We start from the raw sequence: 230,686 nt of genomic DNA on the forward strand, positions 1-230,686 counted from the left end.
TCCGTAATCACTCGGTTTTCCTCCGGCACAATTTGCTGCACGCTTGTCATTCGAAACTGCGTATTGCGCGATCGTTGGAAAATTTTACGAAATGGAAAGGAAATATTGGAGGGTTCAATTCTCCCACAAGCGACCTGATAAAATAGCGGCTGAAACATATGATGGTTCACCTTGTCAATCAAAATCACTTTCTTGTTTTTATTATTGAGGGACTTTGCAAGCTGTAATCCTGCAAAGCCACCCCCTATGACTACAATCTTTTCTCTTGTTTCCATACTACAAATTTACTCAATTATAATCGAATAGGCCTTAGATCTCTTTTGGAAAGTAGACTTTTTGAATTCAAAAAAAAGTAGAGCCGAGCTTCAAATCCCCTCTCAAAATAACCTAATTTTGCAAGTCCATGGCGAAAAAGAAGAACCCTAAATCCAAATCTCGATCCCTCCACAGTCGTCGAAAACACCGGCGCCATGCAAGAAGCAAAATTTTGCTGATGCTTTTTGCTTCGCTTCTCCTAGGAACGGGCTATATGCTTAAAGAAAAAATCACGCTGTATGTAGTTACTTATCTTCGTCCTAAGGAGCACAAACTTTTAAAGAACAAGCCAAGTGAGCAGCAGCGTATCGAGCGAATCACTGCCCATTACGCAGACAAAACCTTTGGAATTGATCTTTCACATTACCAAAACCCTAAGGATATTCAGTGGGACAGTCTTAGCATTGGTCACGGAACGATTCCCATTGACTTCATCATCCTTCGAGCCTCAATGGGAACTAGCGGCAAGGATGAGAAGTTTGAAGAATTCTGGAAAAGTGCCGGGAAACAAAACAAATTAAGAGGGGCATACCATTTCTATCGCCCTGACGAGGACCCCATTAAGCAAGCCGCTCAATTTTTAGAATCGGTGCAACTCGCAAAAGGAGACCTTGCGCCTGTGCTGGACATTGAAAAAGCACCTCGAAAGATTTCCAAGAAAAATCTCAAAAAAAACCTGCAACTTTTTCTAGACATTGTCCAGGAACGCTACCAGGTTAAACCTATTCTGTACACATATTACCATTATTACAACGAATACCTGGCACAGGATTTCTCCTCGTATCCGGTTTGGCTTGCCAACTATAACGATGTGCTTCAGCCTCATGAAAGCCACTCCTGGTCGATGTGGCAATTCACGGAAAACGGAATCATAAACGGCATCAACACCAAAGTGGACCTAAATGTGTATAACGGTTCCCTTGGGTCTATGAAGGAACTGACAATACCTTAATTTTAATCCCTTGAAATGCCTTTTTTATCCCTTGGCAAGCAAAGGGGAAATAACAAGGAATTTGCGTACTTTTGCCCGTTCTAGACCTTATTAAGCGAAAAGCACTATGAATTATGTTTCGGTGGAGAATCTCTCCAAATCTTACGGTATCAAATCATTATTCCAAGATCTGACCTTTCACATCAACGAAGGGGATAAGATTGCGATTGTGGCCAAGAATGGTAGTGGAAAATCCACACTGCTGAAAATCCTGATGGGTCTAGAAATTCCAGATTCGGGGGAAGTTAAAATCTCGAAAGACATTCAAATCGTCCTTTTTGACCAAGAAATAGACTTTGACCCCAACCTAAGTGTCGAGGAATTTATGATGAGTCTAGAAAGCAAACCCATCTTGGCTCTTCGAAATTATCAAAAGGCCCTAGTTTCTTCTGACCCTAACGCCATGGAAGAAGCCCTTGCAGAAATGGAAATTCACAAAGCATGGGATCTCGAATCGGAAATGACGCAAATTCTTTCTCAACTTAAGATCACCCATCTCGAAGCAAAAATGGGAACTCTTTCGGGAGGACAGGTGAAACGTGTGGCACTTGCCAAACTCCTAACCGAAACCCGAGCCGAGCACCGCCACGTCCTACTAATTATGGATGAGCCGACTAACCATTTGGATGTCGAAATGGTCGAGTGGCTCGAAAACTATCTTTCGAAAGCGAAAATCACCCTTTTGCTTGTCACCCACGACCGGTATTTTTTAGACACCGTGTGTGAGACCATTTGGGAAATGGAAGACCAAAACCTTTACGTGCACCAAGGTAGCTACGCTACGTACTTAGAAAACAGAATGATTCGGGAGGAAAACCTTTCCTCCACCATCGATAAGGCAAACAATTTGTATCGCAAGGAATTGGAATGGATGAGACGCCAACCCAAGGCTCGTACAACCAAATCAAAATCCCGTATCGATGCCTTTTACGATACGCAAAAAGTGGCAAAATCGGCCGTCACCAAACAATCTCTCGAACTTCAATTTGAGATGAAACGTTTGGGACAGAAAATACTTGAACTTAAAAACATTGACAAAGCCTATGGGGATAAGGTTTTGATTAAAGATTTTAGCTATCAATTTCAAAGAGGTGAAAAAGTAGGTATTGTCGGAAAAAACGGAGCCGGTAAATCTACCCTGCTCAATATCATCCAAGGATTGGAACCTATGGACGGAGGTCAAATTGAAACTGGAGAGACACTTAAATTCGGCTACTTCTCTCAAAAAGGTCTTACTTACAACGAAGAGCAGCGCGTCATTGATTACATCAAGGACATTTCGGAAAACTTTCCCATTGCCGGAGGCAAAACCATAAGCGCTTCACAGTTTCTTCGACTCTTTCTATTTGATGACCAAACCCAGTACTCGCCGATTTCAAAACTTTCGGGCGGAGAGAAAAGAAGACTCCACCTAATGCAGGTATTGTTTCAGAATCCTAACTTCTTAATCTTTGACGAGCCCACCAACGATTTGGACCTTCCCACTTTAAGTGTACTGGAGAACTTTCTTCAGAATTTCCAAGGCACACTCGTAATTGTTTCTCACGACCGATACTTTATGGATCGGATTGTGGACCACGTTCTTGCCTTTGAAGGAGGAGGAAAAATCAAAGACTATAGTGGAAACTTCTCTGAGTACAGAGAATCTCTCAGTGAAAAAGAACAGGAGAGAAAACAACAAGTTGAAAGTACAAAGCCTAGTGCTGTAGTCGCCGAGGCAAAACCACAAAACACGGAATCAAAACGAAAACTATCCTTCAAAGAATCGCAAGAGCTGAAGCAAATTGAAAAGCGAATGCCCGAAATTGAATCGCAGAGAGCCCTGTTGCTAGAGAAATTAAATGTGCAGAGCGAATACCAAGAGATAGCAACGCTCAGTAAATCTCTTGAATCGTTGACCCAGGAACTTGAGGAGATTGAATTAAGATGGCTTGAACTCCAAGAACTTGGTTAAAACTTACTTCTAATGACTACTCACTAACGATGGAAAATCAAAAACAATTAGTCGCAAAATACGGTCTTTTCACTGCCATTTCCATGGTGGTTGGTCAAGTAATTGGCTCGGGAATCTTCTTTAAAGTAGACGATGTTCTTTTCGCTACAGAAGGCAGCGCACTAGCTGGGCTCCTTGGGTTTTTCATCGTGGGAATCAGTGTGATTTTTGCCTCAATTACGATGGCCAATTACGCGCAGCTAATTCCTAAAGATGGAGGAATCTTAAGCTATGTTGAGTATCGCTTCGGCTCGAAAGCCTCAGCGCTTGTGGGCTGGATCTACCTCAGTTTATTCTACCCGCTGCTCACCGCGGTTTTATTCACCGTTTCAGGAATCTACATCTCGCATTTTATTGCGGAATTCTATTCCTTTACCCCGAGTTTTTTGCATTACAGTGCGGTAGGGTTCTTATGTTCTTTTGTCTTCTTTCTATTTAATATCTACCGGCCCAAGTCTAGCGGTCTTTTTCAGCAACTCACGACCGTTTTAAAACTAATCCCCTTGCTTCTGATTGCCTCTTTTGGAGTTTTAAGCATGCTTCCGGAGTCGCAAGACGTTTCTGCTGTCAGCGCTCTTTCGAGCTCATCTTCGCTGTCGAGCGGAAGTAGTTTTTGGACGCTGGTCGCGGCCAGTTTCATTCCAATTGCATTTGCCTTTGACGGTTGGTACATTGCTACACAAATTTCAGGGGAAGTGAAAAATGCGCGAAAGAACCTGCCAAAAGCTCTTATTATAGGAACATCTCTCGTACTTGTGGTTTATGTCCTTTACTACCTTGGAATCGTTCTGCGAATGAGTCCCGAGTCTATAATGGAATATAAGGACACCTATATTATCGAGTACTCGAAAAAATTTGGATCCAATGCCGCCTCTTGGCTCATGCAGCTCTTTATTATTATTTCCGTATTGGGAACAGCAAACGGCCTGATGCTAGCCTCAATCCGCGTCCCTTTTCAATTCTTTAATTTAAAAGCATCCAAGAAATTTTTGAACTTGGGAAAACTAAACTCGAATACAGGGATGCCTGTTCGTAGTGCCTACTTTGCGTATGTAGGGATTATCTTTTATATCCTTGCTTACTTCTTCACCAATACCCATAGGGTATTCACCGAGTTAAACTATGACATTTCTGCAATTCCGATTGCATTCATTTACATGGTAAACGGTGCCTTGTTTGTGGCATTGTTCAAACTCCTTCGAGAAGGAGTCATTTCCAATCAACGACCTCTAAAATCAATTATAGCGGTCTTTGCGCTGCTAGGCATTGCCATTGTTCTGATCGGAACTGCAAGTGCTCAAAATGGCCTTAGTTACCTTCTAGTAAGCGCGGTCTATATTGCCATTGGGCTGCTTTTTATCCGCAATAAGTAGAAAAGGTACCTAGGGGCGAATGCCCAGGAATTCCTTCCCAAAGAGGCGAGAGCTCGAATGGAAATTCGACCATATCGCCAAGAAGTGTGGACTGCTATTTGCAAAAAATCTTGTATTTTTGAGCCTCACAAACTATTAAATTAATTACCCTCTATGGAAGAAAGCAAAGCCTATATTGAACTTGTGTACCACGTGTTAGAAGACTGGCGTATCCGGTTCGCCGAATTCACACCCAACTTAATTGTAGGTATTGTTGTGTTTTCCACTTTTGCTTTTGGAAGTAAGTACTTTGCAAAAATCACCGTGAAAGTGGTGCACAAACTCTTTCCACGCACCCGTGACAAAGATACAATCGTCAGTCTAGTGGGAGTTTTTCGTTTCTTCATCTTACTGATTGCGACCTTTATCACCTTAGAGATCATGGGACTCAATGGCTTTTTCATGAAACTTTTAGGAAGTTTAGGGGTTGCCGGGATCATTGCAGGGGTCGCACTTAAAGACATCGTCTCGTCGATGTTCTCGGGAATGCTAGTCAACATCGACAAGGCCTTTAAGATTGGCGATTACGTCACAATCAACGGGATATCGGGAACCGTTGTGGAAATCGGATTTCTGACCACGAAACTCATTGCGGACGATGGACGCAAAGTATACATCCCTAACCAACTAATCTTTAGCGCTCCGTTTGTCAACTATAGTGCCTCAGAATACAGAGTCCTTTCGATTGGACTTGAAATCCCTAATACTCAAGATCTACAAAAAGCAAAACAATCCCTTTTAGACGAAACAAAGAAATTCACGTTTGTTGATACCAATAAAAACATTGATGTCTTTGTCATGGACCAGCGACTTGGAATCTATAGCATTGAGGTTCGGTTTACCATGAAAAAAGGAGAGAGTATTTTAAATGTAAAAAGTGAATCCATTTTACAACTTAAAAAACGGCTGGACCAGGAAGGCATTGAAACATCCATCCCAGCGCTTCCTTACATCAGCTAACCTTGTCTTTTCACGAAAAGAATTAAATCAAAAAGCGGCCTTCCAAAATTGGAAGGCCGCTTTTTAAATTATAGTTCTGCTTCTTACTTCGCAAGAACTTCTTTCACTTTGTTTGCCGCTTCTTCAAGTGTAATTGCAGAGTGAATAGGTAGACCTGCTTGGTCAATTAATTGTTTCGCTTCTTCTGCATTGGTTCCTTGCAATCTTACGATTAGCGGAACTGGGAATTCTCCAATCGCTTTGTAAGCATCTACAACTCCTTGTGCAACACGGTCGCATCGTACGATACCTCCGAAGATATTAATTAAAATTGCTTTTACGTTTGGATCTTTAAGGATGATATCGAAAGCGATTTTCACTCTTGCCGCATCTGCTGTCCCCCCAACATCCAGGAAGTTTGCAGGGTTACCGCCTGAAAGCTTAATAATGTCCATGGTCGCCATGGCTAGACCTGCACCGTTCACCATACAAGCAACGTCTCCGTCTAATTTAACGAAGTTAAGTCCTGCTTCGCCTGCTTCTACGTCCATTGGATCTTCTTCTCTTTTGTCTCTTAATTCCGCTAAGTCTTTATGACGGAACAAAGAATTGTCATCCAAAGTCACTTTTGCATCTACCGCAATGATTTTATTGTCTGAGGTTTTTAAAACCGGGTTGATTTCAAACAAAGAAGCGTCAATCCCTACATACGCATTGTATAGACTGGATATGAATTTCACAAATTCTTTGAACGCATTTCCTTCTAGACCAAGGTTGAAGGCAATCTTACGAGCCTGGAACCCTTGAAGACCTAAAGCTGGATCTACGATTTCTTTGTGAATTAAATGAGGAGTCTCTTCCGCAACTTGTTCAATATCCATTCCCCCTTCGGTAGAATAAACCACTGTGTTTTTGCCTTGAGCTCTGTCTAAAAGGATGGAAACGTAAAACTCTTTGGTTTCCGTCTCGCCTGGATAATAAACGTCTTCTGCAACTAGCACTGAGTTTACTAATTTTCCTTCGGCCGAAGTTTGTGGAGTCACAAGCTGCATGCCTAGAATATTCTGTGCATTTTCTTTAAGTTTCTCCAAGTTAGGGGAAAACTTAACACCGCCACCTTTACCACGTCCGCCAGCGTGAACTTGAGCCTTAACAACCCAGCCTTCGTTGCCGTTCATTTCTTTAAGTTTACCTGCAGCGTCTAGAGCTTGCTCGACATTGTCTGCCACAAAACCGCGCTGAATTGCAACGCCATACTTTGCTAAAATCTCTTTAGACTGATACTCGTGAAGATTCATAATATTTTAATTAGATTTAAATTCTTAAGTCGCACAAATTTACGAAAAAGTTAAGAGTTGGGGCGTGGGAAAAATAGATTTTTTTACCCCTGCAAATTCCGACGGGTAAAAAGCACAAAGGGATAGAGATTTCCTACGTGTGTCCCGCTCGTAAAACAACTCCTCCTAAAGTTTTACTTTCAAAAAATGATAGATCAAAAGACCCCAGCTGAGAATCATAAACAATCCTCCTAGCGGTGTAATAGGTCCTAAGAATTTTAAATTCACCCCCCAGTATTCTTGGAAGCTTAGGGCATAGATGCTAAATGAGAAAAGAAGGGTTCCTAAGATCATAAACCAGGAGATCCATTTATCCACACCCGTGTCGAACTTCAAAATAAAACCGACGACAAGTAGGAAAAAAGCCGCATACATTTGGTACCGAACTCCGGTCTCAAAACTAGCTAATTTTTCTACAGATAAGATCTTGCGAAAGGCATGAGCACCAAATGCGCCAAGGATTACAGACAGGAGTCCATAAATTGCACCGATCACTAGGGTTGCTGTTTTCATAATATTCCAGATTTAATTTTATTGTTTTCTGCTAAATTCTATTATTCTGTACCCCCTCGCAATTGGTTCAATTGGGAAATTACTTCGTGGTGGGTCACGGTTTTGGTCTTAAAATACGTCACGAAATAGTCTTTCTCCTCCTGCGTAGCATTTAGCTGGTTCAAAATATTAAAAAGGTGCATCTTCATATGTCCCTTTTGAATCCCAGTGGTAATTAGCGAGCGTAAAGCTGCAAAATTCTGGGCAAGTCCAGAGACCGCTAAGATACTCATTAATTCCTGTGCTGAGGGTTTTCCAAGAAGTGCAAAGGAAAACTTTACTAAAGGATGTAAATTTGTAAGCCCACCTACAACGCCTACAGAAACGGGCAAATCAATCCAAAATCGAAAAACTCCGTCCTCCACGGTGCAGTGGGAAAGCGATCGGTACTGCCCGTCCCTTGCTGCGTAGGCGTGAGCACAAGCTTCCGTGGCTCGAAAATCATTTCCAGTGGCAATGACTACGGCATCGACCCCGTTCATAATCCCCTTGTTATGAGTGGTCGCCCGAAAGGGTTCTAACTCGGCAATGGTAACCGCCTGCTTAAATTTCCACGCGAACTCTTCGTTGGAGATCCCACTATCGTCGTTGATTTCATCTATTTGACAGCTTACTTCAGCCCGTACCAAACAATCCGGTGTATAGTTCGAAAGAATATTCATAACCACTTGAAGTGATTCTTTTTCTTCGCTCGTAAAGCTATCTTCGTTTTGCACCTCTTCTCGGAGTGTTTTTCCAAACTGCTCTAGGCAAGAATTAATAAAATTAGCACCCATGGAATCCACTGTATCAAAACTCGCTTTGATCTGGTAGTAATTCTCCATATCTGCGGTCTTATCAACCAATCGAATGTTGAGAATCCCCCCTCCTCGCGCGCGCATATTGTAGGTAATGGCCTCGGTGGCTTCAAAGAGTTTCTTCTTCAATCTAAAATTGAAAAAATGCTGGATTTTATGGGTCTCGGCTTTAAAAATGAAATGAGTGTGACCTAGTTTTTTGGTATTCACAATCGTGGTTTTGAACCCACCCTTCTGAAGCCAGAATTTGGCAGCTTTCGAAGCGGCCGCAACGACAGAACTTTCTTCTACGGCCATCGGCAATGCAAAAAGCTTCCCATCAATCAAAAAATTGGGTGCGATTCCATAAGGCATGTAAAAATTTGTCAGTGTATTTTCTGAAAATTCCTCGTGTAGTTTTTGAAGGTCCGTATCCGGGTTCCAATATTGAGTTAAGACCTCCTCATAACGAGTGTCTCCGCTTAAATATTCTTGGACAATCCACTCTATTTTCTGGGATTTGCTGAGTCTTGAAAATCCTTCAATGGGCTTGTGCATCATGGTATGTTTTGGTATTTCTAGCGGCTGTTAAATGCCGTATCTATTTAATTAAATCTCCATCGGATTCAAGGCAAAGATAATGAAATATACCTTTCGAGCCTTGCTTTGAGACACTTTGTGAGGAGATGAATTCAAGCCCTTTTGAAAATAAAATTCTTTGAACACCCTACCTTATAACGATCGAATATTGGGAAAATGAGATGTATTCTCATAGCGCTATCGAGCAAACTCTAGTTTCAGAATTTTCATATAAGTCGAGCTCCATTAGCGTATTCCTTTGTCTTCAGCCCTATTGGGTCTCTACTCCATTCCAAGTTCTACTCCACATCAAAAAAAAAACAAATTTATACTTATACTTCTCAGGTAAAGAATTTAACAAAACTTTGACATTCCAAATTCGAAATCGGAAATAAAATACCCTAACTTTACTTTCTTATCCTACATCAATGCAACGAGGGAATTTCCTGGGGTATCTTTGCACTATCAAAACACACATTAACAATTAAAAAATATTATTATGTCAACAAAATGGAACTTAGACCTTGCACACAGTGAAATCACTTTTAAAGTAAGACACCTTATGATTTCAAACGTGAAAGGACAATTCACAGATTTTAACGTCGAACTAGAAAGCGAAGACGATCAATTTAAAAATGTAAATGCAAAAGCAGAAATCAAAACGGACTCCGTTAACACCAAGAGTGCAGACCGTGACACCCACTTAAAAAGTGCTGATTTCTTCAACGCAGAACAATTCCCAACCATCACCTTCCAAACCAACAAATTGAATGACGAAGTGACAGGAGAATTAACCATTAACGGTGTTACAAAACCTATTACTCTTGACGTAGAATTTGGAGGAGTAGGTGTAGACCCTTGGGGAAATACAAAAGCAGGTTTCTCCTTTGATGGAAAAATCAAACGAAGCGAATTTGGTCTTAACTGGAACGCTGCCCTAGAAGCAGGAGGCGTTATGGTTAGTGACGACGTGAAAATCGCAGGAGAACTTCAGTTCGTGAAAGCATAAATTTTTCATAGTATAGTTTTTGGAGTTCATCTTGTGGTCACACAGATGAACTCTTTTCATTTTCAAATCTTGCCTTATGAATTTACAAGACCTAGAGCGCCTTGCTTCCGATTTTAAACCGACCGAGCAAATGCCCGTCCTTTTTCTAGGACATGGATCCCCAATGAACGCAATCGAAGAAAATCAATTTGTGCAAGGATTTCGTCAAGTAGCGAGTGAAATCCCAACACCCAAAGCAATTTTATGCATTTCAGCACATTGGTTCACAAGGGGAACATTCGTCACAGCCATGGAACTACCCAAAACCATTCACGATTTTGGAGGTTTTCCACAAGCTTTATTTGATGTTCAATATCCTGCGAAAGGCAGTCCCGGTTTAGCGGACCAAACCAAAGAACTACTTCTTCCTGCCTCAGTGCAGTTAGACGAATCCTGGGGACTTGACCATGGGGCGTGGAGTGTACTTCGTCACATGTACCCTAAAGCAGACATCCCTGTAATCCAGTTGAGTATTGACTACACAAAAGATGCAGCCTATCATTTTGATTTAGCCCAAAGACTCTCCAAATTAAGAAATAGCGGCATTTTGATTATTGGAAGTGGCAACATTGTTCATAATTTACGCCTAATCGATTGGCGAAACATCAACACCGTAGGAGCGGGTTGGGATTGGGCAATTGAGGCCCATCAAAAAACAAACGAATGGATTTTGGATGGGAATTTTGACCCCCTGATTTCCTATCAAAAACAAGGCACCGCCCTTCAATATGCAGTGCCAAGTCCAGATCATTATTTACCTCTGATTTACTCTTTAGGGCTTAAAGGCAAAAAAGAAGCGGTTTCTCTTTTTAACGACGAGCTCATAGGCGGAAGCTTAAGCATGACAAGCGTTAAAATTGGAAATTTTTAAGCGATTAGTTCACTTCGAATTTTCTTTCTCGAATCAAAGTAGCGATGGATAGAATATCCTTACCTATTAGTCGATCGTCTTCTAATTTGTCCACTTGCGTGCGAATTAGGTCGTAATTTTTCTCTACAATTTTTGAACATTTTGCAGGGCGTCTAAACTCAAGTCCTTGCGCTGCGAACATTAATTCGACTGCTAATATGGACACAAGATTCTCAAGAACTTGGTTGAATTTTCGTCCTGAAATACTTCCCATGGAAACGTGGTCCTCCTGACCTAAGCTGGTAGGAATACTGTCTGCTGAAGCTGGGAAACAAAGTGATTTGTTTTCACTCACAAGTGCTGCCGAGGTATACTGTGGAATCATAAACCCTGAATTCAATCCCGAGCTTTCCGTTAATAATCTTGGAAGTCCAAATTTCCCTTCTAAAAGCAAATAGGAACGTCTGTCTGAAATATTCCCTAATTCTGCTGCAGCAAGGGTGGCATAATCAAGTGGCATGGCAAGCAATTGCCCATGGAAATTTCCACCTGAAATACTTTCCTCTGCACTAAGTACAATCGGATTGTCGGTAACAGAATTTAATTCGATTTCAGCCAATTGTTTCAAATGTTCAAATGCATTTCTAGAAGCACCATGTACCTGCGGTACGCAACGCATAGAATAAGGATCTTGCACTCGATCACAGAATTCGTGGGACTTAAGGTTATCTGAATTTTTCAATAATTTGACCATTCTTTGCGCTACTTTTTTACTTCCTGCAAAAGGTCTTATCTCATGAAGTTCTTTTTTGAAGGGACTTGCAGAGCCTCGGTAAGCTTCAAGTGACATGGCAGCTGCAAGATCTGCAAGATCTAGTAAATAGGCCATATTCTCCAAGCCTACTAGAGCATGAGCAAGAATGAACTGGGTCCCATTGATAAGTCCTAGCCCTTCTTTTGGTCCCAAATCCAAAGGTTCTAGTTTATGCTTCTTTAAAACTCTTGCACTGTCCACAGGCACACCATTTTCCCAAATTTCGCCGAGTCCCAAAAGGGGAAGCACCATATGAGACAAAGGAGCCAAATCACCGGAGGCTCCTACCGATCCTTGTTCTGGCACTACGGGAATTAAATCTTTCTCCACCATAAGAATCAGACGCTCAATCATCTTCAAACTCACCCCCGAATACCCTTTGGAAAGAGCATGAATCTTCGAAATCATCATCAGTTTTGATAATTTTTTATCGATCGGCTTTCCTACGCCTACGGCGTGGGAAATAATTAAATTATATTGAAGTTGAGCTGTTTCTTCGTCAGATATTTTCACATCGCACAATGGACCAAATCCCGTATTTATTCCGTAGACCGTTTGATCGGAATCTACAATTTTTCGCACATTCTTTTCCGAAGCGAGAATTCTTACTTTAGCGGCCTTATTTAATTTCGCCAATTTCGGTTTCTCTGCAATGGCAAGTACATCCTCTAAGGAAAGGATATCGGTTCCGTATATCATAGGGTAATTTTTGACTAATTTACAACTTTTCTTAAAACTTGCATCTTCCTAGCGGAATGAAATTAGCGCAATCCCTAGGCTTGCAAAAATCTACTTCTTTTTCTCCCGCTAGAAATACTACTCCCCACAAAGCGAAGGATATCCACTTGAAATTAGTACTTTTGTAGGGTGGACAGCGCATTAGAATTACAACTTAAGACCCTACCGACAGACCCAGGTGTTTACCGATATTACGACGTAAACGACCAACTCTTGTATGTGGGCAAAGCGAAGAATTTAAAAAAAAGAGTACTCTCCTATTTCAACAAGACTCTTTCCGGATATCGAACGAAAATTATGGTGGGGAAGATTCACCGTTTAGAAACCACAATTGTTCCGAGTGAATACGATGCGCTACTTTTAGAAAACAATCTCATTAAAGAGCATCGTCCTATTTACAACGTCCTAATGAAGGACGATAAAACCTACCCTTGGATTTGTATAAAAAACGAAGCATTCCCTCGAGTATTCCTGACAAGGAATCGCATTAAAGATGGATCCGAGTATTATGGACCTTACGCCAAGGTTCGTCCTGCAAAAGTCCTATTGGACACGATTAAAAATCTCTATCAAATTCGTTCATGCAGCCTCAATCTTTCTCCAGAAAAGGTTGCAGAAGGGAAATACCGAGTTTGCCTGGAATACCACATCAAGAACTGCAAAGGACCCTGTGAAGGTCTTGAGTCTAAAGAAAGTTACGATGACAAGATTGAGGCCATTCGCGGCATCGTAAAAGGAGATTTCCGAAAAGCAAAAGAGTACCTCCAGCAAGAGATGATCGGATTTGCGCAAAATCTAGAATTTGAAAGCGCCCAATTGGTCAAAGATCGTCTTGCGCAACTTGAAGACTATCAAGCAAAGCACACGGTGGTCAATCCACACATTGATGATGTTGATGTTTTTGCGATGATTAGTGACCAAAGCGAAGCCTTTGTCAACTATTTTAAAATTAAAAATGGAAACATTATTCAAAGCTATACCACGGAGATCAAAAAAGTACTTGAAGAACCAGACGAAGAAATATTAGAAGAGGCAATTATTGAAATTCGCAAACGATTTAAATCTGATTCCAAAGAAATTTATTTGCCGTTTCATCTTGCAGTTGAGTTTCCGGGCATCAAATTAATTGTACCCAAAGTTGGAGATAAAAAACGACTTGTTGAGCTCTCGGAAAAAAATGCAAAAGAATACCGGGTGGAGAAACTTAAGCAAGTTCAAATTGTCGATCCCCAGCGCCATACCGATCGGATTATGGCCGAGATGCAAAAGCTCCTGAAAATGCCAAAAGAACCCCGTCATATCGAGGGGTTTGACAACTCAAATATTCAAGGAACAAATCCAGTGTCTGCCTGTGTTGTATTCAAAGACGGAAAGCCCAGCAAAGCGGACTATCGAATTTTTCATCCTAAAACCGTGGAAGGTCCTGACGATTATGCCACCATGGAAGAAGTAGTTTACAGACGCTACAAACGACTTTTGGACGAGGGCCAAAGTTTGCCACAGTTGATCTTAATTGATGGAGGTAAAGGCCAGCTATCCTCTGCTATGAAAAGTCTTTCTCTGCTTGGAATCAGCCACAAAATCACCGTGATTGGGATTGCAAAAAGACTTGAAGAAATTTACTTCCCGCACGATCCTGTGCCTTTGTATTTGGATAAGAAATCAGAGACTCTAAAGGTTTTGCAACGTGTTCGTGATGAATCTCACCGATTCGGGGTGAAACACCATCGAGCTCGCCGAAAGAACTCCACCATTTTGACCGAACTCGATCAAATTAAAGGCGTGGGAGAGAAAACAACTTTGCAATTACTTCAGTCGTTAAAATCGGTGAAACGGGTTAAAGAAGCTTCTCAACAGACCTTAGAATCGATCATAGGAAAACAAAAGGCATCCCTTGTTTGGACTCATTTCCACCCAAATGAATCCTAAGGAGTTTCTTACTTCCCAACAAACACTTCTTTTGTAAAATTTCCTTTAGAATCACGCATCTCAATCACGAAATTCTCCCCTTCGCTATATCCTATAGCCGTAGAGGCATCCCCTAGAGTTACGTGGTAAATACCTGTTTTAGCAGACTCTTTAAAGTCCGCAAAAGGCGCCGTATTTTTTGGCTGGGTTAAAATAAAATGGCCAGCTCCAAGATTCACTTTTGTGTAGTCCACTCCTTTCCAAGTAAATACTTGGAATCCAGAACTAGCTTCCACTTTTGTTTGGATAGTTTCAACCACTTCAGTGCTCGTAGTCTCTTGCGCTTTCGCAGGGGCTGAGGCCACCTGCTTTTGCTCCACAATCACCTGCTTAGGAGTTTCCTTTACCACCTCCTTCATAGCAGGACTAGACGCCTTAATATTCACGCCACTTCCTGTCGATACGGGCACTTGAGCAATGGCTTGCAAAAGCGCATCTTGAAATCCTTTGTGGAATTCTTTAATGCGAGACTCCGCCTTAAATGAGCTTACGACTCGGCCCTTGCAATCTTTAAACACTAAACTAACTTTGTTTCTAAACATATTGCTCGTATCGACAAGCTCTGCAGATACAACTTGGCATAGATCGTTTCCAATCTGAGATGCCAAAATCGAGGGTTCCTCCTGAGATGTACTATAGTTCTTATCCTCAAGTTTACTTTGTAAAATCTTGTTTAAATTATAAGCATTGTTTGTTTTGAAATCGTTGAATTTCACAGGTACATACACGTATTTATAGTCTGCTAAGTTTTGAGCACCAAGAAGCAAACTAAGAAATACAAAACTTAAAGAAAGAAGAATTTTCATAACATCAAAGGTTTAAATCCAAATTTAGAAAAAAAAACTGAATTCAGGGTAAGTCATTTCATTTAAAACAGCATTTGAAAATCCCGTACAAAAGATCAAGATGCCCTTACCACACCTTTACGATTCAATAAGTTCGCCGTCGTTTTGCTTAGCCAGTTTGAGAGTTCTTCGGGTCTTAATAATTCCATTTACAACTATGGATAAAATCATAACAAGCGATGCGACATAAAAGATAGGACTCATATGTTCTGAATCACCAAAGATGAAATAGGCTAAAATAATCCCATAAACAGGTTCTAAATTCACAGTCAACACCAAAGTAAAAGGAGTAATATACTTCATTAATTTGATGGACTCAAACATAGGAAAGGCTGTAAAGAAACCTGCCAAAATAGTAACTAATATCAAATCACGTGTGGAAATATTCCCCATATCACCAAGCTGTCCCGTAAATAGAAAAATAACAGACAATACAGCCCAGCCGCACAGGATTTCATAGAAAATAATATTCCCGGAGGAAGTTTTACCGTACAGCTTTCCATTAAAGACCGAAAAGATAGTTCCAAAGAGCGCAGTCAAGATTCCGAAGAAAATTCCCTCTTTGTACTGAAACTCAGTACTGAAAATAAGATACATACATGCTACAATAACCACCCCCATTATAATTTCTGAAAGATCCATCTTTCGTTTAAATACAAGAGGCTCTAGTAGAGCAGCAAAAAGAGTGGAGAGTGATAAACAACTTAAGGCAATGGAAACATTGGATACTTTAATCGAGTAGAAAAAGAAGAGCCAATGCAGACCCATGAAGGTACCTACACCCGCCAATTGAAAGAATAATTTTTTTGAAATGGAAAGACTTTGCTTACGAAAAATTCGTAAGAAGACATAGAGAAATACAGCAGCTAAAAGCATTCGATAAAAAACTAGCACTTGCGCATTGGCATGAATCAACTTTCCAAGTATTGCCGTAAACCCCCACAAAAACACAATTAAGTGCAACCGAAAAAGCGCCGAATTCTTCATATAAAACGTCCTCTGTATGTAATTAGAAAATAATGCAATCGTTCTCCCTTCGCATTCTCACCCCAAAATAGTTCCAAAAGTTTTGAAAACGAAAACAAATGTAAGCCTTTTTTCGATTGAATGAAAAGTCTTATATTTAAGGCTATAATAAATTTTTAAAATGGACCTAGAATTCAATAAACGTGAGGATCAAAATAAATTAGTACTTGCAGAAATCAACCGTCTTTACGCACATATAAAAAAGGGTGGCGGGGAGAAAAGAATTGAAAAACTACATGCGGAAGGGAAAATGACAGCGCGTGAACGTATTGAGTATCTTTTAGATCCTAATTCAAAATCCATAGAAATTGGAGCCTTTGCAGGCTTTGAGATGTACGAAGAAAGTGGCGGCTGCCCCAGTGGAGGGGTTGTAGTTGTAATGGGATATGTCGCAAATCGTCAATGCCTAGTTGTGGCAAACGATGCGACGGTAAAAGCAGGTGCATGGTTTCCAATCACAGGAAAAAAGAATCTAAGAGCACAAGAAATTGCCATGGAAAATCGTCTTCCCATCATTTATCTTGTCGATTCCGCAGGTGTATATTTACCTATGCAGGATGAAATCTTTCCTGACAAAGAACATTTTGGCAGAATTTTTCGCAACAATGCAAAAATGAGTTCCATGGGAATTATTCAAATCTCCGCTGTAATGGGAAGTTGCGTTGCTGGAGGAGCCTATCTTCCTATTATGAGCGACGAAGCCATGATCGTCGATAAAACTGGCTCTATCTTCCTAGCAGGAAGTTACTTAGTCAAAGCCGCTATCGGAGAATCAATTGACAATGAAACCTTAGGAGGAGCAAGTACACACTGTGAAATTTCAGGCGTTACAGACTTTAAAGCAAAAGACGACAAAGATGCCTTAGACAGAATCCGAACCATTATGGGGACTCTTGGCGAATCTCAAAAGGCGGGCTTCAATAGAATTGAACCTCAATTACCAAGTAGAGATCCAAGCGATCTATTTGGCATCATGCCGAATCTAAGGACCGAACAGTACGATACATTTGACATTCTAAGTTGTCTAACAGACAAAGACACCCTACTAGAATACAAACCTGATTATGGAAAAACGATTATCTGTGCGACCGCAAGAATTGATGGCTGGGCCGTAGGCATTGTAGCCAACCAAAGAAAACTTGTCAAAAACGGCAAAGGCGAAACCCAATTTGGAGGAGTCATTTACTCTGACTCGGCGGACAAAGCCACGCGCTTTATCGCGAATTGCAATCAACGTAAAATACCACTCCTCTTCCTTCAAGATGTCACAGGTTTTATGGTCGGATCAAAATCTGAACATGGAGGAATCATCAAAGACGGGGCAAAAATGGTCAATGCAGTAGCCAATAGCGTTGTGCCAAAATTCACGGTGATTACAGGAAACTCTTATGGGGCCGGAAATTATGCCATGTGTGGTAAAGCTTATGATCCTCGACTTATTGTCGCATGGCCATGGGCAGATCTAGCGGTCATGGGTGGATCCCAGGCTGCGAAAGTTTTAGCCCAAATCGAAGCTTCTACCCTTAAAAAACAAGGCATCGAAATTACAGAAGAAAAACAAAATGAAATTCAAGAATCGATTTCAAAGCGCTACGAACAGCAGACGAAAGCCACATATGCGGCAGCAAGGCTTTGGACCGATGCAATCATCAATCCCGAAGATACACGAAAGTGGATTTCAATGGGAATTGAAGCGGCCAATAGAGCGCCTATACAAGAATCCTTTAACATGGGGGTGCTTCAAGTCTAACCTAGCGATTAGAATCTACCCTTTCACCCACAAAAGCATCCCATCTCGGATGCTTTTTTTGTTTTGTATGGGATGTTAGGGATTGGATCCCTTGCTTGCAAGGGGATCTGCCTTCTCCATTCGAGAAGTAAAGACATAAAAAAATCCCCAATCACAATGTGATTGAGGATTCAAAAAAAAACTGGCGGCGACCTACTCTCCCGCGTTAGCAGTACCATCGGCGCTAGAGGGCTTAACTTCTGTGTTCGGAATGGGAACAGGTGAGCCCCTCTGCTAAAACCACCCTAAATATTGTAGGTTGTCTCCATTTATATGTGATAAATGAAGTCAGCCTTATTAAAGCGATAAAAACGCTCACAAAGAAAAAACCTTTCTTGCACTTTTGAGTGACCAAATAGGCTATAAATCTACGGGTAATTAGTACTACTCGGCTATGCTGTTGCCAGCTTTACACCTGTAGCCTATCAACGTCGTCATCTCCAACGACCCTTAAAAGATGTCTCATCTTGAGGCAGGTTTCGCACTTATATGCTTTCAGTGCTTATCCGTACCAAACGTAGCTACTCTGCGGTGCGCCTGGCGGCACAACAGATACACCAGAGGTTTGTTCAAATCGGTCCTCTCGTACTAGATTCAAGCCCTCTCAAACATCTAACGCCCGCAATAGATAGAGACCGAACTGTCTCACGACGTTCTGAACCCAGCTCGCGTGCCACTTTAATGGGCGAACAGCCCAACCCTTGGGACCTTCTCCAGCCCCAGGATGTGACGAGCCGACATCGAGGTGCCGAACCTCCCCGTCGATGTGAGCTCTTGGGGGAGACTAGCCTGTTATCCCCGGAGTACCTTTTATCCTATGAGCGATGGCCCTTCCATACGGAACCACCGGATCACTATGTCCTGCTTTCGCACCTGATCGACTTGTAGGTCTCACAGTCAAGCACCCTTATGCCATTACACTCTACGCACGGTTACCAAGCGTGCTGAGGGTACCTTTGAAAGCCTCCGTTACTCTTTTGGAGGCGACCACCCCAGTCAAACTACCCACCACGCAGTGTCCATCTTTCGATGTTAGGCTCCAAGTAAGCAAAGGGTGGTATTTCAACAATGACTCCACCGACACTAGCGTGCCAGCTTCAAAGTCTCCCACCTATCCTACACATTGCTTACTCAAAGTCAATACGAAGTTATAGTAAAGGTTCACAGGGTCTTTTCGTCCCATTGCGGGTAATCGGCATCTTCACCGATACTACAATTTCACCGAGCTCGTGGCTGAGACAGTGCCCAGATCGTTACACCATTCGTGCAGGTCGGAACTTACCCGACAAGGAATTTCGCTACCTTAGGACCGTTATAGTTACGGCCGCCGTTTACTGGGGCTTCAGTTAAAAGCTTCGCTTACGCTAACTTCCTTCCTTAACCTTCCAGCACCGGGCAGGTGTCAGACCCTATACAGCATCTTTCGATTTAGCAGAGTCCTGTGTTTTTGATAAACAGTCGCCTGGGCCTCTTTACTGAGGCCTCCCCTGAGGGAGGCGTCCCTTCTTCCGAAGTTACGAGACTATTTTGCCTAGTTCCTTAGCCACGACTCACTCGAGCACCTTAGGATTCTCTCCTCGACTACCTGTGTCGGTTTTGGTACGGGTTGCTTCACTTCGGCTTTTCTTGGAAGCACTTTCCCTGCAGCAGCTTCGCCCGAAGGCTAGGCCTTGACTATTCCGTCAGTCTCCAGCAGGTACGGCACTCCGTCCCCTTTTTAGTGTGAGCAAGTATGGGAATATTAACCCATTGTCCATCCACTACCCCTTTCGGGTTCGCGTTAGGTCCCGACTAACCCTCAGCTGATTAGCATGGCTGAGGAACCCTTAGTCTTTCGGTGTGCAGGTTTCTCGCCTGCATTATCGTTACTTATGCCTACATTTTCTTTTCTATAAGCTCCACAATACCTCGCAGTACTGCTTCAACGCCGATAGAATGCTCCCCTACCCAGTATAAATACTGCCATAGCTTCGGTAATATGCTTATGCCCGATTATTATCCATGCCGGACCGCTCGACTAGTGAGCTGTTACGCACTCTTTAAATGAATGGCTGCTTCCAAGCCAACATCCTAGCTGTCAATGCAGTCCAACCGCGTTATTTCAACTTAGCATATATTTGGGGACCTTAGCTGTTGGTCCGGGTTCTTTCCCTCTCGGACATGGACCTTAGCACCCATGCCCTCACTGCTGATCATCATTTATTAGCATTCGGAGTTTGTCAGGAATTGGTAGGCGATGAAACCCCCGCATCCAATCAGTAGCTCTACCTCTAATAAACTAAAATCAACGCTGCACCTAAATGCATTTCGGGGAGTACGAGCTATCTCCCAGTTTGATTGGCCTTTCACCCCTACCCACAGGTCATCCGAAGACTTTTCAACGTCAACCGGTTCGGTCCTCCACTTTGTGTTACCAAAGCTTCAACCTGCCCATGGGTAGATCACAAGGTTTCGCGTCTAATCCTACTAACTATGCGCCCTATTCAGACTCGCTTTCGCTTCGGCTCCGGACCTTAAGTCCTTAACCTCGCTAGTAAAATTAACTCGTAGGCTCATTATGCAAAAGGCACGCCGTCACTCAACTTGTGAGCTCCGACCGCTTGTAGGCGTACGGTTTCAGGTTCTCTTTCACCCTTCTATTCGAAGTGCTTTTCACCTTTCCTTCACAGTACTTGTTCACTATCGGTCTTTCAGGAGTATTTAGCCTTGGAGGATGGTCCCCCCATATTCAGACAGGATTTCTCGTGTCCCGCCTTACTCATTTATCATTTAAATATGCCTTTCATATACGGGGCTATCACCCTCTATGGCCGCTCTTTCCAAAGCGTTCTATTAAACATATAAAAACTTTTGGGCTAATCCGCGTTCGCTCGCCACTACTTACGGAATCTCTTCGATTTCTTTTCCTCCGGGTACTTAGATGTTTCAGTTCTCCGGGTTTGCTCTGCTTACGCAGTAATACATCTTCAATGTATTGGGTTGCCCCATTCGGACATCTGCGGATCAATTCGTGTGTGCCAATCCCCGCAGCTTTTCGCAGCTTACCACGTCCTTCTTCGCCTCTGAAAGCCTAGGCATCCGCCATACGCCCTTAACGATTTCTTTCCTATTTTTTTAGTTTCCTAAAGCACTCAAAAGTGCTCGGTTTTCTCTTTGTGATGTCTTTACCGTTAATGTCAATGATCTATTTCGCTTTCTTGAGTATCCGAGTACACAATTGTTGTTTTTGGCTCCAATCGTAACTTTTAAACTCGGTCTCAAAAACCGTGGAGAATAAGGGAGTCGAACCCTTGACCTCCTGCGTGCAAGGCAGGCGCTCTAGCCAGCTGAGCTAATTCCCCCTTCTTAAATTAGTAGTCTCGGGCAGGCTCGAACTGCCGACCTCTACATTATCAGTGTAGCGCTCTAACCAGCTGAGCTACGAGACTTCATTATAAAGATGCCCTAAAGCCTCTTAATCTCTCTGTTCCCTGATACTAATCCTAGGGGTTTATGAATAAAATAATAACAACCAAATAATTAAAAAAAACCAAAGCGAAAACTTTTGAGTAAGTACTCTAAAATTATTTCTGACGTACTGTCTCTAAAATGAGATGTTCCAGCCGCACCTTCCGGTACGGCTACCTTGTTACGACTTAGCCCTAGTTACTTGTTTTACCCTAGGCAGCTCCTATTACGGTCACCGACTTCAGGTACCCCAAACTTCCATGGCTTGACGGGCGGTGTGTACAAGGCCCGGGAACGTATTCACCGCGCCATGGCTGATGCGCGATTACTAGCGATTCCAGCTTCATAGAGTCGAGTTGCAGACTCCAATCCGAACTGAGACCGGCTTTCGAGATTCGCATCACTTCGCAGTGTAGCTGCCCTCTGTACCGGCCATTGTATTACGTGTGTGGCCCAAGACGTAAGGGCCGTGATGATTTGACGTCATCCCCACCTTCCTCTCTACTTGCGTAGGCAGTCTCACTAGAGTCCTCAACTAAATGTTAGCAACTAGTGACAGGGGTTGCGCTCGTTGCAGGACTTAACCTAACACCTCACGGCACGAGCTGACGACAACCATGCAGCACCTTGAAAATTGTCCGAAGAAGGATCTATTTCTAAATCTGTCAATTCCCATTTAAGTCTTGGTAAGGTTCCTCGCGTATCATCGAATTAAACCACATAATCCACCGCTTGTGCGGGCCCCCGTCAATTCCTTTGAGTTTCATTCTTGCGAACGTACTCCCCAGGTGGCTAACTTATCACTTTCGCTTGGTCTCTGAATCCGAAAATCCAAAAACGAGTTAGCATCGTTTACAGCGTGGACTACCAGGGTATCTAATCCTGTTCGCTCCCCACGCTTTCGTCCATCAGCGTCAGTTGTAACTTGGTAACCTGCCTTCGCAATTGGTGTTCCGAGTAATATCTATGCATTTCACCGCTACACTACTCATTCCAGCTACCTCAACTACACTCAAGACCGACAGTATCAATGGCAGTTCTACAGTTGAGCTGTAGGATTTCACCACTGACTTACCGGTCCGCCTACGGACCCTTTAAACCCAATAAATCCGGATAACGCTTGCACCCTCCGTATTACCGCGGCTGCTGGCACGGAGTTAGCCGGTGCTTATTCATACAGTACCTTCAGCTCTCCTCACGAGGAGAGGTTTATCCCTGTATAAAAGAAGTTTACAATCCATAGGACCTTAATCCTTCACGCGGGATGGCTGGATCAGGCTTTCACCCATTGTCCAATATTCCTCACTGCTGCCTCCCGTAGGAGTCTGGTCCGTGTCTCAGTACCAGTGTGGGGGATCACCCTCTCAGGCCCCCTAAAGATCGTAGACTTGGTGAGCCGTTACCTCACCAACTATCTAATCTTGCGCGTGCCCATCTCTATCCGCCGGAGCTTTCAATATTAAATGATGCCATTCAATATATTATGGGATATTAATCTTTCTTTCGAAAGGCTATCTCCCAGATAAAGGCAGGTTGCACACGTGTTCCTCACCCGTACGCCGCTCTCAAATATCCGAAGATATTCTACCGCTCGGCTTGCATGTGTTAGGCCTCCCGCTAGCGTTCATCCTGAGCCAGGATCAAACTCTCCATTGTATGTTTGTTTGACCTACTCAAAGTTTTGACTTCGCTTTGGTTTTATATTTTTTCCTTACTTGGTTGTTGTTATTGTATTTTCAATGATCTTCTATTCCTCTCGCTACTCAAACTACTTCTGTCGTTTCATCTGATTTGCGAGTGCAAAAGTATAAACTTTTTTTTAACTGACAAAATGTTTTTGAAGTTTTTTTTTAAAAAGTTTTTCTTAATCCCTTACGGCCTTAATAAAAACCAAACTTCTAACCTCTATCACCTTCTACATCTTCCTTCTCGTTTACTTCTGCGCTCCTACGTTCTTTCGATTTCGGATTGCAAAGATAGGGGTTATTTTCATATCTGCAAATTTATTTTATAAAATTTTTAGATTGTTTTTCATCATTCAAATAACTTCTGCTCCACTGTTAAGTGACTGCAAAGATAGGTCAAACAATCCACGCCAAACAAGTAAAATCGTCATCAATTTTTTGATGTGGAGAACCATCCTCTAAAAGGATCTGACAACCAACTCTTTATTGCCTATACGAAGTTATCCACAATGTATTTCAGACTGTCAAACCGCTATGTTTTTCTAGATTCAAAAGGTGAAACGCGTGTTTTAAACCCATATTTGAGACAGAATTACTTCGTATTTGTGCAGGTTTGAAAGCAGAAAGTTTAAAATGAACCAAAAGGTTTAGAGAAATTTATTTCCTTTTGTACGAAAAGGGATATAAAAAATAGAAACGTTTAGAAGTAGTAGCGAAGGCTTACTATATAGTATAGTATTATAGTGTGCCGTCTTTCATGAATTAGAAATGGAAGTAGAGTTAAAATGAAATTGCCATTCCTAGCTTAGACTATTTTAGTCTAAAAGAAATTGACTTTACTTTTTGAAAAACAAAAGCGCCTAGTAACACCCCCACAGAGTCTGCGACTAAATCATAAAACTCAAGTGAACGCCCTAGTCCCATCTCATCTTGCAAAATCTCTGTGAGCAGAGCATATAGAATCATTACCTGAAGAAAGGTGAAGGATTTAATTTTTGGGAAGGCGCAAAGAAAACAGAAAGCAAGCATAGAAAAGACAAGCATATGAATCACCTTGTCTATTCCCGGGAACAGAAACCATTGGACAGGGTTCTCCACCCCAGGACGCAAAAGCATATAAGTAAGAAATGCCCAATAAATGGGCAATATCTTACTAAATAATTTTGAAACCTTATCCAAGTGTAGCTTGGTATTCTTCTGCAGTTAGAAGTTCAGATTTGTCTACATCGTCTGCAATGGTTAACTTAATTATCCATCCGTCCCCGTACGGGTCAGAATTCAATAGTTCAGGTTGATCTTCTAATTGAGAGTTAAACTCTGAAACGGTTCCTGACATAGGTAAGAAAAGATCAGATACAGTCTTCACTGCCTCCACACTTCCAAACACATCGCCTGCAGAAAGTTCATCGTCCAAGGTATCCACATCGACGAATACGATATCGCCAAGTTCTCCTTGGGCGAAGTCAGTAATCCCGATGGTCGCAACGCTTCCTTCAATTTTAACCCACTCGTGGTCTTTTGTGTACTTTAGTTCTGATGGTGTATTCATTTTCCCAGTATTTAATTATCGATTTCAAATTTACTTTAATTATCTATATGCGACAAATTATAGTGATGTATTTTGCATGCTAAAAAATCAAATAAGGCGTAAACTTATTTTCGTCTTAAAGACTCTTTAAGATTTGCTTTACCAGATCCTCAACCGCCATCTCAGGCTCTTGTTTCAATAGCTTATCCGCAATTTTCTCTGAGGTTCTTTTTGGAATTCCAAGAACTTCAAGTGCAGACAATGCCTCATCTTTCGCTGCCCTTGACGAAATACTGCCAACCTCTATACTTTCCAGATCGACGTGGCCCACTTTATCACGTAAATCAACAATGATACGCTGCGCTGTTTTCACCCCTATCCCTTTCACCTTTTGCAGCTGTGCACTATTCCCTGATTGAATAGCAGCTGCAACTTCAGCTAAAGAAAGCGAAGAAAGCATGATTATAGCGGAGGAAGGTCCCACACCGGATACGCTTATAAGATGATTGAACATTTGCTTTTCCTGTAGAGTATGAAATCCGAACAAGAGATTGGCATCTTCCCGAATAATTTGCTGAATGAATAGAAAGGTCTCCTTTCCTAATGCCAATTCTTTGGAAGTTTGAAGACTTACTCCAGCATAATAGCCCACGCCTGAGAGTTCCATAACCACGGACGTAGGGGTGAGTTCTTGTACTTTTCCTCTTAGCGAATAAATCATTTTCTTTTCTTATTTCGTTTTGCTCTGTTCTTCTCGTCGTTGCGCATCTAATACAGCCACGGTTGCTAGGTTTACAATTTCCTCGACACTTGATCTCATCTGAACCACATGCACCGGTTGTTTAAGTCCCATCAAGATTGGGCCTACGACTTGTGCTTTGTTCATCCCTCTTATAATCTTATAAGATAGGTTCGCACTCTCCAAATTAGGGAAAACAAAAGTATTGGCTGGTGTAGTCCCGAGTTTAGAGAAGGGATAATCTGCTAAATGGTCTGCATTCATCGCGAAATCAGGTTGGATCTCTCCGTCCACAATCATTTTAGGAAATTTTTCGTGCAAAATGCTCACTGCTTTAGCCACTTTTTTCGAAGTTTCAGAAACGCCTGAGAAATTCTCATATGCAAGCATGGCAATACGCGGTTCGATCGCAAATGATTTCACTGTTATTTCCGACATTTTCGCAATATTCACTAAATCTTCAGCACTTGGATTCGGAGTAATTGACGTGTCTGCAAAAAACATAGGGGTTTTCTTTCCTGTAAGAATCATCATCATAGAGGCAATCTTATTGACACCACTTTCTTTTTCGACCACCTGAAGTATAGGTCTAATATTAGAGGAGTAATTTTTAGAAAAGCCCACAATTAAAGCATCGGTATCTCCATGGGTAAGCATTAAAGGACCAAAATAATCACGTTGCCTAACGAGTCGTTTTGCTTTGTATTCATTCATACCTTTTCTTTGACGAAGTTTCCAAAGGGTCTCGCGGTATCTTTTTCGGTTTTCTTCTTGGTCTGCATCCGATGGATCTACAATTGGTAAATCCAGATTAATGCCGAATTTTTCCATCTGAGTTAAAATGTATTTCTTATCACCCAAAAGTATCGGTTTTGCAATTCCTTCTTCGTATAGAATCTGTGCTGCTTTAAGTACATTGTATTCCTCTGCATTTCCTAAAGTGACTCTTTTCGGGTTCGATCTGGCTCTATTCTGCATCATTCGAATTAGGCGCTCATCTCTACCCATTCGGTCTAACAATCTATTTTCGTACTCATCAAAGTCCACAATCGGTTTTGCAGCTACCCCACTTTCCATCGCCGCTTTGGCTACAGCCACAGAAACTTTGGTTATAAGACGGTTGTCAAAAGGCTTCGGAATGAAATATTCACGCCCAAACTGCAAATTGGTCAAGTTGTAAGCTAAGACAACAGCTTCGGGTACCGATTCCTTTGCTAAATCTGCAATGGCTTTTACGGCGGCCAGCTTCATCTCCTCGTTGATACAACTCGATTGCACATCGAGAGCCCCTCTAAATATATAGGGAAATCCAAGAACATTGTTAACTTGATTAGGGTAATCGCTACGACCCGTCGCCATGATCACATCCTTTCTTGTCTCAATCGCAAGGTTATAATCTATTTCAGGAGTTGGATTTGCAAGTCCAAAAACAATAGGATTTTCTGCCATAGACAATAACATCTCCGGTGTCATTACGTTTCCTTTGGAAAGTCCGACAAACACATCGGCACCGTTCAAGGCTTCTTCCAGAGTATTTCGATCTGTCTTAGCCACAAAATCTAGTTTTTCTGGTGTTAAATTGTCTCTCCTTTCATTTATCACCCCTTTGCTGTCGCACATAAGAATGTTTTCTTTCTTAAGACCTAAAGCCACATAGAGTTTCGAACAAGCAATTGCCGCAGCACCTGCACCGTTCACTACCATTTTCACGGTTTCAATGGATTTCTCTGCAAGTTCTAATGCATTTAGAAGTGCAGCAGCTGAAATAATAGCCGTTCCGTGTTGGTCGTCGTGCATTAAAGGAATATTTAATTCTTCCTTTAGACGTTGTTCAATATAAAAAGCTTCAGGCGCTTTGATATCCTCTAGGTTAATTCCTCCGAATGTCGGAGCAATTCCTTTCACAATTTCGATAAACTTGTCTGGATCCTTTTCATCAATCTCAATATCAAACACGTTAATATCCGCGAAAATTTTAAAAAGTAAACCCTTCCCTTCCATCACCGGTTTGGAGGCCTCTGCTCCAATATCACCTAGACCAAGAACTGCCGTCCCATTGGAAATAACAGCAACAAGGTTTCCTTTGCCTGTGTAATCATAAACGGTTTGCGGGTTCTTTTCTATTTCTAGACATGGGATAGCTACCCCTGGTGAGTAGGCAAGAGACAAATCACGAGCTGAAGAATGGGGCTTAGAAGGAATCACTTCTATTTTCCCTTTGGGTTCTGCTTTATGGTAATCGAGCGCTGCTTGATTAAAATTCTTTTCGTCGCGCTGTGTATTGGTTGGCATGTTTCTGTATTTATATAATATTAAGTATTCTTTATAATTCAGGTAGAATGTATTCTCGATGGTAATCTACCAGACTTTCGATGGGCTTTTGTACGATTTTTCCAACATTTAAATGAAGATCTGCTGCGGCCGCTCTTAAAATATCTTCGTAGTAATACGCAATGGATCCTATAAAATTAATTTCTGATGTTTTGCTCTCCTCGTACGGGATCACTTGATACTCTAGATAGTTTTTTAGTTCCTCATAAACCAAATGCTGTAAATAGGGATGATTCTTCCTAGGCACAATAAATTTACTGAACTCTGCAAGATAAGCATTCGCTCTAGGGCTATGATACATATTTGCAATTAGAGATTCTATATCCAAATTGTATTGTGCTTGAAATTCTTTACGCAGTTCCTCTGGCATTTTTTTCATAAAGTAATTTCTTACTAAAATCTTTCCTAGTGCACACCCACTCCCTTCATCGCCGATCAAAAATCCAAGCGAGGGCAGCTCTCTTTTTATGATTTCTCCATCAAAATAACAAGCATTTGATCCTGTTCCTAAAATACAAACTATCGCAGGCGAACCGTTATAGGCAGCATAGGCAGCAGCCGTTAAATCCTCCTTCACATGTAGTTTCGAATTTGTGAAGACCGTAGAAAAGGCCTCCGACACTTTTTGACGGTTTTGTTCTACGCCACAGCCGGATCCATAGAAAAACAAATGCTTAACCCTAAAACGATGTTCATGGAGAAGTTCATTTTTTAAAAGTTCCTGAGGAATCTGCGAAGAATCAATAATATTAGGATTGAAACCGATCGTTTCGGTCTTGGCAAAAAGGTCTCCTTTATCATCTAAAAGTACCCAATCGCATTTTGTAGAACCTCCGTCAACAATAACAATCATAGTTAAAAAATTTACAAGAGGCTAAATTAGGAAAAATTTGTAAGAAAGTAGCCCTACTCTTCCAAAGCTCGATCAATTAACCAATCGTCGATTTCATCTTCTAAATAGGAAGTTTGTAACTTCACAGCATTTACAAAATCATCGGGAACACTTGGACCTTCGGCAGTCTCTAAATTCCACAGTTCTTCAGACATAATTTGGAACTCGGAATAAATACGCTTAAAACGAGGGGAAGATTTTTCTAACTCTTCGATGCGCTTTTGTTGCGGCTTAAATTTTCTGTACGACGGTGTATTGTTCATGATAATGCCGATTGAAGGGTTAAAACAAGGTCTATTTAAAAGGTATAGATCCCTTTATAGAGCTTTAAATTCAAGGATAACCTACTTGTTTTTAGCAAAATAGGATATCTCAATTATAGAATAAAGATATATTTAATTTTGAATAGGAAAAATATTTTGTGTTAAATTTATCTTTCTTTAACATTTGTTTTAAATTTGGCACATTACAAATATCTCTATGAAGCAATTCATTCTATCGCATAAACAAATTGTGTTTTTCATGGTAGCAGGTGCACTAAGCGCCTTAATTGAAATCAGCTCTTTTAAACTTTTTAGTGTGGAGCTACCCAAAGTGTTTGTGCAGGAAACTAATTTTAAGGGAATCAGTTATCCTCTCAGTAATCTTTTTTCTACCACCCTTGGGATTGTCTCTAATTATTTCTTCAGTATCTGGTTCGTATTTACAAGAGGAAAGCATTCGAAATCTCGTGAGTTTTTGTACTTCATGGCCATTTCAGTCCTTACCATGCTCCTGAGTTTACTTGTGTTCCAGCTGTTTTACAATTTCATTTATCAAAACGAATCGTTTAATTTGGGTTTCTTTACATTTAGTGCGGAAATGCTCAGCAAAATATCTGCAATCATTTTGGTTTCCATTCTAAATTACTCCGTTAAGAAAAGGATTGTATTTAAGGGTTAAAGAGTCCTATTTAAATTTTACTAAATGAAAACAATCGCAAATGTCCTATGGAGACTTTGGTTTATCTTCCTTTCTTTCCTGTTCATTTTGATTCTTGGGATTCCGGTTCTTTTACTTTCCCTTAGGGAGTCTCATTTCAAATATGCTTACAAGTTTATTAGACTTTGGTGCCACATTGTATTTTATGGAATGGGGTTTTCTTACAAGCTCATATCGAAAACGCAGCAGAAGCTTAGTGACAAGGAGCACTATATTTTCATTTCCAACCACACCTCTATTATGGATGTTTTGCTGATGGTTATTTTGCACCCCAAGCACCCTGTTTGTTTTATAGGCAAAGCGGAACTTGCCAAAATTCCACTATTTAGCATCATCTATAAGCGCATCTGTATCCTGGTGGATCGAAATTCACCAAGAAGTAGAGCTGCCGTCTTTCAAAAAGCAGCTCAAAAAATGAACCATGGACAGAACATTGTTATCTTTCCTGAAGGGGGCGTCTCTGAGGACCCTAATGTGATTCTTGACACGTTTAAAGATGGAGCCTTTGTTCTTTCCACGAAACATAAGTTTCCCATTGTGGTCTATACCTTCTTAAAACTAGGAGATCATTTTCCGTTTGCTTGGAACAAAGGGTACCCCGGGAAAATCCATATTGTAAGAAACGAAATTCTAAATCCGAACCATTCGGTATCTGAACTCAAATTAATGTCTCATAGTGAGATAAAAAAAACCTTGTTGGCCTCCAAATAAGACAAATATTTAATTATATTTGTTTCAATTAATTAAAAAGAATACTATGAACTCAAACACTACCCGTCCTAATTATACATTGCCTATAATTATGATGTTCTTGTTATTTTTCATCATTTCCTTCGTTACCGGTTTGCAAAACCCAATGGCTGAAATTTTGAAAGGACAATTCACACTTAGCAACGCACAATCTCAGCTGGCCAATGCCATGGTCTTCTTGGCCTATCTATTTATGGGGGTTCCCGCAGGAACTATGCTTGAACGTTTCGGCTATAAAAAAACAGCAATGACGGCATTAGGAATTGGATTCACAGGAGTTCTCATCCTTTTCTTAGCAGGAACTGCAGAAAATTTTTACTTGTATTTATTTGGTGCATTTATTTCCGGATTTTCGATGTGTCTATTAAATGCTGTAGTGAACCCTATGCTTTCCGTTTTAGGATCTGAAGAAGGCGCAAATCAGCGTTTGAATTTTGGTGGTGCTACCAACTCTCTGGGTGGAACGCTTGCTCCTATGCTAGGAGGAATCGTTTTAGGAAATGTCGTGTCTCCAAAAATCGCCGATGCCAATCCACTGCTTTACCTTTCCATGGGGATTTTCTTGCTTGTATTTGTGGTTTTAAGCGCTGTACGAATTCCAGAGCCTCACATTGTGGAAGGGAACAAAGAAAAAGATTCACATAGTCCACTCTCCTTCCGTCACTTCATTCTTGGAATGCTAGCGATTTTCCTATATGTAGGAGTGGAAGTTTCTATCTCAAATACAACCTTAAACTACTTAATTAATGGCCTTAATTTTGACGCAGGTGTAGCTGGCTCTATCGTTGGGACCTACTGGCTATTAATGCTTGTTGGTCGATTAATTGGAGGAGCATTAGGAAAAATATTTTCCAGTAAGCAAATGCTAACCACAGTTTCCTTACTGGCCATTAGCTTTTTAACACTATCAATCTTCCTAGGCACAGAAACCAAAGCCCTACTTCCTGCTTTTTCAAGCGCAACAGGGTCGTTCGTAATGACTGAAGTTCCAGTGAGCATCTTACTAATAATACTTTGCGGTCTATTTCTTTCCGTTATGTGGCCAGGCATTTTCAACCTTGCAACCAAAGGTCTTGGGAAATACACCGCAAAAGGTTCCGGTCTCTTTATGATGATGGTTTTTGGAGGTGGAGTACTGCCTTACGTGCAAGGATATCTTGTAGACACCACAGGGAGCTTTCCATCCAGCTACTGGCTCGCCGTAATTGCACTGGGATACATCTTATTCTATGCTCTTGTGGGATCTAAAAACGTGAACACCGAAATTAACACTGTGGTTAAAGCAAACTAAGTATGAAAGCACAATACGCAATTGGAATCGATGTGGGAGGAACCAATACCAAATTTGGTATTGTAGATCGCAAAGGAAAAATCTTGGTGCAAGATCGAATCAAGACCAACGCCCGTGAAAGTGTGGATGGGTTCATTGAGGATTTAGCCTCAAAACTTGAACCTATGATTGAGAAGCATGGAGGCGTCGATAACTTTGTCGGTATCGGCATGGGAGCTCCTAATGCAAATTATTATGCAGGTACCATCGAATATGCCGCCAATCTAAAATGGAAAGGCATTATTCCCATGGCGGAACTCCTAAAAGCTAAATTTGGACTCAGCACAAAAATGACAAACGATGCCAACGCAGCAGCCGTTGGAGAAATGCAATACGGAGCTACCAAAGGATGTAAGAACTTTATTTCTATAACCCTTGGCACAGGTGTCGGTAGTGGGATCGTGATTGATGGGAAAATCGTTTTGGGTCATAATGGATTTGCCGGAGAACTGGGACACGTAATTGTCCGAAACAACGGCAGACTTCACAAAGGCACAGGACTCCGAGGCTCTCTCGAAGCGTACGCTTCTGCCACTGGTGTAAGAGATACAACCATTCAAATGCTACAGGATCATCCCGAAAAGCCTAGCATTTTAAGAAGCTACTCGATGGACGATCTTACGAGCGAGGCCGTTTTTAAATGTGCAGAGCAAGGAGATGAACTCGCAAATGAAGTATTCCATTTCACTGGAACCATTCTGGGAGAAGCTTTAGCTACTTTTATTTTGTTTTCAGCACCGGAAGTCATTGTTCTTTTCGGAGGACTAACCAAAGCGGGAGACCTGCTACTTCAACCTACTAAACAGGCAATGGAAGACAATTTACTGCAAGTATTTAAAAACAAAGTACGAATTGAATTAAGCAATTTAAATGAAGCAGACGCCGCCATTTTGGGGGCAAGTGCTCTCGTGTGGTAAGCAATGCAGACCAAAGCAAAATATAGATCAATACGAATTTGGGCCAGTACTTTACTAGCCCAATTTCTTTTGTTCTATACCTTATCTCAGGTTAGTTGGGCAAATGGCGTAGTGCACGAACTTTTCGAATGGCAAAAAGAAGGTCACCAGTGGCTCTTCAATGTCTTTCCCTTTTCCTTAGGAGATGTCCTTTATATATTGCTAGGAATTTATCTATTCTATCTAATAAGTAAGCTCTTTTCGAAAGAATCAAGGATCCAAACCTTTTCTCGGCTATTACTCTTACTGAATTGCCTCTATTTAATTTACCAGATCTTTTGGGGACAACTTTATTTTCAAAAGCCTATCTATAGTGATAGTGAACTTTCTGAGCCCACCGTGACCGAATTAAAACAGTTGGCAAACGAGTACTTAGAAAAATGCGTGGATCTACGAAATCAAGTAAGTGAAGATAGCTCAGGCGTTTTTAAAATAACCAACCTCCACTCCATCCAAATTGAAATTCTAAGCAAACAAAGAGTTCTTCCTGCCATCTTACCCACCAAAGATCCTACTAATGTTCTCCTTTTCAAGCCAAGCTTATTTGGTTCACTAATGAGTTATACCGGTATCCTTGGTTATTACAATCCTTTTACAGCGGAAGCGCAGTACAACGCCAAACTTCCGAACACCACGATTCCCTTTACTCTTGCGCATGAAAGTGCACACCAACTAGGCTACGCCCGTGAGCAAGAAGCAAATTTCGTTGGTTACCTACTAGGGCGTGATTCAAAAAATTTGGATTTAAAATACAGTACTAATTATTTCGTGCTACGCAATCTGCTTTGGAGTCTTTCTTCCCACGATCCTAAATTTGTTGAAGAAAAAATCAAAATGTATTCTGAGGGTATGCGAAGAGACGCCGATGCGGCTAATAAATTCAATGTTGAACACGAAGGAATCTCGGATGATTTCTTTCAATGGACCAACGATCTATTTCTAAAATCAAACCAGCAAGAAGGACGAATCACCTACAGTTACTTCCTAAATCTCCTAGTGAAGTACAGGAGCCTAGAGCCCTAAAACAAAAGAATCGTACCTTACGATACGATTCTAAAAACACAAATGATGAAAAAAAATTTATTGCTTTCTCTAGACTAGCCTTCAAAAGCGAGGTAAAGATAATAAAATATTTTCAGTTTACAATATTTTAATAAATTATTTTAGAAATTCCATATTGCACTGAGTTCCGCTCTATGACGCCTGTTCAATAAGCATCCTCCAGTGTATTTGACAGTAGAATTATTATTAAATGTCACTTTTAGAACAACTTAGTGAATTACTTTAAGCCAATACAGAAAAGGAGATTTGGGATTAACAACCCAATCGGATCAAAAACGATTTTACAATTCTGAAGAATTTAGTTTAGTAGTCCATTTCGCAGAGGATCTATACGGTATATATATTGGCTAAAACCAAAAGTTCAAATATTCAAGCTGCCTGTTAATTGCAGTGATGGACTCTTCAAATTCAAGATTCCACGTTGTAATATTGAAACAATTGCCTTCGTAGATTATAAATAAAGGGAGATGGCCTAAAGCCATCTCCCTTCTCTAGAATTAATATGAATGTTATCGTACCATGATTTGATCTATTTTACCGTCTTGGTCCCCTCGGTAAATTGATAGAGAATATGTATTCGTTCCAGAATAGTTACCCGTTAAGGTCCCTCCTCCTTTTTTGGTATATTCCCAATAGGCTGATTTAACCGCACCTCCTGCTTTTGGTGTGCCTAATAAAAGCATTCCTGCAGCGTGAGGAGAGGCCATCGAAGTCCCACTAATGGTATTGTAGCTGCCGTTTAACCAAGTGGATTTGATGTTGTACCCCGGTGCTGCGTAATCTACTACTGTACCGTAGTTTGAGAAGTAAGCCCAGTAATCGTTCGGCGTGCTGGCCGAAATTGTGTAAATGTTGGCGTGTGTGGCTCTGGCTGGAGAATAGTAGTTGGCGTCGTCATAGCTGTTCCCGGCAGCGATTGCAACTTTAATTCCTTTTGAAGCTACATTTACGGTAGCATTGTCCACCGCATTATCAGTGTACCGTGAATTTGGCCCTAAGCTCATGTTAATCACATCACCGGCCGATCCGCTTGCGGCTACAAAATCCAAAGCTTGGACCGTCCATGAGAAACTTCCACTTCCGTCATTTCCAAGCACCTTAAGAGCTACGACATTTGCCCCTGCGGCGACACCCACGACTCCAATATTGTTATTTAGTGCAGCGATGGTTCCAGCCACGTGAGTGCCGTGACCGTTCCCGTCGTTCGGATCATTATCCCCAGTGAACGATACGCTTCGATTTGTGTCCACGTTTAGATCTGGGTGGTCTAAATCGATCCCAGAATCGATTACCCAAGCCGTTTTCCCGGTGCCATCACCGAAACCTCCAATACGGGTAATCCCCCATGGCGTTTCTTGACCGGTCGGTGTTGTTTCGCCACCTCCAGGTTTAGTTGGCTTTCCAAGGGCAATTAGATAATCTTGCTCAACGCTTTTTACACGTGGGTCATTTCTTAAGGATTGAACTTCAGCATCAGTTAAGTTTTTTGCAACAAAACCTTCGAGTGCGTAACCGAATGACGTGGTGATTTTACCGTTGTCAATTCCTAATTTCAGCCCATTACTTTTCTTCATACTAGCGGTGAGTTCTCCCGTTTTTTGAAGGTAATTGGCTCGTTTTTCATTTTTCGATTTCGCAAAGGAAATTCCACTTTTGTTAAGCACTCCATCATGAAGCACGACAATGTACTGTCCCGCAATTGGGCGACTTGAATTATCAACAACGTTTCCTGTCGGTGCGTCCAGAACTTTGGCGCTGGATGATGCATCCAAAGGCATAGGATTTTGCTCCTCACGTTCAGTTGTACAGCCCACTAGCAGAGCAGTGGAGAGCATTAAAAGTGATGCTTTGTTTTTCATATCATTAAATTATTTTGAGGTTTGTGTATGCAATAGTAGCACTTTAAATTTTAAAATGAATAATAATTACTAATGAATTTACAAATTAGTTAATGATTACGTAATTGTTCTAAGTAGGAATTACTAAATCCAATATCGATCTAAATTACAATAATAAGCTTAATTAAAATTATGGATAGTAAAATTGATAATTTTAGTACAACTTACTTACAAAAAAAATAATCTACAAATCCTAATCTTTGCTGAGATGTTTTGTGAAAATCAATTGAAATAAATAGAAATGGTAACGAAAGGGATCGTTTGTAAGAGACTGTGATTTGAAGGCTAATTTGAAATTGAGAAATGTTGGATATGAAAAACAATACCGCGGAGCGTTTGCCTAAACTAGCCAGCGTGTATCGGTAGGCATCGAAATAGCAAAAGAGGTAAGCGAAAATTTATGCTAAAAGCGCTCCAGAGTTTACTCCAGATACGTAAAACTCTGTAATTCCCTGTAAAATTTAATTTGTACTAAAAATTCACTTCAAAAAAAAAGGACAAGTGAAAATCAATTCCAATTGTCCTTTTAAGTAGCGAAGACGGGAATTGAACCCGTGACCTCAGGGTTATGAATCCTGCGCTCTAACCAACTGAGCTACCTCGCCATTTGAGTGGTGCAAATATAAGCATATTTTGAAAAATCGCAAACTAATTTACCCCTAAAAATTCAACAACATCCATCGCGTAATCAGGCTTACCAATTATCTTATTGTTTTCGTCTAATACAAAGTAAGTTGGCGTTGCAGAAACATTGTATTTTTCCGCAAAACTACTGTACCATCCTCTTAATTCTGTATCGTTTACCCATGGATAAGCTGTGGCTCTTGACTGGTAGGCTTTGTCTTCTGTGTCAAGTGAAAGTCCAATGATTTCAAAATTATTCTCTTGGAACTTCTTATAATAAGGTATAAATTTAGGAAGATCGGTTTCACAATGCTGGCAACTCGAGGACCAAAAGACAATTACTTTCCTTTTTGCTTTTAAATCGTGAATCGATTTTGCCTGGGTATGCGTCGGGGAATTAAATTTATAGTCTTCCATTACAGACCCAATCGCTGTATTTTGGTTGATTTCAAGTGTAGAGGAAAGTCTTTCATTCAAAGTACATTTCAGATTTTTCGCCTTCGCCAAAAACACTTCTTTCATATCTAGCATATTGTAGGCTCCAAAGATATCAATCACTTCGGATAGGACCGTTTGGCCTCTTGGGCTTTCAATATCAAGTGCAGCTAATAAATCATCAATTGCTTTCTCTGCACCCTTTGCATCAAACAGATTCAAATAATTAACAAGCACGGGACGCATTAAAGTGGAAGTTTCGAGTAGTTCATTTGAGTTGACAAAAAACTGAACAATCTGCTGCGCATCCGCTTTCCCTTCTTGAGGAGCATCGTCCACATATCGATCATAATTCTCTGAATAATAATTTACGAATGGAAAATTCGTTACATCCGGTTTCCCTTTCGAAAGGGTGATAATTTCGCTACTAATGGCCTTATAAAATGGTTCATTCGAAGTGTAAAACCCTTGCATTTGGAGAAGAGCCGGCAGAATACTTTCGATCTTGCGCTGGTAATTAAGAATTTGACTCATCGCTTGGTTAGGCGCGTCTTCATAAACAACTTGGGGAAGGCGTCCTTTCACAGGATCCAAATTCATACTCACGTCCTTATTCTCAGAAATAAAATTCAAGGTAAAATTAATCTCTGGAAAATAGGCCTTCATCATTCCTACATAGTGGTTCGGATACTTAAGAATCCAGTTATTTCCGCTTTTTACTACTTTGGAAACGAGGACATCTTTTGAGCCATTGACTGTGTAAAAATAGGCTTCTTTAGGCGCAAAGTCTCCACTTGCGCTTACTTTCACATTAAATTGCCCATAGGCTATTGAAGTCGCAAAAATAGCAACGAGTAATCCAAATTGTTTCATGGGTTAAAAATACAAAAAAACTTACGGATTCCTCCGTAAGTTTAATAGATGAGCTAAAAATAAATAGGCGTAGATATTTCTCTAGGCTTTCTTTCGAGCTGGTTTTTCTTTAAGGACGTTGCTTTTGGTCAATTTGATTGTTTTTTGCTCGCCAATAGAGAACATATAGTCTTCTAACACTTTTTCTGTCGTTCCGCGAAGTCCTCTCGCTCCGAGTCCCTTCTCCATGGTTTCCTCCACGATGCGCTCTATAGCACCGTCTGTAAAGTCTAAAGCGATACCGTCCATTTTAAATAGTTCTACATATTGATTCACAATGGAACTTTTTGGTTCTTTCATGATTCGAATCATTGTTTCTTTGGTAAGTTTATCCAAATTCGTAATGATAGGGAATCGACCCAGAAGTTCAGGAATCAGACCGAAACGTCTTAAATCTAGAGCAGTCAATTGACTTAAAATATATTCATCTTCCTCTGATTTGGAAAGCTTATCCAAACTAAACCCAATCGCTTGTTTATTAAGTCGCCTTTCAATAATGTCTTTAATTCCATCAAACGCACCTCCCGCAATAAACAGTATATTTTGAGTATTGATTTGGATGTACTTTTGATCCGGATGCTTTCTACCCCCTTGCGGCGGTACATTCACAATACTACCCTCTAGTAACTTTAACAGACCCTGTTGGACGCCTTCACCAGAAACATCACGAGTGATGCTTGCATTGTCTGATTTTCTTGCAATTTTATCAATCTCATCGATAAACACAATTCCTTTCTCTGCTTTTTCTACATCGTAATCCGCTACCATTAGTAATCTAGATAGTATACTCTCGATGTCTTCTCCCACATATCCTGCTTCTGTAAGGATGGTGGCATCCACAATACAAAAAGGAACGTTTAGTTCTTTTGCAATGGTTTTTGCCAATAGGGTTTTTCCAGTCCCTGTTTCGCCAACCATAATAATATTAGACTTCTCGATCTCAACCTCACGGTCCTTTTGCTCAGCATGGAGCAATCTTTTGTAATGGTTGTACACGGCAATGGAAAGCTGCTTTTTCGCTTGGTCTTGCCCAATTACGTATTGATCTAAAAACAGTTTGATTTCTTTTGGTTTTTTTAAGTCGTCGAGACTCGTCGTGGAAAAAGTCCCGCCACCATGAACCGACTCCTTTACAATAGAATGGGCCTGTTCAATACAGCTTTCACATATATAACCATCTTGTCCTGCAATTAGCACTTGGACTTCACTTCGTTTTCTTCCACAGAATGAACATTGGTTCGGGTTCATTAATTTTATATCTATTTAAGATTAGTTGTGTGAACTGCCTACCCCCTGAGTTTTTCAATGAGTGTGGCATCAAGGGTCCTAGACTCACTAGAGCAACGCCTCGCCTTGTTTTTGTTTCTCGTCCGACTGCATTCCACAACCAGACTCGGTTCTCGAAACTAAATTTCGCTTGATTTCCTAGAAATTAATCGAGAAGCGATCTGTATTAAGCTTCTTTAATTTGCTGTTGAATCTTTTTGTATTGCTCCGCAGATAATTGCAACCTTTCGTTCATGAAATTTAGATCGGACATTTGATTCAAAGGTACTAAATGAATATGCGCGTGGGGAACTTCAAGTCCAACCACCGCTACTCCTACTCGTACGCAGTCAATTGCCTTGCCTACTTTTTTTGCAACCTCTTGAGAAAAACTCCATAGAGCCTTATAACTTTCGCTGTCCAGATCAAAGATCAAATCGACCTCTTTTTTAGGAATGACTAAGGTATGACCTTCAACAAGTGGCATGGCATCTAAAAATGCAATGTGATGCTCATCTTCTGCCACAATGTAGGCAGGAATTTCGCGGTTGATTATCTTGGTGAAAATGGAACTCATAAAATGATCTTAAGCCTAAAATTCGTTTTGAGGCTACAATTTACAAAGTAATTTCTAAAACCTCAAATGAAAGTTCGTTGCCATTTGGCAATTGAATCAGTGCGCTTTCACCCACTTTCTTTCCTAAAAGTCCTTTGGCAATCGGTGTACTTACCGAAATACGACCTGTTTTTAGGTCACTTTCGTTATCCGGCACGAAGGTGAATTTTTGTTCTTTCTTCGTCGCTTTATTGAATAAGCGAACCGTTGTTAGAATGGAAACCTTTGAGGTATCTAATTGGGTCTCGTCAATAACTTTTGAACTAACGATTAAGTCTTTCAATTTTGAGATTTTCATCTCGAGCATGCCTTGCGCTTCTTTGGCTGCATCGTATTCTGCATTTTCGGACAAATCTCCTTTATCACGCGCTTCCGCTATTTGTTGCGTAACACGTGGTCTTTCAACACTTTCTAACTGTTCCAGCTCTACCTTCATTTTATTCAAGCCTTCTTTTGTAACGTATGTTGCCATAATTTTATATTTTTGAAAATGATAAAAAAAAATTATCCGACCATCTAGCCCGGACAATATTTTTCATTCGTATTAAAGAACAAATATAATGTATTTTTTTCTAATTCCAAGAATCAAAATCAGATTTAAAGGGATCTCATTTCTGATTATCAGTTTATTAGTTCTGCAGTCTTGTAGAGATTCAGAGAACCCAATCCCTTGCTTTCCGAGTGCGACCATTCAAGTCACCATTAGCCTAAACCACCCCAATTATCAAACGCTAAGAAATGTGGGAGGATGGGTATATGTTAATGAACAGCAATCCGGAAGTAGTGGATTAATTGTCGTAAAAACGAGCGGGGGATTTAGAGTTTACGACCGAAATCCACCCCATATTTGTCCGGGGAACCACACCACGCTCGTGGTGGAGGACAATTCCAAATTGCTTTGTCCCGCAGACCATGCACAGTGGAATTTATTTTCAGCCGAACCCCTATCCGGAACCAGTGTATATCCTAAATTATACCGATACCAATACAATGCAGACAACGAATCCTTAACCTTATTTAATTAAATTGTAAAATGAAAATCGTCATACAAAGAGTCTCCCATGCAGAAGTGAAAGTTAACGATCAGATTATTGGTGCCATTAAACAAGGACTTCTACTTTTGGTAGGTATTGATGAATCTGACAATGAAAAGGATGCGGATTATCTTGTCAACAAAATTAAAAACTTGAGGATCTTTTCAGATGACCAAGGCCTTATGAATCTCTCTATTTTACAAATCGAGGGAGAAATCCTGTGTGTGAGCCAATTCACACTCATCGCTGAATACAAAAAAGGCAATCGTCCTTCCTTTATTAATGCTGCGAAACCTCCACTTGCTAAACCCCTCTTCGCCTATTTCCAATCCGAGCTAGAGAAAACGGGGCTCAAAATTGAAAGCGGAGAATTTGGTGCAGACATGAAGGTATCTCTGCTCAATGACGGCCCAGTGACCATTGTCATGGATTCGAAAACAAAACAATAATCTTTAAATACGAAGCAGCCCCCAAAATGTGGGGGCTGCTTCTTTCGATTAACATCTAAAATCTTAGTTCGTTACGGGAACACTGCTAAAGGTAAGTGAGCTCTTCATGTTCAAATCACTTGTAGGACTGCTTTTCAGTACATACACAATTCTTTGTTGAATGGTTCCACCCGATTTCATAATCGCATCTAAATTCTTATTGGCAATATCAAGGCTTAAGGTCGTTCCAATATTGTCAGAGATCTGATCTCTTGAAGCTACCAATACTTCTTTGTTGCCAGAAATTAAATAAACGGAGACGGATTTAAACACTCCCATCCCCTGATCTCCGGCGGAGACAGAGACTTTTGCTGTATTGGCACGAATGTCTTTTACATTCTGACTCACTCCCATAATTTGGTTCAGTCCAGTTCCTGCCCCTACTGCCGACAACTGAGTTGCCACTGGGGACCCTTTAGAGACTGTAAAAGAAGAATTAAAAGGCAGCGTATTCTGCAGCACCGAGGAAACCGTTGAGCAACTCACCAAAGTTGCGCTGATTACAAGTGCGGATATAATAGATGATTTCATAACAAAAATGTTTTTAATATTAAATACAAAAATAAAGTAAAAAACGGCACAAAGCTAAAAAATAAGGGCCACTCCTCTTTATAAATTTGAACCTCTAGGGAGTTTCGTTCTCCACGTGAATTGTAAAATTCCCTTGTGGTGAACTAGAAGCCATATTGCTTTTTCCTACCATTAACCAAACCTCACCTTCACTAGCAATTTCGAGCTCCGCTGTCCGTCCAAAAGGACCATCGAGGGTTCCGTCAGGATACCGAACTTGGTTGACTCGAATGTTCATATCCTTCTCTTTTGTCTGAATCTGAACTTTCAATTTGCCTTTAGGCATATGGGCTAGTTTTAAAACAAACTGTTGGTTGTCATTTTTAATTTGATCCCCTATTGTAAAAGGAAGCATTTTCGCATCCGCAGAACGAATTATTTGTCGATCTGTTTCCTCTCTATTGACTCCCGTTGCTAGAACTCTCTGTACATCGTCTGCCTTGTTCACAATAGAATCGGGTAATTTTAAAAGCGAATCCTCAACCTGAGCCGAGTCCGAAATGGATGTGGAATCTACCTTCATAGTAGAAGTGCTTTCAATTTTTGATTCTTTGGTACAGGACCAAAGGAAAATGGGAATTACTATCCAAAATTTCTTCATTCTCTCACTTGATTAGTTGACTACTTCTCCCTAAACAGCCCCCATGAGAGGACACTGAAATAGGTCTTAAATAAGATACAACTAAAATTGTTCCAATCTAATGCGTACGCATCAAATTCCTTCTTTTCCTTACAACCCGATTGGCACAGAGCATATTAAGAAGAGAGAAGAATTTAATTTATAAAAAAGCTCATTTTAATTGCAATTAAAATGAGCTTTAAACTTTCTAGCGTTTATGCGTTAACTCCTTGTACATAATAGGTTGGCCTCTATTGGGTTTATGTCTATTTTCTTAAACGCATCTTAATGGCTTCGATACTTTGTTTAGCGCTGGGTTCTAGGATTAAAGAAGCGCTCATCTGAACCCGCTCAGGCGTTAAGTCTTTAAAATGCTCAGTATTTTCCCAGGAAACTTTCTTGATTAACGAAAGTGCCTCTGGGCTTCGAGAGGCTAAAGTTTCTAAAAATCCTTTCAGATGCATATCCATTTGCTCGATCGTATCGAAGATCTTGTGGTAAACACCATGCAAGAGTCCCCACTGCGCATCTCGAAATTCTGCATCAATCGCCATCGCAGCAAACTGGGACTTCCCTATTTTTCTTTCCACATAAGGTCCAATCACAAAAGGTCCAATTCCCAAATTGATTTCGGTCAGAGCAAAACTTGCCTGTTTCGTGGCAAAACAATAATCAGCTCCACAAGCGATGCCTACACCACCCCCTGTGGTTTTTCCTTGCACACGAACCACCGTGATTTTCCCGCAACTACGCATCGCATCAAGGACTTTAGCAAATCCTTCGAAGAACCGTTTTGAACTTTCTAAGTCCTCCACGGCAAGTAGGTCTTCAAAACTAGCCCCTGCACAAAATGCTTTCTCTCCCCCCGATTGAATCAATATTGCCTTTACCTCCTTTTTGGACGCTGCTTCTAAAACTTCCTCGGCTAGGTTTTGCAGAATCTCTCCAGGTAAGGAGTTGCTTTTCTCAGTGGCAAATGTAATTGTGGCAATTGAATTTTTGATTTCAACCTCAACGGTTCCTTTTGGTTCTTGCTTCATGTTTCTAGGGTTTCATCCCGAGTGCTTTAGTATAGCCCTCCAGTTTTACGTTATTTTTAAATTTCATATTCTCGAGAAGTTCGTTAAGCGCTGCTTTCACCTTTTCTTGGTCAGGTCTTGCCTCGCGAATTTTCTCAAAGGAACTTCTGTCTTTTTTCGTGTACTCTACGATCAAGTCCCAGTCTTTCGGTTTTGGAATGTACACCATCCCTGCTTTGGGAACCATCTTTTTATAGGGCCAAAACGTCCATCCTATATTGTTCTCTTCAAGTGTGATTCGAAATTTCTCTACCCATTCGTCTGTGTTCTCTCCGGTCTCTCCCATAAACATGGGCAAGTTCACTTTCTCTCTGAAATCAAGAAAATCCTGAATGTCTTTCTTGTCCGTTCCACTCCAATAACGATGGGGCGTATACACTAAATTGCGGTCAAACTTCCAATCTTTAAAAACTGAAAAATTACTGTTCCACTGAGCGCCTCCCAGAATTAAAATATGGTTCTTATCCACTTTTCTAATTTCTGCAGCGGCTCTTTTGTATAGAGGTTCAAGCGCCGTGTTCAAGACTCCATAATCCTTTTCGAAGTAATGGGCAATAGGTTCATTTAATAAATCATAGCCCAGAATGCTGGTCTCGTTTTGGTAGCGTGCGGCAATTTGCTTCCAGATGTCTACGAATTGATCTTGATACGCTTTTTCAGTAAACAACCAAGGATACCCGTAACTATCGTCTATATTATCTCCTGTTTGTCCCCCTGGAGCCACGTGCATATCTAAAATTACATAGAGGTCATTTTGCTTGCACCATTGGATTACCTCATCCAAAATTTCAAAACCATCTTGCTTCCCCGTCAGTCCCAGATAATCCTCGTCGGTAAATTGCTTGTAATGGAAGGGCACACGAACGGTATTCATTCCTGTGGATTTAATGTATTTAATATCCTCTTGAGTGATGTAATTCTTTTTGAATTTTAGCCAAAATTCTTTCGTGAATTCAGGACCTACCATTTCACTAAAGGCCTGATTAATTAGGCGGTAAGAAGACACTTGTTCAAAGAAAAACATATAGCCTTCTGGGTTCAGCCAGTTTCCCACATTGGTTCCTTGAATTAAAAACTTCTGATGGTCTGGTGTATACAAATTCTGCCCATCTACATAAATGTAGTTGGTTTTAAGCGAGGGTTTCTGCGCAGCTGCAAAACAAAAACACAAAAGGAAACTAACTAAGTAAGCTTTAAAAGTGATCGATTGAGTCATAAATAAATTGATTTAAGACGTAATATATAACTTATTTCTCAAAATGAGACTATAGAATTTCAATTTCAGGAATGAGTCCAAATTGGGAAAAATGATGAGTGAAATGCTTTTGATGGAAAAGCTCCCACATTTCCTTATTAAGGAGTCCAAATTTCGGATGCCCCTTTTCCGCCTGAGGATTTTCTTTGTAATAAATTTGATACGCCGTAAAAGCCTCCATAAATTTCTCTTTAGCCTGTTCTAGGTTTTTGTATTTCAATTCAGCAAGACCTTCTGGTGGAAGTCCCGGGTATTTAAGGCCTTTACGAATCGGACTAAATCGGTAAAGCCAATCTCTTAACTCCTCAATCATTTCCTCGGATTCTGACGTATCTCCTGCTATAATTTCACCGGTTGACATTCTTAAAAATTCTTCCAGATGTTCTAACATGTGCTGGGCTTTCATTTCCCCCCATAAAGGCTCACGCTCTGGAGAAAGACCCGATAGTAACTCTTTGATTGCATCGCGATTCAGAGAAACAAACGGCGATTTTTTGGCCACCAAAGTTAAAATTGTGGCTACACAAACAACTTCCTCTCTTTGATTCACGACTTCCACAAGCCATTTAACGACTCCTGACGGAACATTTCGGCCTTTTACGCCTCTGTTAACCTTTTCTTTAGCCGTCAAATACACTTGGATGGTATCTCCTGCGTACACCGGCTTAAAGAAATTTGCATTCTCAAGTCCATAATTGGCAATGACCGGCCCTTTTTTCCCTGATACGAAAAGTCCTGCTGCTGCAGATAAAATAAAATACCCGTGCGCCACGGTTTGATCGAAGATCGTTCCGCTCAAACTTGTTTGATCCGTATGAGCGTAAAAATGATCCCAGGATACGTTTGCAAAATTGACAATATCGGCCTGAGTCACAGTTCGGCCCTGAGTTTCTAAAGAATCGCCAATCTGAACCTCTTCAAAATAGTTTTGAAAGGGATGCTTGTCGCTCATCATTCGTTTTGCTCCTGGTGCATGGATTTTGGTAATTGCACGAAGCATATCCGGAGATCCTTGAATTGCCGTTTTTTGAAGGAAAAAGTGGAGTCCATTCAAACCTCCTAGTTCTTCTCCTCCTCCCGCTCGGCCCGGTCCTCCATGGTTTAGTGTCGGAAGCGGAGATCCGTGTCCGGTCGCCTCTTTTGCATTGTCCCGATCCAAAACATAGATTCGTCCATGGGACGAAGCCATTTTTACAGCCATCTCACTAACAAAAGATTCGCTATGAGAGACCACGGAACCCACCAAACTACCTTTTCCCATTTTCGCTAGCGATACCGCCTCGTCGATATCCTTGTAAGGCATGAGGGTTGAAACCGGTCCAAAGGCTTCTACTTCATGGGAAATCGTATTTGTAAAAGGATCTACATTAAGGAAAACTTTCGGGGTCATAAATGCACCCGTATCAAAATCAGCATCTAGCAAACTGTGCTTTCCGTCATAGATTAATTCTGTTTTTTCTTTTAAGAGCTCAATTCGAGATTCAACCTCGCGTCTTTGCTCTTTTCCAACTAGGGCTCCCATTCTCGTTTCTCGGTTCAGAGGGTTTCCAATTTTGACTCGATCGAGAGACTGAGTAAGGGCTTCTTGAACGGACTTAAGTTGCTCCTCAGGAACTAAAATCCGTCTCACGGCCGTACATTTTTGACCGGCCTTGGTCGTCATTTCTCTTTGAACCTCTTTAATAAACAATTCAAACTCTGGAGTTCCTACTTGTGCGTCCAAACCAAGAACCGAACAATTTAAACTATCGGCCTCCATATTAAACCTTACCGCCTGCCTAGAGATACTCGGCAGAGTCTTTAGGTATTTCCCAGTCGAGGCGGATCCCGTAAAGAGAACACTGTCTCCGTCTTGAACATGCTCTAAAATAGCACCCGGCTCTCCACAAACGAGCTGCAAGGCTCCCTTAGGGAGGACTCCACTTTCAATTATATCTGAGAAAACCGCATGGGTTAAATAACAACCCGGTGTTGCAGGTTTTACTACACTCGGAACTCCCGCCAAAAGAGAAGTTGAGAGTTTTTCCAGCATTCCCCAAACGGGGAAATTGTACGCATTGATCTGAACCGAAACCCCTTCACTTGGAGTTAAAATATGGGTTCCTAAATGAGTCCCATTGGCAGAAGTCTTTTGCACTTCTCCATCTACCCAAAAAGGTGTATTGGGCAGCATTCTCTTTGCAAGTCCTGAATAGGTGAAAAAGGTTCCAATACCGCCTTCAATGTCTACCCAAGAATCCGCATGGGTGGCTCCGGTCTTGTAGGACAGTTCATAATACTTTTTCTTGCGATCCAAAAGATAGATTGCAATCTTTTTCAGCATTTCTCCTCTTTGGTAAAAACTTAATCGAGACAAATTTCGGTATCCGGCATGGCGTGAAAACTCCAAGGCCTCTTCAAAATCAATCCCATCCGTATCGGAAATTGCGATTAATTCACCATCCACAGCGCTAAGAAGTTCAATACCTTCGCCTGCTCCCTCAACCCATTGGTCTTTGATATAATTTTTTAATTTCATTTTTTCTCTTCTTATAATTCTGAAACTTTCTTTCCAATTTTATACACGGTTCCTCGAAAACTCGCCACGAGTACTTGGTTTTGGTTTTTTACTTCAATTTCATAGATACCCGTCTTTCTTGTTTCGTGAATTTGCCTACTTTCTGCTCTAAGCACATCCCCGAGCTTTACTTGTTGCGTAAAATTAATATGGCAACTAAGTGCAACACTTGCTTCGTTCAAATTGTTGGACGAAAGAGCAAGAGCACTGTCAGCAAGAGAAAAAGTAACGCCTCCATGCACGGTACGAAGTCCGTTAATCATCTCGCTTCGAATTGGCATTTCAAGTAGGCAATAATGATCTCGCACTTCTAGGAGTTCAATCCCCAACCATTGGGAAAAGAAATCTTGAGCGAGCATTTTCGTAGCATTTTCTAATGAACTTGACATAGTGAAAAGTGTAAGTAAGTGTTAGTGTAATTTTGCAAGATCTTGAAGCAAGGGACTCGAACGGTAACGTTCTTCTTGATACCGAATGTACAATTGATTAAGAGTATCGTGCAAGGTTTTATACCCAATTTCTTTTCCCCAAGCGAGGAGTCCTTTGGGATAGTTCACGCCGCGAAGCATAGCCAGTTCCAAATCTTCATCGCTTGCTACTTGAAGACGCTTGGCTTCAAGGGCTTCATTTACGAGCATGGACAAAATGCGAAGAAAGATAGCCTCTGCCTTTGAGCCCTCCAGACTTAGGGTCGATGAAGACTCTTCTCGTGGATATGAATAAAAGCCTCTTCCTGTTTTGCGACCTAAGCGCTTGGCTTCACTCATGCGCTGTTGCAAGAGTGAGGGTTTGTATTTTGGATCGTAAAAGAAATCCTGATAAACACTTTGCGTCACGGCAAAATTCACATCAATCCCGATTAAATCCATCAGTTCAAAAGGTCCCATTCGAAATCCTCCTTTGGACTTCATAACAAAGTCGATTTCCTCTGGCGTTGCGAGGTTTTCTTCCACAAGGCGAAGGGCCTCTCCGTAAAAAGGTCTTGCAATGCGGTTGACAATGAAACCCGGAAGATCTTTTGCAATCACAGGCTCCTTCCCCCAACTTCTTAAGGTCTCAACGAGCTCATCCGCTAGCGTGGGCTCGGTTAGTAAACCCGGTATAATTTCCACGAGTGGCATTAGAGGAGCAGGGTTGAAAAAATGGATACCTACAAACCTCTCTGGATGTTGCAAAACCGAACTTAAGGAGGTAATGGAAATCGAGGAGGTATTGCTTGCGAGTATGCAGGAGGTAGCCACTTCATGTTCCAGTGTTTTGAAAACTTCTTTTTTGATCTGCGCATTCTCCACAATCGCTTCGATGATCAGGTCACAAGATTTTAATTCGGACAATTCAGATACTTGCTGAAGTCTTTGGAGCATTTGCTTTTTGCTCTCTTCTTCTAGCTTGCCTTTTTCGACCATACGGCCTAATTGACGATCCAATCCTTCGATGGATTTTTGCATTTGATCTGGACTCGTGTCGTACATAAAAACTTTACTCCCTGCGGCAAGAGCTACCTGTACAATTCCAATTCCCATGGCCCCTGCGCCGACGACGCCCACTTTTTCAAATTTCCTCATTCTTACCTTTTACCTTCCTTTAAAATCAGGTTCTCTTTTGTTTATAAATGCGTTGACTCCTTCACTAAAATCCTCGGACTCGGCCGCGACTTGTTGCAAAATACCCTCTACGTCTAATTGTTCTTTTAATTTATTCTCAAAGGATTCATGAAATGCCTTTTTTGTAAGCCCAATTGCTTTGGTTGGAAGATTGCAAAGGGACTCTAAAATTTCCATGGATTTCAGTTCAAACTCGTCCTCTTCAAAAACTTCTTGTGTGAGCCCTAAGCTAAGTGCGTAATCTGCATCTATTTTTTTACCTGTAAAGGCTAAATAACTAGCCATCTGTGGACCTACCAGTTTGGGCAAATAATAGGTGGCTGCTGTATCGGGTATTAACCCGATTTTCACAAAAGCAAAGGAAAAATAGGCCGCTTTGCTACAAAGTGAAAAATCACATAGGATAGACAAACTGGCTCCAGCACCTACGGCAGCACCATCCACAAGAGCCACAATCGGCTTTTTGCACTGCGCAATTTCTTTGACAAGTGGATTGTAATATTCAATTATAAAGCGCTGAACGCTTCTTTCGTTTTTTATGTCACCAAAACTTAATGCTTCTTTTAAGTTTTGCCCAGCACAAAATGCTTTTCCCTCTCCCTTGACGGCAATGCAACGAATCTGATCGCTTTTGCTGGCTTCTTGGACCGCATGCTTAAGTTCTTGAAGCATTTGCATGGTAAGACTGTTATAGCTTTGCGGCTGGTCTAAGACCAAAAGCAAAAGCTTCCCTTCAAAATGAGTCTCAGTTCTAATTTGTGAAAATGTCATAGTAATGAAATTTAATATTTGTAGCTCAACTTGAAGGAATCCGATCCCGTACAAGGTCTCGCTAATGGCATTTAAAATAATCAAATGGCTCTAAGCAATCTAAACATTGATAGGTCGCTTTGCACAAGGTCGATCCATATCGACTGAGTTGCTCGGTATTTCTCGAAGAGCATCTTGGACAAGGTTTGCTTGTATGCAAATGAGATAATTCAGCTCCTTTTTCAGGTGGAAGAATTCCATATTCTAATAATTTTTCTCGTCCTCGGTCGCTAATCCAATCCGTAGTCCAAGCGGGCGAGATGACATTTTTCACCTCCGCTAAGATTCCATGACACTTAAACAAAGCTTCAATATCCTCCTTAATGGTAAACATCGCTGGACAGGCGGAATAGGTGGGGGTAATCTCTATTTCTACGTGCGTGTCCGAGGAAATTGAAACGCGCCGAACGATTCCCAGATCGACAATACTAATCACCGGAATTTCTGGATCTGGAATCTCCTCAAGTAGAGTCGTAATATGTTGGGGCGTCATCTTCATGGATTCAAACTTCATTTAAGGTGGATTACCATTCACAACCCGGATAGGCTCTTTGCATGTATTGGAGTTCACATAAGATATAGCCGAAATGCTCCGTATGGACTCCCTTCCGACTTCCTTTTTGCATAAATTCATTCTCCGGAACCTCCAGTCCCAATGTACTAAAATCCTTAGCAAGTTCAAGCGACCAATTGGATTTCAATTTGTGGCGATCGGCCGCTAAGTTCAAATCAGAAAGATTTTGTTCTCCTTGCGTCTCATCAAACAGTCCTCCCGTATATTCCCAAAGATTCTCTAGCGCCTGAGCCAATCGTTTCTTACTTTCTGAGGTTCCCTGTTGCATAATCTCGAGCCACATACGGGCGTGAGAATAATGGTAGCGGACTTCTTTCAGGGATTTCTCAGCGATTCCAGCTAAGCTGGCGTCTTCGCTTGACAAAAGAGCCGTATAGAGTTCTTTCTGATACAGAGCAAAAAAATAAACCTTCAAAATCGTTTGTGCGTAGTCGCCATTGGGAAGCTCTACGAACTGAGCGTTTAGATACTGGTTCTCATATCTCAAAAAAGCGAGGTCATCCGGAGTCTTTCCGTTTCCATTGAGTTCCGACGCGTACGAGTAAAGATGATTGCTTTGTCCTAAATAGTCCAGGGCAATATTTGTCAGGGCAATGTCCTCTTCCAAATAGGGACCCTTCCCACACCATTCGGCGAGTCTTTGTCCCATGATAAGGGTATCGTCTGCAAGCTTTAATAAATAGTTCTTCATTGTTTTCATTTAGCGTAAGAATTCGAAGGGTTAAAATCCCTCATTCTTACGTAATTACATGTTTTTTACATCGTTCGGGATTTGATAAAAGGTCGGATGACGGTATAATTTATCGTCTGCAGGATCGAAAAAGGATTCTTTGTCTACGCCTTCACTGGTAAAAACATACTTACTTGGAACCACCCATAGGGAAGTCCCTTCTTTTCTTCTTGTATATACATCGCGCGCATTTTGCAATGCCATTTCCACGCTTGCCGCCTGTACGGTGCCGGCGTGTTTATGCGAAAGTCCGGGCTTAGTTTGAATAAACACTTCCCATACATCTAACTGACTCATCGTAAACTTTTTTCAATATTGATATTACTAGCTGTTCTGCTTTTTTGAAAACTCGCTCGCGGCTTCTCGCAGCCACGCATTCTCATTCCATGCTTTTTGTTTGGTTTCTAGGCGCTTTTTGTTGCACGGTCCATTGCCCATTAAGACTTCCGTAAATTCATCCCAAGGCAATTCAGAAAATTCATAATGCCCTGACTCTTCGTTTAGGGAAAGGGACGGATCCGGAATCACAAGACCTAAGAATTCAGCCTGGGGCACCGTGACATCGACAAAACGCTGCCTTAAATCATCGTTGCTTTCGCGTTTCACGCGGTAATTCATTGATTTTTGTGAATTTGTCGAATCCTTATCGTTTGGTCCAAACATCATTAGCGCGGGCCACCAAAAGCGATTCAGCGCCTCTTGGGCCATGTGCTTTTGCTCCTTGGTTCCTCGGCATAAAGTCATTAAGATTTCATAGCCTTGTCTTTGGTGAAAAGATTCCTCCTTACAAATCCTGACCATGGCTCTTGCGTAGGGACCATAGGAATTCCCCATCAGCATGACTTGATTCATGATGGCTGCACCGTCTACCAGCCAACCAATGGCGCCTATATCCGCCCAACTTAAAGTTGGATAATTAAAAATACTCGAGTATTTTGCTTTCCCACTAAGCATGTCCAAATAAGTAGAATCCCTGTCTGCTCGAAGGGAGCCATCGTTTAGAGTTTCGCTTGCTGCATAAAGATATAGTCCATGACCTGCCTCGTCTTGAATTTTGGCCAAAAGTGCCATTTTTCGTCGTAAGCTAGGTGCCCGGGATATCCAATTGGCCTCTGGCAGCATTCCCACCACTTCCGAATGCGCATGTTGCGAAATTTGCCGCACGAGTAATTTGCGATAATCTTCCGGCATGACATCCTTGGGTTCCACTTTATTTTCTTCCTGTACATAATGTACAAATCGTTCTAAATCCATCTTCGTTTCATTTTATTACGCGATACTCCAATCGTCCTTCACGTACAAACCCAATTTTCCGTCGACAAACTCGCCCACGACAAAGGTGATGGTTTTGTAATCTCCTCGTATCTCGTATTCATTAAAAAAGTAAGGCTGCCCTTCGGTAGGACCCCAAACTTCAATTTTTCTATCGGTGCAATGCCAATAATGGTTCCAAATATTCAACCCCTCGACTTTGTATTCTTTATCCACTTCAATTAGGGATGCAAATTTCCACTCGCTCATGATTAGACTTCTTTTATCGTTAAACTTACTACACGTCGTAATTTAACATCACAACGTTTGTGACGGGATGCGCTTGACAGGTGAGAACAAACCCGTTTTCCACCTCTTGCTCGGTAAGGGCGAAATTCTTTTCCATAAAGACTTCCCCTTCCAATACCTGGGCTTTGCAAGTGCAACAAACGCCTCCTTTACACGCGAACGGCACGGGCAGTTGATCTTTTAAAGCCTGGTCTAAGATACTGTTTTTCTTTGAATTAAGATGAAAGGAATACTCATCGTCATCTATAATAACGGTGACCATACTCTCAATATTAGCAATGGCTTTGAATTCCTCACTCATCTCTGAACTCCCTTCTTCGTCAGGAGGTGTATAGTATTCATAAAGCACTTGCAAGGAAGGTACTTTCTTCTCCGTTTTTAAATAGGTAGAAATGTCTTTAATCATTTCACTGGGTCCACAAAGAAAATAGGTACTCTCAGAAATTGGAATCTCGTCGTATTTTTCAAGCAGCGCTCCTAATTTTGAGGAGGTGATCCGACCCTCGAACAATTCGCCCTCCAAGTGACGCTCTCGAGACAGAAGGTAAACTACTTTTAGCCGACCTTCAAATTGCTTTTCTAGCTGCTCAAGTTGTTCTTTAAATAAAATATGATCATAGCTTCTGTTGCTAAAAAAAAGGAATGCACGCGATTCAGGCTCTTGATAAAGTGCTTCTTTCAAATTGGAAAGCACCGGTGAAATTCCACTTCCCGCAGCAATCCCAATATAATGTTTCTGGTTGCTCGGATGATAATGGGTATAAAAATGCCCTAAAGGAGGCATAACTTCCAAGGAATCACCTACTTTTAGATGCGTATTCAAAAACCCAGAAACTCTCCCCTCATCTAAATGTTTGATAAGAACTTCGAGCTCCGAGTTGTTTTCAGACGGTGCATTGACAATCGAATAGGATCGACGAAGATCCTCCCCGTCTTGAAGAATTCGAAGGGTCAGGTATTGACCTTGTTTGAATCGATAAAGAGGCGCAAGTGAACTTGGCACTTCAAGCGATAGGTGAATGCAGTCGTTTGCCTGCCGTGACACTTGGGTCACTTTTAGAGAATGAAAATGATGCATAATAGGTAAATTCAGTTCCTTTGAGGAACTAAACAAATATAAAAAAAAAACCTAATCTGCCCGTTTCAAAACAACCTCCTTACAGTCAGCTTTTTATACGAAATAAAGATTTCTACTTTGCTCCTGCTTCCACAAGCGATGGGCATAGAAAACAGACGGTCAATCGACTGTGAATGTCTTCAACCACCAGCTCGATCTGTGGATTCTCTGCATCCATTTTGGCAAAACAGGGTGGTGGCAATACAGAGAATCTCAGGCTGTTTACGGAAAATAATTACAAGGAAATTTCGGTAAAAAAGGCCTAAAAACTTGCAAATCAATTTTAAAATACGGTAAAAATGACCACATTATTTAATTTGAACGCTTTTTGATGGAGTCTTTGCAAACAACACCAATACCAAATGAATTTAAACCAATTTACCGTCAAATCCCAAGAAGCGATTCAAAAGGCGCAGCAGATCGCGATGGAATTTGGACACCAAAGTATAGAGCCTCAGCATTTGCTTGAGGGCATTTTGCAAATCGAGGATTCCATTTCTTCTTTTCTTATGAAAAAATCAGAAGTGGAATTAACTCTTTTGAAACAAAGAAATAGAGAAAGCTTAGAATCGATTGCGAAAGTGGAAGGAGGCAGTCAATACCTTTCTAATACGACGACAAAAATCTTGATGGAGGCGGCCAACCTTGCCAAAAAAATGGGAGACGAATTTGCGACCCTAGAACATTTATGGTTAGCCCTTTTGGAGGTGAATTCCAGTGTCTCAAGTTTACTAAAAGACATGGGCGTTCGAAAATCTCTTCTCGAAGGTGCCATTAAAGAATTAAGAAAAGGCACCACGGCCAATTCCGCAAGTGCGGAAGATTCCTACCAAAGTCTAAGCAAATACGCGAAAAATTTAAACCAGCTAGCCAGCGAAGGCAAATTAGACCCGGTAATTGGACGAGACGAAGAAATAAGAAGAGTCCTTCAAATACTTTCGCGAAGAACCAAAAACAACCCGATTCTAATTGGGGAACCTGGCGTAGGTAAAACAGCCATTGCCGAAGGGATTGCTCACCGAATCATCAACGGCGATGTACCTGAAAACTTGATGGACAAAACCCTATTTTCGCTGGATATGGGCGCGTTAATCGCGGGTGCAAAATACAAGGGAGAATTTGAAGAAAGACTCAAAAATGTGGTAAACGAAGTCACTAAGTCTGACGGACAGATCATTCTGTTCATCGATGAGATTCACACACTTGTTGGCGCAGGGGGTGGCGAAGGCGCTATGGACGCCGCCAATATACTTAAGCCTGCACTGGCAAGAGGAGAATTAAGAGCTGTGGGAGCCACCACCCTTAACGAGTACCAAAAGCACTTTGAAAAAGACAAAGCCTTAGAGCGAAGGTTTCAAAAAGTTCTTGTTCAAGAACCGGACACCGAGTCGGCTATCTCCATTCTGAGAGGGATTAAAGACAAATACGAAGCCCATCATAAGGTTCGAATTAAAGACGAAGCGATTATTGCCGCTGTCGAACAATCTCAGCGGTATATTTCGGATCGATTTCTACCGGACAAGGCTATCGATTTAATTGATGAAGCCTCTGCAAAGCTGCGAATGGAAATCAATTCAAAACCTGAGCAGTTGGATGTCTTAGACAGAAAACTAATGCAAATGGAAATTGAACTTGCAGCCATTTCTAGAGAGAGTAATGAGATACAAATTCAACACTTGAAAGAGGACATTGCTAAGCTAAGCGATGAACGTAACGAAATCAATGCAAAATGGTTGGCAGAGAAACAAAAATCCGAAGATCTCACAGGTATCAAAAAAGAAATTGAAACCTTGAAATTAGAAGCCGAACGTGCGGCTCGGGTTGGAGACTACGGAAAAGTCGCGGAGATTCAATACGGTCAATTGCGAGAAAAAGAAGAGGAACTTAAAACCTTGGAGCTCGAAATGCAAAACCACCAAAATGAACTCATTAAAGAGGAAGTGACAGCAGAAAACATCTCCGAGGTGATTTCCAAGTGGACCGGCATTCCTGTGACAAAACTTTTGCAAAGCGAACGAGAAAAACTTTTGCACCTAGAGGACGAACTGCACAAGCGTGTGGTAGGACAACACGAAGCCATTGAGGCCGTTGCGGATGCCATTCGTAGAAACAGAGCAGGACTTAACGATGAAAAAAGGCCAATCGGAAGTTTTCTTTTCTTAGGTTCTACCGGGGTTGGGAAAACAGAATTAGCCAAAGCTCTGGCCGAATTACTCTTTGATGACGAAAGTAACTTGACAAGAATTGACATGAGTGAGTACCAAGAGCGCCATTCGGTGTCAAGACTCGTGGGAGCGCCTCCAGGCTACGTCGGCTACGACGAAGGCGGTCAGCTTACAGAGGCTGTGAGAAGAAGACCCTACTCTGTCGTACTCCTTGATGAAATTGAAAAAGCGCACCCTGACGTCTTTAATACTCTTTTGCAAGTACTGGATGATGGAAGACTTACCGACAACAAAGGACGGGTGGTCAACTTTAAAAATGCGATTATCATCATGACTTCGAATTTAGGTTCGCCCCTCATTCAAGAAAACTTTGCCACGCTAGATCAACAAAACCACGAGCAAGTGCTTGAGAAAACCAAAGACGAAGTCTTTAGCCTTTTAAAACAAACGTTAAGGCCTGAATTCTTGAATCGGATTGACGAGATCGTTCTTTTCCAACCTCTGAACCGACAAGAAATTGGAAAAATTGTTCAGTATCAACTTAGAGGGCTGAATCAAATTTTGGAGCGAAAAGGTATATACCTTACGGCAACCGAGGATGCAGTGGATTACATCTTAAACAAAGGGTACGATCCTGCGTTTGGTGCAAGACCTCTAAAACGAGTATTGCAGCAGGAAGTTTTGAATCGACTTTCCAAAGAACTCCTTGCGGGCACCATTAAGGACGGGGAGAGAATCACGCTCGATTATTTTGAAGAAAGTGGTCTTATCTTTCGACCTACCGAACAGTAATGCAACTTGCTCAACAAAAAACGCTCGAACCATTTCGAGCGTTTTTTAATGGGTTTATTTCCCTGAAAAAAGAAGTGTGCTTACCACCGGAAAATGGTCGGAGGGATATAAGAAATTCTCTCTTCGATCCTCAATTACTCGGTAGTTTAAAGTTTTAAACCCTCGAGAGAAGATATAATCGATTCTCACCTTTGCAGGCTCCTTCGTATCAAAGCCTGTAAAGGTTCCTTCAGGACCGTAGGGCTTTTTCTCAGAGTGAAGAAAAGAATCACTGAGTTCTTTTGAAAGCAGCGCAATGGGAGCCGTATCACTTTCTAGATTAAAATCACCGGTTAACACTACAGGATATCCCTTCGTATTCAATTGACGAATCTTTTCAAGAATCAACTTTGCCGATTCCTCACGAGCGGTATTTCCGACATGATCAAAATGGACATTCAATGCCCAAAATGACTTCCCATGCTCTTTAGACTTAAAGAGTCCGTAGGAACAAATTCTGGGATACGCCGCATCCCATCCTTTGGAGGGAACCTTTGGTGTGGGCGACAGCCAAAATGTACCGCTTTGCAAAAGTTTAAATTTGGAGGCATCATAAAAGAGTGCTGAAAATTCTCCTTTTCTCTTTCCATCGTCACGACCCACACCCACATAGCGATAGGAAGGGAGGCCTTTTTGGATGTAATCCATTTGTTCAGGTAAAGCTTCTTGCACGCCTAGTATATCCGGCTCATAATAATTCAATAGATCCACAAGATCTGCTGCGCGTTTTGACCATGCATTTTCTGCATCGGACTCTATCGAAAGCCGAATATTATACGTCATGACCTCTAGTTCTTGCGCCCATGTTAGATTCGCCACCAGAAGAAAAGTCCATAAAAATCTGTATCTCATAAGTTATGCCTTAAGGAAAAACTTCTCCGCTAGGGAGAAGTTTTTGGGTTAATTTAAGCTTCCGATATGCTTGGAATCGCAACATTTTCGTTCGTGTCTTGCTCGTAATCTATGCCTGGCACTTCAAATCCAAACAAATTGAAAAAATCAGTTCGGTATCCTTCAATGTCGCTAATCTCACTTAGGTTTTCGGTGCTAACCTCTGCCCAACGTTTTGCGACCTCGTCTTGGATATCACTTGCCATTTCTAAATCATCGATTCGAATGCGGCCCTCAGAATCTAAAGGTACCACGCCGTCCTTTGTATAAAGTCTTTCGGCAAATAACCTTTGAATTTGCTCAATGGTTCCCTCATGAACCCCTTTCTCTTTCATCGCTTTGAAGAGTAATGAAATGTAAAGTGGTACCACAGGAATTGCAGAACTAGACTGCGTAACTAAAGCTTTGTTCACAGAAACATAAGAACTACCGTTAAGATTCTTCAGAAGTTCGTTAAGATACTCGACGCTTGCTTCTAAATCGTTTTTCGCCTGTCCAATGGTTCCGTTGCGGTAAATTGGATACGTAAGTTCAGGACCTATATAAGAATAAGCAACCGTTTTCACCCCTTCGGCTAAAACGCCTGCTGCATTTAAATCTTCCATCCAGAATTTCCAATCTTCTCCTCCCATGACAGCAACTGTATTGTCAATATCTACTGAGTCTTCCACGGGTGCAATGGTAATATCAGTTACGACTCCCGTATGAAAATCAACCGTTTTATTAGTAAAAGGAGCTCCGATGGGCTTAAGTACAGAGGAGTAACTTACTCCTGACTTGGGATGGGTACGTCTTGGAGAGGCTAGACTATAGACTACCAAATCGACCTGCCCTAAATCCTTCTTGATCAAATCAATGGTTTGTTTTTTGATTTCATCGGAAAATGCATCGCCGTTAATACTCTTGGCGTAAAGACCTGCCTTCTTCGCTTCCTGTTCAAAGGCGGCTGTATTGTACCAACCTGCTGTTCCTAACTTTCCTTCAGAGGCTGGTTTTTCAAAGAACACACCAATGGTCGCTGCATCCGAGCCGAATGCGGCCGTCACGCGTGAGGCAATTCCAAATCCAGTGGAAGCCCCAATGACCAAAACTTTTTTGGGTCCCCCTTCAATTTTACCCTTCGACTTCACGTACTTAATCTGATTCTTAAGCGTTTCCAAAGCTCCCTCTGGATGCGCAGTCAGACAAATAAACCCTCTTGTTCTTGGTTGAATTATCATAGTTTTAATGTTATTTATCGCATTACAAATTAAGTGAATTTTGCCGAATTTCACCAAATCCTTATCCTAGAAATCCTTATCCGTTCTTTTTCGCCTTCACCATCGCTTCTAACATGTCCCACATTTCGGTAGGCAATTGTTCCAGCATATTGAACTCACCTGCTCCTTGGAGCCACTCTCCTCCATCCAAAGTGACCACTTCCCCATTCATATAGGCTGAATAATCGGAAACCAAATAGGCCGCTAAATTAGCAAGCTCTTGATGTTCTCCTACCCTACGAAGCGGAACTTTTTTACGCATATCAAATTTATCCGCTAAATCTCCGGGAAGTAGACGTTCCCAAGCCCCTTGGGTCGGGAAAGGGCCCGGTGCAATTGCATTAAAGCGAATTTGGTATTTTGCCCATTCCACCGCCAGGCTTCGAGTCATCGCAAGAACGCCTGCTTTCGCGCAGGCAGATGGTACGACATACGCCGATCCTGTCCATGCATAGGTGGTGACAATATTTAATACGGTTCCGGGGATCTTATTCTCAATCCAATACTTTCCAACCGATAAGGTGCAGTTTTTGGTGCCTTTGAGCACGATGTCTACTATCGAATCAAATGCGCTGTGGGTAAGGCGCTCTGTAGGAGAAATAAAGTTACCCGCTGCATTGTTGACCAGGACATCAATTTGTCCAAAGCCTTTCACAGCGTCCTGTTGCATTTTCTCCACTTCGTCGTAATTTCGGACATCGCATTTTAAGGCGAGAACGTTTCCACCCGTTTCGTGCTCAAGTTCAAGGGCTGTCTTCTCCAGTTTTTCTAAGTTACGGGAAGTAATTATGACTTTCGCTCCCAGGGTTAGAAAATACCTACTCATCGCCTTTCCAAGGCCACTCCCTCCTCCTGTCACAAGAATTACTTTTCCTTTTAGTGCCTCTTTTTGAAGCATTCCTTCTGTATATTTCATCGTTTTTACTTTAGGTTTGAACTTGTGAATTTAACCAATTTTGTGCAAACCCTTCCGACAGATTGAATTCAACAAATAAGGTTCGCTTTTTGTTAAGGTTCTCTTGGTTAATTTTTCTCGGGGATCCTCCCCTCCTTAACTAGCTCCTTGCCCCTCCTAAAATTTGAATTTGGATTTAAATCGGAAGGATTCCTGTCAATATTTTCTTAAATTTGATCCAAATGAATCGAACTTATGACAAATCCTTTACTAGAAATATTCAAAACCCCATATGAGACCGCACCTTTTGATTTAATTGAAACCAGTGATTTCTTACCTGCGTTTCAAGCCGAGGTAAAAATTGCAGAAAAAGAAATTGATCAAATTGCGCAAAACCCGGAATCTCCTACGTTTTCCAACACGCTCGAGGCGCTTAGCTTCAGTGGGGAAAAACTTGAGGTGATTTCCTCAATCTTTTTTAATTTAAATTCCGCTCAGACCTCTGAAGAACTGCAGAAGACCGCTCAGAGCGTCTCTGTCCTACTCACAGAGTTTTCTGCTAAAATATCGCATAACGAAACGTTGTTTAAGCGAATTCAAACTGTCTATGATGCAAAGCAAACGCGTACGCTTGACCCAGAACAGACCACGCTCTTGGACAAAACCTACAAGGACTTTGTTCGAGGGGGAGCGCTCTTATCCCACTCAGATAAAAAGAAGCTAGAAAACATCAACAAAGATCTTGGGCAAAAGTCCCTAAAATTTGGGGAAAACCTATTGGCCTCAACCCATGCCTACTCAAAGAATCTTCAAGAAGAATCTGCTCTTGAAGGCTTGTCGAAAAGTCAAATTGAGCCCTATGCGATTGAAGCTAAGGAACGAGAAGAAACAGGATATACGATAACCCTGCAGTACCCAAGTTATGTACCTGCGATGACTTACCTAAAAGACCGTGAATTAAGAAAAGAACTCTATTTTGCCAATTCAGCCAAATCATTTGACGATGGAATTTACGACAACCAAAGCTTAATCAAGGAAATAACCGCCTTACGAGAAGAGAAAGCTAAACTCTTAGGGTATGATTCGTTTGCCCAATACGTTCTTGAGGAACGTATGGCGAAAAGCCCAAAAGAAGTTTCAAGCTTTTTGCACGAGCTGCTAACCAAGGCAACACCGTATGCTGAAAAAGAAATTGAAATTTTAAAATCCTATGCGAAAGAGGATGGAATTGAGCCTCTGGAAGCATGGGATCACGCCTACTATGTCGAGAAAAGAAGACAAAAGGAATTGGAAATAAACGAAGAAGAGCTTCGTGATTACTTCCCCTTACAAAGTTCGCTTGAGGCCGTATTTGATCTTGCTCATCGTCTGTTTGGACTTAAAATTGAACTCATAAAAGACATTCCGCTGTACCATCCCGATGTTCAAACGTATCTAGTTAGCGAAAACGGAAAAGAAAAAGCAATCCTTTATACAGATTTTCACCCTCGTAAGGAAAAGCGCTCTGGCGCTTGGATGACGAGTTACAAGAGTCAATTTAAAAAGGGAGCTAGAGAGCAAAGGCCACACATTTCTGTGGTCTGCAATTTCACAAAACCTACACAAACGACTCCTAGCTTACTTACCTTTCAAGAACTCACTACACTTTTTCATGAATTTGGGCATGCGATTCACGGCATTCTGGCCGACACCCATTACCCTAATTTGTCGGGAACCTCAGTCAAATGGGATTTTGTAGAACTTCCTTCTCAATTCTTGGAAAACTATTGTTATGAACCGGAATTTCTTCAATCGTTTGCCAAACATTATAAGACAGGGGAACCCCTTCCTTTAGATCAAATCCAGAAGCTAGCCAAAAGCAAAAGTTTTATGGAGGGCTATCAAACTTTGCGACAAGTAGGATTTGGACTTTTAGATCTTGCCTACCATTCGCTTTCGAGTCCGGTAGACGATGTCAAAACATTTGAAACCAATGCAACGCTAGGCACAAACCTGTACCCAACGCACGAGAAAACGGCTATGAGCCCTGCATTTGCGCATATTTTCCAAGGCGGATATGCCGCAGGGTACTACTCTTACAAGTGGGCAGAAGTTCTCGAAGCCGATGCCTTTGATCTCTTCAAAGAAAAAGGATTGTTTGACCCAGAAACGGCAGCAAAATACAAAAAACTGCTTTCTGCAGGAGGCTCCATTGACCCGATGGTCTTATACAAAAGGTTTCGAGGTCGAGAACCTAAAGTAGAAAGCCTACTAAAAAGAGCATTTGGAACGAACTAGAACGAAAGTCCAGTGGTAGTAGAATTCTATTTTGCTAGCGCTGGACTTTTGCTTCTCGCTTTCGCCAGCAAAGGAATGGAAATGAAACCCATTACAGCCATAATCACGAGTTGAAGGGTATGGGAGATAAACGCGTACGCTAATCCAATTTCTGCACCTTTCTCGAAGGAACCTCCCGCACTTACAAACAAGGCCCCAATACCCAATTTTACGGCGAGGTGAAAAGCACCGATCCCACCGCTGGCAGGAACAATCATCCCAAGGGTCCCAATCACGATAATAAAGAGTCCGTCGGCGGGCGAAAACCCTGCCGTTTCTGGTAACGCAAAACACACAATGTACGCGGCGAGATAATAGCAAATCCAAATTGCAAGAGAATAAAGAAGAAAGAGTCCTGGTCTTCTCAGGCGAAAAATACTTGTCATGCCCTCGATAAGTCCATCTACGATCCCATACAATTTGCTGAAAAATGCAATTGCTTGCAATTTACTGCGAAGACTGAAAAACAAAACTGCTCCAGAAACCAAGATCAAGCCGATCACCAGGATCCAGTAGCCGCTTGAGCTAGATTCTGCACCTTGCTGGCTAAATGCATAGTTGAAAAACGATTGAATTGCATCGTATTTTAAAATCAGGGCTAAACACAGGAAAAGCATCATGCAAAGCAGATCGATTACTCGCTCAAGTATAATGGTACCAAAGGACTGGTCCACGGGTACCTTTTCTACTCCGTACAGTGCGGTGGAACGTGCTAGTTCTCCACTTCTAGGCACCGTAAGGTTCATTAAATAACCAAAAGAAATTGTCCACAAGGCATTGGAATTGGAGATTCTATACCCCATTGGCTCAAGGAGGAGATTCCATCGGATGGCTCGAATCCAATACGCCAACAGTCCAAACACGGCGGCAAATAAAACCCACAAATAATTAGCTTCAGCAAAATACCCTTGAATCGCGTGAATATCAAGACCTCGAAAGGCAAGCCAAAGAAAAAAAACAGCGACTGCCACAGAGATACCGATGGTCACCAAGGTTTTTAATAGCGGAGTTTTTCTTTTCGTTTCCAACTTGTCTGTTCGTTTAGGTTAACAGATTGTTCTGTTCGTTTGGAAAAATAATCTTAGGCTGAAAAGTCTTTGCTTCCTCCGGTGTCATTTGCGCATAGGCAATGATGATCACTATATCGTTCTTCTGTACTTTTCTGGCTGCAGGACCATTAAGACAAATCTCACCGGAATTCCTTTTCCCTTTGATCACATAAGTATCAAAGCGCTCTCCGTTGTTTACATTTACAATGTAGACTCGTTCTCCGACTATGATACCCGAAGCTTCCAAAAGTGCTTCGTCTATCGTAATACTCCCAATATAATCGAGATCGGAGGCCGTAACCCTCACGCGATGAATTTTCGATTTAAATAGTTCAATTAACATAGCCGCAAATTTATTAATTTAATTCTAAAAACCTTTTAAAAATAACCAATTGAATACAAGGCAAATAAGAGAAGCTAACATTACCCATACTGCATAAATTATCTTATTTTGTTATGATTATCACAAACTTTAGGAAAAATAGCTTCATAGTATGCCCTATATTTAATAATTCGCAATTCAAATATCCAATCACAAGTAATATTGAAAACACTGAACAATAGGGTCTTTGGCATAATTTTAGTACCATAAAACACGCATTTAGCAGGGAGGCTTGAATTATCAAGTTTCATTCTTTACCATGCGAAAAATACAATTTTGATGAAATTTTTCAAAAAAATTTGCACAATATGAAAATTGTATTATATTTGCTCTAGTAACAACTAACTTTAAAACAAAATATCGTTATGAACAAGTCTGAACTAATCGACGCGATGGCAAAAGATGCCGGAATTACAAAAGTGTCTGCGAAAGCAGCCTTAGAATCATTCATGTCTAATGTACAATCTACCCTTAAGAAAAAGGATGGGAAAGTTTCCCTAGTAGGTTTCGGTACATTTTCTGTAGCGGAAAGAGCTGCAAGACAAGGAATCAACCCTGCAACAAAAAAACCGATCAAAATTGCAGCGAAAAAAGTAGCAAAATTCAAAGCAGGAGCGGATTTAGCCACTGCGGTTTCTGGTCAAAAGAAGAAATAATCAATTTCGATTCAAAGCAAAGAAGCGAACTCTTTCGGGGTTCGCTTCTTTTTGTTTTAATTCTATAAGAATTTAGGGGGCTAATCGTTCTTGTACCCAATCGCAATGCTCATCTAGCCGGTAAAGAATACGATCATGCAATCGGTTAGGACGTCCTTGCCAGAATTCCATTTCATAAGGTTTTGCTAAATACCCACCCCAATAGCTAGGCCTTTCCACTTGCTTTCCTTCATACTGCTGTTCCAACTTGTGCATTTGGTTCTCCAAGTAATCCCGATCCGGAATAACGGAGCTCTGATTCGATACCAAAGCCCCCAATTGACTTCCTTTGGGTCGTTGAGAGAAATAGCCATCACTTTGACTTTCCGCTACTTTTTCTGCCCTTGCACTAATTAGCACTTGCCTTTCCATTGCCGGCCAAAAAAAATGCAGACTTATTTGAGGATGCTCCTGTATGGCATGTCCTTTCCTACTGTTGTAATTCGTGTAGAACACAAATCCCTCCCAGGTATACTCTTTAAGTAAGACCATTCGAGTCCTAAGGGTCCCATCCGATTCAAGACTCGATACAGCCATAGCATTAGGCTCCGAAAGACTCTCAAGGCTTTGCGCTTCCAAAAACCAAGTCTTGAATTGCTGCATAGGGTTCTTTTCTAATTCAGTCTCCAACAGCTCGGATCTTTTATAATTCTGACGCCAATCGTGTAGATTTTCCATATTATTTTTTACATTTGACTATGAGTTACTCCTACAAAGGTAAAATATTAATTTCCACGCCCGATCTAAGCGGGGATGTTTTTTCCCGATCTTTGGTCCTCTTACTAGAACATACCTCTGACGGGGCATTTGGGCTAATATTAAACAAGAAAAAAGACGAATCATTTTTCATAACGGATTCCTCAGAGGTCACGAAAAATTCAGTCTGGTTCGAGGGGGGTCCTGTGGAACCGGATCGAAAATTCTTTATCATTAAAGGACAAACAGAACAAGAGGACAGTATCTGGATTAACGAGAACTACTATGCCACTGAAAACTATAAATCTATTATTAAAGGAGTTCTCGATGAAGAAATCGACTTACTCAATATCAAGTTCTTCGCAGGATATTCCGGATGGTTTGCTGGACAACTCGAATCTGAAATTGCGCGCAAAGCTTGGACTCCTGTCGATGTGCCTAATTTAGATTACACCGCCAGATACGACGATAATTTGTGGAAAAAACTGATGCAAAAGCTAGGAGGAGATTACCTTTTGTGGGCCAATGCACCTGAGGACATCTCCATGAATTGACTTACTAAACATTAACATTTTTTTAGCAATCCTATGGGGACTTTTTAAGAGAAAATATGGCTTACTTTGTAGTATAAAAATCAGAGTAAGTATCCGTTTTGAGACTTCTTTGAGAGACTTTTAAGCAAAGTTTAAAAACCCGGCAAATGACTTACTAAATGGTTGTTTGTTGGGTTTGTCAATTAAGGACGAACGCAAAGTACTGCCATGAAATAAAACATTTATCCTTTAGTCAAGCATCGATTCTTTCCATTTCTGAATCCATTCTTTAAAACGCAGATTTGAAAATTCCTTGTTTCGAATCTTGCCTACACTGAAAATTCCTTTCTCTTCTGAAATCATAAGAATTTCTTCTGCTTTCTGACTTTCAAATGCGACCAGTTCTGCCTGTTCAATTTGAGCAAGATTGTTTTTATGGATAAAAGTTACAAAGGCCTCCATTAAAGGAGAGATATACGCCCCTTCAGTCTGTTTAGGCACCCGTATCACTTCGTCATTCAATAGCAATAGATTGCCTAAAGTAGAGCGTGCAATGCGTTTGTTGGGATTTAATAAAATCACATCGTCTAAGTCATTTTCAAGAGCGTAAATTTGCCCATAAATGTTCTCGCTGCAATGGACTCGAATGTTGCTTAAGAGATTTGTATTTACATTAATCTCTTTAATCAGATCCATCTTAAGGGGCTGTTGAAGCGAGATCAGCTCCGGAAGCGGTGAAAAGCCAAACCAATATTTTACATCTGCCTTTTCAAGGGGCCCATCACCCGTTTCGCGGTAGACCATAAAATGAATAATGCCTTCTTTAGAATCTTCCTTGAGCAATTCGTTTTGAAAGAGTTCCTGGAAAAATTCAAGCGTATAACTTAAAGGAATTCTCATTCGCATTTTTCGCATCGAGGCCATCAGAAAAAAATAACTCTCTTCTGCAAAGACAAGTTTTGAATTTCGCACAAAAAAAGAAACACTTACTGCATCTCCGTATAAAAAAGCACGCGAAGGCGTGGACGTAGAAAGACCCATATCATTCATATTTATCTAAATAAAGCGAACAAAATTAAGCATTTTAAAGAGGTTTACCGAAAGAATAGACCAAAAAAAAATGAACGAATCACTCGTTCATCTCGTTTCTTACTTCCTCTGCAACTCAGTGAAGGAAAAATATATTCTTATGCAGCTCCTAATTTGATCTGCAAATTTTCGATTAAGTTCTCCCAATAAAGGCGATTCTCATCCTCGTCTCCTTTCTCGCAGAAATCCGTGATATTCAAAGCCAAATCTTCAGTGATCTCGTCAATCACAATGGTCATCTCGAAATAGTTCTTTGTATCCTCATCTTCTTCCCAACGGAAACGTACGAAACTCTCTGGTTTATATCTTATTAGCGTAGCCTTCTCTGCAGGACCGCCACCCCAACTAAAATAAAAATCATCCCCTCTTTCAATCACTTCATCTGCAAACCACTCGGAAAGCCCTTCAGCACTCGCAAGGTATTCGTACAAAATTTCGGAAAGACAGTGCATTGGATATTCATACTGCACTTTCTGCTTGGCCATATTCTATGTTTTCTAATGTGCCGCAATATATAAATTAATTTCTTATTTACACAATAGAAAAAAGATGATTTTTATAGGGTTGAATCTGCCGTTTGATCAAGAGCTTGAAGTAGGATCTTACAGCCCTCTTTAATTTCACTTTCTGAAATCGTTAAGGGTGGAGAAATCCTAAGGTACTCATTGCGATACAATTGCCAAAAAACGATGAGTCCAAGTTCCATACAAGTTTTCGCAACACGTAGGGTAAAGTCGGGATCTTGTAAATTGACTGCGAGCATAAGTCCACGCCCGTTTACATTTTTAATTTTTGGGTGCACGAGCAGACTTCGAAATAGCGATTCTTTGGAGTGCACCTCATCCATCAGACCACTGGTGAGAACTTCACTTAACGTTGCATGGCATGCCGCGGCAATAAGAGGATTTCCTCCAAAGGTGGTAATATGTCCAAGTTTCGGAGAATGCGTAAGAGACTTCATGATTTCTTTTGAACTCATAAAGGCACCAACCGGCACTCCTCCTCCCATTCCTTTGCCCATAGCAAGGATATCTGGCACAATTCCATAATGTTCAAAACTAAAAAGCTTCCCCGTACGTCCAAATCCAGGCTGGATTTCATCTAGGATTAAAAGGGCACCCACTTCTTCGCAGCGCTCTTTTAATTGTCTCAAATACGCGGGCTCTGGCAGCAAAAATCCCGCAGCTCCTTGAATCGTTTCAAGTAAAACACAGGCGGTGCTTTCCGTGATTTTAGTGAGATCTTCTAGGCGGTTAAATTCAATAAACTGCACGAGTGGGAGTAAGGGTCTAAACTCTCTTTTGTGATATTCATTCCCAGAAACAGAAAGCGCTCCGTGGGTATTCCCATGATATGAATTTTTGAAAGAAACAATTTCTTCTCTTCCCGTGTAGCGCTTGGCAAGTTTTAAGCTACCTTCTATTGCTTCAGCTCCAGAATTGACCAAATAGGTCACTTCTAGAGGTTCTGGCGTGGAGTGTGCAAGGAGTTCGCATAGTTGAACCGGCATTTGCTGTGCATACTCCCCGTAGACCATGACATGCAAATATTTATCCGCTTGCATTTTGATGGCCTCGACAATTTTGGGATGAGAATGTCCTAAGGTATTGGCAGAAACACCCGCCACAAAATCAAGGTATTTATTTTCGTTTGTGTCGTAAATATAGGAACCTTCGGCGCGCTCCACCTCAAAGCCAGAGGCAAAAGGAGTTGTTTGTGCTTGGTACTTGAAAAATTCTTTTTGCATGATGCAAATTTCGGAAATATTGCTCTAAAAATGACTATGAAAATTCTGAAATTAGGAGACGAATCATTCAGCAGACTTATTTACGAGTGCGCTTCTCCACCTTGGGTTGGTTTTTCGCATTTTCGTCTCGTCGGCGTAGTTGTGCCTGTTCATAGAGAGAATCATCCGATTCGTATTGAATAGGCTCGTAGTTCGGAGAATCCACAAAGATATCCTTCCACGTTTTTAATCGATCTTTTGTGTTCCAATTAAAGTCAGGAAAAAACCGCTTCTCCTTTGAAATAAAGGACATGGGATAGGTGTCAGATCTCGCTCCTACATTGCAGGAAATCACCTGAACCTGTCTATCTGCAAACAATACTTCAATGGTTCCACACGTAGAAAGCACAACGCCTAGACGTTCCATCTCTTTGGTCTTTTCATCCTCAGAATCCGCATAGGTAATGGCTTGGGCGTTGCCTAACGCTTGTGCCAATTTCACCTCATTATTTTCGTAGTACACGGTAAGGATTCGTCCTTTAATTTGGTTGAACTCATCTTTTAGATTTAGAGAATCTGCTTTGCTAATCGCAAATCCATTTCCAAGGACCTTTATGGAGTCAATTTCTTCGCTTTGGGTATTGAAATAAGCCTCAATCTTATCACCTGTCACTTGTTTAGCCCCACTCCATAGGATCGGATTTCCATTCAGATGAAGAACTCCGTCCGTTTCATCAAATGAGATCGAGTCAGCTCTTGCCTGCGCATTCGACTTAAACATTCGTCCCTTATGGAAGGCGCGTAAATAACTTTTTTTAATGCCGGTGGAATCTAATTTTTGATAAGCTAAAATTCGATCTGCGGAAAAGTACATGGAATCCTCTTTTAAAATCTTAACCGCGTACGGGCTTTCGGTAACCATTGCCGAGTCCTTCTTTTCGTATATTTCTCCATACCCTCCTTTGATATAGCGATTCTCTTGTGGATCGTCCAGCGTTACATTCTCTTTCGCACGTCCAAAACCTGTCAATTGATTATAATACATGGTGTCCCCCGTAAGGACTTTTCCATTGTAATGGATTCTCGAATTTTTATTTAGATAAACTTCCTTGCTGTTCATTAAATACCTTCCCTGCTCTGTGTACACATAATTAGAAGGGTTTTCCTTATTAATCACACGGGTAGGTCCAAAAAACTCAGCCGTATTGGTGTTTTGATATTGTTTGATATTGCTTCCCTCTACCGTATACTCAGGATTGTCAATTTTCACATTCCCAGTGAAATCAATGATTTTTGTAGATACATCGTAGGTGGCAGCATTGGTATACATGATACTTTGGTCACTAATAATCGTACCTCCGGTATTAAAATAGGCCTGGTTAATTCGACGATCATAGTAAAGAGTTTCCGTCTTGATAGTTTGTTTCGGATCCGTCAAAACCACATTTTTTCTTGCGATTCCTCTCTCCGTATTCCCATCGTACTCCATTTCCTTAGCGGTAATCACGGATCCGTCTGCGTTCTCAAGACGAACATTACCAATGGCTTTTACGAAATTTTCGTCCTGATACAAGATGACCTCATCCGCCGTCAGAATAGATCCTTTGTGGGAAAACTTGACATTCCCCGTAAAAAAAGGATTGCCCTCAAATTTCTTTTGGTCTACCTGAAAACGATCCGAATGGACAAGCTGCACATTCTCGGTACTCACCGTTTGCTGCGAGGGCTTGGTAAAAAAAGGGTCTTTCACCAAAGGAGTCTTTGGCTGGGTAGTAATCTGCGCGGTAAAGAACTGGGCACAGATAAGTAAAATAAAAAGGAGCCCTTTTTGCATTATTCTTTTTTCCTACCGTAGAAATAGAGAGAATGTGAGTCAATGGCAACTCCAAAAGCTTCTTCAATGGCCTCTTTAATCCCCTGAATACGTGGGTCACAAAACTCGATTATTTCAGCAATTTCGCGGTCAGAATTCTGTTTGTATATGACAAGATGGTCATGTTGTTTGTCAAAATAAGACTTCTCATAGGAAGAAGACGTTAAAGTCTTCTCTCCAAACTGATGCTTTCGAATAAGTCCAGCGTCTAAAAAGATTTCAATGGTATTGTAAATTGTAGCCTTGGACACATGGTACTTTTTCTGCATCATTAGCAAATACAAATCATCTACATTAAAGTGGTGATCCATATTGTAAATCTCCTCTAAGATCGTATAACGTTCCGGCGTATTTCGAAACCCTTTATCTTGAAGATATTGTTTTAAAACTTCTTTGATAACTTGTTTGTTCGAGTCTGTTTGCTTTGCGTCCATTAATAATAATTGTCTACAAATCTATTAAATTAAATTGAGAGTAGCTCTAAGGAGCCGGCTTCAAAACCAACTGAAAGGTTTAGGCTCTCGTTCCTATTTTAAAGATTTTTTGAATTGATTTGGCTTATCTTTTTAATTCGTACCTTTTGATTCAAAAGAGGCGCAGACTCGACTACCGCGTTGTGTGGAGAGACTCCCCACGCTTTGAAATCATCACTCCCAATCGATTTTACAAAATTATAAATATTGAGTGTAATCTTCTCCTTCACGGTAAGTAGGGTATCGTTGATATAGGTATTATCGATAATCACATACCGAAGATCTGGGGGGATATTATGACCTCGAAGGGAGGGATGCGCACTTCTCGAAGGGATCATGCCTTGTTCCATCAAATCCGCCAGAACACTATCAAAATAATCATTGATACGACGCTCAATCTTAAACCCTAAATAAAAATTCACACTATAAATGGTTCCGGGAACCACCTCTTCTACCGCATACTTGAATGTATAGGGATCTTCCTGGTTAATGATATTCAGGAAAAAATAATGGTCTGCTCTTTTCGGCTGCTTGCGAAGGATCGAATAGATGATTTTAGATTCTATTTCATCTGCTCTTTTTGCTCGACTTAGAAAGGCTAAATTGGTTGCGTATTTGGGAATCGTTTCGTCTAACTTCAAATCCTTAATGACAGGAGCATATTCTCCTAGCTTCACAAATTTGATAAACTTATTTTTAATCTGTCTTCCATTGTACCATGCGTACATTCCAACTCCAATCAATCCCCCTAACACAACAGTGAGCCAACCTCCGTCGAAAAACTTGATCACGTTCGCATAGAAGAATCCAAGCTCAATGGAAAGGTAAACTGTAGCAAACAACACAATTAAAATTTTACTGATTCGATTGCGACGTAACCAAAATAGCAAAAGACAGGTGGTCATGAGCATCGTAATGGTAATGGTAAGACCATAGGCCGCCTCCATCTTACTGGATTCTTTAAAGAATAGCACAACGACGATACACATCAATAGCAAAGTCCAATTGATCTTTGGGATGTACATTTGGCCTTTCACACCGGAGGGGTACTCAATCTTCTGGTTCGGCCAAAAGTTAATGGACATGGCTTCCGAAAACATGGTGAATGAACCTGTAATCACCGCCTGACTTGCAATCACTGCTGCGGCGGTTGCCAATATAACACCAGGAAGTACAAGGTAAGAAGGCATAATTCCAAAGAAAGGATTCATGCCGGATTGCGTCTCATGAATATTGTCTAAAAGCCAAGCCCCTTGACCTAGGTAATTTAAGATTAACATGATTTTTACAAAAACCCAGCTTATTTGAATGTTTTTCTTTCCACAATGGCCTAAGTCTGAATACAAAGCCTCGGCCCCCGTCGTACATAAGAACACCGCGCCCATAATCACAATTGCACTTGGCGAATGCGTGATGAGTTGGTAGGCATAATACGGATTAAATGCTTTTAGAATTTCGATATGATCAAAGAGATGCAATAGTCCAAATCCGCCAAGTGCTAAGAACCAAACGACCATAATCGGACCGAAAAACTTTCCTATTAGACTCGTTCCAAACTGCTGCATTAAAAAAACGACTAGCAAAATCACACAAGTGATCAGAACTACCGGTGTATTTACATTGTATATTTTTAAACCTTCAACCGCTGACATGATGGTTAATGAGGGCGTAATCACACTGTCTGCTACCAGGGTGGCAGCTCCAATCAAGGCTATTATATAAAGCCAAGGTTTCTTCAGTCTTTTCACTAGGGAATAGAGTGCCAAAATACCTCCCTCTCCTTTGTTATCAGCTCTTAGGGCAATAATCACATACTTGATCGTTGTCTGCAGGGTAAGAGTCCAAATAATGCACGAAAGAGCCCCTTCAATGTATTCGTCTAAAGGCAAGGCCGAATCGGCAAATTGAAAGGCATTCACAATCGCCTTCATCACGTACAATGGCGAGGTACCAATATCTCCGAACACAATACCCAGAGAGACAATCACCCCTATAAAGGACAATTTCTTTACATCAAACGATTGACTGGTAGCATTTTGTGACATTTTGAAAAAATTTTGGCAAAGGTAAACTTTTTACGATTGTAAAAAATATCATTGTATAAATGAAAAAACTCTCTTTCGAGAGTTTTTATCTATTTTATGCTTTAATGTACATTGCTTTTTTAAGCTCTTCTTTTACATTCTCTAGTTTCGGGAACCATTCTGAGAAAAGAGCTGCGGAGTAAGGCGCAGGTGCATCTGGAGTCGTGATACGTTTCACTGGAGCATCGAGGTAATCAAACGCTTTCTGTTGTACCATATAAGTGATTTCGGAAGCGACTGAACCGAACGGCCATGCTTCTTCTAAAACAACCAAACGATTGGTTTTCTTTACAGAAGCCAAAACGGTATCATAATCAAGTGGACGTACAGTTCGAAGATCAATTACTTCTACTGAAATTCCTTCTTTTGCTAAATCTTCTGCTGCTTGCATGGCAAGTTTCATGATTTTACCAAAAGAGACAAGGGTTACATCCGTTCCTTCTCTTTTTATATCCGCCTTCCCGATAGGTAAGTAGTACTCTTCTTCTGGGATTTCCATTTTATCTCCGTACATCTGTTCTGATTCCATAAAAATCACCGGATCGTTATCTTGAATGGCTGTTTTTAAAAGCCCCTTCGCATCATACGGATTCGAAGGCACAACGACTTTAAGTCCTGGACAGTTTGCATACCAACTTTCAAAAGCTTGAGAGTGGGTTGCTCCCAATTGACCGGCCGAAGCCGTAGGTCCTCTAAAAACGATTGGACAGTTCCACTGACCCCCGCTCATTTGTCTGATTTTTGCAGCGTTGTTTATAATTTGATCAATCCCTACTAGCGAGAAGTTGAAAGTCATAAATTCCACAATGGGACGATTTCCGTTCATTGCAGCACCTACGGAAATACCTGTAAATCCAAGTTCTGCAATCGGCGTATCAATAATACGTTTTTCTCCGAATTCCTCAAGCATTCCTTTGGAAGCCTTGTAAGCTCCGTTGTATTCTGCCACCTCTTCACCCATTAAGTAAATGGATTCATCCTTACGCATTTCTTCGCTCATTGCCTGCGCAATCACTTCTCTAAAAGTATATTCTGCCATGTCTCGTATTGTTTTTCTGCCGACAAATTTAGTGAATTAAATTATATAAACGGCCAACCCTCCTCCATTTTGAATGAGGTTCGTCCTATCGTAAGTCCAACCGCACTAGAACCAATAAAAGGAAGCTTTTGGTTCGTCAATTTTAATCCACAAAAAATGCGCTCCTAGAAAAGGGCGCATTTTTTTGTTTAACGAAACATGTCGCTTACTTCACCTTGTGCCAAGTTTGTGTACGTCCGATTAGTGAGAACCCAATATACCCTCTTACGTTCAGCTTATCACCGTCTCTTGTAATAGTACATTTGTAGGTTTTCCCTGTTTTAGGGTCCGTGATCGTACCTCCTGTGAATTCAGAACCTGACTTCTTAAGTCCACGAATAATTTCGAGTCCTTCTAACGGCTTATTTTTACGATCGTCGCTGCATTTTACGCAGTTTTTATTTTCCACTTTGCCCAGTAGTTGAGAAATTTTCCCATAGTACTGGCCGTTGGATTTCTTATAAATTTCAACGACGGACTTCGCCACACCGGTTTCGTCGTCTATTGTTTTCCATTTCCCCTCAATTTGAGCGAATGATAAAGTGGCAAAAAACAAAGCTATAAAAGCAAAAAACATTTTTTTCATGACAATATTAATAATTTGTTAAGGTTTGTATAAGTTTGATAAAAGTAATTAAAAAAAGTTAAACTCCAACTATTTTATTATTCACCTCATAAGGTCTTTTCTATCAGAAATGGAAATTCAAAGAATCCAAGAATAGATTTCGTTACTGAATCCGCACTAAATACATTTTTGAAAGTTTTTGAGCCCTCGTTTTGGAGGAAAGAAACTTCAAATTTAATCTTGTAATTCGGTAATCATTTTCTGTTTTAAGGACATGGTACTGCCTGTTGAATCCATCTAAAGACTTCTGATCAATGATAAGTAGATCTCCTGTTTTCAATTTTTCGCTTTCGATACGCTTTGTATTTTGTTTTGTGTAAAAATCAAACGCCCAATATTCACTCCCTTCTAACATAAAAACCTTCTTGGAGTCGAACTCACTTTGATTCACATACTTGGCGAGACTATAACTCCCTTGGTATTTCGTGAGGACAGGATAAAATTGACCGTTTAAATACACATTTAATGCGATAGAAAAAAGCAAAGAGCAAAACAGATACTTTTTGAATAGAGGTTGAACCGAAAAGACTCGAAAGAGCAATATTGCAAACAAAATAGCTCCTACTATCCATAAAACGGTATTTTCTATCCCCGTAAACTCAATGGAAAGCCATGAAACAAGAAGAATAGAAGAGAAAATAACCACCAGTTGTATCGACCAAAGAATTCGAATTTTTCTGTCTTTGGACGTCAAAGATAGCTGACTCAAATAAGAGGCCGTTAAAATTGCAAGGATAGGAATTAACCCGTTTAGGTAATGAGGAAGTTTGAATTTTGAAAAGCTAAAAACGAACATCACGAGCCAAAACCCACCTAAGGTTAGAAATTCCACTCCTCCTTTCTTTCTGAATTTTTCTTTTATCATTTCTTTGGTTCGTTCAAAAACACCAAAATATAATGCGAGAGAAAAAGGTAAAAACACCCACAGTAGCGTATGGAAAAAGAAAATATAATCGGAATTATTCGGAGCAAAACCGTCCCCAGTCATTCGAGAAACACTTTGTCCTAAAAGGATAAATTCAATTCCTTCTCGACCAAATTGATGGTAGTACGCATAAAGGATGGGGCTTAAGCCCAGGAAAAAAGCCAAGGCAGCTATAATCAATTTAGGCGTAAAAAATCGTTTCCATTCTCTGCTATAGAGAAGGTAGGCGAATACACAGAAGGAAATGATGACTAGGGTCATTAGACCTTTGGATGAGAAAGCAATGGCTGCTCCAAAACCCGCCAAAAGATAGCTGCTTAGAGTCTGGGATCGGATTGCTACTACAAACTGCCAAATGGAAAAGACGACAAAACCGGTGAGTACCGCATCGGTACGCACATCGTGCGCAGAGAGAATAATACCCTGCGCAGAGAGAAAAATCAACGCGGCCCAGTGTCCTACTTGAGGAGAACTATAAAGGAGTTCTGCTAATTTCTTACTTGAATAGGCCCCTAGGACCAAACAGAGCAACGCAGGAATTCGATACGCAATTTCACTAATTCCAAAAAGCTTCATGGAAGCTGCTGCCAGCCAAAAATGCATGTGCGGTTTATCCAAATAAGGAAGCTCTCCTTTGTAGATATTTAGGTAGTCTCCATTAAGAACCATTTTCATGGCCATAGATGCATGTTGCGCGGAATCGTTTTGCATCAAGGGAACAAATAGACCCAAAATATACACCAGCGCAAATCCCAAATAGAGAATCGTAAGTTGAGCTTGGCTGAGTTGAACGTTTGAATTCATAGAACTACTAGTTTTTTAGTATTTTTGTGCTTCTTTAAACCTACAAATTTAATCAATCAAAATCAAACCATGAATCCAGCGCTACTATACTCACTCGTTATTCCCATGTACAATGAAAAGGGCAATGCAGGTCTACTTATAGACAAAATTAGACAAGCGATGGGTCCTTATCGTTACGAGCTCATTCTAATTGATGATTTCTCTACCGACCAGACAGTGAAAGAAATTAAGGACAAGAAAGATCCAAACGTAGTTTTGATTGAACTCAGAAAGAATTATGGCCAAAGTTCTGCAATGATGGCCGGATTCGATTTCGCCTCTGGAGATTACATTATTACGCTTGACGGAGATTTACAAAACGACCCAAGCGATATACCTGCTATGATTGAGCTCTTAGAAAATGGTGATTACGATCTAGTGGTCGGAAAAAGACAAAAGAGAAAGGATTCCTCCTTGCGCACAATTCCTTCTAAAATTGCGAATTTCATTATCAAGAACACAACGAAACTGTCCATTTCAGATCAAGGATGTGCTCTAAAAGTTTTTACAAAAGAAACCGCAAAAGAATTAAACCTATACGGTGAAAACCATCGCTTTATTAGTTTAATGGCGCACCTAAACGGGGCAAAAATAGCTGAAATGCCGGTGAAACATCACCCGCGAATTCATGGCGAATCGAAATACGGAATGAATCGTACGTTCAAGGTCATTAACGATCTACTTCTAGTCCTTTTCAATCAAAAATACCTATCTAAACCAATCTATCTATTTGGCAACATTGGACTTCTTGCCTTTACTCTTGGAATGCTCATCAACATTTATCTTGTAATTCTTAAAATTCTAGGCAATGAAATCGGGACTAGGCCTTTGCTTATTTTAGGAGTTTTACTGGTGTTTATTGGGATCCAGTTTTTCACCACAGGAATCGTGGTGGATATGCTAATGAAGACCTACTATGAGTCGCAAAGAAAACGTCCTTTTAACATTCGTAAAATCACACAGTTTGAGGGCAATTAGAATCAATAAGAAGTTAAGTACGGCCTTAAAGCTGCTTATAAGCCTCGGTCTACTCTTTTTAGTACTCAAAAAAATCCCTCTTCACGACCTACTTTCCTTGTGGACAAAAATTGAATATGAGTACCTTTTCTTAGGAGCACTTTTGTTTCTAGCTTCTCAAATTTTGTCCGCGAAACGCCTCGATTATTACTTTAAAGCCCATGGCTTTTCCCTTTCTTTCAGAAGCAACCTAGAGCTCTATTTTCTTGGCATGTTCTATAATTTTTTCATCCCGGGTGGAATCGGTGGCGATGCCTATAAGGTCTATCTCTTAAACAAAAAGTTCCAATGGAATTTGAAAAAACTCACCTTTAGTGTGTTAAATGATCGAATTAGTGGGCTCGTAGCACTACTAGGACTTGGTATTTTCATTACTCTACTGCTCTTCAAAACGTACTGGGTTTTCCTTCTCTTGCTGCTAATCGTAGGGCTTATAGTCTACTATTATATTTTAAAACAGTTCTTCCCTTCCTTTCAATCTCTCTTTGCAAAAGGACTTCTTTTTTCACTTGGGATCCAAACCTTGCAGGCAATTAGTTTCATTCTTCTGCTTAAGTGTCTGGGAGTTACTACAAACTTCTTACCCTATGCACTCCTGTTTTTAGCGAGCTCTGTGCTTAGTCTGATTTCGTTTGCGGGAATTGGAATTCGTGAGATGCTCTTTTTAAAGGCCTCCACTTATTTTCATTTGGATGTAACACAAAGTGTGTCGGCCTCTTTATTATTTACTGTGGTCACCGCTTTTTTTGCTTTAATTGGAATCGTTTTTCAGCTAAGAAGCTTAAATTTGAAAACCAACTCATCACTATGAATTTCATCAAAAATAATTTAGCCAATGGCTTCACTCTAGCCAATCTTTTCTCAGGTTGCATTGGAATTGTACATTTGTTTCAAGGTCAGTACGAGATTACGGCAATCTGCATTTTGCTTTCTTTGCTATTTGATTTTTTCGACGGCTTTGTCGCAAGGCTTCTAAAGGCAAATTCCGAATTGGGAGTGCAACTTGATTCTCTTGCTGACATGGTAAGTTTTGGCTTTTTACCTGGGGTTGCGATGTATAAATTATTGGAAGGTTACACACTTACGCTAGGTAGTGACGTTGTTTTTGAGCTTTCCTATTTTGGGTTTTTCATCACCTTAATGTCCTGCTTACGGCTTGCGATTTTTAATTTGGACGATTCCCAAAGCTATCATTTCGTGGGCTTAAACACGCCGACAAATACCCTCTTGATATTTGGACTGTACTATACCTTCCAAACTCAAAATTCCTTTCTAGATGCGCTGAACGCTCCTTGGATTTTGGTAGGACTAACTGCTCTTAGTTCCTATTTGCTTGTCAGCCCTATCAAAATGTTTGCTTTAAAATTTAAATCTTTTACTCTAGGAGACAATCTTCCTAAAATACTACTACTATTGGGAAGCATTGCCCTACTTCTACTTTTTAAAACAGTAGGAATTCCACTGATTGTAGTTTACTATATTGTCTTGTCGCTAGCCTTTCAGAAAACCATGAACTAGGTACTACCTATTCCATTTTAAAAACAATTTATGAATCTAAAACTACATAAACCCCTATGCATCTTTGATCTGGAAACCACTGGAATCAACATCAGTAAAGACCGAATCGTTGAAATTTGCATCTTAAAAGTGAATCCAGATGGGTCCAGAGAATCAAAAACCTGGCTTGTCAATCCTCAAATGCCGATTCCTAAAGAAGCCACGGAAGTGCATGGCATCTCAGACGAAAGGGTGAAGGAATCTCCCATATTTAAAGAACTTGCCCCTGCCATTGCAGAGATGATCTCTGGGTGCGATCTTGGAGGTTTCAATTCGAATCGCTTTGATGTTCCCCTACTAATGGAGGAGCTTCTACGGTGCGAAATGGATGTAGATTTGACCAAAATGAGACTCGTGGATGCCCAAACTATTTTCCATAAGATGGAACCACGAAATCTCGCGGCCGCCTATAAATTTTACTGTGGAAAAACCCTAGAGAACGCACACTCAGCAGAAGCAGATACGCTTGCAACTTTTGAAATTTTAGACGCCCAAGTGGCAAAATACGACGAACTCTCTAATGAAATCGCAGGCATCAGCGAATTCTCATCCTACCATAAGTTTGCAGACTTGGCAGGATTTATTGCATACGACAAGGATGAACAGGAGATCTTTACCTTTGGCAAATACAAAGGACAACGCGTAAAGGAAGTATTCCAAAGGGATATTGGGTATTACGGTTGGATTCAAAATGCGGACTTTCCACTTTACACAAAAAAGACTTTAACCGCCATTCAATTAAAAGCTAAATTCTAAAACCAATTCAAATGAAAATAATCTGTGTTGGAAGAAACTACAAAAACCACGCAAAGGAACTTGGAAATGAAGTGCCTACCCAGCCTGTATTATTCCTTAAACCAGACACTGCGCTTTTAAAAGGAAATGAATTCTACATTCCAGAGTTCACAAAGGATCTTCATTACGAACTAGAAGTGGTGGTGAAAATTTCAAAAGTGGGTAAATACATTCAACAGGAGAACGCACATAAACATTATGAAGAAATTGGACTTGGAATTGACTTTACGGCCAGAGACCTTCAAAGTGAATTAAAAGCCAAAGGGCTGCCGTGGGAAATTTCCAAAGGCTTTGACGGTTCGGCGGTGGTCAGCACCTTCTTTAAGAAAGAAAATTACGCACTTACTGATCTGAATTTTTCACTTTTGAAAAATGGACAGCAAGTTCAAAAGGGAAATACAAGCTCGATGCTTTTTGAAGTAGATGAACTGATCGCATACGCCTCAAAGTTTTTCACTTTACGCGTCGGAGATTTACTCTTTACAGGCACGCCAGAGGGTGTGGGTCCTGTAGTCGAAAGCGATTATTTAGAAGGATATCTTGAATCTGAAAAACTTTTAGATTTAAGAATATCCTAAGACGCGACTGCTTATTAACGCCGTCATATTAAAAATAGAATGCCTGCAAATAATTTGCAGGCATTCTAAATATAGGGATAAAAGAAAGTCTCTTATGCTTGTACGTTGTTGTTTTGTCCAACTACGAAAGGCTCTACTTCTTTGATCTCACCGTATTGTTGTTCGTAGCTAGTGATATTCTGTTGCAAAGCAGCAAGAACTCTTTTTGCATGCAAAGGAGCAAGAATCACTCTTGATCTTACGTTTGCTTGTTGAACACCTGGCATTAATTGAATAAAATCAAGAACAAACTCCGAAGGAGAATGGTTTACAAGCGCTAGGTTACAATATACACCTTGTGCTACCATCTCGTTTAGTTGAATGTTTACATTTCCGTCTTGTGGATTTTGATTGTTGTCCATTTTCTATTTTTTGTTAAGTTTAAATTTCAAAGTTTCAGGTTTACAAAGTTAACATTTAACCCGAAACCTGAAACTTGAAACTTATTAAATTTAATTTAAATCTTCGAATTCTTTCTTAGATCCGACAATCACATTTTGATACTCTTTAAGTCCAGTACCTGCAGGGATTCTATGCCCTACAATAACGTTTTCTTTAAGACCATTTAATGCGTCTACCTTACCAGAAACTGCCGCTTCGTTAAGAACTTTGGTCGTTTCCTGGAAGGAAGCTGCCGACATGAAAGATTTGGTTTGCAATGCCGCTCTCGTAATCCCCTGAAGAACAGGAGTTGCGGTCGCAGGAAGAGCTTCTCTCACTTCAACGAGTTCAAGATCTTCACGTTTTAGCTTCGAATTCTCGTCTCTTAATTCTCTTGCGGTAATCATCTGACCTGGCTTAAATTCTTTCGAATCTCCTGCTTCCGTCACGACTTTCATACCAAAGATACGGTTGTTCTCTTCTAAGAAATCAAATTTATGCTCTAAAGCTCCTTCTAGGAATTGAGTGTCACCACCATCCACGATAGAAACTTTGGTCATCATTTGTCTCACGATAATCTCGAAATGTTTGTCATCGATCTTCACCCCTTGCAGACGATATACTTCTTGAATTTCATTCACTAAGTATTCTTGAACTGCGGTTGGGCCTTTGATCTTAAGGATATCGTCTGGTGTCACCGATCCGTCGGAAAGTGGTGAACCTGCACGTACAAAGTCATTCTCCTGCACCAAGATCTGGTTGGAAAGTTTCACTAAGTAAATTCTACGTTCTCCTGTTTTCGCCTCTACGATCAGTTCTCGGTTCCCTCTTTTGATCTTACCATAGGAAACAACCCCGTCGATTTCCGTTACTACGGCTGGATTCGATGGATTTCTTGCTTCAAAAAGTTCGGTCACCCTTGGTAAACCACCTGTAATATCCCCAGATTTTGCTGATTTTCTAGGAATCTTGATTAGGACTTTACCTGCTTTAATCTTCTCACCGTCGTTCACCATAAGGTGGGCTCCTGCAGGAAGGTTATACGCTTTAAGTTCTTCTCCTTTCGTATCTACTACTCGAAGAGTTGGTACTGCCTTTTTATTTCTAGATTCAGAAATTACTTTTTCTTCGAATCCGGTTTGTTCGTCAATCTCAAGTTGGAATGAAATACCTTGAATAATATCTTCATACTCTACTTTCCCTGCAGATTCTGCAATGATTACCGCATTATACGGATCCCACTTGGCTAGAACATCTCCTTTTTTCACTTTCGCACCTGGCGTTACCGTTAAAGAAGCACCGTAAGGAAGGTTCGCGACCATTAATGGCGTACGAATCGCACTGTCAGCAACCAAACGCAGTTCCGTGGAACGCGATACTACCACTTCGTGCTTTTCTCCAAATTCATTTTCAGAAGTAACAGTTCTTACTTCGTCCATTTCTACGATACCGTCTCTTTTCGCAACGATAGAAGGATTTTCGGACACGTTCCCTGCAGTTCCCCCCTGGTGGAAAGTTCTTAAGGTCAACTGTGTACCTGGTTCCCCAATGGATTGTGCTGCGATAACTCCTACGGCTTCTCCCATATGAATGGCTTTACCGGTAGCAAGATTTCGTCCGTAACATTTCGCACAGATTCCTCTTTTTGCTTCACAAGTTAATGGAGAACGAACCTCAACGGCATCGATCCCTGCGGCTTCGATTCCTTTTGCGATCGGTTCCGTAATAATTTCATCCGCATTGGCAATCAGTTCGTCTGTTTCTGGATGATAAACATCGTGTAGAGATACTCTACCTAAAACACGCTCTGAAATACGTTCTACGATTTCGTCGTTCTTTTTCAATGCAGAAACTTCAGTTCCTCTTAACGTACCACAATCAACCTCAGTAACAATTACGTCCTGCGCAACGTCCACGAGTCTTCTTGTTAAGTACCCAGCATCCGCTGTTTTTAGTGCGGTATCCGCAAGACCCTTACGAGCACCGTGAGTTGAGATAAAGTATTCTAGAATTGAAAGTCCTTCCTTAAAGTTTGCTACAATCGGGTTTTCAATAATTTCCGCTCCTGTAGATCCTGCTTTCTGAGGTTTCGCCATAAGTCCTCTCATTCCTGAAAGCTGACGAATCTGTTCTTTCGATCCCCTCGCACCGGAGTCAAGCATCATGTAAACGGAATTGAATCCGCCTTGATCGCTCTTCATTCGGCTCATAATCATTTCTGTAAGTCCCGCATTTGTATTGGTCCATACGTCAATTACCTGGTTGTAACGTTCTGTATCCGTAATAAGACCCATGTTGTAGTTGGCCTTAATTTCATCCACGTTCTCCACGGCTTGCGCAATCATGGTTTTCTTTTCCTCTGGAATTACGATATCTCCAAGGGAGAAGGATAGACCTCCTTTAAATGCATTCGCATATCCAAGGTCCTTCATATCGTCAAGGAATTGAACGGTGGTTGGGAAATCAGTTTCGTCAAGAATACGACCAATTACGTTTCTTAAAGATTTCTTCGTTAAAAGTTCATTCACAAAACCAACTTCTTTTGGCACAATTTGATTAAACAAAATACGACCTACGGTAGTTTCTGTTAATCGAGTCACAAGTTGATCTTCTTCTTTCACCGGTACACGACATCTTACTTTCGCATTTAACGAAACTTTTCCTTCGTTGTAGGCAATTTCTGCTTCTTCCGATGAATAGAAGGCAAGACCTTCACCTTTTACAGGTTTCTCTTTTGTGGAAGCTAGTTCTTTCGTCATGAAATATAGACCAAGAACCATGTCCTGAGACGGTACTGTAATAGGAGAACCGTTTGCTGGATTCAGAATGTTCTGAGACCCAAGCATAAGAAGTTGAGCTTCTAAAATAGCTTCCGGTCCAAGAGGTAAGTGAACCGCCATCTGGTCCCCGTCAAAGTCGGCGTTGAAGGCCGTTGTTACTAGCGGGTGCAATTGAATGGCTTTTCCTTCAATCATCTTAGGTTGGAAGGCTTGAATACCTAAACGGTGAAGAGTCGGTGCACGGTTAAGTAGCACAGGGTGACCTTTCATTACGTTTTCAAGGATATCATATACCACTGGCTCTTTACGATCAATGATACGTTTTGCAGATTTTACTGTTTTTACAATACCTCTCTCAATTAGTTTTCTAATGATAAACGGTTTGTAAAGTTCGGCTGCCATGTCTTTTGGAAGTCCACATTCGTGCAGTTGCAGATTTGGACCTACGACGATTACAGAACGAGCAGAATAATCCACCCTTTTTCCTAAAAGGTTTTGACGGAAACGTCCTTGTTTTCCTTTTAAGGAATCAGAAAGGGATTTTAAAGGTCTGTTAGACTCTGATTTTACCGCTGAAGATTTTCTTGTGTTATCGAATAAAGAATCCACCGCTTCTTGCAGCATTCTTTTTTCGTTTCTTAAGATTACTTCTGGAGCTTTAATTTCTAGAAGCCTTTTTAGACGGTTATTTCTAATAATAACTCTTCTATAAAGGTCGTTTAGATCGGAAGTCGCAAAACGCCCTCCGTCTAGCGGCACCAAAGGTCTTAATTCTGGTGGAATCACAGGAAGCACTCTCATGATCATCCATTCTGGACGGTTGATCATTCTTGTATTTGCACCTCTTAAAGCTTCGACCACGTTCAGTCTCTTTAAAGCTTCTGTACGCCTTTGTTTAGAACCTTCGTTGTGAGCTTTGTGTCTCAAATCAAAAGACAAAGCATCCAGATCAATTCTTCTTAGAAGTTCCTCAACAGCCTCTGCACCCATTTTCGCGATAAACTTATTAGGGTCCGCGTCATCTAGGTAATTGTTATCTGGGGGAAGGGTCTCTAAGATATCAAGATATTCTTCTTCTGTTAAGAATTGCTTGTCTTCGAAATCAGATCCATCCGCATTCTTAGCAATCCCTTGTTGAATTACTACGTAACGTTCATAGTAAATAATCATGTCTAATTTCTTAGACGGAAGTCCAAGAAGGTATCCAATTTTATTTGGAAGGGAACGGAAATACCAGATGTGCGCAACAGGGACTACTAAATTAATATGGCCAATTCGCTCTCTACGTACTTTTTTCTCCGTCACTTCAACCCCGCATCGATCACAAACAATTCCTTTGTAACGGATACGTTTGTATTTACCACATGCACATTCGTAGTCTTTGATTGGACCAAAAATCTTTTCACAGAAAAGTCCATCACGTTCTGGCTTATGCGTCCGGTAATTGATCGTTTCTGGCTTTAAAATCTCACCTCTTGATTCTTGGAGGATCGATTCGGGTGAAGCCAGACCGATTGTGATTTTGGTAAATCTACTTGATTTATTTTTATTTGACATTTGTTCGATTTTAGATTTTAGATTTTAATTTTTGACTATTCTCTTCCGACTTTTCTATCCGAAAAATCGGCCGTAGTTAAAATTTAAAATTATTCTTCAAGTCTTATATCCAGTCCTAGCCCTTGCAATTCATGTAGCAATACATTGAATGATTCAGGTATTCCTGGTTCTGGCATGGCTTCCCCTTTGGCAATTGCCTCGTAGGTTTTCGCTCTACCAATTACGTCATCCGACTTCACTGTAAGAATTTCGCGAAGGATATTCGAAGCTCCAAAGGCTTCCAATGCCCAAACCTCCATCTCACCAAATCTCTGTCCTCCGAACTGTGCTTTACCACCAAGTGGTTGCTGCGTAATAAGAGAGTATGGTCCAATGGATCTTGCGTGCATCTTATCGTCTACCATGTGTCCTAACTTAAGCATATAGATGATTCCCACGGTGGCTGGCTGCGTGAAACGCTCTCCAGTTCCCCCATCGTACAAATACGTATTTCCATAGGCTGGAAGTCCAGCTTGTTCAGTGTACTTCGTAATATCCTCAAGACTTGCACCGTCAAAAATTGGCGTCGCAAATTTAAGTCCTAACTTTTGTCCTGCCCAACCAAGAACGGTTTCGTAGATCTGTCCAATATTCATACGTGAAGGTACCCCAAGTGGGTTCAGTACGATATCAACTGGAGTTCCGTCTTCAAGGAACGGCATGTCTTCTTCTCTTACGATACGAGAGACAATCCCTTTGTTCCCGTGACGTCCTGCCATTTTATCCCCTACATTAAGCTTTCTCTTCTTCGCAATATAAACTTTAGCCAGTTTCATGATCCCTGCTGGAAGTTCATCCCCGATAGAAATTGCAAATTTCTCACGGTTTTTAACCCCTGTAATGTCATTAAACTTAATTTTATAGTTGTGAATTAATTGCTTAATTAGATCGTTTTTCTCAGAATCTACGGTCCAATCTGCACCGCTCACGTTTACATAATCTTCTACACTTTGAAGAAGCTTAGTCGAGAATTTAACTCCTTTTGCAATGATTTCTTCGCTCAAATCGTTATTCACTCCTTGAGAAGTTTTTCCATTTACAAGAGTTCCTAGTTTTTCGATCAGAGTGGCGCGAAGTTCATCGAATTTCACTTTGTACCCGTTCTCAATCTCTTCTAACCTCAGTTTCTCTTCTTGTCTCTTCTTTTTATCTTTGATATTTCTAGAGAAAAGCTTTTTGTTGATTACAACTCCTCTTAGGGATGAGTCTGCTTTCAGGGAGGCGTCTTTTACATCGCCTGCTTTGTCTCCAAAAATGGCACGAAGTAATTTTTCTTCAGGTGTTGGATCGGATTCTCCTTTCGGTGTAATCTTACCAATCATGATATCTCCTGGTTTTACTTCCGCTCCAATACGGATCATACCGTTTTCATCAAGATCTTTTGTTGCCTCTTCTGAGACGTTTGGAATATCAGCTGTCAGTTCTTCCATACCTAATTTGGTATCTCTTACTTCAAGCGTATACTCGTCCACGTGGATCGAAGTAAACCAGTCCTCACGAACTACCTTTTCGTTAATTACAATCGCATCCTCGAAGTTATACCCTTTCCAAGGCATGAACGCTACGGTTAAGTTACGTCCAAGTGCAAGTTCTCCGTTCTCGGTTGCATATCCGTCGCAAAGCACTTGCCCCTCTTCTACTACATCTCCTACTCTTACGTTAGGTCTAAGTGTAATGGTTGTACTTTGGTTGGTTTTTCTAAACTTCGTTAAGTTGTATGTTTTCGTTCCGGATTCGAAGCTCACAAGATCTTCGTTTTCACTTCGATCGTAACGAATTACAATTTTATCTGCATCTACATATTCTACTGTACCTGGACCGTCCGCGTTGATTAAGATTCTTGAATCTTTTGCAACTTGCTTCTCTAGTCCTGTTCCTACGACAGGAGCTTCTGGTTTCAATAGAGGAACCGCCTGACGCATCATGTTAGATCCCATTAGGGCACGGTTCGCATCATCGTGTTCAAGGAATGGAATTAACGAGGCAGAAATTCCAGAAATCTGGTTCGGTGCCACATCAATTAAATCCACTTGTCCTGGCTCAACAACCGGGTAATCTCCATCCAAACGAGCAATCACACGATCCGTATCGATTGTTCCGTCTGCTTTTAATTCCACGTTTGCCTGCGCAATAACTTTGTCTTCTTCGTCCTCTGCATTTAAATAAATAGGAGCAGAAGAAAGATCAACCTTTCCGTTCGTTACTTGACGGTATGGCGTTTCAATAAATCCAAGAGAGTTAATTTTCGCATACAACCCTAAAGAGGAAATAAGACCAATGTTCGGCCCTTCAGGCGTTTCAATTGGACAAATTCTTCCGTAGTGTGTATGGTGAACGTCTCTTACCTCAAATCCGGCTCTTTCTCTTGATAAACCACCAGGCCCTAGGGCAGACAATCTTCTTTTATGGGTAACCTCCGAAAGGGGATTGGTTTGGTCCATAAACTGAGAAAGCTGGTTGGTTCCAAAGAATGAATTAATCACCGAAGTAAGGGTTTTGGCATTCACCAAATCTACTGGGGTAAAGATTTCGTTGTCACGAACGTTCATTCTTTCACGAATGGTACGAGCAATACGAGAAAGCCCGACGCCAAATTGGCCTGCAAGCTGTTCTCCAACGGTTTTAATTCTACGGTTAGATAAGTGGTCAATATCGTCCACTTCAGTTTTAGAATTGGCAAGTTCGATAAGGTGACCTACAATGGCAATAATATCTTCCTTCGTTAGCACTTCCGTACCTTCTGGAATATTAAGACCTAATTTTTTATTTAGTCTATAACGACCTACTTCTCCTAGGGAGTATCTTTGTTCAGAGAAGAATAATTTTTCAATAATTCCTCTTGCTGTCTCCTCGTCGGGCGGGTCTGCATTTCTTAATTGACGGTAGATGTATTCTACCGCTTCTTTTTCTGAATTGGTAGGGTCTTTCTGTAACGTATTTTGAATGATTGAGAATTCATTTGAATTTTCATTGTGTACCAAAATCGTTTTTACGCCGGCTTCAAGAATGATATCAATGTGCTCTTTTTCAAGAACTGTTTCACGTTCTAGAATAATTTCATTTCTCTCGATCGATACTACTTCTCCTGTATCTTCATCCACGAAATCTTCGAACCATGTATTTAGTACTCTAGCGGCTAGGGTACGTCCTTCTACTTTCTTTAAAGCGGCTTTAGAAACTTTCACTTCTTCGGCAAGATCGAAAATCTGAAGAATTTCTTTATCAGACTCATATCCAATCGCTCTTAATAGTGTAGTTAAAGGTAGTTTTTTCTTACGGTCAATGTACGCATACATTACGTTGTTGATATCCGTTGTAAACTCCATCCAAGATCCTTTGAAAGGAATAATTCTGGAGTAATACAATTTCGTACCGTTGGCATGGTAAGTTTGACCAAAGAAAACCCCTGGCGAACGGTGCAATTGAGTTACAATTACACGTTCCGCACCGTTAATAATAAAAGATCCTGAAGGGGTCATGTAAGGTACAGGCCCTAAATACACATCTTGAATTACAGTTTGGAAATCTTCGTGTTCGGGATCCGTACAGTACAATTTCAATCTAGCTTTAAGAGGCACGGAATACGTTAACCCTCTCTCCACACATTCGTTAATAGAATAACGAGGGGAATCTACCAGGTAATCTAAAAATTCAAGTACAAATTGATTTCTCGAATCTGTAATCGGAAAGTTTTCCTGGAAAGTCTTATAAAGACCCTCATTCACTCTAGCTTCTGGCAGGGTATCTAACTGAAAGAAATCCTTGAACGATGCTAACTGCACATCTAGGAAATCAGGCGTTACGATTCTGCCTTGGGAAGAACTAAAGTTAACTCTCTCACCTGCTGGCAAGCTAACAGAGCTTTTAGTTGCTTTTGATTTACTCATAAAGTAATAAAAAAAGGTTGGTTAAAAAATATTTTGATCTTCAAAAAAAATATTAGAATAAAGAGAAAGGATTTGAGTGTTATCCGTTACAATAAGTGATTCGTCCTCAATCTTTTGTATTCTTACTGCAACGCCGATATATCTTTTCACGGTGTAGTGCAAAATATCTTTTAATTCCTAAAAAAGTTTGGTTGCTTGAAAATATTGCAAATACAAATAGCCCTCCTACTTTAAGGTAAGAGAGGATTTAAGCACTTGCTATTAAAACTTTCGGAACAACGGATAACTTCAAAAGGACTGCAAATGTACAAAGAAAAACCAATAACTTCCAAGTACTTACAAAGGAATTGAGTGGAGACACAATCCCAAAACTTGGCAATAGGCCACCGCATGGGAATCGACACCTATTCAAATAAAAAAAGAAGATCACTGGATCTTCTTTTCTTTTCATCATTTGTGTTGCAAATATTTAAATTTGCTTATGCAAAGGTATATATAATTTCTCAAATATTATTATTTTATTTGAGAATTATATTATAGAATAACGACACTACAGTTAACTCTATCCCCGAAAAAGCCATTGTTGCCAAAATACCATATTAACGACCGTTAGTTTCTGAATCTTTTTCGTATATTAAAATTCTGTATATTTGTTTGGTTAGGTTTAACGCAGGACATCTTGATTATGGACAAAAAGAAAACACAGATTCTCAAAACTTCCATTAAACTATTTCGCCAGAAGGGCTATAAAGAGACCACCTTACGCGATATTGCGAAAAAAATGGGGGTAACCGCACCGGCCTTGTATAATTTCATTTGTAAGAAAGACGAAATATTGGTTTGGCTTTGTGATGAATTGGCCTTGCATTTCAATACAATCCCATTAGAGTTACAAGAATTCGATGGAACAGATCTGGAAAAGTTCAACTTCTTCCTTAAAAGACATCTCGAAACGGTGTACAACCACTACGAACTATATGAGACTGCCCTGCGTTACTGGGAAATTGCGGACACAGAAGCAAATCAGAAGTTCTCCCATTATATTCAGTTCTACCTTGGAACCTTTGAATCCTTAGCCAATCAAATCATCCCTAAAGCAAACCGGGACCAATTCTTCAATCCCAATTTGTTTTCTCTTATTGTGATGCAGATTAGTAACCAACTTCCCAAATGGTTAGACAGTAGTTACAAGCCTTTCGACTTCCATCTTATCGCGGGGCAACTTTCCACACGTCTACTCAATGGCTACAGCCACTAGAATAAAAAGCAATGAATCTAACTCCCAAACAAGAAACCATCGTAGAGAAATCACTTCATTTGTTTGGCCAAAACGGCTTCACGGAAACCTCGATGAATGACATTGCCTCTGCAATGGACATGAAGCCAGCCTCACTTTACAACCACATCGAATCTAAAAAACAAATCTTACTCTGGATCTGCCAAAGAGTTAGCCACCGCTTACAAGAACTCCTAATTAAACTTAAGAACACTGACGCTCACCCGTTCGATCAATTTGAACTGTTCATTGAAAAGCACATAGAGCACACAACGAAGTACGCTTATGAATTCAAAATCTTTTCACGCTATCGCAACCAACTCCAACGCGTCCACCGTGTGGAATTCTTAGAAGTTCATGAAGCCTATGTAGACCACTTGACCCATTTAAACAAGTTTGTCATTGCCCGGGAAAACAATCCTGATTACTTTCCACAAGACTACCAAGCGCAAATCCTCATTTCCATTTTGGAAAGTATTCCCTATTGGTCAGGCCATACGCAACAAACTCCGAAAGAGATTGCAAGGCAGATTGCTCATTCCTTCCTCCAAGGATTCACGAGTCCTTTAAGCACTCCCGAATCAATAGACAAACCCTAGAAAACACAAAAAGTCCGCAATTGCTTGCGGACTTTCTATTCTTGCAAAGATTGAATTATTTCAATTCTACTTCAGCACCAGCTTCTTCAAGTTGTTTCTTAAGCGCTTCTGCTTCGTCTTTAGAGATTCCTTCTTTAATTGCAGTAGGAGCTCCATCAACCATATCTTTCGCGTCTTTAAGACCTGCACCAGTTAAATCTTTAACTAGTTTTACAACTGCTAATTTAGAAGCACCTGCAGCTTTAAGAATGACATCAAATTCAGTCTTTTCTTCTGCAGCATCTCCACCAGCAGCACCTCCTGAAACTACAACAGCAGCTGCAGCAGGTTCGATTCCGTACTCATCCTTAAGGATAGTAGCTAATTCATTTACGTCTTTTACCGTTAGGTTTACTAGCGTTTCCGCTAAATTTTTTAAATCTGACATTGTAATAATGTTTTTAGTGTTGAACGATTATAATTTTTTGAGTGTGTTTTATTCCGCAGCAGGCGCTTCTCCTTCTGTTGCTTCAGAAGCTGCTGGCTCCTCAACAGGAGCATCCTGAGCTTCAGAAGTTTCTTCAGTAGAACCTTCTGACTTATTCTGCAATGCAGAAACCAATCTTTGGATTGGAGATTGAAGAAGTCCGATGATTTCTCCAAGCATTTCTTCTTTCGATTTGATGCTTGCTAGAGTCTCAAGGTTCTCGTCTCCAACATAAACTGTTTCTTGCAAGTAAGCAGATTTAAGAGCAGGTTTCTCTTCTTTCTTTCTGAAATCTTTGATCAATTTCGCAGGTGCATTTGCAGTCTCCGAAAGCATCAAAACAGAGTTCCCTTTGAATGAACCGTACATTTCTGAGAAATCTACGTCCAATTGCTCCATTGCTTTTTGTAAAAGGGTGTTCTTCACCACCTTTACTGTAATATTGTTCTTAAATGCTTGTCTTCTGAAATCTGAGGACTTCTGAGCATTCAAGCCTGCAAGATCTGCTACATAGACTACTTTCGCGTCTTGTAAAAGGTCTTTTAATTCTTGTATTACTAGTACTTTATCTTCTTTAGTCATGTCTTCAGATTTTAGTTTACAGATTTAGAATCAATTGCAATTCCTGGACTCATGGTAGAAGAAAGATAAATGCTTCGTACATAGATTCCTTTCGACGCAGTGGGCTTAAGCTTCACTAAAGTCTGAATTAATTCTTGTGCATTTTCTCTAATCTTGTCTGCATCAAAAGATACTTTACCGATTGCCGCGTGAACAATCCCGTATTTATCTACTTTGAAATCGATTTTACCAGCTTTTACTTCCGCAACCGCTTTCCCAATTTCCATTGTTACAGTACCTGACTTAGGGTTCGGCATTAGACCTCTTGGACCTAGGATTCTACCTAATGGACCTAGTTTACCCATAACAGCTGGCATCGTAACGATAACGTCTACATCTGTCCAACCGCTTTTGATTTTATCTAAGTACTCGTCAAGTCCCACATAATCCGCACCCGCTTCTTTGGCTTCGGCTTCTTTGTCTGGGGTAACTAATGCAAGAACTTTTACATCCTTTCCTGTTCCGTGCGGAAGAGAAACGACGCCTCTTACCATTTGGTTCGCTTTTCTAGGATCTACTCCAAGTCTAACTGCGATATCTACAGAAGCATCAAACTTCGCTGTGTTTACTTCTTTTACTAGAGCAGAAGCCTCTTCTAGGCTATATGCTTTTGCTTTTTCTACTTTACTTAAAGCTTCTTTCTGTTTCTTTGTCAATTTTGCCATTTCAATAAGATTTAAGCGTTCGTAGGTTTAGCTCCAGTCACTCTAATTCCCATGGATCTTGCAGTACCTGCTACCATAGTTAAAGCTGAATCCATTGTGAAACAGTTTAAATCTGTCATCTTATCTTCAGCAATTTTTTTAACTTGGTCCCAAGAGACAGACCCTACTTTGTTACGGTTAGGCTCACCTGATCCGCTTTTAAGTTTTGCAGCTTCAAGTAATTGAATTGCAGCAGGAGGAGTTTTGATTACGAATTCAAAAGATTTGTCTTCGTACACTGTAATTACTACAGGCAAAACTTGTCCTGGCTTGTCTTGGGTTCTTCCGTTAAATTGTTTACAAAACTCCATGATGTTCACACCCGCGGAACCTAATGCAGGTCCTACCGGTGGAGAAGGATTGGCAGCGCCACCTTTCACCTGAAGTTTTACCATTTTAAAGACTTTTTTAGCCATTTTATTTGTTTGTTTTAATTTGAATAATTAATGAGTTTGGAAGCATTTATTATTCTACCCCTTGCTTATCTCACTTCGCAAATCGGTATTTCGGACTGCAAAATTATAAATAAAAATCCATCTGACCAATACCTAACACACTAAATTTCAAAAAGATTTATCCAGCCTAGGGAACATCCTGTCTTGAATCCTGCTTCCAACAAGACATAACAGAACATACGATTAAAAAAGCCGAAAGATATTTTCTTTCGGCTCTTATACTTTGATTGAATAAAGTAGCTTAATTCTATACTTTCTCCACTTGCATGAAATTCAGCTCCATTGGTGTCTTTCTTCCGAAAATCATAACGGATACTTCTAGTTTCTTTTTGTCTTCTAGAATCTTTTCCACTGTACCATTGAATCCATTAAATGGACCATCGATCACTTTTACGCTTTCTCCAATTACATAAGGAATAGCCATGTCAGACGCAAATTCAGATAGTTCATCAATACGACCTAACATTCTATCCACCTCTACTTTACGCATCGGAACTGGATCTCCTCCCTTGGTTAAACTTAGGAAAGAAATCACACCTGGAATATTTTTAATAACGTGTGGAATTTCACCCATCAGGTTGGCTTCCACCATTAAATAGCCTGGATAATAAGGTCTTTCTTTTGGAACTTTTTTCCCATTTCTGATCTGAATCACCTTTTCCATAGGAATTACAACTTGTGCTACGTACTCGTCGTATCCTAAACGTTGGATCTCATTCTCGATATAGGTCTTAACTTTGTTCTCCTGACCACTAACAGCTTTTAATACATACCACTTTAAATCACTCATCATCCTATATTATACTAGTTAAACAGGTTAATTAATAAAGCTAAAGCATTTTGTATAAACTCGCTGAAAAGAGTATCTACTCCAAATAAAAATATAGCCAACAACACTGTTCCAATTGTAATTGCAATTGTCGAAGACTGTAGTTCTGGCCATTTTGGCCACTCTACTTTTTCCGTAAATTCAGTATATGAACCTTTTAAAAAACTTACAAATGAACTCATAATTCTGTTTTGCACGGGCACAAGGACTCGAACCCTGATCAACGGTTTTGGAGACCGGTATCCTACCATTGGACGATGCCCGTAGAAAAGGTTCCGTAAGGATCTTACGGAACCTCATTTATATAATACTAGACTATTCAGTGATTTCAGTAACCTGACCAGCACCTACTGTTCTACCTCCTTCTCTAATTGCAAATCTAAGACCTACGTTAAGAGCGATTGGTTGAAGCAATTCAACAGTGATAGTTAAGTTGTCACCTGGCATTACCATTTCAACACCTTCTGGTAAGAAGATCTCACCTGTTACGTCTGTGGTTCTTACGTAGAACTGAGGACGGTATTTGTTATGGAATGGAGTGTGACGTCCACCTTCTTCTTTAGAAAGGATATAAACCTCTGCTTTGAATTTTTTGTGTGGAGTTACAGAACCTGTTTTTGCAATAACCATACCTCTTTTAATGTCGGTTTTTTCAATACCTCTTAAAAGAAGACCTACGTTATCTCCAGCTTCACCTCTGTCAAGAATTTTTCTAAACATTTCTACCCCAGTTACAGTCGATGTTAATTTTTCATCTCCCATACCTACGATATCTACACCTTCACCAGAGTTGATTACACCTGCTTCAATTCTACCTGTTGCAACAGTACCTCTACCAGTAATAGAGAATACGTCTTCAATCGGCATCAAGAATGGTTTATCTTGGTCTCTTACAGGAAGTTCAATCCAGCTATCTACTGCATCCATTAATTCGTCTACAGTTGCAACCCATTTCGCTTCTCCGTTAAGTGCACCTAATGCAGAACCTTGGATCACTGGAGAGTTATCTCCATCGTATTCGTAAGAAGAAAGAAGATCTCTTAATTCAAGCTCAACAAGCTCAAGTAATTCTGGATCGTCTACCATATCTACTTTGTTCATGAAAACAACCACTTTAGGTACGTTTACCTGACGGCAAAGAAGGATGTGCTCTCTTGTTTGAGGCATCGGTCCGTCTGTCGCAGCACATACAAGGATCGCACCGTCCATCTGAGCAGCACCAGTAACCATGTTCTTAACATAGTCGGCGTGACCTGGACAGTCTACGTGAGCGTAGTGTCTACTTTCTGTTTCGTATTCAATGTGCGAAGTATTAATAGTAATACCTCTTTCTTTTTCCTCTGGAGCAGAGTCAATTGCAGAGAAGTCTCTCTTGTCAGCTAAACCTTTATCTGCTAATACTTTAGAAATAGCAGCAGTCAAGGTAGTCTTACCGTGGTCTACGTGACCAATTGTACCAATGTTTAAGTGTGGTTTGTTACGATTAAACGTTTCCTTTGCCATGATTTAAATTATTTTATTTAATTAATTTTAAAATTTCGGTGTGCAAATATAATGATTTTTTAAATATTAAAACCATTTTCATATAAAATTGTTTCAATATCAGTTTCAATTAGTTGCACCCTACTTTGAAGTCTTAAAAACGAAGGCTAAAATTACAAAAATTTTTCTTTTTAGAAAAACATCCTTCGATTTAATTGGCCGTCTTTCGCTAACACGCCCAAAAATGGTGCAATGAAAAATCCTGACGATTGATCAGGACTTTTTTACTTTGAGCCAACGATGAGATTTGAACTCACGACCTCTTCCTTACCAAGGAAACGCTCTACCCCTGAGCTACGTCGGCAAAATCTAAATAAAAAAATCACATCCCTGCGGTGTGATTTTTTTTTAGAGCGGAAGACGGGGGTCGAACCCGCGACATTCAGCTTGGAAGGCTGACGCTCTACCAACTGAGCTACTTCCGCATTGTTTGTTGGTAAACGGTTTGCAAATTTAATTAATAATTTGAAATCTACAAACATTAATTAAAAAAAAGTGGGGAGAGCAGGATTCGAACCTGCGAAGCCGAAGCAACTGAGTTACAGTCAGTCCCATTTGACCGCTCTGGAATCTCCCCAATCTTAAATTTTATCCGAGCCTCCAGAGGGATTCGAACCCACGACCCCGAGATTACAAATCACGTGCTCTGGCCAGCTGAGCTATGGAGGCAAATAGATTTCAAAAGAACGCTTTCTCTTTTTGCGAGTGCAAATATAAGGTTGTTTTTTTGAAATCTACAAATTATTTAGACACTTTTTTCTAAAAAAAAATTAAGCCATTTCTTTTTTCTTGATTAACAGCTTTTTAGCTGTATCAGCGCACTGATCTAAACTCTCTTCAAAACTAACTGCGGTCTTCTTTACCACAATATCATCACCAGGAACCACCAATCGGATTTCGGTTGTTTTGTTTTCTTTTGACGTTGTATTTTCAACTTTCAAATGCACTTGACATTCCAAAATCTGATCATAGAAAGTGCTTAATTTGCTAAGTTTTTTATCGATATGCTCTTCTAATGGTTCGTGTGGCGTTAGTCCTATCGCCTGAATTGAAATTTTCATAAACTTGAATTTTTAAAATTAAACATTATCACGATACGTCCGTTACTTTTTCTTAGCTCTTGGATGCGCTTTTTCAAATACTTTTTTAAGCTGCGCAATATCCGAGTGAGTGTAAACTTGGGTAGAGGCTAAACTTGCGTGGCCCAACAAACTTTTCACCCTAGAAATTTCAGCCCCATTTTCTAAAACATGAGTCGCAAAACTATGTCTTAAAATATGAGGACTTTTTTTCTCTTTCGAAGTGACAAGACTAAGGTAGCTTTTTACCCCTAGATACACAAACTTCTCACCTAGTTTTTCCCCTTTTTGGGAAAGAAAAAAATAGACCTTGCTCCCCACGTTAGCCTCCCTATCCTTTGCATAGGATTCTAGTAGCTGACCTAGTTCCTTCGAGATAGGCAGCACCCGCATTTTATTGCCTTTTCCATGCACACGAATCTCTAGTTTTGAAAAATCAACATCCTCGTGCTTCAAATTGCAAAGCTCCATACGACGCATACCTGTTTGATACAAAACTTCGACCAACATTGAGAAAAATTCCAATTTTAAATCTCCGTTATGCTCAATATTTTGTAAATCAGAGACTTCTTCTCGGGATAAGGGGATTTGTTTTTCGGGATAGAATTTAAGACTTGAGATACTTTCCAAAGGGGAAACCTCAATTTCCTGAATTTTTAAAAGAAACAAATAAAAACTACGCAAACTAGAAAGTTTCCGGTTAATACTTCTTTTGGATAATTTTTTCTCACTTAAGAAAACCATAAAATTTCGAACTACCTTTTTACCGACCTTCCGCAAATCTTCCTCTCCTTCGGTTTCTCGTACAAAAGAATGAAAATCCCGAAGATCTTTCTTATAGCTCTCTAAGGTGTGGGGAGAATACCGCCTCTCCACTTCTATATATTCTAGGTACTTCTCAATCATGAAACAAAAAAATCACTTTCCAAATATACAATTTAGAAAGTGATTTTAATATGTGTTTAAAAAAAACGAAGCTTAAGCTTGCTCCTCTTGGCTAGCAGCTCTTTGCTTGTAAGAAGCTTTCGCGTTCTTTGCTCTTTTCGTTACAGAAGGTTTAACAAACTGTTGTCTCGATCTAAGTGAGCGAACGACTCCGGTTTTATCAAATTTTCTTTTGTATCTTTTCAGGGCTCTATCAATAGCCTCTCCGTCTTTTACTGGGATAATTAACATAATTTACATCTCATTTTGGATTGCAAAAATAAAACTATTTTTTTAACTGACCAAATATATTAAATTGAAATTATTTTTCTCTTGTTTAAATCTTTACTCACTTTAAATTTTAAGTAAATTGCATCCCCATGAAAAACTCACAATACATTGCCGTTACTGCCTCCGCGGGATCGGGAAAAACCTATTCGCTCGTTAAAAACTTCCTTGCACTTTGTTTGGCAAAGCCAAACAATCAAGAGGCCATTAAGCATATCTTAGCCCTCACTTTTACGAACAAAGCGGCGAATGAAATGAAAGCCAGGCTCATTGAATGGCTCAAACTCTTCACCTCGGAAGCCTACGCCCAAAGTCCTGAACTCAAAGACATTCAGAAAAGTCTTGAAGAGGCCCATATTAAAGTGAGTCTTGAGGAACTGCATCTTAGAAGCCAGAAAATTTTAGATTTTGTATTGCATCATTATTCCCTTCTTAGTATTGGAACTATAGACAAGTTCAACGCAAAATTAATCCGTAGTTTCTCCTACGAACTTGGGCTTGCCCATCAGTTTAACCTTGAAATTAAAAGCGAACCATTTTTAATAGAGGCGGTCGATTTCATGCTGGAGCAAATCGGAGAAAACAAAGAATTCTCAACTCATATATTGACCTATATTCAAAATCAGTTGGACGAAGAAACAAATCCAAACTTAAGTGAATTACTTTATGCAAAGGCGAAAATCTACGACAGTGATATCCATGCAGGCGAATTAGAAAAGAACAAAGATTTCGATTGGAATGCATATGAACAGATTGACAAACAACTACGTGCGGAAGAAAAAGCCCATCGGAATAAAGCCACTGAAATCGCAAAAGCCTCACTTTCTTTAATGGAAGATCAGGGCGTAAACACAGAAGATTTTGCAAGGGGAAATAGTAGTGGACTGGGGATCTTCTTTGTGAAGTGTGAACAGTTTTTCACGAAGAAAGTGCCAACTTTCCCTCTTCCTGGAGATGAAGAGAAGGCTGTGGCGACTTTTGACAAACTAGCCTCCGCGACTGGAAAATCGAAGGAAGCGGAAATTGGCTTACTTGTTCCCAAATTAAAAGAAAATAGACTTGAAATCATCGATCATTATATTCAATCTCTTAAAAAAGAAAAAATCAGAAACGAGCTTCTTGGGCTGAAGGTCAATTCGGAAATCCGGCAGCAACTAGCTCATATTGAAAAAGAAAACGATTTGGTTCTTTTGTCCAAATTCAATTTGATGATACAAGAGCATATTCGAAGTGAACCTTCTGCTTTTATTTATGAAAAAATCGGAACCCAATACAATCATTTTTTCTTTGATGAGTTTCAAGATACCTCTCGGATTCAGTGGAACAACATCTCCCCTTTACGGGACGAGGCCATCTCGAGCGAAAACCACTCGTTTACTTTGGTAGGCGATCCGAAACAAAGCATCTATCGATTTCGGGGAGGCGACAGTGAACTTATGCTCGAAATCACAAATGGGCAGGAAGGAATTCGCGATCTCCCCATCTTAAAATCACTGGACACCAATTACCGGAGTGCGGAGTCTATCGTCAATTTCAACAATGAACTTTACAATTTCCTCGCGAGAGGATTAAAACCAGCGCACCAACTCCTTTTCTCGACACAGGCCCAGCAAAAGGCTCATAAAAAAGAAAGGGGAAGAGTGAAAGTAAGTCTTAGTGAAGAATCTACCATTCCTCTGTTTTTCGAGGAATTAGCCCTCAAAATGCACCGTGATATTCAAGAAGGACTTGACAATGGATTTTCTTTCTCTGACTTCACAATTCTTTGCACTAAGAATGCTCATATTATTTCCCTATCGGAAGCGCTTGGATCCCTAGAGGTACAGTACAGAGGAGATAACACCTTGATTAAAACCATTTCTGACAATGGCCTTTCTCTTGGTAGTTCTCTTACCCTGCAAGCTCTAATCCAATTTTTTAATTGGCAACTCAAACCCGAAAGCAAGCAGTATCTTGTCAGCTGCTTATACCATTTAAATGAATTAGGCCGAATCACGATGTCAGATTTCTCAGCGGAAATCCTTCATCTTTTGTCGCTAGAGGAGTCTCATTTGAAAGAGTACTTAAAAACACAATACCATTTAAACTTAGACTCCACTCCCCTTAGCACCCTAAATCTATACAATTATATAGAAGCTTATACTCATGAGTTTGAACTAGATTCAAAAGAGACTAGCTATCTGCTAAACTTTTTAGAAGTGGTTTTTGCTTTTACGCAAAACCAAGGCATGGGTCTTTCCGACTTCCTGACGTACTGGGATCAAGAAGCAAATAAAACAGCTATTCAAACCAGTGAAAGCATTGACGCCATCAAGCTTATGACAATTCACTCAGCAAAGGGGCTTCAATTCCCCATTGTGCTGCTTCCTTTGTTGAACAAAAGTTCAGATAAATTCTTCCAGTGGTTTCCCCTTGAAAATTTAGGGCCGCTCAAAACGGTTAACCTCAAACATTTTGAAAAATCACTCCTCCCTTATGATCCCAGTATAAATAGCTTCAATGAGGAGAATTTTTACAAAAATGAAATAGACCGCCTTTGTCTTACCTATGTGGCAACCACACGACCGGAAGAACAGCTCTACATTTACCTTCAAAAGAATAGAACTAATGGGACTCTTTCGGGCATTCATGAGTTCATTCAATCGAAAAACCCAGAAAACCTACTCGAGATTGACCTCTACCCTGAGGTGGAAAACTCATACAAGAAACAATCAAAAAGTAAAGCCCTCTCTAGAAACGAGCTTAAAATTGAGACTCTCAATTCAACAAAGTCCGTAGCGCATACCATCAAAATTGCAACACCTTCCAAAAACTATCAGGCGACAAATCATACCGTACGTGTAGGACTGTTTGTACATGAAATTCTAGAACGCATTGAGCATAGCTCCCAATTGGATCCCGTTTTAAACCGCTATTTGGTGGAAGGAATCATTACGCAAGAAGAAAAGACACAAATATCTGATAGACTTTCCTCAATCGTACTCAACCCTAAGTATGCTCCGTATTTTGAAGAAAATGCAAAGGTCCGAAGCGAAAAAGAAATCATGGTTCGGGAAAATGGACAATCTAAAACCTATCGAGTGGATCGGCTTATCGAAACCAAGGACGGCCTCATTGTAATCGATTTTAAAACCGGATCACCAAGCCCATCGCATGAGAAGCAGCTTAGGCACTACCAAACCATTTTAGAGAATATCGGAGAGAGAGTTCTGAGAACCGAACTCATATATCTATAAGAAAAAAGAGTTCATTCAGCCCCCACTTGAGAAAACTGAAATGAACTCTTATTTTTCCACCTGCCTATTAAGCTACAGTGGTGTCTACAAAAACTCTTTGCGCTAATTCTTGATCGAAGAGATAAAGTGCAGAGGTATTGTCTTTTACTCTTTTAATTTTCGCAACCAATAAAGCGGCAGAGGCTTCCTCCTCCACTTGTTCATTAATAAACCACTGTAAAAAAGATACCGTTGCAAAATCGCTTTCTTCGGTGGCCACTTTTGCAATTTCAAAAATACTTTTGGTTACCAATTTTTCGTGCGCAAGTGCAAATTCAAAAACCTGTTGTTCATTGTCAAATTCAAAAGGCGGCTTTTCTATTCCCTCCATTCGAACCTCACAACCTACATCCAGAATGTAATCAAAGATTTTATCCGCATGCATCAATTCTTCTTTGCTCTGAACTCGGAAATAGTTTGCAATCCCCTCTAAATCTCTTGCGTGAAACCAAGCAGACATGGACAGGTAGTATTGCGCAGCGTACTGTTCGTTAGCAATTTGCGCGTTTAGCAATTGGGCAATTTTTTCACTTATCATAGTTTCTATTTTATTTAATATTTGAAAGTTTAAAGTTAGTAATTCTCGTGGTATTTTCCCTCACCCCAACCCACTGTAAAAATCCTAAAGTTTTCCAGGGCCTAAAAACCCACTTCTATTTGCGACTACTATATAAAAAAGGGACAGAAATCACTTTCTGCCCCTTCCCATTAAAACTAAAATTATGAACTTATTAGGTTCGACTTACACTGGATTATTTTGCAATATCTTTTTCTACAAAGACGGTTTTTTTATGGAATCCTCCTTTTCCATCCATTGTTTTTTTAGTGGTTCTATTTTGCATTCTTGCTTTGTGCGCATTCATTCTCTCTGCCTTCATTGCTTCCCATTTCGCATATTGCTCTTTGGAGAGGATGGCTTTCATTTCGTTATTTTTTACTTCCTGTTTCGCTTTATACTCTTGCATTCTTTGCTTACGCACTTCTTGCATTTTGCTTCTCTCCGCCATACGCTCCGCATTTTGCTTTTCATTTAAGGCTTTGATTTTATCTAATTGAGCCGCGGAAAGATCAAGGGACTTCTGCATTTTCAAATAGTGATCTGCTTTTGCTTTTTTCATTTGTACTTCTCGACTTTGCTTGTCTTTCATACTTGGAACCTGTGTTTGTTGCGCGAACATTAAACCACCAGAAACCACAAGCGCACTAATAATTATTTTTTTCATCTTTCTATTGTTTACGATTAGTAAGATATTTGGCCTTTTATACTTATTTGATACGATTTGAGAATCAAGGTTAAAGCGTCAAATCATAATATTGTGTTAAACTTCAAACGGAATGTTTTCGAATTAACTCAGCCACAATTTCTGAGGTTTGATCAGGATAGTCCACTCGGATTCGAGTATCCGATTTTATCCAGCGAGCTAATTTTTTCTCAAATTCGGATTCGCGCCAAACGACCTCGACACCCATTTCTTCTAGTGCCAAAGAATTGCACTGCTGTTCGTATTGGTTTTTCATCGGTACACTTAAAAGTTTTTTTCCTAAATGCAAACTTTCCGCCGGTCCTTCAAATCCACCTCCTGTCAAAAATCCTTCACAAAGCGAAAGAGATTTTTGAAATTCCTCATTGTCTATGGGAATTATTTTGATATGGCCTTTTGTATACCCCTGGGTTGCATGCTTTGAAAACACTTCCCAACTCACACTCGCATGTGAACTTAAAAGCTTCTCTATAAAAGCATCACTGTAAGCGGGAAGATAAACCGTGTAGTGTCCTAAATTTTCAGGAACTAGGTCCCTAATTTCTTTCCGAATAATAGGAGTATGAATAAATCGATCGTAGGACTGAAAGTGAAATCCGATGGATTCCGTGGTCGGCGCGTAATGTTCTAGAATCAAACTTCCCCAATGAAAGCCCTTTAGACGAGGAGTGAGAGGTGACTTATACGCTGCCTGATGGGAGAGAGCAACGCATTTCTTTGCCCTATACTTGCAGGCCCAGGCACTGATGGGTTCGTAATCGCTTATAACCAAATCATACGATTCTACGGGTAAGGATTTGATGTCTAAAAGCAGTTGCCTGGTGTGCATACCTTTCCAGGTTTCTCCAAGGTCTATACCACCTTTCTTTCCAAACACAAAGCCCATTCCACTCATGCGAAACGTGATGTCTTGCTGGAGACCTACTTCGGACTGTGTACCACTAAGTAAGACATCTACAGAACCATGGTTTTGCAAGTGAGGTATGACCTCGCGAGCCCGGCTAACATGCCCATTACCGGTCCCTTGAACCGCATACAAAATTCTCATACCAATCGTTTTTATTTGGATTGACACAGGGGTCATGTAAATCTACAAAAAAGAAAAGGAAGGATCCTAAAACCCTTCCTAATCGTAACATTAACTTAAACTATATTTTCTATCTGGACCCTCTCATTCCACTGGTTCTGCTTGAAGATCCGCTTGAACTACTAGCCGCTTTGGAAGAGCTAGCCGTTCTCTGAGAACTTCGTACTCCTGCAGACCGATTGCTTGTGGGTCTACTTGGCGCTTTTGTAACCGTCGGTCTCGAAGTTCGAGCACTTGAAGAAGATCGTACATTCGAATTGGTGCTCGCTGTGTTTGTACGAAGTCCACTCGTTCTCTGTGGGGTGGCTTGCGTGGTTCTTCTTGGTTCAGTCCTCACACTTGTAGCAGTTCCCGTTCTCAGTCCACTTGCTCTTTGCGAAGAGGAAGAAGCGCTCGTCGAGGATTTGAATCCACTATTTCGGCTCGAAACCGCATTAGAACTATTTACAGAGGAATTCCTTAAGGTGTTATTTGAACCCGATTTGAATCGAGCATCGTTCGAATTCCTAGGTTGGTTCCAACCGTATTGAGTACCCACATTTCGGTGGTAATTCTTACGATTGATTTTATACAAATTGATGTTCACACTTCGGTAACGTGGCACAACGTAATAAGAGTAATACCTAGGTCTGTAGTTGCTACGCCAGAAATTTACATAATACTGTACGGGACTTCGTCCGTTATAATAATAGCTCTGATAGATCGAGAACGCTCTTGGACCCAAAATCTGCTCTAAGGCATAGAATCGATCGTAATACCAACGGTTCGGGTTACTACGGTAGTAGGAATTCCAAGAATAATAATCCGGAAACTGTCTGTTTAGATCCATAACCATATTCGCTTGCCATGAATTCAGTCGAAGCTCTCGAAACAAACGATTCCAATTGACGCGGGTAATACTTTGACGATAGTCATTGTAAAAACTACGGTAATAATCATCCACATAATAATCGTCAGGATACTCATAATAGTAATCCTCATCGAAATAATGGTCCTCATCTCCATACCATCCACTTTCATACTGTGAATTCCCTCCATTGGATGGATAGTATTGTGCACTGCTTAGTCCAAAGAGGCCTAGGGCAACGGTTAGTAATATTTTTTTCATTTTACTTTGTGATTTGGTTAATATTCAAGAAGCTCATCTCGACCTTCTCTGTATTTATAGATACAAAAACAAAAAAGAAGTTAAATCCCAAGTTCAACTTCTTTCCTTATATATTGATAATCAATATTATAATAAGTTCAATTATACAGATTTCCGTCCTGAATCTTGAATCCAAAATGCTATTTTCGAATTAAAAGAGTCTTGTTCTCCAAGATATTCGAGTGTCAAATGCATCCTATAACGCCAATAGTGTGGGAACTGGGCGGGATCGTTAATTCGTTCAAGGTCCTGATTTGGACTGCGTAGCTCACAATCCGTTGCAAAGAATTCTTGTATAGGGAAAATCGAAAGCATCGCTTCGTTATACAAATGTTGCAACATGATGATTTCGGCCAATTCGGGCTCAAGAGTATCGGGCGCGCTGCCCCATTGATTCAACTGTTCGTTATAGTACTTTTGCGTTAGATTAGAATCTTCGCTCCACCATTGTCTTAAGGTGGAACTATCATGAGAAGAGGCAGTAACGACATTCATATACCCCGCATTTTTTGGGTCGTACCAAAGGATATCCTCCGAGGGCATACGCTGCACTTTCAATGCGGTGATGGCCAGAGAATCCATTACCTCAGGAACGCATTTGGGCACCATTCCTAAATCTTCTCCGCAAATCAGCATGTCCGTTGAATTTAAAATCGCGGGAAGTTTTTCCATAGCACTTGCGGACCACAGAGCTTCTTGACGATGGAAAAAATAATCGGAATACAGCTCTCTAATGGCCTCTTGAATAGGACCCTCCAAATGTTGAAATGAGGAGGTCTTCTCTACTGCAAAACGAGGATGGAACACAGATTCCCCTTCCTTTCGCTCTTCCAGAAATAGGACATTTGCGCACAAAGTAAGGAGCTTCTCCTCGATCCACCCCCACGGATTGTCCTTAAAGAAATCGCTAAGTTTTCGCTGCGTATCAAATTCGGGTTTAAACTGAAAACTGCCGTTAGACTGTGAGTTCATAAAGAAATCGGATACGCTACGGCTATCAGAACCAAACAAATCCCAAAGAATCTGCTCGTTTACAAAAGGACGAATAAATCGGTCCCAATCAAACCCAATCCCTCGACTGCGAAATTCTTCGAGCGTCACCGGAATGGCAGGATAGAAATACCCTAAAATACCCTGAGTCGCAGAAATAGGCATGCGCCAAATCCGGAAGAAGCCAAGAATGTGGTCAATCCGCATGGCATCGAAGTATTTCTCTAGGGCCTTAAAACGACTTTTCCACCAGCGGTAGCCGTCGTCTTTCATCGCTTCCCAATTGTAAGTAGGGAAGCCCCAGTTTTGACCAACATCTGTAAACTGATCCGGTGGCGCCCCCGCTTGGAAATCCATTCCATAAAGCTGTGGCTCGGTCCATGCTTCTACAGAAAATCGATAAATCCCAATGGGAAGATCACCTTTTAAAGAGATTCCAATGGAGTGAGCATAGTCCACTGCTTCTGTCAATTGCAAATGCAGTTGGTACTGCACCCACAAGTGAAGCATTGCAGTGTCAAAGAATTTATGACCTGCCTGGAACAAAGGAGCAATTTTACCTGCCACATACTTTCTATGGGTTTTCCACTCTTCAAAGTTGGGCGTCTTATTTTGATCTCGAAGGATGCAAAAGGCGGCATAAGGATAGAGCCAGTCCTTGTTTTCATTCTGGAATTTTTTGAATCCTCTGTCTTTCAAAATCTCCTGTTTGTTTTGTTCGAACAAAAGAGTGATAAAGTACCATTTTCTTTCGATTACCTGCTCATAATCCACAAGATCGAAAGAATTTAGTTCCGCTTTCTTCGCTAAAAACTCAAGTGCTTCTTCTTCACCAAGTCTAAAGGGCAATTCTTCAATACTAAGGTAGATTGGGTGAAGAGCATAAAGAGAAATTGGGGCATAAGGATAGGAATCGGTCCATGTATAATTTGCCGTCGTATCGTTAATCGGCAGAGTCTGCACCACAGAGAGATTGGTTTTTTCAGCCCACTTTGCCAATAATTTCAAGTCACTGAACTCTCCTACTCCAAACCCCTTCTCACTACGAAGAGAAAAGACGGGCACTGCAACCCCTGCGGCATGGTATAAATCCTCGGCTTTAAAACGAAAAAAGTGATCGGCTTGAATTTGCAGAACCTGAGGTTCAAGATTTGAAAGTGCCCAGCGGTTTTTGCCATATTCGACCTCGAATACATCTCCTGAGGTTTCATCTAAAATCCCATACTTATATTGAATAAAATTTTCTTGGGCAATCTCCACGGCGACCTCCCAAACGCCGTAAGCCGTTTGAGCCATCGGCACGGTCTTTAAATATTCCCAAGAGCCTAATTCAGGTGCGCTACCTAAAAGAACCAATCGCTGGTTTGCTCTGTAAATGGGAGCCTCGATTCGAAACAAATGGGTATGTCTTTTTAGAATCTGTAGTTTTTCAGGTTCAAATTCGCGACGCGTATTTTTTAGAATTTTATTGTTTAGATAGTTCTCAGGGAAATTCTTAAGATTCCAAACATCGTATACTTTGTATTCGCTATAGGTATGAACCAATTGCAGCTGATGAGAAGAAAACTCTGTTTTTAAAACCGTTCCGTCCTCAGTCACCAGTTGGTATTGATAACAAAGGTCTCTTGTGAAATAATCCACCTCCACACTCCAATTCCCATTATCGGTATACTGCAAGGGGTAAATTAACTTCTCGTCTTGTTTCTCAAATAATACAAGTTGAATTCTCTCCCCAATTTGGGTATTAAAATGAATATTAAAAATTATCTTCATGGCAAATAGTAGTCATTAAATTACGTCATGGTAGTCTTTTGCATAGAGCGTTTTCCTTGCGCTCGCATCTGGATCTAACTGTGATGCAATTTAAAAAAATAAAAGCAATTTATCCTGCTTTAATTCGACAAAAAAAAGACTCCGACTTTACAGCTTACTATTTGCCATTCAACACCTTACACAAATGGAGCCCCGGTTAAACCAAAGCTCCATTTTCGTATTGAAAAGGAATTCCTTTTGCTTAGCTAATTATATAAGAAGTTCCCTCGCGTGAATCTTTAAGTTCAATCCCTTCGGCAAGAAGCTTATCTCGAATTTCGTCTGAAAGCGCCCAGTTTTTTGCTTGTCTTGCTTGATTGCGAAGGTCAATTAACACTTGGAGAGTTGAATCTAGCTTATCCGAATGCTGCTTTGCAATCTCTTCTAAACCTAGCACATCAAACACAAAGGTCTGAAGCGAAGCTTTTAATAACTCTAGATCATCTTGGCTAAGACTTTCTTTCCCGTCCTTAATTGCGAAAATCACTTTTACAGCCTCAAACAAATGAGCAATTAAAATCGGAGAATTAAAATCATCCAGTAGGGCCTGATCGCATTTCTGTTTCCAAGCGGACACGTCAAACGATTCTTTGCCTGACTCTGATGGATCGATGTCTCGAAGGACTTCAAGCGCTTCCATTAATCGAAGATAGCCTTTTTCACTCGCCACTAAAGCCTCGTTTGACAAATCAACTACACTTCGATAGTGAGCTTGTAAGAAAAAGAAACGAACGACGGTGGGCGCAAACGGTTTTTCAAAAAAGGTATTGTCCCCCGTAATCAACTCCATGGGTAAAATCGTGTTTCCCGTCGACTTACTCATTTTTTGACCGTTTAAAGTGAGCATGTTTGCATGCATCCAATAATTCACAGGTGAGGTCCCGTTGCAAGCAGTTCCTTGTGCAATTTCACATTCATGATGCGGAAATTTAAGGTCCATCCCTCCTCCGTGAATATCAAATTTCTCCCCTAAATATTTAGTGCTCATTGCCGTACATTCCAAATGCCATCCTGGAAATCCTTCTCCCCATGGGGAAGGCCATTTCATGATGTGCGCCGGTGAAGCACTTTTCCAAAGTGCAAAATCTTGTGGGTTTTTCTTCTCGTCCTGCCCGTCTAGAATCCGGGTATTGGCATAGAGTTCTTCAATGTTTCGCTTGCTTAGCTCTCCATAGTTTCCCCCTTTTTCATTGTAAGCATGTACATCAAAATAGACCGAACCTCCCGTTTCATAAGCGTATCCTTTTTCTAACAAAAGCTTTGTTAGTTCTAACTGCTCTAAAATATGGCCCGTAGCGGTTGGCTCAATGTTAGGAGGTAGCAAATTAAACTGCTGCAAAACTTTGTGAAAATCGACCGTGTACTTCTGTACAATTTCCATTGGTTCTAGTTTTTCTAATCGACTTTGTTTTACAAACCGATCGTTGTCTACATTTCCATCGTCTGTTAAATGCCCTGCATCCGTAATGTTTCTAACGTACCGTACTTTGTATCCTATATAAAGGAGTGTGCGGTAGATAAAATCGAATGACATAAAGGTCCTTACGTTGCCCATATGCACATTGCTGTAGACGGTAGGTCCACAAACATACATTCCTATATTGCCATCTAAAATCGGTTTAAATGTTTCTTTCTGTCCCGTGAGAGAATTGTATATTTTTAGTTCCATTGATTTATGTATTAGTCAATTTTAGCATGGCTCCCCACATAGTGAAGAAATTCTTGTCTCGTAATTGGATTGGTTCTGAAGATCCCGCTCAATTCAGCGGTGATCGTAGAACTCGCGGTGTCTTTAATTCCACGACAATTCACACAGAGATGCTTTGCATCAATGATGCATGCCACATCCTTTGTTCCCAATGCTTGTTTTAAGGCGTCTACGATCTGCATCGTTAAACGTTCTTGAACTTGGGGTCTTTTCGCATAATAATCGACAATTCGATTAATCTTGGAAAGTCCAATGACTTCTCCATTGGATATATACGCTACATGCGCTCGCCCAATAATCGGTAGAAAATGATGTTCACAAAAGGAATAAACCGTAATGTCTTTCTCCACGAGCATTTGGCGATACTTGTATTTATTGCTGAAGGTAGAAATTCGAGGCTTGTTCTCAGGCAATAACCCGCCGAAAATCTCATTTACATACATTTTGGCAACTCTCTTGGGAGAATCCTTCAAGGAATCATCTTCCATATCTAACCCAAGGGTTTCCATGATTTGTCCAAAAAGCATTTCAATCCGCTCCACTTTTTCCAAAGGAGTTTTTTCAAAAGCATCTGCTCTTAAGGGTGTATGCTCTTTGCCTGTAAAAACATCGTCGTCGTTGTCAAAATCCGTCATAGTGTATTGATTCTTAGAATGGCAAAAATAAGGAAATATCCTTTGAAATCGAATTTTTCGGACTGCTTCTATCGCAGACCTTTTTTTGACACGTTACAAATTCCTTAAAAAATACTAAAAAAAGGATAATTGATTAAGTTTTTTTTATATTTGCACCAATTAAACAATAATTAAAAAATACTATTATTATGTCAGACATTGCATCAAGAGTAAAAGCTATCATCGCTGATAAGCTTGACGTTGAAGAAACAGAAGTAACTCCAGAAGCTAGCTTCACTAACGATCTAGGAGCTGATTCATTAGACACAGTGGAACTTATCATGGAGTTCGAAAAAGAATTCAACATTCAGATTCCTGACGATCAGGCTGAAAAAATCACAACTGTAGGTCATGCAATTGCATACATTGAGGAAGTGGTAAACAAATAATTTGAATCTATTCGTTAGATAATTAAAAAATTTATGGAATTAAAAAGAGTAGTTGTAACAGGATTTGGTGCACTAACACCGATTGGTAATAATGCGAAAGAATACTGGGAAAGCCTTACCCAAGGTAAGAGCGGTGCCGCTCCGATTACTCTTTTTGATGCCACAAATTTCAAAACAAAATTTGCCTGCGAGATCAAGAATTTCAACCCATTAGACCACTTTGAAAAGAAAGAGGCGAAAAAAATGGATAGAAACACTCAGCTCGGCTTAGTAGCAGCACGTGAAGCTGTTGAGCATTCTGGCATCCTTAATGGAGAATTGAATCGAAATCGAGTGGGCGTGATCTGGGGCTCAGGTATTGGAGGCCTTGAAACTTTCGAGCATGAAGTCTTAGGATGGGCGAACACAGACATTCCTCGATTCAACCCTTTTTTCATTCCAAAAATGATTGCGGACATTACGCCGGGTCACATTTCAATGGAATACGGATTTCACGGTCCAAATTACACCACGGTTTCAGCTTGTGCTTCTTCAGCCAATGCTCTAATTGATTCAAAAATGTTGATTCAATTAGGGAAAGCAGACGTGATCGTCTGTGGAGGTTCTGAAGCTGCAGTTACGGCTAGTGGGGTTGGCGGATTCAACGCTATGATGGCTCTCTCGACCCGTAACGACAGTCCGACTACGGCCTCTCGTCCTTTTGACAAAGACCGTGATGGTTTTGTTTTAGGAGAAGGCGCAGGAAGTATCATATTAGAAGAATACGAGCATGCGGTAAAACGCGGGGCTACCATCTACGCCGAGTTAAAAGGCGGAGGAATGAGTGCCGACGCCTACCACATGACGGCTCCCCACCCAGAAGGATTAGGAGCCTATCTTGTGATGAAAAACTGTTTAGAAGACGCAGAGGTTGATGCGAACGAAGTAGACCATATTAATATGCATGGAACTTCTACTCCCTTGGGTGACATCGCAGAATCCAATGCGATTTCAAAACTATTAGGGGAGCACGCATTTGACATTCAAATCAACTCTACAAAATCGATGACCGGGCACTTGCTTGGCGCCGCAGGAGTTGTTGAGGCAATTGCTGCAATTCACACAATCATTCACGGAATTGTACCTCCTACCATTAACCACTTTACTGACGACGAAAGAATCGACGAGCGACTAAACTTCACTTTTAACCATGCGGTTAAAAAACATGTGGATGTCGCGATGAGCAACACTTTCGGATTTGGCGGACATAACGCCTGTGTACTATTTAAAAGAATCTAAAGGTCAGAAAAGGTGGAGTTACAGAAGTACATTTCTAAATTCCTAGGTAAAAAAAGCAGAAATTATTCTGAAAAAGAACTTGCACTTAGCTTGGGTATATCCAAAATTATTGGACAACCTGTAGGGCAAATAGAAGTGTATCAAGAGGCATTTACATTAAAAATGTCTTCAAAAAAAATAAAAAACTACGAGCGTCTTGAGTTTTTAGGCGATTCTATCTTAGGTTCTGTGATTTCTTGTTATTTGTTCGAAACCTATCCCAAGGCAAACGAAGGATATCTCACGCAGATGAAATCCAAAATTGTCAACCGTAAGAATTTGAATAAAATTGGTGACGATTTAAAGCTTACGAGCCTGATCCAAAATAAATTTTCTTCCGCACTGGGCGAAAACATTGCAGGAAATCTGTTTGAAGCGCTTATCGGTGCTGTTTATCTCGACATCGGGTATGAAGCTTGCCAAACCATTATTCTCAACAAACTTTTGACTCCAAAAGAAATTGGTAAATTAGAAAATAAAATCGTAAGTTATAAGGGACTCCTATTAGAGTGGTCTCAAAAGCAAAAGCTGGCCCTTCGTTACGAAACCACGGAAGAAGAGCAGCCCAATCACACCACGGTTTTTAGAACCACGGTCTGGCTCACAAGCGATAGAGTTTCAACCGCCACCGAGTCCTCGAAGAAAAAAGCAGAAGAAAAAGCCGCACAACGCGCTTTTTACACCCTAAATAAAAAAGAGCATATTCTTGAAAATTCAAAAACTCTTTCTTGAATCTGAGCGCGACGACGATCTTACTCTCGGGCTGGTACTTCTTACAAAACACCTACCAGACCACGAACTATTCTACCACATCAACAAAGCAAATGATTCGGATTTCACACGAATAAAAGATTTAGTGAAATGCGCCGAATACAACGACTATTACCACAATCGGTTTGAAGCCTATCATCAGGAAACGCAAACTTGTTTTCAATTTATTTCCAATTCTTCCTATCAAAAAATTCAAAAAAAACAAGTCCTTGAGTTATTCTCAGACGAGGAACATATTAATTTTTTGTTACCAAATCATAAAGAAGTGGACTACTTAATTAAAACCAGCGATGCATATGCCGATTTTTCCTTAATTTTGCAGCCGGAAAACCTTATGTTTCCAATCCAGCAATTTCTATTGAGTTCTAACGAGGAACTCTTTCAATTAATTCAATATTATGAATAAGCATCTAAAGAAAACTAAAATCATAGCGACGCTCGGTCCAGCCTCTTCTAAAAAAGAAGTGATGGCAGATCTTATAAAAGCGGGAGTTGACATCTTCCGTATTAATTTTTCCCATGCAGACTACGACCTAGTTAAGACCCACGTACAGTCCATTCGTGAACTCAACAAAGAGCTTGGTACTTCTGTGGGAATCCTAGGTGACTTGCAAGGACCTAAATTACGTGTGGGAGTTGTCAAAGAAGGCTCCTATTTGAATCCGGGAGACATCCTAACCTTTACCAACGAAAACATAGAGGGAAACTCTTCTCAAGTATACATGACCTATACAGAATTTCCGCGCGATGTAAAGGTTGGCGAGAGAATTCTGATTGACGATGGAAAATTAGTACTCCAAGTGACAGAAACCAATGAAAAGGATATGGTCAAAGCCGTAACCATTCAAGGGGGACCTCTAAGTTCAAAAAAAGGAGTAAACCTTCCTAATACAAATGTTTCACTTCCTGCATTAACTGAAAAGGACATCAAAGATGCGAACTTCATCTTAGACCTCGAATTAGATTGGATTGCTCTTTCCTTCGTAAGACATGCGCAGGACATCATAGATTTAAAGAAAATAATTGCAAGCCACCCGACCAATAAGCTTAAAACTCCAATTATTGCGAAAATTGAAAAACCGGAAGGAGTTAAAAACATTGATCAGATCCTATTGGAATGCGACGGCTTAATGGTAGCTCGTGGAGATTTAGGTGTAGAAGTTCCTATGGAGGAAGTTCCTGCCATTCAAAAACTTCTAGTTGAAAAAGCAAGAAGCTTTGCGAAGCCTGTAATTATTGCGACTCAAATGATGGAGACGATGATCAGCAGCCTCACTCCTACCCGCGCAGAAGTAAACGACGTGGCCAACTCGGTTTTGGACGGTGCGGATGCGGTTATGCTTTCCGGTGAAACTTCCGTAGGGAAATATCCGGTGGACGTTGTGAAAAACATGAGTAAAATTGTTAAGAACATTGAAAACACGCATTTTTACCAATCGAAAGTAAGTCCAATTGAAAAAGAATTCAATTGCATTGACGCGCGCTTTATCACCAATAGAATTTGTTTAGCCGCAGTGCGAATTGCAAAAACAACGGATGTGCAAGCGATCATCACTCTTACGTACTCAGGCTATACTGCGTTCCAGATTTCTGCGCATAGACCAAACTCTAACATTATCGTCTTTAGTGCAAACAAACGCGTAATTACGATGCTTAACCTTTTATGGGGTGTAAGAGCTTATTACTACGAAGGTTCAACGGGTACCGATGAAACCATTATAGAAGTAAACAAAATGGCAAAAGAATTAGCCTACGTCGAGGAGGAGGATTTCGTAATCAATCTAAATGCGACGCCAGCCGAACAAGGAGGCAAAACGAACACACTTCGATTAACTAAAATCTAAATCGAAGCCTAAACTAAAAACCCTGCAAATTCACTTTTGCAGGGTTTTTATATGCCTTTGCCTTTAATTGTGCTCGCGTCTACACGCTGCCAATGACCGACTTTCGAATCGTAAATTCATGAAGGGTTGCACTTGACAATTCCACGCCATATCCTGAATTCTTTCTTCCCCCGAATGGCATTCGCCAATCGGACCGGAAGATTTGATTAATGGCTACACTTCCTACTTCAAGTCCCTCTGCAAAAAATTGAGCCCGCTTTTTGTCTTTTGTATACACCGCACTAGCAAGTCCAAACATCGTATCGTTTGCAATACGCAGGGCATCTTTATCATTTTTCGCTTTAAAAACCATCCCTAAAGGACCAAAAAGTTCTTCACTTACAATCGGATTCCCAGGGTTGACTTCAATCAAACCTGGTTCGAAGCCCATTTCTCCGACCTTTTGGAGTGGACTTATGATTTTCGCGCCACCTTTAAGCGCCGCCTTGTATTGACGCACCAAATCTGAGGCTAAATCTGCCCTCGCCATTACGCTCATCACCGTATCTTTTGATTCGGGATCCTCAGACTGGTATTTTGCATACTCGGCAACGAACTGCTTTATGAATTTTTCGTAAATCTTCTCATGAATAATAAACCGTTTGGCTGCTACGCAGGTTTGCCCACAATTTTGCAATCTTGCCGAAGCCGCGTCCTTTGCCGCCTTTTTGATATTCGCATCGTCCAGAACGATAAAAGGATCACTTCCTCCGAGCTCTAGCACACATTTTTTTAAATTTTCTCCGGCTGTTTTCGCAATGGCACGTCCTGCACCTTCGCTTCCCGTTAAGGATACCGCCTTTATCATTGGATCCTGAATCAACTCCTCGACTTCTTGATGTCCGATTTTAAGATGGCTAAAGACTCCCTTAGGAAATCCTGCCTTTCTAAATAACTTTTCAATTGCATCCCCACTTTTTTCACAGATGGAGGCGTGCTTTAAAACCACTGTATTTCCTGCTAAAATAGTAGGAATTGCAAAGCGAAGCACTTGCCAAAAAGGATAATTCCACGGCATGACCCCAAGGATTACTCCCATAGGTTCAAAATGAATCTCCGAAATCTTCATTTCCGTCTTCACGTTCTGAGTTTGGAGTATAGGACCAAGTGTCGCATAGTAATGAGACATGCCTGCACATTTTTCGATCTCTGCAAGGGATTGCGAAATGGGCTTATGCATCTCTTTCGTGATAAGTTTTGCATACTGAAGCTTCAGCTCTAAAAGCAAAGCTGATAAATTTTCAAGCAAAGCTTGTCTTTCTTTAAAATCAATCTGCTTCCACGCCAAAAAAGCTTTGTTCGCAGACTTAAGTTTTTTATTAATAATTTCTTGCATAACGTAAAATTACAAAAAATAAGGCTAGTTAACTTGTCGCTAGAAACCATTCGTTGACTAAACTTGCCGCCAAACGACTGGTGCGGTGGTCTGGATCGTAAGTAGGATTCACTTCGGCCACGTCCATGGAAACAAGCTTATTTGAACTTAGAATTTCGCGCAAAATACTCATCACGCAAACCTCAGCAAAGATCCCGTTGTAAGCGAGTGCCGATACGCCAGGTGCAATGGCCGCGTTAAAAACATCCATGCAAATAGTTAAATAGAGAATGTCCGCTTCACTTGTGAACTGCACAATTCTTTCTTTTAGCGCAGGCAAATTTTCGAAATAGAGTTCTTCTGCTAAAATATACTGCATTCCAAGGGTGTGTGCCGTATCAAAAAGTGCCAGCGTATTGGAATTCCGCTGGATACCGATGTGGAGTGAATGAAGCGGCTCCTTTTGTGCAATTTGCCAAAATCCCGTTCCAGAACTCCCTAGCCCATTACTTGCCGGCTGCCGATTGTCGAAATGGGCATCTAGATTCAGAATTCCAATCTTCTTATCTGGGAAGGCAGACCGAATTCCGTTGAAATGCCCTAATGTAATTTCATGCCCGCCACCTAGCACAATGGATTTTGAACCTGTACGAAGGATTTGTGCAACCCTTTCGCTAAGCCTCGCTTGAGCCTTTTCTAAATCTCCATCCTCACAATCGATGTTGCCAAGATCATGGAGGAGCAAGGAATGACTAGTGACCGGGAAATTAGCCAGAGCCGTTCGAATCGTGTTAGGAGCGTGGCGAGCTCCCACTCTTCCTTGATTGCGCAAAACCCCTTCGTCAACTTCGAATCCGACAAGCGCATAGCCCGTCGAATTCTTAGGCAAGGTAAAATCCACGGCTTGAAACAACCGTTTCGCAAGCGGATTATCTCCGTCGTTTCTTCCGTTCCAAAAGGTCTTATAATTTCCCATATTGTAGTTCTCCGTTTACGAAGGTGGCACTTGGAGAAAGTGTCCCTTGGCGGTATAAAATATTTTGATAATTGTCGGTGTCAAAAAGAATAAAATCGGCTCTTTTTCCTTCTTCAAGAAGGCCACGATCCTCCAGCCCTAAGGCGTGCGCTGCACGGAAAGTAATTCCTGCGAGGACCTCGGCTGTACTTAGCTTCTCGTAAGTGGCAAGAATACTTGCCTGAGTGAGCAAATTGCCCATCGGTGCAGACCCCGGGTTCCAGTCACTTCCAATGGCGAGTATTGCTCCCTCATCAAGTAACTTGCGAGCAGGGGTGAAAGGTTCTCCAAGTCCTAAACTAGCACCGGGCAGTGCCACTGCTACCGTATTCGACTTGGCTAAGACCTCAATATCCTGCTGACTGCTTGCCTCTAAGTGATCTGCAGATTTTGCACCGACCTGTACCGCAATTTGAGAACTTCCGGGTGTAAACTGATCTGCATGCACTGTCAATTCAAATCCTAGTGCTTTCGCTTTTTCTAGATATTCGAGACTTTCCTCCGGTTGAAAGGCTGATTTCTCAATAAAAATATCAACTCTACGCGCTAAATCTTCCTTTCTAACGATCGGCAATATTTCCTCTAAAATATAAGCTAAATACGATTTTCCGTTATGATTGTCTTCTTCGTAATCTTTGGGCTTCATATGAGCTGCAAGACAAGTTGAGATCAGTGTAAGACTTGTTCGAGACCTTGCCTTTTGAATCACTCGAAGCATCTTTAATTCGTGCTCTAAATCAAGACCATACCCAGATTTAATCTCTATGGTGGTTACCCCAATCGATTGAAGGTATTCAATACGCTCAAGCATCGATTCTAACAACTCGTTCTCGTCAGCCTCCCGTGTATGTTTCACAGAGCTCCAAATTCCCCCTCCGCTTTGAGCGATCTCTAAATACGTACGCCCTGCGTTACGCATTGCAAAATCATTTGCACGGTTTCCCGAAAAACAAATATGTGTATGGCAATCGACGAGTCCAGGCAGAAGGATTTTGTCCCCTTGCACCTGCTCCACACTGCTCGCTTCCTTCTTAAGTAACTCAAAATCACCGAGCTTTTTAATGACCCCGTTGTCGATTAGGATACCAGCATCGGAAAGGACCTCAAGACTTTGGTCTGCAATCGCGCCGCGCAAAGGAAGACCTCTTAAGGTAATAATTTGTTTAAATGGACCTATTAATTTCATGAAGGTAAATTTAAACATTTGAAATTACGGAAACAAAGTTTTTGTACCCTCGGGCTGTATTCTTTAAAAAAGCTTAAATTTGAAAAGACAAAAACGATATTAAAATGCCAGACTTCCTTCATCCTGATAAAGAAAACTATTCTTTTGAGGAGCTCTCCCAAGAAGAGACGATCCGTCCTCAAAGTTTTGATGATTTCGCAGGTCAACAGAGGACATTAGACAATTTGCAGGTTTTTGTCGCAGCCGCAAAAAACCGTGGCGGAGCTTTAGACCACGTCTTGCTACACGGCCCTCCAGGGCTTGGGAAAACAACTTTGGCTCACATTATCGCCCATGAGCTCGATGTAAGCTTAAAGGTCAGCTCTGGGCCTGTTTTAGACAAACCTGGAAGTCTTGCCGGTCTATTAACCAACCTGGAAGAGAATGACGTACTGTTTATTGACGAAATTCACCGACTCTCTCCCATCGTGGAAGAATATCTTTATTCTGCCATGGAAGACTACAAAATTGACATTTTATTAGAAACGGGACCGAATGCCCGTAGCGTGCAAATCGCTTTGAATCCTTTTACTTTGATTGGCGCAACGACTCGAAGTGGAATGCTCACCAAACCCATGCTTGCTCGATTTGGCATCCAAAACCGTCTTGAATATTATAACACGGAACTCCTCTCTACAATCATTCAACGAAGTGCTCGGGTTCTCGGCATCAAAATCTATGAAGATGCAGCTATTGAGATCGCAAGACGTAGTCGAGGAACACCCCGTATTGCCAATGCACTTTTGAGAAGAGTGCGCGATTTTGCAGAAATTAAAGGCAACGGCGAAATTGAACTTAAAATCACAAAATTTGCCTTAGACTCCCTTAATGTAGATGAAAATGGACTTGATGAAATGGACAATAAAATCATGCGCGTCATGATTGAAAATTTCAAAAGCAAACCGGTGGGTATTTCGGCTTTGGCCACCTCCTTAGGAGAAAATCCAGAAACTTTAGAAGAAGTATACGAACCCTTTCTTATACAAGAGGGATTCATCATTCGAACCCCTCGAGGCCGAGAAGTAACCAAAAAAGCCTATTTGCACTTGAAACTAAACCCTCCCTCTAATCCAGGATCTCTTTTCTAGAAAGGGGTAAATTGTGTAAAAAGCGCATCCCAGTTCGCCTTAATTTGCTTAAATTTAGGCATCTAATTCAAGTAAAATAGAATCAAATTCCAAACTATATGAAACTCTATCCTATTCAATGTGGAAATTTCAAACTCGACGGCGGTGCCATGTTTGGCGTAGTTCCTAAATCCCTTTGGGAAAGAACTAATCCCGCAGATGAGCGAAATTTGATTTCCATGGGGATGCGATCCCTTTTAATCGAAGACGGAAAAAAACTTATTCTAATTGACTGTGGTCTTGGAGACAAACAAAATGAAAAATTCTTCAGTCATTACTCGCTTTTTGGAGACGAGAGTCTTGAAAAAAATCTAGCGAAATACGGTTTTGTGAAAGACGACATTACGGATGTCTTTTTAACCCATCTGCATTTTGATCATTGCGGGGGCGCCATAGAATGGAACGATGAGAAAACCGGTTATCGTCCTTCATTTAAAAACGCAACCTATTGGAGCAATGAAAGCCATTGGGATTGGGCAGTAAACCCGAACCCAAGAGAAAAAGCAAGCTTTTTAAGTGAAAATATTCTTCCCATTCAAGAATCGGGACAACTTCAAATGCTCCCCTTACCTTCCCAAGGGAATTATGGATTTGCGCCTGAACTAAAGATGGACGTCATTTTCGTGGACGGTCATACAGAAAAACAAATGCTACCTGTACTTCAATACCAAGGCAAAACAATCGTTTTTGCGGCGGATTTAATTCCTACGGCTGGACACGTTCCACTTGTTTATGTCATGGGCTACGACACGAGACCTCTTCTCACAATGGAAGAAAAAGATCGTTTCTTAAAACAGTGCATCGACAATGACTATCTCTTGTTTTTAGAACATGATGCTTACCATGAGCTTGCAAGTCTGAAGATGACAGAAAAAGGAGTTAAACTGGATCAAACCTATAGTTTTGATGAAGTTTTTGGGTATTAATTTCTCCAAAGCAACCATTTCTTTTAATTCTATCTTCTCGCGTTTAGCAAATTCTTTATCTTTGAACTTTAATTAAAAAATTATGGACATTTCAGAAGAAGGCGATACGAGTACGCCTGAACCCGAGCCGAAGGTGATCGGTTTAACTGGAGGCATTGGCTCCGGAAAAACCACCGTGGCAAAGTATATTGAACAAATGGGATATCCCGTTTACAATTCCGATCAAAGAGCAAAAGAGATCGTAAATATTGATCCTCTACTCAAAACAAAAATCATTGAGCTACTAGGCCCCGAGTCCTACAATACAGAAGGAGAATACAACAGAGCTTTTGTTTCAAGTGTTGTATTTGAAAACTCCCAGCTGCTCACCTCCCTAAACCATCTGATTCACCCTGCAGTGAAAAAAGATTTTGAAAACTGGACTCGTAATCAATCGGGGCCTTATGTATTCAAAGAAACAGCCCTACTCTTTGAATTAGGACTGGACAAAGAATGTTACAAAAGCATCCTAGTGACTGCCGAAGACAATATACGAATCAAACGGGTTATGGATCGTGATTCCAAAACTTACCGCGAAGTTGAAAACGTAATGGATCAGCAAATGGCAGAGAAAGACAAGGTTCGAAAAACCTCCTTTATTATTTACAATAATGAAGATCTAATAGAACTAAAAGAACAAACCACAAGCGTGCTTGAAAAACTTTTTGCCAAGCAAGATTAGCACTTCGACTCCTACTAACAAACAAATCCCACCGTAAAGGTGGGATTTGTTTGTTATCTATTTAGAAGCGTCTAAAATTTATAGGCAATGTTCCATGCGAACCCTACATTAAAATTGGACGATGACTTCCCAAAACCGGGAACAATCATAGGCACAATTTCTTCTTGCTTCGTGCTGTAAATCAAATAGCGAGGCTGTAAATTCACATCGACGTAAAACGAACTTTTAAAGAGCTGAACCCTTCCTCCAATGGCTCCTTCAATCCAAACGCTGGTCTGGTTGGAAGGATCGAATCCCACAAAAGAATCCCCTCCTTGGCTGCCTCGAACGGGCACTTTTACGTAATGCTGCTCATACATAGAGGCGGCTAATTTAGGTCCTGCATAAAATCCATTGAATTCATTCTCTGCGTCTTTCATAAGCATGTAAAACCCACCCGCTCTCAAATAAGCTCCTTTGGCATAGGCCTCATATCCATTCTTGTCATAGAGATTATCCTCATACCCCAACTCGGCGATCAAGTGAAGGTCCTTCTTCAAATGTGTTGAAATAAACCCTTGATAGACTTTTCTATCGGAGAAGAAAGATACGCCTGCATTAAGCAAATCTCCTCCTACCATAAAATTGGGTTGGTATTTCTTTTTGATTTGCAAAGAGTCTTGCTGCTGAGCAAAAACACCTACAAATACAAAACTAAAAAACAAGATAAAGGTGCGTAGGCAATTCATCGGTAACCGTGGTTTGTGCTTGCTCAAGTCGTATAACCTCAGCGCTAGTTTCTAATTTACTCTCTAAATCGTGATATAATTTTTTTATTCCGCATGCGGGTGACACGTATTTAGACTCCGACGTATATGAAATCCTAATTTTACTTGCACTCGCCTCGGGCGAGGTCCGAACGTACAAATCTGTAAAATTCTGATTGTCTACTCGTAGGGGAACCATTATAGAATCCACCCTCTGCATGTCTATGACATTCTTTGGTCCGTCGCCATAATCGACATCTAAGATAAGTCGAGATACTTGCAAATCCTTAGTACCCTCCTTAAATTTGATTTTCAGTCTAGGTGTGGCTTCTCCGCTGACGCAGATGTCGTCATCAGAACCACAGGAAAAAAGGAAAAGCAAACTTAGAAGGGAACCAAAGATATATTTCATATAAAGTCTTATTTCGGATCTAACGCCTTTTCGATTTGATAATCGAGGTCAGCAAAATGATAACGCTGCATGCGGTCAGCACTAGAGCTTGCTCGTCCTTTTGCTTCCTTTTGGATTTCCATAAGCACACCTCTAGCGACTGCAGTTACATCAGAATTAGAGGACATACTGAAAGAGGAACCTCTTGCTCCCGAACTTGCTGCGCTAGGTTTTGCAGAAACAAGCGATACTAACGTGTTTACATAGTTACGTTGTAAGTTTCGCTCATATAAGTCAGGTGAGGAACTATTCCACACGTATCCTTTTAAATCTTGCATATATTCGTCTAAGGAATATGCATTCTTATCCACAGATTGAGAAGTGTACATTTTTTGAAGAATCATCGGACTTAAAATACGACTTAGTACATTCTTTTGAAGCCCTTCCACCACGCTCACAGGAGATTTATTTGTGTTTTCAAACACTTCCTTCTTCATGAGCCATTCCGGCGTTTTGAAGATCTGTTCGTTAAGGAAACCAAGCGCTTCTTTCTGTTCTTGTTTTGAAACCACTTCGTAGACAGGACCTCTCTGCTCAATGGTTTTTGGAGTTTCTAATTCCCCTCCAACGTATTTAGAGACATGCCCTAAATAACGGTTAAATTGACTTGTAACTTGATCATACATGGTCGACAAATTCGAGTAATCTTCATTGTCCACTCGAGTCCATTTGTCTAGGTCTTTCATGATCCTTTGCAAGTTCTTAATTCCGTAGCTACTTCCTACCATTGCATTATCTCCTACTTGCTCGCTTTGCGATCTTGGGTCAAATGGATTGGATTCCGTACCGAACCAAAGTCTTTTGTTCTCAAGTTCTTTCATCACCCATTTGTTCAGATGAGTTTTTTCTGCATCGGGAGTTTTAAATTGGTCGAATCTTCTGTAACCCCACTCAATTGCCCATTTGTCGTAATCTCCAATTCTAGGCATAATACCTAAATCTCCCACTTTATCCTCCGGTTGTGCTACGTAATTGAATCGAGCATAGTCCATGATGGAAGGGGTATGTCCATTTTTCTCTAACCACTTTTTGTCTCTTAACTTCTCTACAGGAACTGTCGAAGATGATCCAAAATTGTGACGCAGACCAAGGGTATGCCCCACTTCGTGGGAAGAGACAAATCGAATCAACTCGCCCATCAACTTGTCGTCAAATTCCATGGTACGTGCTCTTGGATCGTTTGGTGCCGCTTGCACAAAATACCAGTTTCTAAGTAGAGACATTACGTTGTGATACCAGTTAATATGACTCTCCATGATTTCACCAGTTCTTGGATCTGAAATAGAAGGTCCTGAGGCATTGGGTACATCCGAAGGCTTATATACGATTGCGGAAAACCTTGCGTCTTCCAAACTCCATTCTGGATCGGTTTTGCTGCTAGGCACTTTGCCCACAATGGCATTTTTAAATCCAGCCTGTTCAAAAGCAACTTGCCAATCGTTAACTCCAGCTATTAAGTAAGGCACCCACTTTTTAGGGGTTGCAGGATCTATATAGAATACAATTTGTTTTGCAGGTTCAACCAGTTCTCCTTTGTTGTACCGTGCCACGTCTTGTGGTTTTGGTTCGAGTCTCCATCTTTTAATTACAGAAACACGCTTCACACCTTGAGGATCTAAATCAAAATCTGTATACCCTACCGTGAAATACCCAACACGCGGATCGAAATAACGAGCCTGCATTTTATTTTCCGGTAAAAGAACCAGAGAAGAATTGATCTCAACCGTATAGTTTCCACTAATGACTGGACGGTTCGCAGCACTGACGCTCGGGTCTACTCTCCCTGCGGTTCTAGCAAACGTCTTGGTCGTATTAATTTCAATATTGGTTGGGAATGACTTTACGTAATTTGTAAAGGATTTGTCTTTTTGTAACGCTCCAACACGGTAGGAGTTCTTTCTTGAAGCCGAGAAACTAACTAGTTCGTTATCGGCATTGATTAAATCTGTAATCTCCACGACCGTAGACTTCTTCGTAGGTCCATAGGCTTTGATATCAAAGGCATGTACAATTGCATGAGTGTTATTTCTAATTACAGAATTGTACATCGATGCTGTTGAATCCTGAACGTAATCCGCATAGGAGATGGAACGAATGAAAAGCTTATCTGAAGGTCCTTTTTCAAAAGATACCACATGCTGCGCAATTTGATCGCCTGCATATCCAGTGGTTCCTGTTCTCATTCCGGCTGCTGCCTTGGTCAGTCTGCTAACCAGTAGGAATTCCTTTTTTAAAACGGAATCTGGGACTTCAAAGAAGTACTTGTCGTCAATTTTGTGGACGGTAATAATGCCCTGATCGCTTTTGGCTTTGGCCGTGATCACGTCTTTATAAGGCTTGATTTTCACAGGCGCTTTAGCCGCCGCTGGAGTTGCCGCTTTCGCTTTTGCGGAGTCGGCCTTGACCTTTGCAGAATCACTTTGTGCCTGCATTAGTCCACCGGAGACGTGCAATGCAATCACGAAAAGGAAAATACTGATTTTCTTCATGGAGTTTAAATTTTGCTAAAGATAGCAAAATTATTGTTCTCAAAGCCTTTCTAATAGGGCAATATTTTCAACATGATGGGTTTGAGGAAACATGTCAACCGGCAGCACTTTTACTACTTTATAATGGTCTTTCATAAGTGCAATATCTCTAGCCTGCGTGGCAGAATTACAACTCACATAGACAATTCTCTCAGGAGACAATTTGAGAATTTGTTCTACTACTTTTTGGTGCATCCCATCTCTAGGTGGATCCGTAATTAGCACGTCTGCTTTTGGGTGTGACTCCAAAAAGGAATCGGTGAATACTTCTTTCATGTCACCGCAGTAGAAACTACAGTTCTCAAGGCCGTTTAATTTTGCATGAGCTTTCGCAGCATCGATGGCTTCTGGCACCGATTCAATACCGATCACTTGCTTTGCATAACGGGCGACGTACTGGGCGATGGTCCCCGTCCCTGTATAGAGGTCATACACCACCTCGTCACCTTTTAGGTCCGCAAACTCTAAGGTTTTACGGTAGAGCTCTAATGCTTGTTTGTAATTGGTTTGAAAAAAAGATTTGGGTCCAATCTTAAATTCAAGACCGTCCATTTGCTCCATTAGAAAACCGCTACCGTAGTACGTTTGGATGTCTAGATCGTAAACGGAATCGTTCCCCTTTGAATTTATTGCGAAGAGTAAAGTTGATATTTTTGGGAATTTTTCAAGTAAATAAGCAAATAGGGCTTTTTGATTTTCAGGTTCTTCTCTATACAATTGGAACAAAACCATCCACTCTCCACTTGAATTTTGTCTTAGCATTAGGGTTCTTAAAAATCCTTCTTGATTTCGAGGATCAAAGAACTCTAGTCCTTGCTCTATTGCGAAGTCGCGCACGGCAATTCGAATTGCATTGGAGGGATCCTCTTGCAAGTGGCATTCGCTTAGATTCAATATCTTACTCCACATTCCGGGAATATGGAAACCTAAGGCATCGCGAGAACCTAAATTCCCTGACGAATCGATCTCCTCTTGGGTAAGCCAACGGGAATTTGAAAAGGAAAATTCCATCTTGTTGCGATAGTAATAGGGCTCATTGCAACCCAATATCGGCAAAGCATCAAAATTATCAACACCACCAATTCGACGAAGATTATTAAGAACTTCTGACTCCTTATACTCTAATTGCTTTTCGTACGAGAGATTTTGCCATTTGCATCCTCCACACACTCCGAAATGAATGCATTTTGGTTTCACTCTATCTGGAGAAGCCTGAACTAGCTCATGTACTTGTGCTTCGTAATACTTACTTTTAGACTTCTTCACTCTGGCATGAACCACGTCACCGGGCACTGCGCCCGAAACCAAAACAGTTTTTCCTTCAGGAGTTTTTCCAACGGCGACTCCTTTGGCACCTGCAGAAGTTAAAGCAATGTTTTCAAGAATAAGGGTTCTTTTTTTCATTTGGCAAAAATAAGCTTTTCCGATGTAACAATAAACACATAATTGCCTTCCAAACTCAACTCTATATAAATGACTCGCCACCAGCCAGCGCACCCATTCAATATAAATCTGGTAATTAATTGGTAGAATAGAAGCATCATTGCAGAAAGTCCTCAAAGTCTTTGTGAACTGCGTGATTAATTATTTTAAAAATGCTTGCACTTTACATGTGGGCATATCGCTGGTTTTAGATAAAAAAACCTCGCAAATTGCGAGGTTTTTTGTTTTTATATAATTTGTCCCGTTCTTATTTTGCAGCTTCTTCACCGGATACTGGCTCTGCAGAAGGAGCGGTTGCAACTTCTGGAGCAGGCTGCTTAACACCTGATAGCTTTTCCATGGATTCCCCAAACTGTGGATCTTGTAGACTGAAGAAAGGTCTAGCGAACAGCTTCCCGTCTTTGTCTAATAACACATAACTTGGAATTTTAAATCCGTACAATCCGAAATCTTTCGCTGCTTTCGCGTTAATACCGCCTTCTACCCAGTACTGAGTCCCTGGGAAATCTTTAAACAAAGCAGTACTTGTTTTTTGGAATTGATCCTTCGTATCGTCCAAATTGACAAACACATAATTCACTTTGTCGCCATAGGTATCTGTCACGGCTTTGATTGCAGGAACTGTCGAAACAGCAATCCCTGGATTCCAAGACGCATAGAAGACAACAAACGAAGGTTTCGTTTTAAGGTCGGATAAAACCACGCTCTTCCCTTCTTTGTCCATCAATTTAAGCTCTGGAGCTTGTCCTTCTTTATGACCCATTAAAACCACTTGAAGTTTCTTCAAATCCGTTTTAATCTTTGAATCGCTAACCGTTTTGTCTATCAAAGCTGTAATGCGATCGTAATTTTTGCTATTCATGAAGTTTAAGTCTCCTTGAGTTAAAACGTAGGAGAAAAAGTAATCTTTTGCTGTAGCAGAGAGATCTTTTCTTGTTTCAAGATAGTTTGCAAACGTTTCAGAAACCAGTTCTTCTCCTGGTGCTTTGGCGGGCAAACTTGCACGGTATTTCTGAAAATCACCATTCAATTGATTCAATTGATACTCTCTAAACATAGGGTAATCGCGAATCATTTGATCGCTATTGCTTAGCATCTGGTCCTTAACCTTCTTGAATTCAGCACCGGTTTTGAAATCCGCTTTCTGAGTGGCTTGTCCATGCATTTGTGCATATCCGTCTAAAACACCCAATAGTCTTGCTTTCGCCTCTTGCTTTTTGAAGTCTAACACATCCGAATCGGCTTTGTGCTTTTTAGCACTAGCCTCAAAAATAGAATACACAGAATCTTCTATGGATTTGAAATCTTTCAAGAAGGCAGCTTCGTCCTTTTTAATTAACTCTTCCATATTGATTTTAAGTGCATAGGTTTCAAATCCAGTCTGTGCATCTTTTAGGAAGTCATTGTTGGGTTTAGCATCTCCCTTGATCACATAGTTCGTTGGGAAGCTAAGACCTACTCCTTCAATTTCAAGGGTCTGACCTTTTTTAAGGTACACTACGTTTGATGCTCCACCATAGGTAATGACGTAAAGTCCATTTTTCTCGGCTTCAAACGAGCCTGAAAACTCTCCTTTGGCATCCAAGCCCATATTGAGCAGCGGAAGTGTACTAACACTTGAGGTTTCTATAATCTCAACACGTTCTAAAGGGGATCCACCGGTCAATTTCCCTTTGATTTCTACTTTTTTTGAACACGAGACAGCAAAAAGCGCCATCGCAAATACTAACAAATATTGTTTCATGATTAATCTTTTCAAACTGCGCAAAATTAAGCTATTGCCTAGTTTCAGCGAAATATATTTCACGAATTTATGAAAAGTTTAACCAAAAAAAATATCGTCCCACTTCTGTGGGACGATATGCGATATAAATAGTTTGAATTTATCCTTTGTTTGTAAGAGCACCCATGTATTCACGGTTCATTCTTGCAATGACTTCAAGAGAAATTCCTTTTGGACATTCCACCTCACAAGCCCCAGTATTGGAACAGTTTCCAAATCCTTCTTCATCCATAGTTTCTACCATGTGAAGAACACGTCTTTTCGCCTCAACACGTCCTTGAGGAAGGAGTGCGAATTGAGAAACTTTTGCCCCTACAAATAACATTGCAGAACCATTTTTACAAGTTGCTACACAAGCGCCACAACCAATGCATGCTGCTGCATCCATCGCTTTGTCTGCGTCCTCTTTCGGAACTGGAATTGCATTTGCATCAAGGGTGTTTCCAGAGGTATTCACGGAAACAAAACCTCCAGCAGCCATAATCCTGTCGAATGCAGAACGGTCTACTACAAGGTCTCTAATTACAGGAAACGCAGCACTTCTCCACGGTTCGATTGTAATGATTTCCCCATCTTTGAACATCCTCATGTGCAACTGACAAGTTGTAATTCCTGTGTCAGGTCCGTGGGGACGGCCGTTAATGTATAACGAGCACATACCACAAATCCCTTCTCTACAGTCGTGGTCAAAAGCCACCGGCTCTTTTCCGTCATTCACTAGATTCTCGTTTAAGATATCGAGCATTTCTAGGAAGGATGAATCTGTCGATACATCAGAAATTTTATATACTTCGAATTGTCCTTTTGTTTTATTGTTCTTCTGTCTCCAAATCTTCAGAGTCAGATTAAGTCCTTTTTTTGCACTCATTTTCTTTACTGTTTAGGAGATGAATTAAATTTCTCAGTACGACCACATGAATTACCAGTTATTACGGGATTCCATGAAGTCTTCACGCTGCTCACCTTACGTAAGGTAAAAGTTTTTAATCCTTTCATATCTTACTTATTTGTAGCTTCTTTGTTTTACTTCGATGTTCTCGTATTCTAGCCCTTCCTTATGCATTATTTCTGCATTGATGTCTTGGCCTTGATACTCCCAAATAGCAGCATACATAAAATTCTCGTCATCTCTTTGTGCCTCACCCTCTGCGGTAGAATGGTCTACTCTGTAATGGCCTCCACAAGATTCTTTTCTTTCTAACGCGTCTTTCGCCATTAGTTGTCCTAATTCTAAGAAGTCCGCAACACGGAAAGCTTTTTCTAATTCCATGTTCATCGAATTGGCTTCTCCGGGAACCTTCACATCTTTCCAGAACTCGTTTCGTACTTCTTCAATTTCTCGAATTGCTTCTTGCAAACCTTCCGGCGTTCTTGCCATACCCACTTTGTTCCACATAATGTGACCCAATTTCTTGTGGAAATAATCTACAGAGTGTGTTCCCTTATTGTTGATAAAGAAATCGATTCGATCTTGTATTTCTTTCTCGGCTGCATCAAAATCTGCAGTCTGAGTTGGGATTTTACCGGTGCTAATGTCTGCAGACAAATAATCGGCAATCGTATAAGGAAGAACAAAATAACCGTCTGCGAGACCTTGCATAAGTGCCGAAGCTCCTAGGCGGTTGGCACCGTGGTCCGAGAAGTTTGCTTCTCCAATAACGAAGCAACCTGGAATTGTAGATTGCAAGTTGTAATCTACCCAAACACCTCCCATGGTGTAGTGTACGGCAGGGTAAATTCTCATTGGGGTTACGTACGGGTTGTCTGCAGTAATCTTTTCATACATGACAAATAAGTTCCCATATTTCTCCTCTACCCAGGCTTTTCCTAGATCATAAATCTGTTGATCGCTCGGGTTATGAATATTTTTTTCAATGGCAGCTTCTTTTCCTTTCTTCGTTATTTCCGTAGAAAAGTCTAAGAACACCCCTTCTTTCGTGTCGTTATTTTCAATTCCGAATCCTGCATCACAACGTTCTTTCGCTGCACGCGATGCTACGTCTCTTGGAACTAAGTTCCCAAAGGCAGGATAGCGGCGCTCTAAGTAATAGTCTCTATCTTCTGCTTTAATATTTTCGGCTTTCAGTTTCCCTTCTCTAATCGCTTGGGCATCTTCAATCTTTTTCGGTACCCAAATACGTCCAGAGTTACGTAAAGACTCAGACATTAAGGTTAATTTAGATTGTTGCGTCCCGTGCACCGGAATACATGTCGGGTGAATCTGTACATAGCAAGGATTTGCGAAGTAAGCCCCCTTCTTATGTATCTTCCAAGCAGCAGAAGCATTTGAACCCATTGCGTTCGTAGAAAGGAAATAAACATTACCATATCCTCCCGACGCAATGACAACCGCGTGAGCAGAATGTCTTTCAATTTCACCTGTCACCAAGTTCCGCGTAATAATTCCTCTCGCTTTGCCATCCACTAAGACCAAGTCCATCATTTCATGACGGTTATACATCTTAATTCTACCTTTTCCAATCTGGCGACTCATGGCTGAGTAAGCACCAAGCAAAAGTTGCTGACCGGTTTGTCCTTTTGCGTAAAAAGTTCTTTTAACTTGAACCCCACCGAACGAGCGGTTATCAAGTTGACCTCCGTATTCTCTCCCAAAAGGAACCCCTTGAGCGACACATTGGTCAATAATATTGGCAGAAACTTCCGCTAAACGATAAACGTTTGCTTCTCTTGAACGGTAATCTCCCCCTTTAATAGTATCGTAAAAAAGACGGTAAATGGAATCCCCATCTCCTTGGTAGTTTTTCGCAGCATTGATACCTCCCTGTGCAGCAATTGAGTGTGCACGACGAGGAGAATCTTGGTAGCAAAATGCTTTCACATTGTATCCTTGCTCTGCCAAAGTCGCAGCGGCCGACCCTCCTGCGAGACCCGTACCGACCACAATAATATCAATTTTATCGCGGTTGTTTGGCGAGACCAAGTTCATATGATTTTTATGATTTGTCCATTTGTCCTCGAGCGGACCTACTGGAACTTTTGAATCTAATTTATTCATATCTACTTTGATATTATTATGTTAAAAAATGAAATACCGCAACAAAGATGAATCCTGCTGGAATTAGTATCGAGTACCAATTTCCTATGGCTTTGATGGCTGGCGTGTATTGTGGATGCCTTGCACCAATGGATTGGAATGAGGATTGGAATCCGTGCGCTAAGTGAAGACCTAATAAAATAAAGGAACCCACATAAAGAACCACTCTCCATAATTCAGAGAACTGAACTCTTAAATGATCAAAGTCGGTACCTGTACTTTCAGCCCCTAAGTAATTTTTTGAAATCGTAGGAAACCAAAAATCAAGCAAATGAACTCCTAAGAACACCAGGACTACCGCCCCAGAAATAATCATATTCCGTGACATCCATGTGGAATTCGCGGAAGCTCCATTCACTGCATACGAAACAGGTCTTGCCTTTCGATTCTTGATTTCAAGAACAAATCCCATAATGAAGTGGAACAAAACGGCCAACAATAAGATCGGCTGCATTAAGAACTGAATTAAAGGATTATTTCCCATGAAGTGCGATGCCTCATTAAACGCATCGGCACTTATAACGGACAAAAAGTTGACTGCCAAGTGCATGATGAGAAAAATCAACAAAAACATTGCCGACAATGCCATTGCATACTTTCTACCAATTGTAGAACTAGTTAAACCTCCCATATAAAAATGTTAATTTGAATTTTGACAAAGTTAAAAAATTGTTAAGGTCAAAGCGAGTGAGAAAAATCACAATCGCCTAGTTTATAATATTTCTAAATAGTAACCCTTAATACTTAAGCACTTAGAATGAAATTTAGTGATAAACCAATCAAAAATCGCAAAGATATCTACTAAAATTGTCCTCGGATCCTTCTAATTTCCGTTTACAGCCGTAGTGATTAGTTCGGCTGCTTTTTCACTAGCTCCACTTCCTCCTAGAAGTCCTCGAAGCTCTTGGTAGTCGTTGAGAACCTGCTCACGCTTAGGTCCGCTAAGCACTTTCTTTAACTCGAGGACGAGAAGGTTTTCGGTCAATTCATTCTGAATTAGTTCTTTAACTACCTCTCTTTCCATAATTAAGTTGACCAGACTAATGTACTGAATATTTTTCAACAATCGTTTTGCAATTTCATAAGAAACTCGACTTCCTCGATAACACACCACTTGCGGCACATTCAAAAGAGCCGTCTCTAAGGTGGCTGTGCCTGAGGTCACTAGCGCAGCTTGCGAGACTCTCAGCAAATCATACGTTTGATTAGAGACAAAATGGACTTTCGAATCTGTGAATTGCTCATAGAAACTTGGGGCAAGGCTTGGGGCACCCGCTATTACAAACTGATAATTTAAAAAATGAGATCGAACGGAGAGCATGGTCTTAAGCATTTTCTGAACTTCTTGCTCTCTTGATCCTGGCAGAAGTGCAACAATAGGTTCTTGTCCTAGTCCATTGCGCTCTAAGAAAGAAACTCGGTCCAGTGGCCCGAGTTCCCCCACTGCATCGAGCAAGGGATGACCTACGAACTCCACTTGAATACCGTGCTTTTCATAAAATTCTTTTTCGAAAGGTAGGATCACTAACATTTGATCTACATCTTTTCGAATGGATTTGACCCGACCTTCTTTCCACGCCCACAATTGGGGAGAAATATAATAGACAACGCGAATCCCTAACTCTTTTGCAAACTTTGCAATCCTCAGATTAAATCCAGGATAATCAATCAAGATAAGAACATCAGGCATGTAGGACTTAATGTCATTTTTGCAAAATCGAATGTTGGTTAAAATGGTCTTGAGGTTTAAAACCACTTCTAGAAACCCCATAAAGGCAAGGTCCTTAATATGCTTTACGGGCTCAACACAAACCGCTTGCTTCATAAGATCTCCGCCCCAAAATCGAAACTCAGCATTGGAATCTTTTTGAATAAGTGCCTTGATTAGATTAGAGCCGTGCAAATCCCCTGAGGCTTCTCCCGCAATAATATAATATTTCATGAGTATCTGATGATTTATGATGTTGGCGAAAATCCCTAAAAAAATGGCAAGAACCTCGCGATTGCAATTTACAATTAAGGTTTCAAAGTTATTGCTAATTTTTGATATTTATGTAAAACTGAGCCCCGAGCCTACTTTTCAAGTCCATACTATTAATTTTGTTTGAGTGCTTTCTCGAAAACCTATTTCTGCCAACCTTTAAAATCTGCTCCTTTTTTGAAACCTCAAAAGGCAAAGTCTGAATATCTCATTCCATTCTTGATTTTGTATCTTTGTGAAGGAAAATGAACTGAACTTTTTTAGTTCAAAATCACACTGCATTAGGATGCTTAGAAGGTCCTTGTTCCGTTTAATGGAAATTGCAGGCACAACAAACACTCGATGGCGCTTTAAAAAGCACCCTCAAGTTCAAAAACTGAAGAGATGGAAGAAACATTTGAAATCAAAAACAAAATAGCTGAAAGTGGACTCATAAACTTTGATATAGCTTCACTGGTGCCCGTAGGAAAACGTGTGGGACTTGATATTAAAGATTTTTTATTTCAGGAATTAATCTTAAAAGAAAAAGATTTTCGTGAGAAAGTAGAAAATCTAGATCCCACTGAATTCCAAGACACCTATGTATATGTATACAATTCAGTGGATGCGATTGTCCCTTTATGGGCCTATTTTTTGATTGCCTCGAAACTAACAGGGCACGCAAAGAAGGTGATCTTTGGAAACGAAAAAGATTTGGAAGTCCTCCTACTTCATGAAGCCATTGAATCCACCGACTTTAGTACGTATGAAGGAAAAAGAATGCTCGTTAAAGGATGCAGTGATTTTGATATTCCAGAAAATGCATACATAGAGCTCGTTCAAAAACTCAAACCCATTGCAAAATCTATGATGTTCGGCGAAGCCTGCTCAAATGTACCGATATTCAAAAATAAAGCGGGGTAAAGCCTAATGCTTCTGGAAAGGTAGGTACAATATTTGCTAATATCTTTTTATAATCAAATACCAAAACAACTATGAGCTTACTAGATCTAATCGCTGGAAATGCAGGGAATCAAGTTGCGCAACGCGCGGAAAACAAATTCGGGATTTCTAAAAATCAAATTATTGCGCTTCTCGCTGTAGCCGCACCTGTGGTAATTTCCTATCTAAAAAACAAGACAAAGGACAAAGCAGAAGCGGAGTCTTTAAGCAATGCGTTGGACAAGGATCATGACGGAAGTATTTTAAATGACCTTTCGCAGATTGACGCAAGAGAACAAGAAGGATCTTCTATTTTAGACCATATTTTTGGCTCGCAAAAGACACAGGTTGAAAACCAACTTTCTCAAAACACAGGGATTTCAATGGACAAAATTGGCCCTATTCTATCGATGCTTGCCCCCGTAATCATGGGCTACATAGGAAACCAAAAACAATCGAACCATGTAGATTCAGGAGGCATTGGGGACCTTCTCGGTGGAATCTTAGGTCAAGCTCAGCAACAGGCTCAAGGAGGAAACAATCCACTGAACGATATTTTAGGCCAAGTTCTAGGATCTACGACACAAAACTCTAGCTCGAATCCATTAGAAGATTTGCTTGGAGGGGTATTAGCATCCGATACGAAAGAACAAAACAAAGGCGGACTTGGAGGACTACTAGGAAGTATTCTCGGACGAGGCTAAACCCAATAAAAAAAACCGAAGATTATTCTTCGGTTTTTTTCTTTTTCACTGCCTTCGGCTTTTCAGCTTTCGGTGTTGCAACTTTTTCTACCACTGCCTCAGCCGTGGCTGTTTTTGCTTTTCTTGGGCGTGACTTTCCATAACTCCCTGCGATTCGTTTTCCTTTGGTTGTTTTTTTATCTCCTTTTCCCATATAAAATGTTTTTGTGGTTGTTATCCAAAGTTACAAAATATTTAATGAATATCTTTTGCCTCCTGTCCTAAAATCCAATCCCACCTCGAGAGCTTGCGAATCTTCCGGACTCCAATTTTCTCAATTCTCACGAAATACCGTATCTTTGCCCGCGAAAACTTTCACTTTATTTTAGAAGTTTGTCCCTTTAAATTAAGACCTACATTTATGTTCAGAACGCACACTAACGGAGAGTTAACTCTAACGAATCTAAACCAGGAAATAACACTATCCGGATGGGTACAAACCATCCGAGACAAAGGTTTTATGGTTTGGATCGATTTAAGAGACCGATATGGCATCACGCAATTGGTTTTTGATCAGGAGCGTTCTACGGAGGAATTAATGGAGAGTGTAAAGAAACTCGGCCGCGAGTATGTGATTCAAATTAAAGGCACCGTGATTGAACGAGCCTCAAAAAATCCAAAGATCCCGACCGGCGAGATTGAAATCTTAGTAAAAGAATTGCAAATCTTAAACGCCTCCGAACTCCCCCCTTTTACCATTGAAGATCAAACGGACGGAGGAGAGGAACTTCGAATGAAGTACCGCTATTTAGACATTCGAAGAAATCCGGTTAAAAACAAATTAATTTTCCGCCATCAGATGGCTCAAAAAGTAAGAAACTATCTTACGGATAAAGAATTCATTGAGGTGGAAACTCCCGTACTTATTAAATCAACTCCTGAGGGTGCAAGAGACTTTGTCGTCCCAAGCCGAATGAACCCTGGTCAATTTTACGCACTTCCTCAATCGCCTCAAACTTTTAAGCAGTTATTAATGGTGGGTGGTATGGACCGCTATTTCCAAATCGTGAAATGCTTCCGAGATGAAGATTTACGTGCAGACAGACAACCTGAATTCACGCAAATCGACTGTGAGATGGCTTTTGTTGAACAGGAAGAAGTACTGGAAATATTCGAAGGCTTAACAGCAAAGCTCCTTCAAGACATTACGGGTAAAACCTTCGGTTCTTTTCCAAGAATGACCTACCAAGAGGCAATGACCCGTTACGGAAATGACAAACCTGACATCCGGTTTGCGATGGAATTCGTGGAACTAAATGAAGAAATGAAAGGCAAAGATTTTCCGATCTTCGACCAGGCTCCCCTTGTTGTAGGAATCAACGTAGAAGGATGCGCAGAGTATACACGTAAGCAAATTGATGCGTTAGTTGAATGGATCAAACGTCCCCAAATCGGAGCCACAGGAATGGTCTGGGTTAAATACCAATTGGACGAAACCTTAACCTCGTCTGTCAACAAATTCTTTACTCCAGAGGATTTAAAACAAATCGCCCAAAAGTTCGGTGCGAAACCGGGAGATTTAATGTTAGTGCTAAGCGGCGAACACCAAAAAGTAAGAACCCAACTGTCCGCTCTTCGAATGGAGCTCGGAAATCAACTTGGTCTTCGTAAGTCGAATGAATTCTCCCCCCTATGGGTAGTGGATTTCCCACTCCTAGAATGGGACGAAGAATCCAATCGCTACCATGCGATGCACCATCCATTCACCTCGCCAAAAGCGGAAGACATTTCTCTTCTGGAAATTGCACCCGAAAGGGCAAGAGCAAATGCGTACGATTTGGTCCTTAACGGAAATGAAATCGGTGGGGGATCTGTACGAATCTTTGATCAAAAATTGCAAAGCAAAATGTTTGATCTTCTAGGGTTCACTAAAGAACAAGCACAATCACAGTTCGGATTCTTAATGGATGCCTTTAAATATGGAGCCCCTCCTCACGCAGGTTTGGCCTTTGGCTTCGATAGATTAGTGGCCATTTTAGATGGAAACGAAGTGATTAGAGATTACATTGCCTTCCCAAAAAACAATTCAGGTCGAGATGTAATGATTGATGCGCCGAGCCTTGTATCGGATCTTCAGCTGGAGGAACTGCATTTAAAAATTTCGGAATAAAGAAATATAATTCACTAAGAAATCCCAGTCATTGACTGGGATTTCTTATTTTTGACCAAATTTGTTCAATGAAATTCATAAAATTACTTCCCATTTTATTTGTTAGCCTAATGATCCAAGCGCAATCACTGACATCTTATGTAAATCCATTTATTGGAACGAAAACCATGGGACATACGTTTCCAGGTGCTGCAGCGCCCTTTGGCATGGTCCAACTCTCCCCAAGTACAAACCAGCAGCCTTATGCTCTGGACGGAAAGTACAACCCACTCACGTATCGCTATACAGCGGGTTACCAATACGAGGATTCAACCATTTTTGGCTTTGCTCATACCCATTTCAGTGGCGTGGGCCATAGTGATTTGGGCGATTTCTTAGTCATGCCCACCACAGGAGAGCTCCAACTAGAACCTGGCGAAGTGGATAAGCCTCGAAGCGGTTACCATTCACAGTATGATAAAGGAAGTGAAAAAGCAAGTCCTGGTTATTATACCGTAAACTTGAAAGACTACAATATTAAAGCGGAACTTACCGCCTCAGAACGTGTAGGATTCCATAAATATACATTTCCTAAAACCGATAAAGCGCATCTGATTCTAGATTTGATGCACAATATCTACAATTTTGAAGGAAAAAATGTTTGGACTTTTGTTCGAGTAGAGAACGATAACACCGTTGTGGGTTATCGAGAAACGACAGGCTGGGCAAGAACCAGGAAAGTGTATTTTGCTATGAAATTTTCACAACCTTTTACCAGTTATGGTAGAAAACGCTACGACACCCCTGTCTACAATGGTTTTTATCGAAAATTCAATGAAAATGAAAATTTCCCTGAATTCGCAGGAAGAGAAATTCGAGCCTACTTCAATTTTGACACGAACGAGAATCCAGAGCTCAAAGTTAAATTTGCTCTGTCTAATACATCCACGGCCGGTGCACTCAAAAACCTGGAACAGGAAATTCCAGGATGGGACTTTGAAAAACAAAAATTAATCACAGAAAAAAAGTGGGAAAAAGAACTCTCTAAAGTGCAAGTCACTAGTTTAACTCCACAAGACAAGCGAACCTTCTACACAGCACTCTACCACACTATGCTTTCGCCGATCGTCTACGAAGACGTCGATGGGACTTATCTTGGGCTAGACCAAAATTTGCATACCAGCGATGGCTTTACCAACTATAGTATTTTTTCCCTTTGGGACACGTACAGAGCATTGCATCCTTTGTACAATTTGATTCAACCCGCTCGTAACAACGATATGATGCATTCGATGATGGCTCATTATGACCAAAGCGTTCATAAGGCTTTGCCCATATGGTCTCATTATGCCAATGAAAACTGGTGTATGATTGGATACCATTCTGTATCTGCCCTAGCAGACGCCCTTAAAAAAGGCACAACTACCCTAGACCCTAAACGAGTACTAGATGCCGCAATCCATTCCTCAAATCTTTTCTACTATGACGGAATTGAGTCCTATTTAAAATACGGTTATGTGCCGGAAGACCTAAGCAGTGCTTCAGTGTCGAAAACATTAGAATATGCCTATGACGATTGGGCTATCGCCCAAATTGCGCAATTGGCAGGTGATAAAAATGCCGAACAAACCTATTTAAAAAGAGCGGAAAGCTACCAAAATGTTTACAATCCCGAGACAGGCTTCATGCATCCGCGTTTAGCCAATGGTCAGTTCAAAAAAGAGTTTGATCCTATGGACACGCATGGGCAAGGATTCATTGAAGGAAATGCCTTCAACTATGGACTGTATGTTCCACAAAACATTCCTCACATGATCTCCATGATGGGGGGCAAAACCAAATTTGCCACTCACCTCGATGAGATCTTCACCACAGAAATTGCGGATAAGTACATCGAAAAAAACGAGGATATTACACGAGACGGAATCATAGGGAATTATGTACATGGGAATGAACCCGGTCACCACATCCCGTATTTGTACAACTGGACGAACCAACCGTACAAAACGCAAATGCGTGTGCGAGGAATTCTTCGTACGATGTATAATGATCTACCTGATGGCCTTTGCGGAAATGACGATGCCGGACAGATGTCTGCTTGGTATATCTTTTCCTCACTTGGTTTTTATCCCGTCTTGCCAGGTTCTGACGAGTATGCCCTGGGTAGCCCTCTAGTGAAATCGGCTACACTGAACTTTGAAAATGGAAAAACCTTGCATATTCAAACTGAAAATCAATCGGAAAAGAATGTCTATGTGAAAGAAGTCTTATGGAACGGGAAAAAGATAGAAACCCCTTTCGTGAATCACAAGCAATTGACTCAAGGTGGCACTTTGCTATTTAGAATGAGTTCTAAACCGAAAATGTAACCTGGCGGGGTGTAGACACCTCAAAAAGGAAAAATAAAAAAAGCCTGCAAAGAGTTACTCTTCGCAGGCTTTTCAATTTCTATAGATCGATCTATTTCGTTTTCACATCTCCCGGCTCTGGGAAACGAGCCGCAGTAAATTCGCGAGAAACGGCAGATTTTTCAAATTTAAGTTTACCGGAAAGCGTCTCAATTACGATTCCATCTTCCTCTACTTGAGCAATTCTTCCGTGCATTCCTGAAGTGGTTACAATACGCTGTCCCACTTTAAGAGAGCCTTGAAAATTTTGCTCCTTCTTTTGCTTTTTCATTTGTGGGCGTAGCATCACAAAATACATGAAAACAAAGAAGAGTCCGAACATCACCAAAGTAGGCATCATAGAGCCTTCTCCTGGGTCTGCTTGTAAAAATACATTCAACATAAATTAAGGTTTTGTAACGTTAGCCGTAAAAGAAATAATAACTGGCGAACTTTCTACGTTTGCAAAAACTTGTGCTTGTTTGTTTTGAAATCCGTCAAAGCTTGAAGAGTCAAATCTTAGCATTACTTGCCCTTTTTCTCCAGGGAGAATTGGTTCTTTAGTAAATTCCGGCGCAGTACAACCACAACCTGGAACCACTTCTGAGATAATGAGTGGGTTTTCCCCTGTGTTGGTAACCTCGTATACGTGATCAACAGATTCTCCTTTTTTCACATCTTTAAAGTCCCAATGCGCTTCTGACAAAGCAAGGCTTGTTAGAGGACCTGCTGGCGCAGCCACTTGAGCTTCAGATTCTGCGGTTGTTGTTAATTGTTCTGGTGTTTGGTCTTTTTTACAAGAAGCTAAACCCAAAAATAATACCATCGGAATTAAAATACTTTTTTTCATTTTTCTTAATTTATTCGGTTCGTATCTTTTGAATATTTATCTAATATTCCATTTATAAATATATGGGATTTTTCTGAGCCATAAATTTTGGAAATTTCAACGTATTCATTGATAATTATCCTTGAAGGCGTAGCTTTGAAATAATCGAACTCTGTGATTCCTGCAACGATAATGATTTTATCCATCAAGGAAATCCGTTCTAAATCCCAATTTTCCAGCCTGTCTTTAATCTTCTGCTCTGTCTGCTCCCACTTGTTTATCGCTTCCCATAGGATCTTACGAGCAAAGGATTTATCTTGGTCATCCTTTAGCATCTTTATAAGCGTATGACTTGGCTGATCTGGCTTTAAAAACCCAAGGGTTTTCTGTACCATAGAATTCGCAATATGAAAATCATCGGCCCAGCTCATTTCCTTTTCTTCTAAACGATCGTGAAAATCTTCATTTTCGGCGACATAGCGTAGGAATAGTTTTCCAATGAACTTTTGATCGTCCTCAAAACTATGCGTATCCAAACTCATGAAATCTTGGTATCGCTTCCCTGCTGTCATCCTTTGGAAGGTTTTCACAAGCAAATCGTCGTGTAACTCCCATTGCAACTCTTGATGCTTCGAAGTGAAATTCAATCTTTCTGTATTCTCTTCAATAAGACCAAGTATACGGTTGTTTACAAATTTTTGATTGGGATTCAAATCATTTTCGGACTTGATATACTTGTTTTTCCCAATTTCAATTTGCTTTTCTGCTAGACTTTTGAGTGCTACCAAAAAATTCAATTGATATACGTACAAATTGAAAATCTTTTCAATTTCAGAAAACATATTTTTCTCCAAAATTTCATATTGAATCGGGTTTTGCCGATATGAATAGAGGTTTTCTACTACTTTTTCACGAATTTGCCTTCTTCCTAACATTCAAAGAACTTTTAATTTGCAAAGATAGAAAAAAGAAGCGGATTTTTCTTGTCTTTAGACCAGTAATTCCCACGAGGGTTTGGGATCCAATTTGCTCAAATACACGGGCCGTTTTATTTAGGGCTTACCGATTTTATGGAATGGGACTGAAAGAACCATTTATTTTTGTTTATTTTTGCATTCCTAACTAGGTAAAGAAAATGAACGCACTTAAAACCCTAAACCCTTATTTCTGGAAGCACCGCGTGCTTTTGTTTTGGGGTTTTCTTTTTATCATTGCAAGTAACTTCTTTAATATTTTCAAAGTTCAATTCGTGGGTAGATCTGTGGATGAGATTTCCAGCACGGGCAGTTTAGGATTCAATAAACAAGTATTAATCTATGTGGCCATCATTGTGGGATCTTCCCTTTTAACGGGATTCTTCACCTTTATGATGAGACAAACGATCATTGTCTCCTCACGCCGCATTGAATTCGAATTAAAAAACAAAATCTATCGTCATTACCAAGAATGGTCCCTCACAGATTTCAAGACCTCGACCATTGGAGACTTAATGAATCGATTAAGTGAAGACGTAGTAGCCGTACGGATGTATTTAGGACCGGGCGTGATGTATGTGGTCAACCTGCTTGTACTTCTTGTCATAACAAGCATCTATATGCTTCGAACTGATGTTCAAATGACGTTATGGACCCTCATCCCCCTTCCTATTCTGTCCTTTGTCATCTACAAGGTTAGCTCAATCATCAATAAAAAATCAAAAGTAATGCAGAAAAGTCAATCTGCTATTTCCACTTTTGTACAGGACAGTTTCTCGGGTATTCGTGTGGTAAAGTACTTTGCGAAGGAGAGATATATTGATCAAAAATACGGAGTTAAGGTTAAAGACTACCAAGACAAAGCCTTAGACCTCGCAAAAACAGAGGCGTACTTTTTCACCATTATCTTGCTTGTGATTGGTCTTTTAAATGTAGTCATCCTTCTTGTCGGAGGACAAAAATATTTAGCAGGGGAAATCTCAGTGGGTAAGATTGCAGATTTTTTTCTTTACATTAACATTCTAATCTGGCCTTTCTCCATGGTAGGCTGGGTGGTTTCGGTTAACCAAAGAGCAGCTGCTTCCATGAGCAGAATCAATGAGTTTCTCGAGAAAAAGTCAGAGATCACCAACTTAAATTCAGAAAAATATCCGATTCGAGGAGATATTGAATTTAGAAATGTATCGTATACATACCCAAACACGGGCATTGAAGCGCTTCACAACTTATCTTTTCACGTGAAAGCAGGCGAAAGCCTTGCGATCATGGGCAAAACCGGAAGCGGAAAAACGACCATTGCACTCCTGCTCGCTAGATTGATTGATCCCACAGAAGGAATCATTTTAATCGATGGAAAAGATTTAAAGCAGCACAACTTAACTAACTACCGAGATCACATCGGATTAATCCCTCAAGAAAGCTACCTGTTTTCAGACACCATCTTTCAAAACATTGGATTTGCAGTGGATAATCCCACCCAAGAGCAAATCGAAGAGTATGCAATAAAAGCAGACGTCCATAAAAACATCATCGGTTTTAAAAACCAATACCAAACCCTGGTCGGAGAACGTGGCGTCATGCTATCAGGTGGGCAAAAGCAAAGAATTTGCATTGCCAGGGCTCTCATTAAAGAACCGGAAATCATCATCTTTGACGATTCCCTGTCGGCCCTTGATACAGAAACCGAACAAAACATTCTTCAAAATATTGAAAGGGATTTAAAGAACTGTACCTCGATCCTTATTACCCATCGTGAGAGCAGCGCAAGACGTGCAGATCACATCCTAGATTTAACACCATCGCTGGAGTAATCCGCTTTATACTAAAGCCTAAAGGGGTTTTTCTACTTAAAGAATGCAACCAAAAAAAATATTTTCAGATTAAAAGAATTCTTTTATATTTGCTTCACTACATTTTTTAAAAAAACATCTGACAATGAGTGATTACAAGGAGCGCCACGAGAATGAAATATTCACAAAGGTGTTAAAGGCAGGGAGAAGAACATACTTTTTCGACGTACGCGAAACGAAAGCAGGAGATTACTATCTTACGATTACCGAAAGTAAAAAGAACTTTGGAGAGAACGGAGAAGCGAGCTTCGAAAAGCACAAAATTTACCTTTACAAAGAGGACTTTAAAGCTTTCCAAGAAATGTTTTCAGAATCAACAGATTTCATTATTGGGGAAAAAGGAGAGGATGTCATTTCTGACCGTCATGAAAAGGATTTCAAACCTCGTTCCTATACCATCGACACACCAGAGGATTTATAAGAATCGTATCTAAGATTCTAGACAATCCCTAAAATAAAAAAGCGTACTTGAATTTAAGTACGCTTTTTTTTGGGTGGATGATGGGTTTCGAACCCACGACCTTCGGAACCACAATCCGACGCTCTAACCAACTGAGCTACAACCACCGTTTTGTGGGTGCAAATATAATGCTTTTACCACAATTACAAAATTATATTATCAAAATTTTTAAGTCCTAGTAATTTTTCGCTTGTAAAGCCCTCCGCGTAGTCTACACCTGAGAGTCTTCCAAGGTTTTGAGCCCTATAGGTAAGGCTTTCTAAAAAATCTTTAGTCGCTATAGGTGTCATAGGTTGATCTGAATCCGGATCAAAAAATTGCGTCTTATACGCGAGACACGCCTCAATTTTCTTTTCCATCTGAGAGGTAATATCAATCACGAAATCAGGTATAATTTCTTTCCACTGAATGTAATGAAAAACTTGCTTTGGTCTCCACGGCTTTTGCACCACATCATCAAGATTGGTTTCTATTTTCACAAGCCCTGACAAGAAACAAGCATCCGACGCTAATTTAGCCCCTTTTGCATGGTCTGGATGGCGATCCTCAATTGCATTCGCAAGAACAATTTCGGGTTGGAACTTTCGTATCATTTTGACCATCTCTAGTTGGTAGTCTTTTATGTTTTCCAAAAACCCATCCGGCATTCCTAAGTTGACGCGCTCTGAGATGCCCAGTATTTTTAAAGCATTCGCAGCCTCCTCGGCTCTTGTTTTGTCCGTCCCACGAGTTCCTAGCTCTCCCTTGGTGAGGTCCACAATTACCACTTTCTTTCCCTGCTCCACAAGCATAGAAAGGGTTCCTCCACATCCCAGTTCGACATCGTCCGGATGGGCGCCAAATGCTAAAACATCTACTTTCATATGTCAAATTTAAGAAAAAAAAATCCCTCTTCGTAAGGAAGAGGGATAAACTATGTGATGAGTTTTATTCTTTCTCAGAAAGAGCAGTCTGAAGAGAAATCGCATCTGTATAGGACGGATTAATCTGGATGGCTTTTGCTGCATAGTCTTTTGCTTTTGCCACATCTTTATCTTGGTTATAGAATGCCACTAAATAGTATGCATACGATAAAGTTTCTTTACTTTGCGCTTGTTCTTCTGGAGTTTGCCCAAGGACAAGGTTAATGTAATTTTGGTAAGATCTCTCTGCAAGTTCATGGCTTCCTAGTTGTTGGTAAGCTACTCCTTTTGCATAGTAAGAATAAGCCCACTCAGGAGATAAGGCAATCATTCGATCCCAAGTAATTACAGCTCCGTCCCAGTTTTGAACTTCTTGGTATGCAGCACCTAAAGCCACCAAGGATTCAGCATCCTGAGGGTTGCTTGCGACTTTCGCTTTTAAACTTTGAATCTGAGGAGAAGTGGGTCCTGAATCCGCTGCCGCTTGGTTTGCACCACCGCCGCCTTGTGCTTTAATCAATTCCACGTCCCAATCCATTGTTTGGTCTTCTGCCTTTTTAGCAATGGCAATCTTTTGCTTCGCTTTCGCTAGTAAGTCTGCTTTTTGTGCAGGATCTTCTGTTTGTGCACTTTCTGCCGCATACAATAACCCTTGCAATCCTTCGTCTGCAGGTTGGATTCTAGACTTGTCGGTAACTGTAGTGACAAACTTGGTTAAGTTTTCTTGTGCACTTGCAATGTTATTGTCCGCACCATAATCTAGATAAGCACGTAACTTATATTTGATAGGGTCTTCCACTTTGTCAAAAATCTTATTTAAGACTTCTTTTGCGTTCGCATAGTCATCATTGATGAAATACAATTTAGCAATTTCCAATTGAGTATAAGGATCCTCGTCTGCATACTTCGTATAATCAATTAGGTTCTTTGTAACTGCCGCGTTGTTTCTAAAACGAAAGTTAAAAGCTGCACTTGCTTTATAGGCCGGCGCATAGGTTGGATCTACAGCCAATGCTTTGTTAATATTCGTTTCTGCTTGTTCCCACTGGTTTGCTGCCATCCAAAGTGTAGCCATTCTAGTGAAGACGGAAGCTTTATTTTTTGCCACAGCAGATGCTTTGTCATAAGCAGACATGGCACTACCTGGATCTTTTTTCAAACGGTAAGCATCTCCGAGTGCATAATAATAATTCGCTGGAACTCCTCTTTTCGATCTATCAATCGCCTTGTTCAAATAATCAATGGCTAAATCAGGTGAATTTAACACTTCAAACATAGTTAAGGCTTCAGCAGCACGATATAAAACTTCAGCATCCTTTTCTCTCGTATCCGAAACTACTTTCTGGATATCTGAGATGCCAGATTTATCACCTTTTGCTACCTTAATGGAAGCAAGACCAATCTTATTCAAATGACTCTTGCTATCGATCTCAAGACCTTTTTTAAAGTACTCTGCAGCCGTGTCAAAGTTTGGATCGAACTGAGAAAGGTAAGAATTTCCTAAGTAGAAGTAATTTGCCCCTTCTTTCGGTTCGTTTGCAATAAGTGCGTTAAAAATTTCTTTTGCCTTTGCGTATTTGTGACTATCCACATTCACGATACCCTCTTCAAGCGTTTGTCCAAAAGTCATGTTTGCCATAAGCAATACTCCTGCACCTAACGCAATTTTCTTCGATATTACAATCATATTTTTCATTTACTATTTCTATTTTTAAAAAGTTTCGAGTTCATTTACACAATTTTCGTTCCAAAATTGTATGCTATCTCATTTCCACCTCACGTTTGAAAATAAAATAAGGCTGTAATCCTTCTTTGCTGACTACAATTTGCCCTTTTTGAGAGGAGGCAAACCTCATAAGTCCATTTGCCATTCCAAAGGTATTCTCCCCACTCAACATATAAATGAGTCGAGTAAAAGGATATTCTAAACTTTGAATTGCTTTCGGACTTGGAAGTAGACTTCTTTTGCCGTCGTTGATTTTTAAAATCTTCACCATAGAGCGAAGCTCCTGCGCCTCTGGCGAATAAGGTCTACTAATCGTATTTAAGCTAATGACTCCAATTCGATCCCTATGTTTTGCTAATTCACGAATCACCTGTTCATTTCCACTAATAGTGGAAAATTTAAGATCTTTTGGGGCTTTCTTAAAATAATGCGCCACAAAATTTAAATTCCCAGAATTGGTTCCGTCGAAGATTAAATTCTTTTTATCAGAGTCTAATTGTTTTTCAATCTCATCCAGAGTGATCTCTGTTCTAGTAGAGTTCCTATCCACTATAAAAACCACGGCATCCGCGGCTATATACGCTGGTTTGTATTTAATATCGAGAGCACGCTCGTATTCCGTGATTTCTTCTTTTGAAAGAATCCTTGACATTACAGCCAGTTTGGATCGCCCCTGAAGGATCTCTAAGAAAGCAAGGTCTTCTTTCTCTACTCTAACCTTTACTTTCGTATCGGAATAATTGATAGAATAAGCATCTGCTAGAGCTTCTGTAACACTTTTAAAGGAATCGTCCGTAAGAATCGTGATTTCTCCTTGATGGTAACTATTCACTTGCGGTTCCTCAACCTTTTCCTTCTTTTTACATCCTAGGGCCGTTAAAAGAATGCAAAGAACTACTATACTATATTTCATCTTTGCTTTTTTGAAGCTTTTTAAATCCACGATACGTTCGAAAGAGTCCATACACAATGAGTATGGCACCTAAACCATAAGCCACGTTTGGCTCTAAGTAAATGACAAAAAATTTATAAATAATGACAAATACGCCTAAAATAACGTAACAAAGTCCAGTTGCTAAAGAAAGCCAATTAAACACCATAGGAGCAAAAATATAAAAAAAAAGAGAAGCAGTGCTTCTCTTTTTTCAATTTATTAGTAGAGACTACTCAAAATTCATACTTAAAGGCAATCTAAATCTATAACGAACGTTCTGGCCATTAATTTTGGCTGGTTTCCATTTGTTACGGATCGATTTCACCGTTCTTTCTGCTTCGCGGTTGAAGTCTGAGTTTGGACCATTTGCCTTTACTTGCGTAAGAGATCCATCTCTTTCTACAACAAACGTAATTTCCGTTTTCAGAGTTCCTTCTCCACCTGACATTGCAGACGTATCGAAGTTACTACTTACACGGTTACGGAATGAGTTAATCCCGCCAGGGAATTCAGCTTGCTGTTCAACTTCACTATAAACTTCCGTTGTACTTGGTGCTGGTTTCGCTTCTACCGTAGCTGCCTTTGTCCCTGTGGACGGTGGCGGCGGAGGTGGCGTGTAACTTGGTGCTTTCACTCCCTCCTGATTCTGAAGTCCAGTAGTCGTTTCCAATTGCTTCGTAATTGGCGGCGGCGGTGTTTCCACCTTTGGTGCTCTTTTCGGCTCTGGAACCACGTTTTGAATCACCTCAATCTTAGGTTCTTCTTTTGGGGGAGGTGGGGGAGGTGGTTCTTCCTCTTTCGGTTGCTCTATTATCATTTCCTCCGGTTGAATGTCAATAAGATTCGCATTTACCTCTGTTTTTTCAACAGCGTTCATTTGCTTAATCTTCATGACTACAACGGGCGTAATAGCACCCACACAGAATATCACAGTTCCTAAAACGAAGGCTTTGGTTAAGTTCTTCGAATAAATCTTACGAAGATCATAGGCACCGTAGGTTTTATTTCTGTTCTCAAATACAATTTCATCTAAACTTAGATTGTCCTTGTATACATTTTCATCTGCCATTTAAATATTCATTTACAATTAAATAATTATTGTTGACCTTCCGCTGGCGCTGTACCTGCAGTACTTACGCCAACTTTTTGATCGTAAATGGCTTGCTCATAGCTTCGAATATCGGTAATACCGTACTGTTCACTCTTCGTAATAGCCATTTCGTCTAACATGTCAACAAAATTCTTGTATAAGGCCTCGTCTGTAGGTTTGATAATCACCGTAAATTTGGTTTCATCTTCTGCCCCAGCTTTTGCTTGCTGAATTACTTTTCTAATTCCTTCTCTATCAAGAGTCGTTTCAAATAGGGTTGAAGCATTCAATCCTGCTTGATCTTGCTGATGATAGAAGATTCTATTGTCTTTACCAATAATGATTGAAATTGAATTGCTCAATTTAATTTCAGTATCGGGACTCTTTTGATCCTCCTTTGGTTTTGCAGGCAATCCTAAATCCATCACATTCGGTTTGTTGAAGGTTGTCACCAACATAAAGAATGTAATCAAAAGAAAGGCCAAATCCACCATTGGTGTTAAGTCTACGTGTGGTGGCTGCTTTTTAGAACGAACTTTGCCGCCCTTGCCACTCTGATCTTTAACTTGTACTTCTGCCATTTCTTTCTTAATTAGCTACTTCCTGATTTGTAATTAACCAAAACTTAAGATAATCAATATCTCTCAACCCTTCAAACAGACTTTTCACTCTGTCATACTTGGTATTGGTATCTCCTTTAATTGCCAATTTATAGTCTGAATTAACCGCTAAACTTTGTTGAACCCAATCAATAAGTTCTTTTTGATTATCGTCCATCGGAATACCTGGAGCTTTAAAAGCTTTTCGGTCGTCTTCAGATAAATTCAGGAACCCTTTTAATTGGCTCATTGGCACTCCTACCGCTGGCACTTTTGCAAAGGTTGCTTTTTCTGCATTTGTGAACGTAGTTCCGTACTTCTTCGCCATATTATCCAAAAGCTGTAATCTTTCTGTTCCATTTTCTACTGGAGTAAAATAGAACCTTCCGTCCGTGGTGGTTAATACTGTCATTAAACTCGCATCGGGAAGCAGCTTTTCAGAAATTGAAGATGGCGTCGTGATAGTCTCTACGTCCGGTTTTGCAAACTGGGCGGTGAGGATAAAGAACGTAAGTAGTAAGAACGACACATCGGTCATGGCCGTCATATCTACCCGTATATTATGTCTCTTTGGTTTGACTCTCGCCATTATATCTTTATTATTTATTAAACTTCTAAAAAATTCTGCAAATCAAATCGACGCATTTGCGCGATCTAATCGAAACACCTTCTTATTGGTGTTCTGCAAATGACTGTTGGATAGACATTGCGATCTCGTCGATCTTGAATGTCAGTCCGTCAATCTTAGAAGTAAAATAGTTGTAGAAGATAATCGCTACTGCAGAAGTACCAATACCTAAAGCCGTGTTAATAAGGGCTTCAGAAATACCTACTGATAATTTTGCAGAGTCTGGAGTACCTCCTCCATCACCTAAAGCACTAAATGCCGCGATCATCCCCATTACCGTTCCTAATAGAGCGACTAGGGTTGCCACTGTACCTAATGTAGAAAGAATCATCATGTTCTTTTCAAGCATTGGCATCTCAAGAGTGGTTGCTTCTTCGATTGACTTGTTAAGAGCGACCATTTTTTGCTCTTTTGTCATCGTGGTATCATGAGATAAAGCTTTGTAAGAAGTAAGACCTTCTTTTACCACATTTCCAACAGTACCTCTTTGTCTGTCACATTCTTCCATGGCTTCATCAATGTTCCCTTCGTTAAGGAGACTTCTGATTTTCAAAACGAATTGGTCTAGGTTCCCTTGACCTTGTGCTTTGTTCAACATAATTGCACGCTCAATTGCAAATACTAATACAATAAGCATGAAAGTAATTAGAACTGGGATAATTACACCTCCCATGTAAATAATTCCTAGAGCTCCTTGTGGATGTAATTCCGATCTTTCTATATCTGTAAAGGCAACGGAGCTAGCACCGTCAATTCTTGCATCGGGTGCAAAGTTACTTGTACTACCCAGTACGAACCAATAGATACAAACTCCGATTACGAATAGAATTGGAATAATTAACGCAGGTTTTAACCCTCCTGCTTTTTTAGCAACTAATTGCTCCTCTGTGTTTGAAACATTCATTTCCATATTTAACTAAATTATAATTGTTATTATTTTAATTTTTCGAGCGGTAAAATAAAGGCAAATTTTTTATTAATGCAAGAGTTTCGCACAAAGTTCACAATTTTTTTTTCTATGTTAATTCAAATTAACATTGAGAAATTAGCAATTTTATTGCGGAAAATTATGAATATTTTTTATTCTGTGAGAAAGCTGTAAACAATTGAAAATATCAAACTTTATTTTTTCGAAATTATCATTTTATTATTGTATAATTTGATAATTAGACTACAATATTAATAATTTTTTTCGGAACGATAATCACTTTTTTGGGTGAATTTCCAGCCAATTGTCCTTGTGTTCTCGAATCTTCTAATACAAGGTTTTGAATCTCTTCAGTGCTAAGTTCTGCATCCAGAGACATTTTGAATCGCATTTTACCATTAAAACTAACCGGATAGTCAATCTTGTCCTCGATTAAATAAGCCTCGTTCAATTCTGGGAACGCTTCAAATTCAATGCTTGTCGAATTTCCTAACAACCTCCAAAGCTCTTCACATAAATGGGGAGCGTAAGGCGAAATAATCACAGCTAAAGGACCTAGTATGTCCCTTTTGTTGCATTTTAATCGATTCAGCTCGTTCACGGCAATCATAAACTGGGACACAGAGGTATTAAAAGAGAAGTGCTCCAAATCATAATTAACCTTTTTCAGTAGGGTGTGAAGAATTTTAAATTCTTCCTTGCTCGGCTGCTCGTCACTTACATTAAAGTCGTCTCCCGTGAAATACAAATTATAGAATTTCTTTAGGAATCCAAAGACCCCAGAAAGCCCCTGTGTATTCCATGGCTTACTTTGTTCTAAAGGTCCTAAGAACATTTCGTAAAGCCTTAGAGCATCTGCTCCGTATTCTTCACATATGTCGTCCGGATTCACGACATTGAATTTGGATTTGGACATTTTTTCTACCTCTCTTTCTGTCCAGTATTTCCCGTCCTCCAATAAAAACTCCGCATCGTGAAAGTCCTTTCTCCACGCTTTGAATTTTTCAAGATCCAATTCATCGCTGGTTCCCTTTAAAAGGGAAACGTCCACATGCAGTTTTTGCGTGGTATACTGGGAAGCCAAATTTTTAGAAACGAACTGGTTCGTTCCTTCAATTCGAAACACAAAAGCGCTCATTCCAAGGATCATGCCTTGGTTAATCAATTTTTTGAACGGCTCCTCTGCTACGACCCACCCACGATCGTACAAAAACAGATTCCAAAAGCGGGAATAAAGCAAATGCCCAGTGGCATGCTCGCTTCCTCCAATATACAAATCCACCTGCCCCCAATAGTTAGCAAGCTTTGGATCTACAAATTCCTCTGTGTTCGAGGGGTCCATATAGCGAAGGAAATACCAAGAACTTCCTGCCCATCCCGGCATTGTGGAAAGCTCTAAAGGAAAAACGGACTCGTGATCAATCCTATCCGTTTCTACCACTTTCTGATCCTTTTCATCCCAAGCAAAGAAATTGGCGTTTCCTAAGGGAGGATCGCCCTCGGGCGTCGGCAAATACTTATCCACCTGAGGAAGTGCTAGGGGAAGCGCTTCTTTTGGAAGAGTATATGGAAGTCCCTTCTTATAATAAATGGGAACAGGTTCTCCCCAGAAACGCTGTCTAGAGAAAATAGCATCTCTTTGTCTATAGTTTGTCGTTCCTTCACCTATTCCCCGCGATTGAATCTCTTCAATCATTCGAGTCTTCGCAGATTCAAAATCGAGTCCATCCAAAAACTGTGAATTCTCACAAACCGAATCTTTCGAGTCGAAAGATTCTTCATTTATATCGAGATCATTTTTAATCACGCTTACGATGGGAAGTCCAAAGGCTTTTGCGAAACGATGGTCTCTTTCATCGTGCGCAGGAACAGCCATCACCGCTCCCGTACCGTAACCCATAAGCACGTAATCAGAAATATAAATCGGCATTAATTCGCTCGTAAACGGGTTCGTCACATAACTGCCTGTAAAGGCTCCACTGACATTTTTAACTTCCGTCATACGGTCTCTCTCCGTTTTCTTCTGCGTATGACTTATGTACAGCTCAATTTGCTCCTTATTTTCCTCTGTCGTAAGTTTCTCCACCAAAGGATGCTCTGGGGCTAAAACCATAAAGGTCGCACCAAACAAAGTATCGGGTCGAGTCGTAAAGACCTCAATGGTCTCACCGCTTTGAGACGAAAATCGAACCTTTGCCCCTTGCGATTTCCCAATCCAATAAGTTTGTGCATCCTTTAGTGGCTCTGGCCAATCTAGCGAATCTAAACCGCTAAGCAAACGTTCGGAGTACGCCGTAATTCGCATACTCCACTGCATCATCTTCTTTTGATAAACCGGGAACCCGCCTCGTTCTGACTTGCCGTCTTTCACCTCATCGTTGGCAAGCACGGTTCCAAGTCCAGGACACCAATTTACTGTGGTTTCTGCTCTGTAAGCGAGTCTATAATTTAGTAAAATATCTTGTTGGTCTTGCTCTGTAGCCTCGTTCCATTCCTGAGCCGTGAAGCTAAGAATCTCACCCTGTTCCGCATTTAGGGTACTTGTCCCAAACTGCTCAAAGTGCTGAATCAGACTCTGAATGGGTTCCGCTTTGTTTGTATCTAGGTTATACCAAGAATGAAAAAGTTCAATAAAGATCCATTGTGTCCAGCGGTAGTACTCAGGGTTCGAAGTTCGAAGTTCTCGGCTCCAATCAAAGGAAAACCCTAAGCGCTTTAGTTGTTGTTCGTAACGCTCAATATTATTCTCCGTAGTAATTGCGGGATGCTGCCCCGTTTGAATTGCATACTGCTCTGCCGGAAGCCCAAAGGAATCATATCCAATGGGATGGAGCACGTTAAACCCTTGGTGTCTTTTGTAACGCGCATAGATATCGGAGGCAATATAACCTAGCGGGTGCCCTACGTGGAGCCCTGCACCGGACGGGTAAGGGAACATATCCAATGCATAAAATTTTGGTTTTTGAAAATCCGCACTGGGTTTGTAAGTTTGGTTATCACGCCAATAGTCTTGCCATTTTTTTTCAATGGCCTGATGATCGTAGAACATTATGCTTTTATAAATTAAATTAAACTTGAATTGTGCAAGCTACAAATTTAAGATTTTGAATTGAAAAAATAGACTCTCTTTTTAGGGCTGGGAGTTATTAACTAATTCTTCTATCTTTTCTAGAATAAGGGTCGCACTAGAAGGCTGAGCACCGACAAATTTGCCCGCATTTCGTCCCATAGCCTGAAGTTGAGCGGAGTTCCTTAGTAGCTTCGATATAAATTGTTGGGCTTCCTCTACAGTAGAAAACGATCGGGCAGCCTCAGCCTCAATTAAGGCATCCGCTTCCGGATTCTCTCTGTATTGATTCCCAAAAAACACAGGAATACCAAAGGCAGCTGCTTCCAAACAATTGTGAAGACCCTTGCTATGAAATCCTCCTCCCACCACCGCAAGATCTCCATACCCATAGACTTTAGAAAGCATTCCAATCGAATCCAAAACCAAAATGCGAGCATCTCGGCATTTTATACTATTTTCACTTGTAATCTCTGAGTAAAAAAGTGCTTCTGGCAGTCGCATGCGAAGCTTTTTTAAACGGGCGAGATCGTGGGGTGCAATTAATAGCTTTGCTTCTGGGTGTGATTGACTAATCTCAAAGGCTATTTCTTCCTCCGCCTCCCAGCTACTCCCGAAAATAAGCAAGGGATGTTCCCCTTTAAACGCCGGAATATAAGGGATCTCAACGGCTTGTCGCACATTTTCTTTTACGCGATCAAATCGCGTATCTCCACTCACAGAACCCTGCGTAAGTCCTAAGGAATCGGCTAAGGAAAGTGACTGAGGGGTTTGATGAAAAAACCAGTGAATCCCTTTTTCAAGTCTTTCCACTAAAGGCCTTCCGATGGGTTTAAAAAATACTTGATCTTTATAGAAAAGAGCAGAAACAACAAAAAGTTTTGTTGAGCGCGCATTTAACTGCTTAATTAGCTCGTACCAATAATCGTATTTCACCGTGAAAAAAATCTGGGTATTTAGACTATTTACAAACGGCGTCATTTCACCTTTTAAATCAAAAGGCAGATAGCACAAAACGCGATTCGGATTTGAATTTTTTCTTTCTTTGACTTCGTATCCGGAGGGGGAAAAAAAAGTGATTAAAGTTTTGTAGTGAGGATACTGTTTTTCGAGGAGTTCAAGAACAGGAAGTCCTTGCTCATATTCCCCTAAACTGGCGGCATGCATCCATAGTACAGGTTCTTCTAAGGAGATGCGTGAGCGAACTTTTTCAAGGCTCTTTTTTCTGCCTCGAAGTCCAAGTCTTAATTTCGCATTAAACAAAGCTCCAATTTTGAACCCAAGAATAAGCAACCGAATAAAAAAAGGATAGAGGATAGACATAAAAAAATCCAATTAATTGTTCAATTTAGTCAAGAATTCTCTTGATGAACCTAAGTTTATGCGAATGCATATTGAGCTCGGAATTAAAGATTCCCGAGGAATCGAGGCAATCCATTCGCACATGCCCGTATACATGTATTATTTTCTGATTTTCCGTCATAATGCCGGCATGCACGATTTGCCCTTCCGCATTTTCAAAAAAAGCAACATCCCCGGCCTGCGCTTCCCCCACAAAGGACAGCACCTCACCTCTCTCTGCTTGGTCTTTTGCATACCTTGGTAAACGCAAGCCCATGGCTTTAAAAATAAGCTGAACGAAGGCCGACCCGTCTAACCCAAAGCTACTTCTCCCGCCCTCAAGAAAGGGTGCTCCCACCATCTCCATCAGTAGATTTTCGATGCTCGAGCGATTTGAATCTAGGTCCTCGGGGTCGTTAGATTCAATTTCTGATCCTAGGGAAAGTACAAGTGTGGAATCTCCTTTCTTTAATTGCGCAAACCTTTTAGAGAGGCATCTCGAAGAACTCTCGAGCAAATCTTCAGAATCTAACATGGCAATTTGTGTCAGATCGATCCAACCTTGAACTCCGTCATAGTCCATCTCAATCTTAGCGCTTTGTTTGCGGGTTTCTAACACCGTCATGGTTTCCCCGTAAAGGGCTTGACTTACCATTGCAACTCCAATCGAATCTTCCTCGCGAATTGCAGCCACGCTCTCCATACAAATTGCCTTTCTCATAAAAATAGATTTTGTCATGTCCCCAAAAAGAAGGGTACTTTATTTTTTTATTGCCACATGAACTCCGTCGCGCAAAGGTAAAATAAGATTTTCAAACCCCTCATCTTTAGCAAGCATATCGTTTAGTTGCTGAATCACTCTAGTCGATTTAAGCGTGGGTTCTGTTTCAAGAACTTTCCCGTACCAAAGCACATTGTCAAACAATAGAATCGCCCCTGGATTTAGTTTGGGTTTTATTAGTTCGAAGTAGGTCACATAATTTTCTTTGTCTGCATCAATAAAAACCAAATCAAATGTTTGGTCTGTATTCTTCAAGTACTTTATTGCATTTTCGAGGCGAAACTCGATACGATTTGCAAGTTCGCTTTGCTCGAAATAGGATTTAGGAAGATATGCTAGATCTTCATTAATATCAAGAGTCACAATTTTTCCGTCAGGAGCTAGGCCTTCCGCAAGACACAAAGTTGCGTAGCCGGTAAAGGTCCCCACCTCTAGAATAGTTTTGGGTCGCTTTAGTTGTGAAATCATCGAAAGAAAACGACCCTGTTGGTACCCTGAAATCATGTGCGGCTGCGTAGTCTTCTGGTATGTCTCGCGGCGTAGGCGGTTTAAAAGTGCAGGCTCCTTGGAGGCGTGCTGTTCCAAATAACGATCCATTTCTGGTAAGTTTTCTTCAAAATAACTCATAATCTAAATCTTGATTCAAAATTACGACTTTTCACACAAAAAAGCCTACCCTCTTAAAAAAGGAGTAGGCTTTATTAGGCACGCAAAGAACCTTTAGTTCTTCGGTGCAATATTCATTAACTTCATAAACTCGTCGAGTTTCGGCATTATGATAATCTCTGTACGTCGGTTTTCAGCACGTCCTGAAACCGAGGCGTTGGTTGTTTTAGGATTGTACTCACTACGTCCACCTGCCGTCATACGACTTGGATCTACACCAAACTCATTTTGGAGAATTTTCGCAATGGAAGTTCCACGAAGGGCCGATAAATCCCAATTGTCTCTAGGAAGGTTCATTGAGTTTAAAGGAACGTTGTCTGTATTCCCTTCAATTAATACCGAGTACGTATCGTAATCGTTTACGACTGCAGCCACTTTTCCTAAAACTTCACGAGCTTCGGGAAGTACTTGGTAATCTCCTGTATTGTATAGCATTTTGTCTGAAAGGGAAATCATAACCACGCCTTTCAGAACTTTAACCTGTACATCTTGATCCGCAATGTTATCCAGAGAACGTTTTAACTTATTCGAGAGAGCAAGATTTAAACTATCGTTTTTCGCATTGCTTGAAATAAGTTGTTTTATGTACTGGTTAGAGGAATTAATTTGACCAATTAAATTGTCAATATTTTGTGAACCTTTTCCTGCATTGGAAAGACAGGCATCGAGAGAAGATTTAAGTGCATCTTGCTGACCTTTTAGTAAATTATTTTCACTATCAAGTTGCAGATTTTTAGCTTCGAGTTCCTTGTTGTGGCGCTGACTTTGAGTTAGCTGCTCAGAGGCTTGTTGGTAGTTTGTATTGAGTTCATCGTACTGCTTTCTACTAATACAGCTGCCTAAGATAAGAGCCACCATACCAAGGCTTAACCATTTAAATACTTTCATACTGTTTTTCGTTTTAATTAACTTAATAAGAGCAAATCTACAAATTCGTAAACGAAAGAAATCCTATCTTTGTCCTGTTTAACGGACTTTATGAGTTATTTAACAAATCCTTTAACAGTTTCTCTTTTTGAGAAGTCCCTACTCACATTAGTTCCTAATTTGAAGGCTCAACGCTTTTTATTGGCGGTGAGTGGTGGGGTGGACTCGATGGTTTTAAGCAGCCTTTGTCTAAGGGCAGGACTTCAGTTTGAAATCGCTCATGTGAACTATCATTTAAGAGAGGAGCAGTCAGAACGGGACCAAATCCTTGTAGAAGAGTTCTGCAAAACCCACCAGATCCCCTTTCACTTTTACTCGGTGGGACCAAAGGACCAAAAACCAGAGGGCTCCATTCAATTGTGGGCGCGAACACTGCGTTATGATTTTTTCAAAAAAGTGCAAAAGGAAAGGAACCTACCGCTGCTTATGACCGCGCATCACATTGAGGATCAGCTTGAAACTTTTTTAATCAACCTCTCTAGGGGCAGTGGATTAAAGGGACTGAGTGGAATACCTAAAAACCAGAATGGAATTTTAAGACCTTTATTGTCCTTTTCAAAAGACCAAATCTATGAGTTCGCTGAGCATAACAAGGTTGCCTACCGCGAAGACCAAAGCAATCAATCCGACCATTATCTACGAAATCGCATTCGTCACCACATTATTCCTCCTTTAAAGGATACCAATGAAAATTTCCTCGGGAATTTTCATAAAAGCCTTGAAATCATTGAACTAGCACAAGAATACCTTCGAGAAGAAGGGGAGCAATTTTTAGCCCAACACGGATCCTATAGTAGCTCAGGAGCACTTCAATCCCTTGACCTGCAAGCGTTAGTCGAGAAACCAGAAGCCTTGCAATACGAAGTTTTGAAATCGATCGGTTTTTCTAGCAAAGAGGAAATGCAAAAACTCTTTAGTAGCAAGTCTGGAAGTATGTTTTCTCTGGGCTCACAGCATGCAATCTTGAACCGAACAGAATTGCATTTAACGAAAAACCCTGCTATTCTTGAAACCGATGAACAGGAATTTCAAATTACCGATTCAAAGGGAAAGATTTCCTTTCCTTCTCATCTAAAAAGCGAATTTGAATCTTTTGGAGCTTTAAAATGGCAATTTAAGGCCGATGAAATTGAGCTTCCTCTTAAAATTCGACATAAAAAAACAGGTGATTTTTTCTACCCTATAGGCATGATAGGCAAAAAGAAAATCTCAAAGTTTTTTAAGGACGAAAAATTATCTATTTTAGCAAAATCTAAAATTTGGATTTTATGCGATGCGCGAAATCAAATTTTAGGCGTCTTACCCTTCAGACAAGATCGCCGCTTTAGCGCGGAAAACCATCATCATAACGTTTATTCATTTTTGATAGAAAGTGAACATTAAATCCACAACACTACCACAATGCAATTAAAAACTTGGTTAACGCTTGTACTAACCTTTCTTTTAACAGCCGTTTCAGGACAAATTAAAGATCCTGTCCATTTAAAATTTAACATTGAATCTGTTGGCGACAACCTCTACGAAGCTACGCTAGATGCCACGTTAGAACCGAACTGGCACATTTATTCAAAAGATCTTCCTCCGGACTCCGGCATTCCCACGGAACTTATCGTTTCTTCGCCACAAGGCATTGAACTCGTGGGAGGGGTAAAGGAAGTCGGTAAAAAATTTGATGAATATTCCGAAGCCTTTGGAACTCAAATCGTATACTATTCCAACAAAGCGCTGTTCAAACAGAAGTTCAAACTTAAAAACCCGAGCAAGTCGGCCACGATTGTCGCGGAATTCACATACCAAACTTGTGACGACCGAGTTTGCTTAGCGCCTAATACTGTCGAGTTTGAAAAGAAACTACAGCCCTCCACTTCTGATGCGATCTCAGCACAAGAGCCCGAATCTACAATGCTAGCTGAGGCCCAAAGCGATAGTTTAGTGCAAAATCAAGGGGTGGTTACTTCTGCGGTTCCTTCGAGTAGCACCGCTTCCCTAGTGGATCCCACAAATTTAAAAATAAGCACTTTAGATTATAAAAATCCGTTAACGAATTGTGGAAATGCAATAAAAAGTTATTCCGAGAACTATTGGACCTATTTGCTCCTTGGTTTCATTGGGGGAATGATCGCACTTCTTACCCCATGCGTATTTCCAATGATCCCTCTGACCGTTTCTTTCTTCACAAAAGGAGCGAAAAGCAAAGCGAAAGGCAGAAGAGACGCAGGCATTTACGGTTTTTTTATATTTTTGATTTTCATCCTTTTAAGTGTACCATTTCACTTAGTGGACGGAATTGCAGGTAATATTTTCAATCAAATATCCACCTCGGTCTGGCTTAACTTGACCTTCTTCGTGATTTTCATGGTTTTTGCCTTTAGCTTTTTTGGGTATTTTGAAATTATGCTTCCTAGTTCCATTGCCAATAAATCCTCCCAAGCAGAAGAAACAGGCGGGTTTATAGGGATTTTCTTTATGGCCCTAACGCTTGTGATTGTTTCCTTTTCTTGTACGGGTCCTATTTTAGGCTCCTTGTTAGGAAGTGCCGTCACAGGCTCCTCCGATGTCCCCATGCTGCTTACATTCGCCTTAGGAGGCTTTGGTTTGGCTTGGGCTATTGTCTTTGGACTTCTGGCTCTTTTCCCACAAGCACTTCAAAGCCTTCCAAAATCAGGAGGATGGATGAACACAGTAAAAGTGGTTTTAGGATTCATCGAAGTAGGACTTGCTTTAAAGTTCCTTTCGAAAGCCGATTTGGTTTCTAAAACCTTCCTTTTGAAAAGAGAATTGTTTATCGTTCTGTGGATCCTAATTACCCTTGCCCTCGTGCTGTATCTATTTGGTAAGATTCGATTCCCGCACGATGACAAGAACCCAAAAATATCCCTTGGACGAAAACTATTTGGAGTACTTGGAATCGGATTTTTGATTTATCTCGTTCAAGGCCTAATTCCTGCGGAACGACCAAAACTGCAAATGCTTTCTGGTATCCTTCCTCCATTAAATGTGAGTTACTTACATAAAGAAGGTGATGGAATTCTAGGCATGCACCCTGCGCATGATTACTTTGAAGCAATCCAGTTAGCGAAGGAGCAAAACAAACCTATTCTTATCGATTTCACTGGGTATGGCTGTGAAAACTGCCGTAAAATGGAAGAATTCGTTTGGACTGAGCCCGACATTCTTCCTATTCTACAAAACGAGGTTGTGTTAGCTTCCCTCTACATTGATGACAAAGAAGAGCTTCCTTTAGAGCAGCAAACCCGAATTGACATGGGAGGTGGAAAAATGAAGAAAATAAAAACCATTGGGGATCGGTGGAGTTTATTTCAACAGATTAACTTCAATAACAATTCACAGCCTCATTATGTGATGGTCACCCCAGAGGGCGAAGTAATTAACCATCCTATCTCTGGCTATATGCCAAAAGAGGATTTCAAAAAATTCTTGGAATGCGGTGTCCAATATTTCAAGCAAAATAAATAAACTGGCAAAAAAAAGAGTACTATCATTTAGTGCTCTTTTTTTTATCTTTGAAAAAAAAGATGAAAAATAGAGTCCCTGTCTTTTTTGCTGTTGCCCTACTACTTGTGGCCTGCGAAAAGAAAAACACGATGTCCCCCATAGAGGTAGAAAACCAACGCATTGACTCCCTAAATATCGAGCGCCAAAAACTGAATGAGCAAATAGAGGCGCGCAATAAACAGAACCAATTTCCACAGCTTAACTCGGAGGCTACCCTATCCTTTCAAAGCGATGAGGCAAACTTCAAAGGCCCTATCAAGCTTGAAAATGTGGGTAGAGATCGGTACAAAGTCTCGGGGATCATCACTCAGGGCAAACAAAGCCTCAAGATTACTGGGGAGCTTCAAAAGGTTTCCGCTAAATATATAAATTTCGAAGGGGAAATTAGCCAAACCTTTCCCAATTCATCCTACCTAAGAAATAAGAAAATGACTTTTGCTAAGGAAGGCAAACAAAATTATTATCGTTTACAAGACAAAGTCGGTGGCCAGGGTTTTGTAGAGTATATTGATATTCACTTTTAAAACTAAACTTCGTATGCTACATTTCACTCAACATGGGGAGGGTCCTCAAACTCTAGTCTTGCTCCATGGGTTCATGGAAAGCACTGCGATTTGGCAACTTATGTCCCCCTTTTTAAGCAAGGAATTCACAGTCGTAAGTATCGATTTACCGGGTCATGGCGATTCTCAGCCTCTGCACGAAGTAAACTTTATGGACAAGATGGCTAAGGACGTGATGGAAGTCCTGATTCATTTGCAAAGGAAACGGGTACACCTCCTTGGGCATTCGATGGGTGGATACGCAGCACTTGCCTTTGCGGAACTCTACCCTCAATCCTTAAAAAGCTTAACCCTTTTCTTTTCCAGTTATTTTGAAGACAGTGAAGACAAAAAAGACCAACGTGCAAGAAGTCTAAGAATTATTTCAGAAAACTTCAAATCCTACGCAAATGCAGGGATACCACCCTTGTTTAGCCAGTTTGAATTAAAGGCTTTATCGGGTCCTATCCAACTCGCAAAAGAGGTGGCGCTCGCCACTCCTGTAGAGGGAGTTCTCGCTAGCGTAAAAGGAATGATGGAGCGTCCTAATCGGAAAGCTGTAATCGAAGAATTAGATTGTAAAATCATGTTTGTTCTTGGCCGACACGATCAGGCGATTGAGTCCGATAAACTCTATAAGGACCTCCCTCAAAAGGCCAATATCAAAGCCTATGTTTTAGATTGCGGACATAACGGTCACTTAGAGATTCCTGAGGTTTGTGCGCAGGTCATAAATCATGAACTTTTAACCAATACCGCTATCGCCCCATGATTCGGAGACGATTAAATTCTTGAATTTTTCAATGGTCTTTTGAATGGTTTCATCATATCTTCCGCCTGCCGCATTGATGTGACCTCCACCACTAAAATGAGCACGTGCAAATTTGTTCACATCCACATCATCTTTCGATCGGAATGAAATCTTAATGAAGTCTTCGTACAGATCTTCCATGAAAAACACCGCCATTCTCGATCCTAGAATACTTAACCCATAGTTTACAAATCCTTCGGTATCCCCTTTCTCAAACCCATACGATTTCAATTCCTCACGGGTCAAGTATAAAATGGCAACTTGTCCATCTTTTACCATCTCCAATCTTCCCAACACGAGCGACAGAAGTTTTAAACGAGATACCGAATTGGTGTCCCAGGTCTGACTGGAAATCAAGGATGGATCTGCACCGTGGTCTATTAAATCAGCAACGATTCGGTGGGTGGTTGCGCTCGTTGAGCGGAAACGAAACCCTCCTGTATCCGTCATAATCCCGCAATAGAGACACTGTGCAGCCTCGACTTGAATCAAGCTTTCCTGCTCCAAGGCCTCAATAAAATGGTAAATCATTTGCGAGGTGGCTGGCACCTTCGTATCTGAATACACAAAATCAAATTCATCCGGTTGCTGGTGATGATCAATTAAAATTTTCACTCCTTTTGCTCTGTCAAGCCAAGGGCCCACAAGATTGCCTAATCGATGTGAAGCATTGAAATCAAGAATAAACAAAACGTCTGCCTCCGCCACAAGATCCCATGCTTTTTTGCGTTTGTAATCCGCAATGGTTATCTTTTTCGCCTCCGGCATCCATTTCAAAAACTTAGGGAAATCATTCGGTACAATCACCTCAGATTCAATTCCACGAGCTCGTAAATAATGCTTAAGCCCTAAGGAAGAACCGATGGCATCGCCATCTGGATTGTAGTGCGTTAAAATCACGATTTTCCTTTCGGGAGTTAGTAAAGTATGAATATCGAGAAGCTCGGAGGGTGTAAACATAGACTAGGTTTTTTGCAAAGGTAACATTTTCTTAATTCTAAATTTAAGGGAAGCAAGGCAAGAAAAAGAGCCTATTATTCGTTTCGTGCTCCCGAGCTCTCTCTCCCCAGTGCCTGGTTAGAATTCTTTTCTTTTTTCAAATAAAGTTTGTAGGGTATAAAATAATTTGTATTTTTGCATTCTGAAAATCAAGAGATAGTTTTACACTAAAGATATTAGAAATGAGCAAAAGAACATTCCAACCATCAGAAAGAAAGAAAAGAAACAAGCACGGTTTCAGAGAAAGAATGTCTACTCCAAACGGTAGAAGAGTTTTAGCTGCAAGAAGAGCTAAAGGTAGAAAGAGCTTGAGCGTTAGCTCGGTTCGTGCTAAAAGATAATTCTTTTACGATTCACATACTTATGCTTGAAAAAGAAATTTTTCAGGCATTTTTTGTTGTTAATTTTTCCTAAAAACTAGAGTAAATTTAGAAGTTTTCTCTATTTTTGACGAGCTAAGTTTACCAACCTCAGCCCCAATAATAAAATGCCACACAGTAACCTATCCGGAGACAATATTATTAGTCTAAGACGTGCAAGAATTGCACAAAAGAGTTTTACCGTTTTAAGCGACGTCAACCTGAACATTAAAAAAGGAAGATTCTGCTACCTAATTGGAAAAACAGGATCTGGAAAAAGCTCCCTTTTAAAGACTCTGTATGGACATATTCCATTGCAACAAGGCCAAGGCAATGTGGCGGGTTACAACTTGGAAGAACTGAAAACTTCCCAAATCCCGGATTTAAGAAGAAAGTTAGGGATCGTATTCCAAGATTTTCAATTGCTCCCAGATCGAACAGTAGAGAAAAATTTGAAATTTGTTCTTGAAGCTACGGGCTGGAAAGAAAGCAGTGCTATTCAAGACCGAATTGACGAGGTCTTAAGCAGTGTGGGAATGAAAAGCAAAAAGCATAAAATGCCCCACGAACTTTCGGGTGGTGAACAACAGCGTGTTGCCATTGCCAGAGCCCTTCTTAACCATCCTCAGCTAATTCTTGCTGACGAACCCACGGGAAACTTAGACCCTGAGACATCTAATGAAATCATGACGCTTCTTAAGCGCGTCGCAATGGAAAACAATTCTGCTGTGGTTATGGCCACTCACGACTACCACATGATTCAAAATTTCCCAGGCGAAGCAATCAAATGCGAAGATGGAGAAGTAAGTGTGATGGACACTACGGAACTATTTGAAGCCTAACGCTCAAGGTTTTTCGTTATTAAGGCCATTCTTTCGAATTAAAAAGCTGTTTTAGTTTCGATCAAATAAGTGAAACTCTTTTGTGAGCTCCAGGTACTCCTTTGAAAAAACGCGTGGCTTTTCTTCGACGGTTAAATTTCCCTTGATGAGATTTTGTTTTTGAAATTTAAATTCGAGAACGACCCTTACAATAGGACCGCCAGATACTCCTTGAATCGAAATCATTCGCACTAAGTGCAGACCTGCCAGCGTAGCAGACTCAGTGAAATCGGTAGTGAATTGACTTGGAATCACCACACCAAAGGTTCCACTAGGAGACAGATGCCTTCTGACACCTTCTATTAATTCTGGAAAATTAAGATGTACAGTTTGTCGTGCAACTCTGTCCTTGATTGAGTCATTAGGTGAAAAATAAGGCGGATTTGAGACAATCAAATCGTACAGCGTCTCCTTAGATAATTCTTTGAAATCCTTGTGCTGGACGCTTAATCGCGCGGAGAAATTCGAAGCTTCAAAATTCTCTTTTGCGAGAAGTGCTGCCTTCGGATCTATATCGATACCCACTATTTTCAATGCATAATTACGCTGCGCAAGCATTAGTGAAATAAGACCAGTACCTACGCCTACTTCCAGGGCATTTTCACTCTGGGCAACACTCACTAATGCTCCAAGTAACACCCCGTCTGTCCCCACTCGAAAAACCTCACGCGACTGTTTAATCTCAAACTTTTGAAAACGGAAAGACTTCATTAAAGATTCGTAGGTAAAGTCACAATAAAACGGCTAAACTTTCCAAGCTCTGATTTCACATGGATCTCACCCTTATATTCCTCCACCATTTTCCGGACCATGGTTAAACCTAGACCCATCCCTGAATTTTTAGAAGTGAAGTTCGGTTCGAATATTCGGTCAAACATTTCCTGTGGAATCCCTACTCCGTTGTCCTCAACGGAAATGGTGATACGCTTTTGAATTTGTTCCAAATCTACATTAATAATGGAACGTCTTTCATCGTCAGCAGCTTGCCTCGCATTGGTGATTAAATTCGTTACGATTCGATTTAAATAGATTCTATCCATTTTCACTTGAATATCCTCGCGATTGGCATGGACGAAAACATTATCGTCATTAAAGATTCGTATAATGCTATGAATCTCTTTGTTAAGACTAAACACCTCATCGTGCTTATCCGGCAATTGCGCAAATTGTGAGAAAGCAGAGGCGACGGTAGCGACCAAATCAATTTGTTCTACCACCGAATCGCTCATTCGCGCTACTTTCTCCACGATATCTGGATCACTAGGATCAAATTTGCGACGAAAATTCTGAATGGTAAGCTTCATCGGTGTAAGAGGATTTTTCACTTCATGAGCCACTTGCTTTGCCATTTCTCGCCAAGCTCTTTCCTTCTCGGTAAAAGAAAGTCGTTCCTTTTGCTCTTGAATTTTAAGAATCATTTTGTTGTACGATTTTACAAGAGAACTTAATTCGTCATTTTTATAATATCGAATCGGCTTCAGATCTTTTTCAAAAAGCGTAAGCTTGTTGATCAGTCCTGAAAATTTGGTTAACGCATTGGTTAAATTCTTTGAAATTCCCCAACTGAGCCACAACGATAAAAGAATAATAAAAATATTAACAAGTAAAATATACTTCGCATACTTGTACATTACATTTAAATAAGCAGAATCGCTATGGTAATAAGGGAAATAAACAATCCCTATAGGCTCTAATGTATTGTTCTTAAGTATCATATAAGACGACACGACATTCGCCTTGATTCGGTTGTCAAAAGTGGTGAAATCCACACGTCTATCTGCCGCCAGCACGTCATTTAAAATAGACAGAGGCAGACGCTCATTTTTGACGCGTTCACTGTCTTTATTGGAAACAAGGTATCGTCCCTTAAGATCGTAAATGATTATGTCCGCTTTATTGATATCTGAGATCTCATAGATTTTGTTGCTCAATACTCGAGGTAAATCTTCAGAAAATAACTGCTGATGACTTACCGCGTAGTCCAGCGAAGCCATCAGGGCATCCGATTTTGCTTGTTGCTCTGTCAGATTCTGCTCAATCGCATTGTTTTTCAACAGAACAAAGGAAAGGATGGATGAGGCGAAGCTACTCATCAAACAAACGATCATAAAGCCCCAAAAAACTCGATTTCGTAAACTATATCCTTTGTATTTACTTAATGGCATTCTGTCTTGAAATTAATTTAGTCACGTATTTTCCAATGATATCAAATTCAAGATTAACCTTTTGTCCAACCTTTAATGCATGCATGTTTGTAAACTCCCACGTATAAGGAATTAGAGCTACAGAAAACTCAGAATCCATGCTTCGAGCTACGGTCAGACTTATTCCATTCACTGTGATAGAGCCTTGCGCCACGGTTAGAAATCCAAAGGATTCATCATACCCAATCCGCACCAAATAACTACCCTCCACATCCTCTATTCCTAAAACGGTTCCGGTTTGATCCACGTGACCTTGCACTATATGCCCATCAAGACGTCCCCCTAATACAGTACAACGTTCTAAATTCACCTGCGAGCCCAATTCCCACTCTCCTAACTTGGTTTTCATAAGAGTTTCCTCAATCGCATTCACGACATAGCGGTCTTCCTCAATGGCTACTACGGTTAGGCAACAACCGTCATGTGCCACGCTTTGATCTACCTTTAACTCCCTTGTAAAAGGGGAGCTCAGAGTGAAATCCACGTTGCGCCCATTGCTTTGAATTTTCTCCACTCGACCAAGACCTTCAATTATTCCCGTGAACATATCGTACTTTTTGTTAATTTTGTATCTTTCAAATTCTTTTCAAAGATAATAATAAACTATGAGTTCTAAATATCCAAAAGTGCGAGTCGGTATATCGGTAGGCGATTTTAATGGGATTGGCCCCGAAATTATCATGAAAACTTTAAATGATAAAAACATCACCGAATTTTTCACTCCGGTCATTTTTGCCTCAGGAAAGCTTTTCACGTATCAGAAAAACATTTTCAAGCTTCAAGTCAATTTCAATTACATCACGGAAGCCTCCCAGGCACAGGAAGGCAAATTAAATATGGTAAACCTATGGAAGGACAACGTGAACGTCCAGCTAGGCACCCCCACCGATGAATCTACAAAAATGGCCATTGACTCCTTGGAGGCAGCAACTCACGCCTTGAAAGAAGGAGATATTGATGTTCTTGTTACAGCTCCTATAAATAAGGACGAAATGATTAAGCACGGTTTCGCCTATGCGGGTCACACTCCGTACCTAGAAGCACAAATGGACAAAAAAGGTCTAATGTTCCTGGTGACGGAAGATCTAAAGGTGGCCGTTTCCACTCATCACATCCCCCTGTCGGAGGTGGCTCAAAAACTATCCAAAGAGGTACTAAAAAAGCAAATTCGTATTTTGAACCAATGTTTAATTGAGGACTACCAAATACAAAAACCCAAGATTGCAGTACTCGGACTAAACCCACACGCGGGTGACGGTGGCACCATTGGGTCTGAAGAAATAGAAATCATTCAACCTGCGATTAACGAAATGTTCGAGAATGGAATCTTAACCTTTGGTCCCTTTCCTGCAGACAGTTATTTTCAGCCTGAAAAATACAAACACTACGATGCCGTCTTAGCAATGTATCACGATCAAGGACTTGCTCCTTTCAAAACCATTGCCTACGAAACGGGTGTTAATTACACGGCCGGACTTCCTTTCATTCGAACTTCACCAGACCATGGAGTCGCTTACGACATTGCGGGGCAAGGCATTGCGGATGAACGTAGCTTCACTGAAGCCGTTTTCACCGCCGTAAAACTCTTCAAGAACAGAAATGAATATAACGACCTCATGTCGAACCGATTAAAACCGAGAAGCACAAATAAGGACCATGGAATCGACGAAGATGTTCCTAGTCACTAATCCTTGCAAAGGCAGTAAAAAGGCGGGTTACAGCGCAGACAAATTAATAAATTCGAAGCCCTCGGTCTCAAAAAGAGTATTTGCCACCAAATATATTTGCTAAATCAAAAAAAATGCATATTTTTGCAACCTCATTTTATGGACAAATTTAGAAACTACGAAGTAGTCTTTTCCGGACTGAAAAACGGAAAACATAAGTTCCAATTTGAGATAGATCAATCGTTCTTTGAACTACATGAAGCGGAACAAGAGTTTACTGATCCAAGATTAGTAGCAGAAATCCTAATGGAAAAGCACACCACTTTTCTTGAATTTTGGATCGAAGTCCACGGACCAGTCGCCTTAGAGTGCGACATAACAGGCGAAATATTCGACTACGAAATCAACCCTGAGTTGAAATTACTAGTGAATTTCGGTGAGACCTACGACGATAGCAACGAGGAAGTCATTACGATTCCATCGAGCGACCACGCCTTTAATATGGCGCAAATCTTATACGAGATGGTCGTGCTTTCGATTCCAATGAAGAAAATCTCTCCTTCGATTGCGCAGGAAGATTGGGAGCTTGTCGAGCGTTATGCATTGTTTGGTGAAGAAGAAGCGAAAGAATCAGAGCAGAAGGAAACAGAAGAAAGTGAGCCGGAAGAAGTAGACCCTAGATGGGCAGCGCTCAAAAAATTGAAAGACAAAAATTAAAAATAAATATTTTAAATAGATGAGATGAGATACGATAATCCTCTCTCATCACTCATCAATTAAAAAATAATTAGAAATGGCACATCCAAAAAGAAGACAATCCAGCACAAGAAGAGACAAGAGAAGAACCCATTATAAAGCAGTCGTTCCTCAATTGGCGAAAGACGCAACCACGGGTGAAATGCACTTATACCACAGAGCACACTGGCATGAAGGGAAGCTTTACTACAGAGGTAAAGTGGTAATGGAAAAAGAAACCGAAACTACAGAAGAAAACTAGTCGCTAAACCGATAGTTCTTCAATTTTATACAAAAACCACTCATTTTTATTAAAAATGAGTGGTTTTTTGTTGTTTTTTTGTATTTTTGGCCAATATTCAAATAACAAGTTATGGACATTAAAGACATACAAAATCTGATCAAGTTTGTGTCAAAATCGGAAGTATCCGAAGTGAAGTACAAAACGAAAGACTTCGAAATTACTATCAAGACTCCTCTTGGTGGAAATGAAAATGTAGGATACGCAGTGCAACCGCAAATGTATCAACAGGCAGCCCCTGCACCCGCAGCGCCAGCCCCAATTGCAAACAGTGCACCCGCGAGTGAGCCTGCTGCAAACAATGAAGACAGTAAATATGTCACTATTAAATCGCCAATGATTGGTACCTTCTACAGAAAACCTTCTCCAGATAAAGAAGTATTCGTAAATGTAGGAGACTCCGTAACAGAAGGTAAAGTCGTTTGCGTCATTGAAGCTATGAAACTTTTCAATCAAATTGAATCGGAAGTTTCAGGAAAAATTGTCAAAATTTTAGTTGACGATGCTACTCCTGTAGAATACGACCAACCTTTATTTTTAGTGGATCCATCTTAAGGAATCATTTAGACTTTATCGATCGAAATTAAAAAAGATCGAAAATTACTAACTTAAATTATTCAAAAAAGATGTTCAAAAAAATACTTATCGCAAACCGAGGAGAAATTGCCATGCGCATCCTTCGGACTTGCAAAGAAATGGGAATCAAAACGGTCGCCGTTTATTCCACGGCAGACAAAGACAGTTTGCATGTACGATTTGCGGACGAAGCGGTTTGCATCGGACCTGCAATGAGCAAGGATTCCTACTTGAAGATCCCCAATATTATTGCAGCAGCGGAAATCACCAATGCCGATGCAATCCATCCTGGGTATGGGTTCCTTTCTGAAAACGCTAACTTCTCACGTATTTGCGCTAAAAACAACATCAAGTTTATTGGTGCGACTCCAGAGCAAATTGAAAGGATGGGAGACAAAGCAAATGCGAAAGCAACCATGAAAGCAGCAGGGGTTCCTTGTGTTCCTGGATCTGACGGACTAATTGATTCCTACGAGGATGCCGTTCGAATTGCAAAAGAGACTGGCTATCCTGTCATGATTAAAGCGACTGCCGGCGGTGGAGGAAAAGGAATGCGCGCAGTATGGAAAGAGGAGGACCTAAAAGAACATTGGGAATCTGCAATTCAAGAAGCGGTTGCCGCCTTTGGCAACGGAGGAATGTACATGGAGAAACTCATTGAAGAGCCAAGACATATTGAAATTCAAATTGCGGGCGATCAATACGGAAAAGCGTGTCACCTTTCGGAAAGAGACTGCTCTATTCAGAGAAGAAATCAAAAATTGGTAGAAGAAACGCCTTCTCCTTTTATGACCGATGAATTGCGAAACAAAATGGGAGATGCGGCCGTTAAAGCTGCAGAATTCATTGCGTATGAAGGAGTGGGAACGATTGAATTCCTGGTTGATAAGCATAGAAATTTCTATTTCATGGAAATGAATACGCGTATCCAAGTGGAACATCCCATTACGGAACAAGTAATTGATTACGATTTGATTAAGGAACAGATTTTACTTGCGGCAGGAACACCAATCCAAGGGAAAAATCACTTCCCAAAATTGCATTCCATCGAATGCCGTATCAACGCAGAAGATCCATATAACGAATTCAGACCAAGTCCAGGGAAAATCAAGGGCCTAAACATTCCAGGTGGACATGGAGTAAGAATGGATACACATGTGTATTCAGGCTACTCTATCCCTTCGAATTACGATTCCATGATTGCAAAGCTTATTACAACCGCACAAACCCGAGAGGAAGCGATTGCTAAAATGAAGCGTGCATTGGATGAGTTTTACATTGAAGGAATTAAAACCACCATCCCTTTCCATCGTCAACTTATGGACGATCCTGCATTTTTAGCTGGCGAATACACCACTAAATTCATGGAATCCTTTGTGATGAGCAAAGAATACGAAATGCAATAAGAGTTCCCTGTGAACCCAAAGCAATTTCATTCCATACTTTAGAACATAGGCCGGCAATCCCTTTTAGGAAGCCGGCCTTTTGTTTACTATTCAATAAAAAATAATCTGTAAAAATAGAACCACATGGCCCAAAACACTTCTTCAAAAAAGAATTCACAGTATTACATCGATCTTGAAAACCAATACGGTGCTCACAATTACCATCCCCTGCCGGTGGTTCTTGAAAAAGGGGAAGGTCCGTATGTCTGGGATGTAGAAGGAAAGAAATATTACGATTTTCTCTCTGCTTACTCTGCCGTAAATCAAGGGCACTCCCATCCTAAAATCGTAAAAGCCCTAGTAGACCAGGCGCAAACTCTTGCCCTTACTTCTCGCGCTTTCTATAACGATCAACTGGGTCCATATGAAAAAACAATTACCTCTCTATTTGGATACGACAAAGTGCTCCCAATGAATTCCGGAGCAGAAGCCGTGGAAACGGCCGTAAAAATAGCTAGGAAATGGGCTTACGAGAAAAAAGGAATCAGTCCAAACCAAGCGAAAATCGTGGTTTGTGAAAACAACTTCCATGGACGCACCACAACCATTGTTTCGTTTTCAAACGACCCAGATGCCTTCACGAATTACGGTCCATTCACACCTGGATTTCTCAAGATACCCTACGACAATATCGAGGCTTTGGAAAAAGTGCTCTCCGAGCAGGGTGATTCTATTGCCGCCTTTCTAGTAGAACCTATCCAAGGAGAAGCCGGAGTTTATGTGCCAAAAGACGGATATTTAAAAGCTGTTTCGGAACTTTGTAAAAAACACCACGTACTTTTTATCGCAGACGAAGTCCAAACGGGTATTGCTAGAACCGGGAAACTAATTGCTTGCCATCACGAGGACGTTCAACCGGACATCCTTGTTTTAGGAAAGGCACTTTCTGGCGGAATGTACCCAGTTTCCGCTGTACTTGCTGATAATCCCATTATGGAAGTAATCAATCCAGGACAGCATGGAAGCACCTTTGGAGGAAATCCAATTGCCTGCGCCGTAGCGGTAGCAGCACTTGAGGTGGTTATAGAAGAAAAACTTTCCGAGAGAGCGCAAAGTTTAGGAGACTATTTTAGAGCAGAAATTCAAAAACTAGTTGAGGAGTCTGATTTGCTTACCGCCGTAAGGGGCAAAGGGCTCTTAAATGCCATATTGATCAACGATACTCCCGACTCTTCCACCGCATGGGATTTATGTGTAGCCCTGAAGGAAAATGGACTACTCGCAAAGCCTACTCACGGGAACATCATCCGTTTGGCACCTCCTTTGGTAATTACAGAGAAACAATTGGATGAATGCATGGAAATCCTTAAAAAGACGGTGCGCGAATTCAAAGCATAATATTTAAAAATGAGCGAAAAAATCAGTGGCCTCATCATTACCTTTAACGAAGAAGACAATATCAAAGAAGTTTTAAACTCTTTTGATTTATGCGATGAAATTTTGGTCATTGATTCTTTCAGCTCTGACAAAACAGTGCAATTCGCTAAGGAGCACCCAAAAACGAGGGTGATTAGCCATTGCTTTCAAGATTTTTCTTCTCAACGTAATTTTGCCCTATCAGAGGCAAAGCACGATTGGGTCTTATTCCTCGATGCAGACGAGCGTATTGCACCCAATTTACGCGCTGAAATTCTAGACACACTTCAAAGCCCAAATCGAAAAGACGCCTATTATTTTTATCGATTGTTTTTCTTTGAAAACAAACCTATTCGGTATTCGGGCACTCAAAAGGATAAGAATTTTCGATTGTTCCGCAAATCCAAATGCCATTACATTTCAGAAAAATTAGTTCATGAAACCCTTCATGTAGAAGGTGAGATCGGAGTATTACGCAACAAACTTCTGCATTACTCTGTACGGGATCTAAAATCCTACAAAGCTAAAATGGCCCATTACGGGCAGTTGAAAGGAAAAGAACTTTTTCAAAAACAAAAGCGATACAATCCATTTACACAAGGGATCAAAACTGCTTTTCGGTTTTTTAAAACCTATGTTCTAAAATTAGGATTCCTGGACGGGAAAATAGGTCTAAAAATCGCACAGCTACAAAGTAAATACGTCTATCAAACTTACGACGCCCTTCGAGAAGAATGGAAAAACAAAAAGTAATCATTTTCGGTGCCCCTACTGCTTACAATGTAAGTAACGAAATCAAAAAGAACTTAGACTATTTAGGGTTTAAGGTGATCGATATTTCTTTTCCTCAGGAGTTCACCTACAAAAGCAAGATTCAAAAACTTACTAATTTTATTCGTAAGACCTTATTTCAAGACCGGGATTACAAAAACAGATTAAGGTTTAAACCTTTCGAAACGAAGTTTGAAACAGAAATTAGCAATCTGCCGCAAAAAGCTGATTTTGCACTTTTTATTCGTCCTGACTGTTTTCCAATCGGGTTTTTAAAATGGACTTTAACGCATTGCATAACCACGTGCGCTTACCAATGGGATGGCATTGATTTGTTTCCCCAAGTAAAGCGATACATTCCCCTATTCGATCGGTTTTTTGTTTTTGATCCTGCAGACCTATTAAAAACAAAGAATGTACTTCCTACAACCAATTTTTATTTTGATTACCACTCCCCTTTCCAAGGAGAAGCAGATCCTAAGGTGGTTTATTTTGTAGGAAGTTATTTCAAAAACAGAATGGATCCGATCGAGAAAATCATCGAACGAATCCTGTCCGCGGAATTTGTTCCCAAAATCCACCTTCTGACTAAAAACAGTTCCGTTGTGCAGCAATACAAACACTGTGGCGCTCTGTTTATAGATTCCTTTATAAGCTTTGATCAAAATCTGGAAAATGTAAAGAAGGCCGGCGTTCTAATTGACTTCGTAAACGGGAGACATGACGGGCTTTCTTTCCGAACTTTTGAAGCCATTGGCTACGAGAAAAAACTAATTACGAATAATGCTGAGATCAAAAAATACGAATTTTATCATCCCGACAATTTCTTTGTTTGGGAAGAGCATTCCAATTTTGAGGGTCTGGAAGAGTTTTTAAAAAGACCTTACCGTACCCTAGATTCTTCTCTAAAGCAAAAATACAGTTTCACCAACTGGATTCATTACATTCTTGAGCTCCCTCCTTATGAGGCGATTAAACTTCCTGTTTTAGACTTGGGCGAGCATCGTTCAAAATAACGCTGCAAAACCAAAAGATTACACAAATCTTCACTTTTAGAATTCTGGAATTGAGCACTATGCAACTGGGCTTTCTCTATGATCTGCAGGCACTCCGCTGGATTTTCAATGTAATACGTGAGCTTCTCAATTAAATCGGAATAATCGTCTTTTATCTCAATATAATGCACGCCCCCAATTAATTTGCCCTCCATAAACCATGTTTCGTATTTGGGCCTAGGCATCACCGCAATTGAATTTGACGACATGATCCATTTTAAATTGGTTGCCACATCATTCCCTTCTAGACTAAGAATGAATTTAAAATCCAGATGGTCTTTAATCGAAATTTTAGGTCCTACCCAATTCGGATTTCCTCCATTCCCATTCACTTGTCTTAAATCCGTTAAAGGATGAGCAAAGTACTTCTTAAAAAATGCATAGCGATGCTCTTGGAAGATTGCGCATCTTCCGATGAGAAGATCCTTTTTCTCAAGAAAAGGCTTGTCATTCTCCACATGAATAAAGTGCCTAGCTCGATTTAGCTTTAAAAGAACACTGTTTTGATTGTTCCCTTGGATGGGTCGGCTCTTGACCACAGAGGGTGTATTAGGCACTGCAATGACATCTCCAAACACATAATCGATAAACCGATCCAGTCCAAAATATCGCGCATAGCGATACGTGTCAAAAAAATACGACTTTGGGGTTCTTGGTTTCAACAAATCTCTTACCTGGGTTTTCCCTTCAATCGTCTTTGGCTTATCGATACGATTGTAATACGCAACCCTTTCCTCTATGGTGGCAAGCTGGCTCTCAGAAAAGCCAAATTTAAGACCTGAAATTTTAGCACTTGCCGTCCTAGTGGGCAAACGATCGGTTACAAACCCCCTAACGTAAAACAAAAATTTATTTTGTTTGTGAATTTTCATGTGCAAAAATTGAAATTGTGCAAAGCTACCTAATTTTTTACAAGCTTAAATTAGTAAATTTGCAACTTAACATTATTTCTCATGAATAAAGTAAGAGTGCGATTTGCACCAAGTCCCACAGGCCCGCTACATTTAGGAGGTGTACGAACGGCTTTATACGATTACCTGTTTGCGAAAAAAATGGGAGGCGATTTTGTTCTTCGAATTGAAGACACAGATACGACTCGCTATGTACCCGGTGCCGAGCAGTACATTCTCGAGGCCTTAGAATGGTGCGGTCTAATCCCAGACGAAAGCCCAAAACACGGAGGTCCTTATGGTCCTTACCGACAAAGCGAACGTAGAGAAATATACGATAAATACACCGCTGAAATTCTGAAAACAGATTACGCATACATCGCTTTCGACACGCCAGAAGAACTCGATGCCGTTCGTAGTGAATACGAAAGTCGAGGGGAAGTCTTCGCTTACGATTACTTTACAAGAACGCGACTGAAGAATTCTCTTTCGCTTTCTGATACGGAGGTTCAAGCTCTTTTGGATCAAAACACTCCGTATGTCGTTCGATTTAAAATGCCTGTTGACCGAATCTTGCAACTAGACGATATGATTCGAGGTCGATTTGCGGTCAACACAAACACATTGGACGACAAAGTACTTGTGAAGAACGATGGAATGCCCACGTACCACTTCGCAAATATTATTGACGATCATGAAATGAAAATATCGCACGTAATTCGAGGAGAAGAATGGCTGCCCTCTTTAGGACTCCACACCCTACTCTACGAAGCCATGAATTGGGAAGCGCCCAAATTCGCCCATCTATCTCTCATCCTAAAGCCAGAAGGCAAAGGAAAACTTAGCAAGAGAGATGGAGATAAATTTGGATTCCCGGTCTTCCCTATGGACTTCAAGGACCCCACCACCGGTGTGGTCTCAAAAGGCTACCGTGAAGAAGGGTATTTCCCCGAATCCTTTATCAATTTTCTTGCTCTGCTGGGATGGTCTGCAGCCGATGATAAAGAGATACTATCCTTAGAGGATCTTGTCCAAGAATTTGATCTTGAAAAAGTCCACAAAGCAGGAGCACGTTTTAGCAAAGAAAAAGCAGAATGGTTTAACCATCAATATCTACAGATCAAATCAGAGTTAGAAATCCTTACCTACTTAAAGGCACTACCTGAAGTCAATGAAAGTGAACTTCCAGATGATAAGCTTCTTAAAATAATTAACCTTATGCGAGAGAGAGCGACGTTTGTGAAAGACATCTATTATAACGGTCAGTTCTTTTTTGAAAAACCTACAGAATACCAAGAAAAGGCACGCAAAAAAGCTTGGGGCGAACAAAGCCGTACTTTGCTTAGCGGACTACACCAGGAACTTGAGGGACTTGAATTTGATTCCCAAAGCCTGAGTGTCGCATTGCATTCCTACGCGGAAACCCAGCAAGTGGGCATGGGCAAACTCATGATGCCACTTCGTTTGGCACTTGTGGGTGAATTAAAAGGACCCGACGTTCCAGACATCATGGAGATCCTAGGGAAGGCAGAAACCAGAGCTCGAATCCAGCATGCTTGCGATACCCTATAGAAAAGTCCGCATTATTTCTTACATTTGACGATAAATTGAGTACAACTTAAATGGAATATTTAGAATTTGAACAGCCTATAAAAGAACTGATGGATCAATACCAAGCTTGCGCCCTTTTAGGGGAAGAAAGCGGTGTAGATGTTCAGGTCGCTTGTGGCCAAATCGAGGAAAAAATCCTTGCTAAAAAGAAAGACATTTACGAGAATCTAACGCCGTGGCAGACGGTACAGCTATCTAGGCATCCAGACCGCCCCTATTCACTTGACTTTATAAATGGAATTGTAGACGAAGGATCTTTTCTAGAACTTCACGGGGACCGCGGGTATGCAGACGACCTCGCTATGGTGGGTGGACTCGCCAAGATTGACGGCAAGAGTGTAATGATTATCGGTACCCAAAAGGGACGCACCACCAAAGAACGTCAACAAAGACGTTTCGGAATGCCCAATCCAGAAGGATACCGCAAAGCACTTCGTTTAATGAAGCTAGCTGAGAAGTTTAACATTCCTGTCATCACTCTACTTGACACGCCCGGAGCCTATCCTGGACTAGAAGCGGAAGAAAGAGGACAAGGAGAAGCGATCGCAAAGAATATTTACGAAATGGTTCAACTTAAAACGCCTATTCTCACGTATGTCATTGGCGAAGGTGCGAGTGGTGGAGCCTTAGGAATTGGAGTGGGCAATAAAGTGTTTATGTTACAGTATACATGGTACTCAGTTATCGCACCGGAAAGTTGCTCTTCTATCCTATGGAGAAATTGGGAGCACAAAGAAGATGCGGCCAATGCTTTAAAGCTGACTCCAAAAGATATGCTCAAAAATAAAATCATTGATGGAATTATAGAAGAACCTCTAGGGGGAGCGCAATACGACCCCAAATTGGCTTACCAAAATTTAAAATCCTCTGTTCTTGAAAACCTTGCTTATTACAAACACATGACTCCGAAAGAGCTTGTGAACCAAAGACAAAACAAGTTCGTAGAAATGGGAGAATGGAAGGGATAATCTTCAATAAATAAATTGTTCAAAGCCGAAGTAATCTTCGGCTTTGCCTTTTTCTGGGTCGAGCGCTCTATAGAACCAAAAAAACAAGTTTTTAACACCTTGAAATTAACCCCTGAAGCGCCTATACTTTTTGCAGATTATTTCTTATCTTTGCAACGCTCTAAAACAGAGCTCTATTTTACTTATTTTTTAAAATAAAACCGTAAACATATGTACACACCAGTAGCTGCAGACGTAGCAAAATTAAGAAACACCACCGGTGCCGGAATGATGGATTGCAAAAAAGCTTTAGTGGAAGCAGAAGGCGACTTCGATAAGGCAATTGATATCTTAAGAAAAAAAGGACAAAAAGTAGCTGCAAACAGAGCAGACAGAGAGTCTACTGAAGGTGCAGTAATCGCTAAAGTAAACGAAGATGCAACACTTGGTGCTGTCATTTCATTGAATTGCGAAACCGACTTTGTTGCTAAAAACGAAGCGTTCATCTTGCTAGCAAATGAATTAGCAGAACAAGCAATCTTCTATTCTACAAAAGAAGAATTCTTAGCCTCTGAATTCAATGGTTTAACCGTTGCTGACAAATTGATCGAACAAACCGGTGTCATCGGAGAAAAAATTGAAATTGGTGCATTCGAAAGAATTGAAGGACCATTCTTAGGAGCTTATATCCACGCTGGAAACAAAATCGCTGCGATCACTTCTCTATCTGCGAATGTAGAAGGAGCTGCAGAAGTTGCGAAATCCGTTTCTATGCAAGTAGCTGCAATGAACCCAATTGCACTTGACGAAACAAAAGTATCTCAAGATACCATCGAAAAAGAATTAGAGATTGAAAGAGAACTTCTTGTGAAAGAAGGAAAACCTGAAAACATTATCGACAATATTCTTAAAGGTAAAATGCAGAGATTCTACAAAGACAATACTCTTGTTCACCAAGCGTATATCAAAGACGGAAGCCAATCGGTTGCCACATATGTAAAATCAATCAATGCAGACCTAAAAGTATTAGGATTTGTAAGAATTGCATTAGGATAAATTCGGAAGATTTTCGAGAAATAAAAACTCTGCCAAAAATGGCAGAGTTTTTATTTTGTTATCTTTGAATACTACGCATAGCAAAAAAAAGAAAGGACCAATTGTAGATAATTTCCCATCTTGTCCAACGAAAAATTAAATCTAGATTTATGAGGTCATATCTATCTGAAAATAAAAAATTTAATTTTTCACTTGTGCTGAAACCGCAGAAGTAAGGTACCATCACAAGGACAAAATTGTCCCCCTCTAGTCTTGTCAATAATCCATTCCTTTTCAGGATTTTGCAAGAATCTAAGACTTGACTTCCTAATCCAACTAATTTGAAAATGCAATAGTATTTAATAGGCATTTTCTACATAAGCATAATCCAAATACTTAAGTGTTATTTTTTGGTAGGAGTTGGCATCGTCAATTTGTTGAATTCTTTAATAAACGATTTCAAATCAAGTTGCTCAATTCCACCTCTTCGAATAAATTTACAAAGGCCTATTCAAATATAAGTTTCCTCTACCTTGAAAATGCTTCAATCTGAATCTCTCATAATATTTCACGAAGCATATTGAACTTTTTAATATCTGAGGAATTTTGCTTTAATGGTGCCGTGCCAGCTCCAAACCCAATTTCTTCAAATTTTTTAATTAATGCATCATAATTAGAATTGATCCCATCGAATATTTCTTTGTACCGTTTTAATGTGAGTTCCTTCCTTTGTTTATCTGTTTGATAAATAGACTTATCACATTTTTCATTCCCGTCAGAAATTGAAGAAAACTTGAACGAAATATTTCTGTCAGGGATTATAATTTCGGTGATTAAACCTGGAAGACCATTAAATATAAAAGGACCTTGATTTAGCGGTATATCATTTGTGAACCAAGCTTTGATTTGTTTACCGTTCAAAACCCCAATAGCCTCCTGTACTTTTAAGTTATTTTCAATTTTTGAATTATCTAAGATTCTCCACTTAAAATCATAATTTAATGAAACCTCTAAAGGAAGGGATGTGCCATCAAGAATGGTTAATTTATTCCCTTCCATATGCACCTGCATATAAACTGAATTTGCATCAAATGGCTCGCACATAGAAATGGGATAGAACTTAGATGAATTATCTTTAATATCTAGATTAAAAGTACTAAATGTGGGATCTTTAATATCAAGACCTTCTAGCACATATTCAACCTGTACTTGTTGACTTTTAACGCAAATACCAATAAATAAGATGATAATTTTTATATTTTTATATAAGCTCATTGTTATATTAACTTTTGTGATATTTACGTCTTTGTTTGTAACTAAGGTAAGCCAGCGAACCCATAACAGGAAGTGCAATGATTGCAATTAACCATAAAGTCGCATTTCTATCTTTCCAATCTAATGCAATGAATCCCCAAGCGTAAATTATTAGTCCTAACCCAATAAATATCATAAATAATGTATCCATAAGTCTTGTTTTAAGTGGTTTTATTAATTCGTAGCGCAAATATAAAGAGCACTGGCAATCATCGCTCCAGTACATTGACCTGCAAAGATATCGGCAGCGTCACATAGAAGCTTGCAATCGTCGTCAGCATCACATGCATCTTTCATTTTTTTATATGTTTCACCTACACAACTAACAGCAGCAACATTTGCAGCTTTCAATATTCCTAATCTCTTACTTGTAAGAACATCATTTAAAGTCATTTCATAACCGTTTTGTGTTTTTTTAATTTTATAATCAATATAAAAATTTTTAGATTCATCGTAGAGTTCGGAATATCCCGTTAAACTTTCTTTATTTACATTAATTTTATTATAAACGACCATATAATTATTGGTTGGAAGCTTTATAAAATGCATTAAGTCCTTTCTCCCCATAACATCTACAGCAATAGTATAAAATTTACTTTCTTCATTAAAGTGGTTATTCATCTTAACTTCACTAAAATTGAAATTTTCATCTTTTAAATTGAAAGATTTTTTTTAAAGTGACAAATTCAGACGACCTTCTGAACAAAGAAACTTCATTGTCTACTGTCGAAAATTTAGAATTTAATTCTGTTTCGGAGATTGACCTTTCACCTTTAACATCAGTACTTGTGGTACCTGAGCTCAAAAAGGTGACAACGCAAACAACTGCTAAATAAAAATACCTTTTCATAATATGACATGATTACTCCCAATTTTTAAAGAGTTAAGTCGGGAACTTTATCTTAACTCTGAGATTAAAGTTAATGTGTAATAATATTCTATCTTTTCTTACAATAAATAAGATTGATCTTTCTAACTTAATTATCGTATCGCTTCTACTAACCAATAATGTCTATATTTTAACAATTTATCCAAATATAAAGATTTTATTTTAAATTAAATTTAATCAATTTTGTTTTTTTAAATAAATACCACATTCTTTTGACATTGGAAAATTAGAAAAATATTTTATGCTTTCAGTTCTATTTCACGATTAATTATATGCGATGCATAATAAATTTATAATATTTGTTGCTTTTTAGGTTAATACGTAAATAGATCATTCACTCAATAGGAAACATCTTTGAACTGATTCTGTCACGTCCGGAAAACTTACAAATCAATAACTTTATGAAAATATCAATCTGAAAATCCAGCATTTGATTTTAGCAATTCTCTACCATATGAAAATGCTCAGTTTCGCAATACAATTTCCCCATGACTATCAAATAGCAACTTAACGCCTAATCGCAATGATCAGTTAATGGCTTTTTATATTTAAGTGTCAAATTTCGATGCAATTAAAGAAGATTTAATTTGGTGACTTATCTTTTAATTTATAGTAATCATATTATCCATCATATCAAGCGAATTTGTTAGTTAGCCAAATTTTTCTTTTACTGGACCGGTCATTCGACACCATATTTCGAAGACTAATTTCAAGGTTTGTTCCTCTTTTTCGTCTTGAATTTCTAGTATGTCATTGTTTAGAACCCTTGAGAAGTAGAATTGAACACTTAATAGAACCCCTAAGATTTATTTACATTTGATTATTGTGTTTAATCGCAGAATACCTCTGACATTGCAGTGGATAGGACCTTAGGAAAATTAACGGAAGAGCATGTCTATCAGATAATCTTTAGTCCTAATCTCATTTTTTAGCTCTCCGAATTGCATTTTTTTAATCTTCTTACTATGTTGAAATATCAATTAAAGAATTCAGCTGTCAAAAAATTAACTTTGTCGAAAAATATGTAATTTTACCCAAAGTACTTTGGTGTGTCGTAATTCAAACTTACTATAGATTAGACCAATATTACTATGCTACTCTTTTATCGGACAACAATGATAATTTTTGAGTTTCTATAATTAACTTTCGAGCTTAAAATCAATCTAAAAGGACATCCATTAACCCTAACTGTTCTAATGTACAAGACCCTACTTCTCTCTTTCCTATTTGCCTTTTCCTTGGTGCAGGCGCAAACGTTCAAGGGTCAGATCTTCATGCAGGAAAACTCTGCGATCTACTTAAACCAAGTGTATGTGACGAACCTAAACGATCAACACTCGGTACTTTCCAATTACAACGGCGAATTTGAAATCGAGGCAAAAATTGGCGATTTAATTCGTTTCACTTCCATTCTCTCCGAAAGAAAAGACATCACCGTGGATGCTCGCGCCTTGAGTTCCGGATTAAATATCATACAACTCTCTCCCATGTACCATACGATTCAAGAAGTTGTCATTGGTTGGAAACCTACAGGTAACTTACGTCGTGATGTGCTTAGCTTAAAAGAGAGCGAAAAGAAATTGGCCATTCAAAACATGCTAGGACTCCCTACCCCTAAACCGCAAAAGGGTCCTGCCCTCGATCCCATTGCAGGTTTTTCAGGAGGTGGACTGTCCTTCAATTTAGGAAGCGTTTATGAGCTTTTCTCTGGGGATCGTAAGAAAAAGCAAAGACTCTATGACTACGAGAAAATGATGGCCGGAATTAAGGACATCAAAAACTACCTGGGTCAAGATTATTTTACACGGATGAAGATACCTGCAAACATGATTGATAATTTTCTTCAGTTCGTTTATTCCTCAGACAATCTAATCCCTTTCATTGAGACGGGCAATTTAGAATCCACGAAAGTCTACATCGAAAAATACCTGCCGATCTATCAGAAAAGGCTTAGAGATTCAAATTTATCGAAGTTCACTGATGAGAAATCTTCACAATCTTCTTAAATTTGCATACGAAAATAAAACATGGGTAAAAAAAACAAACAGGCACGTTTTGCCGAAAATAGAATTCTTCCAAATGTATTCCAACCCACAAGAGAAGAAGCGCTAGAAGGCTATAAATTAAAAGGGAAATGGAGAGAGCAGGTCTTCAAAAATGACAATCCACTCGTTTTAGAGCTGGGTTGCGGAAAAGGTGAATACAGCGTAGGACTAGCCAAGGCATTTCCAGATAAGAACTTCATAGGAATCGATATTAAGGGTGCTAGATTTTGGTTTGGTGCTAAGGAAGCATACGAGACTGGACTCTCCAACGCAGTTTTTCTAAGAACTCAAATTGAACTTATTGATGGGTTCTTCGAACAAAATGAGGTGGATGAAATCTGGATCACTTTTCCAGACCCTCAAATCAAATACAGAAGAACGAAGCACCGCATGACGCATCCTGAGTTTTTGGAGCGTTACAAAAAAATTCTAAAGAAGGACGGTATCATGCACTTGAAGACCGATTCAGAATTTCTGCATGGCTACACTTTAGGTCTACTCCAGGGGCAAGGACATGAAATCCTTACCGCACATCATGATATTTATGGTGCACCGGAATACGAACCCAACACGCCCTTACTGCGTGAAATCCAAACTCACTACGAACAGTTATTTTCTGCCAAAGGAAAGACCATTACATACATTAAATTTAAAATTCATTAGATCGAATTCTATCTACTAAAGAAAAATAAGCCGCCTCAATTGGATTTTGAGGCGGTTTTCTATTTTGGGAATGTCTAGACAAAATCAACAAATAAAAAACCGTCTCAAAAATATTGAGACGGTTTCGTATACTCAGAAAATCAAATTCTTACTTTGCATCAAAGTCAGTGTCTGCATCTGCAGAAACCTTTGCGCCTTCTTCTTTTGATTTTTCTTTCTCTGCTTTTCTTTGAGATTGCCCTTCTTTGATTGAATCTGCAACTACTGATAAAAGCATATCAATAGATTTAGAAGCATCATCATTTCCAGGAATAACGAAGTCAACTTTTCTAGGATCAGAGTTTGTATCTACGATACCAAACACAGGAATACCTAATTTTTTAGCTTCTGTTACCGCAATGTGCTCTCTCATGATGTCCACTACAAAAACTGCAGAAGGTAGTCTCACCATATCAGAAATTGAACCTAAGTTCTTTTCTAAATTGGCTCTTTGTCTATCGACTTGAAGTCTTTCTTTTTTAGATAAAGTTTCGAAAGTACCGTCTTTCTTCATTTTATCAATGTGGTTCATCTTTTTAACAGCCTTTCTAATGGTAACGAAATTCGTTAACATTCCTCCAGGCCATCTTTCTGTAATATAAGGCATATTAAGTTCCGCCGCATGTTTTGCAACGACTTCTTTCGCTTGTTTTTTAGTTGCTACGAAAAGAACTTTTTTACCTGCAGAAGTGATTTTTTCTAAAGCGCTACACGCCTCGTCTAATTTCACTGCTGTTTTATGTAAGTCTACGATGTGAATACCGTTCTTCTCCATAAAAATGTATGGAGCCATATTTGGATTCCATTTTCTGGTCATGTGACCGAAATGTACACCTGCCTCTAAAAGGTCTTTAACATTTGCTTTTGCCATGTCGCTTTCTTATTTTTAGTTTACATTCCGCTATTTTGCAATCAACAACACTTTAGATGGGAGTGAAGTTTGGGTGCTAAACTAAACGGGGCATTTATTAATAATAAATAAATTGCTTAGGTTCTGAAACTTCCATTGGAAACCAAAAGGGCTTCTTGGAAAATCCCAAAGGGCTAAGGCTTGAAAATTAACGTTTAGAGAATTGGAATCTCTTTCTTGCTTTCTTCTGTCCTGGTTTCTTTCTTTCGACCATTCTTGCGTCTCTAGTAAGAAGACCGTGAGGTTTAAGAGCAAGTCTGAACTCTGCGTTAATTTCGCAAAGAGCTCTAGATACACCTAAACGAACAGCTTCCGCTTGACCGGTATTTCCTCCACCAAATACATTCACAGTAACGTCGTACTGTCCTGCAGTTTCGGTAAGTAAAAACGGTTGGTTCACTTTGTAAACCATAACATCTGTAGAGAAGTATTCTTTAGCATCTTTTCCGTTTACGATGAAATTACCAGAACCTGGTTTCACATAAACTCTAGCTACTGAAGTTTTTCTTCTTCCAATTTTATGAACTGTAGACATATTAATTATTTAAATTCGTTAACATTAATAGTTTTCGGCTGTTGAGCTTCGTGCTTATGTTCAGTCCCTTCATATAGATAAAGGTTCTTGTAAATAGCAGAACCCAATTTGTTTTTTGGAAGCATTCCTTTTACGGACTTCTCCAAAACTTTCATTGGATCTTTCTTTAATAGCTCTTCAGCTGTCTGCGACTTTTGTCCACCTGGATAACCTGTATGCCAGATGTAGGTCTTATCAGCCCACTTGTTTCCTGAAAGGGTAATTTTACCAGCGTTCAAAACAATTACGTTATCTCCACAATCAACGTGGGGAGTAAAGTTTGTTTTGTGCTTACCTCTCAAAATCTTTGCAACCGTCGAAGCTAGTCTTCCTAACGGCTGTCCTTCAGCGTCTACCACAACCCATTCTTTATTAGCGGTAGCCTTATTAGCTGAAACGGTTTTGTAACTTAATGTATTCACACTTTTTCGTTTACGATTAAACATATTTATCCCTTTACGGGTGTGCAAAGGTACACTATTTTTTTAAAATTGGAAATATTTTATTGAATGCATTTCAAGAAATAACTTGAAATTTAAGACTCTAGGTCATTTCAACCCTCTTGAGGAGCACTATACCGCATCTCAATTCAAAAGTGAGGAGAAAAACTCGGCAGCATCTTACCCTTTCTATACCTTTTGGAGCCCAGAATTAGTTTCGTAGCGACTTGCTCGGTCGAAAACTAGCAATTAAATAGTAGGCAACAAAGACGGTCGAAAATTTAATTACGGATGGAACCGCAATTTCAAAATCAAAGAATATAAATCCAAGTGCAACAAGGAGCACAATCCCAACAAGGGAAAGTCCTAGTTTTTTTGCGAGTGGCCAACTCGGACGATCTACAAAGTAGGCCATAGCCCAACCCAATCCAAATGCAAATGCATTGTACAGTGCAATACTAAATTCCGTATTCCCTAGTAAATAATAGTTAAATAGAAAACTTACCACAGTACCAATGAATAGGCATGCAATCGTATTTCGCATAGATTTATTTTTACAAAGATAATACTATTCTACTACAGGCTCCAACTCAAATTCTCAGTTTTGAATCCTATAGAAACTGGAAATTGCGGCTTTACTCCTGAATTCATATCTTTGAAGCATTGACAAATCGTTTAGATTATATATGGAAAACAAGCAATACCAACCGAAAAATAAAGTTAGAATCGTGACCGCAGCCTCCCTCTTTGATGGGCACGACGCTGCGATTAATATTATGCGCCGAATGATCCAAGCCACAGGATGCGAAGTCATTCACCTTGGACACGACAAGTCTGCGCAAGAGGTCGTAAGCACGGCAATTCAAGAAGACGCGAATGCGATCGCCCTTACATCTTACCAAGGAGGCCATAACGAGTATTTTAAATACATTTACGACCTGCTTCGTGAAAAAGGATCACCCCAGGTGAAAATTTTTGGCGGGGGTGGAGGAGTAATCCTTCCGAGTGAAATCAAAGACCTAGCAGACTACGGAATCGATCGTATTTATTCTCCGGACGACGGACGGGAACTCGGTCTGCAAGGAATGATAGACGACCTGGTATCAAAATCGGATTTCCCCACAGGCGAATCGGTAGAGGTCAAAGACCTTGACTCACTTCAATTCGAAGATTCAAAATCCATCGCTCACATGATTTCCGCAGTCGAGAATTTTTCCGACCAAAAAGCGGATCTCGTTTCAGCACTTAAAGAAAGAGCAAAAACATGTCAAGTTCCCATTTTAGGAATTACGGGAACAGGAGGCGCTGGAAAATCGTCCCTAACCGATGAAATTGTAAGACGATTTTTACGAGCGAATCCAGAGCAAAAGATAGCCATCATTTCCGTGGACCCATCCAAAAAGAAAACGGGCGGCGCCCTACTAGGAGACCGAATCCGTATGAATTCAATCCACGATTCCCGTGTGTACATGCGTTCCATGGCCACAAGAGAGAACAATGTATCCGTTTCTCCTTATATCCACTCTGCCATTGATGTTCTTAAAATAGCAGGACCGGATTTAATTATTCTTGAAACCTCTGGGATTGGACAAAGCGGATCTGAAATTACAGAAATTGCAGACGTTTCACTCTACGTTATGACTCCCGAATATGGAGCCTCAACACAGTTGGAGAAAATAGATATGCTTGATTATGCGGATTTCATTGCTTTAAACAAATCCGATAAGCGCGGAGCTCTAGATGCTTTGCAAGCGGTCAGGAAACAGTACCAACGCAATCACGTGCTGTTTGACAAGCAATTGGATCAGATGCCTGTGTATGCTACCAAAGCTAGTCAATTCAATGATTGGGGGATCACCCAGCTCTTTAATGACATCATTGAAAAGCTTAATTTGAAAATTGACGAACTCTATCAAAAGCACGACACTACATTCAGTCCTTACATCGAACACAATCACGTACAGGACTCTGTAGTGATTCCTCCAAGCCGTGTACGTTACCTTTCCGAAATCGTGGAGAACAACGATCGCTACGAAAAGGAATTACAAGAACAGGCCGAGATTGCCAAAAACCTTTACGTTTTAGAAGAGACCAAATCTTTACTTGCAGACGATGCAGAAACCAAAGAAAAACTACAAACGTTTCAAGACAAAACAAGAAAGAATTTACTTCCTGAAAACAGCGACTTTTTAGAGAACTGGGACACCTTTAAGAAGGAAATGGACCAAGACTCATTTACTTACCTTGTTAGAGGCAAAGGCATCACTGTGGAGACGAAGTCAAAAAGTTTATCCGGACTTGATATTCCTAAAATTGCACTTCCTAAATTTAAGGACTGGGGAGATCTTATCTGGTGGAAAGGAAAAGAGAACGTCCCTGGAAAATTCCCTTTCACAGCAGGAATCTATCCTTTCAAAAGAACAGGAGAAGACCCGACAAGAATGTTTGCAGGAGAAGGCGGTCCAGAGAGAACCAACCGAAGGTTCCATTACGTTTCTGCCGAAATGCCAGCGAAAAGGCTTTCCACTGCATTTGACTCGGTAACGCTTTACGGGCAAGATCCCGCTTTACCTCCCGACATTTACGGAAAGATCGGTAATGCAGGGGTATCGATTGCTACTCTTGACGATGCTAAAAAATTATACTCAGGATTTGACCTCGTCGATTCTCTCACGTCAGTCTCAATGACAATCAACGGTCCTGCACCGATGTTGTTATCGTTCTTCATGAACGCAGCAATTGATCAGAATTGTGAAAAGTACATCGAGGAAAATGGGCTTTGGGATGTAGTCGAACAGAAATTAAAAGCCAAATTCGATGACCAAGGACTAAAAAGACCGGCGTACGAAGGTCCGATTCCAAAGGGCAACAATGGACTCGGATTGAAACTTCTCGGTCTCACCGGGGACGAAGTACTAGAGAAAACGCAGTACGAGCTAATTAAGGCGCAAACCATTGCGCAAGTACGTGGAACCGTACAGGCCGACATACTTAAAGAAGACCAAGCGCAAAACACTTGTATTTTCTCTACAGAGTTCGCACTTCGATTAATGGGAGACGTACAAGAGTACTTCATTACCGAAAAGGTGAGAAATTTCTATTCGGTTTCCATATCAGGGTATCATATTGCAGAAGCTGGCGCCAATCCAATTTCGCAATTGGCTTTTACCTTAGCTAATGGATTTACCTACGTTGAATATTATCTCTCTAGAGGGATGGATATTAACGCTTTTGCCCCGAACTTATCGTTCTTCTTTTCCAACGGAATCGATCCTGAATATGCCGTCATTGGTAGGGTTGCGAGACGCATTTGGTCTAAGGCAATGAAGTTAAAATACGGTGCAGATGAGCGTTCACAAATGCTAAAATACCACATTCAAACCTCGGGTCGTTCTTTGCACGCCCAGGAAATTGATTTCAACGACATCCGTACGACCTTGCAGGCCCTCTATGCGATCTATGACAATTGCAACTCTTTGCATACCAATGCCTACGACGAAGCGATCACAACTCCTACAGAGGAGTCTGTACGTCGAGCAATGGCCATCCAGCTAATCATTAACAAGGAACTAGGCCTTGCCAAAAATGAAAACCCACTACAAGGATCTTTCATTATAGAAGAATTGACTGATTTGGTAGAGCAAGCCGTCTATCTTGAATTCGACCGCATTACGGAAAGAGGTGGAGTGCTCGGTGCCATGGAAACCATGTACCAACGTTCCAAAATCCAAGAAGAATCCATGCATTACGAATGGTTAAAGCACACAGGAGAATACCCACTCATTGGCGTAAACACCTTCTTAGGTAAGGACGGATCTCCTACGATTCTCCCAAGAGAAGTGATTCGATCCACAGAAGAAGAGAAGCAGCACCAAATTGGGAATTTGGAGGTCTACCAAAAATCCAATGAATCTCAATCCGGAGAATGGTTGGAAAAACTGCAAACCGCCGCCATTAATCAACAAAACCTCTTCGAGGTAATGATGGAAGCGGGTAAATATTGCTCTCTAGGCCAAATCACCAATGCTCTATTTGAAGTGGGTGGAAAATACCGACGAAACATGTAAATCCTTACTCGCATATTTAATCTTAAAAGCTATCCTTCGGGGTAGCTTTTTTAGTTGAAAATGAGCTCATGCCTTTAAACGATGCTTCTTTATACCCTCCACGCTATTCGATTCACTGTATTTTTAGTACATTTAAAGAAAGTAAACACAAATGAAACTATTTCAAAAGTCCACAGTCTACTTTGTCGTACTTTTACTGACACTTGGCGCTTGTGAATCGAAGAAACCCGACCTTAAACCCACTCAAAAACCGAAAGACTATACTCTAGTCGATTTTCAGCGTGCGCTTTATCAGGTTCAACTAGATTCTCTTCTTAATAAAAGCGATTTTAATGGTATCGTTTCCATCATGCAAAATGGAGAACTGTTGTTTCAAAAATCAAAAGGATTTGAAAATTTCAAAGAAAAAATCCCCATCTCGGATTCTTCTGTATTCGCAATTGCTTCTGTAAGCAAGCAGTTTGCGGCCGTGTTAACCCTCCAATTAGTAGACCAAGGAAAACTAAATCTTGAAGATTCTGTAAGTAGTTACTTAAGCGAATTCAAAAAGCCGAGTTGGAATCAAATCAAAGTGTCACAACTACTAAACCACACATCAGGAATCGTTGACTTCGCACCTAATTTAGTATCTATTCCCGGTCAACAATACCATTACTCTAACAAGGGGATTAATTTTGTTGGACAGCTATTAGAAACCGTATCCAGTCAAAAACTTGAAAAGTTGCAATCCCACTTATTCTCTCAAGTAGGTCTTCATAATACCTATCCTGCCTCCCATTCTATACCGAAAAATTTCGCGTCTGCATATACGGGCCCATACAATTCTGTGCACGTCGTTCCCAATATGCCACAGAGACTTTTAAATGAACAAATTGGTCTTGCGGCAGGTGGTATTCTATCGACTGCGAAAGACCTACACAAATGGAATCAAGCTCTTTATTCAGGGACTTTGTTGAGCCAAGCGTCTGCAGAACGTATGCAAAGCTCAGTCACAAAGGCAACACATCCCATCTTAGGGGATATTTACTATGGGTATGGACTCATGATATCCCGTGGGCAGCCTGAGAGCTATTTCCATACAGGGTATGTAAAGGGATCTGCTTCTCTCCTGCTCTACTATCCTCAATCCCAAACTTCAGTCGTTATCCTTTCTAATCACGCCGATGAACGTCAAGGTAAACAGACAATATTTAAGCACCATAAAGAAATTAAAAAACAAACTGATCGGATTGAACTTGCCCTAGAACAGATGAAAAAAAAAGAGTTATATTAGACTCGTACTAATGAATCACACACAAATTAAAAAAACATTTTTATGAAAAAATTCATAGCCATTTCCCTACTTTCTCTTCTCGCTATGTGCACCGTTAGCACCAAATCCGATCGTTTACTATCGGTTTCTAATTTGTTAAAAATGAATTCAGAACAGATTGACGGGCTTAAATCCATCTCAATTGAAGAGCACAACGGGTTCAAATATTTAAAGAACGAGGTGAAAACAAAAGTTTTTAACAGCGTAAGTAGCACATCAAACTCTTCTTCTTTGAATCAAGAGGATGAACAGAAAATAGTGGAGCTGCTTAAAAAGTACAAGTAATGAAGCGAGATCACTTCAAAAAATCTATGAAGACGGGGTTCTTTTTAAGCGCAGAGTTGCAATCATAATTCATTTCGTTGCATTAGTTTGCATTTCGATACCTCAACTTTTATAGTCGATCTAGTGTTTCATCGGAAATTTCGTCGACGGGCTGGCTCTTAAATTTTTTGGATACAACATTCCACCGCAGGGAAAGGCCTAGGACTCGGTTATCATTATAGGTATTTGTATTGACATAGAATAAGGAATTGTCTACGATCTCTCTTTCTCCCATCCCTTTAAAAACATCATAACAGTAAAGAATCGCATCAAAATTCTTAAATCGCTTAGTCAGTATAAAATTCATTTTGCTTGTAGATAAATGGTTTATCACTCCATCATTATAGTTGGAAACCCATGTGAAATTAGCATCAAAACTCGTCGTCTTTCCCAATTTTAATTTATTATTATAATTAAGGGTGAAACGAGGCGTAGTGCTTTTAATTATTCCTTTAAATTCATCATCCTTAAGCTTAAAGTAGACACCTTCCATCGTTAACTTCGAATTCCAATACGGTAGAATATTCATACTGTATCCCCCTGTTAGTGTTCCCACGTATGATGTATTGAAATTCTGATACGTGGTTACTAAATTATTGTTGGCGCTAGAATAAAAAGTAGATAAGAAATCTTCAATGTACATTGCTTGAGCAGAGAAGAAAAAAGTGTTGTGAAAATATTCATATCCGGCCATGTAATATTTTGTGGGCCTAATATCCTGATCTCCTACGAAACCAATGACATCGTTTTGAACCTCAAAACGATTTAGATAACTGTAATTTGGTCGCTGAATCGCTTTCTTAAAAGATATTGTACTCCCTTTCTTACTCTCCATATGATAAGAATGGAGAGCAACGTTGTAAAGCAGATGATTATACTCTCGATTTAATAAATGAGAATTTGAATCAAACGCTTCCGCCAATGTACTTTCAAATCGAACTCCAGCGGATAAAGTTTTACTCGGTGAAAGTTGAACATTCTGATTTACAAAGGATGCGATCGTTTGTTCCGTATACTGGAATGGATTAAAAACTCCTTGGTTAAAATTCAAACTCTCTGATTTAATATGATTTACTTTCATCCCTAGCATCGTTTTGCCAAGAGCGTTTGTATTGGTGTAATCAGCGAAGTAATTAAATATGGGTACTTTCGTATCCACACGTTGTTCGATCGAACTGTTTTTGAAATCAGTTTGAGGAAGTGCTTGTTGTGCGCCCACTTTCAGTTCATTACGCTTATTAAATTTATGGTAGAAAACCTGTGAAAACTTAAGCGTTTGAGCATCCGTGGCCAAATCCAAAGCCTGCGGCTGATTCTCTATAAATATGTTATTTTCAGAGTTGGAAAAGTTTAGATCCTGCATGAGTACCAGTTTTGATTTAGGAGATAAATCCCAACTAAAATTGGATATGAGTTGATGGACTCGAAGGATTCTATTGCTTTGTGAATTAAGTTCATTTTCAAAACTAGGGGCATTAGGATGAAAAATCTTGTATTCGAAGTCCGAGGTTTTGACTGGTTGATAAAAATCAAATCCATAGCTAACGTATGCACTTAATTTTTTATAATTAACGTTCGAAGAAATACTGCTGTTTGTGAATGCCTTCTCACGTAGCCCTGCGATCGAAGAAACTCCAATTTTATAATTATCTATCTTCGAATGCAGGATGACGTTAACCACAGCTTGAACCTGGGAGTCATACGAAGCGTTCGGAACATTTACAATTTCAATGGTCTTAATGTCTTTTGGATCAATGTTTTTTAGATAGTCTTCTATGTCCGCAGAACTCATCTGCATAAGGACTCCATTAATTTCAAGAAGAATCGTCTTGTTAAATAGATAAACTCCTTCATTATCTTCTACACGCAAAATAGAAATCGTTTTTAGAGCTTCCCAAGAATTGCTTTGATCCTGAAAATCCGTTCCACTTACCTCTACAGAATAGCGATCCTCCTTCTGAGTAATTTGCACGACTCGACTCTTTGTAAGTTTCACCTCTTCAATTTTCGCCGTTTGCAGGGAATCCGCTTGCTGCGCATGGAGATACACTGTAGAAAAGGTTACAAAAAGCAATAACTTAAATTTAAGATTCAATGGGTAGTTTAGTTTCATTCGTTTCTATAAAGTAAATTGTAAGGTTCCAGACGATCATAATCGCGGAAAAAAAATATAAATTTAAAAATAAGGCAATCCCTAAATGCAAAGCAATAATTGCAATCAATCCTACGCCTCGGCTTACCTTAAAGTTCATAAAAACAGGATATAGCATTTCAATTAGAATCGTGAGCCACCCTGCTACTATAAAAAGGATAGGAAATGCTCCTAATTGATCGATATTTAAGTTGAAATCATTGCTAAAATTGGGCAAATGTAGCGCTTTCCAAACCGATTCCCCATTTCTCCAATTCACTCCAGAAAGTTTCTCAACTCCCGAAATGAAATAGATAAAATTGAGATGCAACCTTTGCAATGCAAAAAATGGATAATCTTGAGTAGGCTTCCTTTTAAAAAGCATAGCAGAAACTGAAAAAGTGCGATCTGAGGGATGCAAAACAATATATAAAAGAGATAGGGAGGTGAAATAATCTGCGCCGTATGAAAAATAGTAGGCCGACTTCACTAATCCAATCTGTAAAATCAGGAGTGCAATTGCCCAAAATCGGGAACCAAACCCTAGCACAATGAACAAACATGCCGCAAAATAAAGAGCTTTAAATAAGAATACAGCCCCTTGTACATCGGGGGCAATTAAAGTCAGCCACCCGATGATATCGTCATACAAATATAAACTATGCAAATAAACGGTCTGAATATCTGCAGGGACAATTGCATTCGCACCATACAAGAAATCAAAATCCTTTTGAATCGACAAAAAATGAAGAAACATCAGAAGTCCTATTGAAATTCTAAAAAAGGCGACCGCCCTGCCCGCATGTATCGAACCAAAGAAATACTGGTGGACGCTGTTAATTAGTTGTGGAATAAACCTGCTCAATCTGAATAAGTTTAGGATGAATCATTGGATACTTTTCTAAGGTCGGGAAATGGTATAGAAAAAGCTTTGTTATTACAGAATCTGCACTTTCATATTCCAATCTTTGATCTCCAATACGTTTAAGGATTAGTTTTAAATAGTCTTGCTTCAACTTTTGAGAAGGAGTAAGCACTTGTCCTTTCTCTTCTTTCTGTCTTCCCTCTAAATAGTCCATAAAGACAGTGTTTAAATTCGCGAATCGCAAAGAGCCCTCCTTCGTTTTCAACTCAGAATTAGAAAGGTCATTGCTTTTTACTCCCTCCCTGAAAACTTCATGCACAATCATAAAATCACTTGAGACATTAGGTGAAAAAAAACCATACCCTGTATCAAGTCCCGTATATTTAAAAAATGGATATAGCAACCTTTGATTTGCAATGCGATTAAATAATTGGTCGGTCTTTTCATTAGGCTGCTTTTCATAGAACGAAAGGTGACTATAGTACGCCGTTCTGCAAGCATTAAAAAGAAACGAAAAAATTAGCAAAAATAAAATTGCATATACAAAACCAAACCGCAACAGATCTTTGTTCATATTACTGAATTAATGAAAGACACTCTCCAAAGATAAAGTCTTGAGTGGTATTTAAAAAGGAAATCAGTTAATTTTATCCATTCTTTCAAACGCTACTACAGCAGTGTTCACCTAAGTGCTGCTTTTGTGAATTCGATCCTCAATTCTGCAGGGTAAACTAAATCGTTTGAAAAAGAGTACACCTCCCTATTTCAAATAATAAAAGCCTTACTTTTGTACAGTGAACACGCAGCGAATTATACTAGGAATTGACCCAGGAACGACCATCATGGGATTTGGAATCATCTCCGCGGAAAAGGAGAAGATTCAACTTGTCTCCATTCATGAACTTATCCTTAAAAAATATCCAAATCACGAAACTAAACTAAAGCACATTTTCGAAAGAACCTTGGCCCTTATCGACGAATACCATCCAGACGAAGTGGCCTTAGAAGCCCCCTTTTATGGGAAGAACGTGCAATCCATGTTGAAACTTGGTCGAGCGCAGGGAGTTGCAATGGCAGCCTCACTTTATCGTGATATTCCAATTAAAGAGTATTCTCCAAAAAAAATCAAAATGGCGATCACCGGCAATGGAAATGCCAGCAAAGAGCAAGTAGCTGCCATGCTCAAGACTTTACTCAATCTAAAGGAATTTCCCACGAAATACCTAGATGCCTCCGACGGACTCGCCGTCGCCGTCTGCCATCACTACAATTCCAATGCGATTCAAGTGGACAAATCGTATAGCGGATGGGATAGTTTTCTAAAACAAAACCCTGACCGAATCAAATAACTACCTAATTTTCAGTTCTCTTGAATTGTAAATACAATTTACAATCATTTTACTTGGTTAAACCTAATACTATCTGTAACATTGTTGTGAAAAATAGCACTTATTAGTTTTAGTCACACTTGTTATGAACAAACCACATCACAATACAAAACCTACAAACCATTCCATGAATTGGTTTCAGAAATTTCTAATCCTATGCTCCGGAGGAAACCTTATTCTCTTAAAAAAGTCTCCAAGCGAATGGAACAAATTTGCGGGCATTGGCGGAGTTATCTTATTTACGGCCGCGTTCGCCACGCTTTCAGCTGGATATGCTCTTTACACTGTCTTTGATAACTTTTGGGCCGCTAGTGCATTTGGCCTGCTTTGGGGTTTGATGATTTTTAATTTAGACCGCTATATCGTTTCTTCTATTAAAAAAACAGGGACATTTTGGAATCAGTTTTTCATGGCGATGCCAAGAATACTACTCGCTACTTTCCTGGGCATTGTCATTTCAAAACCATTGGAACTAAAGGTTTTTGAAAAAGAAGTAAACAAACAACTTAGCACTATCATTCAGCGCAACAAAGCCGAATTGCAATCCGAAATGAATGCACGAATTCTTAAGCAAAACAGTCCATTCGAAGAGGAAAAGAAACAAATTGCGGAAAAAACGGCCAGCCTGAGAGCCTCCTACGATTCTGCTTCTGTCGAATTGGAAAAAGAAATCCTTGGAACCAAAACAGGACTTACCTCCGGTAAAGAAGGATACGGCCCCAATGCAAGACGTAAGTCCGAACTAAAGGAACAAAGGCGTATTGATTTAGACAATTACCAAAAGAGTGTAGCGCAGCGGACCGACTATTTGGATCAGGAAATTTCAAAGGTCTACCAAAACTTAGAGACAGAGCGTAAAAAAACAGACGTTTTTGAAGATGGCTTTAATGGATTTGCAGCGAGACTTCAAGCTCTTGACGAGCTCGGGGAAAATTCCAAGATCATGGCACTTGCTTCGCTTTTCATCATGGGTCTTTTTATTGCCCTCGAAATTTCTCCCGTACTTGTAAAACTGATCTCGCCCATTGGACCCTACGACTATTTACTCGATGAGCACGAGCATAGTTTTAAACTCTACTCAAATGAAAAAATTGAAAAAGGAAAGCTCGCGAGTGAGTGGCGACTTAAAAATTATCCTCAAGAACTAGAGGACTTACTTTCTAAACCAAAGGATCCTACCAGAGATCCTAATTCCTAAACCGAAACCTATAGGTCAAAAAAAATACTGCATACGAGTCGCATGCAGTATTTTTTATCTTTAAGAAAGAACTTAATTTCCTTCCATAATTCTCAAAGTTGAGCTTTGCCTAAACTCTTTTTTTCGATCGTAAAAGGCGCGGCAAAGTTTTCCTTTCAAGGTGTAGTTTCCTTTCGTAAGTACAATGAAATTTTTATCTCTTTTGTAAATCGGCAAATTGTAAGTTTCGGTCCCAGTAAATCTTAAAATCAGATCGCAATTGGATTCGTTGTAGACAATTAGTGAAATCTTTTCACTGTCATTGGAATTTAACAAAATATCCAATGATTCCGCTGCCGTTTGATGTTTGGCAATGGAATCTCGCTCCATCAAAATCTCAAATTCAGTCCGAACTACATTCTTGGGTACAACCTTAGGCTTTTGCTCTACTTCTGTCTTCACAACTTGCAACCGTGGGGCGCAAGAAAAACTAAATAAAAGAAGAAATAGTCCCAGGAGAAGGACCGCGCTTTTCTTTTCCATTTACAATGAATAATTTGGAGCTTCCTGCGTAATGATTACATCATGAGGATGCGACTCTTTCAAACCTGACCCTGTAATTTGGACCATTTTCGTATCGTTTTGAAGTGCCTCAATGTCTTTCGCACCGCAATAGCCCATTCCTGCTCTTACTCCTCCTGTTAATTGGAACACCACGTCTTCAATCTTTCCTTTGTGGGGAACTCTCCCTTCAATTCCTTCAGGTACAAATTTTTTCGCTTCGCTTTGGAAGTATCTTTCTTTTCCGCCTCGTTTCATGGCAGAAAGACTTCCCATTCCTTGGTAAGACTTAAACTTACGGCCTTGGAAAATAATTTCCTCACCGGGAGCTTCGTCTGTTCCTGCAAGCAAAGAACCTAGCATCACAGCACCTGCACCACTAGCGATTGCTTTCACAATGTCTCCAGATAGTTTAATCCCACCGTCTGCGATGACCGCCACATTTTTCGTCTTTGCATACTCAAACACATTGTAGATCGCAGAAAGCTGTGGAACTCCAACACCGGCTACTACTCGGGTTGTACAAATCGAACCTGGGCCCACTCCCACTTTAAGAACGTTGGCTCCTGCTGCAATAAGATCTTCGGCTGCTTTAGCTGTCACAATATTTCCTCCTACAATATCAAGTTCAGGGAAATTAGAGCGAATTTCTTTTACTTTATCTAGTACACCTTTGGAATGTCCATGGGCGGAATCGACTGCGATAATATCCACTCCTGCATCCACTAGCGCTTGAACACGAGCAATGGTATCTTCTCCGATTCCGACTCCGGCGCCCACTAGTAAGCGTCCACTTTCGTCCTTATTTGCATTCGGGTATTCAAGTTGATTGTCAATGTCTTTTATGGTAATTAGACCCACGAGTTTAAATTTCTCGTCAACGATCGGTAATTTTTCGATTCTATTTTTGAGTAGAATTTCTTTTGCGTCTTCAAGAGTAGTGCCTTTGTCAGAAGTAATAAGATCCTCTTTGGTCATTAACTCCTCTACTTTCGCATCAAGATTCTCTTGGTATTTCACATCACGGTTCGTGATAATTCCAATTAAAGTATTATCACCGTCTACCACCGGAAGTCCAGAAATTTTGAATTTTGCCATTAAATCTCTTGCTTCTCCAAGAGTATGGTCTTTTGATAAAGTAACAGGATCCGCAATCATTCCATTCTCAGAACGTTTTACGCGGTTCACTTGACCCGCCTGCTCTTCAATGCTCATGTTTTTATGAATAAACCCTAAGCCTCCAATACGAGCTAGAGCAATTGCCATGTCCGCTTCTGTCACAGTATCCATTGCAGCAGATACGATGGGAACATTAAGCGTAATTTTATCAGAAAGTCTTGATTTTAGAGAGACCTGGTTAGGTAGTACTTCAGAATAAGAAGGAATAAGAAGAACGTCATCGAAAGTGATGGCTGTCTCCACGATTTTGTTATGTATAGACATCTTTTACTTTCTGTGCAAAATTAAACCTTTTATTTGAAAAGTAAAAATTTTCTCCAATATGTTACTGAAAATTAACACAAATCGTGAAATTCGGTTTTATCTATCAACATGGAATTTATAAATTTCGTGTACGAGAAATAGCTTCCGTTGCATCGTGACTTCTGGAATAATTAATCAAATCCGAAAGATCCTTCTCCGTAAACTTTCCACTTACATCAATGTAGACAAGTTCTGAATCGGATTTCACCGCAATTAAAAATTTTCGAATTTGATTGGATCTTCGCTGCACGCCAAAATCGATAGTTTCAGAATATTTTTTAACGCTAACCCAGGGTTCAATGTCTCTTTGGTTCATAAATCGAGTGAAACTACGGTTTAACTCTTTACTCGAGTTTTGGACAGTAAAGATTTGAACGTCTGATATTTTCTTCAGAAGAGCAATCATTGCGGGCCCATCGGGCTCATCTCGCAGAGCAATTTTTACGACAGGCTTCGCAAGCCACATAGGAACATTTACCTTGACATAGTTCGCATCGGCGAAACCGGGAGTATCTTCATTAAAAAAATTAGCGTTTTGCTTTTTCGAAACCATACACGATTGTAGCACCGCTCCGAAAACAACAAGTAAAAAAAAGGATTTAAAATTTTTCATGGTGGTTCTTATAATGATTTATAACTGCCTGCTGATTTTAATTTCACTTGGGAAGCGGGTTTTGGATTGGAACGGTATCTAACCGAACCACTAGAACTCACCTCGCCCTCCACACTCTTCGTAGCATTAATCTTCAAATTCCCCGCAGAAGAGACATCTAATCTAACGACCTCCGATTTGAGGTCCTGCGCATTGATTGTTGCTGCACTGGATACTTCATAAGCGGCAGCTGTAGCGAGCCCGTTTAAGGACACGTTCACGCCGCTAGATGCCTTTACATCGAGAGACTTTGTATTCACATTTAAAGCTCCGTTTGAGCCTGAGCTTGCGTGCAAATTCACACTGTCGGTGGCATCAAGGTCTAGGGAAAGACGAGCACCTGAAGAGATCTTTAAATCAAAATTTCTCCCTGACACACGATTTAGACCATTAAAATTTGCTCCTCCCGCTACATTGACATCCGTTACGTTGGGTGCGGACACTTCCACGTGCAAGTTCTTAAAGGAAATTCCTTTCTTGTTTGGAGATTCGATAAAAACTCTCAAAATTCCACTCGCTACTTCTGTCTTAACATATTGCAATTTGTCTCCATCTGCGCTGACTGTCACCTTTTGCTCTGGGCTTTGGGTAAATGAAACCTTCACACCCGAGCTCGCACTAATTCCATTAAACTTTTCTACCCTACGAACTTCTCGAGTTAAAATACTAGAATTTGAACCACGGTTTTCGCTTTGTTCAAGACTTGAATTTAGAGAGGACTGACTTTTCGTGGCTAAATTGTTCACATCTTCCATCGAAATCTTCCCATCGAGAAGCATGAACACCATATTTTCTCCCGTGGTGACACTTAAAAGTAGATCATTTAAAGTATCCCCTTTTGTATCGGCGGCTAAGAAACGTACTTTACTGTCATTGCTGTTCACCGTGATAAGCTCCTCATATTGAAGATTTTGAATGGAAGAGATTAAACCCTGTCGCAGATTCGAAAGGGATTGTGACTTACCTTCAGAGGGTTCCACAATTAGGATTCGAATACCATCGATCTTGCCCAGCATCGGTTGAATCGTTTCCAGCTCCGCATCTTGTAAATCCAATTGACTTAAAAGACTAAACATAGGCTTGGCAATCTTGATCGAAGTAATGCCCTCGGTATTTTGATACCGATCAAAGAGCTCTATGATTTTTGTTTTTTGTCCAAATACATTGAGAACAGATCCCAAGAACAAAAAACTAAGTATTATTTTTTTCATTGCTTTGTAATTAAAATTCAACATTTTCAAATGTGGCGTCAGCCTTGGCTACAGTTTGGGAAACTTTGTCCGACAAAATTCTTAACGAGTATTTTGTAATATCAATGGCTTCGGCTTCATTTTCAATCTTCTGACCATTAATTATAACATAATTGTCTTGGTATTCTTCCTTCACTCCACTTGAGCTTTTCTTTGGTTCCGAAGTTTTCACTTCTTTAGGTTCATTTTGTACATAACGGACTTTCCCGTGTTTCTTTAGTCGACCTCTAGTAGGCAATATCGTATTGAGTACCTCCTGCTCCGCATTTGAGGCTTGCCTATTTTTTCCGATCGAATCTAGTGTTGAATGGGACTCCTGCTTCTTCTCTACCTTCGCTTGGGCTTGATTCTCCAATTCAAAACTTTGTTTTTCTGATAAGATCGCTTCCTTCACTTGTCTATCGGCAAACTGCACCTTTGTTTCCGATGGGGACTTCATAAAATAACCCACCCCTAAGGCTACCAGCAGTGTCACACTTGCGGCCACAAGAAAATAAGGTCTAGAGTTCCTCTTTCTTGAATTCCCAACTACTAATTCTTTCTTAGGCGCACTTTGAGCCTCTTCTATAAAATCTTTGAATTCCCATTCAAGTGAATCGTCTTTTAAGTCTTTTAAAAGATCTTTATAGGTCTGTGGATAGTTCTCTTTTTTCATAATTCATCAGTTCTGTAATTTTGAAGCGTAGCTTTTCTCGGGCCCTATTTAAGTTTACGCGCACGGCATTGGCTTCCATTTGCAACACTTCACATATTTCTGATACTTCGTATTCTTCTACATCCTTTAGGTGAACAACCAATTTCTGTTTTTCAGGCAACTGATCGATAAACTTTAGTATCTGCTCCTTCAAATTGTTAGGCTCCGCTTTACTGGGTTCACTTCGGTGCAAGGTAAAACTTGCAAACCCTAATTTTACATCCTCATGCTTAAGCCTGTTCAAGCATTCATTCTTGACGCATCGTAGAGCAAACGATTTCAAATTTTGATATTCATGCAGAGTCTCACGTTTTTGCCAAAATTTAATCATCAAATCTTGCACAATATCTTGCGCTTCGTCACTGCTTCGCACGAATTTTTTGGCAAAACGATACATCTCATCTTTGAGAGTAAATACGGTCGCTTCAAAATCGTACTGAGTCATATTTTTGGGTTCTAATAGTAAGACAATACCAAGTCTTAAAGTATTACATCGAATCGAAAAAATCCGTCAAAAAAAGACGGATTTTATTATTTAGTTTCCTAGAGTCGCTTCTACTGCTGCTCGTATACATATTTTAGAATTGCTTTGTCGCTCTCCAAAAGAGGAATTTTTCGTCTTGACATTGCTTTCTCTGCTACTTCGTAGGCCTTTTCTATTCTAAACTTAGGATCTCCTTTCATTCCACCCCAGGAAAAATGCTCCACTAAATTGGGTGGGAAACCACTTTTAAAAATATTAGCCCCTACGCCTACAACCGTTCCTGTATTTAGCTGCGTATTAATTGCCGTTTTTGAATGATCCGCCATGATAAGACCCGCAAATTGAAGTCCGGTCCCTTCGAAGCGCTTGGTTCGGTAGCTCCAGAGTTTCACTTCCGCATAATTGTTCTTTAAATTGGAGGAATTTGTATCGGCTCCTAAATTACACCATTCGCCAATCACAGAGTTTCCGACAAAACCGTCGTGACCTTTGTTTGAGTAGCCAAAAATAATGATATTATTAATTTCCCCTCCTACTTTGCAATGAGGACCAATCGTAGTGGCTCCATACACTTTTGCCCCTAAATTGAATTTAGAATGATCTCCCAAAACAATAGGCCCGCGCAAATGACAACCTTCCATTACTTCCGCATCCTTCCCAATATAAATTTTACCGCTTCTTGTATTTAATGTTGCAAACTCTAACTCGGCACCCGGTTCAATAAACAGATCCTTTGGATCTCCAAGAAACCCACAAGTCTCAGAAAGAGGTGCGGAGGTTCTTCCCTTGGTGACAAGCTCAAAATCGAAATCGATGGCCTCCTTATTAAAGGTAAACAAATCCGTCGGCTGCGAGTAAAACAAAAGATCTTCTGTAATATCCGTCATCTTCTCAATTTGGCTCAAAGAGAAATCCTTCATATTCACTCTGGCCACTAGAAGTTCATTTTTATAAACAAGTGCTTCTCCCAAACTCAAAGATCGGATTTGCTCAAGTACACTCGGAGTGGGTAAAAAATTAGGAACTATAAATAAACTCTCTACCATTTCCGGCGCTGGGAACTTAGCCTCGAGATACGCTTCAGTCACATAACTTGCTCGATCTGTATCTAAAAGTTTTTGCCAACGTTCAGCAAACGTATAAATACCACAACGCATCGAGGCCACTGGCCTAGTATAAGTCAATGGAAGAAAATCCTCCCAATATTGGGCATCTGAAAAAACTAATTGAATCATAAATAACGTCTTATCTTGGTATCAAAAATACGATAATTCTGTTATTGCTACCTACTCTAACCAAAAATAACCACAAAAAAAGCTGCTCCTTTTGGAACAGCTTTGTTAATTAAATACTTCTTTTTCCCAGTGGGTAAAAAGAAAAGTAAATATCCGCTTACTTTGCGAACTTTTTGTATTTGTTCATGAATTTGTCTACACGACCTGCCGTGTCAACCAATTTCACTTTCCCAGTATAAAATGGGTGAGATGTAGAAGAGATCTCCATTTTGATCAATGGGTATGTAGATCCTTCGAACTCAATTGTGTCTTTTGTTTCTGCAGTTGATTTGCAAAGAAACATCTCGTCGTTACTCATATCTTTGAAAACAACAAGTCTATAATTTTCTGGGTGAATTCCTTGTTTCATAATAAAAATTTTAAAAAAAATTAAAGGTTTGCTTCAGAAGTAGTAATGGATATTCCTCTGCTAAAATTTAGACTGCAAAATTAAGACTTTTTTTCAATTACACAAAATGATTTGCAATAAAAATTAAGTCAAAAGTAAACCGATTTTATTACATTTGAAGACAAAGTAAGCTAACTGCAATTTTACCAGTCGACCTCCGTGTATTTAATCACTAAAATGGCAACTTACTTTACAAAAGCAGGAAAATATTCAGGATAAAATAAACAGTTTAAGAATTGGAAATCACACAATTACAAGCTAGGGTAGATCAGTGGATCGAGACTATTGGGGTACGCTATTTTAGTGAACTTACCAACATGGCGATCCTTACTGAAGAAGTAGGAGAAGTGGCTAGAATCATAGCCCGGCGTTATGGAGAACAAAGCGAAAAGCCCAGTGATCAAGAAAAAGATTTAGGCGAAGAGCTTGCGGACGTTCTTTTTGTCACTTTATGTCTCGCTAATCAAACCGGTATCAATCTCCAAGATGCTTTTGATCGCAAGATGCTTTTGAAGACAAAACGCGATGAGCAAAGACATCAAAACAATCCAAAATTAAAATAAAGCATTACTTATTAGAGCGTATGTTACTTAAACACTCCACATTAACACCCAATCAAACCGTACAAATTTGCGGCTCAAAAAGCGTTTCCAATCGCCTCATTATATTAAATGCCCTTTTCCAAAACGTAAAAATGGAAAATCTTTCGGATTCGAAAGACACGCAGGTTTTAATGAATGCAATTCAAAGTGAGGACCAAACGATTAACATTGGACACGCAGGGACTGCGATGCGCTTTCTAACCTCCTATTATGCAATTCAGGAAGGCGAAGTAAAAATTTTAACGGGCTCCGCACGCATGAAACAGCGTCCAATAGGGCCTTTAGTTGAAGCGCTACGTGAACTCGGGGCCGAAATTGAATACGTTGAGAAAGAAGGGTATCCACCTTTAAAAATAACAGGACGCAAAATCCAAAAGAGTAAAGTTCGGATTGCTTCCGATATATCAAGTCAGTACATTACCTCTCTAATGTTAATTGGTGCGAAACTGATTCATGGAATCCGTATTGAACTCGAAGGAGAAATCACCTCCAAACCCTATCTCCTACTCACCAGAAGACTTCTAAAGAACATTGGAATAGAGGTTCAGATATCCGATAATAGAATTGATATAAAACCCTTAAAACTGGAAGAAAAGCTATCCAACACTACGTTTGTAGAAGTAGAAAGCGACTGGTCCTCAGCATCGTATTTTTACTCCCTGGCAGCCATTGCAAGACAGCCTATTAAGCTTCGTAGTTTCAAAAGCCATTCCTATCAAGGAGATTCAGCCTTAAAGAGGTATTACTGGGAGTTTTTCGGCGTGAACACAGTCACTGACACTCAGGAAACCCTAATCAGTCTACTGCCAGAGCTAATCCATTACCCTGAGGCAATTACTGCGGATTTAAACGACAGTCCAGACATTGCACAAACGCTTTGTGTGACGGCTGCGATCTTAAAAATTCCCTTTTATTTTACGGGACTTAAGACTTTAAAAATAAAAGAAACAGACCGACTTCTAGCCCTTCAACAAGAACTAAAAAAAATAGGTTGTATTGTGAAGGTGACAGAAGAAACGATCGAGACCTTGGAATACACATCCCCGGACTCCTCCATCGAAATCGAGACTTATGACGACCATCGAATGGCCATGAGTTTTGCTCCATATCTATTGCAAGGGGATCTGAAAATTTTAGATCCTATGGTGGTTGAAAAGTCTTATCCTAAATTTTGGAGCGATTTAAAGCACGTAACAAAACCTATCAAAACAAATAACATTGAATAAAGTAATCGTAATCACGGGGAGTTCCACGGGAATTGGCAAGACCCTAGCGGAGCATCTTTCCGCACAAGGGCACACCGTCTATGGTCTAAGTCGTAAAGACATTCAAAACCCACAGTTTCAAACGGTCCCTACCGATATAACCCAAAAGGCTGAAATTGCTTCTGCCCTTTCCTATATCCTAGAAAAGGAAAAAAGAGTAGATGTTTTGATTAACAACGCTGGAATGGGAATGGTCGGCGCCATTGAAGACGCACAAAAAAATGAAATACAAAACCTATTCGCCTTAAACCTAATTGGAACCGTGGAAATGATTTCCGCTGTCCTTCCTAGTATGCGCGAAAGAAAAACAGGACAAATTATTAATATCTCAAGTATTGGATCTGAAATGGGACTTCCGTTTCGCGGCTTTTACAGTGCTTCAAAAGCTGCTGTAGACCGCGTTACCGAAGCTATCCGATATGAAGTACGACCCTGGAACGTCCAAATTTGCAGTCTGCATCTGGGCGACATCCAAACCAATATAGCGGATTCCCGGGTGAAAAGCTCCGTTTCAAAGCCATACGAAGAGCTTTTCAATAAAGTATATGGTCTGATGAATACACACGTCGACAAAGGAAGTACGACCTTAGAAGTCGCTCAGTACATAGAGTCTCTACTCCAAAAGAAAAATTGGAAGGCCCATTACTATTTCGGTAAATTAGGTCAGAGAATTGGAGTTCCGCTCAAATGGCTCTTGCCTCAGAACTTCTACGAAACCCTTATGAGGAAATACAACAAAATAGAGTAATACCTCTGTGATTTCACCCACAAAAGCATCCCATCTCGGATGCTTTTTTTGTTTTGTATGGGATGTTAGGGATTGGATCCCTTGCTTGCAAGGGGATCTGCCTTCTCCATTCGAGAAGTAAAGACATAAAAAAATCCCCAATCACAATGTGATTGAGGATTCAAAAAAAAACTGGCGGCGACCTACTCTCCCGCGTTAGCAGTACCATCGGCGCTAGAGGGCTTAACTTCTGTGTTCGGAATGGGAACAGGTGAGCCCCTCTGCTAAAACCACCCTAAATATTGTAGGTTGTCTCCATTTATATGTGATAAATGAAGTCAGCCTTATTAAAGCGATAAAAACGCTCACAAAGAAAAAACCTTTCTTGCACTTTTGAGTGACCAAATAGGCTATAAATCTACGGGTAATTAGTACTACTCGGCTATGCTGTTGCCAGCTTTACACCTGTAGCCTATCAACGTCGTCATCTCCAACGACCCTTAAAAGATGTCTCATCTTGAGGCAGGTTTCGCACTTATATGCTTTCAGTGCTTATCCGTACCAAACGTAGCTACTCTGCGGTGCGCCTGGCGGCACAACAGATACACCAGAGGTTTGTTCAAATCGGTCCTCTCGTACTAGATTCAAGCCCTCTCAAACATCTAACGCCCGCAATAGATAGAGACCGAACTGTCTCACGACGTTCTGAACCCAGCTCGCGTGCCACTTTAATGGGCGAACAGCCCAACCCTTGGGACCTTCTCCAGCCCCAGGATGTGACGAGCCGACATCGAGGTGCCGAACCTCCCCGTCGATGTGAGCTCTTGGGGGAGACTAGCCTGTTATCCCCGGAGTACCTTTTATCCTATGAGCGATGGCCCTTCCATACGGAACCACCGGATCACTATGTCCTGCTTTCGCACCTGATCGACTTGTAGGTCTCACAGTCAAGCACCCTTATGCCATTACACTCTACGCACGGTTACCAAGCGTGCTGAGGGTACCTTTGAAAGCCTCCGTTACTCTTTTGGAGGCGACCACCCCAGTCAAACTACCCACCACGCAGTGTCCATCTTTCGATGTTAGGCTCCAAGTAAGCAAAGGGTGGTATTTCAACAATGACTCCACCGACACTAGCGTGCCAGCTTCAAAGTCTCCCACCTATCCTACACATTGCTTACTCAAAGTCAATACGAAGTTATAGTAAAGGTTCACAGGGTCTTTTCGTCCCATTGCGGGTAATCGGCATCTTCACCGATACTACAATTTCACCGAGCTCGTGGCTGAGACAGTGCCCAGATCGTTACACCATTCGTGCAGGTCGGAACTTACCCGACAAGGAATTTCGCTACCTTAGGACCGTTATAGTTACGGCCGCCGTTTACTGGGGCTTCAGTTAAAAGCTTCGCTTACGCTAACTTCCTTCCTTAACCTTCCAGCACCGGGCAGGTGTCAGACCCTATACAGCATCTTTCGATTTAGCAGAGTCCTGTGTTTTTGATAAACAGTCGCCTGGGCCTCTTTACTGAGGCCTCCCCTGAGGGAGGCGTCCCTTCTTCCGAAGTTACGAGACTATTTTGCCTAGTTCCTTAGCCACGACTCACTCGAGCACCTTAGGATTCTCTCCTCGACTACCTGTGTCGGTTTTGGTACGGGTTGCTTCACTTCGGCTTTTCTTGGAAGCACTTTCCCTGCAGCAGCTTCGCCCGAAGGCTAGGCCTTGACTATTCCGTCAGTCTCCAGCAGGTACGGCACTCCGTCCCCTTTTTAGTGTGAGCAAGTATGGGAATATTAACCCATTGTCCATCCACTACCCCTTTCGGGTTCGCGTTAGGTCCCGACTAACCCTCAGCTGATTAGCATGGCTGAGGAACCCTTAGTCTTTCGGTGTGCAGGTTTCTCGCCTGCATTATCGTTACTTATGCCTACATTTTCTTTTCTATAAGCTCCACAATACCTCGCAGTACTGCTTCAACGCCGATAGAATGCTCCCCTACCCAGTATAAATACTGCCATAGCTTCGGTAATATGCTTATGCCCGATTATTATCCATGCCGGACCGCTCGACTAGTGAGCTGTTACGCACTCTTTAAATGAATGGCTGCTTCCAAGCCAACATCCTAGCTGTCAATGCAGTCCAACCGCGTTATTTCAACTTAGCATATATTTGGGGACCTTAGCTGTTGGTCCGGGTTCTTTCCCTCTCGGACATGGACCTTAGCACCCATGCCCTCACTGCTGATCATCATTTATTAGCATTCGGAGTTTGTCAGGAATTGGTAGGCGATGAAACCCCCGCATCCAATCAGTAGCTCTACCTCTAATAAACTAAAATCAACGCTGCACCTAAATGCATTTCGGGGAGTACGAGCTATCTCCCAGTTTGATTGGCCTTTCACCCCTACCCACAGGTCATCCGAAGACTTTTCAACGTCAACCGGTTCGGTCCTCCACTTTGTGTTACCAAAGCTTCAACCTGCCCATGGGTAGATCACAAGGTTTCGCGTCTAATCCTACTAACTATGCGCCCTATTCAGACTCGCTTTCGCTTCGGCTCCGGACCTTAAGTCCTTAACCTCGCTAGTAAAATTAACTCGTAGGCTCATTATGCAAAAGGCACGCCGTCACTCAACTTGTGAGCTCCGACCGCTTGTAGGCGTACGGTTTCAGGTTCTCTTTCACCCTTCTATTCGAAGTGCTTTTCACCTTTCCTTCACAGTACTTGTTCACTATCGGTCTTTCAGGAGTATTTAGCCTTGGAGGATGGTCCCCCCATATTCAGACAGGATTTCTCGTGTCCCGCCTTACTCATTTATCATTTAAATATGCCTTTCATATACGGGGCTATCACCCTCTATGGCCGCTCTTTCCAAAGCGTTCTATTAAACATATAAAAACTTTTGGGCTAATCCGCGTTCGCTCGCCACTACTTACGGAATCTCTTCGATTTCTTTTCCTCCGGGTACTTAGATGTTTCAGTTCTCCGGGTTTGCTCTGCTTACGCAGTAATACATCTTCAATGTATTGGGTTGCCCCATTCGGACATCTGCGGATCAATTCGTGTGTGCCAATCCCCGCAGCTTTTCGCAGCTTACCACGTCCTTCTTCGCCTCTGAAAGCCTAGGCATCCGCCATACGCCCTTAACGATTTCTTTCCTATTTTTTTAGTTTCCTAAAGCACTCAAAAGTGCTCGGTTTTCTCTTTGTGATGTCTTTACCGTTAATGTCAATGATCTATTTCGCTTTCTTGAGTATCCGAGTACACAATTGTTGTTTTTGGCTCCAATCGTAACTTTTAAACTCGGTCTCAAAAACCGTGGAGAATAAGGGAGTCGAACCCTTGACCTCCTGCGTGCAAGGCAGGCGCTCTAGCCAGCTGAGCTAATTCCCCCTTCTTAAATTAGTAGTCTCGGGCAGGCTCGAACTGCCGACCTCTACATTATCAGTGTAGCGCTCTAACCAGCTGAGCTACGAGACTTCATTATAAAGATGCCCTAAAGCCTCTTAATCTCTCTGTTCCCTGATACTAATCCTAGGGGTTTATGAATAAAATAATAACAACCAAATAATTAAAAAAAACCAAAGCGAAAACTTTTGAGTAAGTACTCTAAAATTATTTCTGACGTACTGTCTCTAAAATGAGATGTTCCAGCCGCACCTTCCGGTACGGCTACCTTGTTACGACTTAGCCCTAGTTACTTGTTTTACCCTAGGCAGCTCCTATTACGGTCACCGACTTCAGGTACCCCAAACTTCCATGGCTTGACGGGCGGTGTGTACAAGGCCCGGGAACGTATTCACCGCGCCATGGCTGATGCGCGATTACTAGCGATTCCAGCTTCATAGAGTCGAGTTGCAGACTCCAATCCGAACTGAGACCGGCTTTCGAGATTCGCATCACTTCGCAGTGTAGCTGCCCTCTGTACCGGCCATTGTATTACGTGTGTGGCCCAAGACGTAAGGGCCGTGATGATTTGACGTCATCCCCACCTTCCTCTCTACTTGCGTAGGCAGTCTCACTAGAGTCCTCAACTAAATGTTAGCAACTAGTGACAGGGGTTGCGCTCGTTGCAGGACTTAACCTAACACCTCACGGCACGAGCTGACGACAACCATGCAGCACCTTGAAAATTGTCCGAAGAAGGATCTATTTCTAAATCTGTCAATTCCCATTTAAGTCTTGGTAAGGTTCCTCGCGTATCATCGAATTAAACCACATAATCCACCGCTTGTGCGGGCCCCCGTCAATTCCTTTGAGTTTCATTCTTGCGAACGTACTCCCCAGGTGGCTAACTTATCACTTTCGCTTGGTCTCTGAATCCGAAAATCCAAAAACGAGTTAGCATCGTTTACAGCGTGGACTACCAGGGTATCTAATCCTGTTCGCTCCCCACGCTTTCGTCCATCAGCGTCAGTTGTAACTTGGTAACCTGCCTTCGCAATTGGTGTTCCGAGTAATATCTATGCATTTCACCGCTACACTACTCATTCCAGCTACCTCAACTACACTCAAGACCGACAGTATCAATGGCAGTTCTACAGTTGAGCTGTAGGATTTCACCACTGACTTACCGGTCCGCCTACGGACCCTTTAAACCCAATAAATCCGGATAACGCTTGCACCCTCCGTATTACCGCGGCTGCTGGCACGGAGTTAGCCGGTGCTTATTCATACAGTACCTTCAGCTCTCCTCACGAGGAGAGGTTTATCCCTGTATAAAAGAAGTTTACAATCCATAGGACCTTAATCCTTCACGCGGGATGGCTGGATCAGGCTTTCACCCATTGTCCAATATTCCTCACTGCTGCCTCCCGTAGGAGTCTGGTCCGTGTCTCAGTACCAGTGTGGGGGATCACCCTCTCAGGCCCCCTAAAGATCGTAGACTTGGTGAGCCGTTACCTCACCAACTATCTAATCTTGCGCGTGCCCATCTCTATCCGCCGGAGCTTTCAATATTAAATGATGCCATTCAATATATTATGGGATATTAATCTTTCTTTCGAAAGGCTATCTCCCAGATAAAGGCAGGTTGCACACGTGTTCCTCACCCGTACGCCGCTCTCAAATATCCGAAGATATTCTACCGCTCGGCTTGCATGTGTTAGGCCTCCCGCTAGCGTTCATCCTGAGCCAGGATCAAACTCTCCATTGTATGTTTGTTTGACCTACTCAAAGTTTTGACTTCGCTTTGGTTTTATATTTTTTCCTTACTTGGTTGTTGTTATTGTATTTTCAATGATCTTCTATTCCTCTCGCTACTCAAACTACTTCTGTCGTTTCATCTGATTTGCGAGTGCAAAAGTATAAACTTTTTTTTAACTGACAAAATGTTTTTGAAGTTTTTTTTTAAAAAGTTTTTCTTAATCCCTTACGGCCTTAATAAAAACCAAACTCCTAACCTCTATCGCCTTCTACATCTTCCTTCTCGTTTACTTCTGCGCTCCTACGTTCTTTCGATTTCGGATTGCAAAGATAGGGGTTTTTCCTTGTGCTCCAAATTATATTTGAATTAATTGTTAACGGAAGTGCTAACCTTTTGAAATTGAGTGAGAAAAATTTCAACATTTTCGCCTTCTTTTTTGGAGCCTTTCTGTGGTAGGCAACAAATCGAGATTCTAGGGCGTAAAACGAAATATAGCAAAGCCCGCCAATTTCTATTTTCCCCCGCGTCTCAAAAGAGAAAATTAATTTTGTTTCGGGTAAATGGTAGTAAGAAATTCTGCGAATGATCTTTCTACATTTACTATATCTCCCGATTTAAAATTAAGTCCTCCTTCTGAACTTGCATGATTGGCGCGAACACCTGCAGGCAAAATAAGGAAGTATTGAACCGGCTGCCCCTCCTTATAGGAGAGATTAATTTTGGAACCTAAGAGCCTACCTACGGAAATACTTTGCATATCACCCGGCACTAATTCCGATTCTATATAAGATTTAGGTGCTAGGACCACGACTTTATTATTGATCTTAATTTTGATAGGCTTGTCTGAGGAGGAAATCAAATAGACCTTATTGTCTCGCACCGGCTTTTTTGCCACTTCATATAGATTCAAATAGTAATGAGATCTATTAAGCTTGTAGGGACTTTGATCGATCGTCTCCAAGGATTTCAGTTCGAAGGCATTTGCTCCGATGCTTTTTGCCTTCTTATAGACCTTATCAAAGAGATCCGTTTCGCTCATTGCATACTCTTGAATTTCCAACTCGCCTAAATAGACTTTCTCTTTCTCAGAGGAATCTACCTTATATAGGAACTTATCCGTTCGATCACTAATTTTCTCAGCCTTGCTTAAAGTGACTTGCTGAGCAAACCCCAATTGAGCGCCTAAGAATAAACTAAGTAAGAGGAACTTGTTTATCATTCTTTCGTAGTTAATAGTTCAACAGTCTCTTCTAAACTTACGTCCCAATATTTCGCTTCAATGCCATACACTTTCTCAATCTTATCTAGTGCCATGGTGCTCCGTTTTGGTCTGGGAGCTGGAGTGGGATAATTTGAGGTGTCAATTCGATTAAGCTGTATCTCACTTTTCGAGAGCTGCGCAATCTTCGAGGCAAATTCAAACCATGTAGTTTCTGGATAATTCGAAAAATGGAAAATCCCATAGACTTTTTCTCTATGAGAAATAATATCCATGATCGCCTGGGCTAAATCATTAGCATTTGTGGGTTGTCCAAATTGATCGTGTACAATACCTAGTTCTTTCTTTTGTTCAAAAAGATTTAACATGGTGGTTACAAAATTCTTACTAAATTCCGAGTAGAGCCAGGAAGTACGCAGGATTACAGTTCGGGGATTGGCTTCAAGCGCCAGGATTTCTCCCTCGCGTTTGGATGCTCCATAGACTCCGAGTGGACTCGTGAAATTATCTTCTTCGTAGGAGAGGTTAGTATCCCCATCAAAAACATAATCCGTTGAGATGTGAATAAGCTTTACTCCATACTCTTTGCAAGCAAGGGCAAGATTTTCGACTCCTTGAGCATTGATTAAAAAAGCCCTCTCCTCTTCGCTTTCCGCTAAATCTACGGCCGTGTATGCAGCCGCATTAATACAGTAATGAGGTTTAAAATCCTCAAATACTTCCTCGATACTAGAACTGTTTGTAATATCAAGATCACTGGAACTGCAGAACTTGAACTTGTACTCTAGTTCATACTGCGCAGAAAGCTTTTCTAAACATTGACCCAGCTGTCCACGTCCTCCAGCAACCAGTATTTTTTTTCTTTTATTGTGCATGCTTATTTTGTTTTCGTAAGAATTCGGTTCTTGACTGAAAATCCTTTTGGGGTAAATCTACCAAATACTTGTGAAAAAGCTCACTCGTCTCCGGTGGATGAACCTGCGATTTTCGTGTTTTAAGATTAAAGTAAATCACTGTAATCCATAAAACGCTATGAATGGTTTGTCCATCCTCACTCTTCATGAGGATCTCCACTTTTGAGATTCGATCTCGTACCTCTATCGTTTTACTCGAAATCACAACTTTTGAATTGTATTTTACCTCTTTCAAGTAGGCAATCTCATTTTGTATTGCAATCCAGGTACAACCTGTTTGCTTCATATATTGTTCGTAGGTAAAGCCGTAGAATTCTTCCACGTGATCCTCTCGCGCATTAAGCATGTATTCTAAATATTTGACATTATTTAAATGCCCGATGGGGTCACAGTCGGAGAAGCGAACCTTTACACTGCTGGAAATCTCGTTTATCATTTGACAAAAATAAAAAAACCACCCTTATAAAGGATGGTTTTGCGTTTTAATAATTAGAAATTATAGTCCTAGCTCTTTTCTAACGAGCGCAGTTGCATCCGCTCCTGCTTTGTAGATTAGACCTGAGTTATTTGCATCAAAGACGAAATCCCATCCGTTGGCTTTGGCTACTTTCGTTACGGCATCGTTGAACTTTTTCTCAATTGGAGCGTATGCGACGTTGGTTTTATCCATTAAATCTTTCTGAGCTGCTTGTTGCAATTGCTCTAGGTTTCCTCTTAATTTGGCGAGCTCCTGGTTACGTTGCTCGTTAATCTGTTGAGTCTGCGTCGGCGCTTCTTTGCTGTATTTCTCAAAAAGATCGTCTGCTGCTTTCGCTTGCTTTTCTAGCTCAGCTCCTTTAGAGTTACGAAGTGCTAGTAATTGATCATCTGCTTTCTTCTTCTCTGGCATTAAATTTAAAACTGCTGCTACATCTAATGAAGCTATCTTCTGAGCTTTTGCTACCCCTACAGACATTACCATCATTACGGCCGCAAATAATACACTTAGTTTTTTCATAATAGGTCGTTAAATTATTTTAATTGTTGTTATTTACTTCTACTGATTTTAGATTGTGCGATTGCCTAAAAGTTAAATTCCCGGCAAATAAGATCGCAAATCTAATAATTTTTACTAATTAATTTTCATTTTTATTAGGATACTTTTTAAGAGTCCTATGCTCTATAAACAAGAACTATGCCTTGCCCCTCCTTTAAATCGTAACGTATTATTACAGAGACTGATTCATTAGGAAGTGAGTCTGCCATCCTGAAGGTTCGCTTGTACCAATAGGAGAATCAAATCCATAGGCGAAGTCAAATCCGATCAAACCAAAGGCACCCATATAAACCCGGATTCCTACCCCAGCAGAGCGCTTAAGCTGGAACGGATTAAAAGTACCCCATGAATTCCATGCGTTCCCTCCTTCCACAAATCCAAGTGCATAGATCTTTGCAGTTTGGTTTAGTGAAATTGGATAACGGAGTTCCGCGGACAATCGGCTGTAAATAGTCGCCCCTCCGTAAGGAGTAATGTCATATGGAGAGGAAGGCGTATATCCGGTCGTCGAAGCGTTTTCATATCCACGAAGTGGAATTAACTCACGTCCATCAAATCTTCCTCCAAAAAGTCCAGTCCCTCCTACGTAAAAACGTTCAAATGGAGGTGGCCCTAATTCTTTATTGTATCCATTCATAAAGCCCATTTCCGCTGTACTACGTAAAACCAGTTTCCCGATGACCGTATTGTAGGTATCTGCTTTCAATTTCACTTTATAGAACTCCATCCACTGGTATTTTTCAACCGGAGACATGCTTGAGTAATCTTTATCGCTTAACAAAGAGTACGGCGGTGTAAACTTCACAGTCGCCTCTATATTGGATCCCGTGGTCGGGAAGATAGGGTCAAAACCAGCAGAATTTCTAGAAAGTCCAATATTGAACGTGAAGTTCTTCGCGTTTCCATAGTATTCGGTCGTTTCCCCGAACTGGAATGGATAATTTTCAAAATTATAAGACTGGAACTGTACTCCTGTGTATAAAGAGAACCAATCGTCTGGCCAGCTAAGTCTTCTATTTAGTCCCGCATTTGCAGAGAAAATACCTAATTTCTGATCCATACCGAAGGAATCAGTATAATTTACTTTCGAGTAATTAACTCCTACAGACAATGCCGTAGGTTTACTTCCAAATAACCAAGGCTCTGTAAAGCTAATTCCATAATTCTGGAAATACTGTCCCGCTTGTGCTTGCACCGAGAAAGTTTGTCCATCCCCTTGCGGTACAGGTTTAAATTCTTTAAATCGGAGGAAGTTTCTAAGGGAGAAGTTATTGAAAGTTAACCCAAGAGTTCCAATAAAGGAGTTCCCTCCATATCCTGCCTGCAACTGAACTTGGGATGAACCTTTCTCAACCACCGTCCAATGCATGTCCACAGAATTATCCTGTGGGTTGGGAGATATGTTTTGACCGAGTTGTTGTGGGTCAAAATACGGAAGACCAGCAAGTGTGAAATAGGTTCTTTTAATCATCGATTTAGAGAACAAATCGCCTGGCTTGGTTTCGAGTGATCTTAAAATTACATGGTCATGGGTGGTCGTGTTACCCGACCATGTTACTCGGTTCCAAGAAGCTTTCTCACCTTCGTTAATACGGATTTCCAAATTAATGGAATCTCCGACAACCGATTTCTCCACCGGTACAACCTGGGAGAATAAATAACCATTATTTAAATAAAGGGACTTGATGTCGGTGTCGTCTTCCGCACCGCCGTCTTCGCCCACTTTCTTATTAAATCCGACCGCATCATAGATGTCGCCGCTTTTGTATCCAAGGAGTTTTTCTAATACCTCTGTGGAATACGTTGTATTGCCTAAGAAAGAAATGTCCCCAATGTAATATTTTTTTCCTTCGTTTAGTTTTACATTGACTTCAATGTCATTTTTCGGGTTTCTCCAAACAGAGTCGGACACGATTTGCGCATCTCTAAACCCTAAGGATTGGTAGTAGTTGATTAGATTTACTTTGTCTTCCTCGTATTTTTCCTTGATGAATTTAGAAGACTTCAGAATACCGCCGATTCCAAATCGTTTTTGCTTGGTTTCTTTAAACCCCTTCTTTCTTAATTTCGCATCGGAAACATTATCGTTACCCTCAAATTCAATGTGGGCAATTTTGATACGACGACCTCTGTCCACCTCGATGGTCCAGTCTACAAGTTCGGGATCGCTTGCATTGACTTTGTCTTGAATCGTCAATTTCGCATCGGCATACCCCTTGCCTACATATTCCAATGGGATTTTTGATTTGATGGAGGAAACCAAATCACTAGTGATTTTGGTGCCGGGTTTCAAATTGTAGTCCTTTACAAATTTTTCTTGCTTAGACTTTGTCACCCCTTTTCCTTCAAACTTAACTTCTCCAAGTTCTTTTAGATCTTCAAGCTTAAATCGAAGAACCACTTGTTCTCCCTCAATATTCTCCACATAGACTTCTACGACAGAGAAAATATTCTGCTCCCAGAGTCTTTTGATTGCGGAACTGATTCGCTGTCCTGGAATTTCTACCTTCTCATTCTTATTGAGTCCTGTAAAACGCAGAATCTGAGCCGGGGAGTATTTTTTTACACCGTCAATCACGATATCCTTCAGGAAATAAACTCCCTGTTGATCTTGCTCGGCTACCGCAGTATTTTGCTCCTGCGAACCGCTGGTGGGCGGTGTTTCTTGGCCATAAAAATAGGCCGAAGCCGCAAACATGATGATGGGTATGAATTTTAATCTCATCTTTATAATCTAAGTCTAATCTATATCTCTTTTATTTCTCGCTTTCTAGCTGTTCGCTGATCTTTCCGTATCTTCTTTCTTTGCATTGGTAATCCAAAATGCATTTAAAGAAGGCTTCTCGATCAAAGTCGGGCCAAAAAATATCTAAAAACTGAAGTTCTGCATAGGCAATTTGCCATAACAGAAAATTACTAATGCGAACCTCGCCACTGGTTCTTATTAAAAGGTCTACTGCAGGAAACGAGCGTGTGTACAAATGGTCTTCAAAAACGGCCTCTGTAATCTCACTAGAATCCAATTCCCCTTGCTTAACCTTTTCACTTATCGCTTGAACGGCGTTTAAAATTTCTTTCTGTGACCCGTAGCTTAAGGCAAGAATAAGATTGCCATTTTTGCTCTCTTTGGTCAATTCCATCATGGTTTCCAATTGGTCTCTCACGAGATCCGGCAATTTCTCAATTTCTCCAATCACATGAAGCCTAAGTCCTTTTGTGTATATGTTTTCCGCTTCTAATAGAAGGGTTTCTGACAAAAGATTCATCAAGCTGTTCACTTCAGACTTCGGACGATTCCAATTTTCAGAAGAAAAGGTGTAGAGAGTGAGGTAGGGAATCCCAATTTCATTGCATGCGTTTATTGCATCACGAACTGCTCGAACCGCACTTTGATGTCCAAAGGTACGCTGCTCACCGCGCTGTTTTGCCCACCTTCCATTGCCATCCATGATAATGGCTACGTGTTTTGGTAGTTTATTCAGATTTAGTTCGTCTTTATAACTCTTCATATTACTTCTACAGGCCTGCAATCTATTGCTTAAATCTTTACCTATCTTGGAAATCCTAATTCTATAAAGGATTTTACTTTCTGGACCAATCTACAAATTACTAGTTTTGCTTTGAAAGGGTCGTTAGAGTCCAATTCCAAATTTGTGCAAATATAAAACAATTTTACATTAACGAAATTCTTAATAGATAGTTAAATTAGACTAAATTCTTATAAAATTGACCTCATTTTGAGGCTTTAAAATCACAAGGGAATTATTTACTTCGAGATAAGGGAGATTTTACACTCCCCATCTTAGGATAGCTCATTCAAAAACCGTACGAGTCGAGGGCTTAGCTCTCCTCGTTTCGCCAGGTCATAATCTTTCTGTGAGCAAGCTAAATTGCTATGCATTTCCGACGCATTTCCAAAATACCAAAGTGAGGAAAACGTATCGCGATGGAACGCATACTCACCTTGCGGTGTAAGCACCCAAAATGTCTCGTAACTGCGATTTTTAGGATGAGAGGACTGGATGTTGATCCCTTCAATTAAATACCAAATCATTTGCGCAGCCAATTGAAGATTTAACTCGCTTTGTGAATCTAGTTCCAAATTGAACAGCCCTACGCTTTTGAGATTCTGAGATAGTCCTACTTCCTTCATCAAGGCGCACACTTCGCGGCGGTTCAGTCCATTCACCTGTGGGTGAATAGAGAACGGCGTACTAAAACTCTCTACCGCATCACAGTTTAAGGTCACTAGATCTGAACTACGCAAATACGGTTCGATCGATTCCATCCCGTTCATCATCTCGGCTAGTCTAACTTCTTGAAAATCCACTTCTTTTAAAAGGCTGACGCTGTCTAGTTGACTTAAATGCCTTTGGTAGCCTAAATGATGATAATTTTTGATTTCGAAGTGCTTTGATGCGAAAATCCGACTTAGAAAGTTCCTTTCGTTTATGGTATCCTCTTCGTTCTCAAGGGAGATATAGTTTGAAATTTGCGAGTAAGAAATCTGCTTTTGATGAAAATCAAGGGCACTGTAGAGCGAAAAGCTCAAATCAGTACTCCCCCCGATCACAATGGGAATGGTTTTATTATAATGGCACGCGGATAAAACTTCTTGCAAAACATAACTAGTATCCTCGCTTGATTTCCCTGAAATTAAATCCCCAAAATCGTACATGGGCACTTGAAAATCATGCGACGAGAGCTGAAATAACTCTTTTCTTAAAAAATGAAAATCACGGGCATGCGCTTTTCTTCCTGCCCCCCTGTAATCCGAGACGAAGAGTAATGCGATCCCTCCTTGAACGAGTTCATTTTGAAAAAGGCTTCCTAATTGCCACTTTTTGGTTCTAATTTCCCCAGGTGCGGCAATAAAATCTTGGTAATTCATAGCATGCAATGATCGAAGTCGAAATTTTAATAAAAACCCTCAGAGCTATGGCTCCGAAGGCTAGGTGTAGTTTTTCTTCTTATTTTGTTTTTGTACCTCCTTTCGCTGCGGAAGGTTTCTTTGCCGCCGTTTTTTTAGGAGCTGCCTTTTTGGCGGCGGGTTTCTTTGCAGCCGGCTTCTTCGCAGCCGCTTTCTTAGCTTTGAATGCACTTGGATCTTGTTCGGTGATCCATTTTTTCACTTGCTCGAGATCGACTTCTTTCAATTCTTCTTGAGAATATTTTTCGCCCTCATCGTTCTTTGGAATCTTGAAGTTTGCTTTTCCGAACTTAATAAAAGCGCCCCATCTTCCGTTTTCAATTGCAATCTTCTCTTCTTCCCACTGCTGCACATAACGATTGGCTTCCTTTTCTAGTTTTGCTGCAATTAATTCCTCGATATCGTCTTTTGATAGATTCTCAAAATCATACTTTTTGGGTACATTCACATACAGATCCTTGTACTTTAAGAAGGGTCCAAAACGTCCTTTGCCTTTGGTGACGGGTTCACCTTTGTAAGTGGAAACGGGCGCATCTGCAACTTTTTTCTCCTCTATGAGCTCTGTAGCTCTTTTCTGATCGATACTCAAAGGATCTTCTCCTTTGGGTATACTTATAAAGGTATCTCCCCATTTCACATAAGGGCCGAATCGGCCTACCGCTACACTAACTTCTTTCCCCTCAACCGGTTGAAGTGAGAACGGAAGCTTGAATAGCTCTAAGGCTTCTTCAAGAGTAATGGTGGCTATGTTTTGATTTGCCATCAAACTTGCAAACGTCGGTTTTTCTTCGTCGTCTGATTCACCAATTTGAATCATAGCTCCGTAACGCCCCATTCGCGCGTAAATCGGCTTGCCTGTTTTCGGATCGTCTCCTAATTTTCGTTCGCCTGTGGCGCGTTCTGCGGTTTCCTCTACATTCTCAATTCTGGGATGGAAAAACTGATAGAATTCCCCCATCATCGTTTGCCAAGGTTTTTGTCCGCCGGCAATTTCGTCAAACTCTCTTTCCACTCTCGCGGTAAATCCATAATCCAAAATTTCCGCGAAGTTTTGAGTCAAAAATTCATTGACCACTTCCCCGATATCGGTCGGAATAAATTTATTGCGATCTCCACCGTATTTCTCGACTAGGACTTCCCTAAAAATTTCTTTTTCAAGAGTGAGCCTTACGGCTTCTCTTTCCATCGGTTCTATTTCTCTTTTGTCGACGTATTCACGGTTTTGAATCGTCTGAATCGTCGGCGCATAGGTAGAAGGTCGACCAATGCCAAGTTCTTCTAATTTCCGAACCAAAGCCGCTTCCGTATACCGCGCAGAAGGTTTTGTATATTTTTGAGTGGCCGCTATTTGCGTGTAGGAAAGAAGCTCTCCAATGCTTACTCGCGGAAGAATTTTGTCATTCGTGTCTTCGTCCTCATCCTCATTTTTGTTAATTCCATACGCTTTTAGAAAGCCTTCGAATACGATTACTTCGCCTTGTGCTTCAAAATGGGGTGTCACGTCCACAGCCCCAATTTCAATAACTGTTTTCTCAATTTTCGCATTTGACATTTGCGAGGCAAGTGTTCTGCGATAAATTAATTGGTATAATTTATTGAGTTGTGCATCTCCTATGCTTTTAAGAGAAAAGTCCGTAGGGCGAATCGCCTCGTGAGCTTCTTGAGCCGAGGCTGATTTGGTTGTGTAGTTTCTAGGATTAGAATACTCCTCTCCAAATTCGGATATAATTTGAGCTTTCGCTCCATTTATTGCTTCTTGCGATAGATTCACACTGTCCGTTCTCATGTAGGTGATAAATCCTTCTTCGTATAGCCTTTGAGCAAGACGCATCGTCGAGGTCACATTGTACCCTAATCGAGAAGAAGCTTCCTGCTGAAGGGTTGAAGTGGTGAAGGGAGCAGAGGCCGAGCGAGTCCCCGGTTTCTTTTCTACATTAAGTACTTTGAATTCACTTCCTTTTGCTTTCTCTAGAAATTCAGAGGCAAGTTCTTCGTTTTTAAAATCCCCTTTTAGCTTTGCGGGCAATTCAGCTTTTTCTTTGGTTAAGAAATTTGCACTCAACTTATAAGAAGAGGCGGAATTAAATTCCCGTATTTCTTTTTCTCTCTCGACGACTAATCGTACGGCAACGGACTGAACACGTCCTGCAGAGAGTCCAGTTTTGACTTTCTTCCAAAGAACAGGGGACATTTCAAATCCTACAATTCTATCTAACACGCGTCGTGCTTGCTGTGCGTTTACAAGATTTTGATCAATGGATCTTGGGTTTTCTACCGCTTTTAGAATCGCATTTTTTGTAATTTCATGAAAGACAATTCGTCTTGTATTTTCACTTTTTAATTTTAGTTCTTGCGCAAGATGCCACGCAATCGCTTCTCCTTCGCGGTCCTCATCCGAAGCGAGCCAAACAATCTGTGCTTTTTTTACTGCAGCTTTTAATTCGCTTACTATTTTTTTCTTATCTGGGGAAACTTCGTAATCGGGAGTAAAGGTTTCAAGGTCAATACCCATTCCTTTCTTAGGCAGATCTCTAATGTGTCCAAAACTGGATTTCACCTCAAAATCACTACCAAGATACTTTTGAATGGTTTTTGCTTTCGCTGGGGATTCGACAATCACTAAATTCTTTGACATCCTCAATTATTTTTTGCAAAAGTAGAGTTTTTTTTACATTTGTCCGTTTTTCACTAGACAATTGCCCTTCAAGTTCACACTTGAGCCCTCTTATTTCCATAAGAAAGGATGTATTTCCCACTTTATTTTGGAGTAAAATGTCCTAAAACCCCTAAATTCGCAGTACCAATACTGCGAAAATTGAGAAATTTCATCAGAAATACAATTCAAAGCCAGAAAGTCTTCTATCGTTATTTTAGAAAGAAAGGCTTACGGCGCTTTTTCAAGGAAAACATTCTTCAAAGCGAAGGCAGTGCGAAAAACAAAGCGCAATCCATCGCTTTGGGAGTATTCATTGGTTTTTCTCCTTTTTGGGGACTGCATACGGTACTAGCCCTTAGCCTTAGTACACTTTTTAAAAGAAATAAAACGCTTGCTTTCATTTCTTCCCAAATCACAATCCCTCCTGCTATTCCCTTAATCTTGTATTTGTCTATGCTAATCGGGGGTCCTTTCGTGGGGTCCACCAAAAACTTTGATTTGTTTGAACTTAGCATCGAATTAGCCAAGCAACACCTACTTCAATACGTAGTGGGAAGTTTGATTCTCGCCACGCTTATGTCTCTTATCCTTGGGCTGCTTTCCTATTTTCTCATTCTAAAATTTAATCCAAAAACAAACCCTAAAGCTGCCTTCAAAAAACCAAGCCCGTAGCCCTTAAGAATTCACTAAAATTCCTTATATTCGCACACTTAAATTCAATGCAGATAATATTGACAATGAAGAAGTTTAACGAATATAAAAATCTTGATTTAACTTCCATCGCAAGTGGAATTTTAGAATCATGGGACCAGGAGCAAACGTTCAAAAAATCGGTTGAAATTCGTGACGGACAACCCGAATTTGTATTTTACGAAGGTCCTCCCTCCGCCAATGGGTTGCCCGGCATTCACCATGTCATGGCTAGAACCATCAAAGATATTTTCTGCCGCTTTCAAACGCAAAATGGCAAAAAAGTCTTTCGAAAGGCGGGATGGGACACCCATGGACTTCCGATTGAACTTGGTGTAGAAAAAGAACTTGGAATTACCAAAGAAGATATTGGAGTCAAAATCTCAGTAGAAGACTACAACGAGGCTTGTCGAAAAGCGGTGATGCGCTATACGGATGTATGGAATGACTTGACTCAAAAAATCGGCTATTGGGTCGATTTGGAGGATCCTTATATCACGTACACCTCTAAATACATGGAAACCGTTTGGTGGTTACTTAAAAACATATATTCCAAGGACCTACTTTACAAAGGGTACACCATTCAACCCTATTCGCCTAAGGCAGGAACGGGGCTTTCTTCCCATGAGTTAAATCAACCGGGAACCTATAGGGATGTCTCGGACACCACGATTGTGGCTCAGTTCCGAGTCAAACAGTTGAGTGAAAGTCTCTCCCATTTACAAAAAGAGACTCCCATAGACATCCTGGCCTGGACGACCACTCCTTGGACACTCCCTTCAAACACGGCTTTAGCCGTAGGAAAGGAGATCGATTATTTACTGGTAAGAACCTTTAATCAATATACTTTCGAACCCCTGACGGTTATTGTGGCAAAATCTCTACTTGCCAAAAACTTAGGAAAAAAATTCAAGGAATCTTCCTTAGAAGAACTTGAAGCCTACAAGAGCGAGGACAAAATCATCCCGTTCCATATTTCGGCAGAGTTCAAAGGGAAAGACCTACTTGGAACAAGCTATCACCAGCTCATCCCCTGGTTCCGTCCCGAAAATGACCCTGAGGATGCCTTTCGAGTTATTGAAGGTGATTTCGTAACCACGGAAGACGGTACCGGAATCGTGCATATCGCGCCTACCTTTGGTGCGGACGATAGCCGTGTCGCAAAACAAAATGGCATCCCACCGATGCTTATTCGAGATACAAACGACAATTTAGTTCCGCTCGTGGACTTGCAAGGCCGTTTTGTAAAGGGAGTTAAAGTTCCTGAAGTATTTGCAGGCAAATACATTAAGAATGAGTATTACGATGAAAACCAGGCGCCCGAAAAATCTTGGGACGTGGAACTTGCCATTTTACTTAAGACAGAAAAAAAAGCGTTCAAAGTAGAAAAATACACCCACAGTTACCCACACTGTTGGAGAACGGATAAACCGGTACTCTACTATCCACTCGATTCTTGGTTTGTAAAAATGACAGCTGTGAAAGAGCGTTTAGTCGAATTAAATACACAAATCAATTGGAAACCCAAGAGTACAGGAGAAGGACGTTTCGCAAACTGGTTAGAAAACGTGAACGATTGGAACCTTTCTCGTTCTCGCTATTGGGGCATTCCGCTTCCTATCTGGAGAACGGAGGATTCCAAAGAAGAAAAAATCATCGGTTCCATTGAGGAACTAAAACAGGAAATCGACAAATCCGTTGCTGCAGGATTCATGAATGAGAATCCGCTGGGTCAATTTGTTTCTGGGGATATGAGTGAAGAAAATTACCTGAAAGTAGATCTTCATAAAAATTACGTGGATCAAATTACGCTTGTTTCAGAAAGTGGAAGCCCTATGAAAAGGGAAAGCGATCTGATTGATGTTTGGTTTGACTCAGGTTCTATGCCGTATGCGCAATTGCACTACCCTTTTGAAAACCGGGAGCTTATCGACGAAAGAAAAGCATTCCCTGCTGATTTTATTGCAGAAGGCGTAGACCAAACGCGAGGTTGGTTCTATACACTTCACGCTATTTCCACCGCAGTCTTTGATAGTGTAGCCTATAAAAACGTTGTATCAAACGGACTCGTACTCGACAAAAACGGTCAAAAAATGTCAAAACGTTTAGGCAATGGAGTAGATCCTTTCAAAACGTTAGAAGATTTTGGTCCCGATGCGACGCGTTGGTACATGATCTCCAATGCAAATCCTTGGGAAAATCTGAAATTCGACCCTCAAGGTATTGAAGAAGTAAGACGTAAGTTCTTTGGAACTCTTTACAATACATACTCCTTCTTTGCTCTCTACGCCAATGTAGACAAATTTCAGTATAGCGAACAAGAAATCACAGACCGTCCAGAGATTGATCGATGGATCTTATCTGAACTTCACCTTCTGATCAAAGACGTGAAGTCCTACTACGAAGATTACGAACCGACCAAAGTGGCGCGTGCAATCAATACGTTTGTCAACGATAACTTAAGCAACTGGTATGTAAGACTTTGCCGTCGTCGTTTCTGGAAAGGTGAGTATTCAAACGATAAAATTTCAGCCTACCAAACCCTTTATACTTGTCTTGAAACAGTAGCTAAATTATCAGCACCCATCTCTCCTTTCTTTATGGACAGACTTTACCGTGACCTCAACAAGGTCACAGGGAAAAATCAGGCGCAGTCTATTCACCTTACGGATTTCCCGGTATACGATTCGAGTTTAGTGGAACAGGATCTAGTGGAAAAGACACATTTGGCCCAAAACATTACCTCAATGGTATTCTCCCTTCGTAAGAAGGAAAACATAAAGGTGCGTCAACCGCTAACCAAGGTGATGATTCCAGTTTTGGATTCGAAAACAAAATCTCAAATCTTAGCAGTTAGCGACCTAATCAAACAGGAAGTAAACGTCAAGGAGCTTGAACTTATAGATCCGAAGGAGGCGGGCGAACTCATTGTCAAACAGATTAAACCTAATTTCAAAACCTTAGGCCCTAAATTAGGAAAGGATATGAAAAAGGTAGGACAAGAAATTCAAGACTTCACCTCTGAGCAGATTCAGACCCTTGAGACCGAAGGAAAAACTTTAGTTTCAGGATACGAAATCAACCTTGAGGATGTGGAAATTTCCACCAAAGACATTCCGGGCTGGACCGTTACTAGTGATGCGAAATTGACAGTCGCTCTAGACTTAACCCTAACAGAGCAGTTGAAGGCCGAAGGTATTGCTAGGGAGTTCATTAACCGCATTCAGAACATCAGGAAGGATAAAAACTTTGATCTTACGGATAGAATTTCTGTAAAATTAAAAGCCGACGGCCCTTTCACGAGCGAGCTTCAGGCGAACTCAGAATATATTTCCGCCGAAGTATTGTCGGATAAAATAGAATTTGTAAATTCACTCTCAATTTTTGAGCAAATTGAAATCGACGAAATTCAATTTCAAGTAGAAGTGGAAAAATTAAAAGGATAATTGCGGGATGTCTTTTGGAAAGAACATCCTATTAACAAAAAAATCAAGCAACCATGGCAGAAGAAAGACAACGCTACAGCGATGCAGATTTGAAAGAATTCAAAGAACTCATTGTCGCAAAAATAAATAAAGCAGAAAAAGACTTAGGACTTATCAACGAGAGCTTTATCAACGATCAGAACAACGGGACGGATGACACCTCTCCTACTTTCAAAGCATTTGAAGAGGGAGCGGAAACCTTAAGCAAGGAGCAGAATGCAATTCTGGCCGGACGTCAAGAAAAATTCATCCGTGATTTAAAGCACGCGCTGATTCGTATTGAAAACAAAACCTACGGGGTATGCCGCGTGACTGGAAAATTAATTCCAAAAGATCGCTTAAGAGCGGTACCGCATGCTACATTGAGTATTGAAGCGAAAAACATGCAGCGCTAAAATTTCATTCTGTAAAAACCTGGACTATTTCCAGGTTTTACAGAAATACGCATTCAAACTCATTATGAAAAAAATCGCACTGATCACTTTGATTATTTTGGTCATTGACCAAGTTTCAAAGTTTTATATCAAAACTAATTTCCAACTTGGAGAAAGCAGTCCTGTTCTAGGGCTCGAATGGTTTCGAATTACCTTTGTAGAAAATCCGGGTATGGCCTATGGTTTTCACTTTGGAGGACTCCTTGGGAAATACTTTCTTGTCATTGTACGTCTCTTTTTAATCGGAGGTATGGTCTATCTCTTTAGTAAGTGGATCAAACAGGGAATGAATTCCAATTACCTACTCATCCCGATGGCAATGATTTTTGCGGGTGCAATCGGAAACTTAATCGACGGAATGTTTTACGGAATGATCTTCGACAGTGGCACGGTATACGACACTAGTATTGAGAGATGGATTGATTACGGTGGCGTCTCTGAAACCGTACCTTTTGGACAGGGATATTCTTCCTTCATGAAAGGGTGTGTCGTGGATATGTTTCACTTTCCCCTTGTCGATTGGCACGTTCCCGAAAGCTGGCCGCTGATTGGAGGAAAACAGATTGAATTTTTTAAATACATTTTCAATGTGGCCGATTCCGCTATTACGCTTGGTGCACTTCTTTTGTTAACCTTCCGTAAAAAAGCATTTCCAAACGGAATGGATTTCTAGGAAATCACTCCCTAAATAACTATTTTTACGATTTAGTCCCTTTGAATAAATAATAAAATGTCAAGAATACTCACTGGAATTCAAGCGACAGGAACCCCCCATTTAGGCAATCTTTTGGGCGCAATTTTTCCTGCCATTGAACTCTCGAAAAACCCACAAAACGACTCTTTCCTTTTCATTGCGAATTTGCACTCCCTAACGTTTATTAAAGACGCGGAAGTTCTTCGCCAAAACACCTACGAAATTGCAGCCGCATGGCTTGCCTGTGGACTTGATCCCAACCGAACTCATTTCTACCGCCAAAGTGATGTACCTCAAGCGACGGAACTCGCTTGGCACCTATCCTGCTTTTTTCCTTACCAAAGACTCACTCTAGCGCATTCGTTCAAAGACAAAGCGGATCGAGTTCAAGATGTCAACGTCGGACTCTTTACCTATCCTGTATTAATGGCGGCTGATATTTTACTCTACGATGCAGAAATTGTTCCGGTAGGAAAAGACCAATTACAGCATTTAGAAATGGCTCGTGATATGGGCGCAAGATTCAACAATCAAATGGGAGAGGTCTTTGTTCTTCCCAAAGCAGAGCTACAAGAAAACACAAAATATGTTCCGGGAACAGACGGACATAAAATGTCAAAATCAAGAGGAAACATCATCAACATCTTCTTACCAGAAAAAGAGCTGAAAAAGCAAATCATGTCCATTGAGACGGACTCCACGCCGCTTGAAGATCCAAAGGATCCAGACACGGATAAAGTCTTTGCGATATACGAATTGATTGCGACAAATGAGCAGAGCGACGATCTCCGTGCAAAATACCTTGCTGGGAATTACGGCTATGGTCACGCGAAGAAAGAACTGTTAAATCTTATCCTTACTTCTTACGAGCAAGAACGAGAAAAGTTTCATTATTACATGAATCACTTAGAAGAATTAGACGAAATTCTTTTGAAAGGAGCTGAAAAAACCAAAGCAGTGGCAAACGAAACCCTGCAAAGAGTTCGAGAAAGTTTAGGCGTATAGCCAAAACTCTAGTATTTAAATCCGTCTTTTTACCCGCAAAAAGGCGGATTTTATTTTTAAAAATTTTAGTGAAATTTTGCCTCTCTACAAAAGGTCCTTGATTTCATGCAAAGAGCGAACAACCTCCACTCCAGGCGCTGTGTACCGGTCTTCAAAAACATCTAAGAAAATGGCACGCATACCAAAATTAAGCGCTCCCTCCACGTCTGCAATCCAATCGTCTCCAATGTAAATAGAATTCTCTACTCTAGCGTCCGTCTTCTCGAAAGCCCATTGGAAAAGTTTTGGGTCTGGCTTTCTAATATCAATTTCATCCGCGCTCGTAATGGTCTTAAAATAAGATTTAATTCCTGAGAGTTCGCATTTGCGAGCCGTCACTTCCTCAAACCCATTCGATAGAATATGCATCGTATACTTCTTTTCGCTTAGGTATTCGAGTAGTTCAAAGGTTCCAGGAACCAGTTCGTTGTACTGCAAAATCTCATCAAGAAAACGACTCTCGAAAAGGGCGGCTAGAGGTGCATTGTCAATTTCAAAAGCACGAAAGGTATCCAAAAACCGATGGCTTCTTAAATAAGCTTTGTCAATGCTTCCATTACGGATCTTAGCCCATAAATCTTCATTTACCGTATAATACTCTTTATAGAATTCGTCAAATTGAAGTCCGTATTTCTGCTGAATATTCTCCTGTTTAAATAGACCCACCAAAGTCAATTCGGCATTCTTTCGATGGTCCCAAAGGGTGTTGTCTAGATCAAAAAAAAGATGGTTAATCATAGGTCCAAATTTACTAAAAATCAATTCGTAACGAAAAGATTGAGGATTCAATCTCTACGATTTACCGTGAATGAATTTATAAAAATAAGCAGATGTACGTTCCCTTGTTTGAAAGTAGAAGAAGCAGGGTACCACTCGAAGTTAGGAAATGAGTTGAAAAGTAGAATTCGTGCTTAATTAAGGAGCTCTCCTATCATTACAAAAGGTAAGTTCAGCGCCACGTTAATATTTAGCCCTTCCAACTTTTTGCCGTCCAGTCCCTTGTCATCAATTGAAAATCCATACCCCGCAGAAAGATCTAGAATCCCAAAAAGCGAAAATCCCACTTTAGGAGCAATGTACTTTGTGGTAAACTCTGCTCCGGCTAGAAAATAGTACGAATGGTAAAAGTCAACTCCCTTTTGAAAATTAAGCAAAACGTCTGTTTGCAACTTAGGCAGAACCTTCACCTCTCCCTCATGAGCTCCGATTAGAGCAGATCCACCCACTCGGTAAAGTACATCGTCGTTACTTAACATAAGGGCTCGTAGTCCTACTTCTCCAAAACTCTGGTTTTGGTATACGTAACCCACATGGGCCATTTTATGAACCGTAAGTTGCGCTGCAATTGGGCTTAGAAGCAACACGAAAAACAATAGGGAAAGCACTCGTTTCATTCGGAAATATATTTAAGCAAATTTAGAAAAAGTTATCTGAAGTCTCTTATGAAATAACAGCCTTCGAAAAGACTCTCGAAGGCTGCAATTAGTATTTTGATAAAAAGACTAGACTAAAGTCCAAATTTTGCTTTGATATCGTCTTGGCGGTCTAATTTTTCCCAAGTAAAGAATTCCAGACCTTCCAGGGTAAGCTCGTTGCTTTTTCCTTTGTTGAAAGTTTTGTTTCCAATATAATGCTCTCTTCCCATGTGGCCATAGGCCGCCGTTTCTTGGTAGATAGGATTTCTTAGTTTTAAGTTTTGCTCAATCGCATAAGGGCGTAAATCAAAAAGTTCAAGAACTTTCGCCGCAATTTCGCTGTCACTTAGTCCCACCTTGCTCGTTCCATTCGTTGTAATGTTTAGACCACATGGCTCTGCAATTCCAATGGCATAAGACACCTGTACTAAAACCTCGTCCGCGACTCCTGCAGCCACTAAATTCTTTGCGATGTGTCGCGTGGCATAGGCCGCGCTTCGGTCCACTTTAGAAGGGTCCTTTCCTGAGAAAGCTCCTCCACCGTGAGCCCCTTTTCCTCCGTAGGTATCTACAATGATTTTTCGACCCGTAAGTCCTGTATCTCCATGAGGTCCTCCAATGACGAATTTTCCGGTAGGATTGATGTGGTATTTAATCTGGTCATTGAATAAATCTTGAACCGCTAGTTTCTGATTTGCTTTCACGCGCGGTATCAAAATATCGATCATGTCTTTTCGAATCTTAGCTAGCATTTCTTGGTCTGCTCCAAATTCATCGTGCTGCGTTGAGACGACGATCGAATCAATTCGAATCGGTTTGTGATCGTCGGAGTATTCAATGGTCACCTGAGATTTTGAATCTGGACGCAAATAAGGGATCACTCCCTCCTTACGAAGGATCGCCAACTCTCTTAAAATGGTGTGTGCCAAATCGAGTGCGAGTGGCATATAATGCGCTGTTTCGTTGGTGGCATACCCAAACATCATTCCCTGGTCTCCTGCACCTTGCGCATTGGCTCTAAGTTCAAAGTCTTCACCCTCAATTACACGATCCACTCCCTGATTAATATCGGGCGATTGATCGTGAATCGCGGAGATTACACCGCAAGAATCACCTGCAAACATATATTCTCCTTTCGTGTATCCAATTTGGTTAATTACGTCTCTTGCGATAGACTGTACATCAAGATAAGTGCTTGATTTTACTTCGCCGGCAAGTACCACTTGACCGGTGGTCACTAAGGTCTCACAGGCCACTTTCGAACTCGGATCGTAGGCTAGAAAATGATCGATCAAGGCGTCTGATATTTGGTCCGCAATTTTATCTGGATGCCCCTCAGAGACAGACTCAGATGTAAATAAATAAGGCATATTAAGTTTCTTATATTAAAGATTATACGTAAGAAAAAGTGCAGAATTGCAAAAGAAACTAAAATAGAAAAATATCTGTTTTAGCATTTTTTTACGAGGTTGCAATCAGTACAAATTTTTCCTCTGCTTTCACTGGGCAAATTTACAGACTATATTCCAACTCTGCAAAAAAACTAACGGGCTTTTCTTTTACTGAGGTCGAATGCCTACGAATTCTTCTGGCGCATTGTTGTAGTTTAATTTTGGCTCCACTGAAGACTTGATCGCTTGGACTAACTCATCTACAATTTTTTGCTTGTACGTGGGCTTGTAATAAATTAAACTAACTTCCCTATACGGAAAAGGCTTTCTGAATCGATGCAACTTCTGCTTTTGTTCACTGGACAATTGTCCTTGAGCTAGCTCGGGTATCACCGTGACACCTCCCACTCGATCCACCATCTGCACTAGAGTATTGATGCTAGAGGCTAAGAAGTCTAAATTCTTTGGCTTAAGTGAGTTCTCCTTCAACTTACATATGTTCTCGAATTGAGTTCGAAGACAGTTTCCTTCTTCTAAAAGCCAAACTTTCTCTACATCAAGTTCCTCTGGAATCACAAAGGAATCTTCCTTTGAATCCAAATAACTTGAATAAACCATTAATTCCTCGTTAAAGAGAAACTCATGATAGAATTCGTTTGC

At 40.5% G+C, this 230,686-nt stretch carries 203 protein-coding genes, 11 tRNA genes and 6 rRNA genes (2 of these 220 cut by a window edge); 73 read left to right on the plus strand and 147 right to left on the minus strand.

The features are described from left to right. Positions 1–275, minus strand: partial view of an NAD(P)/FAD-dependent oxidoreductase gene (locus ACX3PZ_RS00855; RefSeq protein WP_459111809.1) — the beginning only. Its footprint begins 988 nt before the window's first position; only the first 275 of its 1,263 coding nucleotides appear in the window; the start codon lies at positions 273–275; its stop codon lies off the left edge, out of view. Between the two features lie 128 nt (positions 276–403). Here ACX3PZ_RS00855 and ACX3PZ_RS00860 point away from each other — a divergent pair, with 128 nt between their 5' ends. The 4 genes from ACX3PZ_RS00860 to ACX3PZ_RS00875 all read left to right on the plus strand — a co-directional run bounded on the left by ACX3PZ_RS00860 (position 404) and on the right by ACX3PZ_RS00875 (position 5,671). Continuing rightward, on the plus strand, positions 404–1,267 hold the full coding sequence (locus ACX3PZ_RS00860) for a glycoside hydrolase family 25 protein (protein ID WP_459111810.1): 864 nt from the start codon (positions 404–406) through the stop codon (positions 1,265–1,267). 106 nt (positions 1,268–1,373) lie between these two features. Then, positions 1,374–3,260: an ABC-F family ATP-binding cassette domain-containing protein gene (locus ACX3PZ_RS00865; RefSeq protein ID WP_459084425.1), complete on the plus strand. Its 1,887-nt coding sequence runs from the start codon at positions 1,374–1,376 to the stop codon at positions 3,258–3,260. A gap of 29 nt (positions 3,261–3,289) precedes the next feature. Further along, a complete protein-coding gene (locus ACX3PZ_RS00870) occupies positions 3,290–4,672 on the plus strand; it encodes an APC family permease (RefSeq protein ID WP_459111811.1) in 1,383 nt (460 codons plus the stop codon). Positions 4,673–4,825: 153 nt separating this feature from the next. Beyond that, entirely contained in the window at positions 4,826–5,671 is an 846-nt protein-coding gene (locus tag ACX3PZ_RS00875; RefSeq protein ID WP_459084423.1) for a mechanosensitive ion channel family protein, read from the plus strand. Between the two features lie 83 nt (positions 5,672–5,754). On the opposite strand, the gene sucC is transcribed toward ACX3PZ_RS00875, so the two are convergent. The 3 genes from sucC to ACX3PZ_RS00890 all read right to left on the minus strand — a co-directional run bounded on the left by sucC (position 5,755) and on the right by ACX3PZ_RS00890 (position 8,876). Then, positions 5,755–6,948, minus strand: coding sequence for an ADP-forming succinate--CoA ligase subunit beta (gene sucC, locus ACX3PZ_RS00880; RefSeq protein WP_459084422.1), 1,194 nt, complete (start codon positions 6,946–6,948; stop codon positions 5,755–5,757). A gap of 165 nt (positions 6,949–7,113) precedes the next feature. Further along, positions 7,114–7,500: a DUF423 domain-containing protein gene (locus ACX3PZ_RS00885; protein ID WP_459084420.1), complete on the minus strand. Its 387-nt coding sequence runs from the start codon at positions 7,498–7,500 to the stop codon at positions 7,114–7,116. Between the two features lie 41 nt (positions 7,501–7,541). After that, positions 7,542–8,876 (minus strand): hydroxymethylglutaryl-CoA reductase, degradative, encoded by a 1,335-nt coding sequence (locus ACX3PZ_RS00890; RefSeq protein WP_459084419.1) that lies wholly within the window; start codon positions 8,874–8,876, stop codon positions 7,542–7,544. A 517-nt stretch (positions 8,877–9,393) separates the two neighbouring features. On the opposite strand from ACX3PZ_RS00890, the gene ACX3PZ_RS00895 reads away from it, so the two are divergent. Both ACX3PZ_RS00895 and ygiD read left to right on the plus strand, forming a co-directional pair. Next, positions 9,394–9,903: a YceI family protein gene (locus ACX3PZ_RS00895; protein ID WP_459084418.1), complete on the plus strand. Its 510-nt coding sequence runs from the start codon at positions 9,394–9,396 to the stop codon at positions 9,901–9,903. A 76-nt stretch (positions 9,904–9,979) separates the two neighbouring features. Beyond that, positions 9,980–10,813 carry a 4,5-DOPA-extradiol-dioxygenase gene (gene ygiD / locus ACX3PZ_RS00900; RefSeq protein WP_459111812.1) on the plus strand — a complete coding sequence of 278 codons (834 nt, stop codon included), beginning with the start codon at positions 9,980–9,982 and terminating at the stop codon, positions 10,811–10,813. Between the two features lie 4 nt (positions 10,814–10,817). Here ygiD and hutH read toward each other — a convergent pair whose 3' ends face one another. Further along, positions 10,818–12,305, minus strand: coding sequence for a histidine ammonia-lyase (hutH, locus tag ACX3PZ_RS00905; protein WP_459084416.1), 1,488 nt, complete (start codon positions 12,303–12,305; stop codon positions 10,818–10,820). A gap of 168 nt (positions 12,306–12,473) precedes the next feature. Here hutH and uvrC point away from each other — a divergent pair, with 168 nt between their 5' ends. Continuing rightward, on the plus strand, positions 12,474–14,273 hold the full coding sequence (uvrC, locus tag ACX3PZ_RS00910; RefSeq protein ID WP_459084415.1) for an excinuclease ABC subunit UvrC: 1,800 nt from the start codon (positions 12,474–12,476) through the stop codon (positions 14,271–14,273). Positions 14,274–14,281: 8 nt separating this feature from the next. Here uvrC and ACX3PZ_RS00915 read toward each other — a convergent pair whose 3' ends face one another. Together ACX3PZ_RS00915 and ACX3PZ_RS00920 are read right to left on the minus strand one after the other, a co-directional pair. Continuing rightward, the gene (locus tag ACX3PZ_RS00915; protein ID WP_459084414.1) at positions 14,282–15,118 is read right to left on the minus strand and encodes a hypothetical protein; all 837 of its coding nucleotides are present in this window, start codon (positions 15,116–15,118) and stop codon (positions 14,282–14,284) included. 117 nt (positions 15,119–15,235) lie between these two features. Continuing rightward, entirely contained in the window at positions 15,236–16,144 is a 909-nt protein-coding gene (locus ACX3PZ_RS00920; protein WP_459084413.1) for a DMT family transporter, read from the minus strand. 160 nt (positions 16,145–16,304) lie between these two features. On the opposite strand from ACX3PZ_RS00920, the gene ACX3PZ_RS00925 reads away from it, so the two are divergent. Further along, complete coding sequence (locus ACX3PZ_RS00925; RefSeq protein ID WP_459111813.1) at positions 16,305–17,933, plus strand: acyl-CoA carboxylase subunit beta; 1,629 nt, start codon at positions 16,305–16,307, stop codon at positions 17,931–17,933. 179 nt (positions 17,934–18,112) lie between these two features. On the opposite strand, the gene rrf (ACX3PZ_RS00930) is transcribed toward ACX3PZ_RS00925, so the two are convergent. The 11 genes from rrf (ACX3PZ_RS00930) to ACX3PZ_RS00980 form a co-directional block, all read right to left on the minus strand. Beyond that, positions 18,113–18,220: ribosomal RNA gene (gene rrf / locus ACX3PZ_RS00930) — 5S ribosomal RNA — on the minus strand. 110 nt (positions 18,221–18,330) lie between these two features. Continuing rightward, positions 18,331–21,077 (minus strand): 23S ribosomal RNA (locus ACX3PZ_RS00935). Between the two features lie 162 nt (positions 21,078–21,239). Further along, positions 21,240–21,313 (minus strand) — tRNA-Ala (locus tag ACX3PZ_RS00940). Between the two features lie 13 nt (positions 21,314–21,326). Continuing rightward, positions 21,327–21,400, minus strand: a tRNA-Ile gene (locus tag ACX3PZ_RS00945). A gap of 158 nt (positions 21,401–21,558) precedes the next feature. Continuing rightward, positions 21,559–23,075: ribosomal RNA gene (locus ACX3PZ_RS00950) — 16S ribosomal RNA — on the minus strand. Together the 16S, 23S and 5S rRNA genes with 2 tRNA genes alongside form the textbook arrangement of a ribosomal RNA operon. A gap of 839 nt (positions 23,076–23,914) precedes the next feature. Next, positions 23,915–24,250 carry a VanZ family protein gene (locus tag ACX3PZ_RS00955; protein ID WP_459111814.1) on the minus strand — a complete coding sequence of 112 codons (336 nt, stop codon included), beginning with the start codon at positions 24,248–24,250 and terminating at the stop codon, positions 23,915–23,917. Between the two features lie 25 nt (positions 24,251–24,275). Next, entirely contained in the window at positions 24,276–24,653 is a 378-nt protein-coding gene (gcvH, locus tag ACX3PZ_RS00960) for a glycine cleavage system protein GcvH (protein ID WP_459084615.1), read from the minus strand. A 115-nt stretch (positions 24,654–24,768) separates the two neighbouring features. Then, positions 24,769–25,353, minus strand: a complete 585-nt coding sequence (gene ruvA, locus ACX3PZ_RS00965; RefSeq protein WP_459084616.1) for a Holliday junction branch migration protein RuvA — start codon at positions 25,351–25,353, stop codon at positions 24,769–24,771. Between the two features lie 9 nt (positions 25,354–25,362). Beyond that, positions 25,363–27,663 carry an NADP-dependent malic enzyme gene (locus ACX3PZ_RS00970; RefSeq protein WP_459111815.1) on the minus strand — a complete coding sequence of 767 codons (2,301 nt, stop codon included), beginning with the start codon at positions 27,661–27,663 and terminating at the stop codon, positions 25,363–25,365. 31 nt (positions 27,664–27,694) lie between these two features. After that, on the minus strand, positions 27,695–28,555 hold the full coding sequence (locus tag ACX3PZ_RS00975; RefSeq protein WP_459111816.1) for a BadF/BadG/BcrA/BcrD ATPase family protein: 861 nt from the start codon (positions 28,553–28,555) through the stop codon (positions 27,695–27,697). A gap of 53 nt (positions 28,556–28,608) precedes the next feature. Beyond that, complete coding sequence (locus tag ACX3PZ_RS00980) at positions 28,609–28,857, minus strand: hypothetical protein (RefSeq protein WP_459084619.1); 249 nt, start codon at positions 28,855–28,857, stop codon at positions 28,609–28,611. 217 nt (positions 28,858–29,074) lie between these two features. Between ACX3PZ_RS00980 and ACX3PZ_RS00985 the strand changes: the two genes are divergently transcribed. The 5 genes from ACX3PZ_RS00985 to ACX3PZ_RS01005 are packed head-to-tail and all read left to right on the plus strand — an operon-like array spanning position 29,075 to position 33,634. Next, a complete protein-coding gene (locus ACX3PZ_RS00985) occupies positions 29,075–29,536 on the plus strand; it encodes a GtrA family protein (RefSeq protein WP_459111817.1) in 462 nt (153 codons plus the stop codon). Between the two features lie 24 nt (positions 29,537–29,560). After that, complete coding sequence (locus tag ACX3PZ_RS00990) at positions 29,561–30,286, plus strand: lysophospholipid acyltransferase family protein (protein WP_459084621.1); 726 nt, start codon at positions 29,561–29,563, stop codon at positions 30,284–30,286. Positions 30,287–30,332: 46 nt separating this feature from the next. Beyond that, positions 30,333–31,616: an MFS transporter gene (locus ACX3PZ_RS00995; protein WP_459084622.1), complete on the plus strand. Its 1,284-nt coding sequence runs from the start codon at positions 30,333–30,335 to the stop codon at positions 31,614–31,616. 2 nt (positions 31,617–31,618) lie between these two features. Then, entirely contained in the window at positions 31,619–32,572 is a 954-nt protein-coding gene (locus ACX3PZ_RS01000) for an ROK family protein (protein WP_459084623.1), read from the plus strand. 3 nt (positions 32,573–32,575) lie between these two features. Further along, positions 32,576–33,634, plus strand: a complete 1,059-nt coding sequence (locus tag ACX3PZ_RS01005; protein WP_459111818.1) for a DUF3810 domain-containing protein — start codon at positions 32,576–32,578, stop codon at positions 33,632–33,634. A 548-nt stretch (positions 33,635–34,182) separates the two neighbouring features. Here ACX3PZ_RS01005 and ACX3PZ_RS01010 read toward each other — a convergent pair. The 6 genes from ACX3PZ_RS01010 to greA all read right to left on the minus strand — a co-directional run bounded on the left by ACX3PZ_RS01010 (position 34,183) and on the right by greA (position 39,896). Further along, complete coding sequence (locus tag ACX3PZ_RS01010) at positions 34,183–35,532, minus strand: S8 family serine peptidase (RefSeq protein ID WP_459084625.1); 1,350 nt, start codon at positions 35,530–35,532, stop codon at positions 34,183–34,185. Between the two features lie 570 nt (positions 35,533–36,102). Next, a tRNA-Met gene (locus ACX3PZ_RS01015) sits at positions 36,103–36,176 on the minus strand. A gap of 43 nt (positions 36,177–36,219) precedes the next feature. Continuing rightward, positions 36,220–37,503, minus strand: a complete 1,284-nt coding sequence (locus ACX3PZ_RS01020; protein ID WP_459084627.1) for a peroxiredoxin family protein — start codon at positions 37,501–37,503, stop codon at positions 36,220–36,222. Between the two features lie 81 nt (positions 37,504–37,584). Further along, entirely contained in the window at positions 37,585–38,790 is a 1,206-nt protein-coding gene (clpX, locus tag ACX3PZ_RS01025; protein WP_459084628.1) for an ATP-dependent Clp protease ATP-binding subunit ClpX, read from the minus strand. Positions 38,791–38,995: 205 nt separating this feature from the next. After that, the gene (locus ACX3PZ_RS01030; protein ID WP_459111819.1) at positions 38,996–39,385 is read right to left on the minus strand and encodes an HIT family protein; all 390 of its coding nucleotides are present in this window, start codon (positions 39,383–39,385) and stop codon (positions 38,996–38,998) included. A 40-nt stretch (positions 39,386–39,425) separates the two neighbouring features. After that, complete coding sequence (greA, locus tag ACX3PZ_RS01035) at positions 39,426–39,896, minus strand: transcription elongation factor GreA (RefSeq protein WP_459084630.1); 471 nt, start codon at positions 39,894–39,896, stop codon at positions 39,426–39,428. 88 nt (positions 39,897–39,984) lie between these two features. Here greA and ACX3PZ_RS01040 point away from each other — a divergent pair, with 88 nt between their 5' ends. Beyond that, a complete protein-coding gene (locus ACX3PZ_RS01040) occupies positions 39,985–40,449 on the plus strand; it encodes a hypothetical protein (RefSeq protein WP_459111820.1) in 465 nt (154 codons plus the stop codon). A gap of 8 nt (positions 40,450–40,457) precedes the next feature. Further along, positions 40,458–40,907 carry a D-aminoacyl-tRNA deacylase gene (dtd, locus tag ACX3PZ_RS01045; protein ID WP_459084632.1) on the plus strand — a complete coding sequence of 150 codons (450 nt, stop codon included), beginning with the start codon at positions 40,458–40,460 and terminating at the stop codon, positions 40,905–40,907. Positions 40,908–40,970: 63 nt separating this feature from the next. Here the strand turns inward: dtd and ACX3PZ_RS01050 are convergent, their stop codons facing one another. From ACX3PZ_RS01050 to ACX3PZ_RS01115, 14 genes are all read right to left on the minus strand, one after another. After that, the gene (locus ACX3PZ_RS01050; RefSeq protein WP_459084633.1) at positions 40,971–41,477 is read right to left on the minus strand and encodes a hypothetical protein; all 507 of its coding nucleotides are present in this window, start codon (positions 41,475–41,477) and stop codon (positions 40,971–40,973) included. A gap of 94 nt (positions 41,478–41,571) precedes the next feature. Further along, complete coding sequence (locus ACX3PZ_RS01055) at positions 41,572–42,117, minus strand: hypothetical protein (RefSeq protein WP_459084634.1); 546 nt, start codon at positions 42,115–42,117, stop codon at positions 41,572–41,574. Positions 42,118–42,401: 284 nt separating this feature from the next. Further along, the gene (locus tag ACX3PZ_RS01060) at positions 42,402–43,175 is read right to left on the minus strand and encodes an enoyl-CoA hydratase/isomerase family protein (protein WP_459111821.1); all 774 of its coding nucleotides are present in this window, start codon (positions 43,173–43,175) and stop codon (positions 42,402–42,404) included. A gap of 4 nt (positions 43,176–43,179) precedes the next feature. Then, positions 43,180–44,430 (minus strand): glycoside hydrolase family 5 protein, encoded by a 1,251-nt coding sequence (locus tag ACX3PZ_RS01065; protein WP_459084637.1) that lies wholly within the window; start codon positions 44,428–44,430, stop codon positions 43,180–43,182. A 49-nt stretch (positions 44,431–44,479) separates the two neighbouring features. Next, the gene (paaZ, locus tag ACX3PZ_RS01070; protein ID WP_459084638.1) at positions 44,480–46,987 is read right to left on the minus strand and encodes a phenylacetic acid degradation bifunctional protein PaaZ; all 2,508 of its coding nucleotides are present in this window, start codon (positions 46,985–46,987) and stop codon (positions 44,480–44,482) included. Positions 46,988–46,998: 11 nt separating this feature from the next. After that, entirely contained in the window at positions 46,999–47,415 is a 417-nt protein-coding gene (locus tag ACX3PZ_RS01075; RefSeq protein ID WP_459084639.1) for a PaaI family thioesterase, read from the minus strand. 21 nt (positions 47,416–47,436) lie between these two features. Further along, on the minus strand, positions 47,437–48,591 hold the full coding sequence (locus ACX3PZ_RS01080; protein WP_459084640.1) for a 3-hydroxyacyl-CoA dehydrogenase NAD-binding domain-containing protein: 1,155 nt from the start codon (positions 48,589–48,591) through the stop codon (positions 47,437–47,439). Between the two features lie 9 nt (positions 48,592–48,600). Beyond that, positions 48,601–49,401 (minus strand): enoyl-CoA hydratase/isomerase family protein, encoded by an 801-nt coding sequence (locus tag ACX3PZ_RS01085; RefSeq protein WP_459084641.1) that lies wholly within the window; start codon positions 49,399–49,401, stop codon positions 48,601–48,603. Positions 49,402–49,462: 61 nt separating this feature from the next. Then, complete coding sequence (gene paaD, locus ACX3PZ_RS01090; protein ID WP_459084642.1) at positions 49,463–49,954, minus strand: 1,2-phenylacetyl-CoA epoxidase subunit PaaD; 492 nt, start codon at positions 49,952–49,954, stop codon at positions 49,463–49,465. 10 nt (positions 49,955–49,964) lie between these two features. Next, positions 49,965–50,705 carry a 1,2-phenylacetyl-CoA epoxidase subunit PaaC gene (gene paaC / locus ACX3PZ_RS01095; RefSeq protein ID WP_459111822.1) on the minus strand — a complete coding sequence of 247 codons (741 nt, stop codon included), beginning with the start codon at positions 50,703–50,705 and terminating at the stop codon, positions 49,965–49,967. Between the two features lie 54 nt (positions 50,706–50,759). Further along, a complete protein-coding gene (gene paaB, locus ACX3PZ_RS01100; RefSeq protein WP_459084644.1) occupies positions 50,760–51,041 on the minus strand; it encodes a 1,2-phenylacetyl-CoA epoxidase subunit PaaB in 282 nt (93 codons plus the stop codon). Positions 51,042–51,068: 27 nt separating this feature from the next. Further along, positions 51,069–51,998 carry a 1,2-phenylacetyl-CoA epoxidase subunit PaaA gene (paaA, locus tag ACX3PZ_RS01105; RefSeq protein WP_459111823.1) on the minus strand — a complete coding sequence of 310 codons (930 nt, stop codon included), beginning with the start codon at positions 51,996–51,998 and terminating at the stop codon, positions 51,069–51,071. A gap of 15 nt (positions 51,999–52,013) precedes the next feature. Then, a complete protein-coding gene (locus tag ACX3PZ_RS01110) occupies positions 52,014–52,265 on the minus strand; it encodes a hypothetical protein (protein WP_459084646.1) in 252 nt (83 codons plus the stop codon). Positions 52,266–52,293: 28 nt separating this feature from the next. Further along, entirely contained in the window at positions 52,294–53,382 is a 1,089-nt protein-coding gene (locus ACX3PZ_RS01115) for a 2Fe-2S iron-sulfur cluster-binding protein (protein WP_459084647.1), read from the minus strand. 401 nt (positions 53,383–53,783) lie between these two features. On the opposite strand from ACX3PZ_RS01115, the gene clpB reads away from it, so the two are divergent. Further along, on the plus strand, positions 53,784–56,378 hold the full coding sequence (clpB, locus tag ACX3PZ_RS01120; RefSeq protein WP_459084649.1) for an ATP-dependent chaperone ClpB: 2,595 nt from the start codon (positions 53,784–53,786) through the stop codon (positions 56,376–56,378). A 54-nt stretch (positions 56,379–56,432) separates the two neighbouring features. Here the strand turns inward: clpB and ACX3PZ_RS01125 are convergent, their stop codons facing one another. The 3 genes from ACX3PZ_RS01125 to ACX3PZ_RS01135 all read right to left on the minus strand — a co-directional run bounded on the left by ACX3PZ_RS01125 (position 56,433) and on the right by ACX3PZ_RS01135 (position 59,483). Continuing rightward, a complete protein-coding gene (locus ACX3PZ_RS01125) occupies positions 56,433–57,269 on the minus strand; it encodes an endonuclease/exonuclease/phosphatase family protein (protein WP_459084650.1) in 837 nt (278 codons plus the stop codon). 53 nt (positions 57,270–57,322) lie between these two features. Next, a complete protein-coding gene (gene fabV, locus ACX3PZ_RS01130) occupies positions 57,323–58,528 on the minus strand; it encodes an enoyl-ACP reductase FabV (RefSeq protein WP_459084651.1) in 1,206 nt (401 codons plus the stop codon). Positions 58,529–58,604: 76 nt separating this feature from the next. Beyond that, positions 58,605–59,483 (minus strand): SDR family oxidoreductase, encoded by an 879-nt coding sequence (locus ACX3PZ_RS01135; RefSeq protein ID WP_459084652.1) that lies wholly within the window; start codon positions 59,481–59,483, stop codon positions 58,605–58,607. 234 nt (positions 59,484–59,717) lie between these two features. On the opposite strand from ACX3PZ_RS01135, the gene ACX3PZ_RS01140 reads away from it, so the two are divergent. After that, entirely contained in the window at positions 59,718–61,739 is a 2,022-nt protein-coding gene (locus tag ACX3PZ_RS01140; protein WP_459111824.1) for a M3 family metallopeptidase, read from the plus strand. Between the two features lie 26 nt (positions 61,740–61,765). Here ACX3PZ_RS01140 and ACX3PZ_RS01145 read toward each other — a convergent pair whose 3' ends face one another. Together ACX3PZ_RS01145 and panD are read right to left on the minus strand one after the other, a co-directional pair. After that, positions 61,766–62,806 (minus strand): lysylphosphatidylglycerol synthase transmembrane domain-containing protein, encoded by a 1,041-nt coding sequence (locus ACX3PZ_RS01145; RefSeq protein ID WP_459084654.1) that lies wholly within the window; start codon positions 62,804–62,806, stop codon positions 61,766–61,768. Between the two features lie 13 nt (positions 62,807–62,819). Continuing rightward, positions 62,820–63,170 (minus strand): aspartate 1-decarboxylase, encoded by a 351-nt coding sequence (panD, locus tag ACX3PZ_RS01150; protein WP_459111825.1) that lies wholly within the window; start codon positions 63,168–63,170, stop codon positions 62,820–62,822. A gap of 404 nt (positions 63,171–63,574) precedes the next feature. Between panD and ACX3PZ_RS01155 the strand changes: the two genes are divergently transcribed. After that, the gene (locus ACX3PZ_RS01155) at positions 63,575–63,865 is read left to right on the plus strand and encodes an HU family DNA-binding protein (RefSeq protein WP_459084656.1); all 291 of its coding nucleotides are present in this window, start codon (positions 63,575–63,577) and stop codon (positions 63,863–63,865) included. 72 nt (positions 63,866–63,937) lie between these two features. Here ACX3PZ_RS01155 and pdxH read toward each other — a convergent pair whose 3' ends face one another. Continuing rightward, a complete protein-coding gene (pdxH, locus tag ACX3PZ_RS01160; protein ID WP_459084658.1) occupies positions 63,938–64,582 on the minus strand; it encodes a pyridoxamine 5'-phosphate oxidase in 645 nt (214 codons plus the stop codon). Between the two features lie 20 nt (positions 64,583–64,602). On the opposite strand from pdxH, the gene ACX3PZ_RS01165 reads away from it, so the two are divergent. Beyond that, on the plus strand, positions 64,603–65,154 hold the full coding sequence (locus tag ACX3PZ_RS01165; RefSeq protein ID WP_459084659.1) for a YqgE/AlgH family protein: 552 nt from the start codon (positions 64,603–64,605) through the stop codon (positions 65,152–65,154). 228 nt (positions 65,155–65,382) lie between these two features. On the opposite strand, the gene ACX3PZ_RS01170 is transcribed toward ACX3PZ_RS01165, so the two are convergent. The 9 genes from ACX3PZ_RS01170 to ACX3PZ_RS01210 form a co-directional block, all read right to left on the minus strand. Next, a complete protein-coding gene (locus ACX3PZ_RS01170) occupies positions 65,383–66,174 on the minus strand; it encodes an aminotransferase class IV (RefSeq protein WP_459084660.1) in 792 nt (263 codons plus the stop codon). A gap of 146 nt (positions 66,175–66,320) precedes the next feature. Beyond that, positions 66,321–66,707 carry an START-like domain-containing protein gene (locus ACX3PZ_RS01175; protein ID WP_459084661.1) on the minus strand — a complete coding sequence of 129 codons (387 nt, stop codon included), beginning with the start codon at positions 66,705–66,707 and terminating at the stop codon, positions 66,321–66,323. A gap of 71 nt (positions 66,708–66,778) precedes the next feature. Further along, entirely contained in the window at positions 66,779–67,969 is a 1,191-nt protein-coding gene (locus ACX3PZ_RS01180; protein WP_459111826.1) for an aspartate aminotransferase family protein, read from the minus strand. A gap of 76 nt (positions 67,970–68,045) precedes the next feature. Next, positions 68,046–69,782, minus strand: coding sequence for an OstA-like protein (locus ACX3PZ_RS01185; RefSeq protein WP_459111827.1), 1,737 nt, complete (start codon positions 69,780–69,782; stop codon positions 68,046–68,048). Continuing rightward, positions 69,782–70,255, minus strand: coding sequence for a Fur family transcriptional regulator (locus tag ACX3PZ_RS01190; RefSeq protein WP_459084664.1), 474 nt, complete (start codon positions 70,253–70,255; stop codon positions 69,782–69,784). Before ACX3PZ_RS01190 ends, ACX3PZ_RS01185 begins: the two co-directional genes overlap by 1 nt. A 98-nt stretch (positions 70,256–70,353) precedes the next feature. After that, positions 70,354–72,339 carry a KUP/HAK/KT family potassium transporter gene (locus tag ACX3PZ_RS01195; protein ID WP_459111828.1) on the minus strand — a complete coding sequence of 662 codons (1,986 nt, stop codon included), beginning with the start codon at positions 72,337–72,339 and terminating at the stop codon, positions 70,354–70,356. Between the two features lie 94 nt (positions 72,340–72,433). Then, positions 72,434–73,417 (minus strand): pyruvate dehydrogenase complex E1 component subunit beta, encoded by a 984-nt coding sequence (locus ACX3PZ_RS01200; protein WP_459084666.1) that lies wholly within the window; start codon positions 73,415–73,417, stop codon positions 72,434–72,436. Positions 73,418–73,622: 205 nt separating this feature from the next. Next, positions 73,623–74,042: a DUF2147 domain-containing protein gene (locus ACX3PZ_RS01205; protein ID WP_459084667.1), complete on the minus strand. Its 420-nt coding sequence runs from the start codon at positions 74,040–74,042 to the stop codon at positions 73,623–73,625. A gap of 142 nt (positions 74,043–74,184) precedes the next feature. After that, entirely contained in the window at positions 74,185–75,810 is a 1,626-nt protein-coding gene (locus tag ACX3PZ_RS01210) for an ArnT family glycosyltransferase (protein WP_459084668.1), read from the minus strand. Positions 75,811–75,879: 69 nt separating this feature from the next. Here ACX3PZ_RS01210 and ACX3PZ_RS01215 point away from each other — a divergent pair, with 69 nt between their 5' ends. Genes ACX3PZ_RS01215 through ACX3PZ_RS01235 form a run of 5 tightly spaced genes read left to right on the plus strand, consistent with a single transcriptional unit; the run spans position 75,880 to position 79,796 of the window. Continuing rightward, positions 75,880–76,827: a glycosyltransferase family 2 protein gene (locus ACX3PZ_RS01215; protein WP_459084669.1), complete on the plus strand. Its 948-nt coding sequence runs from the start codon at positions 75,880–75,882 to the stop codon at positions 76,825–76,827. After that, positions 76,814–77,677 carry a lysylphosphatidylglycerol synthase transmembrane domain-containing protein gene (locus ACX3PZ_RS01220; RefSeq protein WP_459084670.1) on the plus strand — a complete coding sequence of 288 codons (864 nt, stop codon included), beginning with the start codon at positions 76,814–76,816 and terminating at the stop codon, positions 77,675–77,677. The genes ACX3PZ_RS01215 and ACX3PZ_RS01220 overlap by 14 nt, the downstream gene beginning before the upstream one ends. Continuing rightward, positions 77,674–78,384, plus strand: coding sequence for a CDP-alcohol phosphatidyltransferase family protein (locus tag ACX3PZ_RS01225; RefSeq protein ID WP_459111829.1), 711 nt, complete (start codon positions 77,674–77,676; stop codon positions 78,382–78,384). The genes ACX3PZ_RS01220 and ACX3PZ_RS01225 overlap by 4 nt, the downstream gene beginning before the upstream one ends. A 30-nt stretch (positions 78,385–78,414) precedes the next feature. Continuing rightward, entirely contained in the window at positions 78,415–79,179 is a 765-nt protein-coding gene (locus ACX3PZ_RS01230; protein WP_459111830.1) for an exonuclease domain-containing protein, read from the plus strand. An 11-nt stretch (positions 79,180–79,190) separates the two neighbouring features. Continuing rightward, the gene (locus ACX3PZ_RS01235; RefSeq protein WP_459084674.1) at positions 79,191–79,796 is read left to right on the plus strand and encodes a fumarylacetoacetate hydrolase family protein; all 606 of its coding nucleotides are present in this window, start codon (positions 79,191–79,193) and stop codon (positions 79,794–79,796) included. A 92-nt stretch (positions 79,797–79,888) separates the two neighbouring features. Here the strand turns inward: ACX3PZ_RS01235 and ACX3PZ_RS01240 are convergent, their stop codons facing one another. The 3 genes from ACX3PZ_RS01240 to rpoB all read right to left on the minus strand — a co-directional run bounded on the left by ACX3PZ_RS01240 (position 79,889) and on the right by rpoB (position 88,479). Then, positions 79,889–80,197: a DUF3467 domain-containing protein gene (locus ACX3PZ_RS01240; RefSeq protein WP_459084675.1), complete on the minus strand. Its 309-nt coding sequence runs from the start codon at positions 80,195–80,197 to the stop codon at positions 79,889–79,891. A gap of 90 nt (positions 80,198–80,287) precedes the next feature. After that, positions 80,288–84,553 (minus strand): DNA-directed RNA polymerase subunit beta', encoded by a 4,266-nt coding sequence (gene rpoC, locus ACX3PZ_RS01245; protein ID WP_459111831.1) that lies wholly within the window; start codon positions 84,551–84,553, stop codon positions 80,288–80,290. Positions 84,554–84,642: 89 nt separating this feature from the next. Beyond that, a complete protein-coding gene (rpoB, locus tag ACX3PZ_RS01250; RefSeq protein WP_459084677.1) occupies positions 84,643–88,479 on the minus strand; it encodes a DNA-directed RNA polymerase subunit beta in 3,837 nt (1,278 codons plus the stop codon). Between the two features lie 685 nt (positions 88,480–89,164). On the opposite strand from rpoB, the gene ACX3PZ_RS01255 reads away from it, so the two are divergent. Together ACX3PZ_RS01255 and ACX3PZ_RS01260 are read left to right on the plus strand one after the other, a co-directional pair. After that, entirely contained in the window at positions 89,165–89,737 is a 573-nt protein-coding gene (locus ACX3PZ_RS01255) for a TetR/AcrR family transcriptional regulator (RefSeq protein ID WP_459084679.1), read from the plus strand. Between the two features lie 11 nt (positions 89,738–89,748). Further along, a complete protein-coding gene (locus ACX3PZ_RS01260) occupies positions 89,749–90,354 on the plus strand; it encodes a TetR/AcrR family transcriptional regulator (protein WP_459111832.1) in 606 nt (201 codons plus the stop codon). Positions 90,355–90,409: 55 nt separating this feature from the next. Here ACX3PZ_RS01260 and rplL read toward each other — a convergent pair whose 3' ends face one another. The 15 genes from rplL to rpsU form a co-directional block, all read right to left on the minus strand. Then, entirely contained in the window at positions 90,410–90,781 is a 372-nt protein-coding gene (gene rplL, locus ACX3PZ_RS01265; RefSeq protein ID WP_459084681.1) for a 50S ribosomal protein L7/L12, read from the minus strand. Positions 90,782–90,829: 48 nt separating this feature from the next. Further along, entirely contained in the window at positions 90,830–91,402 is a 573-nt protein-coding gene (gene rplJ, locus ACX3PZ_RS01270) for a 50S ribosomal protein L10 (protein WP_459084683.1), read from the minus strand. An 11-nt stretch (positions 91,403–91,413) separates the two neighbouring features. Beyond that, positions 91,414–92,106 carry a 50S ribosomal protein L1 gene (gene rplA, locus ACX3PZ_RS01275; protein WP_459084684.1) on the minus strand — a complete coding sequence of 231 codons (693 nt, stop codon included), beginning with the start codon at positions 92,104–92,106 and terminating at the stop codon, positions 91,414–91,416. Between the two features lie 11 nt (positions 92,107–92,117). After that, positions 92,118–92,561 carry a 50S ribosomal protein L11 gene (gene rplK, locus ACX3PZ_RS01280; protein ID WP_459084685.1) on the minus strand — a complete coding sequence of 148 codons (444 nt, stop codon included), beginning with the start codon at positions 92,559–92,561 and terminating at the stop codon, positions 92,118–92,120. Positions 92,562–92,847: 286 nt separating this feature from the next. Then, complete coding sequence (gene nusG / locus ACX3PZ_RS01285) at positions 92,848–93,390, minus strand: transcription termination/antitermination protein NusG (RefSeq protein WP_459084806.1); 543 nt, start codon at positions 93,388–93,390, stop codon at positions 92,848–92,850. A 14-nt stretch (positions 93,391–93,404) separates the two neighbouring features. Further along, complete coding sequence (gene secE, locus ACX3PZ_RS01290) at positions 93,405–93,611, minus strand: preprotein translocase subunit SecE (protein WP_459084686.1); 207 nt, start codon at positions 93,609–93,611, stop codon at positions 93,405–93,407. 12 nt (positions 93,612–93,623) lie between these two features. After that, positions 93,624–93,694, minus strand: a tRNA-Trp gene (locus tag ACX3PZ_RS01295). Between the two features lie 50 nt (positions 93,695–93,744). Continuing rightward, on the minus strand, positions 93,745–94,932 hold the full coding sequence (tuf, locus tag ACX3PZ_RS01300; protein ID WP_459084687.1) for an elongation factor Tu: 1,188 nt from the start codon (positions 94,930–94,932) through the stop codon (positions 93,745–93,747). 271 nt (positions 94,933–95,203) lie between these two features. Next, positions 95,204–95,275 (minus strand) — tRNA-Thr (locus ACX3PZ_RS01305). Between the two features lie 48 nt (positions 95,276–95,323). Beyond that, positions 95,324–95,396 (minus strand) — tRNA-Gly (locus ACX3PZ_RS01310). A 71-nt stretch (positions 95,397–95,467) separates the two neighbouring features. Beyond that, positions 95,468–95,548 (minus strand) — tRNA-Tyr (locus tag ACX3PZ_RS01315). Positions 95,549–95,566: 18 nt separating this feature from the next. Beyond that, positions 95,567–95,640 (minus strand) — tRNA-Thr (locus ACX3PZ_RS01320). Between the two features lie 101 nt (positions 95,641–95,741). Then, the gene (locus ACX3PZ_RS01325; RefSeq protein WP_459084689.1) at positions 95,742–96,032 is read right to left on the minus strand and encodes an HPF/RaiA family ribosome-associated protein; all 291 of its coding nucleotides are present in this window, start codon (positions 96,030–96,032) and stop codon (positions 95,742–95,744) included. A 42-nt stretch (positions 96,033–96,074) separates the two neighbouring features. Beyond that, entirely contained in the window at positions 96,075–96,956 is an 882-nt protein-coding gene (locus tag ACX3PZ_RS01330) for a tyrosine-type recombinase/integrase (RefSeq protein ID WP_459111833.1), read from the minus strand. 72 nt (positions 96,957–97,028) lie between these two features. Continuing rightward, positions 97,029–97,226 (minus strand): 30S ribosomal protein S21, encoded by a 198-nt coding sequence (gene rpsU, locus ACX3PZ_RS01335; protein WP_459084691.1) that lies wholly within the window; start codon positions 97,224–97,226, stop codon positions 97,029–97,031. A 128-nt stretch (positions 97,227–97,354) separates the two neighbouring features. Between rpsU and ACX3PZ_RS01340 the strand changes: the two genes are divergently transcribed. Then, on the plus strand, positions 97,355–100,498 hold the full coding sequence (locus tag ACX3PZ_RS01340; RefSeq protein WP_459111834.1) for a UvrD-helicase domain-containing protein: 3,144 nt from the start codon (positions 97,355–97,357) through the stop codon (positions 100,496–100,498). A 67-nt stretch (positions 100,499–100,565) separates the two neighbouring features. Here the strand turns inward: ACX3PZ_RS01340 and ACX3PZ_RS01345 are convergent, their stop codons facing one another. The 7 genes from ACX3PZ_RS01345 to folE form a co-directional block, all read right to left on the minus strand. Beyond that, a complete protein-coding gene (locus ACX3PZ_RS01345) occupies positions 100,566–101,075 on the minus strand; it encodes a ferritin (protein ID WP_459084694.1) in 510 nt (169 codons plus the stop codon). Positions 101,076–101,289: 214 nt separating this feature from the next. Then, on the minus strand, positions 101,290–101,760 hold the full coding sequence (locus ACX3PZ_RS01350; RefSeq protein ID WP_459084695.1) for a hypothetical protein: 471 nt from the start codon (positions 101,758–101,760) through the stop codon (positions 101,290–101,292). Positions 101,761–101,863: 103 nt separating this feature from the next. After that, entirely contained in the window at positions 101,864–102,847 is a 984-nt protein-coding gene (locus ACX3PZ_RS01355; protein ID WP_459111835.1) for a glycosyltransferase family protein, read from the minus strand. Positions 102,848–102,956: 109 nt separating this feature from the next. Further along, positions 102,957–103,994, minus strand: a complete 1,038-nt coding sequence (locus tag ACX3PZ_RS01360) for a hypothetical protein (RefSeq protein ID WP_459111836.1) — start codon at positions 103,992–103,994, stop codon at positions 102,957–102,959. A 141-nt stretch (positions 103,995–104,135) separates the two neighbouring features. After that, positions 104,136–106,796: a 4-alpha-glucanotransferase gene (locus tag ACX3PZ_RS01365; RefSeq protein WP_459084700.1), complete on the minus strand. Its 2,661-nt coding sequence runs from the start codon at positions 106,794–106,796 to the stop codon at positions 104,136–104,138. A 241-nt stretch (positions 106,797–107,037) separates the two neighbouring features. Next, positions 107,038–108,504: a cysteine--tRNA ligase gene (gene cysS / locus ACX3PZ_RS01370; protein ID WP_459084701.1), complete on the minus strand. Its 1,467-nt coding sequence runs from the start codon at positions 108,502–108,504 to the stop codon at positions 107,038–107,040. An 11-nt stretch (positions 108,505–108,515) separates the two neighbouring features. Continuing rightward, entirely contained in the window at positions 108,516–109,178 is a 663-nt protein-coding gene (gene folE, locus ACX3PZ_RS01375) for a GTP cyclohydrolase I FolE (RefSeq protein ID WP_459084702.1), read from the minus strand. Between the two features lie 188 nt (positions 109,179–109,366). On the opposite strand from folE, the gene ACX3PZ_RS01380 reads away from it, so the two are divergent. The 5 genes from ACX3PZ_RS01380 to pyk are packed head-to-tail and all read left to right on the plus strand — an operon-like array spanning position 109,367 to position 113,538. Then, a complete protein-coding gene (locus ACX3PZ_RS01380; protein ID WP_002976354.1) occupies positions 109,367–109,606 on the plus strand; it encodes an acyl carrier protein in 240 nt (79 codons plus the stop codon). A 33-nt stretch (positions 109,607–109,639) separates the two neighbouring features. After that, a complete protein-coding gene (gene fabF / locus ACX3PZ_RS01385) occupies positions 109,640–110,884 on the plus strand; it encodes a beta-ketoacyl-ACP synthase II (RefSeq protein WP_459084703.1) in 1,245 nt (414 codons plus the stop codon). A gap of 12 nt (positions 110,885–110,896) precedes the next feature. Further along, positions 110,897–111,655 carry a ribonuclease III gene (gene rnc, locus ACX3PZ_RS01390; protein ID WP_459084704.1) on the plus strand — a complete coding sequence of 253 codons (759 nt, stop codon included), beginning with the start codon at positions 110,897–110,899 and terminating at the stop codon, positions 111,653–111,655. Continuing rightward, on the plus strand, positions 111,630–112,100 hold the full coding sequence (locus tag ACX3PZ_RS01395; RefSeq protein ID WP_459084705.1) for an IPExxxVDY family protein: 471 nt from the start codon (positions 111,630–111,632) through the stop codon (positions 112,098–112,100). The genes rnc and ACX3PZ_RS01395 overlap by 26 nt, the downstream gene beginning before the upstream one ends. After that, entirely contained in the window at positions 112,093–113,538 is a 1,446-nt protein-coding gene (pyk, locus tag ACX3PZ_RS01400) for a pyruvate kinase (RefSeq protein WP_459084706.1), read from the plus strand. The genes ACX3PZ_RS01395 and pyk overlap by 8 nt, the downstream gene beginning before the upstream one ends. Before the next feature lie 79 nt (positions 113,539–113,617). Here pyk and ACX3PZ_RS01405 read toward each other — a convergent pair whose 3' ends face one another. Genes ACX3PZ_RS01405 through hutI form a run of 3 tightly spaced genes read right to left on the minus strand, consistent with a single transcriptional unit; the run spans position 113,618 to position 117,093 of the window. Further along, positions 113,618–114,913, minus strand: a complete 1,296-nt coding sequence (locus tag ACX3PZ_RS01405; RefSeq protein ID WP_459111837.1) for an aldehyde dehydrogenase family protein — start codon at positions 114,911–114,913, stop codon at positions 113,618–113,620. A 28-nt stretch (positions 114,914–114,941) separates the two neighbouring features. Then, a complete protein-coding gene (hutG, locus tag ACX3PZ_RS01410; protein WP_459084708.1) occupies positions 114,942–115,868 on the minus strand; it encodes a formimidoylglutamase in 927 nt (308 codons plus the stop codon). Beyond that, complete coding sequence (hutI, locus tag ACX3PZ_RS01415) at positions 115,855–117,093, minus strand: imidazolonepropionase (RefSeq protein ID WP_459111838.1); 1,239 nt, start codon at positions 117,091–117,093, stop codon at positions 115,855–115,857. The genes hutG and hutI overlap by 14 nt, the downstream gene beginning before the upstream one ends. A gap of 104 nt (positions 117,094–117,197) precedes the next feature. On the opposite strand from hutI, the gene ruvB reads away from it, so the two are divergent. The 3 genes from ruvB (at position 117,198) to coaE (ending at position 119,906) form a co-directional block, all read left to right on the plus strand. Continuing rightward, the gene (gene ruvB, locus ACX3PZ_RS01420) at positions 117,198–118,220 is read left to right on the plus strand and encodes a Holliday junction branch migration DNA helicase RuvB (RefSeq protein WP_459111839.1); all 1,023 of its coding nucleotides are present in this window, start codon (positions 117,198–117,200) and stop codon (positions 118,218–118,220) included. 98 nt (positions 118,221–118,318) lie between these two features. Beyond that, the gene (locus ACX3PZ_RS01425; RefSeq protein ID WP_459084712.1) at positions 118,319–119,185 is read left to right on the plus strand and encodes an MBL fold metallo-hydrolase; all 867 of its coding nucleotides are present in this window, start codon (positions 118,319–118,321) and stop codon (positions 119,183–119,185) included. An 82-nt stretch (positions 119,186–119,267) separates the two neighbouring features. Beyond that, entirely contained in the window at positions 119,268–119,906 is a 639-nt protein-coding gene (gene coaE / locus ACX3PZ_RS01430) for a dephospho-CoA kinase (RefSeq protein ID WP_459084713.1), read from the plus strand. Between the two features lie 71 nt (positions 119,907–119,977). Here the strand turns inward: coaE and ACX3PZ_RS01435 are convergent, their stop codons facing one another. The 9 genes from ACX3PZ_RS01435 to lpxB all read right to left on the minus strand — a co-directional run bounded on the left by ACX3PZ_RS01435 (position 119,978) and on the right by lpxB (position 131,854). Beyond that, the gene (locus ACX3PZ_RS01435) at positions 119,978–120,634 is read right to left on the minus strand and encodes a DUF6048 family protein (protein ID WP_459111840.1); all 657 of its coding nucleotides are present in this window, start codon (positions 120,632–120,634) and stop codon (positions 119,978–119,980) included. Beyond that, entirely contained in the window at positions 120,600–121,064 is a 465-nt protein-coding gene (locus ACX3PZ_RS01440; protein WP_459084717.1) for a DUF6452 family protein, read from the minus strand. The genes ACX3PZ_RS01435 and ACX3PZ_RS01440 overlap by 35 nt, the downstream gene beginning before the upstream one ends. Before the next feature lie 8 nt (positions 121,065–121,072). Further along, complete coding sequence (locus tag ACX3PZ_RS01445; RefSeq protein WP_459084718.1) at positions 121,073–123,592, minus strand: zinc-dependent metalloprotease; 2,520 nt, start codon at positions 123,590–123,592, stop codon at positions 121,073–121,075. Between the two features lie 39 nt (positions 123,593–123,631). Beyond that, a complete protein-coding gene (gene rlmD, locus ACX3PZ_RS01450; protein WP_459084719.1) occupies positions 123,632–125,035 on the minus strand; it encodes a 23S rRNA (uracil(1939)-C(5))-methyltransferase RlmD in 1,404 nt (467 codons plus the stop codon). A gap of 286 nt (positions 125,036–125,321) precedes the next feature. Further along, a complete protein-coding gene (locus tag ACX3PZ_RS01455; protein ID WP_459111841.1) occupies positions 125,322–126,818 on the minus strand; it encodes a TlpA family protein disulfide reductase in 1,497 nt (498 codons plus the stop codon). Positions 126,819–126,957: 139 nt separating this feature from the next. Beyond that, entirely contained in the window at positions 126,958–127,725 is a 768-nt protein-coding gene (locus ACX3PZ_RS01460) for a succinate dehydrogenase/fumarate reductase iron-sulfur subunit (RefSeq protein WP_459111842.1), read from the minus strand. Between the two features lie 135 nt (positions 127,726–127,860). After that, the gene (locus ACX3PZ_RS01465; protein WP_459111843.1) at positions 127,861–129,873 is read right to left on the minus strand and encodes a fumarate reductase/succinate dehydrogenase flavoprotein subunit; all 2,013 of its coding nucleotides are present in this window, start codon (positions 129,871–129,873) and stop codon (positions 127,861–127,863) included. 16 nt (positions 129,874–129,889) lie between these two features. After that, positions 129,890–130,543: a succinate dehydrogenase cytochrome b subunit gene (locus tag ACX3PZ_RS01470; protein WP_459084724.1), complete on the minus strand. Its 654-nt coding sequence runs from the start codon at positions 130,541–130,543 to the stop codon at positions 129,890–129,892. 192 nt (positions 130,544–130,735) lie between these two features. Continuing rightward, positions 130,736–131,854 (minus strand): lipid-A-disaccharide synthase, encoded by a 1,119-nt coding sequence (gene lpxB, locus ACX3PZ_RS01475; protein ID WP_459084725.1) that lies wholly within the window; start codon positions 131,852–131,854, stop codon positions 130,736–130,738. A gap of 423 nt (positions 131,855–132,277) precedes the next feature. Between lpxB and ACX3PZ_RS01480 the strand changes: the two genes are divergently transcribed. Both ACX3PZ_RS01480 and ACX3PZ_RS01485 read left to right on the plus strand, forming a co-directional pair. After that, entirely contained in the window at positions 132,278–132,796 is a 519-nt protein-coding gene (locus ACX3PZ_RS01480) for a DUF2480 family protein (protein WP_459084726.1), read from the plus strand. A 71-nt stretch (positions 132,797–132,867) separates the two neighbouring features. Continuing rightward, positions 132,868–133,518 carry a DUF937 domain-containing protein gene (locus ACX3PZ_RS01485; protein WP_459111844.1) on the plus strand — a complete coding sequence of 217 codons (651 nt, stop codon included), beginning with the start codon at positions 132,868–132,870 and terminating at the stop codon, positions 133,516–133,518. Positions 133,519–133,540: 22 nt separating this feature from the next. On the opposite strand, the gene ACX3PZ_RS01490 is transcribed toward ACX3PZ_RS01485, so the two are convergent. Next, a complete protein-coding gene (locus tag ACX3PZ_RS01490; RefSeq protein ID WP_459084729.1) occupies positions 133,541–133,711 on the minus strand; it encodes a 30S ribosomal protein THX in 171 nt (56 codons plus the stop codon). Between the two features lie 207 nt (positions 133,712–133,918). Between ACX3PZ_RS01490 and aspS the strand changes: the two genes are divergently transcribed. Both aspS and ACX3PZ_RS01500 read left to right on the plus strand, forming a co-directional pair. Beyond that, the gene (gene aspS / locus ACX3PZ_RS01495) at positions 133,919–135,667 is read left to right on the plus strand and encodes an aspartate--tRNA ligase (protein WP_459111845.1); all 1,749 of its coding nucleotides are present in this window, start codon (positions 133,919–133,921) and stop codon (positions 135,665–135,667) included. 68 nt (positions 135,668–135,735) lie between these two features. Beyond that, positions 135,736–138,015 carry a GH92 family glycosyl hydrolase gene (locus ACX3PZ_RS01500; protein ID WP_459084733.1) on the plus strand — a complete coding sequence of 760 codons (2,280 nt, stop codon included), beginning with the start codon at positions 135,736–135,738 and terminating at the stop codon, positions 138,013–138,015. Positions 138,016–138,106: 91 nt separating this feature from the next. Here ACX3PZ_RS01500 and yajC read toward each other — a convergent pair whose 3' ends face one another. The 3 genes from yajC to nusB are packed head-to-tail and all read right to left on the minus strand — an operon-like array spanning position 138,107 to position 139,797. Further along, positions 138,107–138,436, minus strand: coding sequence for a preprotein translocase subunit YajC (gene yajC, locus ACX3PZ_RS01505; RefSeq protein ID WP_459084734.1), 330 nt, complete (start codon positions 138,434–138,436; stop codon positions 138,107–138,109). 3 nt (positions 138,437–138,439) lie between these two features. Beyond that, positions 138,440–138,883, minus strand: coding sequence for a DUF1573 domain-containing protein (locus ACX3PZ_RS01510; RefSeq protein ID WP_459084736.1), 444 nt, complete (start codon positions 138,881–138,883; stop codon positions 138,440–138,442). A gap of 5 nt (positions 138,884–138,888) precedes the next feature. Beyond that, complete coding sequence (gene nusB / locus ACX3PZ_RS01515) at positions 138,889–139,797, minus strand: transcription antitermination factor NusB (protein ID WP_459084738.1); 909 nt, start codon at positions 139,795–139,797, stop codon at positions 138,889–138,891. Positions 139,798–139,997: 200 nt separating this feature from the next. Between nusB and ACX3PZ_RS01520 the strand changes: the two genes are divergently transcribed. Both ACX3PZ_RS01520 and ACX3PZ_RS01525 read left to right on the plus strand, forming a co-directional pair. Next, positions 139,998–141,647: an ABC transporter ATP-binding protein gene (locus ACX3PZ_RS01520; protein WP_459111846.1), complete on the plus strand. Its 1,650-nt coding sequence runs from the start codon at positions 139,998–140,000 to the stop codon at positions 141,645–141,647. 124 nt (positions 141,648–141,771) lie between these two features. Then, positions 141,772–142,107, plus strand: a complete 336-nt coding sequence (locus tag ACX3PZ_RS01525; protein WP_459084742.1) for a DUF3276 family protein — start codon at positions 141,772–141,774, stop codon at positions 142,105–142,107. Positions 142,108–142,179: 72 nt separating this feature from the next. Here ACX3PZ_RS01525 and ACX3PZ_RS01530 read toward each other — a convergent pair. The 13 genes from ACX3PZ_RS01530 to ACX3PZ_RS01590 all read right to left on the minus strand — a co-directional run bounded on the left by ACX3PZ_RS01530 (position 142,180) and on the right by ACX3PZ_RS01590 (position 155,696). Then, positions 142,180–142,253: transfer RNA gene (locus ACX3PZ_RS01530), tRNA-His, on the minus strand. A gap of 36 nt (positions 142,254–142,289) precedes the next feature. Then, on the minus strand, positions 142,290–143,009 hold the full coding sequence (gene bshB1 / locus ACX3PZ_RS01535) for a bacillithiol biosynthesis deacetylase BshB1 (RefSeq protein ID WP_459084743.1): 720 nt from the start codon (positions 143,007–143,009) through the stop codon (positions 142,290–142,292). 64 nt (positions 143,010–143,073) lie between these two features. Continuing rightward, positions 143,074–144,735 (minus strand): tetratricopeptide repeat protein, encoded by a 1,662-nt coding sequence (locus ACX3PZ_RS01540; RefSeq protein ID WP_459084744.1) that lies wholly within the window; start codon positions 144,733–144,735, stop codon positions 143,074–143,076. A 73-nt stretch (positions 144,736–144,808) separates the two neighbouring features. Continuing rightward, complete coding sequence (locus ACX3PZ_RS01545; protein WP_459084745.1) at positions 144,809–145,687, minus strand: PstS family phosphate ABC transporter substrate-binding protein; 879 nt, start codon at positions 145,685–145,687, stop codon at positions 144,809–144,811. A 250-nt stretch (positions 145,688–145,937) separates the two neighbouring features. Then, entirely contained in the window at positions 145,938–146,777 is an 840-nt protein-coding gene (locus ACX3PZ_RS01550; RefSeq protein WP_459084747.1) for an energy transducer TonB, read from the minus strand. A 26-nt stretch (positions 146,778–146,803) separates the two neighbouring features. Continuing rightward, a complete protein-coding gene (locus ACX3PZ_RS01555; RefSeq protein WP_459084748.1) occupies positions 146,804–147,379 on the minus strand; it encodes an ExbD/TolR family protein in 576 nt (191 codons plus the stop codon). Between the two features lie 7 nt (positions 147,380–147,386). Beyond that, entirely contained in the window at positions 147,387–147,986 is a 600-nt protein-coding gene (locus tag ACX3PZ_RS01560; RefSeq protein WP_459084749.1) for an ExbD/TolR family protein, read from the minus strand. Positions 147,987–148,068: 82 nt separating this feature from the next. Continuing rightward, positions 148,069–148,935, minus strand: coding sequence for a MotA/TolQ/ExbB proton channel family protein (locus tag ACX3PZ_RS01565; RefSeq protein ID WP_459084750.1), 867 nt, complete (start codon positions 148,933–148,935; stop codon positions 148,069–148,071). A 256-nt stretch (positions 148,936–149,191) separates the two neighbouring features. Beyond that, positions 149,192–152,002: a leucine--tRNA ligase gene (gene leuS / locus ACX3PZ_RS01570; protein WP_459084751.1), complete on the minus strand. Its 2,811-nt coding sequence runs from the start codon at positions 152,000–152,002 to the stop codon at positions 149,192–149,194. An 81-nt stretch (positions 152,003–152,083) separates the two neighbouring features. After that, positions 152,084–153,343, minus strand: a complete 1,260-nt coding sequence (locus tag ACX3PZ_RS01575) for a 3-deoxy-D-manno-octulosonic acid transferase (protein WP_459084752.1) — start codon at positions 153,341–153,343, stop codon at positions 152,084–152,086. 25 nt (positions 153,344–153,368) lie between these two features. Beyond that, the gene (locus tag ACX3PZ_RS01580; protein WP_459084753.1) at positions 153,369–154,082 is read right to left on the minus strand and encodes a C40 family peptidase; all 714 of its coding nucleotides are present in this window, start codon (positions 154,080–154,082) and stop codon (positions 153,369–153,371) included. Between the two features lie 39 nt (positions 154,083–154,121). After that, positions 154,122–154,769: an O-methyltransferase gene (locus ACX3PZ_RS01585; protein WP_459084754.1), complete on the minus strand. Its 648-nt coding sequence runs from the start codon at positions 154,767–154,769 to the stop codon at positions 154,122–154,124. 93 nt (positions 154,770–154,862) lie between these two features. Next, on the minus strand, positions 154,863–155,696 hold the full coding sequence (locus tag ACX3PZ_RS01590) for an OmpA family protein (RefSeq protein WP_459084755.1): 834 nt from the start codon (positions 155,694–155,696) through the stop codon (positions 154,863–154,865). 90 nt (positions 155,697–155,786) lie between these two features. On the opposite strand from ACX3PZ_RS01590, the gene tilS reads away from it, so the two are divergent. The 4 genes from tilS to ACX3PZ_RS01610 are packed head-to-tail and all read left to right on the plus strand — an operon-like array spanning position 155,787 to position 160,565. Beyond that, positions 155,787–157,118, plus strand: a complete 1,332-nt coding sequence (tilS, locus tag ACX3PZ_RS01595; protein WP_459084756.1) for a tRNA lysidine(34) synthetase TilS — start codon at positions 155,787–155,789, stop codon at positions 157,116–157,118. Between the two features lie 18 nt (positions 157,119–157,136). Further along, positions 157,137–159,212 (plus strand): protein-disulfide reductase DsbD family protein, encoded by a 2,076-nt coding sequence (locus tag ACX3PZ_RS01600; RefSeq protein WP_459111847.1) that lies wholly within the window; start codon positions 157,137–157,139, stop codon positions 159,210–159,212. 59 nt (positions 159,213–159,271) lie between these two features. Further along, on the plus strand, positions 159,272–159,775 hold the full coding sequence (locus tag ACX3PZ_RS01605) for a hypothetical protein (RefSeq protein ID WP_459111848.1): 504 nt from the start codon (positions 159,272–159,274) through the stop codon (positions 159,773–159,775). 13 nt (positions 159,776–159,788) lie between these two features. Then, positions 159,789–160,565 carry an alpha/beta fold hydrolase gene (locus tag ACX3PZ_RS01610; protein ID WP_459111849.1) on the plus strand — a complete coding sequence of 259 codons (777 nt, stop codon included), beginning with the start codon at positions 159,789–159,791 and terminating at the stop codon, positions 160,563–160,565. Here the strand turns inward: ACX3PZ_RS01610 and ACX3PZ_RS01615 are convergent. Continuing rightward, the gene (locus tag ACX3PZ_RS01615; protein WP_459084760.1) at positions 160,539–161,564 is read right to left on the minus strand and encodes a DHH family phosphoesterase; all 1,026 of its coding nucleotides are present in this window, start codon (positions 161,562–161,564) and stop codon (positions 160,539–160,541) included. The two genes, ACX3PZ_RS01610 and ACX3PZ_RS01615, sit on opposite strands and share 27 nt — an antisense overlap. Positions 161,565–161,785: 221 nt before the next feature. Between ACX3PZ_RS01615 and rpmH the strand changes: the two genes are divergently transcribed. After that, positions 161,786–161,944, plus strand: a complete 159-nt coding sequence (gene rpmH / locus ACX3PZ_RS01620) for a 50S ribosomal protein L34 (protein ID WP_459084761.1) — start codon at positions 161,786–161,788, stop codon at positions 161,942–161,944. A gap of 146 nt (positions 161,945–162,090) precedes the next feature. Then, the gene (locus tag ACX3PZ_RS01625) at positions 162,091–162,804 is read left to right on the plus strand and encodes a cell division ATP-binding protein FtsE (RefSeq protein ID WP_459084762.1); all 714 of its coding nucleotides are present in this window, start codon (positions 162,091–162,093) and stop codon (positions 162,802–162,804) included. Positions 162,805–162,855: 51 nt separating this feature from the next. Here the strand turns inward: ACX3PZ_RS01625 and ACX3PZ_RS01630 are convergent, their stop codons facing one another. The 3 genes from ACX3PZ_RS01630 to ACX3PZ_RS01640 are packed head-to-tail and all read right to left on the minus strand — an operon-like array spanning position 162,856 to position 165,594. After that, positions 162,856–163,554 carry a tRNA1(Val) (adenine(37)-N6)-methyltransferase gene (locus tag ACX3PZ_RS01630; RefSeq protein WP_459084763.1) on the minus strand — a complete coding sequence of 233 codons (699 nt, stop codon included), beginning with the start codon at positions 163,552–163,554 and terminating at the stop codon, positions 162,856–162,858. Then, positions 163,554–165,008, minus strand: a complete 1,455-nt coding sequence (locus ACX3PZ_RS01635) for a sensor histidine kinase (RefSeq protein ID WP_459084764.1) — start codon at positions 165,006–165,008, stop codon at positions 163,554–163,556. The genes ACX3PZ_RS01630 and ACX3PZ_RS01635 overlap by 1 nt, the downstream gene beginning before the upstream one ends. Then, complete coding sequence (locus ACX3PZ_RS01640; RefSeq protein WP_459084765.1) at positions 164,995–165,594, minus strand: riboflavin synthase; 600 nt, start codon at positions 165,592–165,594, stop codon at positions 164,995–164,997. Before ACX3PZ_RS01640 ends, ACX3PZ_RS01635 begins: the two co-directional genes overlap by 14 nt. 58 nt (positions 165,595–165,652) lie before the next feature. Here ACX3PZ_RS01640 and pdxA point away from each other — a divergent pair, with 58 nt between their 5' ends. From pdxA to ACX3PZ_RS01680, 8 genes are all read left to right on the plus strand, one after another. Continuing rightward, positions 165,653–166,735, plus strand: a complete 1,083-nt coding sequence (pdxA, locus tag ACX3PZ_RS01645) for a 4-hydroxythreonine-4-phosphate dehydrogenase PdxA (protein ID WP_459084766.1) — start codon at positions 165,653–165,655, stop codon at positions 166,733–166,735. A 138-nt stretch (positions 166,736–166,873) separates the two neighbouring features. Beyond that, complete coding sequence (locus tag ACX3PZ_RS01650; RefSeq protein ID WP_459084767.1) at positions 166,874–167,431, plus strand: YceD family protein; 558 nt, start codon at positions 166,874–166,876, stop codon at positions 167,429–167,431. Positions 167,432–167,507: 76 nt separating this feature from the next. Further along, positions 167,508–167,711, plus strand: a complete 204-nt coding sequence (gene rpmF / locus ACX3PZ_RS01655; RefSeq protein WP_459084768.1) for a 50S ribosomal protein L32 — start codon at positions 167,508–167,510, stop codon at positions 167,709–167,711. A gap of 111 nt (positions 167,712–167,822) precedes the next feature. Continuing rightward, positions 167,823–168,305 (plus strand): acetyl-CoA carboxylase biotin carboxyl carrier protein, encoded by a 483-nt coding sequence (accB, locus tag ACX3PZ_RS01660; RefSeq protein WP_459084769.1) that lies wholly within the window; start codon positions 167,823–167,825, stop codon positions 168,303–168,305. Positions 168,306–168,376: 71 nt separating this feature from the next. Next, positions 168,377–169,732, plus strand: coding sequence for an acetyl-CoA carboxylase biotin carboxylase subunit (gene accC, locus ACX3PZ_RS01665; protein WP_459084770.1), 1,356 nt, complete (start codon positions 168,377–168,379; stop codon positions 169,730–169,732). 123 nt (positions 169,733–169,855) lie between these two features. After that, positions 169,856–171,109 (plus strand): ornithine--oxo-acid transaminase, encoded by a 1,254-nt coding sequence (gene rocD, locus ACX3PZ_RS01670; RefSeq protein ID WP_459111850.1) that lies wholly within the window; start codon positions 169,856–169,858, stop codon positions 171,107–171,109. A gap of 9 nt (positions 171,110–171,118) precedes the next feature. Continuing rightward, positions 171,119–171,880: a glycosyltransferase family 2 protein gene (locus tag ACX3PZ_RS01675; protein WP_459111851.1), complete on the plus strand. Its 762-nt coding sequence runs from the start codon at positions 171,119–171,121 to the stop codon at positions 171,878–171,880. Next, positions 171,862–172,914, plus strand: a complete 1,053-nt coding sequence (locus ACX3PZ_RS01680) for a hypothetical protein (RefSeq protein ID WP_459111852.1) — start codon at positions 171,862–171,864, stop codon at positions 172,912–172,914. The genes ACX3PZ_RS01675 and ACX3PZ_RS01680 overlap by 19 nt, the downstream gene beginning before the upstream one ends. On the opposite strand, the gene ACX3PZ_RS01685 is transcribed toward ACX3PZ_RS01680, so the two are convergent. Next, complete coding sequence (locus tag ACX3PZ_RS01685) at positions 172,860–173,825, minus strand: glycosyl transferase family 90 (protein ID WP_459111853.1); 966 nt, start codon at positions 173,823–173,825, stop codon at positions 172,860–172,862. The two genes, ACX3PZ_RS01680 and ACX3PZ_RS01685, sit on opposite strands and share 55 nt — an antisense overlap. Positions 173,826–173,906: 81 nt before the next feature. On the opposite strand from ACX3PZ_RS01685, the gene gltX reads away from it, so the two are divergent. The 3 genes from gltX (at position 173,907) to tsf (ending at position 177,457) form a co-directional block, all read left to right on the plus strand. Beyond that, positions 173,907–175,415 carry a glutamate--tRNA ligase gene (gene gltX / locus ACX3PZ_RS01690; RefSeq protein WP_459111854.1) on the plus strand — a complete coding sequence of 503 codons (1,509 nt, stop codon included), beginning with the start codon at positions 173,907–173,909 and terminating at the stop codon, positions 175,413–175,415. A 50-nt stretch (positions 175,416–175,465) separates the two neighbouring features. Next, positions 175,466–176,422 (plus strand): acetyl-CoA carboxylase carboxyltransferase subunit alpha, encoded by a 957-nt coding sequence (locus tag ACX3PZ_RS01695; protein WP_459111855.1) that lies wholly within the window; start codon positions 175,466–175,468, stop codon positions 176,420–176,422. Between the two features lie 210 nt (positions 176,423–176,632). Continuing rightward, entirely contained in the window at positions 176,633–177,457 is an 825-nt protein-coding gene (tsf, locus tag ACX3PZ_RS01700; protein ID WP_459111856.1) for a translation elongation factor Ts, read from the plus strand. Positions 177,458–177,994: 537 nt separating this feature from the next. On the opposite strand, the gene ACX3PZ_RS01705 is transcribed toward tsf, so the two are convergent. The 3 genes from ACX3PZ_RS01705 to ACX3PZ_RS01715 are packed head-to-tail and all read right to left on the minus strand — an operon-like array spanning position 177,995 to position 179,371. Continuing rightward, positions 177,995–178,711, minus strand: coding sequence for a GLPGLI family protein (locus ACX3PZ_RS01705; protein WP_459084778.1), 717 nt, complete (start codon positions 178,709–178,711; stop codon positions 177,995–177,997). A gap of 7 nt (positions 178,712–178,718) precedes the next feature. Next, a complete protein-coding gene (locus ACX3PZ_RS01710) occupies positions 178,719–178,901 on the minus strand; it encodes a hypothetical protein (protein WP_459084779.1) in 183 nt (60 codons plus the stop codon). Between the two features lie 23 nt (positions 178,902–178,924). Then, positions 178,925–179,371 (minus strand): hypothetical protein, encoded by a 447-nt coding sequence (locus ACX3PZ_RS01715; RefSeq protein WP_459111857.1) that lies wholly within the window; start codon positions 179,369–179,371, stop codon positions 178,925–178,927. Between the two features lie 1,464 nt (positions 179,372–180,835). On the opposite strand from ACX3PZ_RS01715, the gene ACX3PZ_RS01720 reads away from it, so the two are divergent. Continuing rightward, the gene (locus ACX3PZ_RS01720) at positions 180,836–181,645 is read left to right on the plus strand and encodes a hypothetical protein (RefSeq protein WP_459084781.1); all 810 of its coding nucleotides are present in this window, start codon (positions 180,836–180,838) and stop codon (positions 181,643–181,645) included. A 21-nt stretch (positions 181,646–181,666) separates the two neighbouring features. Further along, positions 181,667–182,347, plus strand: a complete 681-nt coding sequence (gene trmB, locus ACX3PZ_RS01725; RefSeq protein ID WP_459084782.1) for a tRNA (guanosine(46)-N7)-methyltransferase TrmB — start codon at positions 181,667–181,669, stop codon at positions 182,345–182,347. A gap of 148 nt (positions 182,348–182,495) precedes the next feature. Here trmB and rpsB read toward each other — a convergent pair whose 3' ends face one another. The 4 genes from rpsB to ACX3PZ_RS01745 form a co-directional block, all read right to left on the minus strand. Then, the gene (gene rpsB, locus ACX3PZ_RS01730; RefSeq protein WP_459084783.1) at positions 182,496–183,257 is read right to left on the minus strand and encodes a 30S ribosomal protein S2; all 762 of its coding nucleotides are present in this window, start codon (positions 183,255–183,257) and stop codon (positions 182,496–182,498) included. A 187-nt stretch (positions 183,258–183,444) separates the two neighbouring features. Continuing rightward, on the minus strand, positions 183,445–183,831 hold the full coding sequence (gene rpsI, locus ACX3PZ_RS01735) for a 30S ribosomal protein S9 (protein ID WP_459084784.1): 387 nt from the start codon (positions 183,829–183,831) through the stop codon (positions 183,445–183,447). A gap of 5 nt (positions 183,832–183,836) precedes the next feature. Further along, on the minus strand, positions 183,837–184,292 hold the full coding sequence (rplM, locus tag ACX3PZ_RS01740) for a 50S ribosomal protein L13 (RefSeq protein WP_459084785.1): 456 nt from the start codon (positions 184,290–184,292) through the stop codon (positions 183,837–183,839). Positions 184,293–184,521: 229 nt separating this feature from the next. Continuing rightward, complete coding sequence (locus ACX3PZ_RS01745) at positions 184,522–184,854, minus strand: hypothetical protein (protein ID WP_459084786.1); 333 nt, start codon at positions 184,852–184,854, stop codon at positions 184,522–184,524. A 142-nt stretch (positions 184,855–184,996) separates the two neighbouring features. Here ACX3PZ_RS01745 and ACX3PZ_RS01750 point away from each other — a divergent pair, with 142 nt between their 5' ends. The 3 genes from ACX3PZ_RS01750 to ACX3PZ_RS01760 all read left to right on the plus strand — a co-directional run bounded on the left by ACX3PZ_RS01750 (position 184,997) and on the right by ACX3PZ_RS01760 (position 189,974). Then, entirely contained in the window at positions 184,997–188,377 is a 3,381-nt protein-coding gene (locus ACX3PZ_RS01750; RefSeq protein WP_459111858.1) for a methylmalonyl-CoA mutase family protein, read from the plus strand. A gap of 151 nt (positions 188,378–188,528) precedes the next feature. After that, positions 188,529–189,650, plus strand: coding sequence for a serine hydrolase domain-containing protein (locus ACX3PZ_RS01755; RefSeq protein ID WP_459111859.1), 1,122 nt, complete (start codon positions 188,529–188,531; stop codon positions 189,648–189,650). Between the two features lie 42 nt (positions 189,651–189,692). Continuing rightward, positions 189,693–189,974, plus strand: coding sequence for a hypothetical protein (locus tag ACX3PZ_RS01760; RefSeq protein ID WP_459111860.1), 282 nt, complete (start codon positions 189,693–189,695; stop codon positions 189,972–189,974). 109 nt (positions 189,975–190,083) lie between these two features. On the opposite strand, the gene ACX3PZ_RS01765 is transcribed toward ACX3PZ_RS01760, so the two are convergent. The 3 genes from ACX3PZ_RS01765 to ACX3PZ_RS01775 all read right to left on the minus strand — a co-directional run bounded on the left by ACX3PZ_RS01765 (position 190,084) and on the right by ACX3PZ_RS01775 (position 193,223). Then, positions 190,084–192,126: an outer membrane beta-barrel protein gene (locus ACX3PZ_RS01765; protein ID WP_459111861.1), complete on the minus strand. Its 2,043-nt coding sequence runs from the start codon at positions 192,124–192,126 to the stop codon at positions 190,084–190,086. Further along, the gene (locus tag ACX3PZ_RS01770) at positions 192,098–192,901 is read right to left on the minus strand and encodes an HTTM domain-containing protein (RefSeq protein ID WP_459111862.1); all 804 of its coding nucleotides are present in this window, start codon (positions 192,899–192,901) and stop codon (positions 192,098–192,100) included. Before ACX3PZ_RS01770 ends, ACX3PZ_RS01765 begins: the two co-directional genes overlap by 29 nt. A gap of 79 nt (positions 192,902–192,980) precedes the next feature. Further along, positions 192,981–193,223, minus strand: a complete 243-nt coding sequence (locus ACX3PZ_RS01775) for a hypothetical protein (protein WP_459111863.1) — start codon at positions 193,221–193,223, stop codon at positions 192,981–192,983. 580 nt (positions 193,224–193,803) lie between these two features. On the opposite strand from ACX3PZ_RS01775, the gene ruvC reads away from it, so the two are divergent. Together ruvC and ACX3PZ_RS01785 are read left to right on the plus strand one after the other, a co-directional pair. Next, the gene (gene ruvC / locus ACX3PZ_RS01780; protein WP_459111864.1) at positions 193,804–194,358 is read left to right on the plus strand and encodes a crossover junction endodeoxyribonuclease RuvC; all 555 of its coding nucleotides are present in this window, start codon (positions 193,804–193,806) and stop codon (positions 194,356–194,358) included. A gap of 124 nt (positions 194,359–194,482) precedes the next feature. Then, positions 194,483–195,595 (plus strand): DUF4407 domain-containing protein, encoded by a 1,113-nt coding sequence (locus ACX3PZ_RS01785; RefSeq protein ID WP_459111865.1) that lies wholly within the window; start codon positions 194,483–194,485, stop codon positions 195,593–195,595. Positions 195,596–195,667: 72 nt separating this feature from the next. On the opposite strand, the gene ACX3PZ_RS01790 is transcribed toward ACX3PZ_RS01785, so the two are convergent. The 8 genes from ACX3PZ_RS01790 to ACX3PZ_RS01825 form a co-directional block, all read right to left on the minus strand. Continuing rightward, a complete protein-coding gene (locus tag ACX3PZ_RS01790) occupies positions 195,668–196,117 on the minus strand; it encodes a DUF6759 domain-containing protein (protein WP_459084795.1) in 450 nt (149 codons plus the stop codon). Continuing rightward, on the minus strand, positions 196,118–197,578 hold the full coding sequence (gene guaB, locus ACX3PZ_RS01795) for an IMP dehydrogenase (protein WP_459084796.1): 1,461 nt from the start codon (positions 197,576–197,578) through the stop codon (positions 196,118–196,120). It abuts the gene before it with no gap. A gap of 115 nt (positions 197,579–197,693) precedes the next feature. Next, the gene (locus ACX3PZ_RS01800; RefSeq protein ID WP_459111866.1) at positions 197,694–198,230 is read right to left on the minus strand and encodes a DUF4252 domain-containing protein; all 537 of its coding nucleotides are present in this window, start codon (positions 198,228–198,230) and stop codon (positions 197,694–197,696) included. Positions 198,231–198,238: 8 nt separating this feature from the next. After that, positions 198,239–199,480, minus strand: coding sequence for a DUF4252 domain-containing protein (locus tag ACX3PZ_RS01805; RefSeq protein WP_459084798.1), 1,242 nt, complete (start codon positions 199,478–199,480; stop codon positions 198,239–198,241). 10 nt (positions 199,481–199,490) lie between these two features. Then, positions 199,491–200,174 carry a hypothetical protein gene (locus tag ACX3PZ_RS01810; RefSeq protein WP_459084799.1) on the minus strand — a complete coding sequence of 228 codons (684 nt, stop codon included), beginning with the start codon at positions 200,172–200,174 and terminating at the stop codon, positions 199,491–199,493. Next, entirely contained in the window at positions 200,143–200,658 is a 516-nt protein-coding gene (locus ACX3PZ_RS01815) for an RNA polymerase sigma factor (RefSeq protein WP_459084800.1), read from the minus strand. Before ACX3PZ_RS01815 ends, ACX3PZ_RS01810 begins: the two co-directional genes overlap by 32 nt. A gap of 110 nt (positions 200,659–200,768) precedes the next feature. Beyond that, entirely contained in the window at positions 200,769–201,932 is a 1,164-nt protein-coding gene (locus ACX3PZ_RS01820) for a GlmU family protein (RefSeq protein ID WP_459084801.1), read from the minus strand. 157 nt (positions 201,933–202,089) lie between these two features. Further along, entirely contained in the window at positions 202,090–202,341 is a 252-nt protein-coding gene (locus ACX3PZ_RS01825) for a type B 50S ribosomal protein L31 (protein WP_459084802.1), read from the minus strand. A 275-nt stretch (positions 202,342–202,616) separates the two neighbouring features. Between ACX3PZ_RS01825 and ACX3PZ_RS01830 the strand changes: the two genes are divergently transcribed. From ACX3PZ_RS01830 to ACX3PZ_RS01840, 3 genes are read left to right on the plus strand one after another with little or no spacing between them, the layout of a single operon-like run. Continuing rightward, positions 202,617–202,943 (plus strand): nucleotide pyrophosphohydrolase, encoded by a 327-nt coding sequence (locus tag ACX3PZ_RS01830; RefSeq protein ID WP_459084803.1) that lies wholly within the window; start codon positions 202,617–202,619, stop codon positions 202,941–202,943. 20 nt (positions 202,944–202,963) lie between these two features. After that, positions 202,964–204,208 (plus strand): 3-phosphoshikimate 1-carboxyvinyltransferase, encoded by a 1,245-nt coding sequence (locus tag ACX3PZ_RS01835; RefSeq protein WP_459084804.1) that lies wholly within the window; start codon positions 202,964–202,966, stop codon positions 204,206–204,208. Continuing rightward, complete coding sequence (locus ACX3PZ_RS01840; protein WP_459084805.1) at positions 204,201–204,995, plus strand: SDR family oxidoreductase; 795 nt, start codon at positions 204,201–204,203, stop codon at positions 204,993–204,995. Before ACX3PZ_RS01835 ends, ACX3PZ_RS01840 begins: the two co-directional genes overlap by 8 nt. 169 nt (positions 204,996–205,164) lie before the next feature. Here the strand turns inward: ACX3PZ_RS01840 and rrf (ACX3PZ_RS01845) are convergent. The 13 genes from rrf (ACX3PZ_RS01845) to topA form a co-directional block, all read right to left on the minus strand. Then, a 5S ribosomal RNA gene (gene rrf / locus ACX3PZ_RS01845) occupies positions 205,165–205,272 on the minus strand. Positions 205,273–205,382: 110 nt separating this feature from the next. After that, positions 205,383–208,129: ribosomal RNA gene (locus ACX3PZ_RS01850) — 23S ribosomal RNA — on the minus strand. A gap of 162 nt (positions 208,130–208,291) precedes the next feature. After that, positions 208,292–208,365: transfer RNA gene (locus ACX3PZ_RS01855), tRNA-Ala, on the minus strand. 13 nt (positions 208,366–208,378) lie between these two features. Further along, positions 208,379–208,452 (minus strand) — tRNA-Ile (locus tag ACX3PZ_RS01860). Positions 208,453–208,610: 158 nt separating this feature from the next. Next, positions 208,611–210,127, minus strand: a 16S ribosomal RNA gene (locus tag ACX3PZ_RS01865). 532 nt (positions 210,128–210,659) lie between these two features. Continuing rightward, entirely contained in the window at positions 210,660–211,337 is a 678-nt protein-coding gene (locus ACX3PZ_RS01870) for a hypothetical protein (RefSeq protein WP_459111867.1), read from the minus strand. Further along, positions 211,334–212,212 (minus strand): dTDP-4-dehydrorhamnose reductase, encoded by an 879-nt coding sequence (gene rfbD / locus ACX3PZ_RS01875; RefSeq protein WP_459111868.1) that lies wholly within the window; start codon positions 212,210–212,212, stop codon positions 211,334–211,336. The genes ACX3PZ_RS01870 and rfbD overlap by 4 nt, the downstream gene beginning before the upstream one ends. Then, a complete protein-coding gene (locus ACX3PZ_RS01880) occupies positions 212,202–212,687 on the minus strand; it encodes an acyl-CoA thioesterase (protein WP_459082529.1) in 486 nt (161 codons plus the stop codon). The genes rfbD and ACX3PZ_RS01880 overlap by 11 nt, the downstream gene beginning before the upstream one ends. Before the next feature lie 60 nt (positions 212,688–212,747). Next, entirely contained in the window at positions 212,748–213,248 is a 501-nt protein-coding gene (locus ACX3PZ_RS01885; protein ID WP_459082531.1) for an OmpH/Skp family outer membrane protein, read from the minus strand. Positions 213,249–213,459: 211 nt separating this feature from the next. Beyond that, on the minus strand, positions 213,460–216,012 hold the full coding sequence (locus tag ACX3PZ_RS01890; protein WP_459111869.1) for a BamA/OMP85 family outer membrane protein: 2,553 nt from the start codon (positions 216,010–216,012) through the stop codon (positions 213,460–213,462). A 31-nt stretch (positions 216,013–216,043) separates the two neighbouring features. Further along, complete coding sequence (gene uppS / locus ACX3PZ_RS01895) at positions 216,044–216,796, minus strand: polyprenyl diphosphate synthase (protein WP_459082536.1); 753 nt, start codon at positions 216,794–216,796, stop codon at positions 216,044–216,046. 293 nt (positions 216,797–217,089) lie between these two features. After that, positions 217,090–218,178 (minus strand): arginase family protein, encoded by a 1,089-nt coding sequence (locus ACX3PZ_RS01900; protein WP_459111870.1) that lies wholly within the window; start codon positions 218,176–218,178, stop codon positions 217,090–217,092. Between the two features lie 79 nt (positions 218,179–218,257). Further along, positions 218,258–220,852, minus strand: a complete 2,595-nt coding sequence (gene topA / locus ACX3PZ_RS01905; RefSeq protein ID WP_459111871.1) for a type I DNA topoisomerase — start codon at positions 220,850–220,852, stop codon at positions 218,258–218,260. Between the two features lie 180 nt (positions 220,853–221,032). Between topA and ACX3PZ_RS01910 the strand changes: the two genes are divergently transcribed. From ACX3PZ_RS01910 to trpS, 5 genes are all read left to right on the plus strand, one after another. Continuing rightward, a complete protein-coding gene (locus ACX3PZ_RS01910) occupies positions 221,033–221,545 on the plus strand; it encodes a DUF2062 domain-containing protein (RefSeq protein WP_459082543.1) in 513 nt (170 codons plus the stop codon). Between the two features lie 65 nt (positions 221,546–221,610). Beyond that, on the plus strand, positions 221,611–225,009 hold the full coding sequence (gene ileS, locus ACX3PZ_RS01915; protein ID WP_459111872.1) for an isoleucine--tRNA ligase: 3,399 nt from the start codon (positions 221,611–221,613) through the stop codon (positions 225,007–225,009). Between the two features lie 53 nt (positions 225,010–225,062). Then, positions 225,063–225,443 carry a TraR/DksA family transcriptional regulator gene (locus ACX3PZ_RS01920; protein ID WP_459082547.1) on the plus strand — a complete coding sequence of 127 codons (381 nt, stop codon included), beginning with the start codon at positions 225,063–225,065 and terminating at the stop codon, positions 225,441–225,443. A 64-nt stretch (positions 225,444–225,507) separates the two neighbouring features. Continuing rightward, positions 225,508–226,155 carry a lipoprotein signal peptidase gene (locus ACX3PZ_RS01925; protein WP_459082549.1) on the plus strand — a complete coding sequence of 216 codons (648 nt, stop codon included), beginning with the start codon at positions 225,508–225,510 and terminating at the stop codon, positions 226,153–226,155. Between the two features lie 57 nt (positions 226,156–226,212). Then, positions 226,213–227,181 carry a tryptophan--tRNA ligase gene (gene trpS / locus ACX3PZ_RS01930; RefSeq protein ID WP_459082551.1) on the plus strand — a complete coding sequence of 323 codons (969 nt, stop codon included), beginning with the start codon at positions 226,213–226,215 and terminating at the stop codon, positions 227,179–227,181. An 84-nt stretch (positions 227,182–227,265) separates the two neighbouring features. On the opposite strand, the gene ACX3PZ_RS01935 is transcribed toward trpS, so the two are convergent. From ACX3PZ_RS01935 to ACX3PZ_RS01950, 4 genes are all read right to left on the minus strand, one after another. Continuing rightward, entirely contained in the window at positions 227,266–227,958 is a 693-nt protein-coding gene (locus ACX3PZ_RS01935; protein ID WP_459082553.1) for a YjjG family noncanonical pyrimidine nucleotidase, read from the minus strand. Positions 227,959–228,131: 173 nt separating this feature from the next. Beyond that, positions 228,132–228,614 (minus strand): hypothetical protein, encoded by a 483-nt coding sequence (locus tag ACX3PZ_RS01940; RefSeq protein ID WP_459082555.1) that lies wholly within the window; start codon positions 228,612–228,614, stop codon positions 228,132–228,134. A 113-nt stretch (positions 228,615–228,727) separates the two neighbouring features. After that, positions 228,728–230,005 (minus strand): methionine adenosyltransferase, encoded by a 1,278-nt coding sequence (gene metK, locus ACX3PZ_RS01945; protein ID WP_459082557.1) that lies wholly within the window; start codon positions 230,003–230,005, stop codon positions 228,728–228,730. Between the two features lie 189 nt (positions 230,006–230,194). Beyond that, positions 230,195–230,686, minus strand: the 3' portion of a protein-coding gene (locus tag ACX3PZ_RS01950) for a hydrogen peroxide-inducible genes activator (protein WP_459111873.1). 456 nt of this gene lie beyond the right edge of the window; only the last 492 of its 948 coding nucleotides appear in the window; the start codon falls outside the window, past its right edge; the stop codon is at positions 230,195–230,197.

The sequence above is a fragment of the Chryseobacterium sp. A321 genome (genome assembly GCF_054489265.1).

What these genes read in the sequence shown, in the direction of transcription:
- ACX3PZ_RS00860 (WP_459111810.1), top strand. Translation starts at nt 404, where the DNA reads ATGGCGAAAAAGAAGAACCCTAAATCCAAATCTCGATCCCTCCACAGT.
- ACX3PZ_RS00865 (WP_459084425.1), top strand. Translation starts at nt 1,374, where the DNA reads ATGAATTATGTTTCGGTGGAGAATCTCTCCAAATCTTACGGTATCAAA.
- ACX3PZ_RS00870 (WP_459111811.1), top strand. Translation starts at nt 3,290, where the DNA reads ATGGAAAATCAAAAACAATTAGTCGCAAAATACGGTCTTTTCACTGCC.
- ACX3PZ_RS00875 (WP_459084423.1), top strand. Translation starts at nt 4,826, where the DNA reads ATGGAAGAAAGCAAAGCCTATATTGAACTTGTGTACCACGTGTTAGAA.
- sucC (WP_459084422.1), bottom strand. Translation starts at nt 6,948, where the DNA reads ATGAATCTTCACGAGTATCAGTCTAAAGAGATTTTAGCAAAGTATGGC.
- ACX3PZ_RS00885 (WP_459084420.1), bottom strand. Translation starts at nt 7,500, where the DNA reads ATGAAAACAGCAACCCTAGTGATCGGTGCAATTTATGGACTCCTGTCT.
- ACX3PZ_RS00890 (WP_459084419.1), bottom strand. Translation starts at nt 8,876, where the DNA reads ATGATGCACAAGCCCATTGAAGGATTTTCAAGACTCAGCAAATCCCAG.
- ACX3PZ_RS00895 (WP_459084418.1), top strand. Translation starts at nt 9,394, where the DNA reads ATGTCAACAAAATGGAACTTAGACCTTGCACACAGTGAAATCACTTTT.
- ygiD (WP_459111812.1), top strand. Translation starts at nt 9,980, where the DNA reads ATGAATTTACAAGACCTAGAGCGCCTTGCTTCCGATTTTAAACCGACC.
- hutH (WP_459084416.1), bottom strand. Translation starts at nt 12,305, where the DNA reads ATGATATACGGAACCGATATCCTTTCCTTAGAGGATGTACTTGCCATT.
- ACX3PZ_RS00915 (WP_459084414.1), bottom strand. Translation starts at nt 15,118, where the DNA reads ATGAAAATTCTTCTTTCTTTAAGTTTTGTATTTCTTAGTTTGCTTCTT.
- ACX3PZ_RS00920 (WP_459084413.1), bottom strand. Translation starts at nt 16,144, where the DNA reads ATGAAGAATTCGGCGCTTTTTCGGTTGCACTTAATTGTGTTTTTGTGG.
- ACX3PZ_RS00925 (WP_459111813.1), top strand. Translation starts at nt 16,305, where the DNA reads ATGGACCTAGAATTCAATAAACGTGAGGATCAAAATAAATTAGTACTT.
- gcvH (WP_459084615.1), bottom strand. Translation starts at nt 24,653, where the DNA reads ATGAATACACCATCAGAACTAAAGTACACAAAAGACCACGAGTGGGTT.
- ruvA (WP_459084616.1), bottom strand. Translation starts at nt 25,353, where the DNA reads ATGATTTATTCGCTAAGAGGAAAAGTACAAGAACTCACCCCTACGTCC.
- ACX3PZ_RS00970 (WP_459111815.1), bottom strand. Translation starts at nt 27,663, where the DNA reads ATGCCAACCAATACACAGCGCGACGAAAAGAATTTTAATCAAGCAGCG.
- ACX3PZ_RS00975 (WP_459111816.1), bottom strand. Translation starts at nt 28,555, where the DNA reads ATGATTGTTATTGTTGACGGAGGTTCTACAAAATGCGATTGGGTACTT.
- ACX3PZ_RS00980 (WP_459084619.1), bottom strand. Translation starts at nt 28,857, where the DNA reads ATGAACAATACACCGTCGTACAGAAAATTTAAGCCGCAACAAAAGCGC.
- ACX3PZ_RS00985 (WP_459111817.1), top strand. Translation starts at nt 29,075, where the DNA reads ATGAAGCAATTCATTCTATCGCATAAACAAATTGTGTTTTTCATGGTA.
- ACX3PZ_RS00990 (WP_459084621.1), top strand. Translation starts at nt 29,561, where the DNA reads ATGAAAACAATCGCAAATGTCCTATGGAGACTTTGGTTTATCTTCCTT.
- ACX3PZ_RS00995 (WP_459084622.1), top strand. Translation starts at nt 30,333, where the DNA reads ATGAACTCAAACACTACCCGTCCTAATTATACATTGCCTATAATTATG.
- ACX3PZ_RS01000 (WP_459084623.1), top strand. Translation starts at nt 31,619, where the DNA reads ATGAAAGCACAATACGCAATTGGAATCGATGTGGGAGGAACCAATACC.
- ACX3PZ_RS01005 (WP_459111818.1), top strand. Translation starts at nt 32,576, where the DNA reads ATGCAGACCAAAGCAAAATATAGATCAATACGAATTTGGGCCAGTACT.
- ACX3PZ_RS01010 (WP_459084625.1), bottom strand. Translation starts at nt 35,532, where the DNA reads ATGAAAAACAAAGCATCACTTTTAATGCTCTCCACTGCTCTGCTAGTG.
- ACX3PZ_RS01020 (WP_459084627.1), bottom strand. Translation starts at nt 37,503, where the DNA reads ATGAAACAATTTGGATTACTCGTTGCTATTTTTGCGACTTCAATAGCC.
- clpX (WP_459084628.1), bottom strand. Translation starts at nt 38,790, where the DNA reads ATGAACCCGAACCAATGTTCATTCTGTGGAAGAAAACGAAGTGAAGTC.
- ACX3PZ_RS01030 (WP_459111819.1), bottom strand. Translation starts at nt 39,385, where the DNA reads ATGAGTTCCATTTTCACCAAGATAATCAACCGCGAAATTCCTGCCTAC.
- greA (WP_459084630.1), bottom strand. Translation starts at nt 39,896, where the DNA reads ATGGCAACATACGTTACAAAAGAAGGCTTGAATAAAATGAAGGTAGAG.
- ACX3PZ_RS01040 (WP_459111820.1), top strand. Translation starts at nt 39,985, where the DNA reads ATGTATTTTTTTCTAATTCCAAGAATCAAAATCAGATTTAAAGGGATC.
- dtd (WP_459084632.1), top strand. Translation starts at nt 40,458, where the DNA reads ATGAAAATCGTCATACAAAGAGTCTCCCATGCAGAAGTGAAAGTTAAC.
- ACX3PZ_RS01050 (WP_459084633.1), bottom strand. Translation starts at nt 41,477, where the DNA reads ATGAAATCATCTATTATATCCGCACTTGTAATCAGCGCAACTTTGGTG.
- ACX3PZ_RS01055 (WP_459084634.1), bottom strand. Translation starts at nt 42,117, where the DNA reads ATGAAGAAATTTTGGATAGTAATTCCCATTTTCCTTTGGTCCTGTACC.
- ACX3PZ_RS01060 (WP_459111821.1), bottom strand. Translation starts at nt 43,175, where the DNA reads ATGAAGCAAGAACCAAAAGGAACCGTTGAGGTTGAAATCAAAAATTCA.
- ACX3PZ_RS01065 (WP_459084637.1), bottom strand. Translation starts at nt 44,430, where the DNA reads ATGACTCAATCGATCACTTTTAAAGCTTACTTAGTTAGTTTCCTTTTG.
- paaZ (WP_459084638.1), bottom strand. Translation starts at nt 46,987, where the DNA reads ATGAAATTAAAAAATTATATCAAAGACCAATGGGTTGAGGGAGCAGGC.
- ACX3PZ_RS01075 (WP_459084639.1), bottom strand. Translation starts at nt 47,415, where the DNA reads ATGTCAAGTTCATTAGAAAATGCTACGAAAATGCTCGCTCAAGATTTC.
- ACX3PZ_RS01080 (WP_459084640.1), bottom strand. Translation starts at nt 48,591, where the DNA reads ATGAGGAAATTTGAAAAAGTGGGCGTCGTCGGCGCAGGGGCCATGGGA.
- ACX3PZ_RS01085 (WP_459084641.1), bottom strand. Translation starts at nt 49,401, where the DNA reads ATGACATTTTCACAAATTAGAACTGAGACTCATTTTGAAGGGAAGCTT.
- paaD (WP_459084642.1), bottom strand. Translation starts at nt 49,954, where the DNA reads ATGAAGTTTGAATCCATGAAGATGACGCCCCAACATATTACGACTCTA.
- paaC (WP_459111822.1), bottom strand. Translation starts at nt 50,705, where the DNA reads ATGAAGAACTATTTATTAAAGCTTGCAGACGATACCCTTATCATGGGA.
- paaB (WP_459084644.1), bottom strand. Translation starts at nt 51,041, where the DNA reads ATGAGTCAGTTAGATGTATGGGAAGTGTTTATTCAAACTAAGCCCGGA.
- paaA (WP_459111823.1), bottom strand. Translation starts at nt 51,998, where the DNA reads ATGGATTTAGAACGATTTGTACATTATGTACAGGAAGAAAATAAAGTG.
- ACX3PZ_RS01110 (WP_459084646.1), bottom strand. Translation starts at nt 52,265, where the DNA reads ATGAGCGAGTGGAAATTTGCATCCCTAATTGAAGTGGATAAAGAATAC.
- ACX3PZ_RS01115 (WP_459084647.1), bottom strand. Translation starts at nt 53,382, where the DNA reads ATGCATCATTTTCATTCTCTAAAAGTGACCCAAGTGTCACGGCAGGCA.
- clpB (WP_459084649.1), top strand. Translation starts at nt 53,784, where the DNA reads ATGAATTTAAACCAATTTACCGTCAAATCCCAAGAAGCGATTCAAAAG.
- ACX3PZ_RS01125 (WP_459084650.1), bottom strand. Translation starts at nt 57,269, where the DNA reads ATGAGATACAGATTTTTATGGACTTTTCTTCTGGTGGCGAATCTAACA.
- fabV (WP_459084651.1), bottom strand. Translation starts at nt 58,528, where the DNA reads ATGATAATTCAACCAAGAACAAGAGGGTTTATTTGTCTGACTGCGCAT.
- ACX3PZ_RS01135 (WP_459084652.1), bottom strand. Translation starts at nt 59,483, where the DNA reads ATGAAATATACAGAAGGAATGCTTCAAAAAGAGGCACTAAAAGGAAAA.
- ACX3PZ_RS01140 (WP_459111824.1), top strand. Translation starts at nt 59,718, where the DNA reads ATGACAAATCCTTTACTAGAAATATTCAAAACCCCATATGAGACCGCA.
- panD (WP_459111825.1), bottom strand. Translation starts at nt 63,170, where the DNA reads ATGTTAATTGAACTATTTAAATCGAAAATTCATCGCGTGAGGGTTACG.
- ACX3PZ_RS01155 (WP_459084656.1), top strand. Translation starts at nt 63,575, where the DNA reads ATGAACAAGTCTGAACTAATCGACGCGATGGCAAAAGATGCCGGAATT.
- pdxH (WP_459084658.1), bottom strand. Translation starts at nt 64,582, where the DNA reads ATGGAAAATCTACACGATTGGCGTCAGAATTATAAAAGATCCGAGCTG.
- ACX3PZ_RS01165 (WP_459084659.1), top strand. Translation starts at nt 64,603, where the DNA reads ATGAGTTACTCCTACAAAGGTAAAATATTAATTTCCACGCCCGATCTA.
- ACX3PZ_RS01170 (WP_459084660.1), bottom strand. Translation starts at nt 66,174, where the DNA reads ATGGGTCTTTCTACGTCCACGCCTTCGCGTGCTTTTTTATACGGAGAT.
- ACX3PZ_RS01175 (WP_459084661.1), bottom strand. Translation starts at nt 66,707, where the DNA reads ATGGCCAAGCAGAAAGTGCAGTATGAATATCCAATGCACTGTCTTTCC.
- ACX3PZ_RS01180 (WP_459111826.1), bottom strand. Translation starts at nt 67,969, where the DNA reads ATGCAAAAAGAATTTTTCAAGTACCAAGCACAAACAACTCCTTTTGCC.
- ACX3PZ_RS01185 (WP_459111827.1), bottom strand. Translation starts at nt 69,782, where the DNA reads ATGCAAAAAGGGCTCCTTTTTATTTTACTTATCTGTGCCCAGTTCTTT.
- ACX3PZ_RS01190 (WP_459084664.1), bottom strand. Translation starts at nt 70,255, where the DNA reads ATGGACGCAAAGCAAACAGACTCGAACAAACAAGTTATCAAAGAAGTT.
- ACX3PZ_RS01195 (WP_459111828.1), bottom strand. Translation starts at nt 72,339, where the DNA reads ATGTCACAAAATGCTACCAGTCAATCGTTTGATGTAAAGAAATTGTCC.
- ACX3PZ_RS01200 (WP_459084666.1), bottom strand. Translation starts at nt 73,417, where the DNA reads ATGGCAGAATATACTTTTAGAGAAGTGATTGCGCAGGCAATGAGCGAA.
- ACX3PZ_RS01205 (WP_459084667.1), bottom strand. Translation starts at nt 74,042, where the DNA reads ATGAAAAAAATGTTTTTTGCTTTTATAGCTTTGTTTTTTGCCACTTTA.
- ACX3PZ_RS01210 (WP_459084668.1), bottom strand. Translation starts at nt 75,810, where the DNA reads ATGAATTCAAACGTTCAACTCAGCCAAGCTCAACTTACGATTCTCTAT.
- ACX3PZ_RS01215 (WP_459084669.1), top strand. Translation starts at nt 75,880, where the DNA reads ATGAATCCAGCGCTACTATACTCACTCGTTATTCCCATGTACAATGAA.
- ACX3PZ_RS01225 (WP_459111829.1), top strand. Translation starts at nt 77,674, where the DNA reads ATGAATTTCATCAAAAATAATTTAGCCAATGGCTTCACTCTAGCCAAT.
- ACX3PZ_RS01230 (WP_459111830.1), top strand. Translation starts at nt 78,415, where the DNA reads ATGAATCTAAAACTACATAAACCCCTATGCATCTTTGATCTGGAAACC.
- ACX3PZ_RS01235 (WP_459084674.1), top strand. Translation starts at nt 79,191, where the DNA reads ATGAAAATAATCTGTGTTGGAAGAAACTACAAAAACCACGCAAAGGAA.
- ACX3PZ_RS01240 (WP_459084675.1), bottom strand. Translation starts at nt 80,197, where the DNA reads ATGGACAACAATCAAAATCCACAAGACGGAAATGTAAACATTCAACTA.
- rpoC (WP_459111831.1), bottom strand. Translation starts at nt 84,553, where the DNA reads ATGTCAAATAAAAATAAATCAAGTAGATTTACCAAAATCACAATCGGT.
- rpoB (WP_459084677.1), bottom strand. Translation starts at nt 88,479, where the DNA reads ATGAGTAAATCAAAAGCAACTAAAAGCTCTGTTAGCTTGCCAGCAGGT.
- ACX3PZ_RS01255 (WP_459084679.1), top strand. Translation starts at nt 89,165, where the DNA reads ATGGACAAAAAGAAAACACAGATTCTCAAAACTTCCATTAAACTATTT.
- ACX3PZ_RS01260 (WP_459111832.1), top strand. Translation starts at nt 89,749, where the DNA reads ATGAATCTAACTCCCAAACAAGAAACCATCGTAGAGAAATCACTTCAT.
- rplL (WP_459084681.1), bottom strand. Translation starts at nt 90,781, where the DNA reads ATGTCAGATTTAAAAAATTTAGCGGAAACGCTAGTAAACCTAACGGTA.
- rplJ (WP_459084683.1), bottom strand. Translation starts at nt 91,402, where the DNA reads ATGACTAAAGAAGATAAAGTACTAGTAATACAAGAATTAAAAGACCTT.
- rplA (WP_459084684.1), bottom strand. Translation starts at nt 92,106, where the DNA reads ATGGCAAAATTGACAAAGAAACAGAAAGAAGCTTTAAGTAAAGTAGAA.
- rplK (WP_459084685.1), bottom strand. Translation starts at nt 92,561, where the DNA reads ATGGCTAAAAAAGTCTTTAAAATGGTAAAACTTCAGGTGAAAGGTGGC.
- nusG (WP_459084806.1), bottom strand. Translation starts at nt 93,390, where the DNA reads ATGAGTGATTTAAAGTGGTATGTATTAAAAGCTGTTAGTGGTCAGGAG.
- secE (WP_459084686.1), bottom strand. Translation starts at nt 93,611, where the DNA reads ATGAGTTCATTTGTAAGTTTTTTAAAAGGTTCATATACTGAATTTACG.
- tuf (WP_459084687.1), bottom strand. Translation starts at nt 94,932, where the DNA reads ATGGCAAAGGAAACGTTTAATCGTAACAAACCACACTTAAACATTGGT.
- ACX3PZ_RS01325 (WP_459084689.1), bottom strand. Translation starts at nt 96,032, where the DNA reads ATGAAAATTTCAATTCAGGCGATAGGACTAACGCCACACGAACCATTA.
- ACX3PZ_RS01330 (WP_459111833.1), bottom strand. Translation starts at nt 96,956, where the DNA reads ATGATTGAGAAGTACCTAGAATATATAGAAGTGGAGAGGCGGTATTCT.
- rpsU (WP_459084691.1), bottom strand. Translation starts at nt 97,226, where the DNA reads ATGTTAATTATCCCAGTAAAAGACGGAGAGGCTATTGATAGAGCCCTG.
- ACX3PZ_RS01340 (WP_459111834.1), top strand. Translation starts at nt 97,355, where the DNA reads ATGAAAAACTCACAATACATTGCCGTTACTGCCTCCGCGGGATCGGGA.
- ACX3PZ_RS01345 (WP_459084694.1), bottom strand. Translation starts at nt 101,075, where the DNA reads ATGATAAGTGAAAAAATTGCCCAATTGCTAAACGCGCAAATTGCTAAC.
- ACX3PZ_RS01350 (WP_459084695.1), bottom strand. Translation starts at nt 101,760, where the DNA reads ATGAAAAAAATAATTATTAGTGCGCTTGTGGTTTCTGGTGGTTTAATG.
- ACX3PZ_RS01355 (WP_459111835.1), bottom strand. Translation starts at nt 102,847, where the DNA reads ATGAGAATTTTGTATGCGGTTCAAGGGACCGGTAATGGGCATGTTAGC.
- ACX3PZ_RS01360 (WP_459111836.1), bottom strand. Translation starts at nt 103,994, where the DNA reads ATGAAAAAAATATTACTAACCGTTGCCCTAGGCCTCTTTGGACTAAGC.
- ACX3PZ_RS01365 (WP_459084700.1), bottom strand. Translation starts at nt 106,796, where the DNA reads ATGAAGATAATTTTTAATATTCATTTTAATACCCAAATTGGGGAGAGA.
- cysS (WP_459084701.1), bottom strand. Translation starts at nt 108,504, where the DNA reads ATGGAACTAAAAATATACAATTCTCTCACGGGACAGAAAGAAACATTT.
- folE (WP_459084702.1), bottom strand. Translation starts at nt 109,178, where the DNA reads ATGACGGATTTTGACAACGACGACGATGTTTTTACAGGCAAAGAGCAT.
- ACX3PZ_RS01380 (WP_002976354.1), top strand. Translation starts at nt 109,367, where the DNA reads ATGTCAGACATTGCATCAAGAGTAAAAGCTATCATCGCTGATAAGCTT.
- fabF (WP_459084703.1), top strand. Translation starts at nt 109,640, where the DNA reads ATGGAATTAAAAAGAGTAGTTGTAACAGGATTTGGTGCACTAACACCG.
- pyk (WP_459084706.1), top strand. Translation starts at nt 112,093, where the DNA reads ATGAATAAGCATCTAAAGAAAACTAAAATCATAGCGACGCTCGGTCCA.
- ACX3PZ_RS01405 (WP_459111837.1), bottom strand. Translation starts at nt 114,913, where the DNA reads ATGCAAGAAATTATTAATAAAAAACTTAAGTCTGCGAACAAAGCTTTT.
- hutG (WP_459084708.1), bottom strand. Translation starts at nt 115,868, where the DNA reads ATGGGAAATTATAAGACCTTTTGGAACGGAAGAAACGACGGAGATAAT.
- hutI (WP_459111838.1), bottom strand. Translation starts at nt 117,093, where the DNA reads ATGAAATTAATAGGTCCATTTAAACAAATTATTACCTTAAGAGGTCTT.
- ruvB (WP_459111839.1), top strand. Translation starts at nt 117,198, where the DNA reads ATGCCAGACTTCCTTCATCCTGATAAAGAAAACTATTCTTTTGAGGAG.
- ACX3PZ_RS01425 (WP_459084712.1), top strand. Translation starts at nt 118,319, where the DNA reads ATGAAACTCTATCCTATTCAATGTGGAAATTTCAAACTCGACGGCGGT.
- coaE (WP_459084713.1), top strand. Translation starts at nt 119,268, where the DNA reads ATGGACATTTCAGAAGAAGGCGATACGAGTACGCCTGAACCCGAGCCG.
- ACX3PZ_RS01435 (WP_459111840.1), bottom strand. Translation starts at nt 120,634, where the DNA reads ATGAATTGCCTACGCACCTTTATCTTGTTTTTTAGTTTTGTATTTGTA.
- ACX3PZ_RS01440 (WP_459084717.1), bottom strand. Translation starts at nt 121,064, where the DNA reads ATGAAATATATCTTTGGTTCCCTTCTAAGTTTGCTTTTCCTTTTTTCC.
- ACX3PZ_RS01445 (WP_459084718.1), bottom strand. Translation starts at nt 123,592, where the DNA reads ATGAAGAAAATCAGTATTTTCCTTTTCGTGATTGCATTGCACGTCTCC.
- rlmD (WP_459084719.1), bottom strand. Translation starts at nt 125,035, where the DNA reads ATGAAAAAAAGAACCCTTATTCTTGAAAACATTGCTTTAACTTCTGCA.
- ACX3PZ_RS01455 (WP_459111841.1), bottom strand. Translation starts at nt 126,818, where the DNA reads ATGAAACAATATTTGTTAGTATTTGCGATGGCGCTTTTTGCTGTCTCG.
- ACX3PZ_RS01460 (WP_459111842.1), bottom strand. Translation starts at nt 127,725, where the DNA reads ATGAGTGCAAAAAAAGGACTTAATCTGACTCTGAAGATTTGGAGACAG.
- ACX3PZ_RS01465 (WP_459111843.1), bottom strand. Translation starts at nt 129,873, where the DNA reads ATGAATAAATTAGATTCAAAAGTTCCAGTAGGTCCGCTCGAGGACAAA.
- ACX3PZ_RS01470 (WP_459084724.1), bottom strand. Translation starts at nt 130,543, where the DNA reads ATGGGAGGTTTAACTAGTTCTACAATTGGTAGAAAGTATGCAATGGCA.
- lpxB (WP_459084725.1), bottom strand. Translation starts at nt 131,854, where the DNA reads ATGAAATATTATATTATTGCGGGAGAAGCCTCAGGGGATTTGCACGGC.
- ACX3PZ_RS01480 (WP_459084726.1), top strand. Translation starts at nt 132,278, where the DNA reads ATGGAAGAAACATTTGAAATCAAAAACAAAATAGCTGAAAGTGGACTC.
- ACX3PZ_RS01485 (WP_459111844.1), top strand. Translation starts at nt 132,868, where the DNA reads ATGAGCTTACTAGATCTAATCGCTGGAAATGCAGGGAATCAAGTTGCG.
- ACX3PZ_RS01490 (WP_459084729.1), bottom strand. Translation starts at nt 133,711, where the DNA reads ATGGGAAAAGGAGATAAAAAAACAACCAAAGGAAAACGAATCGCAGGG.
- aspS (WP_459111845.1), top strand. Translation starts at nt 133,919, where the DNA reads ATGTTCAGAACGCACACTAACGGAGAGTTAACTCTAACGAATCTAAAC.
- ACX3PZ_RS01500 (WP_459084733.1), top strand. Translation starts at nt 135,736, where the DNA reads ATGAAATTCATAAAATTACTTCCCATTTTATTTGTTAGCCTAATGATC.
- yajC (WP_459084734.1), bottom strand. Translation starts at nt 138,436, where the DNA reads ATGTTGAATGTATTTTTACAAGCAGACCCAGGAGAAGGCTCTATGATG.
- ACX3PZ_RS01510 (WP_459084736.1), bottom strand. Translation starts at nt 138,883, where the DNA reads ATGAAAAAAAGTATTTTAATTCCGATGGTATTATTTTTGGGTTTAGCT.
- nusB (WP_459084738.1), bottom strand. Translation starts at nt 139,797, where the DNA reads ATGTTAGGAAGAAGGCAAATTCGTGAAAAAGTAGTAGAAAACCTCTAT.
- ACX3PZ_RS01520 (WP_459111846.1), top strand. Translation starts at nt 139,998, where the DNA reads ATGAACGCACTTAAAACCCTAAACCCTTATTTCTGGAAGCACCGCGTG.
- ACX3PZ_RS01525 (WP_459084742.1), top strand. Translation starts at nt 141,772, where the DNA reads ATGAGTGATTACAAGGAGCGCCACGAGAATGAAATATTCACAAAGGTG.
- bshB1 (WP_459084743.1), bottom strand. Translation starts at nt 143,009, where the DNA reads ATGAAAGTAGATGTTTTAGCATTTGGCGCCCATCCGGACGATGTCGAA.
- ACX3PZ_RS01540 (WP_459084744.1), bottom strand. Translation starts at nt 144,735, where the DNA reads ATGATTGTAATATCGAAGAAAATTGCGTTAGGTGCAGGAGTATTGCTT.
- ACX3PZ_RS01545 (WP_459084745.1), bottom strand. Translation starts at nt 145,687, where the DNA reads ATGAAATATAGTATAGTAGTTCTTTGCATTCTTTTAACGGCCCTAGGA.
- ACX3PZ_RS01550 (WP_459084747.1), bottom strand. Translation starts at nt 146,777, where the DNA reads ATGGCAGATGAAAATGTATACAAGGACAATCTAAGTTTAGATGAAATT.
- ACX3PZ_RS01555 (WP_459084748.1), bottom strand. Translation starts at nt 147,379, where the DNA reads ATGGCAGAAGTACAAGTTAAAGATCAGAGTGGCAAGGGCGGCAAAGTT.
- ACX3PZ_RS01560 (WP_459084749.1), bottom strand. Translation starts at nt 147,986, where the DNA reads ATGGCGAGAGTCAAACCAAAGAGACATAATATACGGGTAGATATGACG.
- ACX3PZ_RS01565 (WP_459084750.1), bottom strand. Translation starts at nt 148,935, where the DNA reads ATGGAAATGAATGTTTCAAACACAGAGGAGCAATTAGTTGCTAAAAAA.
- leuS (WP_459084751.1), bottom strand. Translation starts at nt 152,002, where the DNA reads ATGTTCTACGATCATCAGGCCATTGAAAAAAAATGGCAAGACTATTGG.
- ACX3PZ_RS01575 (WP_459084752.1), bottom strand. Translation starts at nt 153,343, where the DNA reads ATGTCTATCCTCTATCCTTTTTTTATTCGGTTGCTTATTCTTGGGTTC.
- ACX3PZ_RS01580 (WP_459084753.1), bottom strand. Translation starts at nt 154,082, where the DNA reads ATGAGAAAGGCAATTTGTATGGAGAGCGTGGCTGCAATTCGCGAGGAA.
- ACX3PZ_RS01585 (WP_459084754.1), bottom strand. Translation starts at nt 154,769, where the DNA reads ATGAGTTATTTTGAAGAAAACTTACCAGAAATGGATCGTTATTTGGAA.
- ACX3PZ_RS01590 (WP_459084755.1), bottom strand. Translation starts at nt 155,696, where the DNA reads ATGAAAGTATTTAAATGGTTAAGCCTTGGTATGGTGGCTCTTATCTTA.
- tilS (WP_459084756.1), top strand. Translation starts at nt 155,787, where the DNA reads ATGAGTTATTTAACAAATCCTTTAACAGTTTCTCTTTTTGAGAAGTCC.
- ACX3PZ_RS01600 (WP_459111847.1), top strand. Translation starts at nt 157,137, where the DNA reads ATGCAATTAAAAACTTGGTTAACGCTTGTACTAACCTTTCTTTTAACA.
- ACX3PZ_RS01605 (WP_459111848.1), top strand. Translation starts at nt 159,272, where the DNA reads ATGAAAAATAGAGTCCCTGTCTTTTTTGCTGTTGCCCTACTACTTGTG.
- ACX3PZ_RS01610 (WP_459111849.1), top strand. Translation starts at nt 159,789, where the DNA reads ATGCTACATTTCACTCAACATGGGGAGGGTCCTCAAACTCTAGTCTTG.
- ACX3PZ_RS01615 (WP_459084760.1), bottom strand. Translation starts at nt 161,564, where the DNA reads ATGTTTACACCCTCCGAGCTTCTCGATATTCATACTTTACTAACTCCC.
- rpmH (WP_459084761.1), top strand. Translation starts at nt 161,786, where the DNA reads ATGAGCAAAAGAACATTCCAACCATCAGAAAGAAAGAAAAGAAACAAG.
- ACX3PZ_RS01625 (WP_459084762.1), top strand. Translation starts at nt 162,091, where the DNA reads ATGCCACACAGTAACCTATCCGGAGACAATATTATTAGTCTAAGACGT.
- ACX3PZ_RS01630 (WP_459084763.1), bottom strand. Translation starts at nt 163,554, where the DNA reads ATGAAGTCTTTCCGTTTTCAAAAGTTTGAGATTAAACAGTCGCGTGAG.
- ACX3PZ_RS01635 (WP_459084764.1), bottom strand. Translation starts at nt 165,008, where the DNA reads ATGCCATTAAGTAAATACAAAGGATATAGTTTACGAAATCGAGTTTTT.
- ACX3PZ_RS01640 (WP_459084765.1), bottom strand. Translation starts at nt 165,594, where the DNA reads ATGTTCACGGGAATAATTGAAGGTCTTGGTCGAGTGGAGAAAATTCAA.
- pdxA (WP_459084766.1), top strand. Translation starts at nt 165,653, where the DNA reads ATGAGTTCTAAATATCCAAAAGTGCGAGTCGGTATATCGGTAGGCGAT.
- ACX3PZ_RS01650 (WP_459084767.1), top strand. Translation starts at nt 166,874, where the DNA reads ATGGACAAATTTAGAAACTACGAAGTAGTCTTTTCCGGACTGAAAAAC.
- rpmF (WP_459084768.1), top strand. Translation starts at nt 167,508, where the DNA reads ATGGCACATCCAAAAAGAAGACAATCCAGCACAAGAAGAGACAAGAGA.
- accB (WP_459084769.1), top strand. Translation starts at nt 167,823, where the DNA reads ATGGACATTAAAGACATACAAAATCTGATCAAGTTTGTGTCAAAATCG.
- accC (WP_459084770.1), top strand. Translation starts at nt 168,377, where the DNA reads ATGTTCAAAAAAATACTTATCGCAAACCGAGGAGAAATTGCCATGCGC.
- rocD (WP_459111850.1), top strand. Translation starts at nt 169,856, where the DNA reads ATGGCCCAAAACACTTCTTCAAAAAAGAATTCACAGTATTACATCGAT.
- ACX3PZ_RS01675 (WP_459111851.1), top strand. Translation starts at nt 171,119, where the DNA reads ATGAGCGAAAAAATCAGTGGCCTCATCATTACCTTTAACGAAGAAGAC.
- ACX3PZ_RS01680 (WP_459111852.1), top strand. Translation starts at nt 171,862, where the DNA reads ATGGAAAAACAAAAAGTAATCATTTTCGGTGCCCCTACTGCTTACAAT.
- ACX3PZ_RS01685 (WP_459111853.1), bottom strand. Translation starts at nt 173,825, where the DNA reads ATGAAAATTCACAAACAAAATAAATTTTTGTTTTACGTTAGGGGGTTT.
- gltX (WP_459111854.1), top strand. Translation starts at nt 173,907, where the DNA reads ATGAATAAAGTAAGAGTGCGATTTGCACCAAGTCCCACAGGCCCGCTA.
- ACX3PZ_RS01695 (WP_459111855.1), top strand. Translation starts at nt 175,466, where the DNA reads ATGGAATATTTAGAATTTGAACAGCCTATAAAAGAACTGATGGATCAA.
- tsf (WP_459111856.1), top strand. Translation starts at nt 176,633, where the DNA reads ATGTACACACCAGTAGCTGCAGACGTAGCAAAATTAAGAAACACCACC.
- ACX3PZ_RS01705 (WP_459084778.1), bottom strand. Translation starts at nt 178,711, where the DNA reads ATGAGCTTATATAAAAATATAAAAATTATCATCTTATTTATTGGTATT.
- ACX3PZ_RS01710 (WP_459084779.1), bottom strand. Translation starts at nt 178,901, where the DNA reads ATGGATACATTATTTATGATATTTATTGGGTTAGGACTAATAATTTAC.
- ACX3PZ_RS01715 (WP_459111857.1), bottom strand. Translation starts at nt 179,371, where the DNA reads ATGAATAACCACTTTAATGAAGAAAGTAAATTTTATACTATTGCTGTA.
- ACX3PZ_RS01720 (WP_459084781.1), top strand. Translation starts at nt 180,836, where the DNA reads ATGTACAAGACCCTACTTCTCTCTTTCCTATTTGCCTTTTCCTTGGTG.
- trmB (WP_459084782.1), top strand. Translation starts at nt 181,667, where the DNA reads ATGGGTAAAAAAAACAAACAGGCACGTTTTGCCGAAAATAGAATTCTT.
- rpsB (WP_459084783.1), bottom strand. Translation starts at nt 183,257, where the DNA reads ATGGCAAAAGCAAATGTTAAAGACCTTTTAGAGGCAGGTGTACATTTC.
- rpsI (WP_459084784.1), bottom strand. Translation starts at nt 183,831, where the DNA reads ATGTCTACAGTTCATAAAATTGGAAGAAGAAAAACTTCAGTAGCTAGA.
- ACX3PZ_RS01745 (WP_459084786.1), bottom strand. Translation starts at nt 184,854, where the DNA reads ATGCGAAATACGATTGCATGCCTATTCATTGGTACTGTGGTAAGTTTT.
- ACX3PZ_RS01750 (WP_459111858.1), top strand. Translation starts at nt 184,997, where the DNA reads ATGGAAAACAAGCAATACCAACCGAAAAATAAAGTTAGAATCGTGACC.
- ACX3PZ_RS01755 (WP_459111859.1), top strand. Translation starts at nt 188,529, where the DNA reads ATGAAACTATTTCAAAAGTCCACAGTCTACTTTGTCGTACTTTTACTG.
- ACX3PZ_RS01760 (WP_459111860.1), top strand. Translation starts at nt 189,693, where the DNA reads ATGAAAAAATTCATAGCCATTTCCCTACTTTCTCTTCTCGCTATGTGC.
- ACX3PZ_RS01765 (WP_459111861.1), bottom strand. Translation starts at nt 192,126, where the DNA reads ATGAAACTAAACTACCCATTGAATCTTAAATTTAAGTTATTGCTTTTT.
- ACX3PZ_RS01770 (WP_459111862.1), bottom strand. Translation starts at nt 192,901, where the DNA reads ATGTTTCTTCATTTTTTGTCGATTCAAAAGGATTTTGATTTCTTGTAT.
- ACX3PZ_RS01775 (WP_459111863.1), bottom strand. Translation starts at nt 193,223, where the DNA reads ATGGACTATTTAGAGGGAAGACAGAAAGAAGAGAAAGGACAAGTGCTT.
- ACX3PZ_RS01785 (WP_459111865.1), top strand. Translation starts at nt 194,483, where the DNA reads ATGAACAAACCACATCACAATACAAAACCTACAAACCATTCCATGAAT.
- ACX3PZ_RS01790 (WP_459084795.1), bottom strand. Translation starts at nt 196,117, where the DNA reads ATGGAAAAGAAAAGCGCGGTCCTTCTCCTGGGACTATTTCTTCTTTTA.
- guaB (WP_459084796.1), bottom strand. Translation starts at nt 197,578, where the DNA reads ATGTCTATACATAACAAAATCGTGGAGACAGCCATCACTTTCGATGAC.
- ACX3PZ_RS01800 (WP_459111866.1), bottom strand. Translation starts at nt 198,230, where the DNA reads ATGAAAAATTTTAAATCCTTTTTTTTACTTGTTGTTTTCGGAGCGGTG.
- ACX3PZ_RS01805 (WP_459084798.1), bottom strand. Translation starts at nt 199,480, where the DNA reads ATGAAAAAAATAATACTTAGTTTTTTGTTCTTGGGATCTGTTCTCAAT.
- ACX3PZ_RS01810 (WP_459084799.1), bottom strand. Translation starts at nt 200,174, where the DNA reads ATGAAAAAAGAGAACTATCCACAGACCTATAAAGATCTTTTAAAAGAC.
- ACX3PZ_RS01815 (WP_459084800.1), bottom strand. Translation starts at nt 200,658, where the DNA reads ATGACTCAGTACGATTTTGAAGCGACCGTATTTACTCTCAAAGATGAG.
- ACX3PZ_RS01820 (WP_459084801.1), bottom strand. Translation starts at nt 201,932, where the DNA reads ATGATTCAATTAGTTTTTTCAGATGCCCAATATTGGGAGGATTTTCTT.
- ACX3PZ_RS01825 (WP_459084802.1), bottom strand. Translation starts at nt 202,341, where the DNA reads ATGAAACAAGGAATTCACCCAGAAAATTATAGACTTGTTGTTTTCAAA.
- ACX3PZ_RS01835 (WP_459084804.1), top strand. Translation starts at nt 202,964, where the DNA reads ATGTTACTTAAACACTCCACATTAACACCCAATCAAACCGTACAAATT.
- ACX3PZ_RS01870 (WP_459111867.1), bottom strand. Translation starts at nt 211,337, where the DNA reads ATGATAAACAAGTTCCTCTTACTTAGTTTATTCTTAGGCGCTCAATTG.
- rfbD (WP_459111868.1), bottom strand. Translation starts at nt 212,212, where the DNA reads ATGCACAATAAAAGAAAAAAAATACTGGTTGCTGGAGGACGTGGACAG.
- ACX3PZ_RS01880 (WP_459082529.1), bottom strand. Translation starts at nt 212,687, where the DNA reads ATGATAAACGAGATTTCCAGCAGTGTAAAGGTTCGCTTCTCCGACTGT.
- ACX3PZ_RS01885 (WP_459082531.1), bottom strand. Translation starts at nt 213,248, where the DNA reads ATGAAAAAACTAAGTGTATTATTTGCGGCCGTAATGATGGTAATGTCT.
- ACX3PZ_RS01890 (WP_459111869.1), bottom strand. Translation starts at nt 216,012, where the DNA reads ATGAGATTAAAATTCATACCCATCATCATGTTTGCGGCTTCGGCCTAT.
- uppS (WP_459082536.1), bottom strand. Translation starts at nt 216,796, where the DNA reads ATGAAGAGTTATAAAGACGAACTAAATCTGAATAAACTACCAAAACAC.
- ACX3PZ_RS01900 (WP_459111870.1), bottom strand. Translation starts at nt 218,178, where the DNA reads ATGAATTACCAAGATTTTATTGCCGCACCTGGGGAAATTAGAACCAAA.
- topA (WP_459111871.1), bottom strand. Translation starts at nt 220,852, where the DNA reads ATGTCAAAGAATTTAGTGATTGTCGAATCCCCAGCGAAAGCAAAAACC.
- ileS (WP_459111872.1), top strand. Translation starts at nt 221,611, where the DNA reads ATGAAGAAGTTTAACGAATATAAAAATCTTGATTTAACTTCCATCGCA.
- ACX3PZ_RS01920 (WP_459082547.1), top strand. Translation starts at nt 225,063, where the DNA reads ATGGCAGAAGAAAGACAACGCTACAGCGATGCAGATTTGAAAGAATTC.
- ACX3PZ_RS01925 (WP_459082549.1), top strand. Translation starts at nt 225,508, where the DNA reads ATGAAAAAAATCGCACTGATCACTTTGATTATTTTGGTCATTGACCAA.
- trpS (WP_459082551.1), top strand. Translation starts at nt 226,213, where the DNA reads ATGTCAAGAATACTCACTGGAATTCAAGCGACAGGAACCCCCCATTTA.
- ACX3PZ_RS01935 (WP_459082553.1), bottom strand. Translation starts at nt 227,958, where the DNA reads ATGATTAACCATCTTTTTTTTGATCTAGACAACACCCTTTGGGACCAT.
- ACX3PZ_RS01940 (WP_459082555.1), bottom strand. Translation starts at nt 228,614, where the DNA reads ATGAAACGAGTGCTTTCCCTATTGTTTTTCGTGTTGCTTCTAAGCCCA.
- metK (WP_459082557.1), bottom strand. Translation starts at nt 230,005, where the DNA reads ATGCCTTATTTATTTACATCTGAGTCTGTCTCTGAGGGGCATCCAGAT.